164 protein-coding genes, 3 tRNA genes, 1 other RNA gene and 1 pseudogene are annotated in these 163,258 nt (G+C 70.4%); 95 read left to right on the forward strand and 74 right to left on the reverse strand.

All coding sequences use genetic code 11. The features are described 5' to 3' along the window. From ACFVH2_RS12690 to ACFVH2_RS12710, 5 genes are all read right to left on the reverse strand, one after another. The coding region (locus ACFVH2_RS12690; RefSeq protein ID WP_378475708.1) for an Ig-like domain-containing protein at nucleotides 1-1,189 on the reverse strand (1,189 nt) is incomplete at its 3' end. Between the two features lie 462 nt (nucleotides 1,190-1,651). Continuing rightward, nucleotides 1,652-2,014: a hypothetical protein gene (locus tag ACFVH2_RS12695; protein ID WP_378424077.1), complete on the reverse strand. Its 363-nt coding sequence runs from the start codon at nucleotides 2,012-2,014 to the stop codon at nucleotides 1,652-1,654. Between the two features lie 122 nt (nucleotides 2,015-2,136). Beyond that, a complete protein-coding gene (locus ACFVH2_RS12700) occupies nucleotides 2,137-2,517 on the reverse strand; it encodes a DMT family transporter (RefSeq protein WP_378424079.1) in 381 nt (126 codons plus the stop codon). Next, a complete protein-coding gene (locus tag ACFVH2_RS12705; protein ID WP_378424081.1) occupies nucleotides 2,514-2,840 on the reverse strand; it encodes a DMT family transporter in 327 nt (108 codons plus the stop codon). The genes ACFVH2_RS12700 and ACFVH2_RS12705 overlap by 4 nt, the downstream gene beginning before the upstream one ends. Nucleotides 2,841-2,863: 23 nt before the next feature. Further along, the gene (locus ACFVH2_RS12710; protein WP_378424083.1) at nucleotides 2,864-4,270 is read right to left on the reverse strand and encodes an amidase; all 1,407 of its coding nucleotides are present in this window, start codon (nucleotides 4,268-4,270) and stop codon (nucleotides 2,864-2,866) included. A 69-nt stretch (nucleotides 4,271-4,339) separates the two neighbouring features. Between ACFVH2_RS12710 and ACFVH2_RS12715 the strand changes: the two genes are divergently transcribed. The 10 genes from ACFVH2_RS12715 to proB all read left to right on the forward strand — a co-directional run bounded on the left by ACFVH2_RS12715 (nucleotide 4,340) and on the right by proB (nucleotide 16,861). Next, nucleotides 4,340-4,948, forward strand: coding sequence for a GNAT family N-acetyltransferase (locus tag ACFVH2_RS12715; RefSeq protein ID WP_378424085.1), 609 nt, complete (start codon nucleotides 4,340-4,342; stop codon nucleotides 4,946-4,948). A gap of 24 nt (nucleotides 4,949-4,972) precedes the next feature. Next, on the forward strand, nucleotides 4,973-7,648 hold the full coding sequence (locus ACFVH2_RS12720) for a valine--tRNA ligase (RefSeq protein ID WP_378424087.1): 2,676 nt from the start codon (nucleotides 4,973-4,975) through the stop codon (nucleotides 7,646-7,648). 2 nt (nucleotides 7,649-7,650) lie between these two features. Then, nucleotides 7,651-9,066: a bifunctional folylpolyglutamate synthase/dihydrofolate synthase gene (locus ACFVH2_RS12725; protein WP_378424382.1), complete on the forward strand. Its 1,416-nt coding sequence runs from the start codon at nucleotides 7,651-7,653 to the stop codon at nucleotides 9,064-9,066. Next, complete coding sequence (locus ACFVH2_RS12730) at nucleotides 9,063-9,476, forward strand: DUF4233 domain-containing protein (RefSeq protein ID WP_378424089.1); 414 nt, start codon at nucleotides 9,063-9,065, stop codon at nucleotides 9,474-9,476. Before ACFVH2_RS12725 ends, ACFVH2_RS12730 begins: the two co-directional genes overlap by 4 nt. Before the next feature lie 19 nt (nucleotides 9,477-9,495). Continuing rightward, nucleotides 9,496-9,915, forward strand: a complete 420-nt coding sequence (gene ndk / locus ACFVH2_RS12735) for a nucleoside-diphosphate kinase (RefSeq protein WP_378424090.1) — start codon at nucleotides 9,496-9,498, stop codon at nucleotides 9,913-9,915. Nucleotides 9,916-10,329: 414 nt separating this feature from the next. Continuing rightward, entirely contained in the window at nucleotides 10,330-13,344 is a 3,015-nt protein-coding gene (locus ACFVH2_RS12740) for a translation initiation factor IF-2 N-terminal domain-containing protein (protein WP_378424092.1), read from the forward strand. A gap of 209 nt (nucleotides 13,345-13,553) precedes the next feature. Then, a complete protein-coding gene (gene rplU / locus ACFVH2_RS12745; RefSeq protein ID WP_142097333.1) occupies nucleotides 13,554-13,865 on the forward strand; it encodes a 50S ribosomal protein L21 in 312 nt (103 codons plus the stop codon). A 31-nt stretch (nucleotides 13,866-13,896) separates the two neighbouring features. Continuing rightward, nucleotides 13,897-14,160, forward strand: coding sequence for a 50S ribosomal protein L27 (gene rpmA, locus ACFVH2_RS12750; RefSeq protein WP_378424095.1), 264 nt, complete (start codon nucleotides 13,897-13,899; stop codon nucleotides 14,158-14,160). Nucleotides 14,161-14,294: 134 nt separating this feature from the next. Beyond that, nucleotides 14,295-15,755: a GTPase ObgE gene (obgE, locus tag ACFVH2_RS12755; protein WP_378424097.1), complete on the forward strand. Its 1,461-nt coding sequence runs from the start codon at nucleotides 14,295-14,297 to the stop codon at nucleotides 15,753-15,755. After that, entirely contained in the window at nucleotides 15,752-16,861 is a 1,110-nt protein-coding gene (gene proB / locus ACFVH2_RS12760) for a glutamate 5-kinase (protein ID WP_378424099.1), read from the forward strand. The genes obgE and proB overlap by 4 nt, the downstream gene beginning before the upstream one ends. 75 nt (nucleotides 16,862-16,936) lie before the next feature. Here proB and ACFVH2_RS12765 read toward each other — a convergent pair whose 3' ends face one another. Further along, on the reverse strand, nucleotides 16,937-17,773 hold the full coding sequence (locus tag ACFVH2_RS12765) for an NAD-dependent protein deacetylase (protein WP_378424101.1): 837 nt from the start codon (nucleotides 17,771-17,773) through the stop codon (nucleotides 16,937-16,939). A 67-nt stretch (nucleotides 17,774-17,840) separates the two neighbouring features. Between ACFVH2_RS12765 and ACFVH2_RS12770 the strand changes: the two genes are divergently transcribed. Both ACFVH2_RS12770 and ACFVH2_RS12775 read left to right on the forward strand, forming a co-directional pair. Then, nucleotides 17,841-18,320, forward strand: a complete 480-nt coding sequence (locus ACFVH2_RS12770) for a VOC family protein (RefSeq protein ID WP_378424102.1) — start codon at nucleotides 17,841-17,843, stop codon at nucleotides 18,318-18,320. A gap of 105 nt (nucleotides 18,321-18,425) precedes the next feature. Beyond that, nucleotides 18,426-18,611: a hypothetical protein gene (locus tag ACFVH2_RS12775; RefSeq protein ID WP_378424104.1), complete on the forward strand. Its 186-nt coding sequence runs from the start codon at nucleotides 18,426-18,428 to the stop codon at nucleotides 18,609-18,611. On the opposite strand, the gene ACFVH2_RS12780 is transcribed toward ACFVH2_RS12775, so the two are convergent. The 5 genes from ACFVH2_RS12780 to ACFVH2_RS12800 all read right to left on the reverse strand — a co-directional run bounded on the left by ACFVH2_RS12780 (nucleotide 18,605) and on the right by ACFVH2_RS12800 (nucleotide 24,002). Beyond that, nucleotides 18,605-19,522: a D-isomer specific 2-hydroxyacid dehydrogenase family protein gene (locus ACFVH2_RS12780; protein WP_378424105.1), complete on the reverse strand. Its 918-nt coding sequence runs from the start codon at nucleotides 19,520-19,522 to the stop codon at nucleotides 18,605-18,607. The genes ACFVH2_RS12775 and ACFVH2_RS12780 overlap by 7 nt on opposite strands. A gap of 17 nt (nucleotides 19,523-19,539) precedes the next feature. Further along, nucleotides 19,540-19,938: an ectoine synthase gene (locus ACFVH2_RS12785; protein WP_378424107.1), complete on the reverse strand. Its 399-nt coding sequence runs from the start codon at nucleotides 19,936-19,938 to the stop codon at nucleotides 19,540-19,542. A gap of 14 nt (nucleotides 19,939-19,952) precedes the next feature. After that, nucleotides 19,953-21,227: a diaminobutyrate--2-oxoglutarate transaminase gene (gene ectB, locus ACFVH2_RS12790; RefSeq protein WP_378424108.1), complete on the reverse strand. Its 1,275-nt coding sequence runs from the start codon at nucleotides 21,225-21,227 to the stop codon at nucleotides 19,953-19,955. Between the two features lie 30 nt (nucleotides 21,228-21,257). Further along, nucleotides 21,258-21,776 carry a diaminobutyrate acetyltransferase gene (ectA, locus tag ACFVH2_RS12795; protein ID WP_378424111.1) on the reverse strand — a complete coding sequence of 173 codons (519 nt, stop codon included), beginning with the start codon at nucleotides 21,774-21,776 and terminating at the stop codon, nucleotides 21,258-21,260. Between the two features lie 120 nt (nucleotides 21,777-21,896). Then, a complete protein-coding gene (locus tag ACFVH2_RS12800; RefSeq protein ID WP_378424112.1) occupies nucleotides 21,897-24,002 on the reverse strand; it encodes a RecQ family ATP-dependent DNA helicase in 2,106 nt (701 codons plus the stop codon). A 65-nt stretch (nucleotides 24,003-24,067) separates the two neighbouring features. Between ACFVH2_RS12800 and ACFVH2_RS12805 the strand changes: the two genes are divergently transcribed. After that, the gene (locus ACFVH2_RS12805) at nucleotides 24,068-25,309 is read left to right on the forward strand and encodes an amidohydrolase (protein ID WP_378424114.1); all 1,242 of its coding nucleotides are present in this window, start codon (nucleotides 24,068-24,070) and stop codon (nucleotides 25,307-25,309) included. Nucleotides 25,310-25,319: 10 nt separating this feature from the next. Here ACFVH2_RS12805 and ACFVH2_RS12810 read toward each other — a convergent pair whose 3' ends face one another. The 3 genes from ACFVH2_RS12810 to ACFVH2_RS12820 form a co-directional block, all read right to left on the reverse strand. Then, a complete protein-coding gene (locus ACFVH2_RS12810; protein WP_378424116.1) occupies nucleotides 25,320-27,110 on the reverse strand; it encodes an AMP-dependent synthetase/ligase in 1,791 nt (596 codons plus the stop codon). A gap of 105 nt (nucleotides 27,111-27,215) precedes the next feature. After that, complete coding sequence (locus tag ACFVH2_RS12815; RefSeq protein ID WP_378424118.1) at nucleotides 27,216-28,049, reverse strand: ribokinase; 834 nt, start codon at nucleotides 28,047-28,049, stop codon at nucleotides 27,216-27,218. Nucleotides 28,050-28,059: 10 nt separating this feature from the next. Next, the gene (locus tag ACFVH2_RS12820) at nucleotides 28,060-28,746 is read right to left on the reverse strand and encodes a helix-turn-helix transcriptional regulator (RefSeq protein WP_378424120.1); all 687 of its coding nucleotides are present in this window, start codon (nucleotides 28,744-28,746) and stop codon (nucleotides 28,060-28,062) included. A gap of 85 nt (nucleotides 28,747-28,831) precedes the next feature. On the opposite strand from ACFVH2_RS12820, the gene ACFVH2_RS12825 reads away from it, so the two are divergent. The 13 genes from ACFVH2_RS12825 (at nucleotide 28,832) to ACFVH2_RS12885 (ending at nucleotide 41,258) form a co-directional block, all read left to right on the forward strand. Continuing rightward, nucleotides 28,832-29,266 (forward strand): hypothetical protein, encoded by a 435-nt coding sequence (locus ACFVH2_RS12825; protein WP_378424122.1) that lies wholly within the window; start codon nucleotides 28,832-28,834, stop codon nucleotides 29,264-29,266. Further along, entirely contained in the window at nucleotides 29,263-29,874 is a 612-nt protein-coding gene (gene folE / locus ACFVH2_RS12830) for a GTP cyclohydrolase I FolE (protein WP_378424124.1), read from the forward strand. Before ACFVH2_RS12825 ends, folE begins: the two co-directional genes overlap by 4 nt. Nucleotides 29,875-29,927: 53 nt before the next feature. After that, on the forward strand, nucleotides 29,928-31,220 hold the full coding sequence (locus tag ACFVH2_RS12835) for a glutamate-5-semialdehyde dehydrogenase (protein ID WP_378424126.1): 1,293 nt from the start codon (nucleotides 29,928-29,930) through the stop codon (nucleotides 31,218-31,220). A 38-nt stretch (nucleotides 31,221-31,258) separates the two neighbouring features. Further along, nucleotides 31,259-32,140 (forward strand): AAA family ATPase, encoded by an 882-nt coding sequence (locus ACFVH2_RS12840; RefSeq protein ID WP_378424128.1) that lies wholly within the window; start codon nucleotides 31,259-31,261, stop codon nucleotides 32,138-32,140. 10 nt (nucleotides 32,141-32,150) lie between these two features. Further along, nucleotides 32,151-33,596: a VWA domain-containing protein gene (locus tag ACFVH2_RS12845; RefSeq protein WP_378424130.1), complete on the forward strand. Its 1,446-nt coding sequence runs from the start codon at nucleotides 32,151-32,153 to the stop codon at nucleotides 33,594-33,596. Nucleotides 33,597-33,644: 48 nt separating this feature from the next. After that, a complete protein-coding gene (gene nadD / locus ACFVH2_RS12850; RefSeq protein WP_378424132.1) occupies nucleotides 33,645-34,382 on the forward strand; it encodes a nicotinate-nucleotide adenylyltransferase in 738 nt (245 codons plus the stop codon). Further along, a complete protein-coding gene (rsfS, locus tag ACFVH2_RS12855) occupies nucleotides 34,383-34,778 on the forward strand; it encodes a ribosome silencing factor (protein WP_378424134.1) in 396 nt (131 codons plus the stop codon). Nucleotides 34,779-34,849: 71 nt separating this feature from the next. Then, a complete protein-coding gene (locus ACFVH2_RS12860; protein ID WP_378424384.1) occupies nucleotides 34,850-35,431 on the forward strand; it encodes a histidine phosphatase family protein in 582 nt (193 codons plus the stop codon). After that, nucleotides 35,421-36,206 carry a diglucosylglycerate octanoyltransferase gene (octT, locus tag ACFVH2_RS12865; protein WP_378424137.1) on the forward strand — a complete coding sequence of 262 codons (786 nt, stop codon included), beginning with the start codon at nucleotides 35,421-35,423 and terminating at the stop codon, nucleotides 36,204-36,206. The genes ACFVH2_RS12860 and octT overlap by 11 nt, the downstream gene beginning before the upstream one ends. 5 nt (nucleotides 36,207-36,211) lie before the next feature. After that, nucleotides 36,212-37,072, forward strand: coding sequence for a DegV family protein (locus ACFVH2_RS12870; protein ID WP_378424139.1), 861 nt, complete (start codon nucleotides 36,212-36,214; stop codon nucleotides 37,070-37,072). Nucleotides 37,073-37,172: 100 nt separating this feature from the next. Continuing rightward, nucleotides 37,173-38,021 carry a ComEA family DNA-binding protein gene (locus tag ACFVH2_RS12875; RefSeq protein WP_378424141.1) on the forward strand — a complete coding sequence of 283 codons (849 nt, stop codon included), beginning with the start codon at nucleotides 37,173-37,175 and terminating at the stop codon, nucleotides 38,019-38,021. Then, nucleotides 38,022-40,352: a ComEC/Rec2 family competence protein gene (locus ACFVH2_RS12880; protein WP_378424142.1), complete on the forward strand. Its 2,331-nt coding sequence runs from the start codon at nucleotides 38,022-38,024 to the stop codon at nucleotides 40,350-40,352. Between the two features lie 204 nt (nucleotides 40,353-40,556). Continuing rightward, on the forward strand, nucleotides 40,557-41,258 hold the full coding sequence (locus ACFVH2_RS12885) for a TetR/AcrR family transcriptional regulator (protein ID WP_378424143.1): 702 nt from the start codon (nucleotides 40,557-40,559) through the stop codon (nucleotides 41,256-41,258). A gap of 18 nt (nucleotides 41,259-41,276) precedes the next feature. Here ACFVH2_RS12885 and ACFVH2_RS12890 read toward each other — a convergent pair whose 3' ends face one another. Further along, a complete protein-coding gene (locus tag ACFVH2_RS12890; RefSeq protein WP_378424145.1) occupies nucleotides 41,277-42,245 on the reverse strand; it encodes a diiron oxygenase in 969 nt (322 codons plus the stop codon). A gap of 173 nt (nucleotides 42,246-42,418) precedes the next feature. Between ACFVH2_RS12890 and holA the strand changes: the two genes are divergently transcribed. Beyond that, nucleotides 42,419-43,393: a DNA polymerase III subunit delta gene (holA, locus tag ACFVH2_RS12895; RefSeq protein ID WP_378424147.1), complete on the forward strand. Its 975-nt coding sequence runs from the start codon at nucleotides 42,419-42,421 to the stop codon at nucleotides 43,391-43,393. Between the two features lie 63 nt (nucleotides 43,394-43,456). Here holA and rpsT read toward each other — a convergent pair whose 3' ends face one another. Further along, the gene (gene rpsT / locus ACFVH2_RS12900; RefSeq protein WP_142097406.1) at nucleotides 43,457-43,717 is read right to left on the reverse strand and encodes a 30S ribosomal protein S20; all 261 of its coding nucleotides are present in this window, start codon (nucleotides 43,715-43,717) and stop codon (nucleotides 43,457-43,459) included. A gap of 297 nt (nucleotides 43,718-44,014) precedes the next feature. Here rpsT and ACFVH2_RS12905 point away from each other — a divergent pair, with 297 nt between their 5' ends. Both ACFVH2_RS12905 and ACFVH2_RS12910 read left to right on the forward strand, forming a co-directional pair. Continuing rightward, the gene (locus tag ACFVH2_RS12905; protein WP_378424149.1) at nucleotides 44,015-44,788 is read left to right on the forward strand and encodes an aquaporin; all 774 of its coding nucleotides are present in this window, start codon (nucleotides 44,015-44,017) and stop codon (nucleotides 44,786-44,788) included. 140 nt (nucleotides 44,789-44,928) lie between these two features. Further along, nucleotides 44,929-45,342 (forward strand): DUF3224 domain-containing protein, encoded by a 414-nt coding sequence (locus ACFVH2_RS12910; RefSeq protein WP_378424152.1) that lies wholly within the window; start codon nucleotides 44,929-44,931, stop codon nucleotides 45,340-45,342. Nucleotides 45,343-45,351: 9 nt separating this feature from the next. Here the strand turns inward: ACFVH2_RS12910 and ACFVH2_RS12915 are convergent, their stop codons facing one another. Then, entirely contained in the window at nucleotides 45,352-45,912 is a 561-nt protein-coding gene (locus ACFVH2_RS12915) for a type II toxin-antitoxin system PemK/MazF family toxin (RefSeq protein ID WP_378424154.1), read from the reverse strand. 67 nt (nucleotides 45,913-45,979) lie between these two features. On the opposite strand from ACFVH2_RS12915, the gene lepA reads away from it, so the two are divergent. Then, nucleotides 45,980-47,893, forward strand: a complete 1,914-nt coding sequence (gene lepA / locus ACFVH2_RS12920; RefSeq protein ID WP_378424156.1) for a translation elongation factor 4 — start codon at nucleotides 45,980-45,982, stop codon at nucleotides 47,891-47,893. 84 nt (nucleotides 47,894-47,977) lie between these two features. Next, a complete protein-coding gene (locus ACFVH2_RS12925; protein WP_378424386.1) occupies nucleotides 47,978-48,907 on the forward strand; it encodes an NAD(P)H-dependent flavin oxidoreductase in 930 nt (309 codons plus the stop codon). 4 nt (nucleotides 48,908-48,911) lie between these two features. On the opposite strand, the gene ACFVH2_RS12930 is transcribed toward ACFVH2_RS12925, so the two are convergent. Next, a complete protein-coding gene (locus ACFVH2_RS12930) occupies nucleotides 48,912-50,888 on the reverse strand; it encodes a glycoside hydrolase family 15 protein (RefSeq protein ID WP_378424158.1) in 1,977 nt (658 codons plus the stop codon). A 64-nt stretch (nucleotides 50,889-50,952) separates the two neighbouring features. Here ACFVH2_RS12930 and ACFVH2_RS12935 point away from each other — a divergent pair, with 64 nt between their 5' ends. From ACFVH2_RS12935 to ACFVH2_RS12960, 6 genes are all read left to right on the forward strand, one after another. Then, nucleotides 50,953-51,165: a hypothetical protein gene (locus ACFVH2_RS12935; RefSeq protein ID WP_378424160.1), complete on the forward strand. Its 213-nt coding sequence runs from the start codon at nucleotides 50,953-50,955 to the stop codon at nucleotides 51,163-51,165. Between the two features lie 148 nt (nucleotides 51,166-51,313). Then, entirely contained in the window at nucleotides 51,314-51,388 is a 75-nt protein-coding gene (locus ACFVH2_RS12940; protein WP_371851165.1) for an Ms4533A family Cys-rich leader peptide, read from the forward strand. 168 nt (nucleotides 51,389-51,556) lie between these two features. Next, the gene (locus tag ACFVH2_RS12945) at nucleotides 51,557-52,603 is read left to right on the forward strand and encodes a sulfate ABC transporter substrate-binding protein (protein ID WP_378424161.1); all 1,047 of its coding nucleotides are present in this window, start codon (nucleotides 51,557-51,559) and stop codon (nucleotides 52,601-52,603) included. A gap of 163 nt (nucleotides 52,604-52,766) precedes the next feature. Next, nucleotides 52,767-53,522, forward strand: a complete 756-nt coding sequence (gene cysT, locus ACFVH2_RS12950) for a sulfate ABC transporter permease subunit CysT (protein ID WP_378424389.1) — start codon at nucleotides 52,767-52,769, stop codon at nucleotides 53,520-53,522. A gap of 26 nt (nucleotides 53,523-53,548) precedes the next feature. Next, nucleotides 53,549-54,325, forward strand: coding sequence for a sulfate ABC transporter permease subunit CysW (gene cysW / locus ACFVH2_RS12955; RefSeq protein ID WP_378424391.1), 777 nt, complete (start codon nucleotides 53,549-53,551; stop codon nucleotides 54,323-54,325). After that, nucleotides 54,322-55,314, forward strand: a complete 993-nt coding sequence (locus tag ACFVH2_RS12960; RefSeq protein ID WP_378424163.1) for a sulfate/molybdate ABC transporter ATP-binding protein — start codon at nucleotides 54,322-54,324, stop codon at nucleotides 55,312-55,314. Before cysW ends, ACFVH2_RS12960 begins: the two co-directional genes overlap by 4 nt. 57 nt (nucleotides 55,315-55,371) lie before the next feature. Here the strand turns inward: ACFVH2_RS12960 and ACFVH2_RS12965 are convergent, their stop codons facing one another. The 7 genes from ACFVH2_RS12965 to ACFVH2_RS12995 all read right to left on the reverse strand — a co-directional run bounded on the left by ACFVH2_RS12965 (nucleotide 55,372) and on the right by ACFVH2_RS12995 (nucleotide 61,844). Beyond that, entirely contained in the window at nucleotides 55,372-55,995 is a 624-nt protein-coding gene (locus tag ACFVH2_RS12965) for a DUF998 domain-containing protein (protein WP_378424165.1), read from the reverse strand. Between the two features lie 187 nt (nucleotides 55,996-56,182). After that, nucleotides 56,183-56,965, reverse strand: a complete 783-nt coding sequence (locus ACFVH2_RS12970; RefSeq protein ID WP_378424167.1) for a sirohydrochlorin chelatase — start codon at nucleotides 56,963-56,965, stop codon at nucleotides 56,183-56,185. 5 nt (nucleotides 56,966-56,970) lie between these two features. Continuing rightward, nucleotides 56,971-58,254 (reverse strand): sulfate adenylyltransferase subunit 1, encoded by a 1,284-nt coding sequence (locus ACFVH2_RS12975; protein WP_378424168.1) that lies wholly within the window; start codon nucleotides 58,252-58,254, stop codon nucleotides 56,971-56,973. Further along, a complete protein-coding gene (gene cysD, locus ACFVH2_RS12980) occupies nucleotides 58,254-59,189 on the reverse strand; it encodes a sulfate adenylyltransferase subunit CysD (RefSeq protein ID WP_027499950.1) in 936 nt (311 codons plus the stop codon). Before cysD ends, ACFVH2_RS12975 begins: the two co-directional genes overlap by 1 nt. Beyond that, complete coding sequence (locus ACFVH2_RS12985) at nucleotides 59,186-59,905, reverse strand: phosphoadenylyl-sulfate reductase (RefSeq protein WP_378424171.1); 720 nt, start codon at nucleotides 59,903-59,905, stop codon at nucleotides 59,186-59,188. The genes cysD and ACFVH2_RS12985 overlap by 4 nt, the downstream gene beginning before the upstream one ends. Continuing rightward, nucleotides 59,902-61,623 (reverse strand): nitrite/sulfite reductase, encoded by a 1,722-nt coding sequence (locus ACFVH2_RS12990; RefSeq protein WP_378424173.1) that lies wholly within the window; start codon nucleotides 61,621-61,623, stop codon nucleotides 59,902-59,904. The genes ACFVH2_RS12985 and ACFVH2_RS12990 overlap by 4 nt, the downstream gene beginning before the upstream one ends. Nucleotides 61,624-61,745: 122 nt before the next feature. Continuing rightward, entirely contained in the window at nucleotides 61,746-61,844 is a 99-nt protein-coding gene (locus tag ACFVH2_RS12995) for an Ms4527A family Cys-rich leader peptide (RefSeq protein ID WP_378424175.1), read from the reverse strand. A 134-nt stretch (nucleotides 61,845-61,978) separates the two neighbouring features. Between ACFVH2_RS12995 and hemW the strand changes: the two genes are divergently transcribed. Next, complete coding sequence (gene hemW / locus ACFVH2_RS13000; RefSeq protein ID WP_378424176.1) at nucleotides 61,979-63,178, forward strand: radical SAM family heme chaperone HemW; 1,200 nt, start codon at nucleotides 61,979-61,981, stop codon at nucleotides 63,176-63,178. Between the two features lie 95 nt (nucleotides 63,179-63,273). Continuing rightward, nucleotides 63,274-66,159 carry a UPF0182 family protein gene (locus ACFVH2_RS13005; RefSeq protein ID WP_378424178.1) on the forward strand — a complete coding sequence of 962 codons (2,886 nt, stop codon included), beginning with the start codon at nucleotides 63,274-63,276 and terminating at the stop codon, nucleotides 66,157-66,159. A gap of 28 nt (nucleotides 66,160-66,187) precedes the next feature. Here ACFVH2_RS13005 and ACFVH2_RS13010 read toward each other — a convergent pair whose 3' ends face one another. Beyond that, a complete protein-coding gene (locus ACFVH2_RS13010) occupies nucleotides 66,188-66,493 on the reverse strand; it encodes a type II toxin-antitoxin system VapB family antitoxin (protein ID WP_378424180.1) in 306 nt (101 codons plus the stop codon). A gap of 144 nt (nucleotides 66,494-66,637) precedes the next feature. Here ACFVH2_RS13010 and hrcA point away from each other — a divergent pair, with 144 nt between their 5' ends. From hrcA to ACFVH2_RS13030, 4 genes are all read left to right on the forward strand, one after another. Continuing rightward, nucleotides 66,638-67,663 (forward strand): heat-inducible transcriptional repressor HrcA, encoded by a 1,026-nt coding sequence (gene hrcA / locus ACFVH2_RS13015; RefSeq protein WP_378424182.1) that lies wholly within the window; start codon nucleotides 66,638-66,640, stop codon nucleotides 67,661-67,663. 100 nt (nucleotides 67,664-67,763) lie between these two features. Beyond that, complete coding sequence (gene dnaJ, locus ACFVH2_RS13020) at nucleotides 67,764-68,915, forward strand: molecular chaperone DnaJ (protein WP_378424184.1); 1,152 nt, start codon at nucleotides 67,764-67,766, stop codon at nucleotides 68,913-68,915. A gap of 14 nt (nucleotides 68,916-68,929) precedes the next feature. Continuing rightward, nucleotides 68,930-69,691: a 16S rRNA (uracil(1498)-N(3))-methyltransferase gene (locus ACFVH2_RS13025; protein ID WP_378424186.1), complete on the forward strand. Its 762-nt coding sequence runs from the start codon at nucleotides 68,930-68,932 to the stop codon at nucleotides 69,689-69,691. Continuing rightward, nucleotides 69,691-70,467, forward strand: a complete 777-nt coding sequence (locus ACFVH2_RS13030) for an alpha/beta hydrolase family protein (RefSeq protein ID WP_378424188.1) — start codon at nucleotides 69,691-69,693, stop codon at nucleotides 70,465-70,467. The genes ACFVH2_RS13025 and ACFVH2_RS13030 overlap by 1 nt, the downstream gene beginning before the upstream one ends. A gap of 6 nt (nucleotides 70,468-70,473) precedes the next feature. Here the strand turns inward: ACFVH2_RS13030 and ACFVH2_RS13035 are convergent, their stop codons facing one another. Next, nucleotides 70,474-71,025, reverse strand: a complete 552-nt coding sequence (locus tag ACFVH2_RS13035) for an AAA family ATPase (RefSeq protein WP_378424190.1) — start codon at nucleotides 71,023-71,025, stop codon at nucleotides 70,474-70,476. Between the two features lie 24 nt (nucleotides 71,026-71,049). Then, entirely contained in the window at nucleotides 71,050-72,630 is a 1,581-nt protein-coding gene (locus tag ACFVH2_RS13040) for an MFS transporter (protein ID WP_378424192.1), read from the reverse strand. Nucleotides 72,631-72,755: 125 nt separating this feature from the next. Here ACFVH2_RS13040 and ACFVH2_RS13045 point away from each other — a divergent pair, with 125 nt between their 5' ends. The 5 genes from ACFVH2_RS13045 to era all read left to right on the forward strand — a co-directional run bounded on the left by ACFVH2_RS13045 (nucleotide 72,756) and on the right by era (nucleotide 77,437). Continuing rightward, nucleotides 72,756-73,412 (forward strand): TetR/AcrR family transcriptional regulator, encoded by a 657-nt coding sequence (locus ACFVH2_RS13045; protein ID WP_378424194.1) that lies wholly within the window; start codon nucleotides 72,756-72,758, stop codon nucleotides 73,410-73,412. 172 nt (nucleotides 73,413-73,584) lie between these two features. Then, on the forward strand, nucleotides 73,585-74,586 hold the full coding sequence (locus ACFVH2_RS13050; RefSeq protein ID WP_378424393.1) for a PhoH family protein: 1,002 nt from the start codon (nucleotides 73,585-73,587) through the stop codon (nucleotides 74,584-74,586). 64 nt (nucleotides 74,587-74,650) lie between these two features. After that, nucleotides 74,651-75,193 carry an rRNA maturation RNase YbeY gene (ybeY, locus tag ACFVH2_RS13055; RefSeq protein ID WP_378424196.1) on the forward strand — a complete coding sequence of 181 codons (543 nt, stop codon included), beginning with the start codon at nucleotides 74,651-74,653 and terminating at the stop codon, nucleotides 75,191-75,193. Next, nucleotides 75,190-76,527: a hemolysin family protein gene (locus ACFVH2_RS13060; protein ID WP_378424198.1), complete on the forward strand. Its 1,338-nt coding sequence runs from the start codon at nucleotides 75,190-75,192 to the stop codon at nucleotides 76,525-76,527. The genes ybeY and ACFVH2_RS13060 overlap by 4 nt, the downstream gene beginning before the upstream one ends. Next, on the forward strand, nucleotides 76,517-77,437 hold the full coding sequence (gene era / locus ACFVH2_RS13065) for a GTPase Era (protein ID WP_142097505.1): 921 nt from the start codon (nucleotides 76,517-76,519) through the stop codon (nucleotides 77,435-77,437). Before ACFVH2_RS13060 ends, era begins: the two co-directional genes overlap by 11 nt. Before the next feature lie 22 nt (nucleotides 77,438-77,459). Here era and ACFVH2_RS13070 read toward each other — a convergent pair whose 3' ends face one another. The 3 genes from ACFVH2_RS13070 to ACFVH2_RS13080 are packed head-to-tail and all read right to left on the reverse strand — an operon-like array spanning nucleotide 77,460 to nucleotide 80,254. Beyond that, on the reverse strand, nucleotides 77,460-78,194 hold the full coding sequence (locus ACFVH2_RS13070) for a polyprenol monophosphomannose synthase (RefSeq protein WP_378424201.1): 735 nt from the start codon (nucleotides 78,192-78,194) through the stop codon (nucleotides 77,460-77,462). A gap of 46 nt (nucleotides 78,195-78,240) precedes the next feature. Then, nucleotides 78,241-78,822 carry a TetR/AcrR family transcriptional regulator gene (locus ACFVH2_RS13075; RefSeq protein ID WP_378424202.1) on the reverse strand — a complete coding sequence of 194 codons (582 nt, stop codon included), beginning with the start codon at nucleotides 78,820-78,822 and terminating at the stop codon, nucleotides 78,241-78,243. After that, nucleotides 78,797-80,254, reverse strand: a complete 1,458-nt coding sequence (locus ACFVH2_RS13080) for an amidase (protein ID WP_378424204.1) — start codon at nucleotides 80,252-80,254, stop codon at nucleotides 78,797-78,799. The genes ACFVH2_RS13075 and ACFVH2_RS13080 overlap by 26 nt, the downstream gene beginning before the upstream one ends. 157 nt (nucleotides 80,255-80,411) lie before the next feature. Here ACFVH2_RS13080 and recO point away from each other — a divergent pair, with 157 nt between their 5' ends. The 3 genes from recO to ACFVH2_RS13095 are packed head-to-tail and all read left to right on the forward strand — an operon-like array spanning nucleotide 80,412 to nucleotide 82,388. Further along, nucleotides 80,412-81,221, forward strand: coding sequence for a DNA repair protein RecO (gene recO / locus ACFVH2_RS13085; protein ID WP_378424206.1), 810 nt, complete (start codon nucleotides 80,412-80,414; stop codon nucleotides 81,219-81,221). Next, entirely contained in the window at nucleotides 81,178-81,990 is an 813-nt protein-coding gene (locus tag ACFVH2_RS13090; RefSeq protein WP_378424208.1) for an isoprenyl transferase, read from the forward strand. The genes recO and ACFVH2_RS13090 overlap by 44 nt, the downstream gene beginning before the upstream one ends. Beyond that, nucleotides 81,987-82,388 carry a hypothetical protein gene (locus ACFVH2_RS13095; protein ID WP_378424210.1) on the forward strand — a complete coding sequence of 134 codons (402 nt, stop codon included), beginning with the start codon at nucleotides 81,987-81,989 and terminating at the stop codon, nucleotides 82,386-82,388. Before ACFVH2_RS13090 ends, ACFVH2_RS13095 begins: the two co-directional genes overlap by 4 nt. 70 nt (nucleotides 82,389-82,458) lie before the next feature. Here the strand turns inward: ACFVH2_RS13095 and ACFVH2_RS13100 are convergent, their stop codons facing one another. From ACFVH2_RS13100 to ACFVH2_RS13110, 3 genes are read right to left on the reverse strand one after another with little or no spacing between them, the layout of a single operon-like run. After that, nucleotides 82,459-83,187, reverse strand: coding sequence for a Clp protease N-terminal domain-containing protein (locus ACFVH2_RS13100; protein WP_378424212.1), 729 nt, complete (start codon nucleotides 83,185-83,187; stop codon nucleotides 82,459-82,461). 55 nt (nucleotides 83,188-83,242) lie between these two features. Further along, nucleotides 83,243-83,665 (reverse strand): Fur family transcriptional regulator, encoded by a 423-nt coding sequence (locus ACFVH2_RS13105; protein ID WP_378424395.1) that lies wholly within the window; start codon nucleotides 83,663-83,665, stop codon nucleotides 83,243-83,245. 2 nt (nucleotides 83,666-83,667) lie between these two features. Continuing rightward, nucleotides 83,668-84,036, reverse strand: a complete 369-nt coding sequence (locus tag ACFVH2_RS13110) for an ArsR/SmtB family transcription factor (RefSeq protein WP_378424214.1) — start codon at nucleotides 84,034-84,036, stop codon at nucleotides 83,668-83,670. 176 nt (nucleotides 84,037-84,212) lie between these two features. Here ACFVH2_RS13110 and ACFVH2_RS13115 point away from each other — a divergent pair, with 176 nt between their 5' ends. Then, nucleotides 84,213-85,604 (forward strand): glycine--tRNA ligase, encoded by a 1,392-nt coding sequence (locus ACFVH2_RS13115; protein WP_378424216.1) that lies wholly within the window; start codon nucleotides 84,213-84,215, stop codon nucleotides 85,602-85,604. Nucleotides 85,605-85,659: 55 nt separating this feature from the next. On the opposite strand, the gene ACFVH2_RS13120 is transcribed toward ACFVH2_RS13115, so the two are convergent. Next, nucleotides 85,660-86,400 (reverse strand): ABC transporter permease, encoded by a 741-nt coding sequence (locus tag ACFVH2_RS13120; RefSeq protein WP_378424218.1) that lies wholly within the window; start codon nucleotides 86,398-86,400, stop codon nucleotides 85,660-85,662. Further along, the gene (locus ACFVH2_RS13125) at nucleotides 86,401-88,431 is read right to left on the reverse strand and encodes a TPM domain-containing protein (RefSeq protein WP_378424220.1); all 2,031 of its coding nucleotides are present in this window, start codon (nucleotides 88,429-88,431) and stop codon (nucleotides 86,401-86,403) included. Nucleotides 88,432-88,563: 132 nt separating this feature from the next. On the opposite strand from ACFVH2_RS13125, the gene ACFVH2_RS13130 reads away from it, so the two are divergent. The 6 genes from ACFVH2_RS13130 to ACFVH2_RS13155 are packed head-to-tail and all read left to right on the forward strand — an operon-like array spanning nucleotide 88,564 to nucleotide 94,049. Next, nucleotides 88,564-89,484 carry an ABC transporter ATP-binding protein gene (locus tag ACFVH2_RS13130; protein WP_378424222.1) on the forward strand — a complete coding sequence of 307 codons (921 nt, stop codon included), beginning with the start codon at nucleotides 88,564-88,566 and terminating at the stop codon, nucleotides 89,482-89,484. 2 nt (nucleotides 89,485-89,486) lie between these two features. Continuing rightward, nucleotides 89,487-90,272, forward strand: a complete 786-nt coding sequence (locus ACFVH2_RS13135) for an ABC transporter permease (RefSeq protein ID WP_378424224.1) — start codon at nucleotides 89,487-89,489, stop codon at nucleotides 90,270-90,272. Nucleotides 90,273-90,294: 22 nt separating this feature from the next. Beyond that, complete coding sequence (locus ACFVH2_RS13140; protein WP_378424225.1) at nucleotides 90,295-91,440, forward strand: sensor histidine kinase; 1,146 nt, start codon at nucleotides 90,295-90,297, stop codon at nucleotides 91,438-91,440. Then, entirely contained in the window at nucleotides 91,437-92,051 is a 615-nt protein-coding gene (locus ACFVH2_RS13145; RefSeq protein ID WP_378424227.1) for a response regulator, read from the forward strand. The genes ACFVH2_RS13140 and ACFVH2_RS13145 overlap by 4 nt, the downstream gene beginning before the upstream one ends. A gap of 52 nt (nucleotides 92,052-92,103) precedes the next feature. Then, on the forward strand, nucleotides 92,104-92,781 hold the full coding sequence (locus ACFVH2_RS13150) for a YdcF family protein (protein ID WP_378424229.1): 678 nt from the start codon (nucleotides 92,104-92,106) through the stop codon (nucleotides 92,779-92,781). Continuing rightward, on the forward strand, nucleotides 92,778-94,049 hold the full coding sequence (locus ACFVH2_RS13155; protein ID WP_378424231.1) for a deoxyguanosinetriphosphate triphosphohydrolase: 1,272 nt from the start codon (nucleotides 92,778-92,780) through the stop codon (nucleotides 94,047-94,049). The genes ACFVH2_RS13150 and ACFVH2_RS13155 overlap by 4 nt, the downstream gene beginning before the upstream one ends. A gap of 4 nt (nucleotides 94,050-94,053) precedes the next feature. Here the strand turns inward: ACFVH2_RS13155 and ACFVH2_RS13160 are convergent, their stop codons facing one another. Continuing rightward, entirely contained in the window at nucleotides 94,054-95,238 is a 1,185-nt protein-coding gene (locus ACFVH2_RS13160; RefSeq protein ID WP_378424233.1) for a dipeptidase, read from the reverse strand. Nucleotides 95,239-95,289: 51 nt separating this feature from the next. Here ACFVH2_RS13160 and dnaG point away from each other — a divergent pair, with 51 nt between their 5' ends. Then, nucleotides 95,290-97,197 (forward strand): DNA primase, encoded by a 1,908-nt coding sequence (gene dnaG, locus ACFVH2_RS13165; RefSeq protein WP_378424235.1) that lies wholly within the window; start codon nucleotides 95,290-95,292, stop codon nucleotides 97,195-97,197. A gap of 1 nt (nucleotide 97,198) precedes the next feature. On the opposite strand, the gene ACFVH2_RS13170 is transcribed toward dnaG, so the two are convergent. Then, nucleotides 97,199-97,438, reverse strand: coding sequence for a hypothetical protein (locus ACFVH2_RS13170; protein WP_378424237.1), 240 nt, complete (start codon nucleotides 97,436-97,438; stop codon nucleotides 97,199-97,201). Nucleotides 97,439-97,573: 135 nt separating this feature from the next. On the opposite strand from ACFVH2_RS13170, the gene ACFVH2_RS13175 reads away from it, so the two are divergent. Both ACFVH2_RS13175 and ACFVH2_RS13180 read left to right on the forward strand, forming a co-directional pair. Then, a tRNA-Asn gene (locus ACFVH2_RS13175) sits at nucleotides 97,574-97,646 on the forward strand. A 172-nt stretch (nucleotides 97,647-97,818) separates the two neighbouring features. Next, complete coding sequence (locus tag ACFVH2_RS13180; RefSeq protein WP_378424239.1) at nucleotides 97,819-97,998, forward strand: hypothetical protein; 180 nt, start codon at nucleotides 97,819-97,821, stop codon at nucleotides 97,996-97,998. Nucleotides 97,999-98,041: 43 nt separating this feature from the next. Here the strand turns inward: ACFVH2_RS13180 and ACFVH2_RS13185 are convergent, their stop codons facing one another. Continuing rightward, entirely contained in the window at nucleotides 98,042-98,566 is a 525-nt protein-coding gene (locus ACFVH2_RS13185; protein ID WP_378424241.1) for a VOC family protein, read from the reverse strand. 215 nt (nucleotides 98,567-98,781) lie between these two features. Here ACFVH2_RS13185 and ACFVH2_RS13190 point away from each other — a divergent pair. Further along, nucleotides 98,782-98,855: transfer RNA gene (locus ACFVH2_RS13190), tRNA-Ile, on the forward strand. 92 nt (nucleotides 98,856-98,947) lie between these two features. Here ACFVH2_RS13190 and ACFVH2_RS13195 read toward each other — a convergent pair. Further along, nucleotides 98,948-100,033, reverse strand: a complete 1,086-nt coding sequence (locus tag ACFVH2_RS13195; protein WP_378424242.1) for a ParB/Srx family N-terminal domain-containing protein — start codon at nucleotides 100,031-100,033, stop codon at nucleotides 98,948-98,950. Nucleotides 100,034-100,157: 124 nt separating this feature from the next. On the opposite strand from ACFVH2_RS13195, the gene ACFVH2_RS13200 reads away from it, so the two are divergent. After that, on the forward strand, nucleotides 100,158-100,676 hold the full coding sequence (locus ACFVH2_RS13200; RefSeq protein ID WP_378424244.1) for a DinB family protein: 519 nt from the start codon (nucleotides 100,158-100,160) through the stop codon (nucleotides 100,674-100,676). Nucleotides 100,677-100,907: 231 nt separating this feature from the next. Further along, nucleotides 100,908-102,035 carry an NDMA-dependent alcohol dehydrogenase gene (locus ACFVH2_RS13205; protein WP_378424246.1) on the forward strand — a complete coding sequence of 376 codons (1,128 nt, stop codon included), beginning with the start codon at nucleotides 100,908-100,910 and terminating at the stop codon, nucleotides 102,033-102,035. Between the two features lie 123 nt (nucleotides 102,036-102,158). Here the strand turns inward: ACFVH2_RS13205 and ACFVH2_RS13210 are convergent. Then, nucleotides 102,159-102,914, reverse strand: a pseudogene (locus ACFVH2_RS13210) (alpha/beta fold hydrolase); the annotation flags it as partial. A 120-nt stretch (nucleotides 102,915-103,034) separates the two neighbouring features. Between ACFVH2_RS13210 and ACFVH2_RS13215 the strand changes: the two are divergent. The 4 genes from ACFVH2_RS13215 (at nucleotide 103,035) to ACFVH2_RS13230 (ending at nucleotide 105,567) form a co-directional block, all read left to right on the forward strand. Beyond that, complete coding sequence (locus ACFVH2_RS13215; RefSeq protein WP_378424248.1) at nucleotides 103,035-103,658, forward strand: TetR/AcrR family transcriptional regulator; 624 nt, start codon at nucleotides 103,035-103,037, stop codon at nucleotides 103,656-103,658. A gap of 23 nt (nucleotides 103,659-103,681) precedes the next feature. Next, complete coding sequence (locus ACFVH2_RS13220) at nucleotides 103,682-104,497, forward strand: serine hydrolase domain-containing protein (RefSeq protein WP_378424250.1); 816 nt, start codon at nucleotides 103,682-103,684, stop codon at nucleotides 104,495-104,497. A 133-nt stretch (nucleotides 104,498-104,630) separates the two neighbouring features. Continuing rightward, a complete protein-coding gene (locus ACFVH2_RS13225) occupies nucleotides 104,631-105,152 on the forward strand; it encodes a DUF3145 domain-containing protein (RefSeq protein ID WP_378424252.1) in 522 nt (173 codons plus the stop codon). Nucleotides 105,153-105,366: 214 nt separating this feature from the next. Next, nucleotides 105,367-105,567 carry a cold-shock protein gene (locus tag ACFVH2_RS13230; protein WP_378424254.1) on the forward strand — a complete coding sequence of 67 codons (201 nt, stop codon included), beginning with the start codon at nucleotides 105,367-105,369 and terminating at the stop codon, nucleotides 105,565-105,567. A 68-nt stretch (nucleotides 105,568-105,635) separates the two neighbouring features. Here ACFVH2_RS13230 and ACFVH2_RS13235 read toward each other — a convergent pair whose 3' ends face one another. From ACFVH2_RS13235 to aceE, 6 genes are all read right to left on the reverse strand, one after another. After that, entirely contained in the window at nucleotides 105,636-107,069 is a 1,434-nt protein-coding gene (locus ACFVH2_RS13235) for an acyl-CoA carboxylase subunit beta (protein WP_378424256.1), read from the reverse strand. Nucleotides 107,070-107,175: 106 nt separating this feature from the next. Continuing rightward, nucleotides 107,176-108,426 carry a KasA/KasB family beta-ketoacyl-ACP synthase gene (locus ACFVH2_RS13240; RefSeq protein WP_378424258.1) on the reverse strand — a complete coding sequence of 417 codons (1,251 nt, stop codon included), beginning with the start codon at nucleotides 108,424-108,426 and terminating at the stop codon, nucleotides 107,176-107,178. Continuing rightward, nucleotides 108,423-108,731, reverse strand: coding sequence for a meromycolate extension acyl carrier protein AcpM (acpM, locus tag ACFVH2_RS13245; protein ID WP_378424260.1), 309 nt, complete (start codon nucleotides 108,729-108,731; stop codon nucleotides 108,423-108,425). The genes ACFVH2_RS13240 and acpM overlap by 4 nt, the downstream gene beginning before the upstream one ends. A 136-nt stretch (nucleotides 108,732-108,867) precedes the next feature. Further along, nucleotides 108,868-109,776: an ACP S-malonyltransferase gene (locus tag ACFVH2_RS13250; RefSeq protein WP_378424261.1), complete on the reverse strand. Its 909-nt coding sequence runs from the start codon at nucleotides 109,774-109,776 to the stop codon at nucleotides 108,868-108,870. 128 nt (nucleotides 109,777-109,904) lie between these two features. Next, entirely contained in the window at nucleotides 109,905-111,254 is a 1,350-nt protein-coding gene (locus ACFVH2_RS13255) for a PucR family transcriptional regulator (RefSeq protein WP_378424263.1), read from the reverse strand. 112 nt (nucleotides 111,255-111,366) lie between these two features. Continuing rightward, nucleotides 111,367-114,186, reverse strand: coding sequence for a pyruvate dehydrogenase (acetyl-transferring), homodimeric type (gene aceE, locus ACFVH2_RS13260; protein WP_378424265.1), 2,820 nt, complete (start codon nucleotides 114,184-114,186; stop codon nucleotides 111,367-111,369). A 280-nt stretch (nucleotides 114,187-114,466) separates the two neighbouring features. On the opposite strand from aceE, the gene ACFVH2_RS13265 reads away from it, so the two are divergent. From ACFVH2_RS13265 to ACFVH2_RS13275, 3 genes are all read left to right on the forward strand, one after another. Next, on the forward strand, nucleotides 114,467-114,889 hold the full coding sequence (locus tag ACFVH2_RS13265) for a DUF3052 domain-containing protein (RefSeq protein WP_378424267.1): 423 nt from the start codon (nucleotides 114,467-114,469) through the stop codon (nucleotides 114,887-114,889). A gap of 28 nt (nucleotides 114,890-114,917) precedes the next feature. Further along, nucleotides 114,918-115,382 carry a peroxiredoxin gene (locus ACFVH2_RS13270; protein ID WP_378424269.1) on the forward strand — a complete coding sequence of 155 codons (465 nt, stop codon included), beginning with the start codon at nucleotides 114,918-114,920 and terminating at the stop codon, nucleotides 115,380-115,382. Between the two features lie 36 nt (nucleotides 115,383-115,418). Then, nucleotides 115,419-115,490: transfer RNA gene (locus ACFVH2_RS13275), tRNA-Val, on the forward strand. Between the two features lie 144 nt (nucleotides 115,491-115,634). Here the strand turns inward: ACFVH2_RS13275 and ACFVH2_RS13280 are convergent. Both ACFVH2_RS13280 and ACFVH2_RS13285 read right to left on the reverse strand, forming a co-directional pair. Then, nucleotides 115,635-116,759, reverse strand: a complete 1,125-nt coding sequence (locus tag ACFVH2_RS13280) for a type I restriction endonuclease (RefSeq protein WP_378424271.1) — start codon at nucleotides 116,757-116,759, stop codon at nucleotides 115,635-115,637. Between the two features lie 317 nt (nucleotides 116,760-117,076). Continuing rightward, on the reverse strand, nucleotides 117,077-117,370 hold the full coding sequence (locus ACFVH2_RS13285) for a type II toxin-antitoxin system Phd/YefM family antitoxin (protein WP_378424273.1): 294 nt from the start codon (nucleotides 117,368-117,370) through the stop codon (nucleotides 117,077-117,079). A 210-nt stretch (nucleotides 117,371-117,580) separates the two neighbouring features. Here ACFVH2_RS13285 and ACFVH2_RS13290 point away from each other — a divergent pair, with 210 nt between their 5' ends. Next, entirely contained in the window at nucleotides 117,581-117,742 is a 162-nt protein-coding gene (locus ACFVH2_RS13290) for a hypothetical protein (protein WP_378424274.1), read from the forward strand. 5 nt (nucleotides 117,743-117,747) lie between these two features. Here the strand turns inward: ACFVH2_RS13290 and ACFVH2_RS13295 are convergent, their stop codons facing one another. After that, the gene (locus ACFVH2_RS13295) at nucleotides 117,748-118,575 is read right to left on the reverse strand and encodes an alpha/beta hydrolase (protein ID WP_378424276.1); all 828 of its coding nucleotides are present in this window, start codon (nucleotides 118,573-118,575) and stop codon (nucleotides 117,748-117,750) included. A 108-nt stretch (nucleotides 118,576-118,683) separates the two neighbouring features. Between ACFVH2_RS13295 and ACFVH2_RS13300 the strand changes: the two genes are divergently transcribed. Further along, a complete protein-coding gene (locus ACFVH2_RS13300; protein ID WP_378424278.1) occupies nucleotides 118,684-119,205 on the forward strand; it encodes an acyltransferase in 522 nt (173 codons plus the stop codon). Here the strand turns inward: ACFVH2_RS13300 and ACFVH2_RS13305 are convergent. Then, entirely contained in the window at nucleotides 119,168-119,518 is a 351-nt protein-coding gene (locus tag ACFVH2_RS13305) for a hypothetical protein (RefSeq protein WP_378424280.1), read from the reverse strand. The two genes, ACFVH2_RS13300 and ACFVH2_RS13305, sit on opposite strands and share 38 nt — an antisense overlap. A gap of 252 nt (nucleotides 119,519-119,770) precedes the next feature. Here ACFVH2_RS13305 and ACFVH2_RS13310 point away from each other — a divergent pair, with 252 nt between their 5' ends. The 6 genes from ACFVH2_RS13310 (at nucleotide 119,771) to ACFVH2_RS13335 (ending at nucleotide 123,342) form a co-directional block, all read left to right on the forward strand. Beyond that, entirely contained in the window at nucleotides 119,771-120,100 is a 330-nt protein-coding gene (locus tag ACFVH2_RS13310; RefSeq protein ID WP_378424282.1) for a PadR family transcriptional regulator, read from the forward strand. 2 nt (nucleotides 120,101-120,102) lie between these two features. Further along, nucleotides 120,103-120,471: a DUF1048 domain-containing protein gene (locus ACFVH2_RS13315; RefSeq protein ID WP_378424284.1), complete on the forward strand. Its 369-nt coding sequence runs from the start codon at nucleotides 120,103-120,105 to the stop codon at nucleotides 120,469-120,471. Continuing rightward, nucleotides 120,468-121,277 carry an ABC transporter ATP-binding protein gene (locus ACFVH2_RS13320; RefSeq protein WP_378424285.1) on the forward strand — a complete coding sequence of 270 codons (810 nt, stop codon included), beginning with the start codon at nucleotides 120,468-120,470 and terminating at the stop codon, nucleotides 121,275-121,277. Before ACFVH2_RS13315 ends, ACFVH2_RS13320 begins: the two co-directional genes overlap by 4 nt. Beyond that, a complete protein-coding gene (locus ACFVH2_RS13325; protein ID WP_378424287.1) occupies nucleotides 121,277-122,038 on the forward strand; it encodes an ABC transporter permease in 762 nt (253 codons plus the stop codon). Before ACFVH2_RS13320 ends, ACFVH2_RS13325 begins: the two co-directional genes overlap by 1 nt. A gap of 84 nt (nucleotides 122,039-122,122) precedes the next feature. After that, complete coding sequence (locus tag ACFVH2_RS13330) at nucleotides 122,123-122,746, forward strand: ClpP family protease (protein WP_378424289.1); 624 nt, start codon at nucleotides 122,123-122,125, stop codon at nucleotides 122,744-122,746. Beyond that, complete coding sequence (locus ACFVH2_RS13335) at nucleotides 122,743-123,342, forward strand: ClpP family protease (RefSeq protein WP_378424291.1); 600 nt, start codon at nucleotides 122,743-122,745, stop codon at nucleotides 123,340-123,342. The genes ACFVH2_RS13330 and ACFVH2_RS13335 overlap by 4 nt, the downstream gene beginning before the upstream one ends. 43 nt (nucleotides 123,343-123,385) lie before the next feature. On the opposite strand, the gene ACFVH2_RS13340 is transcribed toward ACFVH2_RS13335, so the two are convergent. The 3 genes from ACFVH2_RS13340 to ACFVH2_RS13350 form a co-directional block, all read right to left on the reverse strand. After that, the gene (locus ACFVH2_RS13340; RefSeq protein ID WP_378424293.1) at nucleotides 123,386-123,784 is read right to left on the reverse strand and encodes a helix-turn-helix domain-containing protein; all 399 of its coding nucleotides are present in this window, start codon (nucleotides 123,782-123,784) and stop codon (nucleotides 123,386-123,388) included. Between the two features lie 96 nt (nucleotides 123,785-123,880). Next, nucleotides 123,881-125,185: an FtsX-like permease family protein gene (locus ACFVH2_RS13345; protein WP_378424295.1), complete on the reverse strand. Its 1,305-nt coding sequence runs from the start codon at nucleotides 125,183-125,185 to the stop codon at nucleotides 123,881-123,883. Further along, complete coding sequence (locus ACFVH2_RS13350; protein WP_378424297.1) at nucleotides 125,182-125,889, reverse strand: ABC transporter ATP-binding protein; 708 nt, start codon at nucleotides 125,887-125,889, stop codon at nucleotides 125,182-125,184. Before ACFVH2_RS13350 ends, ACFVH2_RS13345 begins: the two co-directional genes overlap by 4 nt. Nucleotides 125,890-126,016: 127 nt before the next feature. Between ACFVH2_RS13350 and ACFVH2_RS13355 the strand changes: the two genes are divergently transcribed. Further along, nucleotides 126,017-127,006, forward strand: a complete 990-nt coding sequence (locus ACFVH2_RS13355) for a cobalamin biosynthesis protein (RefSeq protein ID WP_378424299.1) — start codon at nucleotides 126,017-126,019, stop codon at nucleotides 127,004-127,006. Here the strand turns inward: ACFVH2_RS13355 and ACFVH2_RS13360 are convergent. The 3 genes from ACFVH2_RS13360 to ACFVH2_RS13370 are packed head-to-tail and all read right to left on the reverse strand — an operon-like array spanning nucleotide 126,932 to nucleotide 129,067. Next, nucleotides 126,932-127,852 carry an SURF1 family protein gene (locus ACFVH2_RS13360; protein WP_378424301.1) on the reverse strand — a complete coding sequence of 307 codons (921 nt, stop codon included), beginning with the start codon at nucleotides 127,850-127,852 and terminating at the stop codon, nucleotides 126,932-126,934. The genes ACFVH2_RS13355 and ACFVH2_RS13360 overlap by 75 nt on opposite strands. A gap of 35 nt (nucleotides 127,853-127,887) precedes the next feature. Further along, on the reverse strand, nucleotides 127,888-128,373 hold the full coding sequence (locus ACFVH2_RS13365; protein ID WP_378424303.1) for a low molecular weight protein-tyrosine-phosphatase: 486 nt from the start codon (nucleotides 128,371-128,373) through the stop codon (nucleotides 127,888-127,890). Further along, nucleotides 128,363-129,067, reverse strand: coding sequence for an HAD hydrolase-like protein (locus tag ACFVH2_RS13370; RefSeq protein ID WP_378424305.1), 705 nt, complete (start codon nucleotides 129,065-129,067; stop codon nucleotides 128,363-128,365). Before ACFVH2_RS13370 ends, ACFVH2_RS13365 begins: the two co-directional genes overlap by 11 nt. Before the next feature lie 22 nt (nucleotides 129,068-129,089). Between ACFVH2_RS13370 and cobC the strand changes: the two genes are divergently transcribed. The 6 genes from cobC to ACFVH2_RS13400 all read left to right on the forward strand — a co-directional run bounded on the left by cobC (nucleotide 129,090) and on the right by ACFVH2_RS13400 (nucleotide 135,819). After that, nucleotides 129,090-130,115 (forward strand): Rv2231c family pyridoxal phosphate-dependent protein CobC, encoded by a 1,026-nt coding sequence (gene cobC, locus ACFVH2_RS13375; protein ID WP_378424307.1) that lies wholly within the window; start codon nucleotides 129,090-129,092, stop codon nucleotides 130,113-130,115. Then, nucleotides 130,112-131,242, forward strand: coding sequence for a Nif3-like dinuclear metal center hexameric protein (locus tag ACFVH2_RS13380; protein WP_378424310.1), 1,131 nt, complete (start codon nucleotides 130,112-130,114; stop codon nucleotides 131,240-131,242). The genes cobC and ACFVH2_RS13380 overlap by 4 nt, the downstream gene beginning before the upstream one ends. 86 nt (nucleotides 131,243-131,328) lie before the next feature. Next, nucleotides 131,329-132,066: a zinc ribbon domain-containing protein gene (locus ACFVH2_RS13385; RefSeq protein WP_378424312.1), complete on the forward strand. Its 738-nt coding sequence runs from the start codon at nucleotides 131,329-131,331 to the stop codon at nucleotides 132,064-132,066. After that, entirely contained in the window at nucleotides 132,063-133,208 is a 1,146-nt protein-coding gene (locus ACFVH2_RS13390; RefSeq protein WP_378424314.1) for a bifunctional RNase H/acid phosphatase, read from the forward strand. Before ACFVH2_RS13385 ends, ACFVH2_RS13390 begins: the two co-directional genes overlap by 4 nt. A 213-nt stretch (nucleotides 133,209-133,421) precedes the next feature. Further along, nucleotides 133,422-134,195, forward strand: a complete 774-nt coding sequence (locus ACFVH2_RS13395) for an alpha/beta fold hydrolase (RefSeq protein WP_378424397.1) — start codon at nucleotides 133,422-133,424, stop codon at nucleotides 134,193-134,195. Between the two features lie 208 nt (nucleotides 134,196-134,403). Beyond that, nucleotides 134,404-135,819, forward strand: coding sequence for a dicarboxylate/amino acid:cation symporter (locus tag ACFVH2_RS13400; protein WP_378424316.1), 1,416 nt, complete (start codon nucleotides 134,404-134,406; stop codon nucleotides 135,817-135,819). Nucleotides 135,820-135,832: 13 nt separating this feature from the next. Here ACFVH2_RS13400 and ACFVH2_RS13405 read toward each other — a convergent pair whose 3' ends face one another. Then, nucleotides 135,833-137,083 (reverse strand): SLC13 family permease, encoded by a 1,251-nt coding sequence (locus ACFVH2_RS13405; RefSeq protein WP_378424399.1) that lies wholly within the window; start codon nucleotides 137,081-137,083, stop codon nucleotides 135,833-135,835. Nucleotides 137,084-137,111: 28 nt separating this feature from the next. After that, complete coding sequence (locus ACFVH2_RS13410; RefSeq protein ID WP_378424318.1) at nucleotides 137,112-137,639, reverse strand: DUF1697 domain-containing protein; 528 nt, start codon at nucleotides 137,637-137,639, stop codon at nucleotides 137,112-137,114. 41 nt (nucleotides 137,640-137,680) lie between these two features. On the opposite strand from ACFVH2_RS13410, the gene rnpB reads away from it, so the two are divergent. Then, nucleotides 137,681-138,097, forward strand: an RNA gene (gene rnpB, locus ACFVH2_RS13415) — RNase P RNA component class A. Nucleotides 138,098-138,128: 31 nt separating this feature from the next. Here the strand turns inward: rnpB and ACFVH2_RS13420 are convergent. After that, complete coding sequence (locus ACFVH2_RS13420) at nucleotides 138,129-138,617, reverse strand: DUF2231 domain-containing protein (RefSeq protein WP_378424320.1); 489 nt, start codon at nucleotides 138,615-138,617, stop codon at nucleotides 138,129-138,131. 435 nt (nucleotides 138,618-139,052) lie between these two features. On the opposite strand from ACFVH2_RS13420, the gene ACFVH2_RS13425 reads away from it, so the two are divergent. Then, nucleotides 139,053-139,238, forward strand: a complete 186-nt coding sequence (locus tag ACFVH2_RS13425) for a hypothetical protein (RefSeq protein WP_378424322.1) — start codon at nucleotides 139,053-139,055, stop codon at nucleotides 139,236-139,238. A 46-nt stretch (nucleotides 139,239-139,284) separates the two neighbouring features. After that, nucleotides 139,285-140,706 carry an RNB domain-containing ribonuclease gene (locus tag ACFVH2_RS13430; protein ID WP_378424401.1) on the forward strand — a complete coding sequence of 474 codons (1,422 nt, stop codon included), beginning with the start codon at nucleotides 139,285-139,287 and terminating at the stop codon, nucleotides 140,704-140,706. Here the strand turns inward: ACFVH2_RS13430 and ACFVH2_RS13435 are convergent. From ACFVH2_RS13435 to panB, 4 genes are all read right to left on the reverse strand, one after another. Beyond that, nucleotides 140,681-141,553, reverse strand: coding sequence for a CHAD domain-containing protein (locus tag ACFVH2_RS13435; RefSeq protein WP_378424324.1), 873 nt, complete (start codon nucleotides 141,551-141,553; stop codon nucleotides 140,681-140,683). The two genes, ACFVH2_RS13430 and ACFVH2_RS13435, sit on opposite strands and share 26 nt — an antisense overlap. A gap of 50 nt (nucleotides 141,554-141,603) precedes the next feature. Further along, on the reverse strand, nucleotides 141,604-142,563 hold the full coding sequence (gene pip, locus ACFVH2_RS13440) for a prolyl aminopeptidase (RefSeq protein WP_378424326.1): 960 nt from the start codon (nucleotides 142,561-142,563) through the stop codon (nucleotides 141,604-141,606). A gap of 5 nt (nucleotides 142,564-142,568) precedes the next feature. Continuing rightward, complete coding sequence (locus ACFVH2_RS13445; RefSeq protein ID WP_378424328.1) at nucleotides 142,569-143,006, reverse strand: hypothetical protein; 438 nt, start codon at nucleotides 143,004-143,006, stop codon at nucleotides 142,569-142,571. A 115-nt stretch (nucleotides 143,007-143,121) separates the two neighbouring features. After that, nucleotides 143,122-143,973 (reverse strand): 3-methyl-2-oxobutanoate hydroxymethyltransferase, encoded by an 852-nt coding sequence (gene panB / locus ACFVH2_RS13450; RefSeq protein WP_378424329.1) that lies wholly within the window; start codon nucleotides 143,971-143,973, stop codon nucleotides 143,122-143,124. A 713-nt stretch (nucleotides 143,974-144,686) separates the two neighbouring features. On the opposite strand from panB, the gene ACFVH2_RS13455 reads away from it, so the two are divergent. The 5 genes from ACFVH2_RS13455 (at nucleotide 144,687) to ACFVH2_RS13475 (ending at nucleotide 151,918) form a co-directional block, all read left to right on the forward strand. Next, the gene (locus ACFVH2_RS13455) at nucleotides 144,687-145,061 is read left to right on the forward strand and encodes an endonuclease domain-containing protein (protein WP_378424331.1); all 375 of its coding nucleotides are present in this window, start codon (nucleotides 144,687-144,689) and stop codon (nucleotides 145,059-145,061) included. A gap of 108 nt (nucleotides 145,062-145,169) precedes the next feature. Further along, nucleotides 145,170-146,753: an alpha/beta hydrolase gene (locus ACFVH2_RS13460; protein WP_378424333.1), complete on the forward strand. Its 1,584-nt coding sequence runs from the start codon at nucleotides 145,170-145,172 to the stop codon at nucleotides 146,751-146,753. A gap of 55 nt (nucleotides 146,754-146,808) precedes the next feature. Beyond that, a complete protein-coding gene (locus ACFVH2_RS13465; RefSeq protein ID WP_378424335.1) occupies nucleotides 146,809-148,149 on the forward strand; it encodes a glutamine synthetase family protein in 1,341 nt (446 codons plus the stop codon). Between the two features lie 7 nt (nucleotides 148,150-148,156). Further along, nucleotides 148,157-151,174, forward strand: a complete 3,018-nt coding sequence (locus ACFVH2_RS13470; protein ID WP_378424337.1) for a bifunctional [glutamine synthetase] adenylyltransferase/[glutamine synthetase]-adenylyl-L-tyrosine phosphorylase — start codon at nucleotides 148,157-148,159, stop codon at nucleotides 151,172-151,174. A gap of 198 nt (nucleotides 151,175-151,372) precedes the next feature. Beyond that, complete coding sequence (locus ACFVH2_RS13475; protein WP_378424339.1) at nucleotides 151,373-151,918, forward strand: C40 family peptidase; 546 nt, start codon at nucleotides 151,373-151,375, stop codon at nucleotides 151,916-151,918. 68 nt (nucleotides 151,919-151,986) lie between these two features. On the opposite strand, the gene ACFVH2_RS13480 is transcribed toward ACFVH2_RS13475, so the two are convergent. The 5 genes from ACFVH2_RS13480 to glnA all read right to left on the reverse strand — a co-directional run bounded on the left by ACFVH2_RS13480 (nucleotide 151,987) and on the right by glnA (nucleotide 157,271). Beyond that, nucleotides 151,987-152,940: a glycine betaine ABC transporter substrate-binding protein gene (locus ACFVH2_RS13480; RefSeq protein ID WP_378424403.1), complete on the reverse strand. Its 954-nt coding sequence runs from the start codon at nucleotides 152,938-152,940 to the stop codon at nucleotides 151,987-151,989. 49 nt (nucleotides 152,941-152,989) lie between these two features. Next, complete coding sequence (locus tag ACFVH2_RS13485) at nucleotides 152,990-153,751, reverse strand: ABC transporter permease (RefSeq protein WP_378424341.1); 762 nt, start codon at nucleotides 153,749-153,751, stop codon at nucleotides 152,990-152,992. Beyond that, nucleotides 153,748-154,950: an ABC transporter ATP-binding protein gene (locus ACFVH2_RS13490; RefSeq protein WP_378424405.1), complete on the reverse strand. Its 1,203-nt coding sequence runs from the start codon at nucleotides 154,948-154,950 to the stop codon at nucleotides 153,748-153,750. Before ACFVH2_RS13490 ends, ACFVH2_RS13485 begins: the two co-directional genes overlap by 4 nt. Before the next feature lie 59 nt (nucleotides 154,951-155,009). Continuing rightward, complete coding sequence (locus ACFVH2_RS13495; RefSeq protein ID WP_378424343.1) at nucleotides 155,010-155,699, reverse strand: ABC transporter permease; 690 nt, start codon at nucleotides 155,697-155,699, stop codon at nucleotides 155,010-155,012. A 135-nt stretch (nucleotides 155,700-155,834) separates the two neighbouring features. Then, entirely contained in the window at nucleotides 155,835-157,271 is a 1,437-nt protein-coding gene (gene glnA, locus ACFVH2_RS13500) for a type I glutamate--ammonia ligase (RefSeq protein WP_378424345.1), read from the reverse strand. A gap of 191 nt (nucleotides 157,272-157,462) precedes the next feature. Here glnA and ACFVH2_RS13505 point away from each other — a divergent pair, with 191 nt between their 5' ends. Further along, entirely contained in the window at nucleotides 157,463-157,933 is a 471-nt protein-coding gene (locus ACFVH2_RS13505) for an RDD family protein (protein ID WP_378424347.1), read from the forward strand. Nucleotides 157,934-158,139: 206 nt separating this feature from the next. Here the strand turns inward: ACFVH2_RS13505 and ACFVH2_RS13510 are convergent, their stop codons facing one another. The 5 genes from ACFVH2_RS13510 to sucB form a co-directional block, all read right to left on the reverse strand. After that, on the reverse strand, nucleotides 158,140-158,880 hold the full coding sequence (locus ACFVH2_RS13510; RefSeq protein WP_378424349.1) for a DUF4191 domain-containing protein: 741 nt from the start codon (nucleotides 158,878-158,880) through the stop codon (nucleotides 158,140-158,142). A 56-nt stretch (nucleotides 158,881-158,936) separates the two neighbouring features. Then, a complete protein-coding gene (gene lipA, locus ACFVH2_RS13515; RefSeq protein WP_378424351.1) occupies nucleotides 158,937-159,950 on the reverse strand; it encodes a lipoyl synthase in 1,014 nt (337 codons plus the stop codon). A gap of 87 nt (nucleotides 159,951-160,037) precedes the next feature. After that, nucleotides 160,038-160,817 (reverse strand): lipoyl(octanoyl) transferase LipB, encoded by a 780-nt coding sequence (gene lipB, locus ACFVH2_RS13520; protein WP_378424354.1) that lies wholly within the window; start codon nucleotides 160,815-160,817, stop codon nucleotides 160,038-160,040. 47 nt (nucleotides 160,818-160,864) lie between these two features. Continuing rightward, nucleotides 160,865-161,755 carry a TIGR01777 family oxidoreductase gene (locus ACFVH2_RS13525; RefSeq protein WP_378424356.1) on the reverse strand — a complete coding sequence of 297 codons (891 nt, stop codon included), beginning with the start codon at nucleotides 161,753-161,755 and terminating at the stop codon, nucleotides 160,865-160,867. 89 nt (nucleotides 161,756-161,844) lie between these two features. Further along, nucleotides 161,845-163,258, reverse strand: a 1,414-nt coding sequence (sucB, locus tag ACFVH2_RS13530; RefSeq protein ID WP_378475709.1) for a 2-oxoglutarate dehydrogenase, E2 component, dihydrolipoamide succinyltransferase, incomplete at its 5' end; no start/stop codon positions are given.

Genomic DNA, 163,258 nt, shown 5'->3' on the forward strand with positions numbered 1-163,258 from the left:
CGTCCTTGAACTGGACGGTGCCGCCGGAGGGGGCGGGTGTGACCTGGACGTTGAGGGTCACGTCGGTGCCGGCGACTGCTGTCGCGGGTCCGGTGACGGCGGTGGTGGTGGCGACCTCGGCCGGGGACACCTCGATGTTGTGTGCGGTGGAGGTGGAGGTGAGGAATTCGCCGGCGCCGGCGTAGACGGCGGTGATCTGGCGGGTTCCCTGGGTCAGGGCGTGGGTGATGGAGCCCTTGCCCTGGGCGTCGAGGGTGACGGGTCCGCCGAGGTCGGTGGTGCCGTCCTTGAACTGGACGGTGCCGCCGGAGGGGGCGGGTGTGACCTGGACGTTGAGGGTCACGTCGGTGCCGGCGACTGCTGTCGCGGGTCCGGTGATGGCGGTGGTGGTGGCGACGTCGACGGCCGACACCGGCACGCTCTGCGCCGCCGAGACCGACTCGTTGGCCTTCGTCGTGCCCAGGAACTTCGCCGTCAGGCTGTGACCGCCCACCGCGGAAGGCGTCCACGCGAGCGTCGCCTTGCCGGCGGTCAGCGAACCCTGACCGATCTTCGTCGTGCCGTCGAAGAACTCGACGACGTTGCCGTCCGCACCGCCGGTGACCGTCGCGCTCAACGGAACCGACTGGCCCACCTTCACACCCGCCGGCACCGCATCCAACACGGTCGTCGAGACGTTCTTGCTCACCGTGACGTTCGGGCCCTTGTTCAGGTAGGTGCCGGCGCCGCGCGAGCCGTCGTAGGCCAGGCCGGTGGCCAGGGCGGTGCCGCGGTCACACCCGTAGCCGACCTTGTACTGCATGCTCAGGGTCGGGGTGTCGACGTTCTTCTTGGCGGTCGGCTGGTAGCCGAGGGTGACGAAGTCGACGGCGGCGTTGTCAGTGTTCGTCTGGACGTAGGGCTCGATGTTGTGGACGCCGGCGGCATCGGTGACCTTGGCGGAGCCTGGAACGTAGGTCAGGCAGGTCGGGTGGTAGTCCTTCGCCCAGTTGAGCTTTTCCCAGTTGGCGTCGGTGCGGGTCCACTTGGTGGTGACGGTGACGATGTCGTCGCCGGCGGGGGTGGCGTTGTCAATGGTGCGAGTGAAGGTGGATTGGCCGTCGGACCAGGTGATCGAACCGGGCGCCGCCTCCGCCATTCCGGCACCGGCAGTGACCGCGAACCCGGCCGCCACGGCAAATGCGCTCAAACTGCCGATCACACGACGAGTGTTTATCTCAGTCATATTTTCCCTCTCGAGGACGGACTCGGACGACCGTCCAACTTGGTTTGGGGGCCCCAAAGTAGCGCACCGCGATACAGGCAGCGCCGAGATCGACAGATGAATGAACGTTTGGATGACCCTCGACTTCGAGCGCAGCCTGTTGCGGCGGGATCCCCGATGGTCCGACCTGAGCTGCACTCTTTCTCCCGCCACCAGTGCGCCATTTAGTGTCGAACACAATCGAGGGACAAATGACCAGACCGAAAGTCATTTGCCTCTGAAACGAAACTTCGTCCGTTCGGATATTCCGGGTTCTCCGAAAATGCTTGCGTTGATCGGTACAGGAATCGGGTTGCGGTCGTCGAGCGGATGGTCACACGCAGGCACGGACTCTGGACACTCCGGCGGTCGCGTCGTCGGGGCGGACCCCGTACCGATCAATCCGCGTCAGTTGTCGTTGTCGAAGAAGTGGTTGTCATCGCAGCGATGGTTCCCGACGAAGGAATGGTTTCCGAAGAAGAAATCGTCGCCGCAGCGACGGTCGTTGTCGAAGAAGTGGTTGTCGTCGTCGCGCCGGTGGTCGTTGTCGAAGAAGCGGTCGTGGTTCTCGTGCCCGCGGTCGTTGTCGAAGAAGTGGCCGCCGTCGCCGTGCCCATGGTCGGTGTCCGCGCGGGCCAGTGCGCCGGCGGCGACCGGTGATGCGGCTGACGGTGCCGCGCCGGCGACGGTGACGCCGACCGGAGCCAGGACCAGGGTCGCGGTGGCCACAGCGGCGACGGCCCTGCGGTACGGCCTTCCGGAGATGTTCATGATGTGCCCTCGATCGCTGGTGGGGTCGACGTACGCGGGGGAACCAGCGACTGCGACCCATGCACAAGACACGATTGCGCGGCCGTTGTGGATCAATTCCGCGGCGGATTGCGCGGACGGAATCAGCGCCGCGACCCTGTGTCCGCGTCGCTGACCACGACAAGTTCGGGGCTCGACTGTCGCAGATTGAGCACGACCACCCCGGCGATGATGAGCACCAGCCCCAGCACCTTCCAGATCGAGAGCCCCTCACCGAGGAAGACGATGCCGATCACCGCGACCGCGGCCGTCCCGATGCCCGACCACAGTGCGTACGCGAGGCTGATCGGCAGCGCGCGCAGGGCCTGCGCCATGCAGGTGAACGACAGCACGTATCCGGCCAGCACCGCGACCGTGACCAACGGGCGGGTGAACTGTTCGGTGTGTCCGAGGAACACCGTCGCGAGGATCTCGGAGGTGATCGCGACCGCGAGAAAGGCCCAGGCGCGCCGGATTTCGCTCATGGCAGGCCGCCGAGATTCAGCGCCACGACCCCGGCGACGACGAGGCCGATGCCCAGCACCTTCGATGCGGATCGTGGCTCGTGCAGGACCAGCATGCCGATCGCGGCGATCGCCGCGGTGCCGACGCCCGCCCACACCGCATACGCGACGCCGACGTCCAGCGCCCGCAGCGCGAGCGACAGGCAGTACAGGGCCGCGCCGTACAGTCCGAGCACCGCGATCGTCGGCCCCGCGCGCCGGAACCCGTCGGTGCGGGGCAGCAGGCTGGTGCCCAGCACCTCCGCGCAGATTGCCACCACCAGGAACAGCCACGCGGTCGTCATGGCGGACAACCTATCCCGTCGCGTCAGGCCACGAACACCGACGGCTGCCGGTCCCGCCACGGTGCCGCCTCCTCGAGCTGCGCCGCCACCCGCAGCAACAGGTCCTCGCGACCGTGCGCGGCGACGAGCTGCACCCCGATCGGCAGCCCTTCCCGGCTCAACCCGAGCGGGAGGCTGATCGCGGGATGCCCGGACACGTTGAAAGCCGCTGTGAACGGGCCGAATTCGAAGATTCGCCGGAGCCAGTCCCGCACGGTGTAGTCCGGGTTGTCGTAGTCGAGGGTGCCGTGCGGGAGGGGGAGCTGCGCGAGGGTGGGCGTCAGGAGAAGGTCGTTGCGTGCGAAGAAGCGCCCGACCTGACGCGTCACCCGGTGCTGCGCGTCGATCCCGGCCATGACGTCGAGCGCGGTGAACGACGCCGCCTCCGCGAGCACGGCGCGCGAGACCGCCTCGAGGAGAGTCGGATCGGGCCGGCGCGGAGCACGCAGCATCGCGGCGCCGGTGGAGACGGCGGTGAGCATGCACGCCTCGACCACGTCTGCGGGATCGATTTCCAAGGCCGCGATCGTGACGTCGTGCCCGATCCACTCCAGCACCCGGCCGACGTCCGCCGTCACGCCCGCGACCTGCGGGTCGACCGGGACCGGCGCCCCCGTGTCCACGGCGATCCGCAGCCGGCCCGGGTCGCCGCAGACCTCGATGGCATAGGCGCGGGCCGGGGGAGTGGCGGCGTACTTCTCGCCGACGATCGGTCCCGACACCGCGTCCAGCAGGTGCGCGGCGTCCCGGACGGTCCGGGTGAGGCCGAACTCGTAGACCTGCCCGAATCCCACCTCGCCGGCGAGCGGGCCGCCGGGGGTGCGGCCGCGGCTCGGCTTGAGGCCGACCAGCCCGCAACACGAGGCCGGCACCCGCAGCGACCCGGCCCCGTCGTTGCCGTGCGCGAGCGGGACCGCGCCGGCTGCCACCAGTGCCGCGGACCCGCCGCTCGAGCCGCCGACGCCCCGGTCCGGTGCCCACGGGTTCCGGGTCGGCCCGTACCGCACCGTCTCGGTGGCGAAGCTGAGGCCGAGTTCCGGTGCGGTGGTCTGGCCGAGGGTGACCAGCCCGGCGGCGCGGAACCGCGACATCATCTCGTGGTCGACTCCGGCGACCGCCCCGCGAAGGGCGCGACTGCCGAGGGTGAACGGAATCCCGCGGGCGAACGGCCCGCTGTCCTTGACGACCAGTGGCACCCCGGCCAGCGGGCCGTCCGGCGCGCTCGTCAGCGCCGGTTCGAACAGCGGAAGGGTCAACGCGTTCAGGTCGGCGTCCGCCGCCGCGAGCGCGCGCCGCGCCAGCGCCTCGACCTCCGCCGCGGTCACCTCACCGGTCCGGATCAGCGCGCGCAGTCCGACCGCGTCGAGCCCCGCGTACTCGTAGAGTTCCACCCGCGCAGTCTCCCGTCCGATTCGTTCGGGGCGCCACCCGATTTCGGATGACGGCGGTAGCCTCGGCTGATGGCCGCCGTCGTACGACCCGCCGTCCGCACCGATATCCGCGCGCTCTCGCGCGTGCTCGCCGAGGCGTTCGTGGACGATCCGGTGATGGCATGGATGTGGCCCGACGAGAGCGCCCGCCGCGCGGGACTGCCGCGACTGTTCGACACCGTGACCCGCCACCACCACCTCGGATTCGGCGGTGTCGAGGTCGGCGAGGATTCGTCCGGGGAGATGGTCGGGGCGACGCTGTGGGATCCGCCCGGGCACTGGCGGCAGTCGGCGGTGAGCCAGGTGCGCACCCTGCCGGGACTGCTCCGGGCGCTCGGCGGCCGGATCAGGGTCGGCGCGCAGGTCTCGGAGACGGTGGAGCAGGCGCACCCCGAGGAGCCGCACTGGTATCTCAGCACCATCGGGACACTGCCGTCCGCCCGCGGCGCCGGTCACGGGCAGGCGTTGATGGCCTCGCGGCTCGATCGCTGTGACACCGAGCACGCACCGGCGTACCTGGAGTCCAGCAAGGAAGCGAACGTGCCCTACTACCAGCGGTTCGGCTTCGAGGTGGCCCGCGAGATCGTGCTGCCGGGAGGCGGGCCCACGCTGTGGGCGATGTGGCGCGCGCCACGGTAGGTCCCGTTCTCTAGAATCACTTCGGTGACCAGTGCCGCGCCGCAAGACCCCAAGAATCCCGCCGACGCCCTCCCGAAGAGCTGGGACCCCAGCGCCGTGGAGCAGGAGCTGTACGAGGGCTGGGTGGACGCCGGCTACTTCACGGCGGATCCCACCAGCGACAAGCCGGGCTACTCGATCGTGCTGCCGCCGCCGAACGTGACCGGCAGCCTGCACATGGGCCACGCGCTCGACCACACCCTGATGGACGTGCTCTCCCGCCGCAAGCGCATGCAGGGCTACGAGGTGCTGTGGCTGCCGGGCATGGACCACGCGGGCATCGCCACCCAGAACGTGGTGGAGAAGCAGCTCGCCGCGGACGGCAAGAAGAAGGAAGACCTCGGACGCGAGGCGTTCATCGACCGGGTGTGGGACTGGAAGCGCGAGTCCGGCGGCACCATCGGCACCCAGATGCGCAGCCTCGGTGACGGCGTCGACTGGAGCCGGGACCGGTTCACCATGGACGAGGGCCTCTCCCGCGCCGTGCAGACCATCTTCAAGCGGATGTACGACGCCGGCCTGATCTACCGGGCCGAGCGCCTGGTCAACTGGTCGCCGGTGCTGCAGACCGCGATCTCCGACATCGAGGTCAAGTTCGAGGACGTCGAGGGCGAGCTGGTCTCGCTCCGCTACGGCTCGCTCGACGACAACGAGCCGCACGTCATCGTCGCCACCACCCGAGTCGAGACCATGCTCGGTGACACCGCGGTCGCCGTGCACCCGGAGGACGAGCGGTACAAGCACCTGGTCGGGACGACCCTCGAGCACCCGATCACCGGACGCCAGATCCCGATCGTCGCCGACGACTACGTCGACCCCGAGTTCGGCACCGGCGCGGTGAAGATCACCCCCGCGCACGACCCGAACGACTTCGAGATGGGCCTGCGGCACAACCTGCCGATGCCCACCATCATGGACAAGACCGGCAAGATCGCCGACACCGGAACGCAGTTCGACGGCATGGACCGCTTCGAGGCCCGAGTCAAGGTGCGCGAGGCCCTCGCCGAGCAGGGCCGCGTCGTCGCCGAGAAGCGGCCGTACCTGCACAGCGTCGGGCACTCCGAGCGCAGCGGAGAGTCCATCGAACCGCGGCTGTCGCTGCAGTGGTGGGTCAAGGTCGAGACGCTCGCGAAGGCGGCCGGTGACGCGGTCCGCAACGGGGACACCAAGATTCACCCGGCAAGCCTCGAGCCGCGCTGGTTCGGCTGGGTCGACAACATGCACGACTGGTGCATCTCGCGTCAGCTGTGGTGGGGTCACCGCATCCCGATCTGGTACGGCCCCGACGGCGAGGTCCGCTGCCTCGGACCCGACGAGACCGCGCCCGAGGGCTGGGTGCAGGACCCCGACGTCCTCGACACCTGGTTCTCCTCCGGACTGTGGCCGTTCTCCACGATGGGCTGGCCGGACAAGACCCCGGAGCTCGAGAAGTTCTATCCCACTTCGGTTCTCGTCACCGGCTACGACATCCTGTTCTTCTGGGTGGCCCGGATGATGATGTTCGGCACGTTCGTGTCCGAGGACGAGGCCATCACCGCGGGCGGAACCAAGAGCGGACCACAGGTGCCGTTCGAGGACGTCTTCCTGCACGGTCTGGTGCGGGACGAGTTCGGCAAGAAGATGTCGAAGTCCAAGGGCAACGGCATCGACCCGCTGGACTGGGTGCGCGAGTTCGGCGCCGACGCGCTGCGCTTCACCCTCGCCCGCGGCGCCAACCCGGGCAGCGACCTGTCGGTCGGTGAGGACCACGCGAAGTCCTCGCGCAGTTTCGCCACGAAGCTGTTCAACGCCACCAAGTTCGCCCTGATGAACGGTGCCGCGCCCGCCCCGCTGCCCGACCGGGCCGAGCTCACCGACGCGGACCGCTGGATCCTCGACCGACTCGAGCAGGTGCGCGGCGAGGTCGACGCAGCTTTCGACCGGTACGAGTTCGGCAAGGCCTGCGAGGCGCTGTACCACTTCGCCTGGGACGAGGTCTGCGACTGGTACCTCGAGCTCGCCAAGGTGCAGTTCGCGGGCGCCGAGGCGGAGGGCACCCGGGCGGTGCTCGGCACCGTCCTCGACGCGCTGTTGCGGATGCTGCACCCGGTGATGCCGTTCGTCACCGAGACCCTGTGGAAGGTGCTCACCGGCGGCGAGTCCGTGGTGATCGCGCAGTGGCCGGCAGTCACGGGCGAGGCCGCCGACGCCGTCGCCGCCACCCGCATCGCCGACCTGCAGCGCCTGGTCACCGAGATCCGCCGGTTCCGCAGCGACCAGGGGCTCAACGACAAGCAGAAGGTGTCCGCGCGGTTGACCGGCGTCGCCGAGGCGGACCTGGACGGCAAGCAGGCCGCCGTGGCGTCGCTGGTCAAGCTGACCGATCCGGCCGAGGACTTCGCCGCGACCGCGTCGCTGGAGATCCGCCTCAGCCGCGGCACCGTCACGGTCGAGCTGGACACCTCGGGCACCGTCGACCTGGTCGCCGAGCGCAAGCGGCTCGAGAAGGACCTCGCGGCCGCGGAGAAGGAACTCGCCGGGACCGCCGCCAAGCTGTCGAACGAGGCCTTCCTCGCGAAGGCGCCGGACAACGTGGTCGACAAGATCCGCGCCCGTCAGGCGTTGGCCGCCGAGGAGGTCGAGCGGATCACCGCGCGGCTCGGGGACATGGGGCAGGCGTGAGCATGCCCAGCTCGGACGCACAGCCGTCGCCGGTAGACCTGGCCGAACTCGCGCTGGTCGAGGCCGAACTCGACAAGCGCTGGCCGGAGACGAAGATCGAGCCGTCGCTGACCCGGATCGCGGCCCTGATGGACCTGCTGGGTTCACCCCAGCACAGCTACCCCGCGATCCACGTGGCCGGGACCAACGGCAAGACCTCGGTCACCCGGATGATCGACGCGCTGCTGACCCGGCTGCACCGGCGGGTGGGGCGGACGACCAGCCCACACCTGCAGCTGGCCACCGAGCGGATCAGCATCGACGGCAAGCCGATCTCCCCGCGGCTGTACGTCGACACGTACAACGAACTGGCGCCGTACATCGCGATGATCGATGCCCAGTCCGAGGCCGCCGGCGGTCCCGCGATGAGCAAGTTCGAGGTGCTCACCGCGATGGCCTTCGCCGCCTTCGCCGAGGCGCCGGTGGACGTGGCGGTCGTCGAGGTGGGCCTCGGCGGGCGTTGGGACGCAACGAATGTCATCGACGGGCAGGTCGCGGTGATCACCCCGATCAGCCTCGACCACGTCGAGTTCCTCGGCGGCGACCTCGCGGGAATCGCGGAGGAGAAGGCGGGCATCATCAAGAAGGCCCCCGAGTCCCTCGTGCCCCGCGACACCGTCGCGATCCTCGCCGAGCAGGTGCCCGAGGTGAGCGAGGTGCTGCTGCGCCGCGCGGTGGAGGCGGACGCCGCGGTCGCCCGCGAGGGATCCGAGTTCCGGGTGCTGGCCCGCCAGATCGCCGTCGGCGGACAGCAGCTCGAACTGCAGGGCCTCGGCGGCGTGTACAGCGACATCTTCCTGCCGCTGCACGGCGAGCACCAGGCTCGCAACGCCTCGCTCGCGCTCGCCGCGGTGGAGGCGTTCTTCGGTGCCGGTGCGGACCGCCAGCTCGAGATCGACGCCGTCCGTGAAGCCTTTGCCTCGCTGACCAATCCGGGCCGGCTCGAACGGGTCCGCAGCGCTCCGACGGTGTTCCTCGACGCCGCCCACAATCCGGACGGCGCCCGCGCGCTGGCCGCGGCGCTGGCCGCCGAGTTCGACTTCCGCAAGCTCGTCGGCGTCGTCGCCGTACTGGGGGACAAGGACGTCGACGGCATCCTGGCCGCGCTCGAGCCCGTACTCGACGAGATCGTCGTGACGCACAACGGGTCCCCGCGCGGCATGGACGTCGACCAGCTCGCAGACCTGGCGGTCGCGCGATTCGGCGACGAGCGGGTGGTGGTGGCGCCGACGCTGCCCGACGCGCTCGAGACCGCCATCGGTCTCGCCGAGGAGGTCGCCGAGCCCGGCGAAGCCGTCTCCGGGGCAGGCGTCGTGGTGACCGGATCCGTGGTCACCGCAGGCGTCGCCCGCACCCTGTTCGGAAAGGACCCCGCGTGAGCACTCCCGATCAACCGGCCCCCGAGCCCGGCGGCTTCAAGCCCCCGGCGACGGACCCGTGGAAGGGGTTCCGCGGCGTCTGCTCGGGGATCCTGATCCTCGAGGCCATCGTCGTGCTGCTCGCGATTCCGGCGGTCGCGAAGCTGGGCGACGGCATCAGCGGCGGCGCGGTCGCCTACATCCTCGTCCTGGGCGGCCTGATGATCCTCGGGTGCGGCGTCCAGGGCAGGTCGTGGGCGATCGGTTTCGACCTGGCGCTGCAGGTCGCGATGATCGCCGGGTGGTTGGTGCACCCGGTCGTGGGTGCGCTGGGACTGCTCTTCGCGGCGGTCTGGGTCTACATGCTCTACCTCCGGCGCGACATCCAGGATCGGATCGAACAGGGTCTGCTTCCAGGGCAACGAGACTGAACGTTTAGGCTGTTCCCCCGTGACTGAGCGCACCCTTGTACTGATCAAGCCCGACGGCGTCGCCCGCAGATTCGTCGGAGACATTCTTGCGCGAGTCGAACGCAAGGGCCTGTCCATTTCCGCGTTGGAGATGCGCACGGCCGACGTCGATGTGGCCGGCGCGCACTACGCCGAGCACGCCGAGCGGTCGTTCTATCCCGGACTTCTCGAGTTCATCACCTCCGGTCCGCTGGTCGCCGCGGTCGTCGAGGGCCCGCGCGCGATCGCGGCCTTCCGGCAGATCGCCGGCGGCACCGACCCCGTGGAGAAGGCCGTCCCCGGCACCATTCGTGGTGACCTCGCCCTGGACGGTCAGCAGAACCTCGTGCACGGTTCGGACTCGGTGGAATCCGCCGAGCGCGAGATCGCACTGTGGTTCCCGTACCTCGCCCGGGGCTGATCGGCCCTCTGCTGCCGTAACTCCTCGGGCGCCGCGGTGCGGCGCTGGCGCGGGCCGTCGCGCACGTGTGGGATACTGGCGATGGTCGGATCCGCATTCGTTCCGCAATACCCAGGTTCGGTGCGGACCCGACCGGATGACACCACGGTTCGATGCCCTCATCGCTGTCGCGGCATGCAGGAAATCCCTCGCCCGCGACACGCTGGATGATCAGGCGCGCGGACCACGTAGTACAGCCATCCAGCCAGGCGCCGTACGAATTGGCAGTGAACTAACGGATCACTGCCAACCGCGCGGGGCGAGACCATACACACTCGTGCCTACCCGGTGCGAGCACACAAGCAGTGCTCTCGAGTGGCCGCGTCACACCCGGTTAGCCAAGGTGGACGCGCCCGGGGGCCCGAGGAGACTTACGTGGCCGATCAAGCGCCGCCCGAAACTTCACAGAATTCCGCCGCAGAGAACGCGGCACCCGTGTTCCCGGACAAGATCCGGGTACACGCGCTCGCCAAGATGCTGGGACTGACCAGCAAGCAGGTGCTCGCCCAGGTCGCCGAGTTCGGCGCCGAACTGCGTAGTGCCCAGTCGAGCGTCGACCGGGCTCTCGCCGAGCGCGTGCACGCGGCGCTCGTCGGGCCGGCCGTCGAGACCCCGGCCGTCGAGACCCCGGCGGTTGAGTCCCCGATCGCCGAGACCCCGGCCGTCGAGACACCGCCGGTCGTCGAGGCGCCTGCGGTCGAGCCGTCGCAGGCGCTGTTCACCAGCGCAGACGAGCCGCAGGCCCACGTCCCCGTCGCCGAGGCCGCGCCCGTGTTCCAGGCGCCCCTCTTCCTGCAACCCGAGGCCGAGGTCGCGCCCGCACCGCGTCGCCGCCGTGCGCGCCGCGAGGCGGCCGCGCCGGACGAGGCCGCCCCCATCGAGGTCACAACCGCCGAACCGGCCGCGCCGGTCCACGTCGAGGTCGCCGAGGAGGCGGCCGAGGCCGCACCGGTCGAAGAGCAGCCGCACGTCGAGTCCGAGGAAGAGGGCGAGGGCCAGGGGCGCCGCCGTCGTCGAGGCCGCCGAGGCCGTGGTCGCGGCCGTGGTGAGCAGGCCGGCGAGGGCGAGCACACCGAGGAGTCGGAAGAGGCGACCGAGGCCGTAGAGGCAGTCGAGGCCGCCGAGACCGAGACCGAGGCGGCGGAAACCGAGGCCGAGGCAGAGTCCGCCGAGGGCGAGGCCGAGGGTGAAGAGGCCGCGGGTGAGGGCGCGAGCCGTCGCCGTCGCCGTCGTCGTCGCCGCAAGGGCAGCGGCGAGGGAGCCGAAGGCGGTGCCGAGGACGACGGCGTCACCACCGTCGTGCACGAGCGCGAACCGCGGACCAAGGCCCGCGTCAAGGACGAGGTCCAGGGGATTTCCGGATCGACCCGACTCGAGGCCAAGCGTCAGCGCAGGCGGGACGGCCGTGACGCCGGTCGGCGTCGTCCGCCGATCCTCACCGAGTCGGAGTTCCTGGCCCGCCGCGAGGCCGTCGACCGCGTCATGGTCGTGCGGGAGAAGACCGGCGGCACGCATCCCGAGGGACTGACCCAGGTCGCGGTCCTCGAGGACGGCGTCCTGGTCGAGCACTTCGTGACCAGTTCCGCCTCGGCATCGATGGTCGGCAACGTCTACCTCGGCCGGGTGCAGAACGTGCTGCCCTCCATGGAGGCGGCATTCATCGACATCGGCCGGGGCCGCAACGGTGTGCTGTACGCCGGCGAGGTCAACTGGGAGGCCGCAGGTCTCGGCGGCAACAGCCGCAAGATCGAGCAGGCTCTCAAGCCGGGCGATCAGGTGCTGGTCCAGGTCAGCAAGGATCCGGTCGGGCACAAGGGTGCCCGCCTGACCACCCAGATCTCCCTGGCCGGACGTTTCCTGGTGTACGTGCCGGGCGGCAGCTCCACCGGCATCAGCCGCAAGCTGCCGGACACCGAGCGCAAGCGGCTCAAGGAGATCCTGCGCGAGATCGTGCCCCCGGAGGCGGGCGTCATCATCCGCACCGCGTCCGAGGGCGTGAGCGAGGAAGAGCTGGCCCGCGACGTCAAGCGTCTGCAGACCCAGTGGTCGGACATCGAGGAGCAGGCCGCCGCCGCGGACAAGGGCAAGTCGGGTAACCCGAAGGCCCTGTACGAGGAGCCCGACCTGCTGGTGAAGGTCGTCCGTGACCTGTTCAACGAGGACTTCGCCAAGATCGTCATCGAGGGCGAGAAGTCCTGGTCGACGGTGGAGAACTACATCAAGACCGTCGCCCCCGACCTGCTGCCGCGGGTCGAGAAGTACGAGGGCAACGGCGGCGTGGACGTGTTCGGGGCCAAGCGCATCGACGAGCAGCTGGCCAAGGCGCTCGACCGCAAGGTGTGGCTGCCCTCGGGTGGCACCCTGGTGATCGACCGCACCGAGGCGATGACCGTGGTCGACGTCAACACCGGCAAGTTCACCGGCGCGGGCGGCAACCTCGAGGAGACCGTCACCAGGAACAACCTGGAGGCGGCCGAGGAGATCGTGCGCCAGATGCGGCTGCGCGACATCGGCGGCATGATCGTCGTCGACTTCATCGACATGGTGCTCGAGTCGAACCGGGACCTGGTCCTGCGCCGGCTCACCGAGTCGCTCGGGCGTGACCGGACCCGGCACCAGGTCTCCGAGGTCACCTCGCTCGGCCTGGTCCAGATGACCCGCAAGAAGCTGGGCACCGGCCTGGTCGAGGCGTTCTCCACGACCTGTGAGCACTGCCACGGTCGCGGCATCATCGTGCACGCGGACCCGGTCGAGGTGCGCTCGGGTGACGACGGGGCCGCGCGGTCCGGCAAGGGCGAGTCCGGCGGCGGACGCAAGAAGCGCGGTCGCGACAAGTCGGCTGGCGGCACCGAGCAGCAGGCGGCCAAGAACGATCAGCCCGCGGCCCCGGAGGTGGACGCGACGGTCAAGCGCGCCCACCCGGTCGCGCTCGCCATGGCGGCCCATCACCACGACGAGGAGCACGCGGCCGAGCCCGCGAGCGCCGCGGAGCCGACGGTCGTCGAGCCCGAGGTCGTGGAGCCCGTGGCCGTCGTAGAGACCGCGGTTGAGGCCGAACCCGTTGTCGTGGCCGAGCCCGAGGCCGCGGCCGTGGTCGAGGCAGAGCCAGCGGTCGAGCCTGAGGCCCCGGCACGGGGGCGGCGTCGTTCGCGGCGGGCATCCCGCGCGGCGGCGGCCCCGGTCGAGACCGAGGACGCCGACACCGTGGTCGTCATTCCGGCGGCACCCGAACCGGAACCCGCGGCCCCGGTCGCGGCGGTGACGATCCCCGCACCCGAGGCCTCGGCGCAGCCGGTCGTCGCGGACGGGGAGCCGGCCGCACCGAAGCGGCGACCTCGTCGTCGGGCCGCGGCCCGGCCCGCGGGACCGCCCGCGGACGTCGACGCCTGACCGTGGCCGGTCGGGAGCGGGAGTGCGGCGGGACCGGTTTGACCCTGCCCGCCGCCATCCCGTAATCTTGACCGGTCGCTACTCGGCGATACCGCTCTGCTGCGCCCGCGAGGGCAGCGGCGGGCACGCCTGAGAAAGCAAGTACACCAGACCAGTCGTGCGGCTACTGCTGCGCGAGCACGTTCGAAGAAATAAGGGGTAGCCCTCCGATGGCAACGTACGCGATCGTCAAGACCGGCGGAAAGCAGTACAAGGTCGCTGTTGGTGACCTCGTCAAGGTCGAGAAGATCGAGGGTGAGCCCGGCACTGCAGTCTCGCTGGCCCCGGTCCTCGTCGTCGACGGATCCGAGCTCACCACCGATGCCGACAAGCTGGCCAAGATCACGGTCACCGGCGAGGTCGTCGAGCACACCAAGGGCCCGAAGATCCGCATCCACAAGTTCAAGAACAAGACCGGCTACCACAAGCGCCAGGGTCACCGTCAGAAGCTGACGGTCCTCAAGGTCACCGGCATCAAGTAACTAGAGCTTTTAGTTCCCAGGAGGGTTCGACATGGCACATAAGAAGGGCGCATCCAGCTCCCGTAACGGTCGCGATTCGAACGCACAGCGCCTCGGCGTGAAGCGCTTCGGCGGCCAGTCCGTCAGCGCCGGTGAGATCCTGGTGCGTCAGCGCGGAACCCACTTCCACCCCGGCGTGAACGTCGGACGTGGCGGCGACGACACGCTGTTCGCGCTCGCCGCCGGTGCGGTGGAGTTCGGCACCAAGCGTGGACGCAAGACCGTCAACATCGTTCCGGCCGCGGCGCAGGCCTGATTCTGCTCCGGTCGATCGTGTCGCCGATTCGGTGACCGTTGACAGTTCGAAGCTCCCAATAGGGGCGGGCGAGGGTCTCGAAGACCCCGCTCGCCCCTATTTCGTTTTCACCCTGAGGAAGGGATCCGGCAGTCATGTCCCGATTCATTGACCGCGTGGTGCTGCACGTCAGCGCCGGAAATGGCGGCAATGGTTGCGCCTCCGTCCACCGCGAGAAGTTCAAGCCGCTCGGCGGGCCGGACGGCGGCAACGGGGGTCGTGGCGGTGACGTGGTGCTCGTCGTCGACGAGAACGTGCACACCCTGCTGGACTTCCACTTCCACCCGCACGCCAAGGCCAGCAACGGCAAGCAGGGTGCCGGCAGCAACCGCGAGGGTGCGAACGGTGAGGATCTGATCCTCCGGGTTCCGGACGGCACCGTCGTGCTCGACTCGGACGGCAACATCCTCGCGGACCTCATCGGTGCGGGCACCCGCTTCGACGCCGCCCCCGGAGGCCGCGGCGGCCTCGGCAACGCGGCGCTCTCCTCGAAGGCGCGTAAGGCTCCCGGTTTCGCCCTGCTCGGTGAGGAGGGCGTCGAGCGCGACCTCGTGCTCGAACTCAAGTCGGTCGCCGACGTCGGACTGGTCGGCTTCCCGTCCGCGGGCAAGTCCTCGCTGGTCTCGGTGCTGTCCGCCGCGAAACCGAAGATTGCGGACTACCCGTTCACGACGCTGGTGCCGAACCTGGGCGTGGTGTCCAGCGGCGACACCACCTTCACCGTCGCCGACGTGCCCGGCCTGATCCCCGGCGCCAGCGAGGGCCGCGGCCTCGGACTGGACTTCCTGCGGCACATCGAACGGACCGCCGTGCTCGCGCACGTCGTCGACTGCGCGACCCTCGAGCCGGGCCGCGACCCGATCTCGGACGTGGACGCGCTCGAGGCCGAACTCGCCGCGTACAAGCCGGCGCTGTCCGGCGACGCCAGCCTGGGCGACCTCGCCGACCGTCCCCGGATCGTGATCCTGAACAAGGCCGACGTCCCCGAGGCGGCGGAGTTGGCGGAAATGGTCACACCGGAGTTCGAGGCGCGCGGCTGGCCGGTCTTCACCATCTCTGCGGTGAGCCGGGAAGGACTGCGGCCGTTGACCTTTGCTCTGGCGAAGATGGTCGAGGAGTACCGACTCGCGCACCCGAAGGCCGCGCCGAAGCGTCAGGTCATCCGGCCGGTCGCGGTGGACGAGACCGGGTTCAGTGTCATCGCGGATCCCGAGACCCCCGGCGGCTTCATCGTTCGCGGCACCCGGCCCGAGCGGTGGATCCGGCAGACCGCGTTCGACAACGACGAGGCGGTCGGCTACCTCGCGGACCGTCTCGCGCGACTCGGCGTCGAGGACGCGCTGGTCAAGCAGGGCGCGGAGCCCGGCTGCTCGGTGACCATCGGGAACGTGAGCTTCGAATGGGAGCCGCAGACTCCCGCAGGTATCGACCTGACGCGCACCGGCCGAGGCACGGACCCGCGACTCGATCAGGTCGATCGCATCGGCGCGGCCGAGCGCAAGCACGCGCACCGGATCCGGCGCGGGCTCGAGGGCCTGGATCCCGAAGACCAGTGACCGCGGTCTCGAGCACCCGAGCCCAGATCGCGACCGCGCGCAGTGTCGTGGTGAAGATCGGCTCCTCGGCGCTGACCAGCCTCGAATCCGGTCTGGACCGAGGCAAACTCGACGCACTCGCGGACGCGATCGAGTCGCGGATGCGGGCCGGCTCGGACGTCGTGGTCGTCTCCTCCGGGGCGGTGGGCGCGGGCATCTCCCCGCTCGGACTGTCCAAGCGTCCACGCGACCTGGCCACCAAGCAGGCCGCGGCCAGCGTCGGTCAGCTGGCGCTCGCGCACGCCTGGGGCACCTCGTTCGACCGGTACGGCCGCACGGTCGGGCAGGTGCTGCTCACCGCCGACGACATCGCCCGCCGCACCCAGCACCGCAACGCGCAGCGCACCCTGGACCGGCTGCGCTCGCTCGGAGCCGTCGCGATCGTCAACGAGAACGACACCGTCGCAACCGCGGAGCTTCGGTTCGGCGACAACGACCGGCTCGCGGCGATGGTCGCGCATCTGGTCGGAGCGGACGCGCTGGTGCTGCTGTCCGATGTCGACGGTCTCTACGACGGCGACCCCCGCAAGGGCGGGGCGACGCTGATCCCCGAGGTGACCAGCCCCGAGGACCTCGACGGCGTGGTCGCCGGCTCCGGGGGAGCGCTCGGCACCGGCGGCATGGCCTCGAAGCTGTCGGCGGCCCGCCTCGCGGCGGATTCAGGAGTGCCGGTGCTGCTCGCGGCGGCCTCGGAGGCGGCCGAGGCGCTGTCCGGCGCCGGGGTGGGCACGGCCTTCGCGGCTCGTCCGACGCGCCTGTCCGCCCGCAAGTTCTGGGTGCGCCACGCCGCCGACACCCAGGGTGTGCTGCAGCTCGACGCGGGTGCGGTGCGGGCGGTCGTGGATCGGCGCCGATCGCTGCTGCCCGCGGGCATCACCGCGGTGACCGGTCGGTTCTACGGGGGCGACGTGGTGTCGCTCGCCGGACCCGACGGGTCGCCGGTCGCTCGTGGGGTGGTGGCCTTCGACGCCGCCGAGCTCGACGAGATGCTGGGCCGGTCGACGATGGAACTGCCGTCGGAGCTGCAGCGGCCCGTCGTGCACGCCGACGACCTCGTCCCGCTGTAGGCCGCCCCCGGTTTCCCGAATGGCCCATTCGTTCGGTTCACACGACCGGATGCGCCATTCGGGAACTGATGCGGGTCACGCGGCGAGCTCGGTGAGTGCGGTGAGGGTCTGCGAGCAGCCGGCATTCAGCGTGAGCGTTGCGTAGTCGTCGCCGCGGGTGGCGCCACGGTTGACGATCGCGACCGGGATTCCGAGCTTGGCGGCGTGGCGGACGAACCGCAGCCCCGACATCACCGTGAGCGAGGAGCCGAGCACCAGCAGCGTCTCGCACCGCTCGACCATCGCGTAGGCGGCCTCGACCCGCGGCTTGGGGACGCTCTCGCCGAAGTAGACGATGTCGGGCTTGAGGATGCCGCCGCAGCGTTCGCAGTCGACGACGCGGAAGTGGGCGGTCTCCTCGATCACCGCGTCAGCGTCGGGGGCGATCTCGACTCCCGTTGCGGCGGAGACGGATTCGGCGAAACCGGGATTCGCCTCGGTGAGACGATCGGCGAGGGAGTAGCGCGAGATGCGGTGCTCGCACGCCATGCACCGGACCTGCGCGTAGCTGCCGTGCAGGTCGATCACCGCACGGCTGCCCGCCTTGGTGTGCAGCAGGTCGACGTTCTGGGTGAGCACGCCGGTGACCCGGCCCGACCGTTCGAGGTCCGCGAGTGCGCGGTGCCCGGCGTTGGGACGGGTCGCGTCCATGTACCGCCAGCCGAGGTGGTTGCGGGCCCAGTAGTGTCGACGGAACGCCGCGTCCCCCATGAACTGCTGGTACGTCATCGGCGTGCGGGGTGGGGAGTCCGGTCCGCGATAGTCGGGGATCCCCGAGTCGGTGGACATGCCGGCGCCGGTCAGCGCCACCAGTCGGCGGCCGCGCACCAGTTCGGCCAGCCGGTCGGCGGCGGGGATCGTCGGTGCGCTCACGTGCTCCAGGCTAACCCTGGCGTGAATCTTCAAGACCGAACCCTCGCGCACGGGGGAGGGTGGGTTCATGACCACAGTGAATCCGATTCCCGCCGGATACCGCACCCTGACCCCCTTCCTGGCCGTCCCGAACGGCGGCGTCGCGCTCGACTTCTACCAGCGGGGTCTCGGGGCGGAGATCGTCGACCGGATGGACGCGCCCGACGGCGGAGTGATGCACGCCGAACTACGGATCGGCGACTCGATGCTGCAGATGTCCGACGAGATGCCCGAGTACGGTCTCAAGTCGCCCGAGCCGGGTTGGGTGCACAGTTCGCTGGTGGTGTACGTGGAGGACGCCGACGCGTTCGTGGACCGTGCGGTGCGCGAGGGTGCCACCCTGGTGCGGCCGGTGGAGGACACCTTCTCGGGTGATCGGCACGGGGTGTTTCTCGACCCGTTCGGGCACCGCTGGGCGGTGTGCACCAAGGTCGAGGACGTGCCGTCGGAGGAGGTGGCGCGTAGGGCACGGGAGCTGTTCTATCCCGAGGACGCGGAACGACCCTGAGGGCGGGAGTGGAGCCCGCGGAACGACCCTGAGGGCGGGAGTGGAGCCCGCGGAACGACCCTGAGGATCGGGCGGCCCCGACGCGCCGCGAGTACGGTCGATCGCATGGGTGTTATCGGTGAGATGTTCCCGGGAAAGAAGCTGGAGAACGACGACAGCCAGGACGGCAGCGGGCAGGCCTATCGGCCGCGCGTCGAACTGGACCTGGACGCGGGCGTGATTCGGGTGTCACGGGCGACGCCTGCCGCCACCGCGCAGGAGGAGCCGGGCGGGTCGGCGCCGGATCAGTAGCCGGCGACCGGGTCGATCCGGGCCAGCAGTTCCTCGCCGGCCACGAAGCGGCGCACGTTCGCCGCGACGTGGTCGGCGAAGGCGGGCGGGCGCACGGCCGGCGGGTTGGAGTCGTGCGGCGTGATGATCGCGTTCGGCAACGTCCACAGCGGGTGGCCGTCGGGCAGCGGCTCGGGATCGGTGACGTCGAGCCCGGCGCCGCCGATCCTGTTCTCGCGCAAGGCATCCACCAGTGCATCGGTGTCGACGAGGGAGCCGCGGGCGACGTTGATCACCCAGGACCGCGGCCCCAGTCGCGCCAGCTGAGGGGCGCCGACCAGGTGCCGGGTGGCGGCGGTCGCCGGGGCCGCGACCACCACGTGGTCGACGGCGTCCCACAGCTCGTCGAGGCGGTCCGCCGGCAGTGTTCGCGCCGCGCCGGGCACCGGCCGCCCGGAGCGGTTCACCGCGACCACCGTCGCGCCGACCGCGGCGAGCATCGGGATCAGGGCCCGCCCGATACCGCCCGCGCCGATGATCGCCACCCGCGCCCCGCGCAGCGTTCCGACCTTGCCGAAGAACTCCTGCTGGCGCCAGGTGGTGGCGGCCAGGTGTTCGGGCAGCGCCCGGACCCCGCCGAGCAGCAGTGCGAAGGCGTGCTCGGCGACGGTTGCGGCGAACGCCCCCGCTGCGGAGGTGAAGACCACCTCCGGGTGGCGGGCGATGATCCCGGCGGAGAACCACTCCTCGACCCCGGCGGAGTACAGCTGCACCCAGCGGATGCCCGCCGGCAGGTCCTCGGGGAACCGGTCCGGTCCGCCGTCCCACACCAGCGCCCTGGCGTCGACCATGGGTGCCCAGGTGCCGCCGCCGCGGGTGATCGCGTCCGTGAGCAGCGGGTCGGCGTGCGGGCCGAGGGCGACGGGCGTCATTGGCATACTCCTCGTGGTCAGACCGGCGACTCGATCAACGGGTAGACGCCATTCTCGTCGTGCACCTCGCGCCCGGTGACCGGGGGGTTGAACACGCACAGCATGCGCATCTGCGTGACCGGTTCGACGCGGTGCCGCTCGTGGCCGTCGAGCAGGTACATGGTGCCCGGCCGGAGCTGGTGCACCTCGCCGTTGTCGAGGTCGGTGAGGATGCCGTCGCCCTCGATCAGCCAGACGGCCTCGACGTGGTGGGCGTAGTGGAACTCGTTGACCGAGCCCGCGCGAATCGTGGTCTCGTGGAAGGAGAATCCGACGCCGTCGCCGCCGAGGACGATGCGCTTGCTGCGCCAGTTGCCGTCCTCGCTCACCACGTCGCGGTCGGTGTCGGTGATCTCGTCGGTGGTCCGCACGATCATGTGAGTCTCCCTTCTCAGGCGCAGATCTTGGCGGTCGCCTCGGCCAGGATGCTCAGTCCGTGGTCGAGTTCCTCGTCGGTGATGGTCAGGGGTGGAAGCAGTTTCACCACCTCGTCGGACGGACCGGACGTCTCCGCGAGTAGGCCCTCGTCGAACGCGAGTCCGCAGACCTTGACCGCCGTGCCCGGGTCGTCGAACACCAGTCCCTGGACCATGCCGCGGCCCCGGGTGCTGACGCCGTCGAACTGGTCGGACAGGTTCGCGAAGATCTGGTGGATCCGTTGACCCTTGGCGATCGTGGAGCGCTGCAGGGCGTCGTCGGACCAGTAGTGGTCGAGCGCGGCGGCCGCGGTGACGAACGCCGGGTTGTTGCCGCGGAAGGTGCCGTTGTGCTCGCCGGGGGACCACACGTCGAGTTCCGGCCTGAACAGGGTCAGCGCCAACGGCAGGCCGTACCCGCCGATGGACTTCGAGAGCGTCACGATGTCCGGGGTGATGCCCGCGACCTCGAAGGAGAAGAACGGGCCGGTGCGGCCGCACCCCATCTGCACGTCGTCGACGATCAGCAGGATCCCGCGGTCCGCGCAGAGGGCGGCGAGCCCGCGCAGCCACTCCGGGCGGGCGACGTTGACCCCGCCCTCGCCCTGCACGGTCTCCACGATGACGGCGGCCGGGCGGTTGAGTCCGCTGCCCGAATCGTCGAGCACCCGTTCGAACCAGTGGAAGTCCTCGGTGGCGCCGTCGAAGTAGTTGTCGAACGGCATCGGGGTGGCGTGCACGAGCGGGACTCCCGCGCCCGCGCGCTTCATCGAATTGCCGGTGACCGAGAGCGCGCCCAGGGTCATGCCGTGAAATGCGTTGGTGAAGTTGATGATCGACTCGCGGCCGGTCACCTTGCGGGCCAGCTTCAGTGCGGCCTCGACGGCGTTGGTGCCGGTGGGGCCGGGGAACTGCACCTTGTAGTCCAGCCCGCGCGGTTCGAGAACGTTGCGCCGGAAGCTGTGCAGGAACTCGCGTTTGGCGACCGTGGACATGTCGAGGCCGTGCGTGATGCCGTCCGACGCGACGTAGTCGAGCAGTGCGGACTTGAGGACCGGGTTGTTGTGGCCGTAGTTCAGTGCGCCCGCGCCGGCGAAGAAGTCGAGGTACTCGGTGCCGTCCTCGGCGCGCAACCAGGATCCGGATGCGGAGCTGAAGACGGTGGGCCAGGCGCGGCTGTAGCTGCGGACCTCGGACTCGAGGCTGGTGAACACGCTGTTGTCGATGGTGCTGTGGGGAGTGGCTGTCATGGCTCTCCTTGGGCTGAGGGTCTGTCGGCTTCAGTTATCGCCGATGGTGTAGAGCTCTTCCGATTCGTGCTGATCGGGGAAATGGCTCGGGTCGAACAGTCGTTGACGTGCGATCGAGGTGTAGCGGGTGCGGGCCAGCGCGGTGAACAGGGCCAGAGAGGCGGTGTTGTCCGGGCTGATCGTCGTTTCGAGGCGGGTGACGCCCTGGTGGGCAAGGTGATCGAGAAGGTGGTTCAGCATGGACGCGGCGATTCCGCGGCCGCGCAGCGCCTCGTCCACGGCGACCTGCCACACGAAGACCGTGCGTGGGTCCTGCGGGCGGACGAAGCCGGTGACGAATCCGCCGACGCCGCTGCCGTGCTCGGCGACGACCGAGCTGTCGCGAAAGTCTCTGCACCACAACAGGTAGGAGTAGCTCGAGTTCAGATCGAGCACGCGGGAGTCGCGGGCGATCTCCCAGAGTCTCGGCGCGTCGTCCACTTCGGGCGCTCGGAACGTGACCGCGGCGGGTCCGGAGTTCGGGGTCGTGCTGTTTGTAACAGGCGTCATAGAGATTTCGAACGTATCAATGGAGGCAACGGATTTCAGCTACCTCCATCGACCGGTGCGGAAGAAACTTGCTCCCGCACTGGTTAGCCATGCTATGTGAGCCTGGTCACATCGGCGTGCTCAGTTGATGCTCGCCAGGGCAAACGGCAGGACCGCCCCCGCGCCGGCGGCGCGCAGTTCACGGGCCGCCATCGTCAGGGTCCAGCCGGTGTCCGCGAGGTCGTCGAGCAGCAGAATCGGGCCCTCGACAGAGCTCAGGTCCGGGGCGGTCCACGCGCCGACCAGCCCCGCCACCCGATAGGCGGAGTTCGCCGCCGAGACCGGCGGATGCCCGGGAGTGCGCGGCAGCGTCCCCAGGTCGGTGAGGCGTCCCACCTCGGCCAGCCGCTGCCGCAGCGAGGACACCAGCTGCGGGCGCGACGCCGATTCGAGCGACATCACCGCGACGGGTCTGCGGTCCCAGTCCCAGGCGGCGAGCACCGAGATGCAGGCGTCGACCACCGCGTCCGGTGCCGGTGCGTCCGGGGCGTCGAACAGCGCCCGCAGCCGCTGACCCCATCCCAGATCGGACAGCCGGCCGAGGACACGGCCGGGCTCGGGGCCGTCGGTGATCTTCCCGGACAGCGCGGTGCCGAGCTTCGCCAGCCCGGTGGGCCACTGCTTGCGCGGCGCCAGGTCGATCCCCGGCCGGTCGAGCCGGGCGCGGGCCTGCGCGACGGCGTCGGCGTCGACCTCCCCGCTGAGGACCTCGCCGGTGCAGTTGTCGCAGCGACCGCACGGCTGCGGCGCATCGGACAGGTCCGGGTCGTCGAGCTGGCGGCGCAGGAACTCCATGCGGCACATGGTCGTCCGCTGGTAGTCCACCATCGCCTGCTGCTCGGACTGCCGGGCCTGCTCGAGCCGCTCGTAGCGGGGGGCGTCGTACTCCCACGGCTGCCCGGTCCCGATCCAGCCCCCGCGCACCCGCTTGACCGCCCCGTCCACGTCGAGAACCTTGAGCACCATCTCGAGTCGGGACCGGTTCAGCTCCACCAGCGGCTCGAGGGCCTGGGTGGACTGCGGGCGCTCGGTGTCGAGCACCTCGATCACCCGGCGCACCACGTGCTCGCGCGGGAACGCGACGGACGCGAAGTAGCTCCAGATCTGCCGGTCCTCGTGGCCGGGCAGCAGCACCACCTCGGCGCGATCGGTGGAGCGGCCGGCGCGCCCGACCTGCTGGTAGTAGGAGATGGGGGAGGAGGGGGCGCCGAGGTGCACGACGAAGCCGAGGTCCGGCTTGTCGAAGCCCATGCCGAGCGCCGACGTCGCGACGAGGGCCTTGACGCGGTTGTCGAGGAGGTCGGCCTCGAGCGACTCGCGTTCGGCCGGGTCCGTCTGGCCCGTGTACGCCGCGACCTGGTGCCCCTGGTCGGAGAGCAGGCCCGCGAGGTCGCGGGCCGCGGACACCGTGAGGGTGTAGATGATGCCGGAACCGGGCAGCGAGTTCAGCTGCTGCCCCAGCCAGGCCGCCCGCTCGGTGGCCTCGTCGATGCGCACCACCGACAGTCGCAGCGACTCGCGTTCGAGCCCGCCGCGCAGGACCAGCGTCTCGCCGCCGCCCACCCCGAGCTGCGCGGACACGTCGGCGACCACCCGGTCGTTCGCGGTCGCGGTGGTCGCGAGAACCGGGATGCCCTCGCCGAGCTCGCCGATGAGCGTGCGAATCCGCCGGTAGTCGGGCCGGAAGTCGTGGCCCCAGTCGGAGACGCAGTGCGCCTCGTCGACGACCACGAGCCCGGCGTCCGCCGCGAGTGACGGCAGCACCTGGTCGCGGAAGTCGGGATTGTTCAGCCGTTCCGGGCTGACCAGCAGGACGTCGACCTCGCCGTCGGCGACCTGCCGGTGGATCTCGTCCCATTCGGTGACGTTGCCGGAGTTGATGGTCGCAGCGCGCACGCCTGCGCGTTCGGCTGAGGCGACCTGGTTACGCATCAGCGCCAGCAGCGGCGAGACGATGACGGTCGGGCCGTGCCCGCGGGCCCGCAGCAGCTTCGCGGAGATGAAGTAGACGGCGGACTTGCCCCATCCGGTGCGCTGGACCACCAGTGCGCGCCTGCGCTGCACGACCAGCGCCTCGATGGCCGTCCACTGGTCCTCGCGAAGTCGAGCCTGCGGCCCGGCGAGCTCGCGGAGCAACTCCTCGGCCTCGTCGCGCAGCCCTGCCTGGTCCTTCACGTCCGTCGACATGGGTCCATCCTGCCGGGTGGGTCCGACAGCCCGCTCGGCCCCGTCGGTTGTGGTACGTCTGAGTGATGGACGCCTCAGTGCCCGCCCCGGCCGTGACCGAGATCCTCTCCGGCTTCGGGGCGGCGGCCGCCGACCTCGTCGAGTTGTACCGGCACCTGCATGCGCACCCGGAACTGTCGTATCAGGAACACGAGACGGCGGAGATCGTGACCGAACGACTGACCGCGTCGGGTTTCCAGGTGACCGCGGGCCTCGGCGGGACCGGCGTGGTCGGGGTGTTGCGCAACGGTGCCGGCCCAGTGGTGCTGCTGCGCGCCGACATGGACGCGCTGCCGGTGCGCGAGGACACCGGGCTCGACTACGCGTCGACGGTCACCGCGACCACGCACCTGGGCGAGGCCGTGCCCGTCATGCACGCGTGCGGCCACGACATGCACGTGACCTGTCTGCTGGGCGCGGCGGCGTTGCTCGCGGACGGGCGCGCGCACTGGTCGGGCACGCTGATCGCGCTGTTCCAGCCGGCGGAGGAACTCGGTGACGGTGCCCGCAGCATGCTCGACGACGGGCTCCTCGCCAAGGTGCCGACGCCCGACGTGGTGCTCGGGCAGCACGTGATGCCCGGACCCGCGGGCACCGCGTTCGTGTGTCCGGGCACCGCGATGGCGGCGGCGCAGAGCCTGCAGATCCGGATGTTCGGTCGCGGCGGGCACGGGTCGATGCCGGACACGTGCGTCGACCCGGTGGTGATGGGCGCGGCGACGGTGATGCGGCTGCAGACCGTGGTCTCCCGGGAGATATCGCCCTCCACACCCGCCGTGCTCACCGTCGGGTCTTTCCAGTCGGGGACGAAGGAGAATGTGATCCCCGACGAGGCGGTGCTCAAGGTCAACACCCGATCCTTCGAACAGCACGTGTCCGATCGGTTGCGGGACGGCATCGTTCGGGTCGTCAACGCGGAGTCCGAGGCCTCCGGCGCGCCGCGGCCGCCCGAGATCACCGAGCAGAACAGTTTCCCGGTCACCGTGAACGACGTGCCGGGGGCCGTCCGCACCCTCGCCGCGCTCGGCGCGCAGTTGGGCAGCGACAAGGTGTTCGAGATCGGTCCCGTGTCCGGCAGCGAGGACGTCGGCGACCTGGCCAAGGCCGCCGGGGTGCCGTTGGTCTACTGGTTCGTCGGCGGATTCGACGTGACGGACGGGCAGCCGCTGCCGTCGAACCACTCGCCGAAGTTCGCGCCGGTGATCAGGCCGACCCTGGACACCGGGGTCGCGGCGCTCGTTGCGGCTGCGGTGGAGTGGCTCGACTGACCCGCCGCCCTCAGTCCTCGTACAGCGCGTCGAACACGGCGGCGAAGTTCTCGCCGACCACCTTCCGCTTGATCTTCAGCGTCGGGGTCAGCTCGCCGGTCTCCTGGGACAGGTCGCGCTCGGCGACGGCGAACTTCTTCACCTGTTCGGGCGGGGCGAGTTTCGCGTTCGCGCCGTCGACCGCCTCGGTGATGAGATCGAGAATCCTTGGATGCCGGGACAATTCGGCGACCGAGTCGGGCAGGCCCTGCGCCTGCGCCCACGGCAGGACCGTCTCCGGGTCGAGCGTCACCAGCACCACGGGATACGGCCTCCGATCGCCGTGCATCACGGCCTGGCTGATCCACGGTGAGCGCTTGAGGTCGTTCTCCAGGTTGGCGGGTGTCAGGTTCTTGCCCCCGGAGGTGACGATGATGTCCTTCTTGCGGCCGACGATCGTGACGTAGCCGTCCTCGTCGATCGAGGCCAGGTCGCCGGTGTGCAGCCAGCCGTCGGTGACCGCGCCGAACGACGCGTCCTCCATCTTGTAGTAGCCCTGGAAGATGTTGCCACCGCGCAGCAGCAGCTCACCGTCCTCGGCGGTCGCGGCCTCGATGCCGGGCAACGGTCGTCCGACGGTCCCGAACCTGTGGTGGCGTGGCGTGTTCACCGTTGCGCCGGTGGAGGTCTCGGTCATCCCGAAACCCTCCATCACGGGAACGCCGCAGCCGTAGAAGAACTCGAGGATCTCCCGCGCGATGGGGGCGGCGCCGGTGATCGCCAGCTCGAGGTTGCCGCCGAACAGGGCCCGCACGCCCTGGAACAGCGCGGCATCGGCCGCGTCGAACTCGCCCTGCAGTGCGGCGGGGACGTCCTCGCCCGCCTCGATCAGGTCGCGTACCCGAACGCCGAGCGCGGCGGCCGCGAGGATGCGTTCGCGTTCCTCGGCCGGCTTGGACCCGACGGCCAGGGTGTAGACCTTCTCGAACACGCGGGGAACCGACGGCAGGTGGGTGGGCCGGACCGCCATCACCTCGGGCACGATGCGTGCGGGGTCGCCACCCCAGTACGCGATGACGCCGCCGCGATCGAAGGCCAGCAGTTGGAACAGCAACGCGAAGGCGTGCGCCAGCGGCAGGAACAGGTACAGCACCATGTCCGTGTCCGAGGACCGTCCCTCGGCCTCGTCGAGTGCGGTGTTGGCCGCCATGATCGAGCGGTAGTTCCCGTGCGAGAGAACGCAACCCTTCGGCGGTCCGGTGGTTCCCGAGGTGTACATGAACACGTAGGGATCGTCGGGTGTCACCGCGTCGGCCCGGCGGCGCAGTTCCGCTGCCCCGCGTTCGCGCCCGCGGCCGCGGATCTCGGCGGCTGGGATCGCGCCGGCGGCCTCGCCGTCCAGCACGATCACCCACCGGAGAGCCGGCAGTTGCGCGCGGACGGCGTCGATCTTCGCGACCTGCTCCGTGTTCTCGCAGATCACCACCCTGGCCTCCGAATTGCCCACCACCCAGGCGCATTCCTCGGGGGAGTTGGTCGGATAGACCGACACGTGCACGCCGCCGGCGGCGACGATCGCCAGGTGCGCGACCGACCAGTCCGGCCGCGTACTGCCCAGCACGGCGACCCGATCGCCGGCGTCCAGGCCGAGGGCGATCAGGCCGGCACCGAAGTCGGAGACCCGCTCGGCGAGCTCGGCGTAGGTGATCTGCTCCCAGGTGCCCGGCTCGCGCTGGAAGCGGACGGCGGGCCGGTCGCCGTAGGCATCGGCGGCTCGAAAAGCGAGGTCTGCGAGGGTGTTTCCCGCGATCGTCCGGTTCATTCGACGCGCTCCGTCCAGCCCGAGCGACCGCACACACGGCGTCCGGTCGCGTTGGGGCGATGCTACGTCGGCGTCGCGTGACCCGGCGTCGCTTCGCAGATTCCGTCAGTCGTGTCCGGCGGTGGCGCCGCGGCGGGTGGTCGCGAGGGCGCCGGCGGCGCAGGCCCGGTCCAGCGCGTCCGCCGGGCCCGACGGCCAGGACGCGGCGAGCGTGCCGGCGAAGGCGTCGCCTGCCCCGGTCGTGTCCACCACCTCGACCGCCGGCGGCGTGGCACGGTGCAGACTGCCGTCGGGTCCGCGCAGGGTCGCGCCGTCCGCCCCGAGCGTGGTGACCAGGTGCGGCACCCGTCCGAGGACGGCATCACCGAGCTGGCGGGCCTCCGTCTCGTTGACGATCAGCACGTCGACGGCGTCGAGCAGCGCGTCCGGGAGCGGCTGCACCGGTGAGGGATTGAGGAAGACGGTGGTGCCGGCGGACCGGGCGTGCCGTGCGGCGGCGGTGACCACGCCGAGCGGCAGTTCCAGCTGGCAGAGCAGGACGTCCGCCTCCGCGATCGCCGACCGGTCGGCGTCGGTGAGGTCGCGGACCGTGGTGTTGGCCCCGCCGACCACGACGATCGAGTTCTCCCCGGACCCGTCCACCACGATCACCGCGACGCCGCTCGGCCCGGCGACCTCCCGCAGCCCCGTGGTGTCGACCCCGGCGCCGGCGAGGGCCCCGCGCAGTTCCGCGGCGAACGGGTCGTCGCCGACCGCGCCGAGGAAGCGCACCGCGGCGCCCGCGCGGGCGGCCGCGACGGCCTGATTGGATCCCTTGCCGCCCGGTCCGGTCGAGAAGCTCTCCCCGAGAACGGTCTCCCCGGGTTCGGGCCGCGCCGCGGTGGTCGCGACGAGGTCGATGTTGACGCTGCCGAGCACGGTCACGCGGGGAACGGGCATGGGCCCGAGGCTAACCGGCCGGGGCGTTCCGGGTGGTCTCGATCCGGACGCAGCAGTATCCGTCGGCCGGGGCCAGCCGGGCGACGCGTCCCTCGGACCCGGTGCCGTCGATCAGCCCGTCGATCAGCTCGAGGTTCATCCCGCAGACCATCTCGGTGTGTGCCTTGGCGAGCGCGTGGAACGGACAGTTCGCCAAGGCGATGTCGGCGCCCTCGAGGCATGGTTCGTAGCCGCACCGTTCGAGCGTCGAGAGGAATGCGGCGTCACCCGGCCCGGACTCGGATCCGACCGCCCGGCCGAGGTCCCTGGCTCGCCGTCCCAGCGTGGTCCGGGGCGGCTCGCCCGTGCGTTCGGAATCGTCGATGGCCTGGGCGAGCAGCTGTCCGGCGAGCTCGTACGAGCGCTCGGGCAGCTGCACCGCGACTTCACGGTCGGAGCGCCGGTACAGCTTCGACGGACGTCCCGCGCCGGGGCCGGTGCGCCCGCTGCGCCGGGCGAACTCGACCGCGAGCAGCCCATCCTCGGCCAGCTTGTCGAGGTGGAAGGCCGCGGTCGGGCGGGCCATGCCGAGTGCTTCGGCGGCGTCGTCCCGGCTGACCGGGTCCCGGTGCCTGCGCACGAAGTCGTAGAGCCGTCGGCGCGCCGGTTCGTCGAGCGCGGAGACGGCCGAGATGTCCGAGTGCGGTGCCGGATCCATGACGCCATTGTAAAACCAATCGACGTTGACGTAATCCTCGCCGAAATTCTATAGTCAAGTATCACTACTTTTAGAAGGAGGGGTCATGTCAACGGACACGGCACGACAGGAGGATGCGCGTCGCGTGCGCCTCGCAGACCCCGGCTACCAGGCATTTCTTGCACTTCGGACGGTGTTCACCGTCGCCCCGATCCTGTTCGGCCTCGACAAGTTCGCGAACGTGATGACCGACTGGCCGCAGTATCTGGCGCCCTGGATCGACGGGATCCTGCCGGGGAACGCGCAGCAGGGGATGTACATCGTCGGGGTGGTCGAGGTGATCGCCGGACTCGTCGTCGCGATCGCACCCAGGTTCGGCGCATGGCTGGTCGTGGCATGGCTGGCCGGGATCATCGTCAACCTGCTGACACTGCCGGGCTACTACGACGTCGCGCTGAGGGACTTCGGCCTGCTGGTCGCGGCCGCCGCGCTCGGCCGACTGGCCGTCAAGTACACCGGCGGACACGGGGCCGCCCGATGAGCGTCCCCGCCGAAGCCCTCCGGGCGCCGACCCAGGTCCGGGCGGGACGGGTGCGTCCCGCCGTCGACCTGCCCGCGGCCGAGCGTGCCGTTGCCGACCTGATCCGCGCGCTGGGCCGGGATCCCGACGGAGTGCACCTGGTCGACACCCCACGGCGCGTGGCTGCGTCGTACGAGGAGTTGCTGACGCCGCGCGACTTCGACCTGACGACGTTCCCCAACGACGCCGGCTACGACGAACTGGTGCTGGCCCGAGACATCCCGATGACCTCGCTGTGCGAGCACCACATGCTGCCGTTCCGTGGCGTCGCGCACGTCGGCTACCTGCCCGGTGGACGGATCCTGGGACTGTCCAAGCTGGCCCGGGTGGTGGAACTGTTCGCCCGCGACCTGCAGGTGCAGGAACGGCTCACCATGCAGGTCGCAGACTGGCTTTCCGAGCACCTCGAGCCGCGGGGCGTCGGCGTCGTGATCGAGGCGGAACACCTCTGCATGTCGATGCGTGGCGTGCAGGCGGCAGGCACCCGGACGGTGACCTCCGCGGTGCGGGGGACGCTGCGCGAGGACCCCGCGGCTCGACGGGAGTTCCTCGACCTGATCCGCGGCTGAGCGAAGCCGCCCGCGGCGCGCACCCGGCGGCGACCTGTCGTTACCCTGTAGTCATGACCGCGGTGAACGAGACTGCACAGGTGAACGCCGATATCCCCGTCCAGGACGAGGTGCGTGAGGCGGTGCACGACGCCGCCCGTCGCGCGCGGGTGGCGTCACGGGTGCTCGCCCAGCTCACGACCCTGCAGAAGAACGCGGCGCTGCTCGCGGCGGCCGAGGCGGTGCTCGAGTCGACCGACGCCGTGCTCGCCGCCAACGCCGCCGACATCGAGGCCGCCAAGGCGATCGGAACCGAGGAGAGCCTGCTCGACCGGCTCCGCCTGACCGGGGAGCGGGTGGCGGGCATCGCGGCCGGCCTGCGGCAGGTCGCGGCGCTGCCGGACCCGGTCGGCGAGGTGGTGCTCGGTGCGACCCTGCCCAACGGTCTCGAGATCCGGCAGTTGCGGGTGCCGCTCGGTGTGGTCGGGATGGTCTACGAGGCTCGCCCGAACGTCACCGTCGACGCATTCGGCCTCACCCTCAAGTCCGGCAACGCGGCCCTGTTGCGCGGGTCGAGCTCGGCGGCGCACTCGAACGCCGCCCTCGTCGAGGTGCTCCGCGCCGCGCTCACCGAACAGGACCTGCCCGCGGACGCGGTGCAGCTGCTGCCCAGTGCCGACCGCTCGTCCGTCACGCACCTGATCCAGGCGCGCGGGCTGGTGGACGTCGTCATCCCGCGCGGCGGCGCCGGGCTGATCAACGCCGTGGTCCGCGACGCGACGGTGCCGACCATCGAGACCGGTGTGGGCAACTGTCACGTGTACGTGCACTCGGCCGCCGACATCGTGATGGCGCAGAAGATCGTGCTCAACTCCAAGACCCGCCGCCCCAGCGTGTGCAACACCGCGGAGACCGTCCTCGTCGACGCGGCGATCGCGGACACCGCGGTCCCCGCGCTGACGCAGGTGCTGCAGTCGCAGGGCGTCGTCATCCACGGCGACCTGCCGGGCCAGGTGCCGGCGACCGAGGCCGACTGGTCGCAGGAGTACCTCTCGCTCGACGTCGCGATGAAGGTCGTCGCGAACCTCGACGATGCGGTCGAGCACATCAATCACTACGGCACCGGGCACACCGAGGCCATCGTGACCGCCGACCTGGCGGCGGCGCGAGAGTTCACGGCCCGCGTCGACGCCGCCGCCGTGATGGTCAACGCGTCCACCGCGTTCACCGACGGCGAGCAGTTCGGCTTCGGCGCCGAGATCGGCATCTCCACCCAGAAGCTGCACGCGCGGGGGCCGATGGGTCTGCAGGAGCTCACCTCCACCAAGTGGACCGTCTGGGGCGACGGGCACACCCGGCCCGTATAGCCGCCACCGCGCAACTACCGACCAACCAAGGAGCGAGTGTGGACCGCGCACTTCCGACGACCCCGCCGACCTTCGCGAGCGTCGACGACGTGATCTCCCGGCTCGCCGAGACGGGGTACCTCGCCGACAAGGCGACCGCCACCGCGGTCTTCCTCGCCGACCGGCTCGGCAAGCCGCTGCTCATCGAGGGGCCCGCCGGTGTCGGCAAGACCGAACTCGCGCGGGCGGTCGCGCAGACCTCGGCCGCCGAACTCGTGCGGCTGCAGTGCTACGAGGGCGTCGACGAGTCCCGCGCGCTCTACGAATGGAACCACGCCAAGCAGATCCTGCGGATCCAGGCGAGCAGCGAGCATTCCTGGGACTCGGCCAAGCAGGACGTCTTCTCGGAGGAGTTCCTGCTCGCTCGCCCGTTGCTGACCGCGATCCGGCGCGACGACCCGACCGTGCTGCTGATCGACGAGGTCGACAAGGCCGACGTCGAGATCGAGGGGCTGCTGCTCGAGGTGCTCAGCGACTTCGCCGTCACCGTCCCGGAACTGGGCACCATCGTGGCCACCCGCAAGCCGTTCACCGTGCTCACCTCGAACGCCACCCGGGAACTGTCCGAGGCGCTCAAACGCCGCTGCCTGTTCCTGCACCTCGACTTTCCCGACGCCGACCTCGAACGGCGCATCCTGGCCAGCCGGGTGCCCGAGCTGCCCGAGGCCATCGCCGAGCAGTTGGTCCGGACGGTCGGGGTGCTGCGCGGCATGCAGCTCAAGAAGGTGCCGTCGGTCTCCGAGACCATCGACTGGGGACGCACCCTGCTCGCGCTCGGCATGGACACCCTCGACGACGACGCGGTCCGCGCGACCATGGGTGTGATCCTCAAGCACCGCTCCGACCAGCAGCGGGCCGCGGCCGAGCTGCGGCTGAACTAGGGGGTCGGGCATGGCGGTCGCGGCAGGCAGGCAGGGGGGACCCGCGGCGCCGTACGGGCTCCCGGGCCACCTCGTCGACTTCGTGGAGGCGCTGCGGGCGCGGGGGATCGCCGTCGGCCCCTCGGAGACCGTGGACGCCGGCCAGGTGATGTCCGTCCTCGACCTGCTCGACCGGGACGCGCTGCGGGAGGGCCTGGCGTGCTCGCTGCTGCGTCGGCCCACCCACCGCGCCACCTTCGACGCCCTCTTCGACCTGTGGTTCCCGGCCGCCGTCGGCCAGCGCGCCGACGGCAGCACCGTCGACGTGGCGATCCCGCGCACCGACAGCGGGGAGGTGGACTTCGAGGCGCTGCGTGAGCTGATCGCCGGACTGCTCGTGGACGGGTCCGGGGAGTCGCTTCAGCTGATCGAGCAGCTCACCGCCCAGCTGGTCGAGGACCTGGGCAAGTACGAGTCCTCGAAGGGCCCGTCCTTCTCCGCCTACCAGGCGCTGCGGGACGTGGCCCCGGAGACGCTGGTCGCCAGGATCCTCGACGGGCTCCTCGGCAACTCGTCCGGTGGCGAGCACGAAGGCGGCGACTACGCCGCCGAGGTGGCCCGCCGCACCGCGCGGCAGCGCGTCGCCGACTTCCGCAAGATGGTCGAGATCGAGACCCGCCGCCGCTCGGCCGAGCAACTCGGGAAGGAACGCGTCGCCACCTACGGGGTGCCGAAGCTCGCCGAGGAGGTCGACTTCCTGCGCGCCTCGGACTCCGAACTGGTCGCGCTGCGGCGGACGGTGAACCCGTTGGCCCGCAAGCTCGCCAGCCGGCTCGCGGCCCGCCGCAAGCGGGCCCGGGCGGGCGCGATCGACCTGCGCAAGACGCTGCGCAAGTCGATGTCCACCGGCGGGGTGCCGATCGACCTGGTGCTGCGCAAGCCGCGCCCGGCCCGGCCGGAACTGGTCGTGCTGTGCGACGTGTCCGGGTCGGTGGCCGGGTTCAGCAACTTCACCCTGCTGCTGGTGCACGCGCTGCGCGAACAGTTCTCCCGGGTGCGGGTGTTCGCCTTCATCGACACCACCGACGAGGTGACCCGGTTCTTCGACGCGGGCGCCGACCTCGGGTCGTCGATGTCCCGGATGATCCGCGAGGCGGACCTGATCTGCTACGACGGGCACTCCGACTACGGCAACTCGATCGGGGTCTTCGCGGAACGGTTCGCGCACAGCCTGACGAGCAAGTCCTCGCTGCTGATCCTCGGCGATGCGCGCAACAACTACCGGGACCCGAACGTCGCCGCGCTCACCCACCTGGCCTCGGTCGCCAAGCACACCCACTGGCTCAACCCCGAGCCGCGCGGGCAGTGGGGCAGCGGTGACTCCGCCGCCCACGTCTACGCCGACCTGGTGACCATGCACGAATGCCGTTCCGCGCAGCAGCTCGCGGACGTCGTCGCGGGCCTGCTGCCCGTGTGAGCCCGGCGCGGGCGGGGACGATCGGGCCAGCCAGTAAGCTCGACACTCGTGCAGCACGGAGCGGGAGTCACCGGAGGTAGTGCGTCGCCGCGGCGACGGCGCCTCGGTGTGATGGGCGGAACCTTCGATCCCATTCATCACGGTCACCTGGTTGCGGCCAGCGAGGTCTCCGACAGATTCGGTCTCGACGAGGTCATCTTCGTGCCCACCGGCAAGCCCTGGCAGAAGGCGGGCAAGGACGTCAGCCCCGCCGAGGACCGCTACCTGATGACGGTCATCGCGACCGCATCGAATCCGAGCTTCTCGGTGAGCCGCGTCGACGTGGACCGGGAGAAGGCCACCTACACCGTCGACACCCTGCGCGACCTGCGTGCCCAGAATCCCGACGCCGACCTCTACTTCATCACCGGCGCTGATGCGCTGGAAACGATCCTGTCCTGGCAGGATTGGGAGGAGCTGTTCCGGCTGGCGAAGTTCGTCGGCGTGAGCAGGCCCGGTTTCGAACTCGGCATCGAGCACCTCGCCGAGCATCTCGCGGGTCAGCCGAAGGACGCGCTGACGCTCGTCGAGATCCCCGCCCTGGCGATCTCGTCGACGGAGTGCCGCCGCCGGGCCAGCGAGAACCGGCCCGTCTGGTACCTGGTACCCGACGGGGTGGTGCAGTACATCTCCAAACGCAACCTCTACCGACCGCTCGACTCCGAGCGCCTCGACGGGGCTGTCACCGTGTCGCAACCGGCACCGGACAAGAACCACATCCAACCGCAGAACCGGGAGAACACGTAAGTGAGCGCATCCGCCGAAGCCATCGAAATGTCGCGCATCGCGGCGTTGGCCGCAGACGAGAAGTTGGCCAAGGACGTGGTCGTCCTCGACGTGTCCGAGCAGTTGGTGATCACCGACTGCTTCGTGATCGCCTCCGCGTCGAACGAGCGTCAGGTCAACTCGATCGTCGAGAACATCGAGGACAAGCTCCGTGAGGCGGGGCACAAGCCGGTCCGCAAGGAAGGCACCCGCGAGGGCCGCTGGGCGCTGCTCGACTACATCGACGTGGTCGTCCACGTCCAGCACGACGACGAGCGGAACTTCTACGGCCTCGAGCGCCTGTGGAAGGACTGCCCGGTCGTCACCGTCGAGGGCATCGGGGAGCGCGCCGCGACCGACGGGGAGAGCGAGCAGTGACGTCGGGCCGCCCCGCCCGGCGGCTGATCCTGCTCCGGCACGGCCAGACCGAGTACAACGCGGGCGACCGCATGCAGGGGCAGCTCGACACCGACCTGTCCGAGCTCGGGCGCCTGCAGGCCAAGACCGCTGCCCGCGTGCTCGCCGACCGTCGGCCCGTCGAGGTGATCAGCTCGGACCTGCGCCGAGCCTTCGACACGGCGACCGAACTGGGTGAGCATGCCGGCCTGACGGTCGCGCGCGACGAGCGACTGCGCGAGACGCACCTCGGGCAGTGGCAGGGGCTCACGCACACCGAGGTCGACGCGCGCGATCCGGGCGCCCGCGCGGCCTGGCGCGCCGACGCCGGCTGGGCGCCGCCCGGCGGGGAGAGCCGCATCGAGGTGGCCCGGCGATCGGTGCCGGTGGTCACCGAGCTGGTCGCCGACCGCGAGAAGTGGGGCGAGGATCCGATCGTCCTCGTCGCGCATGGCGGTCTGATCGCGGCCCTGACCGCGGCCCTGCTGGACCTGCCGGTCGACCGCTGGCCGGTGCTCGGTGGTCTCGGCAACACCAGCTGGGTGCAACTCAGCGGGCACGGCGACGGGGACGCGGTCAGCTGGCGGCTGGACGTGTGGAACGCCTCGGCGACGGTGGCCGGCGATGTCCTCTGACCTCGCGGCGTCCGATTCGGCGCCCGCCGCGCGGCCGGTCCTGCTGGTCCTGGCCGACTCGCTGTCGTACTTCGGACCGAAGGGCGGGCTGCCCGCCGACCATCCGCGGATCTGGCCGAGCCTGGTCGCCGCGGAACTGGGTTGGGACGTCGAACTGGTCGCGCGCATCGGCTGGACCAGTCGGGACGCCTACTGGGCGCTGATCCAGGACCCGCGGGTGTGGGCGAGCGTGCCGCGGGCCGGTGCGGTCGTGTTCGCCGTCGGCGGTATGGACTCGCTGCCGTCGCCGCTGCCGACCGCGCTGCGCGAGCAGATCCGCTACGTGCGTCCGCCGGCGTTGCGGCGCGTGGTGCGCTCGGCCTACCAGTGGCTGCAGCCCCGGCTCTCGCCGCTCGGCTGGCCGGTCGCCCTGCCGCCGAAGTTGAGCGTCGAGTATCTCGAAAGTTCCAGGGCGGCATTGGAATACATGCGACCCGAACTCCCCGTCATCGGTACCCTGCCGTCGGTGCACAACTGCGAGGCCTACGGCAGGGTGCACACCGGCCGTCCCGCGGCGGTCCGAGCACTCGAGTCCTGGGGAGCCGCGAAGGGCGTGCCCCTGGTGGATCTCGCCGAGGCCGTGCGCGACAACGTGTTCTCCGACCGCGGAAACCCGGACGGCATCCACTGGGGCTGGGACGGCCACGAGGCGGTCGCCGCCGCGATGCTGGCCGCCATCAGGTCGACGCTGCCGGCGGAGTCCGGGAGCGTGACCGTCGCGGACGGGTCCCGGTAACGCCGATGCCCGTCGTCGTCGTCACCGACTCGTCGGCCTGCCTTGCGTCGGACCTGGTGGAGCAGTACGACATTCGGGTTGTCCCGCTGCACGTCCTGGTCGACGGCCGGGACCTGCGTGAGGGCGTCGACCCGATGCCCGACGACCTGCCGGCCGGTGCGACCGTCACCACCTCCGGTGCGTCCCCGGGCGAGCTGACCGAGGTGTACGCGCGGGCGCTCGAGGACAGCGCCGGCGACGGGGTCCTCGCCGTGCACATCTCGCGGCAACTCTCCGGAACCTGGGAGGCGGGCCGCCAGGCGGCGCAGGCGCTCGGACCCGAGGTCCGACTCGTCGACTCCCAGTCCACGGCGATGGGAACCGGCTTTCCCGCGCTCGCCGCGGCGCGCGTCGCGGCGGCCGGCGGGAATCTGCGCGCCGTCTACGAACGTGCGGTCGAGGTGGCCGACCGCGGCCGCGTGCTGGTCATGGTCGATCGCCTCGACCATCTGCGCCGTGGCGGCCGGATCGGCACCGCCGCCGCGCTGCTCGGCACCGCGCTGGCGATGAAGCCGGTGCTCCACCTCGTGGACGGCAAGCTGGTGCTCAAGGAGAAGACCCGGACCACCACCAAGGCGCTGGCCAAGATGGTCGACGGGATCGTCGAGTACGCGGGCGACGGGGACGTGGCCGTCGCGGTGCACCATCTGGGGGCCGCGGACCGGGCGGACGAGGTGGCCGCCGCACTGCGCGAACGGCTGCCCCTCGCGAGCGAGTTCGAGGTCTCCGAGTTCGGTGCGGTGCTCGGCGCGCACGTCGGGCCCGGAGCGGTCGGGGTTCTGGTGATACCCGGAGGTGCGGGAGCCGAGCCGGCTCCGCGGCCGTAGCGCCGAACCGCTCATCCACAGGCGCGGATCCATCCACAGGCGCGGCCGAATTCGCCGTCGGGCGGCAGGTTCGAGGGGTGCCAGGTCCTAGCGTCGGGGCATGCGCAGCACGGACGAGGCACGCGAACAGATCAGGCGTCGACTCGACGCGATCACCGGCGGGCGCGGCGGACCGGTCGACGGCACGCCCGCCGCCGAACCCGCGGAGCAAGCCGGTCCGCGACCCGACTGGCTCGAGCCGGCGGGGCCGCCGACACGTCTCAGGGCGAGGTTCGCGCCGGGCCGGCGTGGGGTGGTGGCGCTGGTGGTCGTCGGGGTGGCCGCCGCCGGCGTAGGTGCCGTCGGCGCCTGGCGGGACCGCCCCGTGGCACACGCGGTCGCGCCGTTGCCCGCGGTCGAGATGGCGGGAGGGGAGGCGTCGGAACCGGTTTCGCCGCCTACGCCGACGGCGCAGCCCGTTCCGCCGCCCGCTCCCGACATGGTGGTCAGTGTGGTCGGACTGGTGCACGCCGCCGGCCTGGTGCACCTGCCGACCGGCGCGCGGATCGCGGACGCGCTCGCCGCGGCGGGCGGCGCGCGCGAGGGCGCGGACCTGCTCGGGCTCAATCTCGCCCAGAAGCTGGCCGACGGGGACCAGGTGCTGGTGGGCCTCGCCCCGCCGGACGGTGGTGCGGTGACGGTCGGCAGCGGCACGGTCGGCGCGGGTGCGACCGCGCCCGGCGCGGCGACCGCGTCGGGTGGCGGTCCGGCGGCGGGCGCGAAGGTCAACCTGAACACCGCGACCGTCGAGCAGTTGGACGCCCTGCCCGGGGTCGGCCCGGTGACGGCGACGGCGATCGTGTCCTGGCGGCAGAGCAACGGTCGCTTCACCGACGTCGAGCAACTCGGCGAGGTGGACGGCATCGGTCCCGGCCGGCTGCAGAAACTGCGCGACCTCGTGACCGTCTGAATGGTCGCGCCCGAGTCCGGGACGGTGGACCTCCGGCTGCTGCCGTCGGCCGGAATGTGCTGGGCGGCAACACTGGCGGGCATCCTGCTCGGGTGGCGGGCCGCGCTGTGGATCGCGCTCGGCGCGGTCGTCGTCGCGGTCGTGGTCGGCTGGGCCGGGCGTCGACGGGCGGTGGCGGCCGTCGCGGTGACGGCACTGCTGGTCGGCGCCGGCTTCGCGGTGGCGACTGCGGCCCGCGAGCACGCGGCGACCACCCATCCGCTGGCCCGACTCGCTGCCGCGGGCGGCACCGCGACGGTGACGGTCGCGCCGGTGGACGACCCGAAACCGGTGCGGTCACCGGCGGGGGACACGGTGATGATCCGCGCGAGCCTGCGCTCGATCGGCGGTGGCCGGGGTGCGGGGGAGACCGAGGTCGGCGGATCGGTGCTGGTGTTCGCGCCCGCCGCCGGCTGGAGGGAACTGCTGCCCGGTCAGGCGGTCACCCTGCGGGGTGCGGTGAGCCCACCGCTGCGCCGCGACCTCACCGTTGCGGTGATCCGGGCCGTCGGGCCGCCCCGACACGTCGAGTCGGCGCCGTGGCCGCAGCGGGCGGCGGGTGCGGTGCGGTCCCGGTTCGCCGCCGCGGCCGCCGCCGGGTTGTCTCCCGATGCGGCGGGCCTGCTGCCCGGACTGGTGGTCGGCGACACCTCGGCGCTGCCGGCCGCCGTCGGTGACGACTTCACCGCCGCCGGTCTGACGCATCTCACCGCGGTCTCCGGGGCCAACGTGTCGATCATCCTCGGCGCGGTCCTCCTGCTGGTGCGCGGGCTGGCGCTCGGTCCGCGGACCAGCGCCGCGATCGCGGCGATCGCGTTGGCCAGCTTCGTGGTCCTGGCCCGACCCTCGCCGAGCGTGCTGCGCGCGGCGGTGATGGGTGTGGTCGCGTTGCTCGCGATGGTCACCGGGCGGCGCAGGCAGGCGATGCCCGCGCTGGGGGCCGCGGTGATCGTCCTGCTAGCCCTCTCGCCCGCGCTCGCGGTGAACTTCGGGTTCGCGCTGTCGGTGGCGGCGACCGCCGCGCTGGTGCTGATCGCACCGGGGTGGGCGCAGCGGCTGACCGCCCGCGGATGGCCCCGGGCGGTGGCGGAGGCGGTCGCGGTGGCGGTCGCCGCGCACGTGGTGACGATGCCGATCGTCGCGGCGATGTCGGGCACGGTGAGTACCGTGGCGATCGCCGCGAACCTTGCGGTCGCGCCGGTGATCGCGCTGGTCACCGTGGTCGGGGCGGTGTCGGCGGTGACTGCCTGCGCGTGGATGCCGTTGGGGGAGTTGGTGGTCCGCGCGACCGGCCCGCCGCTGTGGTGGCTGCTGTGGGTCGCTCGCGAGGCCGCAGGCGTGCCGGGGGCGACGGTCGCGGTGCCGTCGGGTCTGGTCGGCGGCGCGGTGGTGGCCGGTGCGGTGGTCGCGGTGGTCGTCGCGGTGCGGTTGCCGCGGATACGACGACTGCTGGCGGCGGTCGCGATCGGGCTCGCGGTGGTGTGGGTGCCCGTTCGGGTGCTGTGGCCGGGGTGGCCGGTGCGCGGCTGGGCGCTGGTGGCGTGCGACGTCGGTCAGGGCGATGCGCTGGTCCTCGACGCGGGCGGCGGTGCGGCAGTGGTGGTCGACGCCGGCCCGGAGCCGCGTCTGGTCGACGGCTGCCTGGACCGGCTCGGGGTGCGGTCGGTGGCGGCGGTGGTGTTGACCCACCTGCACGCGGACCACGTGGACGGCCTGCCCGGGGTGCTGCGCGGGCGGAGCGTCGGGGAGGTGGTGCTCGGTCCGATGCGATTGCCGGAGGACGGTTTTCGTCGAGTCCGAGACCAGGCGTCGGCGGCCGGGGTGCCGTTGCGTGAGGCTCGGGCGGGACAGGTGCTGCGGATCGGCTGGCTGGTCTTCCGGGTGCTCGGTCCGACGCTGCCCGTGCCCCGGGACCCCCACGACGGGGCGGACGCCGCGAACGACCAGTCGCTGGTGCTGTCGGTGGACACGGCCGCGGGCCGGGTCCTGCTCACCGGGGACGTCGAGGCCGACGGGCAGCGCGACCTGTTGCGCGACCACGTACCGCTCGCTGCCGACATCCTCAAGCTGCCGCACCACGGATCGCGCACCACGACACCGGAGTTCCTGCGCGCGGTCGGGGCGCGGCTCGTGGTCGTGTCCGTCGGCGCGGGCAACACCTTCGGGCACCCGAATCCGGGCGTGCTGGCGACGATCCGCGACAGCGGCGCGACGGTCGTGCGGACCGACCGGGGCGGCGACATCGCGGTGGGCCGGTCCGGGGGTGGTGCCGTCGCCGTCGGACGGCCGTGAGCGCGGGCGGATCCGCGGCCGCCGTCGCTGGTGCCCCGCGCCCGAAGTCTTCTCGCGGTTGCCGGGGCCCACGCGGCACCTCGCTGCGTTGTCGGAGTCCCAGGTAGAACACCGCTACCTGGGACTCCTCCGCCTTCCGATGCATCCACGTGGATCCCCGGCAACCATCAATGGACGTCGAGCACAAGGCACTAGACTCGGCGCATGTCCGGTTACGAGGCGCGCTGGGAGCGGCACAACCTCGACCGGCAGCGGCGAATCCTCGAGGCGGCGGTCGAGTTGCTCGAGGAGAGCCCGGCGGGCGCGGACATCCCGGTGCAGCAGATCGCGAAGCGCGCCGGGCTCGCCAAGTCCGTGGTGTACCGGCAGTTCGACGGCCGCGAGGACCTGGACTGCCGGATCCGCGCCCACCTGGTCGACGACTTCTCCCGCACCCTCGACGAGCGACTGGACATCTCGTCCGGGTCGGTCGAGGAGATCCTCGTCCGCACCATCCGCACCGTGGCGGACTGGATGGCCGACCACCCTCGCCTGAACGAGTTCGCCCGCACCGGGCCGATCGACCGCGGTGCCGAGATCGACGCGGTGAGCAGCCTGAAAGTCCGGATGTCGGTGCGGGCCCGGGAACTCATCTCGTCGATCGCGGCACTGATCGACGCCGACGACAGTGCGTTCGACTCCGTGCCGTTCGCGGTCGTCACCATGGTCGAGGGCACGCTGACCCAGTGGGTCGCCGAGCCCGAGCCCCTGCGCGAGCGCGCGGAGATCGTGGCCGACCTCGCGAGGCTCGCCTGGTTCGTGCTGGACGGTGCCGCGCGCTCGGCGGGAGTGGCCGTCGACCCGAAGGCGGAACTGGTCGGGGTCATCGCGCAGTTGTCGGGAGCCACCGGCCACGTCGCCGTGTGACCGCCGGCGTCCGGGAACTCAGGCCGCGGGGCGGGCCTGCCGGTCCGGCTCACTGCGGTAGCGCGAGGGCGGTCCGTCGATGTGCAGTCGGCGCCACAACCGCTTCGTGACGGAGTTCATCAGACCCAGCTCCTCGGCGAGCGCGCGCATGTCGCCGAAGTAGCCGCTGAGGATGGCGCGTGAATGTTCGCTGCGCCAGAAGGCGTCCTTCATCACCTCGCGCGGGATCCCGAACTCCTCGGCGAAGGCCTTCGGCGGAGTCATGATCTCGCCGGCAAGCCAGCGCATGGCCAGCGGGAAGGTCACTGCGCACACCGCCTTGGAGGCGGCGCCCATCCTGGCGATGTGCGCCTTGAGGAACTCGTTGGCGAACGAGATGTGCCGGGCCTCCTCGGCGATGTGGATCTCCATGGTGCGCAGCATCGCGGGTGGAATGTTCGCGCCCTGGCGGATCAGCGCCTTCTGGTAGTGGTCGATCGGCTCCTCGCCGCCGAGGATGCCGATGAAGAGGATCACGTGTGCATAGCCCCCGGCGACCCCGATGAACGGGGACAGTGCCCGGAACGGGCGCCGCATGCCGGGCACGTCGACCCCGATCCGGTTGACCAGCTCCTGGAACATCTGGATGTGGTTGCACTCCTCGGTCATCTCGTGGAGGCAGTAGCGGAACTCCGCGGATCCGTTGGGCAGCTTCATGATGTACTGCATCATTCCGCGGATCAGGATGCTCTCGAACGCGGCGCCGACCTTCACCGAATTCGCCTGGCGCCACTTCCCGATCGCGATCTGCCGGTCGAGCGGCTGCTCCCGGTACCACCGGGTGGCGCCGAGGGGATCGACCTCCGGCGAGAGGACCCACCGTGGATCCGCGGGATCGATCGCGAGTTCCGGTGAGTCCCAGTCGATGTCGAGGTAGGGGTCGAACCGTCGGTGCACGGATCCCGTGGACAGGGTCTGCAGCAGGTCGCGGTAGTCCGGATCGAGCATCCCGGCAGCGTGTGACGTCGACGGTGACATCGTTACCTCCATCTGTGGTCCTGTGCGTTGCCTCAATTTACTGAGACGCCGCGTCCCATGCAAGACCCGGGCGACGCACGGGGTGCACTCGCGACGGGGGTTCCCGGGCACGCGCTGTCGGGGCAGCGTGGGACCATCGTCGGGTGAGTTCCGCTACCGCCACGCCCGCACAGCTGCATCTGGTCCTCGGCGACGAGGAACTCCTGATCGAACGCGCGGTCGCCGCGATCGTCGGGCAGGTGCGGGCCGCCTCCGCCACCGCCGACGAGGTGCCGGTCAGCCGGCTGCGGGCGGGCGACACCAGCCCCGCCGAACTGGCGGAGCTGCTCAGTCCGTCACTGTTCGCCGAGGACAAGGTGATCGTCCTCGAGGCTGCGGCCGAGGCGGGCAAGGATGCGGTGACGTTGCTGCTCGATGCCGCGAGTGCCCCGCCCGAGGGCTTCACCCTCGTGGTGCTCCACTCCGGGGGCGGCCGGGCGAAGGCGATGGTCGGCGCGCTGCAGAAGTCTGGCGCGGTCGTGCACGAGTGCGCGAAGCTCACCAAGGCGGGCGAGCGCTCGGACTTCGTGCGCGCCGAGTTCCGGACGGCCGGGGTGCGCGCCTCTCCCGAGGTGATCCAGGTGGTGCTCGACGCGGTCGGATCCGACCTGCGCGAGCTCGCGGCCGCCTGCTCCCAGCTCGCGGCCGACACCGGCGGCAAGGTCGACGTCACCGCGGTTCAGCGCTACTACTCGGGCAAGGCCGAGGTCTCCGGCTTCGACGTCGCCGAACTGGCGGTCTCCGGCGACCGGGTCGCGGCGATGGAGGCGCTGCGATGGGCGATGCTGCGCGGCGTCCCGCACGTGCTGCTCGCCGACGCCCTCGCTGACGCGGTGCACACCGTCGCGCGGGTGGCCTCGGCCGGCCGCGGCGACCCGTTCCGGATGGCGTCCGAGCTGGGCATGCCGCCGTGGAAGGTCAAGAAGGCTCAGGGGCAGGCCCGCGGCTGGCGACCGGAGACGATCGGCGCCGCACTCGGGGTCGTCGCGCAGCTCAACGCGGACGTCAAGGGCGCCGCCGCGGATCCGGACTACGCCGTCGAGTTCGCGGTGCGTCGGGTCTGCGAACTCCGCGGCTGAGCGCGCGGACACGCGAAAGACCGCCCGGTCGAGGACCGGGCGGTCTTTGCTTTACGTTTCAGTTCAGAGCTTGTTCGCGGCCAGCGAGAGGGCCGACTTCTTGTTGGCGGCCTGGTTGGCGTGGATGACGCCCTTGCTGGCAGCCTTGTCGAGCTTGCGGCTCGCGGAGACGAGGAGCTCGTTGGCCTTGTCCTTGTCACCCGCAGCCGCGGCCTCGCGGAAGGAACGGATCGCGGTACGCAGCGAGGACTTCACCGACTGGTTGCGCAGTCGCTGACGCTCGTTGGTACGGATCCGCTTCACCTGGGACTTGATGTTGGCCACGCGTAAAATCCTGTCGTCTTTGCTGGTTTCTTGTCAAAGAAGCTTCAGGCGCACACGGGCGCCGAAGTTCGAGGCTACCAGGGATGGCGGGGCCAACCCAAACCGAGTGGCCTTCCGTGGGGTGTGCGACGGCGCGTCGCGACCCGCTGGCGCAACGCTACCGCATCGCCCGGGCGGCCGACGGCGCTGGTCAGCGGAACCGGGCCCGGCGTGGCGCCCGACCGGACGGTTTGCCCCGGGTTAGCGTTCGATTTGAGAGTTTCCTTACCCACGACCCGAATTCAGCAAAGGTGGCACATGTCTCCTACGGCACAGGAAGTGTTCGAGAAGGAACCCATCTCGGACGTCAAGAAGTACATCGCGGAAGGTATCGGCACCTTCGTGCTGGTGTTCGCCTCGGTGGGTACCGCGGTCGTCGCCGGCGCGAAGGTCGGCAACCTCGGCGTCGCGCTCGCGTTCGGTCTCACCCTCCTCTTCCTCGTCTACGCGATCGGACCGATTTCCGGCTGCCACGTGAACCCCGCTGTGACGTTCGGGCACTTCCTGCTCGGGCGGATCAGTGCGGTGACGGCCGGCATCTACTGGATCGCGCAGGTGATCGGCGGCCTCCTCGCGGGTGTCGTGCTGTTCGCCGTCGCCAAGAGCCTGCCGTCCTACGACCGGGCGGCGAACGGACTCGGCGCCAACGGGTGGGGCGATCACAGCCCGTCGGCGATTCAGGGACCGCTCGGTTCCGTCCTGCAGAGCGGGTACGGCTTCGGTGCCATGGTCATCGTCGAGGTCCTGCTGACCGCCCTGCTGGTGTTCGTGGTGCTGGCGTCCACCGATCAGATCTCGGACGTGATCATGGCGGGCATCTCGATCGGCTTCACTCTCGCCGTGATCCACCTGATGTCGATTCCGATCGACAACACCTCGGTCAACCCGGCGCGCAGCCTCGGCGTCGCGTTCTTCCAGGACGGTGCGCCCAAGCAGCTGTGGGCGTTCATCGTGTTCCCGCTCGCGGGCGGCGCGCTCGGCGCGCTGGCCTACCGCGCGCTGTTCGGCAGGTACGACCGGCTCAACGACTGAGAGCTTCCTGGCGGCACTCTGCGGGTGAAGGGGATCATCGTTCGGTCAGGCCGAGCTGTGGTTCCCTTCACCGTCTCCGGGGCCGACGCGTGTCGCGAATGTTCAATCGCCGCAGCGGGATCGGGTCCTACGCTAGGGGCATGCAGGTAAACAGCACCTTCGCCGTCACGTCCTTCGAACCCACCGAGTACACCTCGCCGATCCGCACCGGGCTCGAGGTGGGACACACCTACATGACCAAGTCGTACAGCGGCGAGGTCGAGGGTCAGTCCCGCACCCAGTTCACCTCCGCGTTCTCGCAGGAGACGGGCACCGGCACCTACGTCGCCATGGAGTCCTTCGAGGGCACCGTGGCGGGCAGGCGCGGCGCCTTCAACTTCGCGCACATGGCGACGACCGACGGTGCGAGCCGCTCGCACCACCAGCTCGTGATCGTGCCCACCAGCGGGACCGGCGAACTCGCCGGCATCACCGGCACGGGCGAGCTCGTCGTCGACGGCGACGGCACCCATCGGCTGCAGTTGGACGTCGAGTTCGGTTCGCCCGTCGCCTGATTCGAACGGTCAGCTCCAGCTGTAGTCGTGGCGCAGGCGCGTGGCGACCTGGTCGAAGCGCCGGTGGTCGAGGATCGCGCCCTCGCGGCGGATCCCGGCCTCCGGCACGTCGAGGACTCGGTCGAGCCGGATCCAACTGGGCCTGCCCGAGCCGTCCCAGGCGCCCGTGCCGATGCCCATCCAGTTGCGCTCGCCCTCGCGGTCGGAGTTGGACGAGAGCATCAGGCCCAGCAGCGTGGCGCCGTCGCGCCCGACGACCAGCACCGGGCGGTCCTTGCCCTGGCTCGCGTCCTCCTCGTAGGTGACCCAGGTCCACACCACCTCGCCCGGGTCGGCGCGACCGTCGAGATCGGGGGAGTACTCCACCTTCCTCGCCCGGTGCGCGGTCGGGACCGCGACCGACGACACGGGGCGGCCGGGGGTCGCCGGCCGACGCGCCGGCACGGCCTTCGGGGTGCGCGACCCGCCGGGCAGCACGCCCGAACGCTGCAGTTCCTTGAACAGTCGAGGTCCCTCGCGCTTGGCCAGGTCCCCGAGTTGCTTGCCGATTGCGGTCCAGCTTCGTGCCATGGCACCGAATCTATCGGGCTCCGACGGGACCGAGGCGTCCGCGGCCGGTGTCACTTGGATATCCTGCTTGGGTGACAGTGGCCCGGAACCGGGCCGGTGCCAGTTCCAGCTAAGGGGCCCAGAAATCAGCAGCTTCGCAGACACCACGTTCACGGATCCCGCCCGGATCCGGAACTTCTGCATCATCGCGCACATCGACCACGGCAAGTCCACGCTCGCGGACCGCATGCTGCAGTTGACCGGGGTGGTCGAGGAGCGGGCGATGCGAGCCCAGTACCTGGACCGGATGGACATCGAGCGCGAGCGCGGCATCACCATCAAGGCGCAGAACGTGCGACTGCCGTGGACCGTCGAGAAGGAGGACGGCAGCACCGAGGAGATCGTCCTGCACCTGATCGACACGCCCGGCCACGTCGACTTCACCTACGAGGTCTCCCGCGCGCTCGAGGCATGCGAGGGCGCGGTGCTGCTGGTCGACGCCGCGCAGGGCATCGAGGCGCAGACGCTCGCCAACCTGTACCTGGCGATGGAGAAGGACCTCACCATCATCCCGGTGCTCAACAAGATCGACCTGCCCGCCGCCGACCCGGACCGCTACGCCGCCGAGATCGCGCACATCGTGGGCTGCGAGCCGGGGGACGTGCTGCGGGTCTCCGGCAAGACCGGCGTCGGCGTCAAGGAACTGCTCGACGAGGTCGTCAAGCAGGTGCCCGCCCCGGTCGGCGACGGGGACGGTCCGGCGCGCGCGATGATCTTCGACTCCGTGTACGACGCCTACCGCGGCGTCGTCACCTACGTACGCGTGGTGGACGGCAAGATCCGTCCGCGCGAGAAGATCACCATGATGTCGACCGGCACCACGCACGAGCTGCTCGAGGTCGGCATCATCTCGCCCGAACCCAAGGCGACCGTCGGCCTGGGGGTCGGCGAGGTCGGTTACCTGATCACCGGCGTCAAGGACGTCCGCCAGTCGCGGGTCGGTGACACCGTCACCACCTTCCGCAACGGCGCGACCGAGCCGCTCACCGGCTACCGCGACCCCAAGCCGATGGTCTACTCCGGCCTGTACCCGATGGACGGCTCCGACTACCCGGTGCTGCGCGACGCGCTCGACAAGCTGCGGCTCAACGACGCCGCGCTCGCCTACGAGCCGGAAACCTCGGTGGCGCTGGGCTTCGGCTTCCGCTGCGGCTTCCTCGGCCTGCTGCACATGGAGATCACCCGCGACCGGCTCGAGCGCGAGTTCGGCCTGGACCTCATCTCCACCGCCCCCAACGTGGTGTACCGCGTGGTGATGGAGGACGGCACCGAGCACGAGGTGACCAACCCGTCGTACTGGCCCGAGGGCAAGGTACGCGAGGTGTACGAGCCGATGGCCAAGTGCACCGTCATCGCGCCGAGCGAGTACACCGGCGCGATCATGGAGCTGTGCCAGTCCCGCCGCGGCGAACTCGGCGGCATGGACTACCTGTCCGAGACGCGCGTCGAGCTGCGCTACACGCTGCCGATGGGCGAGATCATGTTCGACTTCTTCGACGCCCTCAAGTCGCGGACCAAGGGCTACGCCAGCCTCGACTACGAGGAGTCCGGCGAGCAGAATGCTGCGCTGGTGAAGGTGGACATCCTGCTGCAGGGTGAGGCCGTCGACGCGTTCAGCGCCATCGTGCACAAGGACGCCGCGTTCGCCTACGGCAACAAGATGACCACCAAGCTGCGCGAACTGATCCCGCGCCAGCAGTTCGAGGTGCCGATCCAGGCCGCGATCGGCTCGAAGATCATTGCCCGCGAGAACATTCGCGCGATCCGCAAGGACGTGCTCGCCAAGTGCTACGGCGGCGACATCAGCCGTAAGCGCAAGCTGCTCGAGAAGCAGAAGGAGGGCAAGAAGCGGATGAAGACCATCGGTCGGGTCGAGGTCCCGCAGGAGGCCTTCGTGGCGGCGCTGTCGAACGAGTCGGTGGCGGACAAGCCCAAGAAGTAAGCAGCTGCGCTGCCCGTGCGCGATCGGTACCCCGACCGGGTGCCGATCGCGCACAGTCGGCGGAGCCCAGTGGAGGCGGTGCACGTGCTCGAGACCTGGTTGACGCGGAATCTGGACATCGAGGTGCCGATCCTCGGCGCGCCGATGGGCGGGCGGGCCGGCGGCACGCTGGCCGGCGAGGTGTCCCGGGCGGGCGGCCTCGGACTGCTCGGCGCCGCCCGGTACGCCACCCCGCAGTGGGTGGCCGAGGAGGCCGCCGTCGCACGCGAGCTCGGCGGGCGTTTCGGCATCGGGTTGATGACCTGGTCGCTGGACGACGACGACACCCTCCTGGACGCGGCGATCGAGCAGCAGCCGACGCTGATGACGTTGTCGTTCGGTGATCCGGCGGCCTACGTCCCGCGGGTGCACGCGGCGGGGATTCCCGTTGCCTCCCAGGTCAACACGCTCGAGGACATGCGCATCGCCGAACGGGCCGGGGTCGACCTCATCATCGCCCAGGGCGGCGAGGCGGGCGGACACACCGGCCGGATCGGCACGTTGCCGCTGCTGCAGGAACTGCTCGACGCGACCGGGTTGCCCGTCGCCGCGGCCGGCGGCATCGGGACCGGCCGCGGGCTGGCCGCGGTGATCGCGGCGGGCGCGGAGGGCGCGCTCATCGGCACCGCGCTGCTGGCCAGCCCGGAGACCGTCGGTCCCGACTACGCCCGCGACCGGGTGGTCGAGGCGGGTAGCGCCGACACCGTGTACACCTCGGTGTTCGACCGCGCCCGCAGTCAGCCGTGGCCGAGCCGCTGGGGCGGCCGGGCCATCGCGAACGAATTCACCCGCACCTGGGAGGGCGCGGCCGGCTCGGAGGAGACGCTGGCGCAGGCGTACGACCCGGCCGACCCGAACCTCGGCGTGGTGTACGCGGGCGAGGCGGTCGGGCTCGTGCACGCGGCGCGCCCGGCCGGGGACGTGGTCCGGCAGATCGCCGCCGACGCGGACCGGCTGCTGGCCCGGTTCGCCTGACCGCTCAGCCGGGGGAGTGCGCGGGCTGGAAGACGCCCGCCGCCGCGGCCTCCTCCGCGCGGATCACGTGCACCACCGCGTTGATCAGGGCCAGGTGGGTGAACGCCTGCGGGAAGTTGCCCAGGTGTCGTCCGGTGCGGGTGTCGATCTCCTCGGCGTACAGCTTGAGCGGGCTCGCGAAACCGAGCAGTCGCGAACACAACTGCTTGGCGCGGGTGAGTTCGCCGATCTCGACCAGCGCCGACACCAGCCAGAACGAGCAGATGGTGAAGCTGCCCTCCTCGCCGGAGAGGCCGTCGTCGGTCGTCTCCACGCGGTAGCGCAGCACCAGACCGTCCTCGGTGAGCTCGTCGGCGATCGAGAGCACCGTCGCGCGGACCCGGTGGTCGTCGGCGGGCAGGAACCGCAGCAGCGGCACCAGCAGCAGTGAGGCGTCCAGTGACGGGTCGCCGTAGCGCTGGGTGAACACGCCGCGCTCGTCCACGCCGTGCTCGAGGATGTCGGCCTTGATCTCGTCGGCGATCGCCGCCCACTGCAGCGCGTACGACTTCTCGCCGTGCAGGGCAGCGAGTTTCGCGCCGCGGTCGAGCGCGACCCAGCACATCACCTTCGACGAGGTGAAGTGCTGGGGCTCACCGCGTACCTCCCAGATGCCGCGGTCGGGCTTGCGCCAGTGTTTGATCGCCTCCTCGACCTGGCGCTTGAGCAGTGGCCACAGGGCGTCCGGCACCTGGTCGCGGGAGCGCACGTGCAGGTACACCGAGTCGAGCATGGTGCCCCAGATGTCGTGCTGGTCCTGGTTGTACGCGCCGTTGCCGATGCGCACCGGCCGGGCGCCGTCGTACCCGGACAGGTGGCTCAGCTCCTCCTCCTCGAGGGTGTGTTCGCCGCCGATCCCGTACATCACCTGGAGGGGGTTCGGGTGCCCGCCGTCCGACTGGGACACGTCGGAGATGAACGCGAAGAAGTCGTTGGCCTCGCGGTCGAGACCGAGGGTGTACAGACCCCAGAGCGCGAAGGTCGAGTCGCGTACCCAGGCGTAGCGGTAGTCCCAGTTCCGTTCCCCACCGGGCGTTTCCGGTAGGGAGGTGGTCGACGCCGCGAGCAGCGCGCCGGTCGGCGCGTAGGTCAGGCCCTTGAGGGCGAGCGCGCTGCGCTGCAGGTAACCCCGCCACGGGTGGTCGGGGAACCGGCCGATGGTGATCCACTGCCGCCAGCACTCGGCGGTCTGCCACATCCTGTCGGCGGCGTCCTCGAAGTTGTCCGGGCACGGCTGCCCGCCCCAGGACAGCGCGACGAAGACGTTGTCGCCCTGGGTCATCCGCGTCCTGGCCCGGGCCTCGCGGCCCTCGATCCCGATCCGCAGGTTGGTCGTCAGGCGCAGGGTCGGATGCTCGCCGATCGCGGAGCCGTCGCAGGTCGCGGTGGCCTCCTCGTACACCTTGCCGGTGTACTCCCAGGAAGCGGTGGACCGGTGGTAGTCGAAGGCGGGCTCGCAGCTCATCTCGAGTTCCACCGTCCCGCTCACACACTTCACGGTGCGCAGCAGGATGTGCTCGGCGTCCCAGTCGGTCGGGGTGCGCCGATGCGAGCGCGAACGCGCGGTGTTGTTGTGCCACGGCCCCATCACCATCGCGTCGCGCACGATCAGCCAGCCGGTCTCGGTCTGCCAGGTGGTCTCGACGATCAGCCCGCCGGGGAGATAGCGCCGGGCCGCGGGGACGTTCTGGCCGTACGGGCCGATTCGGAAGTGGCCGGCGCTGCGGTCGAGGATCGCGCCGAACACGCTCGGCGAGTCCGGCCGTGGCACGCACATCCACTCGACGGACCCGTTGCGCGCGATGAGGCAGGTGGTCTCGCAGTCGGAGAGGAAGGCGTAGTCGTCGATCGGCGGGTAGGTGGAGTGCCGGGCCGGGTCCACGATGGCTGGCAGGTTGTCCGGCGCGGTGTCCTCGGTGTCGATGTCGTCGCGGGGTGCCATCTGCACATCATTCGCCCGCCGGGCGCGGTCGTCCACCGCAACCGCCGCGGGCTAAGGTGTGGGCGTGAATCAGATCGCCAGTTGGTGGGACGGCCTCGAGTTGTGGGTCATCGGGTTGCCCTACATTCCGCAGATCCTTCTGGTGATGGCGGTCGCGCTGCCCGCTGCCTTCGGCATCGCGTGCGGCTTCGACAAGCTGCTCGCCCGGGTGTTCGCCCTGCTCGGTCGCGACGAGGTCCGACCGGCCGTCGCGGCCACCTCGAGGAGTGCGCGCTGATGCCCCGTTCACGTGTCACCCTCTTCCTGATCGCGCTGATCGTCCTGGTGCTCGTCGGGTGGCTGCTGACCCGATAGTTGCCGCGCGACCTCTCGGTTCGATCCGCGCGGTGCGCTCTGCTAGATTCGTCGGCGTGTCTGCCACTGCCGTGCACCAGGTCCGCCATGAACTGGCGTTGATCGCTGTCGGCATGCTCGCAGTCGCCGATATCGACTGTTGTTGATTCCCTCCCGCCGCCGACCTCCGTCGCGGCCGGTGCGCCCCACGTAGCGGGCCAGACCTCCCAACTCTTCGTGTCATCGTGAACCACAGCCGTGCCGGCTGTGGTCCTCACTGCGGTCCGACGACCGACACACCTTCACCTGCCCTCGCGGCATGAAAGGCCATTTCCATGAGCGTTCGCGCCCGTTTCACTCGTTCCGGTGTCCTGTTGGCCGCCGTCGTCACTGCTGGAGCCGTGGCGCTCACCGCCTGCAGCGGCGGCTCGAGCGACACCGTCGGCGGCGACGGCGGGAAGGGCGACGGCAGCGGCGGGACGATCAGCCTGTTCGCCTACGCGGTGCCCAAGCCCGGCTACGACAAGATCATCCCGGCGTTCAAGGAGACCGAGCAGGGCAAGGGTGTGGACTTCCAGCAGTCCTACGGCGCCTCGGGCGACCAGTCCCGCAAGGTCAAGGACGGCGCCCAGGCCGACTTCGTGAACTTCTCGGTCGAGCCGGACATCACCCGCCTCGTCGACTCCGGACAGGTCAGCCCGGACTGGAACAAGGACGCCTACAACGGAATCCCGTTCGGGTCCGTCGTCACCGTGGTCGTCCGCAAGGGCAACCCCAAGGGCATCAAGGACTGGGACGACCTGCTTCAGCCGGGCCTCGAGGTGGTCACGCCCAACCCGTTCAGCTCCGGATCGGCGAAGTGGAACCTGCTCGCCCCGTACGCGGCGAAGAGCGACGGCGGCAAGAACCCGCAGGCGGGCCTCGACTACATCAACTCGCTCGTGCGCGACCACGTCAAGGTCCAGCCCAAGTCGGGTCGTGAGGCCACCGAGACGTTCCTGCAGGGCACCGGCGACGTGCTGCTGAGCTACGAGAACGAGGCCATCTTCACCGAGCGCAACGGCGACCCGGTCGAGCACGTGACGCCGCCGACCACGTTCAAGATCGAGAACCCGGTCGCGGTGATCAGCAACAGCAAGAACCTCGACAAGGCCAACGCGTTCAAGGACTTCCTCTACACCACCGAGGGCCAGAAGCTGTGGGCGCAGGCGGGATTCCGTCCCGTCGACCCGGCCGTCGCCAAGGAGTTCGCGGCCGACTTCCCCGCCCCGGCCAAGCTGTGGACCATCGCCGACCTCGGCGGCTGGAAGTCGATCGACGACTCCTTGTTCAAGAAGGACACCGGATCCATCGCGGTGATCTATGACGGCGCGAGCAAGTAGCCTCACCGTGACCAGCACTGTCGAGACGGCGTCGGGGGGACAGGTGTCCGAGATCGGGGGACAGGTGTCCGAGCAGAGCGCTGCCCCCTCGCCGCCGTCCCGGCGGCGCCCGGGCTGGACCCGGGTCACCGGCACGGTCGGGCCGCTGGGCATCGGTATCGCCATGCTCTGGCTGAGTGTCATCGTGCTGCTCCCATTGGCGGCGCTGACGGTGACCTCCTTCGAGGACGGCATCGCCGGCTTCTGGGACGCGGTCACGAGCCCGGCGGCGCTGGCATCGCTGCGGATCACCGTCTGGGTGTCCGCGGTCGTCGCCGTGATCAACGTCGTGATGGGCACCCTGATCGCCTGGGTGCTGGTTCGCGACGAGTTCCCGGGCAAGCGGATCGTCAACGCGCTCATCGATCTTCCGTTCGCGTTGCCGACCATCGTCGCCAGCATCGTGCTGCTGTCGCTGTACGGGCCGAGCAGTCCGATCGACGTGCACCTCAACGCGACCCAGCCCGGCCTCGTGGTGGCGCTGGCGTTCGTCACCCTCCCGTTCGTGGTGCGGTCGGTGCAGCCGGTGCTGATCGAGACCGACCGGGAGGTCGAGCAGGCCGCGGCCTCGCTCGGCGCGAGCAACTGGGTCATCTTCCGCAAGGTCGTGCTGCCCACCCTCACACCCGCGATCATCAGCGGCGCCGGCCTCGCCTTCGCCCGCGCGATCGGGGAGTACGGGTCGGTGGTCCTGATCGGTGGCAACATCCCGCGCGAGACCCAGATGGCCTCGCAGCTGATCCAGCAGAAGATCGAGATCGACCGGCCGGTGGACGCGGCCGCGATCTCGGTGGTGCTGCTGCTGATCGCCTTCACCACGCTGCTCGTGCTGCGGGTACTGGCGAGCCGCTCGCAGCGGCGTGAGGAGCAGGCCCAGTGAACGTCTCGACGCCGGCACGGATCGGCATGCGGGTGGTTGCGCTCGGCTACCTGGTCGTACTGCTGCTGGTGCCCATCGTGGTGATCCTGTGGCGCACCTTCGAGCGCGGGTTCGTCAGCTTCTTCCAGGCGATCTCCACGCCCGCCGCGATCTCGGCGCTGAACCTGTCGCTGCTGATCGTGGCGATCGTGGTGCCGATCAACGTGATCTTCGGCGTGGTCACCGCGCTGGCACTGGTCCGCGGCCGGTTCCCCGGTCGAGGCCTGTTGCAGGCCGTGGTCGACCTGCCGTTCGCGGTCTCGCCGATCGTCGTCGGCGTGTCGCTGATCCTGCTGTGGGGCGTCAACGGCTGGTTCGGTTTCCTCGACGAGGCCGGCTTCCGGGTCATCTTCGGTCTGCCGGGCATGGTGCTGGCCACCATCTTCGTGACACTGCCCTTCGTGGTGCGCGAGGTGGAACCGGTGCTTCACGAGATCGGCGACGAACAGGAGCAGGCGGCCGCGACCCTCGGTGCGTCGAAGTGGCAGACGTTCTGGCGGATCACGCTGCCCGCCATCCGCTGGGGACTGACCTACGGTGTAGTGCTCACCGTGGCCCGCTCGCTCGGTGAGTTCGGCGCGGTCATCATGGTCTCGTCCGGCTTCCCCGGCGTCTCGCAGACCCTGACACTGCTGGTGCACTCGCGCTACATCGACGACCACAACACCTACGGCGCGTACTGCGCGGCGACGCTGCTGATGGGTATCGCCCTGGTGACGCTGCTGCTGATGACGCTGCTGGACCGCAAGAGGAGCAACGCATGATTTCCGTGATCGGCGCCCACAAGAACTACGGCGACTTCGCGGCGCTGAGGGACCTGACCCTCGAGATCCCGGCCGGGTCGCTGACCGCGCTGCTCGGACCGTCCGGGTCGGGCAAGTCCACGCTGCTGCGCTCGATCGCCGGACTCGAACACCCGGACTCGGGCACCATCTCGATCGCGGGCAAGGACGTCACCGGGGTGCCGCCACAGAAGCGCGACATCGGCTTCGTGTTCCAGCACTACGCGGCGTTCAAGCACATGACCGTGCGCGACAACGTCGCGTTCGGGCTCAAGATCCGCAAGCGGCCTAAGTCGGAGATCGACAAGAAGGTCAACGAACTGCTCGAGATCGTCGGCCTCGACGGCTTCCAGCACCGCTACCCGGCGCAGTTGTCGGGTGGTCAGCGTCAGCGCATGGCGCTGGCCCGGGCGCTCGCCGTGGACCCGCAGGTGCTGCTGCTCGACGAGCCGTTCGGTGCACTCGACGCGAAGGTGCGCGAGGACCTGCGGACCTGGCTGCGCCGGCTGCACGACGAGGTGCACGTGACCACCGTGCTGGTCACCCACGACCAGGAGGAGGCGCTCGACGTCGCCGACCGGATCGCGGTGCTCAACAAGGGACGCATCGAGCAGGTGGGTACGCCGCGGGACCTCTACGACAGCCCGGCCAACGACTTCGTGATGTCGTTCCTCGGCCCGGTGGCCAAGCTCAACGGCCAGTTGGTGCGCCCGCACGACATCCGCGTCGGACGCGATCCGAGCATGGCCGTCGCGCAGCAGGCAGGCACCGCCGAGTCGGCGGGTGTCACCCGTGCCACCGTCGAGCGGGTGGTGCACCTGGGCTTCGAGGTGCGGGTGGAGCTGCGCAACGCCGCCACCGGTGACCTGTTCGCCGCGCAGGTGACCCGCGGTGACAGCGAGGCGCTGCAGCTCAAGGAGGGCGAGACCGTCTACGCACGCGCGACCCTGATCCCGAACATCCCCGCGTAGGGCGGCCTGCTGGGCAGGCGCGGCTCGGTTCGGTCGCGCCGAATCGGGGATCCCGACTCAGACGGTCGCTGCCGCGTCGACCGCCAGGTCGACCTTCCTCAGGACTGTCCTTCGCATCAGAGCGAGGAGCGCCGCGACGCCGGTACCCGCCATCCACAACGGAAGCGGGTACAGCGTCAGGCGCTCCCCGAGGCCGAAGGTCAGAGTGCGGTCGAGAAGCAGGACGGCGCCGACGATTCCGGTGGTGGCACACAGTCCTGACCAGATTGCAATCCAGCGTCGCTGGCTCCAGAACTGCACGGCCAGCAGTACGAGCACCGCGTGGCGCGCTACGAAGCCGGGCAGGACGGCGGTCCAATGGACGAAGGTGCCGTCGTTGGCGGGAACCATCCCGGTGGCGGCGGTGCTCAGCGCCACGACCGCGGCGAGGCCCAGGATCCACTTCTTGCCGCGACCGTCCGGGATGTATTTGTGCAGCAGGGCCGCGCCCAGCACGGTCACTGCCCCCAGGATCATGAACGTGGCGTTCATCACGGCGTGCATCGGTGAACACGCGTCCGGGCTGCAGGTGGTCACGCCCAGCGAGCTGATGGAGTCGCGCGCGAAGCTGTACGGGGTCTTCCATGCACCGGCGGTGACGAATTCCGCCAGGAGATAGAGCACCGACAGCGACCAGGCCACCCCGGCGGTGCCGAGTCTGAGATTGTGCTTGATCGGTCTACTCCCTACAGGTTGCTCTGTGGGGATCTCACCCAAAGATCTGATCCGGTCGGCGGTGGGCCCGACAGGCAAATCTAACGGTACGGTAACAATCTGGCAGCAACCTGTGAACGGCCCTGCCATGTGCCCGGGACAGATAGGGGACAGATCAGGCGGTCAGTGTGGCCCGGGTGCCGGTTACGAGCTCGACCCCTGCGTCGTACCGGTCGAGCGCGACCTCGGCGAGCAGGGGATGGGCGCCGATCACGTCCCCGAAGACGGCAGCCGGAGCGTGTTCGCCGGCCTGGAGTTCGAGTCGGTCGGTGAGGCGGCCGGGTGCGAGGAACCACGGCGCCACCACGATCCGCTTCGCCCCTGCCCGTCGCAGCCGTGAGACCGCCTGCGGCAGACTCGGTTCGGTGGTGGCGTAGCAGATCTCGACGCCCGACCAGCCGGTGCCCGCGAGCAGGCGCGGCGCGATCCGCGCGGTGCGGGCGTTGGCGGCCTGCGACGACGAGCCGACCGCGGCGAGCACGACCCCGACCGTCGGATCGTCGAGCTCGGCGCCGGCCGTGACGGCTCGGTTCCGGACGGCGGCGACCAGTCGGTCGTCGTCGCCGAGCACGTCGGTCTGGACCAGGTCGAGTCCGCGGTGACGCGCGCGGGCGGCTGCGAGGAGCCCGGGCAGGTCGACGCGGGCGTGGAAGGCGCTGCCCAGCAGGAGCGGTACCACGACCGCCGACGAGTGTCCTTCGGCGGCAACGGCGTCGATCGCCTGGTCCACCGACGGTGCGGACAGGTCCAGGAAGCACAGGCGCACGTCCAGGTCCGGCCTGCTCGCCCTGATACCGGCCACGGCGGCCGCGACCGCCCGCGCGGAGCGGGGGTCGCGACTGCCGTGGGCGACCGCGATCAGCGGCGGAGCCGCGGCGGCGATCAGGGGAACGGACATGTCCGCTACGCGCGGGCCAGCTCGACGGCGGCGATCGCGTCGCCGACGAGGCCGGCCGCCAGGGTGTTGCCGCCGGCCGGGTCGATCAGCAGGAAGCTGCCGGTGTGCCGGTTGAGGCGGTAGTCGTCCGCCACGATCGGCTCCGCCACGCGCACCGAGATCTTGCCGATCTCGTTGAGCTCCAGGGTCTCCGGCGACTGCTCGGTGGTGAGGTCCTGCTCGTCGAAGCGCTCGACGATGCCGCCGACGATCGCCTGCGTGGTGCGGGTGCCGTGCTTGAGCAGCAGCCGGGCGCCGGGCCGCAGCGGCTTCTCGGCGAGCCAGCAGACCGTCGCCTCGAACTCGCCGATCGGCTGGGGAGCGTCGTCGACGGAGGCGATCGTGTCGCCGCGCGAGACGTCGACGTCGTCGGCCAGGATCAGGGTGACGCTGCGCCCCGCGTTCGCGACGTCGAGCTCACCGTCGGCGGTGTCGACGCGCTCGACGGTGGTGCGGGTGCCGGACGGCAGGATCACCACCTCGTCGCCGGGGCGGACCGAGCCCGCGGCCACCTGACCGGCGTAGCCGCGGTAGTCGAGGAACTCGGCGGTGCGCGGCCGGATCACGTACTGGACCGGGAAACGCAGGCCCACCCGGTGCGGCTCGGCGTCCACCGGGATCGACTCGAGGTGCTCGATCAGGGTGGGGCCGTCGTAGTACGGGGTGTTCTCGGAGCGGACGGCCACGTTGTCGCCGTGCAGCGCGGAGACCGGGATCTCCACGACGTCCTCGGATGCCCACCCCAGCGAGGTGGTCAGCGCGTTGAACTCCTCGGAGATGTCCGCGAACACCTGGGCGGGGTTGTCGACCAGGTCGATCTTGTTGACCGCGAGCACCAGCTTCGGCACGCCGAGCAGCGCGAGCACGGCGGCGTGCTTGCGGGTCTGCGAGATGACGCCCTTGCGCGCGTCGACGAGCAGGATCACCAGCTGCGCGGTGGACGCGCCGGAGACGGTGTTCCGGGTGTACTGCACGTGGCCAGGGGTGTCGGCCAGCACGAAGGTGCGGTTGGGCGTCGCGAAGTAGCGGTACGCCACGTCGATGGTGATGCCCTGTTCACGCTCCGCGCGCAGGCCGTCGACCAGCAGCGAGAGGTCGGGGGTGTCGAGCCCACGGTCGACCGACGCGCGGGTGACGGCGTCGATCTGGTCGGCGAGAACGGATTTCGTGTCGTACAGCAGCCGGCCCACCAGGGTGGACTTGCCGTCGTCGACGCTGCCCGCGGTGGCGAGTCGAAGGAGGTCGCTCATCAGAAGTAGCCCTCTCGCTTGCGGTCTTCCATGGCCGCTTCGGAAACTCGGTCGTCGCCGCGGGTGGCGCCGCGCTCGGTCAATCGGGACGCCGCGACCTCGGCCAGGATGGCCTCGTTGTCGGCGGCCTCGGACAGCACCGCGCCGGTGGTGGAGCCGTCGCCGACGGTGCGGTAGCGCACCGACAGGGTCTGCACCTCTTCGCCGTCCCGCGGTCCGCCCCAGACGCCGGAGGTCATCCACATGCCGTCGCGCTGGTACACCTCGCGCTCGTGGGCGTAGTAGATGCTGGCCAGCTCGACGTTGTCGCGGGCGATGTAGCGCCAGATGTCGAGCTCGGTGAAGTTGCTCAGCGGGAACACGCGGACCTGCTCGCCGGGGGAGTGCTTGCCGTTGTACAGGTTCCACAGCTCGGGACGCTGCTTCTTCGGGTCCCACTGGCCGAACGCGTTGCGCAGCGAGAAGATCCGCTCCTTGGCGCGGGCCCGCTCCTCGTCGCGGCGGGCGCCGCCGAACACCGCGTCGAAGCGGTTCTCGGCGATGGCGTCCAGCAGCGGGACGGTCTGCAGCGGGTTGCGGATGCCGTCGGCCCGCTCGGTGAGCCTGCCGTCGGCGAGGTAGTCCTCGACCTTGGCCACGTGCAGGCGCAGGTTGTACTTCTCGACCACGTGGTCGCGGAAGGCCAGCACCTCGGGCAGGTTGTGCCCGGTGTCGACGTGCAACAGCGCGAAGGGCAGCGGCGCGGGCCAGAAGGCCTTGATCGCCAGGTGCAGCAGCACCGTGGAGTCCTTGCCGCCGGAGAACAGGATCACCGGGCGCTCGAATTCGCCTGCCACCTCACGGAAGATGTGGATGGCCTCGGACTCGAGGGCGGCGAGAGTGTCGAAGTCGGTGCCGTCGAGTTGCGGTCGGATGTCGGTCAGTTCAGCAGTCATGAGGCGTGCAACCCGCATTCTGTCTTGGCGTTACCGGCCCACCGTCCGCTGCGCGGATCGGCGCCGGGGGCTGGCTTGGCGGTGCACGGCGCGCACCCGATGGATGGATAGCCTTCGTCGACAAGCGGATTCACCAGAATCGAGTGCTTGTCGATGTAGGCCTGCATGTCGTCGTCGGACCACGCGGCGATCGGGTTGATCTTCACGAGCCCGAACGCCTCGTCGAACGAGATCAGCGGCGCGTTGGCGCGGGTGGGGGACTCGACCCGGCGGATGCCGGTCACCCAGGCCTTGTACTCGGTGAGCGCCTTCTTCAGCGGCGCGACCTTGCGCAGTGCGCAGCACCGTCCGGGGTCGCGGGCGAACAGGTCCTTGCCCTCGGCCGCGTCCTGCTCGGCGACGCTGGCCTCGGCCTGGACGTTGATGACGTTCACCCCGTAAACCGCCTCGACCGCGTCGCGGGTGCCGATCGTCTCGGCGAAGTGGTAGCCGGTCTCGAGGAACAGCACGTCGACGCCGGGGTGCACCTGGGTGGCCAGGTGCACCAGCACGCCGTCCTGCATGTTCGACGCGACGATGAAGTCGTGCCCGAACGTGTCCTCGGTCCACTGCAGCAGTTCCAGTGCGGTGGCGTCGCCGAGACTTGCCGCCCCCTGTGCGGCAAGTTCGCGGAGGTCGTTCTCGGTCGCGGTGGAAAGATCGAGACCCGAACTCATCGCAGGTCCTCCTCGTCTGCTCGGACTGCCCATTCGGCGAAACGTTCGCCTTCGTTGCGGTGCTTGACGAACTGACGCACCACCCGCTCGATGTAGTCGCCGAGGTCGGTGCTGTTCACCTTGTGCTGACGCAGCTTTCGGCCGAAACCGGAGTCGAGGCCGAGGCTGCCGCCGAGGTGGACCTGGAACCCCTCGATCTGATTGCCCTCGCCGTCGTCGACCAGCATGCCCTTGAACCCGATGTCCGCGATCTGGGACCGACCGCAGGAGTTGGGGCAACCGTTGATGTTCACCGTGATCGGCACGTCCAGGGCGGCGTTGATGTCCGCCAGGCGCTCCTCGAGCTCTGGTGCCAGCACCTGGGACCGCTTACGGGTCTCGGTGAACGACAGCTTGCAGAACTCGATACCGCTGCACGCCAGCAGGTTCCGACGCCACTGCGACGGCCGGCCGTGCAGACCCAGCGGCTCGAGCTCGTCGATCAGCCATTCGACCTTGTCGTCCGGCACATCGAGCACGATCAGCTTCTGGTACGGGGTGAATCGGACGCGGTCGGACCCGACGGCGGCCACCGCGTCGGCGACCTTGGTCAGGACGGTGCCCGACACCCGGCCCGCGATGGGGGAGAAGCCGATCGCGTTGAGCCCGTTGCGGGTCTTCTGCACGCCGATGTGGTCGATCGGGCGTGCCGGCTTCTCCGGGGCGGGGCCGTCGACGAGCTTGCGCCCCAGGTACTCGGTCTCGAGGACCTCGCGGAACTTCTCGATGCCCCAGTCCTTGATCAGGAACTTCAGCCGGGCCTTGCTGCGCAGCCGGCGGTAGCCGTAGTCGCGGAAGATCGAGACCACGGCCTCCCACACGTCCGGGACCTCGTCGAGTGGCACCCACACGCCGACCCGCTGCGCGAGCATCGGGTTGGTGGACAGGCCGCCGCCGACCCACAGGTCCAGTCCGGGACCGTGCTCCGGGTGGTTGACGCCGACGAACGCGACGTCGTTGATCTCGTGCACCACGTCCTGCTGACCGGAGATGGCGGTCTTGAACTTGCGCGGCAGGTTGGAGTACTCCTTCTTGCCGATGTAGCGGCGAACGATCTCGTCGATCGCGGACGTCGGGTCGAGCACCTCGTCGAGCGACTCGCCGGCGAGCGGGGAGCCGAGCACCACGCGCGGGCAGTCGCCGCAGGCCTCGGTGGTGTGCAGGCCGACGGACTCGAGGCGCTTCCAGATCTCGGGGACGTTCTCGATCTCGATCCAGTGGTACTGGACGTTCTCGCGGTCCGACAGGTCCGCGGTGTCGCGGCCGAACTCGGTGGAGATGCCCGCGACCGTGCGCAGTTGGTTGACGTTCAGGGCGCCGCCGTCGCAGCGCACCCGCATCATGAAGTACTTCGCCTCGAGCAGGTCGATGTTGTCGTCTCCGGTGAAGGTGCCGTCGTAACCCTGCTCGCGCTGGGTGTAGAGGCCCCACCAGCGCATGCGCCCGCGCAGGTCACTCTTGTCGATGCTGTCGAAACCCTGCTTCGAGTAGATGTTCTCGATGCGGGCGCGGACGTTGAGCGGGTTGTCGTCCTTCTTGGCCTGCTCGTTGGCGTTGAGGGGCTCGCGGTACCCCAGTGCCCACTGCCCCTCGGCGCGCCGCTTGGCGGGGCGCGGGGTACGGGCGGGAGGTGGGGAGTCCGCGGGTGTGGGCGGGGACGTGTCGACAGTCTGCGACATCAGGGCGCTCCAGAATGCTCGGGGCGCCGATCTTCGGGCATGACGTCAGCGGGGAGGGCTGTCCCCGCTGGCACACTCCGAGACCGGCCGGGAACTGAGAAAGGGGGCAGGTGGAATGGCGTCTACGCGGTGGAAGGCAGACAGCAACAGCTGCAGACGCGCTTGAGATCCACATGGCGGCGAGCCACGAGCACAATCCCAAGTCCGGTCACGCAGGCCATTGTGCCAGATCAGATCGGCAAAGCCGACATCCGGGAGCGATTTCCCCCGAAACCGGGGGAAATGCGCAGGCAGGGCCCGGTGTGATGTGGGCCACCCCCGGTGCGGTGGGACACTGGATGCCGTGAGTGGATCGATGACAGAGCCGGCGACGTCCGCGTTCGTGCTGCCCGACGACGCCCTGGACGGGGTGGGATCGCGGCCGTTCGGCGTGTACGTCCACGTGCCGTTCTGCGCGACCCGCTGCGGCTACTGCGATTTCAACACCTACACCGCGGGGGAACTGGGCACCTCCGCCTCGCCGCAGTCCTGGCTCGAGGGCCTGCGCCGCGAACTCGACGCGGGTGCGGCGATGCTCGGTTCGTCCGGGCGGACGGTGCCCGCGGCGCAGACCGTGTTCGTCGGCGGGGGTACGCCCTCGCTGCTCGGCGGCGACGGCCTCGCGGACGTGCTGGGTGCGGTGCGGTCGAGCTTCGGCCTCGCGCCGGGCGCCGAGGTGACCACCGAGTCCAACCCGGAGTCCACGTCGCCGGCGTTCTTCGACGCGATCCGCGACGCCGGGTACACCCGCGTCTCCCTGGGCATGCAGTCCGCGGCCCAGCACGTACTGAAGGTGCTCGACCGCACCCACACCCCGGGCCGAGCGGTCGCGGCGGCGCTCGAGGCCCGGGCCGCGGGGTTCGACCACGTGAACCTCGACATGATCTACGGGACACCGGGAGAGCGAGACGAGGACCTGGACGCGACGCTTGCCGCGGTTCTCTCCGCGGGGGTCGACCACGTGTCGGCCTACTCGCTGATCGTCGAGGACGGCACCGCGCTGGCCCGCCGGGTGCGCCGCGGCGAACTGCCCGCGCCGGACGACGACGTGCTCGCCGCGCGGTACGAGCGCATCGACGCCGCCCTGACGGCGGCGGGGCTGGGCTGGTACGAGGTGTCGAACTGGTCCGCGCCGGACGCCGCGTGCGAGCACAACATCGGGTACTGGGACGGCGGAGACTGGTGGGGCGCAGGCCCGGGCGCGCACAGCCACGTCGGCGGGGTGCGCTGGTGGAACGTCAAGCACCCGGCGCGCTACGCGGACCAGCTGGCGTCCGGTGTTCTGCCGGTCGCGGACAGCGAGGTGCTGACCGCCGAGGACCGGCACACCGAGCGGGTGATGCTGACACTGAGACTGCGGTCCGGACTGCCGGCGTCGGACCTGCGCCCGAGCGAGCTCGCCGCCGCCGAGCAGGTCGTCGCGGACGGGCTGCTCGCCCGTGTCGGCGACCGACTGGTGCTCACCGACCGCGGCAGGTTGCTGGCCGACGGCGTGATCCGGGACATCCTGAGCTGACCGCCGGAGCGGTCGAGGCGCGGTGTCTTCGCGCCGCCGGGGACCGCTCTGCTCCGTAGAATTGGAGCGGGGCGGGATGTGGTCAGGAAGTGGGTATGCGGCCCGCAGGCGGTCTACCGTCGCTGTCGCGGCGCAGTCGAATCCTGCTGCTGCTCGCGGTGCTGGCGCTCGCCGGGCTGGTCTTCATACCCCTGGTGGTGGACCTCTACACCGACTGGCTGTGGTTCGGGGAGGTCGGCTACCGCAGCGTCTGGGCCACCGTGCTGGCGACCCGGGTGCTGATCTTCCTCGCGGTGGCCGTGTTCATCGGCGGTGCGCTGACGTTGGCCGTGCTGGTCGCGTTTCGGTCGCGCCCGCTGCTCGCCGGGCACGCCGAACCGGACGACCCGGTCGGGGCGCTCCGCGCGATCGTGCTGCGCCGACCGCGACTGTTCGGGCTGGGCATTCCGGTGCTGGTGGGCCTGTTCTGCGGACTCGGAGCCCAGGCGAGCTGGATGACCGTGCAGCTGTTCCTGCATGGCGGTGCCTTCGGCGTCACCGACCCCCAGTTCGGTCACGACGTCGGGTTCTACGTGTTCGATCTGCCCTTCTACCGGTCCGTCCTGGACTGGCTGTTCGCCGCGGCGTTCCTGGCCTTCCTCGCCTGCCTGGCGACGCACGCCCTGTTCGGCGGACTCCGGATGTCCGAGGGTTCCGTCTCGCTCACGCGGGCCGCGCGCGTTCAGCTCGCGGTGCTGCTCGGCACCTTCATCCTGCTGAAAGCCGTTGCGTACTGGCTCAATCGGTACGCGCTGCTGTCCAGCGGACGTAAGGAACCCACCTTCACCGGCGGTGGCTACACCGACATCAACGCGGTGCTGCCGGCGCGGATGATCCTGTGCGCGATCGCGGTCCTCTGTGCCGCCGCGTTCTTCGCCGCGATCGTCCTTCGCGACCTGCGGATCCCGGCGATGGCCGCGATCCTGCTGGTGTTGTCCTCGCTGCTGGTGGGTGTGGTGTGGCCGTTGGCCGTCGAACAGTTCTCCGTTCGTCCCAACGCGGCGGACCGGGAGAGTCCCTACATCGAACGCAACATCGAGGCCACCCGGCTGGCCTACGGGATCGGCGCCGACAAGGTCGCCTACCAGGACTACCCCGGCATCGGAACGAAGGCGCCGCGCGACGTCCCGGCGGACGTGACCACCATCGCCAACGCGCGGCTCCTGGACCCGAACGTGCTCTCGCACACCTTCATCCAGCAGCAGCAGCTGAAGAACTTCTACGCGTTTCCGCCGACGTTGGACCTGGATCGATACGTCGTCGACGGCGAACTCCGCGACTACGTCGTCGCCGCCCGCGAACTGACTCCGAGCAGCCTGAGCGGAAACCAGACCCAATGGGTCAATCAGCACACGGTGTACACCCACGGCGACGGGTTCGTCGCCGCGCCCGCGAACCGGGTCAACGCCGCGGTTCGCGATGCGACCGGCGACACGTCCAGCAGTAACAGCGGCTATCCGGTTTACACGGTGAGCGACATCGCAACCGGCGAGTCTGGCCACCAGGTGATCCGGGTCGACCAACCGCGCATCTACTTCGGCGAGATGATCGCGAAGTCCGACCCCGACTACGCCGTCGTCGGTGGGCCCGCGGGTGACGGGCCACGCGAGTACGACACCGACACAGCCAAGTACACCTACGCGGGGTCCGGCGGCGTCCCAATCGGCAACTGGTTCGACCGCGTGGCGTTCGCCCTCAAGTACGGCGAGCGCAACATCGTGTTCTCGAAGGCGATCGGTTCCGGCTCGAAGATCATCTTCAACCGTGACCCCACCGAACGCGTGCACCTCGTGGCACCGTGGCTGACCCCCGACCACGACCCCTATCCGGCCGTGGTCGGGGGCCGCATCGTGTGGATCGTCGACGCCTACACCACGGTGGACAACTTCCCGTACGCGCAGCGGAGCTCGCTCGAGGCCCTCGCGGTCGGCAACCCGCCCAACCGGCCGGGCGCGGAGGTCTCCTACATCCGGAACTCGGTGAAGGCCACCGTCGATGCCTACGACGGCACCGTGACGCTGTACCAGGTCGACCGCCAGGACCCGGTGCTGAAGGCGTGGATGAGCGCCTTCCCGGGCACGGTACGACCCGCGGACTCGGTCCCCGCCGAGCTCAGGGCCCACTTCCGGTACCCGCAGGACCTGTTCAAGATCCAGCGCGAGATGCTGGCGAAATACCACGTCGACGACCCGCGGGAGTTCTTCACCACGAACGCGTTCTGGGGTGTGCCGAGCGACCCGACGGTCGAGACCAACCCGTACCAGATGCCGTTCTACGTGCTCGTCGGCGACCAGCAGACCGCGGCGCCGTCGTTCCGTCTCGCGAGCGCGATGGTGGGCTTCCGGCGCGAGTTCCTCGCCGCCTACATCTCGGCGAACTCGGACCCGACGGACTACGGCAAGATCACCGTCCTCCAGCTGCCGACGGACACCTTGACGCAGGGACCGCAGCAGATCCAGAACTCGATGATCTCGGACACCCGGGTGGCGTCCGAGCGCACCCTGCTGGAGCGGTCGAACCGGATCCAGTACGGCAACCTGCTGACCCTGCCCATCGCCGACGGTGGAGCGCTGTACGTGGAGCCCCTGTTCACCGAGCGGATCGCGTCGGAACAGAACGTCTCCACCTTCCCGCAGCTCGCCCGGATGCTGGTCAGTTACCGGGAACCGGGGGCCACGGGCGGAGTCCGGGTGGGGTACGCCCCGACGCTCGCGGAGGCGCTCGACCAGATCTTCGGCTCCGGGACCGGCAACGTCGCGACCCCGCCCGGCGCGCACCCCGGGCAGCCGCCGCCCGCGGGTGCTCCAGCCCCGCCGCCGACATCCGCACCCGCACAGCCCGACCCGGCCAAGGCCGCGCTCGATGCGGCGATCGCGCAGCTCCGGGAGGCGATCGACCGGCTGCAGAAGGCGATCGACGCCTACCAGACGGCCGGCAAGTGAGCTCGGACCCTGCCGCAGGGCAGCGAGATCACCCGCGGATCGCGTCGTAGTCGAAGACCCGCGCGTGCAACACGACCCGGTTCCGCAGCGCCGACCGGACCGCGCGGTGCAGGCCGTCCTCGAGGTAGATCACCCCGTCCCAGAGCACCGCGTGTGGGAACAGGTCCCCGTAGAAGGTGGAGTCCTCGGAGAGCAGTCGGTCCAGTTCGAGCACCTTCGTGGTGGTGACGATCTCGTCGAGCCGGACCTGCCGAGGCGGAATCTTCGACCAGTCGCGGACCGACATTCCGTGATCCGGGTACGGCTTGCCGTCCCTCACGCCCTTGAAAATCATCGATGCATCCGTCGCGGTTGTCGGTGGAGTGCCAACGGCACTTGTCTGTTCGTGCGCCACCACACTAAGGCCTCCACGGGTCGGGGCGACCCGACGATTAGACTGGGTTTTTGCCACACGCGACGCGAGAGGGAGGTGGCCGGCATGTCGAGCACCGAGGAACGACGCTTCGAGGTGTTGCGCGCCATCGTCGCCGACTACGTCGCCACCCAGGAGCCGATCGGCTCCAAGGCCCTCGTCGAGCGGCACAACCTGGGCGTGTCCAGCGCCACGATCCGCAACGACATGGCCGTGCTCGAGGCCGAGGGTTACATCGCGCAGCCGCACACCAGTTCCGGCCGGGTGCCCACCGACAAGGGCTACCGCCAGTTCGTGGACCGGATCGCCGAGGTCAAGCCGCTCTCGCCCGCCGAACGGCGCGCCATCCTCGAGTTCCTCGAGTCCGGCGTCGACCTCGACGACGTGCTGCGCCGCGGGACCCGTCTGCTCGCCCAGCTGACCCGTCAGGTCGCGGTCGTGCAGTACCCGACGCTGTCCGCGTCGTCCGTGCGGCACCTCGAGGTGGTCGCGCTGAATCCGGCCCGGCTGCTGCTGGTGCTGATCACCGACTCCGGACGCGTCGACCAGCGGATCGTCGAACTCGGCGACGTCCTCGACGACGAGAACCTGTCCCGGCTGCGGGACCTGCTCGGCGGCGCGCTCGAGGGCAAGCGGCTGGCGGCGGCGTCGATCGCGGTCTCCGAGCTGGCCGCGGACGCCCCGCCCGAGATCCGCGACGCCGTGGTGCGGTCGGCGACCGTGCTGATCGAGACGCTGGTCGAGCACCCCGAGGAGCGGCTGGTGCTCGGCGGCACCGCGAACCTGACCCGGAACGCCGGCGACTTCCCCGGCTCGCTGCGTTCCGTGCTCGAGGCCCTGGAGGAGCAGGTGATCGTGCTCAAGCTGCTGGCCGCGACCGGCGACGCCGGGACGGTCACAGTGCGGATCGGCGAGGAGACGCAGGTCGAGCAGATCCGCGGAACCTCGGTGATCACCACCGGGTACGGCGCGGGCGGCAACGTGTTCGGCGGCATGGGTGTGCTCGGGCCCACACGGATGGACTACCCGGGAACAATCGCCTCGGTCGCAGCCGTTGCGAGGTACATCGGCGAGGTACTGGCCGAGCGTTGAACCGCGCGCGAATTCCGCGCGAGCGAGGATCGGCCGGACGAGCCGGTCCGACTTTCACTGATTACCTGATTTGATCGACGACGAGGACGAGAGACACAACGTGGCACGGGACTACTACGGACTGCTGGGCGTCGGGCAGAAGGCGACCGACCAGGAGATCAAGCGGGCGTACCGCAAGCTCGCCAGGGAGCTCCACCCGGACGTCAACCCGGACGAGGACGCGCAGGCCCGGTTCAAGGACATCTCCACCGCGTACGAGGTGCTCTCCGACCCGGAGAAGCGGCGGATCGTCGACCTCGGCGGCGACCCGCTGTCGCAGGGCGGTGGCGGTGGCGCCGGCTTCAACGGTGCAGGTTTCGGTGGCCTCGGTGACGTGTTCGAGGCGTTCTTCGGCGGCGGCGGGGGCGGCGGCGCCCGCGGGCCGCGCGGTCGGGTGCAGCCCGGCGCGGACTCGCTGCTGCGCACCAAGCTGACCCTCGCCGAATGCGCGACCGGGGTCACCAAGCACATCACCGTCGACACCGCGATCCTGTGCGACAGTTGCACCGGCTCCGGCACCAACGGCGACTCGAAGCCCGTCACCTGCGAGACCTGTCGCGGCGCGGGCGAGGTGCAGTCCGTGCAGCGCTCGTTCCTCGGTCAGGTGATGACCTCCCGGCCGTGCCCGACCTGTCGCGGCGCGGGCGAGACGATCCCCGATCCCTGCCACAAGTGCGGCGGCGACGGCCGGGTGCGTGCCCGCCGCGACATCGCGGTGAAGGTGCCGGTCGGCGTGAGCAGCGGCATGCGGATCCGGCTGGCCGCGCAGGGTGAGGTCGGTCCCGGCGGCGGCCCCGCCGGCGACCTGTACGTCGAGATCATCGAGCAGGCTCACGAGGTGTTCGTGCGCGACGGTGAGGACCTGCACTGCACGGTCCGGGTGCCGATGGTCGACGCGGCGCTCGGCACCACGATCTCCATCGACACGATCATCGACGGTCCGCAGGACATCACCGTCGACGCGGGCACCCAGCCGGGATCTGTTGCGGTGCTGCGCGGGTACGGCATGCCGAAGCTGCGCTCGGGTGTGCGCGGCGACGTGCACGCCCACCTCGAGGTGGTCGTGCCGACGCGACTGGACGGCAAGCAGACCGCGGCCCTGCGGGACTTCCGGGACCTGCGCGAGAAGGATCAGGCTGAGGTCGTGACCTCGGGTTCGCAGCACAACGGCGGGCTGTTCTCGCGGTTGCGCGAAGCCTTCAGCGGACGCTGACGGCGGCACCGACGATGGCCGCGACCGTCTTCTACCTCGACCCGCTGCCGGCGGTCGGCGAGATCGCCGTGCTCGACGGCAAGGAGGGCAGGCACGCCGCCACGGTCCGCCGGATCCGGGTCGGCGAACAGCTGGTGCTCTCGGACGGTCGCGGCGGCATCGCGCGTGCCGCGGTGGTCGAGGTCGGCAAGGACCGCCTCGACCTCGAGGTCACCGGCCGCGACGACCTGCCCGCCGCGACGCCGACGGTGACGCTGGTGCAGGCGCTGCCCAAGGCGGAGCGCTCGGAACTCGCCGTGGAGCTGGCGACGGAGGCCGGGATCGACGCGATCGTGCCGTGGCAGTCGGCGCGGTGCGTGGCCAAATGGGAGGGCCCGAAGGCCGCCAAGGGTGTCGCGCGGTGGCAGGCGGTCGCGGTGGCCGCGGCGAAACAGTCACGGCGAGCGCATGTTCCGGAGGTGGCCGAGCTGCACCGCACGGCGGCGGTGGTGGGCATGGTGCGTGAGGTGACCGATCGCGGCGGGGTCGTCGCGGTGCTGCACGAGTCCGCGACCGTGGCGCTGGGCGACCTCGGCCTGCGTGATGCGCCGGAGCTGGTGCTGGTGGTCGGGCCCGAAGGCGGGCTGTCGGACGAGGAGGTCACCGCGCTGACCGAGGCCGGCGCGGCCGCGGTGCGCCTCGGGCCGACGGTCCTGCGGACCTCGACCGCGGCGGCGGTGGCCCTGGGTGCGATCGGTGTGCTCACCGACCGCTGGACCGCGCGGCCGCTGCAGTAATGGGCCGACAGAGGATCGAGTACGGTTCCGCGCCCGAGCAGTTCGGGCACCTGTACCTGCCGGCCGAGCCGACCGGCGCCGCGCTGCCGGTGGTGATGCTGCTGCACGGTGGCTACTGGAGCGGCGACTACCACCTCAACCTGGCGACCGCGTTCGCGATGGAACTGGCGAAGTCCGGTGTCGCGGCGTGGAACGTCGAGTACCGGAGGGTCGGCGCGGGCGGTGGTTGGACGGAGACGAGCGCCGACGTGCAGGCCGCGCTGGCCGCCGTCGGCGACCTGCTGCCCGCGCACTCACCCGTTCCGCTCGACCTGTCGGACGTTCGGCTGTTGGGGCACTCGGCCGGCGCGCAGCTCGCCGTCTGGCTTGCCGGACAACGTGATTCGGTGATCCGGCCGGAGCGGGTGGTGTCCCAGGCGGGCGCGCTCGACCTGGCGTCGCGGGCCGCCGCCCGGCGCGGGTCCGCGGTGCTCGAGGCGCTGTTCGGAGTGGACTTCGTCACCGACCCGCAGGTCTACCACGACGCATCCCCGTTGCACCGCGTCCCGACCGGCGTGCCGACGGTGTGCCTGCACGGCACCGAGGACGTGCAGGTGCCGGTCGCGGCGAGCCGCGTGTACGTCGAGGCCGCGGCGGCGGCGGGCGATCGGGCGGTGCTGTGGGAGGTGCCCGGCGAGGGCCACAACGACTTCCTCGACCGCGGTTCGCGGAGTTGGGCGCTGTCGCTGCGGGCGGCGCTGGACCCGGCTCCCTGGCTGACCGGCGCCGAGGCGTAGTTCGGCTCACGCCGTCCGGGTGGCGTCCGGGTCGGTGTCCTGCAGTGGTTCGGCCGGGCAACGTCGAAGGGCGTCCTCGAGTTCCTCGGCCACGCGATCGGGATCCCGTCCCTCGGTGCTGAGGACGAGGTCGACGCCGGTGAGCGCGCGCATCGTGGTGGCCAGGCGGAACGCCGCGGCGGCCAGTTCGTCTCGCCCCGACCATGATTCGGGCTCCCGGTCGAGTACCCGCCGGCGCACCGTTTCGGGTTCGGCGGCCAGGCGCACCAGCAGGTGCGCGTCCGCGCCGATCGCCGCCAGCACCGCGTCCCGGTAGGCGTCGTCCTCCACGGTCGCGGTGGCCAACAGCAGCGGGTATCCCGCTTCACGGTAGGAGCAGGCGAGCGATGCCACGTGCGACATCAGTAGTCGCTCGTCGAGCGGTGGATAGCAGCGCTCGAGCTCGTCGAGCTCGAGCAGCGCATTGGCGACGCCTGCCTCGCCGAGGTTGTCGTGCAGCGTCGTGAGCACCGTGCTCTTGCCGGCGCCGGGCGGGCCGGTCAGCAGTACCGCGAACATGTCTCGAAGTATGCCCGGCGGACGTCAGTTCGCGGCCCGGCGCGGCAGGATCAGCGCGACCACCGCGGTCCCGGCCAGCAGCGTCAGCCCGCCGACCAGGCTGGCCTGCGCGATGGCGTCGGCGAACGCGACCGAGGCCGCGTCGTGCAGCGGCTCGGCGTACCTGGCCGAAAGCGGGTTGGACGCGAGTTCCTGCGCGACGATCGTTGCGCCCCCGACGGATTCGCGGGAGACCTCCATCGCGAGGTCGGCCTGCGCGGCCAGGTCGCCGGTCAGCTTGGGCAGCGGTGCCGCGTCGAGGAACGGGGCGACCGACTGCTTGTACCCGGCCGCGAGGATCGACCCGAGGACGGCGATGCCCAGCGACCCACCGAGCTCGATCGCGGTGTCGTTGAGTCCGCCGGCAGCGCCGAGGTCGTTGTCGGGGAAGCGGCCCATGATGGCGTCGGTCGCGGGCGGCTGGCCGATGCCGATGCCCAGGCCCAGCAGGATCAGCGGGACCGCGAAGGCGAGGTAGCCGGATCCGCCGTCCACCCTGGTCATCGCGAGAATGCCCGCCGCGGCGAGGATCATCCCGGCGACGACGGTGCCGCGCAGGCCGAGCCGGGGCGCGAGCCGTCCGCTGACGAGCGCGCCGGCCGAGACCGCCGCGGCGAGGGGGAGCAGTCGCACGCCGGTCTCCAGCGGGCCGTAGCCGAGCACGAACTGGAACTGCTGGGCGATGAAGTAGATCGCGCCGAACGCGGCGAGGAACACCAGCAGCACCGCGAGGGTGGCGCCGCCGACGGTGCGGTCGCCGAGTTTGCGCACGTCGAGCAGCGACTGCGGGTGCCGCAGTTCCCAGGCGACGAACGCGGCCAGGCCCAGCACCGCGCCTGCACAGGCGGCGGTCGGTCCGGCCGACCAGCCGAAGTGGAAGCCGTTGATGATCCCGTAGACGCCGGTGCCGATCGCGGCCACGGACAACGCTCCGCCGATCCAGTCGATCCGGCCGAGTCCGTCCGCCCGGGACGGCGGCACCAGGATCAGCGCCGCCACGGCCGCGATCGCGGCGATGGGCACGTTGATCAGGAAAGTCGCATTCCAGGAATGGCTTTCGAGGATCCAGCCGGCCAGCAGCGGGCCGAGCGCGATGGCCAGTCCGGAGGTCGCCGCCCAGGCGGCGATCGCGCGGGTGCGCTCGGACTTGGGGAAGGTCGCGACGAGCAGCGAGAGCGTCGCGGGCATGATGATCGCCGCGCCGACGCCCATCGCGATGCGGGCCCCGATCACCTGGGAGGTGGTGGCGGCGAGGCTGCCGAACACCGCGCCGCCGCCGAACACGAGCAGTCCGGTGAGCAGCGCGCCGCGTCGGCTGTACTTGTCGCCGATCACGCCGCACAGCAGCATCAGCGCCGCGTACGGCACGGTGTAGCCGTCGATCACCCACTGCAGTCCGGTGCTGGTGAGCTCGAGATCCCGCGTCATGTCCGGTGCCGCGACGATCAGTGCCGTGTTCGCCATCACCACGATCAGCAGGCTCAGGCAGAGCACCGCGAGCGCCGCCCAACGCCAGCGGTACGGCCGTTGCTGGTCGCTGACCGGCTGGGATGCCAGGAGGGTCATGTGGTGCTCCGTTCGACGACAGGGCCGCGCGCACTTGCACAGCAGTGTGCAAGTTACTGATTCTGCACAGTGGTGTGCAAGTTTCTAAGGCGTGGATCACACCCCTCGCGTGGAAGACTGCACGGGTGACGGAAACCGCGAGGCCCCGACGAAGCCAGGCGCGGGCCAATCGCGAGCGGATCGTGGAGGCCGCGATCGGCGCGTTCGCTGCGAACCCGGACGCCAGCATGGACGACGTCGCGCGCGCGGCGGGCGTGGTGCGCCGGACCGTCTACGCGCACTTCCCCAACCGGGACGCCCTGGTCGAGGGCATCGCCGACGAGGCCTCCGCCGCACTGGTCGCGATTCTCGGTGCCCGGCGACCGCAACCCGAGCGTCCGGACCTGGCCGCCGCCGTCCTCGCCCTGCAGTCCTGGCCGATCGGGGACCGGTTCCGGATGCTGTTGACCTTCGCGCGCAAGGAACTCGGCGAGGAACGCATCCACGACCTGCTCGAACCCGCACGCTCGCCGAGCGTCGAGATCGTCGAGCGAGGTCAGGCGGACGGAACCTTCTCCGACTACCTGCCCGCCGCGGTCCTGGTCACGATGACCGAGGCCGTGACCATGACACTGCTCGAGGCTACGAACGCCGGCACGATCAGTGACTCGGGGGAGTCGTTCGCGGTGGCCTCGCTGGTCCTGCTCGGAATCTCGCCCGCCCGCGCGGCCGAGGTGGTCGACGAGGCGTGGGTGTGGTTGCGCGGACAGGCCGCAGGGCCCGGTTCGCCGCACGCGTCCTGACCGGGAACAACTCGGTGGGCGGGCGCGTGGGTGCGCGATAGACTGCCTACATCATCGTCGAATCAGGGAAGTAGGCCATAGCAACCACGTGAGTGCAGACAGCGATACGGGTGAGACCGCAGTGACGGCAGACAGGCAGGAGCGCCCCGCACAGCGCTCGGTGCGGTCGAGTATGGAGATCTCGCCCGACGCGGTTCTGCCCCTGCTGGGTTCGACCGACCAGAACCTCAAGGCCCTCGAACGCGCCCTCGGTGCCGACATCCACGTGCGAGGCACCACCATCACCCTCACCGGCGCGGCATCCGAGGTTGCCCTCGCCGAACGGGCGATCGGCGAACTCGTCGCCATCGTCGGGCGCGGGCAGTCGCTGAGCCCGGACGCAGTCCGGCGCAGCGTCGCGATGCTCACCGACGGCGCGGGCGAGTCCCCGGCCGAGGTGCTCAGCCTGGACATCCTGTCCCGGCGCGGCAAGACGATTCGGCCCAAGACCGTGAACCAGAAGCGGTACGTGGACGCGATCGACGCGAACACCATCGTGTTCGGCATCGGCCCCGCGGGCACCGGCAAGACGTACCTGGCGATGGCCAAGGCGGTGCAGGCGCTGCAGTCCAAGAACGTCAGCCGCATCATCCTGACCCGGCCCGCGGTGGAGGCCGGCGAGCGGCTCGGCTTCCTGCCCGGCACGCTGCACGAGAAGATCGACCCCTACCTGCGGCCGCTGCACGACGCGCTGCACGACATGATGGATCCCGAGGCGATCCCGAAGCTCATGGCGGCCGGGGTGATCGAGGTCGCACCGCTCGCCTACATGCGCGGCCGCACCCTCAACGACGCGTTCATCATCCTCGACGAGGCGCAGAACACCACCGCCGAGCAGATGAAGATGTTCCTGACCCGGCTCGGCTTCGGCTCGAAGATCGTCGTCACCGGCGACGTCACCCAGGTGGACCTGCCCGGCGGTGCCCGGTCCGGACTGCGCGCGGCGGCCGAGATCCTCACCGACATCGACGACATCCACTTCGCGGAACTCACCAGTGCGGACGTGGTCCGGCACCGGTTGGTCTCCGACATCGTGGACGCCTACGAGCGCTTCGACGCCGACCGCCTCGGCGAGGTCAAGCTCGGCAACCGGGCGCAGCGCCGGTCGTCGTCGGCGCGCGCGGCGCGGCACTAGAGTTGCAGACACAGTTGCTGTCGCGGGCCCCGAGTCCTGCAGGAATCCAGGAGAACGGCGTTTCATGAGCATTGAGGTATCCAACGAGTCCGGCATGGACGTCTCCGAGGCGGAGCTGGTCAGCGTCGCCCGGTTCGCGATCTCCCGGATGGACGTGCACCCGGCGGCCGAGCTGTCGATGGTGCTCGTCGACCTCGACACCATGGCGGACCTGCACATGCGCTGGATGGACCTGCCCGGCCCGACCGACGTGATGTCGTTCCCGATGGACGAGCTCGAGCCCGGCGGCCGCCCCGACGCGCCCGAACCGGGACCGGCCATGCTCGGCGACATCGTGCTGTGCCCGGCGTTCGCCGCCGACCAGGCCGCCAAGGCCGGCCATTCGACCGCACACGAACTGGCGCTGCTCACCGTGCACGGCGTGCTCCACCTGCTCGGCTACGACCACGCCGAGCCGGACGAGGAGAAGGAGATGTTCGCACTGCAGAACAGCCTCCTCGCCGAGTGGTACGAGGACCTCGCCCGGGCCGAGCGGGAGGCGGAACTGGCCGCCCGTGACCGGCGACTGCTCGGCAAGACCGGGTTCGTCGACGGTCCCGATCAGTGACCGGTGACATACTCCTGATCCTGCTCGCCGCGGTCCTCGTTCCCCTCGGCGGCGTGTTCGCCGCCGTCGACTCCGCACTGAACACGGTGTCCCCGGCCCGCGTCGAGGACATGGTGAAGGACGCCCGGCCCGGGTCGACGCGACTGCTGGTCGTCGTCTCCGACCGCCCGCGTTACGTGAACCTGATGGTCCTGCTGCGCATCGCGGCGGAGATCTGCGCCACCGTGCTGCTGGCCGCCGCGCTGCTGGACATGCTCGCCCGCGGCTGGGCGCTGGTGATCACCGCGGTGGTCATGGTGCTCATCAACTACGTCGCCATCGGTGTCGGCCCGCGCACCGTCGGACGTCAGCACGCGTACTCGATCGCGCTGGTCGCGGCGCTGCCGTTGCAGGCGATCGGCGTGCTGCTGTCACCGGTCAGCCGGCTGCTGATCCTGGTCGGCAACGCGCTGACCCCCGGCAAGGGCTTCCGCAACGGTCCGTTCGCCTCCGAGATCGAGCTGCGCGAACTGGTCGACCTGGCGCAGGAACGCGGCGTGGTCGCGGACGAGGAACGGCGCATGATCCAGTCCGTGTTCGAGCTCGGCGACACCCCGGCCCGCGAGGTGATGGTGCCGCGCACCGAGATGGTGTGGATCGAGGCCGGAAAGTCGGCCGGACAGGCGACCTCGCTCGCGGTCCGCAGCGGCCACTCGCGCATCCCGGTGATCGGGGAGAACGTCGACGACGTGCTCGGCGTCGTCTATCTCAAGGATCTGGTCCAGAAGACCTACCACGACGTCGACGGCGGCCGTGGCGTCACCGTCGCCGAGGTGATGCGGCCGGCCGTGTTCGTGCCGGACTCCAAGCCGCTCGACAGTCTGCTCGCGGAGATGCAGCGCGACCGAAACCACATGGCCCTGCTGGTCGACGAGTACGGCGGCATCGCCGGGCTGGTGACCATCGAGGACGTGATCGAGGAGATCGTCGGGGAGATCGCCGACGAGTACGACACCGACGAGACGCCGCCGGTCGAGGATCTCGGGGACGGACGATTCCGGGTGTCCGCCCGGCTGCCGATCGAGGACCTCGGCGAGCTGTTCGACCTCGAGACGGACAACGACGAGGTCGAAACCGTCGGCGGGCTACTGGGATACGAGCTCGGGCGCGTCCCGCTGCCCGGCTCGGAGGTCTCCGTCGCGGGTCTGGTGCTGCGCGCCGAGGGCGGCAGCGACGTCCGGGGCCGGGTCCGGATCAGTACAGTTCTAGCTTGGCGGGCACCACAACCGACACCCGAGTCCGAATCCGCCGACACCGCATCACCGATCGACACAGGAGCCGAACGTGAGCACTGACACCCAATTCCGTTCCGGCTTCGTCTGTTTCGTCGGACGGCCGAACACCGGCAAGTCGACCCTGACGAACGCCCTGGTCGGCACGAAGATCGCGATCACCTCGTCGCGGCCGCAGACCACCCGGCACACCATCCGCGGCATCGTGCACCGCGACCACGCGCAGCTGATCCTGGTCGACACGCCCGGACTGCACCGGCCGCGGACCCTGCTCGGTCAGCGCCTCAACGACCTTGTGCGCGACACCTATTCGGAGGTCGACGTGATCGGCCTGTGCATCCCGGCCGACGAGAAGATCGGTCCCGGCGACCGCTGGATCCTCGACCAGGTCCGGCAGATGGCGCCGAAGACCACGCTGATCGGCATCGTCACCAAGATCGACAAGGTCAGCAAGGAGAAGGTCGCCGAGCAGCTGCTCGCGCTGTCGAAGGTGCTCGGGCCGGAGACCGAGGTGATCCCGGTGTCGGCGGCGTCGGGCGAGCAGGTCGAGCTGCTGGTGGACGTGCTGGCCAAGGCGATGCCCGAGGGGCCCGCGTTCTACCCGGACGGCGAGCTCACCGACGAGCCCGAGGAGACCCTGATGGCGGAGCTGATCCGCGAGGCCGCGCTCGAGGGCCTCGGCGACGAGCTGCCGCACTCGCTGGCCGTCGTCATCGAGGAGGTCATCGAGCGCGAGGGCCGCACCGAGAAGCAGGGTGAGCTGCTCGACGTGCACGCGCTGCTCTACGTGGAGCGGCCCAGCCAGAAGGGCATCGTGATCGGCAAGGGCGGTGCCCGGCTGCGGGAGGTCGGGACCAAGGCCCGCACCCAGATCGAGAAGCTGCTCGGCACCAAGGTGTTCCTCGAGCTGCACGTGAAGGTCGCCAAGGACTGGCAGCGCGACCCGAAACAGCTGGGCCGCCTGGGCTTCTAGCGGGTCGGCGGTTCGGCCCGGGTCAGCGCTTGCGGCCGAACCGCAGCTTCCACGGCACCAGCGCGGACTCGAGCTGCACGCCGAAGCTCATCTTGGACACACCCTCGGTGCGCTCCTCGAAGCGGATCGGCACCTCGGCGATGGTCAGGCCGTGCTGGACGGTCCGGTAGTTCATCTCGACCTGGAACGAGTAGCCGTTGGACTCCACCGAAGCGACGTCGATGGTCCGCAGCGTCGACGCCCGCCACGCCTTGAAGCCGGCGGTCGCGTCCTTGACCCCGAGGCGCAGGATCGCGTTCACGTAGAAGTTCGCCCACGCCGAGAGCGCCTTGCGGTGCCAGGGCCAGTCCTCGGCGACCGCGCCGCCGTCGACGTAGCGGGAGCCGAGCACGACCGCGGCGTCGGTGTCGGCCAGGGTCGCCAGCATGTCCGGGATCACCTGGTAGGGGTGCGAGAGGTCGGCGTCCATCTGGATCACGACGTCCGCGCCGTCGTCGAGCGCGCGGGTCATGCCGGCCACGTAGGCGCGTCCGAGGCCGTTCTTCTCGGTCCGGTGCAGCACGCTCACCGGGAGCGGGCCGTCGGCGGCCAGCGCGTCGGCGACCTGGCCGGTGCCGTCGGGGGAGTTGTCGTCCACCACGAGGACGTGCAGTCCGGGAATCTCCAGCGTGGCGAGGAGGCTGACGATCTTCGTCAGGTTCTCGCGTTCGTTGAAGGTCGGAACGACGATGGTGGTCTTCTGGGCGACGCTGTCCATGGCACCTTTACGCAATCTGTTGTCCGCGAGCAATCGGCCGATTTTACTACCTGGGCAGCAGCATCAGGATCGCCGCGGAGATGTCCTGGCTGTCCCGACCGGTCGCGAGCCGGCGTAACTGCAGGCCGGCGATGGTTGCGACCAGCGTCGGGGCGATTGTGGTGGCGTTGGGCACACCGAGTCCCTCGAGGATGGTCACGGTCAGCGTGTCGTAGGCCGCGAAGCACTCGTCGGCCGCGGCCCGCAGCGCCGGGTCGCGGCCGGCCTGTATGTACAGCTCGAACGGCGCGACCCGCTCGGCGGCCCAGCCGAGGTCCCGGACCACCCGCTCGGTGAGCGAGGCCGCGTCCTGCACCGACAGTCCCTTGTCGCGATAGTGCTCGGCGAGCTCGGTCAGTCGGGCGGTCTCCTCGGTGACGAACCCGAGCAGCGCGTCACGCAGCATGTCGGTCTGGCTGGGGAAGTGGTAGGTGATCGACCCCAGCGAGACCTGCGCCTGCGCCGCGATGCGACGGTTGGTCACGGCGGCGATGCCGTCGGTGCCGATCACGTTGAGCACCGCAGCCAGGATCCGCTCTCGCACCGGCGCCTGTTCGGTCACCTCACCACCACTGCTCGGGACATTCACGGTCCCACCGTAGTTCGCGCTCGAGCTGGGCGGCCAGGGAGACCAGCATCGGCTCGGTGTTGTCGTGCCCCATCAGCTGCACGCCGCGCGGCAGCCCGTCGGAGGTGAAGCCGGCGGGTACGTTGACGCTCGGCCAGCCGAGGATGTTCCACGGCCAGGCGTACGGGCAGGCGGCGGTGACCACCTTGTCGGTCTCCATGTGGCCGATGCCGTCGATGGCGTCGACCGGCGGCGGCGGCGTGGCGGTGGTCGGCGCGAGGATCACGTCGAAGTCGTCGAAGATGGCCCCGATCCGGCGGCGCATGCGAGGTTCGGCGGCGCGGGCGGCCCGGAGCGGCAGGCCCCCGAGCAGTCGGCCGGTGCGCGCGTTGGCGAGCGTGCGCGGATCGAGCAGGGCGGGGTCGGGCACGCGGCCTCGCCACTGCTCGATCCCGGCCATCGAGCGCGGCAGGAAGTTCAGGCCGAACAGGATGCCGTAGGCGGGGTCGGCGACCACCACCTCGTGGCCCAGCTTGCGGAGGGTGTGCGCGGTGGCGCCGACCGCCGCTTCGATCTCCGGGTGCAGCGTCCGCGGCGTCGCGGTGAAGGGGATCTTCAGCGACAGGGCGATCCGGAGCCGTCCGGGCTCGCGGTCGACGGCGTCACGCACCGTCACCGGCGGGGGCTGGTGCAGGTCGCCCTCGTGGTTGCCGGCGACGAGGTCCATGAGCAGGGCCGCGTCGGCGACGGTCCGGGCGAGCGGGCCGTTGACGGTGATGCCGTAGAACGCCTCGGCCTCCGGCCAGGTGGAGATGCGGCCGCGCTGGGGCTTGATGCCGACCAGGTTGGTCCAGGATGCGGGGATCCGCACCGAGCCGGCGCCGTCGGACCCGAGCGCGGCGGGCACCAGCCCGGCCGCGACCGCCGCGGCGCTGCCGCCGGACGAGCCGCCGGGGGTCCGGTCGGCCGCCCACGGATTGCGGGTGTGCCCGAACGCGCCGCCGGTCAGCGGCCACTGGCCCAGCTCGGGGCTGTGGGTCTTGCCGACGATCACCGCGCCGGCCGCGCGCAGTCGGCGGACCATCTCCGAGTCGGCGGTCTTGGCGGGGAACTCGCCCGGGCAGCCGAACGCGGTGCCCTCGCCGGTGACGTCCACGTCGTCCTTGACCGCGATCGGCACTCCGAGCAGGGGCAGGCGCTCACCAGCGGCGATGCGGCGGTCGGCGTCGGCGGCCTCGGCGAGCGCCGCCAGGCGGCGGACGACCTTGAAGGCGTTGAGGGTCGACTGGCTGGCCTCGATCGCGTCGAGGCTGCGGGTGACCATCGCGACCGACGTGGTCGACCCGGTCGCGAGGGAGCGCGCGCACTCCTCGAGCGACGGCCAGCTGCGGCCGGACCCCGCGTTCCCGATCTCGACCTCGTCCACTCGCTGGTGCCCCACGTCCGCGCTCATCGTCGTCCCCTGTTTCATCCGCGATCTTCCCTGTTCGTTCGAACGAACAGTAGCAGCGGCTGAGTCGCCCGGGAGTCCTTTCGGTCCTCTGGCGGGCCGAAAGGTCTCCCGGCGCGGGTGTGCGGTGGTGTCCGGTCCGCGTGGGAGACTGGAGCCCGTGAGGCTGTATCGGGATCATGCGGTGGTGCTGCGCCAGCACAAGCTGGGCGAGGCGGACCGCATCGTCACCCTCCTGACCCGCCAGCACGGACTCGTGCGGGCCGTGGCCAAGGGCGTGCGCCGCACCAAGTCGAAGTTCGGGGCCCGCCTCGAGCCCTTCGCGCACATCGACGTCCAGCTCTATCCGGGACGCAACCTCGACATCGTCACCCAGGTGCAGACCGTCGACGCCTTCGCCGGGGACATCGTCGACGACTACGGCCGGTACACCACCGCCTGCGCGATCCTCGAGACGGCCGAGCGGCTGTCCGGAGAGGAACGCGCCCCGGCGCCGCGGCTGCACCGACTGACCGTCGGGGCGCTGCGCGCGGTCGGCGAGCAGGTCCGCCCCGCCGAACTGATCCTCGACGCCTACCTGCTGCGCGCCATGGGCTTCGCCGGCTGGGCCCCGGCGCTCGACGAGTGCGCCCGCTGCGCGGCCCCCGGTCCGCACCGGGCCTTCCACGTCGCGGCGGGCGGGGCGGTGTGCGTGCACTGTCGCCCGCCGGGCGCGGCCACCCCCTCGCCCGGGGTGCTGGATCTGATGGGTGCGCTCGAACGCGGCGACTGGGCCTACACCGAGACGACGTCCGCGGCGGTTCGGGCCCAGGCCAGTGGTCTGGTGGCCGCGCATCTGCAGTGGCATCTCGAGCGCCAGTTGCGGACCCTGCCGCTGATCGAGCGGTCCCGGCCGCATGCTCGTCCGGACGAGCTCGTCAGGCAGGATGGGGACCGTGATTCGACGACGCGAACCGCAAGCTCGGCCTGACCGCGCGATCCGGCCCCCGGCCCCACACCCGTCCGGCGCACGGCCCCCGATCCTGCAGCCCGAGCTGATCCCGCGGCACGTCGCGTTGGTGATGGACGGCAACGGCCGCTGGGCTCAGGAGCGCGGCCTGCCGCGCACCGCGGGCCACGAACGCGGCGAGGCGGTCTTGATGGACACCCTCGAGGGCTGCATCGAGATCGGCGTGAAATGGCTCTCGGCGTACGCGTTCTCCACCGAGAACTGGAAGCGCAGCCCCGACGAGGTGAAGTTCCTCATGGGTTTCAACCGGGACGTCATCCGGCGGCGCCGCGACGAGATGCACGAGATGGGGGTGCGGGTGCGCTGGGCCGGCCGGCGACCGCGGTTGTGGGCCAGCGTCATCAAGGAGCTCGAGATCGCCGAGGAGCTCACCAAGGACAACACGGTGATGACCCTGACGATGTGCGTGAACTACGGGGGTCGGGCCGAGATCGCCGACGCCGCACGGGAGATCGCGCGCCGGGTGGCGGCGGGCGAGCTGAATCCCGAGAAGGTCACCGAGGCGACCGTCGCGAAGTACCTCGACGAGCCGGACATGCCCGACGTGGACCTGTTCCTGCGCCCGTCCGGCGAGCAGCGGACCTCGAACTTCCTGATCTGGCAGTCGGCGTACGCGGAGATGGTGTTCCAGGAGAAGCTGTTTCCCGACTTCGACCGCCGAGACCTGTGGGCGGCGTGCATCGAGTACGCCTCGCGCGACCGGAGGTTCGGCGGGGTGAAGCAGCAGTGAGCGCCGGGACCGCGCAGGTGCTGCAGGACCGCGCCCGCGACGCCCTGTCGCACTTCGTGGAGGTACGCGAGTCCGACGACGGCTCACTGGGTTTCGAGTACGCGGGGGCGCTGTGCTCGCTGCGGGCGGTGAACCTCGCTCCCGGGCTGGACGTGCTGTCGGTGACGGCGGTGCTGGCCTGGGACCGCCCGGTCAAGCCCGCGTTGCACAAGAAGGTCGCCGAGAAGAACTCGTTGATGCAGTTCGGGTCGATCACGGTGATCACCCGCGGCAAGCTGGCCGACGTCATCCTGCGCTACACCTTCCCCGCCGCCGGGCTCGGCGACGAGGCGCTGACCACCATGCTGCTGCTGGTGCTGTCGGGCGCCGACCAGGGGCGTCAGGGGTTGTTGCCGTAGGCGGCTGTGCCGCAGTGGTGCGGATACGGAGTACCAGCCGTCCGTAACCGCACCACTGTGGCGGAGCCGCTTACTTCGGCGCCAGCGCGGCCAGGGCGGCGGTGAGGTCCGTCTCGATGCGCTCGCGGTCGACGCCGAGTCCGCTCAGGGGGCCGGCGCCGTCCTCGACCTCGAGTAGGGCAAGCAGGATGTGCTCGGTCCCGATGTAGTTGTGGCCCAAGCGAAGTGCCTGCCGGAAGGTCAGTTCGAGGACCTTGCGGGCCGCGGCGTCGTAGGGGATCAGCTCGGGCACCTCAGCGGCGGGGGAGGGCAGCGTCGCGGTGACGGCCGTGCGGACGGCCTCGGCGTCGACGCCCTGCGTGCCCAGCAGGACGAGCGCGAGGGACTCGGGTTCGGCGAGCAGGCCGAGGGTCAGGTGTGCCGGGGTGACCTCCGTGGCGCGCGCGGACTGAGCCTCGTTGTGCGCGGCCGCGACGACGTTGCGGGCCCGCGGGGTGAACTGGTTGAAGCCCTGGTTCGGGTCGAGGGTGGCGGCGCCGCCGGGGTCCTTCGGGGTGAAGCGCTTCTGCGCGGCCTGCTTGCTGACACCCATGCTGCGGCCGATGTCGGTCCAGGAGGCGCCGGTGCGGCGGGCCTGGTCGACGAAGTGCCCGATGAGGTGGTCGGCGACGTCGCCGAGGTGGTCGGCGGCGAGCACGGCGTCGGAGAGCTGGTCGAGCGGATCGGCGTGGACCTTCCTGATCGCGTCGATCAGGTCGTCGAGGCGGACGGAGGGCGTGAACTGCAGCGGTTCGGACATGCGTCAACTCTAGGTTGACGCTGCTCCGATCGTCAACCTTTGGTTGACGAATTCCTCAGGCCGTCGCGCAAGTGCGGCAGGTGCCGAAGATCTCGACCGTGTGGCTGACGTCGGTGAAGCCGTTGGCCTCGGCGATCGTGTGCGACCACCGCTCGACCTCCGGGCCGTCGACCTCGACGGTGAAGCCGCAGCTCCGGCACACCAGGTGATGGTGGTGGCCCGACGAGCAGCGCCGGTACACCGACTCGCCGGAGTCGGTCCGCAGCATGTCCACCGTGCCGGCCTCGGCGAGGGTCTGCAGGGTGCGGTAGACCGTGGTCAGGCCGATGCCCTCGCCGCGCTTGCGCAACTCGTCGTGCAGGTCCTGCGCCGAGCGGAACTCGTCGATCTCGTCGAGCAGGGCCGAGATCGCGCTGCGCTGCTTGGTGGCGCGCACGCCGACGGCGACGGGGCTGCGCTGGCCGGTCTTCTCGGTCACGGTCACTTACCTTCCTCGGCGTGGGCGACGGCGTCGACCACGATGTGTGCCAGGTGGTCGTCGACGAGACGATAGAGCACCTCGCGACCGTTGCGCTCGCCGCGCACGACGCCGGCCGACTTGAGTACCCGCAGGTGCTGGCTGATCAGCGGCTGGGTGACGCCGAGGGCCTCGACGAGTTCGTGCACGCAGCGCTGCTCCTCGCGAAGCTGCAGCACGATCGCGATCCGCACCGGTGCCGCCAGCGCGCGCAGGATGTCGCCCGCCGCGGACAGGGTGTCCTTGCCGGGCAGCGCCGCGGGTGGCGCGGTGCCCGTGGGCTCGTGCACGGTGGAATCGGAGTGCAGGTCGTCGGCGTCGGTGATGCTCACTCGTGCTGCTCCTCGCGTCGGGTCCCGGCAAACCTTATTGCAAACCAATTCCATTTTGATATGCACGAGTATGCATGTCAAACGCCGGTTGGGCCGCTCTCTGCGCGACCGATAGGCTGGTACGAGAAAACCGCACGTGACCGCAGCATCTATTACCCAGATGGAGAGCTTCCCCAGTGGCACCCAAGTCCAAGGTCGAAACCGTCGCCAACCTCGCCAAGCGTCGAGGACTCGTCTTCCCTTGCGGTGAGATCTACGGTGGAACCAGGTCCGCCTGGGACTACGGCCCGCTCGGCGTCGAACTCAAGGAGAACATCAAGAAGCAGTGGTGGCGCAGCATGGTCACCAGCCGCGACGACGTCGTCGGCCTCGACTCCTCGGTGATCCTGCCCCGCCAGGTGTGGGTCGCGTCCGGTCACGTCGGCGTCTTCAACGACCCGCTCGTCGAGTGCCTGAACTGCCACAAACGGCACCGCCAGGACCACCTGCAGGAGGCCTACGCGGAGAAGAAGGGCCTCGACAACCCCGACGACGTCGCGATGGACATCCTCGCCTGCCCCGACTGCGGCACCGTCGGACAGTGGACCGAGCCGCGCGACTTCAACATGATGCTCAAGACCTACCTCGGCCCGGTCGAGTCGGAGGAGGGCCTGCACTACCTGCGGCCCGAGACCGCGCAGGGCATCTTCGTCAACTTCGCGAACGTGCTCACCACCTCGCGCAAGAAGCCGCCGTTCGGCATCGGCCAGATCGGCAAGAGCTTCCGCAACGAGATCACCCCCGGCAACTTCATCTTCCGCACCCGCGAGTTCGAGCAGATGGAGATGGAGTTCTTCGTCAAGCCCGGCGAGGACGAGCAGTGGCACCAGTACTGGATCGACACCCGGCTGGCCTGGTACACGGACCTGGGCATCGACCCGGAGAACCTGCGCCTGCTCGAGCACCCCGAGGACAAGCTCTCGCACTACTCGAAGCGCACCGTCGACATCGAGTACCGCTTCGGGTTCCAGGGCAGCGAGTGGGGCGAGCTCGAGGGCGTCGCGAACCGCACCGACTACGACCTGCGCGTCCACGAGGAGTCCTCGGGTCAGGACCTGAAGTACTTCGACCAGGCCACCGGTGAGCGCTACACCCCGTACGTGATCGAGCCGGCAGCCGGTCTCACCCGGTCGCTGATGGCGTTCCTGGTCGACGCCTACCAGGAGGACGAGGCGCCGAACGCGAAGGGCGGCGTCGACAAGCGCACCGTGCTGCGCCTTGACCGTCGGCTCGCGCCGGTCAAGGCCGCGGTGCTGCCGCTCAGCCGCAACGAGGCGCTGAGCCCCAAGGCCAAGGACCTCGCCGCGTCGCTGCGGAAGAACTGGAACATCGAGTTCGACGACGCCGGCGCCATCGGTCGCCGCTACCGTCGTCAGGACGAGATCGGCACGCCGTTCTGCATCACCGTGGACTTCGACACCCTCGAGGACCAGGCCGTCACCGTCCGCGAGCGGGACTCCATGGAGCAGGAGCGGGTCTCGCTCGACAAGGTCGAGGGCTACCTGGCCCAGCGCCTGATCGGCGCCTGACGTCGCAGTGGTGTGGTTCCGGAGTCCAGGGACTCCGTAACCACACCACTGCGCGTCAGCGCTTCACCCGGGCGCGGGCCACGAGTTCCATCGTCACCGCGACCGCGCAGGTCTGGGCGAGCAGGACGCCGACCAGGACGAGGATCTGCACGGCCCCGGCCTGCACCGCCGATCCGCTGGCCAGCAGCACACCGACGAACGCGCCCGGCAGGGTCACCAGCCCGACCGTGCGGGTCTGGTCGAGGCCGGGGAGCAGGGCGTCGGCGGCGCTGTCGTGGACCACGAGCATTCGTGAATCCCGTTCGCTCAGACCGAGACTCAGTGCCGCCTCCACTTCGCCGCGCCGCTGCCCGATGGCGTCGAGGGAGCGTTTGGCCGCCAGCGACGTGGACGTCATCGCATTGCCCAGCACGATGCCGCCGATCGGGATCAGCGCGACGCCCTCGAGCGGTACGACGCCGCTGGCCAGCATCGGCGGCAGCACCGCCGCCATCCCCGCGGCCAGGGCCGCGGTCAGCCACACCCCGGACCGCCCGGCCCTCGACCGTCGGGCTGCGGTGAACGACGCCGCCACGAACATCACCGCCAGGACCGCCACCGCCGACCACAGGTGCCGCAGCGCCGCGGCCAGGACGAGCGAGACCACCGCGAGCTGCGCGGCGCCGCGGACGGCCGCCGACGGCACCGACAACGGACGGTCGAACCCGGCCACCCGGTACACCAGCGCCGCGGCCGCGGCCATCACCGCGCAGACGACCGCCAGTGCGAGCCCGGGGTGCGCCAGCGCGGTGCTCATCTAGAAACGGCCGCTGCGGCCGATCCGACCGGAGCTGCTCGGCCCGCCGAACGAGCCGGGTCCGCGACTCCCGCCGCCACCGCCGCCTCCGCGATTGCCCCAGCCGCCGCTCATTCCGCCGCGGATCATCGAGTCGATCAGGATCCCACCGAGGATCGCGCCGGTGTTCGAGCCGGAACTCGGTGGCCGCCGCTTCGCCTCCCACTGCTGCACGTCGGACTGCGCCAGGCGCAGGGCCCGGGCCGCGAGGTCGCCGGCCGCCTGCGCGTGCTGCAGTGCCTTCGACGGGTCGGTCTGGGCCAGCTGCCGGGCGGCGTCGAGATGGCGCTGCGCCTCCGACAGTCGGGTGCGGGCCTCGGCGTCGACGGCGCCGCGGCGGGTGCCGATGAAGTCGGCCGCCGCGGTGACCTGTGCGTTCGCGGCGGTGATGTCCTGGGTGAGTTTCTGCGCGGCGCGTTCGGACCGCTGCCTGGATTCGTTGGCGGCGGCGAGGACCCGGTCCAGTTCGGCGTCCGCGGCGGCGAGCTCGGTCAGCGAGCCCAACGGGTCGGAGTCCTTGCCGGCGTCGGCCTTCGCAAGCGCCGCCTGCGCGGCCGTCCGGGCGGCGACCAGTTCCGGACCACCGTGCGCGGCCAGCGCTTCCGCGGCGGCAATGTCCTTGCGTGCGTCCTCGAGCGCGTCCGGCAGGGTGGCGACGGCCGCCCGGATGTTCTCTTCGGCGTGGTCGACGCCGTCGAGGAGTTCTCGGGTCTGGTCGACGGCGGACTCGGCGGCGCGGATAGCGACGACCGCGGGACCCTGCTTGCCCGCGGGTAGCGCGACCGCGGCCCGCCCGGCGGTGACGTTCTGGTCCGCGAAGGCCAGCTGCTGGCGCGCCAGGGCGACATTGTTCTCCACCGAAGCCAGTGCGGGGGAGGGGAATTCGCCGTGGAGTGCGGTGAGCGTGGACTCCGACTCGGGGATCCGCACGGTCAGTTCGACGATGTGCTGGGTGAGCGCGTCGAGGCGGTCCGGCGCGTCGATCAACAGATCGCGCATGCCGTCGAACTCGGTCACCCGGGCGTTGAGTTCCCGGTCCGCGCGGCTGCAGGTGGAGATCAGTTCGATCAGCATGCTCCGCTGCTGATCCGGGGTCTCGGGGATGTCGTCGTCGAGGCGCTGGCGGATCGTGAACGCCGACGCGAGGGTGGACTTGGCGACCTCGAACGCGGTGGTGAACGTCGCGGTGGCCGCGTCGCCGAACTCGCCGCGGGCCAGGGTCAACTCCTCCTCGCTGGTGCGAATCGCGTTGTCGGTCTCCACCAGCACCGCCTTGGCGCGCGCGTCGAGGGTCTCGATCGGCAGCGCGGCGATCGCCGCGGTGTCGGTCCAGTCGACGTCCTTCGCCGCCTCGACGCCCCGGCGGATCCGGTCGCTGCGACGCCTGCGGCTGTACAGCACCGCTCCGCCGGCTCCGACGATGATCACGCCGCCGCCGATCAACAGGTACTTCGCGGTGCCCCCGCCGCCCGAGTTGCTCATAGCGTCGCCGAGGCCACCCGCCATCGAGATCGCGGCCCCGGACCAGTCCTCCTCGCGCAGCGCGGGAACCACGGCGTCACGTTCGATCGCCGCGATCTCCGAGTTGGTGACCCCGGACAGGTTGCCCGGCACGTTCAGCGCGTAGGCACGGTCCCCGGTGGCGACCGCGAGCAGCGCGGACTCGTCGCCGAGCCCGCTCGACTTGACGGTCTTGCTCGCCCACTGGTCGGCGTCCATGCCGCCGAAGTTGTCGACGTAGACCACCCACAGTTGCACCCGGTGCTCGTCGAACAGGCCGTCCAGCGCCGACTGCACGTCGGCGCGCTGGCTCGCGTCCAACACGCCGGCGGAGTCGGTGATCGGGGAGGGCAGCCGGAGCGGGGCGTCCGCCGACGCCGTGGCGGGCAGGCAGATCAGGGCCAGCAGCGCGACGACTGCCGCGACGGCCCCGGCGATCGAGTGGCTGCGCCGACCGGGTCGACCGGGAACGCGCGGATGGGCGAGTGACATGGCATGAATCTATCTGCACCGGCCGCGATTGCGCCGTCACCGGCGGTCGCACGTCGGCCCGTGACAGCTGTCACGGGCAAGTCGTGACGGACGGCCGGGGCACGCTCGCCCACCACCGAGCAGGGTGGAGCCATGACCACAGCAGCGATCGAACTCCGAGATCTCCGAAAGCGGTTCGTGACGGCCGGCGCGCCCCCGGTCCAGGCCGTCGACGGACTGAGCCTGACCGTCGCGCCCGGCGAGATCGTGGCATTCCTCGGGCCCAACGGCGCAGGCAAGACCACCACCATCGACATGCTGCTCGGGCTGGCGCGGCCGGACTCCGGCCGGGTGTCGGTGTTCGGGGGCAGCCCGGAGGACGCGATCGCCACCGGCCGGGTCTCCGCGGTGATGCAGAGCGGCGGCCTGCTCAAGGACCTGACCGTCGAGGAGACGGTGCAGTTGGTGGGCTCGCTGTTCGCAGCCACCGCGCCGGTCTCGGAGGTGCTGGCCCGCGCCGGCGTCGCCGACATCGCGGGCCGGATGGTCGGCAAGTGCTCGGGCGGGCAGCAACAGCGGCTGCGGTTCGCGTTGGCGCTGCTGCCGAATCCGGACCTGATCGTGCTCGACGAACCGACCACCGGCATGGACGTCGAGGGCCGGCGCGACTTCTGGAGCGCCATGCGGGAGGACTCGAGCCGGGGACGCACCGTCCTGTTCGCCACCCACTACCTCGACGAGGCCGACGCGTACGCCGATCGCATCGTGCTCGTCAGCCACGGTCGCATCGTCGCCGACGGCAGCGCCGCCGAGATCAAGAACCTCGCGTCGGGGCGGGTGATCAGCGCGAATCTGCCCGGAGCGGACCAGCATCGGCTGCTCGCCATCGACGGCGTCGACTCCGTCGAAGTGCGCGGCGAGCGGGTGGTGGTGCACGCCATCGACTCCGACGCGGTGGCGCGCTACCTGCTGGGGCACACCGACGCCCGCGACCTCGAGATCTCCTCGCGGGGGCTCGAGGACGCCTTCCTCGCCCTCACCACCGACCGTCGTTTCGCCACTCAGGAGGCCTGATCATGTCCGTCGCCACCGCCGACCCGTCGGCCCGCAGGCTCCCCGCCGCGGGCGGATTCAGCCTGGGCTTCCTCGCGCTCGAACTGCGCCGGATGCTCCGCAACAAGCGGACCCTGATCTTCACCCTGGTGATGCCACCGGTGTTCTTCGCCATCTTCGGCATCCAGTCCGACTTCCGGACACAGGCCTACGGTTCGGGCAACGTCACGGCGTACGTGATGATCTCGATGGCCGTCTACGGCGCCATGCTGGCCACCACCAGCGGCGGCGCGATGGTCTCGATCGAGCGGGCGCTGGGGTGGAGCCGGCAACTGCGGTTGACCCCGCTGCGTCCGATCGCGTACGTCGCCACCAAGATCGCCGTTGCGATGACCCTCGGATTCGTGTCGGTCGTGGTGGTCTTCGTGGTCGGGGCGGTGCTCGGCGCGCAGCTACCCGCGGTCGCCTGGGTGGGGTGCTTCCTGCTCGCCTGGCTCGGCTCGCTGGTGTTCGCCGCCTTCGGCCTGTTCATGGGCTACCTGCTGCCGTCGGAGAACGTCATGCAGATCCTCGGGCCCGGACTCGCGGTGCTGGCGTTCGCGGGTGGGCTGTTCGTCCCGCCGTCCGGGTGGTTCGAGACCGTGGCCAAGCTCTTCCCGACGTACGGTGTTGCGGCCCTTGCCCGTTCGCCGCTCGGCGAGATCGGTGGCGGAACCCTCGCCGTGGCCCTGGTCAACCTGGTGGTGTGGGCGTCGGTGTTCGTGGTCGGTGCGGCGGTGTTGTTCCGCCGCGACACCGCGCGGGTCTAGGCCACCCACTAGCGTCATGCGGGTGAGTGAGCTGAGTCGAGACGAACCGCGGGCCCCCGGCCGGGTGGGATTCCTGTTCGCGGCCATCTGGCTCGTCTACCTCGCCTACCCGGTGGCCTCGGCGCTGCAGCTGACGGACACCGCCGCGAAGGTGTTCGCGCTCGTGCTGATCGCGCTGTTCGGAGCGGCGTACACCGGGTGCTTCGTGGTGTTCCGGTCGGTCGAGAGGATTCGTGAGCAGTGGCCGCGGCCCGATCCGCGGATCGTGTACGCCGCCGTGGCCCTGCTCACCCTGCTGATGGTCGCGGTGATGATTCCGCTCGGGTCGGACGCGTTCGCCCTCGCGATCTACGTCGCGGCGCTCGCGGCGATCACCCTGCCGTCGGCGCGGGCGTGGACGGTCGTGGGCGCGCTGACGGTGGCGGTCCTGGCGCTCCCGCGCCTCGTCCCGTCCATGCAGACCCAGGACTTCCTCGCCTTCCAGCTGGTCGTCGCGGCCTTCGCGGCCTGGGGGATCGGGCAGGTGATCTACCGGAACATGCAGCTGGCGGCCGCCCGCGAGCAGCTCGCGACGATGGCCGTGGCGGAGGAACGGCTGCGCCTGGGCCGCGACGTGCACGACATCCTGGGACACTCGCTCACCGTGATCACCGTCAAGGCCGAGCTCGCTCGCCGGCTGCTCGAGGTCGACATCGACCGTGCGCGAGCCGAACTGGACGACATCGAGGCCCTCGCCCGCGAGGGCCTCGCCGGAGTCCGCGACACCGTCGGCAGGCTCCGGGAGGTGAGCCTCGAGGGCGAGCTGGCCAACGCCCGCTCGGCGCTGCGCGCGGCCGGGATCGAGGCGGTGCTCCCGGAGGGTGCGCAGGGCGTGCCCGCCGCACGTCGCGAGGTGTTCGGATGGACGTTGCGCGAGGCGGTGACCAATGTGGTGCGGCACAGCGAGGCGTCCCGGTGCGAGGTTCGTCTCACGGCGTCGACCATCGAGATCTGCGACGACGGCAACGGCCTGCACGCCGATGCAACCGATCGTGGCAACGGGATCGCGGGCCTTCGGGAACGGGTCGGCGACGCGGGCGGCGCGCTGCGACTGTCGCGGCCGGCGTCGGGCGGATTCTGCCTGGCCGCGGTGTTCCCCGAGGTCGCACCCGAGCGGGGTCGGCGATGACCGAGCCGATCACCCTGCTGATCGCGGACGACCAGGCGCTGGTGCGCGGCGCCCTGGCCGCACTGCTCGATCTGGAGTCGGACCTGACCGTGGTCGCCGAGGTCGGGCGCGGCGACGAGGTGCTCGACGCGGTCCGCAGGCATCGACCGCAGGTCGCGCTGCTGGACGTGGAAATGCCGGGCATGGACGGTATCTCGGTGGCGCAGCAGTTGCACCGCGAATGCCCGGAGGTCCGGATCCTGATGGTCACCACCTTCGGGCGGCCCGGTTACCTGCGCCGCGCGATCGACGCCGGGGCGAGCGGGTTCGTGGTCAAGGACACGCCGGCCCGCGAACTCGCGGACGCGGTGCGCCGGGTGCACCTGGGGCTGCGGGTGGTCGATCCGACGCTGGCGACGGAGACCCTGGCGACGGGCGCGTCGCCGCTGACCGCGCGCGAACGCGAGGTGCTGCTGGCGGCGTCCGGCGGCGCGAGCACCGGGGTGATCGCGAAGACCCTGCACCTGTCCGAGGGCACCGTGCGCAACCACCTGTCCTCGGCGATCGGGAAGACCGGCACCAGCACCCGCGGGGAGGCCGTTCGCGCCGCCGAACGGCTCGGCTGGCTCTGACCCGGGCGTGCCGTTGGTCCGTCGCACCCGCCGCGGCTGGCAGACTTGCGGAGTGAGCTACTCAGCAGCAGGCGCGCGAGACACCGATCGTCTCGGGTTCGGCGGCACCCTGGCCCGGTGGTCGCGTCGCGTGGTGGTCGGGTCGATTCTGATCGCCGTGTTGCTGGTCGGCGGCACCGCGTTCCGCGTGTGGCAGGTGGCCCGGATCAACGATCTCACCCACGCCGACGCGATCGTGGTGCTCGGCGCCGCGCAGTACTCGGGGACGCCCTCGTCGGTGTTCGAGGCGCGGCTCGAGCAGGCCGCGAAGCTGTTCAAGGAGGGTGTCGCGCCGACGGTCGTCACGGTCGGCGGCAAGCAGGTCGGCGACGAGTACACCGAGGCCGCGTCCGGCCGGAACTACCTGATCGGTCGCGGGGTGCCGGGGGACCGGGTCATCGCGGTCGAGGAGGGTTCCGACACCCTGCGCAGCATCGAGGGCGTCAGCCGGGTGATGGGGGAGCACTCGATGAACTCCGCCGTGCTCGTCAGCGACCCGTGGCACTCGCTGCGGACCCGCACCATGGCCCGCGACGCCGGGCTCGAGGCCTGGACCGCGCCGACCCGGCAGGGGCCCGCCGTCTTCACCCGTGAGTCGCAGATCCACGGAATAGCCAGGGAGACAGGGGCTTTGGTGTGGTATCAGCTGACCCACTTCTCCGCGGACTTCCCCTACACGGCGGGGCAGTGACCTCCGTGTCCTACACCGAACACGACCTCGAGCGCCGCGTCGTCGAGGCACCCAAGACCGGCGGGCTGCCCGGCACCTCCGCGCGCCGCAGCGACTTCTCCCGCGACCGCGCCCGCGTGCTGCACAGTGCCGCGCTGCGCCGACTCGCCGACAAGACGCAGGTGGTCGGACCGCGCGACGGCGACACCCCCCGCACCCGGCTGACGCATTCGATCGAGGTCGCGCAGATCGGACGCGGCATCGCCGACGGACTCGGCTGCGACCCCGACCTCGTCGACCTGGCGGGGCTCGCGCACGACATCGGGCACCCGCCCTACGGGCACAACGGGGAGAAGGCGCTCGACGAGGTCGCGCAGGACTGCGGCGGATTCGAGGGCAACGCGCAGAACCTGCGGATCCTCACCAGCCTCGAGCCGAAGGTCCTCGGCGCCGACGGCCGCAGCGTGGGGCTGAACCTGACCCGTGCGGCGCTCGACGCGGCGATCAAGTACCCGTGGACGCGGCCGTCGCCCGGTGCCAAGTTCGGCGCCTACGGCGACGACGCCGAGATCCTCGCCTGGGTCCGCGCCGGTGCGCCCGGCACCCGCCGCTGCCTCGAGTCGCAGGTGATGGACTGGGCGGACGACGTGGCCTACTCGGTGCACGACGTCGAGGACGGGGTGATTGCGGGCCGGATCGACCTGCGCGCGCTGGCCGATCCTGCCGAGCAGCGCGCCCTCGCCGAGATGGGTGCCTCCGAGTTCCGGGGCCTGGTCGTCGACGAACTCGTCGAGGCGGCCCGCCGGCTGTCGGTGCTGCCCGTCGTGGCGGCCGCCGCCGGCACCTTCGACGGCACCCTGGCCAGTTCGGTGGCGCTGAAGAACCTGACCAGCGAGCTGGTCGGGCGGTTCGCCACCGCCGCGGTGTCCGCGACGCAGGAGGTCGCGGGCGGGGCGCCGCTGACCCGGTACGCCGCCGACCTGGAGATTCCGCCGGTGGTGGGCGCCGAGGTCGCGCTGCTCAAGACCGTCGCGCTGCGGTACGTGATGTCCGACGCCGGGCACAAGACCAAGCAGGACCGCCAGCGCGACCGCATCCACCGGGTCGCGGAGTGGCTGACCCGCACCGCCCCGGCCGGGCTGGACCCGCTGCTGCTGACGGCCTGGGAACGCGCGGGCGACGACGCGACCCGCACCCGGGTGATCGTCGACCAGATCGCGTCCTACACCGAGAGCCGGCTCGAGCGCGTCGACAAGCAGAGCCTGGGCGCGCAGGCCAGCTGGGGTTAGGCGCCTACGGCAGCACCTGCGTCATGACCCGCAACGTGTTGCCGCCCATGATCGCCCGGATCTCGTCGTCGCTGTGCCCGCGATCGCGCAGCTCCTGGGTGATCACCGCGATCTTGCTGGTGTCCCAGGCGACCGTGGTGGACCCGTCGTAGTCGCTGCCGAGCGCGGCGGTCGGCAGCCCGCCGACGGCGATCACGTGCTCGAGCGCGTCGACCACGGCGGCCGGGGTCAGCTCGCACACCGCGGCGTCCCAGTAGCCGATGCCGACCACGCCGCCGGTCGCCGCGACGCCGCGGATCTCGTCGTCGGTGAGGTTGCGGTTGACGTCGCACGTCGCCTGCACGCCGCCGTGGCTGGCGACCACCGGCTTCGTCGCGCGGGCCAGCATCTCCGCGATCGCGGTGTGGCTCGCGTGGGCGATGTCGACGATGACCCCGCGCCGCTCCATCTCGTCGAACACCTGCCGGCCGAGGTCGGTGAGGCCGCCCTTGACCTCCCCGTGCATCGAGCCGCCGACCTCGTTGTCGAAGAAGTGGGTGAACCCGGCCATCCGCATGCCGGCGTCGTAGAGCCGGTCGAAGTTCTCGATCCGGCCCTCGAGGTTCTGCAGGCCCTCGACCGAGAACAGGGCTCCCGTGACGTTCTGCCCGGCCGCCCGATCCGCGAGCAGGGCCTCCAGGTCGCCGCGGGTGCGCACCACGCGGAGCCGACCGTCCGAGTCCGCGGCCGCGTTCGCGAGCTTGTCCGCGTGGTAGAGCGAGCGCTCGAGCAGCGAACCCCACGTGCGCGGCGGCTGCAGTTGGGCGATCGTCAGGAGCGAGATGTTGTCGGTCTCGTCGGAGTTCGCGTCGTAGTTCTGGCCCTTCGGCGACTTCGACACCGACGAGAACACCTGCAGTGCCACGTTGCCGTCCTGCAGGCGCGGCAGGTCCATGTGGCCGCGCGAGGACCGCTCGAGAATGTCGCGATCCCACATCAGGGTGTCCGAGTGCATGTCGGCGATCTGCAGGCTGTCGTGCAGCTGTTGCGTCTGCGGGGTCACCTCGGGCAGGTCGGCGGCGACGACGGTGTTCATGCTGCGTTCGACGGCGCCGGGGGCGATCGTGAAGAAGGCGACCGCGGCGGCGACGACCACGACGGGGATACCGATCAGGATGCGACGCAGCCATCTGCGCTTCGTGGACGACATGGCGCGAATCCTACGGTCGGGACGGGTCCGCGCAGGCCCTAGACTGTCCGCGTGGCCGGCCGAATTCCTGAACGAGACGTAGCCGCCATTCGTGAGCGGACCCACATCGAGGACATCGTGGGTGAGTACGTCGCGCTCAAGCGCAGCGGCGGCGACTCGATGAAGGGCCTGTGTCCGTTCCACGACGAGAAGTCCCCGTCCTTCCACGCCCGGCCCAACCACGGCACGTACCACTGCTTCGGCTGCGGCGAGGGCGGCGACGTCTACTCGTTCCTGCAGAAGATCGAGCACATCTCGTTCGTCGAGGCCGTCGAGCAGCTCGCGGACCGGCTGAACTACACCATCTCCTACGAGGGCGGCGGGCCGTCGGTGCAGCGCGACCGCGGCACCCGGGCCCGGCTGGTCGCGGCCAACGCGGCCGCTCAGGAGTTCTACGCGGCACGGCTGCGCGAGCCCGACGCCCAGACCGCCCGCGACTACCTGACCGAACGCAACTTCGACGGCCAGGCCGCCGTCACGTTCGGCTGCGGCTACGCCCCCGACGGCTGGGACACGCTGACCAAGCACCTGCTGACCAAGGGCTTCGAGGCCAAGGAGATCATCGACGCCGGGCTCGCCACCCCCGGCAAGCGCGGCACCCCGATCGACCGGTTCCGGCGGCGGCTGGTGTGGCCGATCCGCAACCTCGGTGGCGACGTCATCGGATTCGGTGCCCGCAAGCTCTTCGACGACGACACCATGCCCGGCAAGTACATCAACACCCCAGAGACCATGCTGTACAAGAAGTCTCAGGTGCTCTTCGGGCTCGACCTGGCCAAGCGGGACATCGCCAAGGGGCACCAGGCGGTGGTCGTCGAGGGCTACACCGACGTCATGGCGATGCACCTGGCCGGGGTCAAGACCGCCGTCGCGGCCTGCGGCACCGCGTTCGGCGAGGACCACCTCGCGATGCTGCGTCGACTCCTGATGGACGACAGCTACTTTCGCGGTGAGGTGATCTACACCTTCGACGGCGACGCGGCCGGCCAGGCCGCCGCGATGAAGGCGTTCGAGGGCGACCAGAAGATGGCCGGGCAGACCTACGTGGCGGTGGCCCCCGACGGGATGGACCCGTGCGAGCTGCGGCAGGCCTCCGGCGACGCCGCCGTCCGCGACCTGGTGGCCCGGCGGATTCCGATGTTCCGGTTCGTGATCAGGTCGCTGCTGGCCGAGCACGACCTCGAGACCGGTGAGGGCCGGGTCGAGGCGCTGCGGCGCACGGTGCCCGTCGTCGCCCAGATCAAGGACGCCGCGCTGCGCGAGGACTACGCCCGGCAGCTCGCGGGGTGGATCGGGTGGGACGACATCCCGACCGTGATCAAGCGGGTGCGGGACGAGAGCAGGCGCCAGTCGTCGCGTCGCGGGCAGCCGCAGCGGCAGGGCGCTTTCCGGGAGGAGCCCGCGGCACCCGCGGCGGCACCCGCGGGTCCGGCCCGACCGAACCCCCGCGATCCCTCGCTGTGGCCGCAGCGGGACGCGCTCAAGGCCGCGCTGCAGTACCCCGAGGTCGCGGGTTCGGTGTTCGACTCGCTGCCGACGGAGACCTTCACCCATCCCGCCTACGCGCTGGTCCGTCAGGCGATATCCGACGCGGGCGGCACCGCGGCCGGACTCGGCGGGGCCGAGTGGATGGACGCGGTGGGCAAGCTCGCCGACCCGCTGCAGTCGCTGGTGACCGAACTGGCCGTCGAACCGATCCGGGCCTCCGACGTGCCCAGGTACATCCCGCAGGTGCTCGCGCGCCTGCAGGAGGTGTGGGTCGGGCAGCAGGTGGCCGACCTGAAGTCGAAGCTGCAGCGGATGTCGCAGGCCGACCAGCCGGACGAGTACATGTCGCTGTTCGGCGACCTGGTCGCGCTCGAGCAGTACCGCCGCAGCCTGCTCGAGCAGGCAGTCGGCGACAGCTCCGACGAGTACTGACCTACAGGCGCTCGCGCGGGACGTAGATCGTGGTGTCCTTGTCGATGGCCTCGAGCGGTTCGAGCCGCGGCTGGGTGTTGAGGCTGTCGGAGAGCTTCTGCCGGCCGACCTCGATGACCTTCTTCGTCGCCGGGCTGCTCGCGACGGCCTTCGCCGTCCGGCTGATCTGTTCGTAGCGGGCGCGGCCGGCCTTCGTGCCGAGCACGTACCCCGCGGCGACCCCGATCAACAAGCGCATCATCCCTGTTTTCCTCCCGTCGAGCGGCCTGACACAGTCTGCCTGATGGGTCTACGGGCAGGCGATTTGGTACCTGGGTGGGTCTATGGGTTAAAGTCTGTTCCGCAGCCAGGCGAGAGCGGCGGCTGCCGAAGGTAATCCCCTGTAGCTCAATTGGCAGAGCTTCCGACTGTTAATCGGACGGTTGCTGGTTCGAGTCCAGCCGGGGGAGCTTCAGAAGGCCCCCGACCGGCGCAAGCCCGGTCGGGGGCCTTTTTCGTGTCCTCGTCGGTGGTCGGCTCCGTCACAACGTGGCCCAGGCGTGAACACTGTCATCGCCCGGGGTGCAGGGGAAGGGACCTTTGGCCCTGTCGGTGGACCCGGCCGCGCGCGAGGCTGGGGGCGTGGCAAATTTTCCCAGTGATCTGATCGACCGTTCGACGACGATCTCGACCGCCCAGGCCCATCTGCTCGCTCCGCGTGATGCTGGTGAGCGGGTGGCGCGGGCGCGACTCGTGTTGGCGATGCTCGCCGTCGTCGCGGTGCTGACGCTCACCGTGATCGTGATCGCCATGATGCCCTGACTCGTGGCCACCTGCCCGCCACCCCGCGAGCGTCCGGGGCCGGTCAGGTTCGCGGTGCGATCGGGGCGCTCGCGAGGCCGGTCCGTCTGCCGCTGAGCTCGGCGTCGAGGGTTCGCTGCGCGTCCCGCATGGACTCGGCGTACTCGGGCTCCGAGAGTCGTTGCCAGGTCACCTCTTCCGGTACGTCCTCGACGCGGGACATCACCCACCAGATGTTGCCGAGCGGGTCGCGCAACCGTCCTCCGCGATCTCCCCAGGCGCTGTTGGACGGTTCGGTGACGACGCGGGCCCCCGCTGCCGTCGCCCTGTCGAAGGCTGCGTCGGCGTCCGGGACGTAGACCCGAAGCAGCGACGGCATCGCCGGCCAGTCGGCACGGCGGTCGAACGCGAGCAGCACCGTGTCGCCGACCCGGATCTCGGCGTGACCGATGCTGCCGTCCTCGACCGCTACCCGGCTGAGTTCGGTGCCGTCGAACGCCGCGGAGACGAAGTCCAGCAGCGCGCCCGTGTCGTCGGTGACGATCCACGGTGCCGCGGTGGTGTAGCCCTGAGGTGTGGTGCCGGTCATGTCGGGTCCTCTCGTCGGGAAACTGCTCGAGTCGGGACCGACGTTAGGGTCTATTCAGGACGGTTTCGGTCCTAGAACTGGTCTGTATGGACTCCCGCAGGTTCTCGCGGGAGTCCGAGGACCGGCACGAGACCCTGGCCGCACGGGGTCGGCACCGGTGCCGGTAGCATTTGGCCGTCCGAATGTGCGCGTCAGAGCGCGTGTGAGGGACGAATGGGGCGGTAGCTCAGTCGGTTAGAGCCGTGGACTCATAATCCATTGGTCGCGGGTTCGAGCCCCGCCCGCCCCACTCGCGGTGCGATCCGTGCCGTGCCGTGGCATCAACGAGGAACGGGCGGTCACCGCGACATCGCGGTGACCGCCCGTTCCTGCGTCAGAGGCTCACTTGCCGTGTGCGGCCTTGTATTCCAGCGCGTACGCGATCTTGCCGGGCTTGGCGTCGGAGTACGGCTTCGACAGCTTGGCGAACTCGCCCTTGTCGTCGGCCTTGCCGTCGTTCCACTGGGGGAGGGCGCCGAGCTGTCCGGCGGTGAAGCCGCTGTCGACCACGGTGCCGGCGGGCAGCGCGGTCTGTGCCTTGGTGACTCGCTTGACGGTGTCGAGGTAGCTGGCGAGGTCGCGCTGGTTCCAGCCATTCAGGTCGGCCGCGTCCTTGTCCCGCAGCCAGGCGTCCCAGTAGAACTCCTGGAACGGGATCGTGCCGGCGGTGAAGCCGATGTCCCGGGCGAAGTACATGAGGCTGCGGTACCTGTCGTCCGCGAAGTTGGCGAGCCCCACCCCGGCGGGCAGGGTGTCCACGGCCACCTCCGTGCCGTTCACGTCGCGGTTCCACACCCACCCGTTCTTCTGCATCTCGGTCCAGAAGTCCTTGACCGACAGGTCGCTGAGGTTGCCGAGGATTCGCAGGCGCACGTGCACGTCCGGACCCTCCGACTCGAAGAAGGAGGTCAGCGTGTGGTGACCGTCGGTCAGGTAGAGCTTGCCGGCGGGACCGACGACGGCGGTCTTCATCGGCGCGATGGAGTCGGGAGTCTCCTGGCCGACGGGTAGCTCACAGGTGAACGAGCCGGGGTCGGCGAGCTTGGCGGCCGGCGTCACGGACACGGCCTTGACCTGGCCGTTCGCCTCGCACCAGTCGTCGAACTTCTTGTTGATCGGGTCCTTGCCGAGGGTGTACCGGCCGAGCTTGTAGTACACCTCGTCGTAGCCGAGTGAGGGCTGGGTGGCGTGCACGTCGCCGATCCGGACGTCGAGCAGGTCGCCGGTCCGGGCGCAGCGGTACTGGTAGTCGAGGGCCGAGCCGCTCGACAGCAGTTCGGCGAGGCTGCCGGCGGACGGGCCGCAGATCCGCGTCGCGGGCGCGGGCACGGGTGCCGCGGCAGCGGTCCCGGCCGCGCCGAGGGCGCCGGCACCGACGAGGGCGAACGCGGTGAGCGTCGTGAACGCGGTGCGCGAGGTGAGGGGCATGGGTGGGTGCACTCTCCTGATCGACGGGGTGGTGTCCGGTCACCCTGATCTGCCTCGGTGACGGGACGACTGCTCGTCGGTGTACGCGGCTCGTCAGGGGAGTGAACGGCCGTAGCATCGACGCATGGCGATCACTCCCGACACCAAGAACTGGACCTGGGTGCTCGAATGCCCTTGTCCCGACTGCGGATTCGATCCGGCGTCCGCGCCGTTCGATCGGGTCCCCGAGCTGCTGCGGGCGAATGTCGCCCGCTGGCCGGCCGTCCTCGCGCGACCGGACGTCGCGGTGCGGCCGAATGAGCAGACCTGGTCGCCGCTCGAGTACGCGGCGCACGTGCGCGACGTCTTCCGGGTGTTCCGGGGCAGGCTCGACCTGATGCTCGCCCAGGACGCCCCGTCCTTCCCGAACTGGGACCAGGACGCGACCGCGGTCGCCGAGCACTACGCCGAGCAGGATCCGCGGACGGTGGCCACCGAACTGACCGAGGCGGGCCTCGCGGCGGCGGACGCCTTCGAGGCAGTGCCGGTGCGCGACCGCGAACGTCGGGGGCTGCGCAGCGACGGATCCGCGTTCACCGTGGCGACGCTGGCGACGTACTTCCTGCACGACCCCGTCCATCACCTGAACGACGTGCGCGGATGACGGACATTCGTCCAGTTCGTCGGCCGCGCGGTGCCGTAGCGGCCGACAGACACGCCGACCTGACCGCGGGGTAACCGCCTCTCACCTGCGAATTCAGTACTACGTTAGACCGTGCTACGAAATTCGCTTAGAACGTGTTCCAATTCTTCCGATTTCCGGCTATCGTGTGCCCTTGTGATAACCGTCACCTCGATCACGAGAAGCTGACGCGGAACGAAAGGCCGGTACGAAATGAAGACAAAGGGCGCGCTCCTGTGGGGCCTCAACGAGCCGTGGTCGGTCGAGGAGATCGAGCTCGGTGACCCGCGTGACGGCGAGGTCCAGATCCGCATGGAGGCGGCCGGAATGTGCCACTCCGACTACCACATCGTCACCGGCGCCACCCCGATGCCGTCCTTCCCCGCGCTGGGCGGGCACGAGGGCGCCGGCGTGGTCACCAAGGTCGGCCCGAACGTGAAGAGGCTGAAGGAGGGCGACCATGTCGTGCTGTCCTTCATTCCGGCCTGTGGCACCTGTGACCCGTGTACGCAGGGTCACTCGAACCTCTGCGACCTGGGCATGGGCCTGCTGAGCGGCCAGTCCATCTCCGACGGCTCGTACCGCATCCAGGCCCGCGGCCAGAACGTCATCCCGATGTCCCTGCTGGGCACGTTCTCCCCGTACATGACCGTGCACGAGTACTCCGCGGTCAAGATCGACGAGCACATCCCGTTCGAGGTCGCCGCGCTCGTCGGCTGCGGCGTGACGACGGGCTGGGGCTCGGCGACCAACGTCGCGCAGGTCCGTCCGGGCGACACCGTCGCGATCGTCGGCGTCGGCGGCGTCGGCATGGCTGCGCTGCAGGGCGCGGTGGTCTCGGGCGCACGCCATGTCATCGCCATCGACCCGGTCCCGTTCAAGCGCGAGCAGGCCCTCAAGTTCGGTGCGACGCACGCCTACGCGAGCCTCGAGGAGGCCATCGTCCCGGTCATGGAGCTGACCTGGGGCAAGATGTGCCAGAAGGTCATCCTCACCATGGGCGAGATGGACGGCGCGATGGTGGACCCGGCGCTGACCCTGACTGCCAAGACGGGCACCTGCGTCGTGACCTCCATGGGCAACATGTCCGACATGGACGTGAAGATGAACCTCTTCCTCTTCGCGATGCTGCAGAAGACGCTCAAGGGCAACGTCTTCGGTGGCGCCAACCCGCGCCACGAGATCCCGATGCTGCTCGACCTGTACAAGTCGGGTCAGCTCAACCTGCAGGACATGATCTCCAACACCTACAGCCTCGAGCAGATCAACGAGGGCTACCAGGACATGCTGGACGGGAAGAACCTGCGCGGCGTCATCAAGTACACCGACGCGGACCGCTAGACCGCACCCGCACACGACCGCGCTCGTGAGGAGTCCGTGGACGAGATCGGCCACCCGGTCGGGGGCGTCGAGTGGCACGAGTGCAGCGCAGTCGTCGAGCACCACCAGCCGGGCGCCCGGGAGGTCGGAGGCGAGCCGGCGTCCCAGCGCCGTCCCGAAGACGCGGTCGTCGGAACCCCATATCAGCAGCGTCGGACCGCGGCGCTGCCGCAGCTGACGTGCCGCGGCCAGCGTGTGCGCGGAATCGATGCCGGCGAAGAAGGCGCGGGTGTCACGTCGAACCGCTCGATCTAGCAACGGCCTGGTCCAGCCGGACACCACCGCGTCGGAAGGGCGGCGATGGCTGAGCAGGCGCGGAATCGCCAGGGTGCGAACCCTTCTGGAGCGGGTGAGTTGCCCGGACAGGGCGAGGACCCCGGGGACCCGACCCAGCGCGAAGAAGGCTCGCAGCGACGGCGGCGGGAACTGTTCGTAGGCGTCGCACGAGGTCAGGACCAGGGTGTGGACGAGGTCGGGGTGGCGGGCGGCGAGGATCTGACTCAGGGCGCCGCCCGTGTCGTTGCCCACCACGGTGACTCGCTCGAGGTCCTGTGCGGCGACGATCTCCGCGAGCAGATCCGCCAGCGCCGGCGGGTCGAGATTCGCGCCGCGACGCATCGGTCGAATGTGGGAGCCAAGGGGGAGGGTCGGCAGCAGGCATCGGTACCCCAGGGCGGCGGCCTGCTCCGCGACGCCGTCCCAGAGGTGGCTGTCGACGAGCGCGCCGTGCACGAACAGCAGCGGCGAGCCGGTCCGGGCGCCGATCTCGCGTAGGTGCACTGGGCCCGTGGTGGTCTCGATCCAGCGTTCGGTCTGCGCGGGGGAGTCGCTGTTCGTCATGGCACGCTCCTGTATTGAAAATGGATTCAATAGCACCTCCGACGGTAGCCTCTATTGAATTGACTTTCAATAGCTCGCTCGACCCGAGCGAGCTAGCGAGACTGAGGGGAGGGTGCGACCGTGCCCGAACAGCGCACCCGGTTGACGTCCGAACAGCGCCGCACCGAGCTGATCGAGGCAACCCTGCGTGCGCTCGTCACGCGGGAACCCGAGCGGCTGTCGGTGCAGGAGATCTCGGCGGAGGCCGGGGTGTCGAGCGGACTGCTGTACCACTACTTCGGCGGCAAGGACGCGCTGGTGGCCGCGGCGATGGAGTCGGCTGCGGACAAGATGATCGCCGACCTGGGTGCCTCCGCGCGGGAGGGCGCCCTGCTGGGCAGGCTGATGGCGGGCCTGCGGGCGTACCTGGACCACGTGCAGTTGCACAGCGTCGGGTGGCAGGCCCTGATGCGGGCCGGGGGAAGCTCGGAACTCGCGGCGCTCGCGCGCCGGGTCGACGCGGCCTCGTTCGAGTTGATCCTCGGCTCGCTGGGCATCGACGCGCCGAGTGAGACCATGGTGATGACGATCGAGTCGTGGCTGGCCTTCGAGAAGGCCGCGTGCCTGCGATGGCTCGCGAGTGCGGACATCGAACGGGCAGTGCTCGAACAGGTGCTGGTCGGCTCGTTCTTGGCGGCCCTGCAGGCCGCGGCCGGCGCGGACCCGGCGCTGGCCGCCGGGCTGGACAGGCTGACTCGGGGTTGAGGGCGGTCTCGTAGGCTGGAAAAATGCGCAGCCTCAACGCGATCGAGCAATGGCCCGTCGACCACGCCGCGGCGACGGTGGTCGGTCCGGACGGGCCGATCGGCGCCGCGGGCGAACCGGACCGGGTGTTCGCCCTGGCCTCGGTGACCAAGCCGTTGGTGGCCTACGCCGTGCTCGTCGCCGTCGAGGAGGGTGCGATCGAACTGGACGCGCCCGCCGGACCGCCCGGCGCCACCGTGCGGCACCTGCTCGCGCACGCGTCCGGGCTGGCGTTCGGCGAGCGCCGGGTGCAGGCCGCGCCGGGGGACAAGCGGATCTACTCGAGCGCGGGATTCGAGGTGCTCGCCGAGCTGGTCGAGGCCGAGACCTCGATCGCGTTCCCCGACTACCTGCGCGACGCGGTGTTCGCGCCGCTCGGCATGGCGGCCTCCGACCTGGTGGGCCCGGCCGGGCACGGCGCCCGCTCGTCCACCGGCGACCTGGCCCGTTTCGCCGCCGAACTGCTGCGGCCCACCCTGGTCTCCGAACAGACCGCCCGCGACGCCGCGACGGTGCAGTACCCCGGGCTGGCCGGTCTGCTGCCCGGTTACGGCACCCAGCGCCCCAACGACTGGGGACTCGGCTTCGAGATCAAGGGAGCCAAGTCGCCGCACTGGACCGGCTCGGCGAACTCGCCCGCGACCTACGGCCACTTCGGGCAGTCGGGCACGTTCCTGTGGGTCGACCCGGTCCGGCGCCTGTCGTGTGTAGCGCTGGCCGACCGGGACTTCGGCGACTGGGCGAAGGAGGCCTGGCCGCCGCTGAGCGACGCCGTGCTGGTCGAAGTCGACGGAAACTAGGCGAAACCACCCGTATTTTCGTTCCACTGGCGCAACACGGTGCACACGGGGCACACTGGTACCGCGTTACAGGCGTGGCTGCCGACATGAGGCCGTTGGGGAAGACGTCCCTCGTCGAAGCCGGAGGTGCCTTGTGCGCGCATTGAATCAGTTCGCCGACGCGACGAACGGTGTACTACACGTGCACTCGTCGCCAGCAGCGCTGTGCCCGCACGTCGAATGGGCCCTTGTCGCGACGCTCGACACCCGCCCGAACCTCAAGTGGACGTCCCAGCCGGCCTCGCCCGGCCAACTGCGCGCCACCAGCAACTGGGTCGGCCCCGTCGGGACGGGTGCCCGCCTGGTCAACGCCCTGCGCGCGTGGCCGATGTTGCGCTTCGAGGTCACCGAGGACCCGAGCGAGGGCGTCGACGGCGAAAGATTCAGCCACGTACCGGGACTCGGGCTGTGGCGGGGCTCGACGAGCGCCAACGGTGACGTCATCCTCGGCGAGATGCGACTGCGTGCGCTCATCGAGGAGCACGGCGGCGGGGACGCGCTGGCGTCCGAACTGGACAACGCGCTCGGCGCGGCCTGGGACCAGGCGCTGGAGCCGTACCGCAGCGGGGGCGAGGGCGGCGCCGAGGTGACCTGGCTGCACCGCGACGTCGGATAGCGGGCAGTGACAGGCGCGGGGAATGAATCCGACGGCGCCGTGGTTGAAGGTGGACGGTCGTAGTTTTTCTGTGTCTGTGTACCCGCACGCTCGCAAAGAACTTCAGTTGCGTGCGCTCTGTTTGCCTTCAGGAATCTGGAGACGCCGAGTCTCGAACCGGCCCGGGGTACCGCACGGTGTGGTCCCCGCAACCCAATCCCTGTAAGGAGCAAATATGACTCAGGGAACAGTCAAGTGGTTCAACGCGGAAAAGGGCTTCGGCTTCATCGCTCAGGCGGACGGACCGGACGTCTTCGTGCACTTCTCCGAGATCCAGGGCTCCGGCTTCAAGAGCCTCGAGGAGAATCAGCAGGTGGAGTTCGAGATCGCCCAGGGACCCAAGGGTCCTCAGGCCACCGCCGTTCATCCTCTGTGATCCACTGATCACGTAGGAAGGCCCCCGACCTCGCAGGTCGGGGGCCTTCTTCGCGTCGTGGGCTCGGCTCAGAGCGGGATGTTCTTGTGCGCCCCGCGGCGGGCCGGGGCCGCGGCCAGCGCCGCGGTGACGATGCTGCGGGTCTTGGCGGGATCGATCAGCTCGTCGACCACACCGATCGACATGGCCCGGCCGACACCGCCGGCGATCGCCTCGTGCTCGGCCGCGAGGCGATCGTGCAGCGCCTCGCGCTCGTCCTCCGGCGCGGCCGCCAGCGCCCGTTTGTGCAGGATGCCGACCGCGGCCTTGGCGCCCATGACCGCGACCTCGGCCTCCGGCCACGCGAACACGGCGGTGGCGCCGAGCGCGCGGGAGTTCATCGCGATGTAGGCGCCGCCGTAGATCTTGCGGGTCACCACGGTGACGCGGGGGACGGTCGCCTCGGCGAACGCGTGCAGCAGCTTGGCGCCGCGGCGCACCACGCCCTCCCACTCCTGGCTGACGCCGGGCAGGTAGCCGGGGACGTCGACGACGACGACGAGGGGGATCCCGAAGGCGTTGCACAGCCGCACGAAGCGGGCGGCCTTCTCCGCGCTCTCGGAGTTCAGGCACCCACCGAGTCGCAGCGGGTTGTTCGCGATGACGCCGACGGTCCGGCCGCCCATCCGGCCGAGGCCGGTGACGATGCTGCGCGCGTAGTTGCCCTGCAGTTCCTCGAAGCTGGACTCGCCGTCGACGTTGTCGAGCAGCTCGTGCACGATCGGACGGACGTCGTACGCGCGCTTGGCGGACTCGGGCATCATCGCCCGCAGGTCGCTGTCGCCGTGCTCGGCCGCGGCCTGGTCGAACTCGCCCTGGTCGGAGAACATCGACACCAGCCGGCGGGCCCGGTGCAGGGCGTCGAGCTCGTCGTGCGCGGCGATGTGCGCCACGCCGGACTTCTTGGTGTGGGTGTCGGGGCCGCCGAGCGAGGCCATGTCGACCTGCTCGCCGGTGACCGAGCGGACCACGTCGGGTCCGGTGACGAAGACGCGGCCCTCGGGCGCCATGATCACCACGTCGGTGAGGGCGGGACCGTAGGCGGCGCCGCCCGCGGCGAAGCCGAGGACGACGGAAAGCTGGGGGATCAGGCCGGACGCCCGGACCATGGCTTCGAACACGAGGCCGACGGCGTGCAGGGCTTCGACGCCCTCCGCCAGGCGGGCCCCGCCCGAGTGCCAGATGCCGACGATCGGGGCCTTCTCCTCGATGGCGGTGTCGATGGCCGCGACGATGTGCTTGCAACCCTCCACACCCATGGCGCCACCCATGACGGTGGCGTCGGAGCAGTAGGCGATGGTGCGGACGCCGTCGATCTCGCCGGACGCCGCGAGCACACCGGACTTGTCGCGGGGGTGCAGCGTGACGGTGGTCCCGGCGTCGAACAGGCTCTCGAGCCTCGTCAGGGGATCGCGCGGGTCGAGCTGGGAATCGGATCTGGTGATCGGAGCCAAGATGGTCATCGCCGGTCCTCCTTGAAGTGCTGAGCCGCCAGGGGCGGTGGCCGGGGGTGGGGTCCGGTCCCGGATGTCTCCGGGACCGGACCCACCGTCGAACTGTGCCGACCTGTCAGGCGCGGCCGAAGGCGAGCGCGACATTGTGCCCACCGAATCCGAACGAGTTGTTGATGGCGAAATCGAAATCGCCGTTGCGGGCTTCGCCCTTGACAACGTCGAGGTCGATCTCTGGATCCTGATTCTCGAGATTGAGCGTGGGGGGGATGATCCCGTCACGCACACTCAGGACCGTGAGCACTGCCTCGAGCGCACCGACGGCGCCGATAGAGTGCCCGAGCGCGGACTTCGGTGCGTACACCGCAGCATGCGTACCGACCGCGGAGTTGATCGCCGACGCCTCGGCGGTGTCGCCGATCGGTGTCGCGGTCGCGTGCGCGTTCACATGCTTGATGTCGGCCTTGGTCAGGCCGGCCGTCTGGATGGCCCGGGTCATCGCCCGCGCCGCTCCGGTGCCCTCGGGGTGCGGCGCCACGATGTGGTAGCCGTCCGAGGTGATGCCCGCACCCAGCAGTCGTGCGTGGATGGTGGCACCGCGCGCCTTCGCGTGCTCCTCGGTTTCGAGGACCATCATCGCGCCCGCCTCGCCGAAGACGAAGCCGTCGCGATCCCTGTCGAACGGGCGCGAGGCGCCCGCCGGGTCGTCGTTGCGGGAGCTGAGCGCCCGCATCATCGCGAAGCTCGCGATGGGAAGCGGGTCGATCTGGCCCTCGACACCACCGGTGACGATGATGTCGGCGTCGCCCATGACCAGCATCCGGTACGCGTGCGCGATCGCCTCCGAGCCGGACGAACACGCCGACACGGGCGTGATGACGCCGGCGCGGGCGCCGAGCTCGAGCCCGACCACCGCCGACGGACCGTTCGGCATCACCATCTGCACCGCGAACGGCGAGACCTTCCGGAATCCGCCGTTGCGCATCTTGTCGACGGTGTCGATCAGTGCCTCGCCACCGCCGAGTCCGGTGCCGATGACCACCCCGAGGCGGTCGTTGTCGACCTCGGGACTGCCCGCGTTCTCCCACACCTGGCGGCTGAGTACGAGGGCGAGTCGCTCCACGTAGCTCATCCGCCGGATCTCGACGCGGGAGAGGGAATCGTCGGGGCTCACCTTGAGGTGGCCACCGATTCGGACGGGGAGATCGAACTCCTCGATGAACGGATCGTCGAGGATCCCGATTCCGGATTCGCCGGCGAGCAGGCCCTTCCACGTGGCATCCACGTCACCAGCGATCGACGTCGTGGCCGCGAGGCTGGTGACGACGACGTTGGGGAAGTTCCTGGTGGAAGTCACGGGCGAGCTCACTCCTCGTTCTTGGCGGAGTCGATCTTGGCCTTGACGGCGTCGGCGATGTCGCCGCCCTCGGCCTCGAGCTTCTGGATGTAGCCGACGGCGTCGCCGACGGTGCGCAGGCTCGCGAGGTCCTCGTCCGGGATCTTGACGCCGTACTTGTCCTCGGTCTGGACGGCGATCTCGACCATGGACAGCGAGTCGATGTCGAGGTCGTCGATGAAGGACTTCTCGATGGTCACCTCGGACGGCTCGATGCCGGTGACCTCCTCGATGATCTCCGCGAGTCCGGCAATGAGTTCTTCCTGCGTGGCGGCCACTGGGTGGCTCCCTTCTTGGTTGGTGTTTCTCTTCGGGTCCTGCAATCGGCCGGTGAGCTAGGTGGCCGATCTCGTGCAAGTCGTGCGTGGTGCAAGTTCCTCGATGTCCGGGTCGGACGGTGAGGTTGTACCCGACTCAGGTGAACTGCGAGAGTCCGTCCAGATCGTCGGGAGTCTTGAGGGCGAGCGTCGGCGTGCCGCGCATCTCGCGCTTGGCGATACCGACCAGGGTTCCGGCCGGGGGCAGCTCGACGATTGCGTCGGCCTCGGCGGTGCGGAGGTATTCGGTGCACAGGTCCCAGCGCACCGGCTTGGTTACCTGGGCGGCCAGCTTGGCCAGCGCGTCGGCGCCGGAGGTGACCGGCTGACCGTCGGAGTTGGACAGCAGGGTGCGGGTCGGCTCCGAGGGGACGATGCGCGATGCCGCCGCGGTGACCGCGTCCTGCGCGGGACCCATGAACGTGGTGTGGAAGGCGCCCGCCACGGGGAGCGCCCGGACCCGAGCCTTCTCCGGCGGGTTCTCGGCCAGTTCGGCGAGGGCACTCAGCAGGCCGGCCGCGACGATCTGACCGGCCGCGTTGCGGTTCGCGGGGGCGAGTCCGAGTTCGTCGAGCCGGGCGAGGACGGTGGCCTCGTCTCCGCCGAGGACCGCCGACATGCCGGTCGGCTCGATCGCGCAGGCCTTGGCCATCTCCGCTCCGCGCAGCGCGGCGAGCGCGACCGCGTCGTCGGCGGAGATGACGCCGGCGATGGCGGCGGCGGCCAGCTCGCCGACCGAGTGGCCTGCGGTGATCAGGTCGGCGGGGGCCTGCCCGCGACGGTCGAGTTCCTCGAACGCCAGCAGCGCGGCGGCCACCACGAGGGGCTGGGTCACCGCCGTGTCGGTGATCTCCTCCGCGGTCGCAGTGGTGCCGAGGCGGACGAGGTCGAGGCCGGACGCCTTCGACCAGATGGCGAGACGATCGGCCGTGCCCGGCAGCTCCAGCCAGGGGCTGAGCATGCCGGGAGTCTGGGACCCCTGACCAGGGGCAAGCAACGCAATCACAGGACTAAGGGAACACCGTTCAGGTGCCCCCGTGAGGTGTTGTTGGCCATGAACCTTGGACAAGTGTTTTGTAGAAGGTCCACAAAACGGCACGTCGGCGTCCGCTATCGCGATTGGACGGTCGTCCGTTACAGGCCCAATCCACGGATTGTTGCGGCTGTGACTGAAGTGGTAGAAAGCGCCGATTCGTGACGAGTTTGAGTCAGTCTTCCGACCGTTGCTGCGATTCGGAGTACGTACGCGTCGCGCGGGTTTGTCGGATCCCTCCCAGTCACCTCGGCGATTTTCTTCAGCCGGTACCGCACGGTATTTGGATGGACGAACAGTTGGCGGGCGCAGGTCTCGACCGCGGCACCGCAGTCCAGGTACGCGTCGAGGGTGTCGGTCAGGTTCGATCCCGAGGACGCCAGCGGCTGGACGAGCAGATCGTTGAGGGAGTCCATCGCGGCCCGGTCGCCGAGCAGGGCGCGCTCGGGGAGGAGTTCGGCGGCGTGCACGGGCCGCGGCGCGGCGCGCCAGCCGGTGACGGCCTCCATCCCGGCCAGCGCCTCGACCGCGCTGAAGTGCGCGGCGCCGAGCGTCGGGGTGGTCGGTCCGATCACCACGGGCCCGGACGAGAAGTTGGTCAGCAGGTCGGTGAGGAAGGGCCGGTTGGTCTGGGACTGCTGCATGTCGCCGCTGACCACCATGACCAACCGTGAACCCTGGACCACCGCGAGGGCGGCCCGGCCGTGCTTCTGGGCTGTGGTGTGCACGGTCGAGACCACCGACACGCCCTGGTCGGGCGGCGGCGTTCCGACCAGCACGGTGGCCGGCGCGTTGGCGTCCCAGTTCAGCGTCGCCGCGCGCGAGAGCATGTCCGGACCGCTGTCCCCGCGCACGACGGCGTCGACCACCAGCGCCTCGAGGCGGGTGTCCCAGGCGCCGCGCGACTCGGCCGCGCTCGCGTACACCGAGGCCGCCGTGAACCCCAGCTCACGGCCGTAGCGCAGCACCGCCTCGGTCAACGCTACGAGCTGGCGTTCGTTGCGGGCCAGCGCGGGCAGCCACTGTTCGAAGAACTCCATCGCCACCCGGACCATGTCCACCGTCTGGCGCAGCGTCAGTCGTCGGGCCAGGTCCTGCGGGATGACCTGGAAGGCGTCGAGGCTGAACCGGATGTCGCTCTCGGGGTTCTGCAGCCACTCGAGGAAGTTCACCACGGCGGTCTGCACCAGCAGTTGGACGCTGGCGCGCTGGTCCGCGTCGAGGTCGCCGAAGAACGGCAGCTGATCCTGCATGGAGGTGACGGCCTCGGTGGACAGGCGGCCGGAGAACTGTTTGACCCGTCGCAGCAGGGCGTCGGGCAGCGGATCGCGGGTCTGGCGCGTGCGTGCGAAGGCCGGGGAGGGGGCGTGGCGGGGTGTGTCGTCGCCCGGCGTCACCGACGTCGCGTCGTCGCCCGGCGGTGCCGCCGCGGCGGACTCCTGCTCACCCATAACACCGAAACGTACGCCCTTCCGGGACCGTACCGGCATTCCGGCGCACCGAACGGGGGCGTCCCGGCACCGCGAACGGTGCCGGGACGCCCCGGCCGACGGTCGCCGGCGGCTACGCGCTGCCGGGATCCTTGAGCGACGTCGGTGCCGCGAGCACGTCGTCGATCCGGTACTGGCGGGCCGCCGCCGCGGGCGTGTTGTGCTCGACCTTGCCCGCCCGGGCGAGACCGGACAGCACGGCCACGACGATCGACTCGGCGTCCACGTTGAAGTAGCGCCGCGCCGCGGTCCGGGTGTCGGAAAACCCGAACCCGTCGGTGCCGAGCGTGGTGTAGTCGCCGGGCACCCACTGCCGGATCTGGTCCGGGACCGCCCGCATCCAGTCGGAGGCCGCCACGAACGGACCCTCGGCGCCGGCCAGGGCCGAGGTCACGAACGGCGTCGGCGCGGCGAGGTCGGGGCTGCGCAGGGCGGCCTTCTCGCACTCGATGCCGTCGCGGCGCAGTTCGCCCCACGAGGTCACCGACCACACGTCGGCGGCCACGCCCCAGTCGTCGGCGAGCAGCTGCTGCGCGCGCAGACCCTCCGGCATCGCGACGCCCGAGACCAGGATCTGCGCACGCGCGCCGGACCCCTCGGACCTGCTGTATCGGTAGATGCCCTTGAGCAGGCCCTCGACGTCGAGGTCCGCCGGCTCGGCCGGCTGCTGGTAGGGCTCGTTGTAGATGGTCAGGTAGTAGAAGACGTTCTCCCCGCCGAAGCCGTCCACACCGGGCGTGCCGCCGTACATCCGGCGCAGGCCGTCCTTGACGATGTGCGCGATCTCGTACGAGTACGCCGGGTCGTAGGTGACCGCCGCCGGGTTGGTCGACGCGAGCAGCAGCGAGTGCCCGTCCGCGTGCTGCAGGCCCTCGCCGGTCAGGGTCGTACGGCCCGCGGTGGCGCCGAGGACGAAGCCGCGGGCCATCTGGTCCGCCGCCGCCCACAGGCCGTCACCGGTCCGCTGGAAGCCGAACATCGAGTAGAAGATGTACAGCGGGATCATCGGCTCGCCGTGGGTGGCGTACGAGGTGCCGACCGCGGTGAACGAGGCCGTCGACCCCGCCTCGTTGATGCCCTCGTGCAGGATCTGCCCGATCGAGGACTCCTTGTAGGCGAGCATCAGGTCCGCGTCCACCGAGGTGTACAGCTGGCCGTTGCGGTTGTAGATCTTCAGCGACGGGAACCACGAGTCCATGCCGAAGGTGCGGGCCTCGTCCGGGATGATCGGCACGATCCGCTTGCCGATCTCCGGGTCGCGCAGCAACTCCTTGATGACGCGGACCAGCGCCATCGTGGTCGCGACCTCCTGCTTGCCCGACCCCTTGCGCACCGAGTCGTAGGTCTTGTCGTCGGGCAGCGTCAGCGGTGCGACGTCGGTGCGGCGCGAGGGCAGGAACCCGCCGAGCGACTTGCGGCGCTGCAGCATGTACTGGATCTCCGGCGCGTCGGGCCCGGGGTGGTAGTACGGCGGCAGGTACGGATCCTTCTCCAGTTCGGCGTCGGAGATCGGGATGCGCTGCAGGTCGCGGAAGCGCTTGAGGTCGTCGAGGGTGAGCTTCTTCATCTGGTGCGTGGCGTTGCGGCCCTCGAAGTGCTTGCCGAGGGTGTAGCCCTTGATGGTGTGCGCCAGGATCACCGTCGGCTGGCCCTTGTGCGCCATCGCCGCGGCGTACGCGGCGTAGACCTTGCGGTAGTCGTGGCCGCCGCGCTTGAGGTTCCAGATCTCCTGGTCGGACAGGTCCTTGACCAGTTCCTTGGTGCGCGGGTCGCGGCCGAAGAAGTGCTCGCGCACGAAGCCGCCGTCGTTGGCCTTGTAGGTCTGGTAGTCGCCGTCCGGCGTCTCGTTCATCAGGTTGACGAGCGCGCCGTCCTTGTCGGCGTGCAGCAGCGCGTCCCACTCGCGGCCCCAGACCACCTTGATGACGTTCCAGCCGGCGCCGCGGAAGAACGACTCGAGCTCCTGGATGATCTTGCCGTTGCCGCGGACTGGGCCGTCGAGGCGCTGCAGGTTGCAGTTGACGACGAAGGTGAGGTTGTCCAGGCCCTCGGTCGCCGCCACGTGTGCCAGGCCCCGCGACTCGGGCTCGTCCATCTCGCCGTCGCCGAGGAACGCCCACACGTGCTGGTCGGAGGTGTCCTTGATGCCGCGGTCGTGCAGGTAGTGGTTGAACCGGGCCTGGTAGATGGCGTTCATCGGGCCCAGACCCATGGAGACGGTCGGGAACTCCCAGAAGTCCGGCAGCAGGCGCGGGTGCGGGTACGACGGCAGTCCGCCGCCGGCGTCCGCGTGGCTGTGCTCCTGGCGGAAGCCGTCCATCTGCGCGGCGGGGATGCGGCCCTCCAGGAAGGCGCGGGCGTAGATGCCGGGGGAGGCGTGACCCTGGATGAAGATCTGGTCGCCGCCGCCCGGGTGGTCCTTGCCGCGGAAGAAGTGGTTGAAGCCCACCTCGTAGAGGGCGGCGGAGGACGCGTAGGTGGAGATGTGGCCGCCGACGCCGACGCCGGGGCGCTGCGCGCGGTGCACCATGATCGCGGCGTTCCAGCGGATCCAGGCGCGGAATCGGCGCTCGACCTCCTCGTCACCGGGGAACCAGGGCTCGTTCTCGGTGGGGATGGTGTTGACGTAGTCGGTGGAGGTGAGTGCGGGGATCGCGACGTTCCGCTCGCCGGCGCGCTCGAGCAGTCGCAGCATCAGGTAGCGGGCGCGGGACGGGCCCGAGCGTTGCAGCAGATCGTCGAAACTCTCGATCCATTCGCCGGTCTCGTCCGGATCGATGTCGGGAAGGTAGGAGGCGACGCCCTCACGGATCACGCGTACGCGGCCATCGGCGCTGGGTACGGGATGCGGCGTGGGTTGCGATACCGGGTCCTGGGTGTGCTCGGACAACATTTGCTCCTCATCGCGGTGGACGCTCGGTGCGGCGCCCGATCCAGCCGAGTCGCCAGTGTGACGGCGGCTCGGTTTACAACTTGACGGTGATCTACATCAATCCTGCCAAATCGTCGACGCGACGGCGTAGGCGAGGTTGATTCGCCTGGATCCGAATATTTTGTGGCCTTTTCGGCGCGGTCCGCTTGCGCGAGAGCCGTCGAGCATGTTCGCTTTCACTACTGATCCGCACCGACCGGTGCTGAGCCTTGAAGTTAGTCAACAAGAGGAGGACACCACCGTGGTCGCCGCGGCCGACGCCCAGAACTACGCCCAGAAACTCGGCATTACCAATGACATGGTCGTTCAGGAACTGGGTTGGGACGAGGACACCGACGATGCCCTGAGGGCATCGGTGGAGGAGACCATCGGCGCGGAACTCCTCGACGAGGACTCCGACGAGGTGATCGACGTGGTCCTGCTGTGGTGGCGGGACGGCGACGGCGACCTGGTCGACGCCCTCATGGATGCCATCGGACCCCTCGCCGACGAGGGCTTCGTGTGGGTGCTCAGCCCCAAGACCGGTCAGCCGGGACACGTCGAGCCCAGCGAGATCGCCGAGTCCGCGCCGACCGCGGGTCTGACGCAGACCTCGGCGGCGAACCTCGGATCCTGGTCGGGCAGCCGGCTGGTGCAGCCCAAGGCTCGCCCGGCCAAGCGCTGACCGTCCACCCGGAGACCTAGGAGTCGTCGTGCCCCTCGAAGTCGGCGCCGTTGCGCCCGAGTTCACCCTCAAGGACCAGAACAACCAGGAAGTCTCGCTCGCGGACTACCGGGGCAGCAAGAACGTGCTGCTGGTGTTCTACCCGCTCGCGTTCACCGGAACCTGTCAGGGCGAGCTGTGCCGCGTCCGGGACGGGCTGCCGAAGTTCGAGAACGACGACGCCGCCGTGCTCGCGATCTCGGTGGGCCCGCCGCCCACGCACAAGATCTGGGCCGCCGAGCAGGGATACACCTTCCCGCTGCTGTCGGACTTCTGGCCGCACGGCGCGGTCGCCCAGGCCTACGACGTGTTCAACGACAAGGCCGGGTTCGCCAACCGCGGGACCTTCGTCGTCGACAAGGAGGGCATCATCCGGTTCGCCGAGATGAACGGCCCCGGCGAGGCCCGTGACCAGGCGGCTTGGGAGAACGCGCTCGCCGCGCTAGATTCCTGAGTGCAATTCGGTGGACGATTCCGTCCGCCGAATTCAGGGCGTGTAGCTCAGTGGTAGAGCTCTGGTTTTACACACCAGCGGTCGGGGGTTCGAAACCCTCCGCGCCCACAGTTCCTGAAGCGGCGGCAACGTCCAAAGCAGCGAACCCCCAGCATTCGCTGGGGGTTCGCGCGATTCTGATGACTTACGAATCTTCCGACCGTGCCTGCGGAACTCGATCGAAGTGCGGGAAATGTGGCCTGGCTCAGGCTGTCAGCCGACCGGAGTAACTACGCCCTCGCCGGCATACTCGCGGATCACCGACCGGATCTGTTCGGCAACCTTGTAGATGTCGACGACGGATTCGATGTCGTATCGAGCCCCGGCCTTGTTGCCGTTCTCGAACGTCGTCACGAACTTCACGCTCTTGCCGTTCAGGTACAGGCGGATGATCGGCTTGCGGTTGTTGTCGTCCAACAGGACTGCGAAGTAGGTTTTCGCGTCCCGGTAGACGATCCGCTCGGGCGCAACCTCGGAGACGGCGATGGCCCGGACGATGTTGAAGCCTTCCAGCTCCTCGTCGGTGGTAACGATGTCGGGGTCCGGCGCGTTCACAGGCTCGATCTCAGCTGCCACCACGTCCGTTGGGCTCGGAGCCTGGACGGTGTCGGCGCTGGGCAGGTCGCCGCCGAGGGCATTCTTGAGCCGGTCGTTCACTTGGTCGCCGATGTACTGGCTGGTGGCCTTTGTGACCAAGGGGCGGAATTGGTCCACGACCCTCTGGGTGGCCTTCCCGTCGTAGGCCCGCGACACGAAGTACTTGATCCAATCGTCGGTCGGGCTCTTGATCTCGGACGCCATGATCCGCTTGATCATCCCGATGTACTTGAGCTCCTCGGCCGCGTTGACTACCGAATCCAGGTCGAACGACTCCTTCGACAGCTTCTGCATTTCGGGGATCAGCGTGCGGTCGATGTCGAGGAGATCGAAGACCAGGAAAGGCTTTTCGTCCATCACGTTCGGGGCGTCACCGTCGGTGTAAACCTGGTACACCTGCCCGTTCGTGAGGATAGCGATGCGGGCCGACGTCACGGCGAAGTACCGGAACAGCTGGGACGCATGGTTCACGTTGAGAGGTTCGCCAACCTTCTTGCACTCAACCAACATCCGAACGTCACCGTTCTTCAGGATGGCGTAGTCGATCTTTTCCCCACGCTTGACTCCGACGTCGGCGACGAACTCCGGCACCACTTCGCTTGGGTCGAAGACGTCGTATCCGAGTACCGATGAGATGAACGGCATGATGAACGCGTTTTTCGTTGCTTCTTCGGTCTCGATGCCACTCTTCTTGTCGCGAATCTTTCCGGCTAGGGCATTGATTGCTTCAGCGAAGTCCATAGGTGCAGCTCCTGGTTCGGCGATGGGATGCGGTCATGGCAACCGCCGTTGTGAGGTCGTCGAGGTGTTGCATGGTAGAACACCGCGGAACCAGCCGCGTGTGTGACTTCCCCCGACATGTGCATCGATCAATCCGACCACTTCTAGCAGGTTGTCTCGACGAATCCCGGAGAACAGGGCGTGTTTTCGATTCTCTGACCGAACGAATGACAGTGGCACTTGGAGGCCGAAGCGCCGTCGGTGCGGGGCCGAGAGCAACACTGGGTTGGCAGGAGCCTGATGGGCGCGGTGGTCCGACTCGCCTCCCAGACGGATGGCTACCTCTTCTTTGCCTTCTTGCGCCTTCGGGTGGGCTTCCGATTCTCGGTGCTCTCCTCTGGGGCGGCAGCATTTTCGCGAAGCGAGCGTTCCGCCGCCCGGCGCAGGCTCTGCATCAGCTCGGGTGACCGGAGCAGGAAGGTCGATTCCTGCAGCGCGAGGTAGCGATCGCGGGAGATCAGCACCGCGTTGCCGTGCTTGCCGGCGATCTCGACCGCCACGGTGTCGTGGTTGACGGCGCGGATCAACTTGTTCAAGCGCTTTCGCGCGGACTTCACGGTTGTTGGCGCCACTGCCGACTCCATTCGCTAAGGAACTGCGTTGCGAATCTTGCCATTACGGCGCCGAGTTCGACTCGACAACCGTGTGCGAGGTCACAAGCAGAGTTCACTCGGGCTTCACCTGAACCGGTATGCCGCCTCCTACCGTGGAGGTACGGCCCTGCTGGGGCCTGGCATCGATCGATTGCCTCCGAACGTGCATGACGCCCGTGGGGAGACCAGATGGAATTCCTTGCCGCTCTTGCTCTCATCGTCGCCGCGCCGGTCGGCGTGCTCGGCGCCTACCTCACGGTGTGCGCGCTCTTTCTCACCGAGCTGCGCCGCCGCGACCGCCTCGACCACCACAAACCCGCCCCGGGCCCCGTCAGGCGCCCGAGGCGCTGACCGCGCTACGACTCGGCGCCGGGCGTGGACGGCGCCAGGTCGTGCCGTTCCAGGAAGTCCAGCGCCGCGTCGGCCACCTCGCGCCAGCCGTGGTCGGCGGCGAGCGAGTGGCCGCGGTCGGGGAACACCTGGTACTCGGTGACCCCGAGGTTGCGACGCTGGACGTTGTAGGCCGAGTGGACCAACGGCTCCGGGACCAGCCGGTCCTGCCCGCCGGCGACCATCAGCAACGGTCCGCGGGCGCTGCGCGTGTCGACCTTGGCGGGACTGCCCGGTGCCAGGTTCGCGAGGGCGGCCTGGAACAGTGGCCGACCCGGCGCGGGGATCGCGAAGTCTGCGAAGATCCGGTCGGACTCGTCGCGGGGGACCGCGTTGGCGAAGGTCGCGTGGAAGGTCTCGGGCGTGTGCGACCAGGTCTTCGATCGCAGTCCGGGCTTACGCAGGACCGGCAGCACCGACCCGATCTGGGTGGGGGACATCCGCAGCACGCCCTTGAACTGGGCGGGGGTCAGCGCGACGGCGCCGCGGGCGAGTCCGCGGCCGAGCAGGCGCTGCGCGATCAGACCGCCGACCGAGTGGCCGACCACGATCGGGATGTCGGGCAGCCGCGAGATGAGCGCCGCGTAGTGCTCGGTGACCTCGCCGATGCCCTTCCGGTTCAGCGCGTCGGGATCCTGGCGGGTCGCGTCGACCGTGGTCGCGTCGCCGGGCCAGCCCGGCGCGATCGCGTCGTAGCCCGCGGCGGTGAACAGGTCCACCCAGTCGCCCCAGCTGATCGAGTGCATCCACAGTCCGTGGACGAAGACGACGGGGACGGTGCGGGGCTGCGACACGGGACGGCTCCTCGGGGGACGCGGGGCGGGTGCCGACGGGCGGCATCTGCCGGAAGTCTAGGACCGCAGACCCGGTCCAACCAGCACGTCGGCGGATAGGGTCGTCGGGTGCGCCTGATCACGATCATCCAGTCCTCCGCTCTCGTCCCGGTGTGGCTGCGCATCCTGCTGCTGCTCGCCGGGGGAGCCAAGGTGTGGGGCGCCGGGATCTACGCGGGATGTCACTTCGGCGGCAAGGACATTCGGATGGGGCTGGGGACGTTCGTCAACCGCGGCGTGCTGTTCGACTGCACGGCGCCGATCACCCTCGGCCGGCAGGTCGCGGTGGGACACGGCGCGCAGTTCATCACCAGCACCCACGAGATCGGTCCGGCCGACGGTCGCGGCGGCCGGGTCTGCCACCGGCCGATCGTGGTCGGGGACGGCTGCTGGATCGGTGCGCGCGCGATCGTGCTGCCCGGCGTCACCATCGGGTCGGGATGCATCGTCGGTGCGGGCGCCGTCGTCACCAAGGACTGCGAGCCGAACGGCGTCTACGCGGGCAATCCGGCCCGACGGATTCGCGACCTGCCGCTCGACGCGCCGCGCGCGATCAGCGGGGGATCCGCGGCAGCGACTCCGGGCAACTGATCCCGGCCGCGTACAGGACGAACGTCTCGGCGTCGCTCTCCCGGTAGCCGAGGCTCCGCAGCGCGCTCAGCGCGATTTCGTACCGGTTTCGGCGTGGCAGGGCCAGCTTCTCGCAGACCAGTGCGGTGTGCGCGACGATCCGCTCGTCGGACTTCCCGTCGAGGGTCGGCACCTCCGACCGCACGTCGGCCAGCAGGTCCAGCTGGGACTCGCTGAGCCCGCGGTCGGGTTCGGCGGAATGGGTGCCCGCCATCGCGGCGACCACGATGCCGACACCCACGAGTCCGGCGAGAAGTTTCGTCACGACTGTCATGGATAGCAGTCGGGACGCCCGCGCCGTAGACCTGGAATCGTGCGGATTCGATGTCTTCCCAGGACGATCCGAAGAATTCATCGGCCGGTCACCGCCGCGCCGATCGGGCGGTGCCCGGTGTTCGGTGCCCCCTCGACCGGGGACGACGACGGGACCGGACGGACTGGTTGCTACTAAGTGTTGCCAAGTACCGGTACTCAGTGTTACTTTCTACCGGTACCTGGCAACACTGAGTACTGGAAGGAGGTTCGAATGAGCAAGCAGGCGACCGAGATGCTCAAGGGAGTCCTCGAGGGCATCGTGCTGGCGATCCTGTCCGAGCGACCCGCATACGGATACGAGATCACGGCAAGGCTGCGCGATCAGGGCTTCGCGGACATCGCGGAGGGCACCATCTACGCCCTGCTCGTCAGGGTCGAGCAGCGTGACCTCGTCGACGTGGAGAAGGTCCCGTCCGAGAAGGGGCCGCCGCGCAAGGTCTACACCCTCAACACGCGGGGGCGGGACCAACTGGGCGAGTTCTGGAGGAACTGGAGCTTCCTCGCCGAACGAATCGAACACCTACACGAAGGAGAGAAGTGACCATGGCGGCCAAGTGGATCGAGACCCTCACCGGATCGCTCGAGCAGAAGAAGCAGTACAAGCAGTACAAGGCCCGCCTCGAGGCCCTGCCGGAACCGTATGCGACCGCCGCCAACGCGTTCCAGCGGTACCTCACCTACTACGGGGGCATCACCGACGGCGACACCCTCCTGACGATGTTTTCCGACTCCGTCGACCTCTGGGAGCGCGCCGCGGCCGACGGCACCCCGGTGCGGGCGATCGTCGGCGACGACCCGGTCGAGTTCGCCGAGACGTTCGCGCAGGCCTACTCCGGCAAGCAGTGGATCGACAAGGAGCGTGCCCGCCTCATCGAGGCGATCGCGGACATCGAGCGGAGGGAACAGCGATGACCGGCCAACCGGCCATCCGGGTGCAGGGCGTCGAGAAGTCGTACGAGCAGCTCCACGTGCTGCGCGGCGTCGACTTCGAGGTCGAGCGGGGCAGCATCTTCGCCCTGCTCGGCTCGAACGGGGCCGGCAAGACCACCCTCGTGAAGATCCTGGCGACGCTGCTGAGGGCGGACGCCGGCACGGCGGCGGTCGACGGCTTCGACGTCGCCACGCAGGCGGCGAACGTGCGCGAATCCATCAGTCTCACCGGGCAGTTCGCCGCGGTCGACGAGATCCTCAGCGGCAGGGAGAATCTCGTGCTGGTCGCCCGGCTCCGGCACCTGGCGAATCCCGGGGTGATCGCGGACGAGCTGCTCGCGCGCTTCTCGCTGACCGACGCCGGCGACCGGAAGGTCGGGACGTACTCGGGCGGCATGCGTCGGCGCCTCGACATCGCGATGAGCCTGATCGGGGACCCGCCGGTCGTCTTCCTCGACGAGCCGACGACGGGACTGGACCCCCAGGCACGCAACGAGGTGTGGCAGGCCGTGCGGGACCTCGCCCGGGGCGGCACGACGGTGCTGCTCACCACGCAGTACCTGGAGGAGGCCGAGCAGCTCGCCGACCGGATCGCGATCCTCCACGAGGGCCGGATCATCGTCGACGGCACCCTCGCCGAACTCAAGCAGCTGCTCCCGCCCGCGACGGTCGAGTACGTCGAGAAGCAGCCGACCCTCGAGGAGGTCTTCCTCAGCATCGTCGGCGCCGACGCACCGGCGGGCGCCGACACCGCGGGCGCCGTCGGCGCCGACCGAAAGGAACGATGATGACCACGCACGTCCTCGGCGACACCGCCGCCCTCACCGGCCGATCCCTGCGGCACATCACCCGCAGTCCGGACACCATCATCACGACCGCGGTCACCCCGATCGCGATCATGCTGCTGTTCGTGTTCGTGTTCGGCGGCGCCATCGACACCGGCTCCGAGTCGTACGTGAGCTACCTGTTGCCCGGCATCCTGCTCATCACCATCGCCTCGGGTGTCGCGTACACCTCCGTGCGGCTCTTCAACGACCTGCAGGGCGGGATCGTCGAACGGTTCCAGTCGATGCCGATCGCCCGGTCGTCGGTGCTGTGGTCGCACGTGCTTACCTCGTTGGTCGCCAACGTGACCGCGCTGGTGATCGTCGTCGGCGTCGCCCTCCTCATGGGGTTCCGCTCGGGGGCGAGCCCGCTCGCATGGCTCGCGGTCGCCGGCATCCTGATCCTGTTCACGCTGGCGCTGACCTGGCTCGCCGTGATCGCCGGCCTCTCGGCGAACTCGGTGGACGGCGCGGGCGCGTTCGCCTACCCGCTGATCTTCCTGCCGTTCGTCAGCTCCGCGTTCGTACCCACGGAGTCGATGCCCGGACCGGTGCGGGCCTTCGCCGACAACCAGCCCGTGACCTCGATCGTCAATGCGATCCGCGACCTGCTCGCGGGCCAGGCGGTGGACTCCGACATCTGGGTCGCCCTCGGCTGGTGCGCCGGCATCCTCGTCCTCTCGTACGGTGCCGCGATCGCGATCTACCGACGCAAGTTCGCCTGACTACCGATCGTGTTCGCTGTCGGCGGAACTGCTCACAGCAGCGCGGCATTGCCCGACCGAGTCCTTGCGCCGGAAGGTGAGGTCATGTCCCAGAACACGATCGATCCCACCGCGGTGCTGGACCGCGATCTGAACCAGCGACTGTTCGCGCAACGGATCATCCTGCTGGGTGACGCGCTCGAACAGGCCAACACCAACCGCATCTGCACCGCCCTGCTCGTCCTGGCCGCCGAGGACCCGGAGTCGGACATCGCACTGGTGATCAACTCTCCGGGTGGCTCGGTGCCCGGCATGCTCGCCATCCGCGACTGCATGCGTGCCGTGCCGAACGACGTCACGACCGTGAACCTGGGAATGGCCTACAGCGCGGGACAATTCCTGCTCTCGGCCGGCACCCGCGGCAAGCGGGTGTCTCTCCCACACGCAAAGGTGCTGCTGCATCAGGGCTCCGGCGGCGTGGGTGGCTCGGCCCCGGACGTGGCGATCCAGGCCGACGACATCCGCCACACCCGTGACACCGTCCTCGCCTGCATCGCCGAGGACACCGGGCGAACGGTCGAGCAGGTCACGGAGGACTCGGTGCGCGACCGTTGGTTCACCGCGGACGACGCCCTCGACTACGGATTCGTCGACCGGATCGTCACGTCGCTCGACGACATGATCCCGCGTCGGCTCCCGAGGGCCTTCGGTCTGGGGGTGGCGAAGTGAGCACCTACACGATCCCCTACGTCACGCTGTCGACCTCGAGCGGCGAGCGCACCGTCGACGTCTACAGTCGGCTGCTGGCCGAGCGGATCGTCTACCTGGGCACCGCCGTCGACCAGGGCGTCGCGAACGCGATCATCGCGCAGCTGCTCCACCTGGAGAGCGACGGCCCGGACCGCCAGATCTCGCTGTACATCAACTCGCCCGGCGGGGAGATCTCGTCGGTCCTGGCCGTGTACGACGCGATGCAGTTCGTGCGCGCCCCGATCGAGACCACCTGCGTGGGCGAGGCGGTCGGCAGCGCGGCGCTGCTGCTGGCCGGCGGGGCCCCGGGGCGACGGGCGATCCTGCAACACGGGCGGGTCGTGCTGCATCCGCCGATGACCGAGGGCGGTCGCGCGGCCATCCCGGATCTCGTGATCGAGGCCGAGGAGATCGAACGCGTGCGCAGGCTGCAGGAACGGATCCTGGCCGACCGTACCGGCCGCGACGCCGATCGGGTGCGCCGCGACATCGAGCGGCAGCTGGTCCTCACGCCCGACGCGGCGATCGAGTACGGCATCGTCGACACCGTGGTCGCGAACCGCTCGGCACTCTGACCGGACCGCGAAATCCGTTCCACGCGGCCCGATCTGGAGTGTCTCAGGCGGCCAGGCAGACAGGTCCGGACGGTGCGCGGCGTCCAACCGCGAGGCTCGGCGCGGTGCTCAGCTGCCGTACCGGGGCGAGACGGTAGGCCCGGCGAGCAAGCCCCTCGACGCTCGTCCCCAGAGCGCCGGCGACGGCGGCGAGCACCTCCGACGACGGGTCCTTCACGCCGCGTTCGACCTCCGACAAATACTGTGGTGACACCCCGGCCCGCTCGGCGACGTCCGCCAGGCGTTCGGTGCGGTCGGTGCGCAGCTGCCGGATCTGCTCGCCGATCACTTCCCGCCAGAGTCGGTGCGGCTCGTCCCGTGCGTCGGGCGCAGACGAACTCGCTCGGGTGACTGGGGCTCCGCCCTGTCGGCGGAAACGCCCGTCGGCGACCACGACAACCATGACCGCAGGCTACCTGCACCGATCCGCCCCTGCCCGGCTTCCGGGGTGAGGAGTCGTTGTCGACCAGGAGGTTTCGCTCCTGGCGGAAGGCGGCCCTCAACCCGCGAGGGTGCGCCGAAGCACCGGCCGGGCCGCCCGCACGCTCACCAGCACGAGCGAGATCCCGACCGCGAGCGTGAGAGCGAGCCGGATCATGGCGGCGGGGCTGGTCACGATCGCGGCGCCGACCAGCGGGAACAGGAACAGCAGCGCGCCGCCCGCGCCGGCGAGCGACATGGCCAGCACCGGAGTCCGCGCCTCGCGGAGACGGGCCGCGTTCATCACGTTCATCGGGGTGCCGGACAGCGCGAGGCTGCGGTAGAGCGCGCGGTTGTCGAGGACGGCGGAGACCTGGGTGAGCGCCGAGGAGATGGCGGCGAGGACGAATGTCGCGCCGAGCGTGAACAGCACGCCCGTCCGCATGTCGACGAGCAGCTGCTCCTGCCCGGGGTCCGCATTCGGGCCGGCATCTCCGATGGCCGCGAGCAGGGACGTCGCGGCCGCCACGAAGCTCGCCATCGCGACGCCACCGACGTTGCGCCATACGGCCTTCGGATTGTCGAGCACGCGGCGGGCCGCGATCAGCGAGGCGGCGTCGGATGCGCGGGCGAGCATCACCCGACCGAGCATCGAGACGACGAACGGCCCGATCAGTGCCACGACGCCGAAGCACATCGCGAGTCCGACCAGGATGGCGGCGACACCGGTCGCGGCGCCGCCGACGGCGGCCCAGCCGACGACCAGCGCGAGCCCCACCGCGGCGACCGCCCATTTCGGTGCGGGCCGTGGGCTGCCTGTTGTCACGCCGAGCGGGCCGACGAAGACCTGACGCATCCCGAGCATCGAGGTCAGCGCGGCCAGGGCGGTCATGCCGACGACGATGCCGAGCAGGGGGAGCGCCCCCACCCACAGCTCGCCCACCGCGAAGGCCCGCCCCTGGAACCGGAGCTGGGCGACCAGCGGCAGGGCGACGAGATAGCCGAGACCGCCGATCAACGCGCCGGCCAGGCCCTGCAGACCCGATTCGGTCGCGCACAGCGCGACGACCTGCCGCGGGGTGCACCCGAGCAGCCGCAGCGCGGCCAGTCGTTCGTCGCGGCGGCGCGCGCCCAGCCGGGCCGCGGCGAGCCCGAGCGTGACGGCCGGGACGACCATCAGGACCGAGGCGACGGCGGCGAGGGTGCGATACGTCTGCGCCTCGGGTTCGCCGGTGCGAGCGGCGAACGCGCCGTAGCCGCCGAGCACCGTGAGCAGCAGGGCGGTCGACGCGGCGAACGCGACGACGGGCAGCGCATAGGTGCTCAGGGTCCTGCGGCCCTCGCCGCGGATGGTGAGCACGGCGACGCGGGCGGTCGCGCTCACGCCGCCACCTCCCGCGCGACCAGGGCACCGGCCTGCATCGTGAGGGTGCGGTCGCACCAGCGGGACACCTCGACGTCGTGCGTGACGATCACCAGCGCGGACCCGATCTGCCGCGCGGACTCGCGCAGCAGGCGCATCACCTCCCAACTGGTGCTCGCGTCGAGGGCGCCGGTCGGCTCGTCCGCGAACAGCACCGCGGGCCGGGTCACCAGGGCGCGGGCGATCGCGACCCGTTGGGCCTGCCCGCCCGACATCTGGCCGGGTCGCCGGTCCTGGAGGCCGTCGAGGCCGAGCGGTGCGAACAGGGTGTCCGCGTCGCGCCTCGCGTCGCGGATTCTCGCGCCGCCCAGGATCAGCGGGAGCGCCACGTTCTCGATCGCGGGCAGTTCCGGTAGCAGCTGACCGGACTGGAACACGAACCCGAAGGACTCGCGGCGCAGCCGGCTGCGCTCGTTCTCGCCGAGGTTCTCGATGTGGTGCCCGCCGACCAGGACCGCGCCCGCGTCCGGTGTCACGATCCCCGACAGGCAGTGCAGCAGCGTGGACTTTCCCGACCCGGACGGTCCCATGATCGCGGTCGCGGTGCCGGCGTGGAACTCCGCGGTGACCCCGTGCAGCACCGCGGTCGTGCCGTAGGACTTGCCGACGGCGTGCGCGGACAACACCGGGAACTGCGGGCGGGGATGCGGGGAAGGGGAGGTCATGCGTCCACTCTCGTGCCGCGCCGTCGCGATGTCGTCGGCCCGTCGCCGGATTGTCGCCGGTGCGCGGTCATACCCGGGTATGACCCACGCACCGGGTCCGGCGCCGTCGATTGGTAGACATACCGGCGTGAACTTGCGCGGGTCGGCTCGAGCGACCGGAATCCTGATCGGCTTCGCCGCGGACCGGGCCTTCGCCGATCCCGCGCGACTGCACCCGGTGGCCGGCTTCGGCCGCGCCGCCGCGGCGCTCGAACGCCGCAGCTACCGCGACGGCCGGGCGGCGGGAGTCGTGCACACGGGGCTGCTGGTCGCCGCGGTCACCGGCGGGACGGCCCTCGCCGGCCGCGCCGCGGGCCGCCTGGGCTGGGTGGGGGAGTGCGCGATCGTCGCGGCGGCGACGTGGACGGCGCTCGGCGGGACCTCGCTGAGCCGGGTCGGCGCCGACATGGCCACCAGGCTCGAACGCGACGACCTCGACGGCGCGCGGACGCTGGTGCCGTCCCTTTGCGGTCGCGACCCGAACTCCCTCGACGACGCCGGAATAGCCAGGGCCACGGTCGAATCCGTCGCGGAGAACACCTCGGACGCGACCGTGGGGCCGCTGTGGTGGGCGGCCGTGGCCGGGGCCCCCGGCGTGCTCGGCTACCGCGCGATCAACACCCTCGACGCGATGATCGGCTACCGCTCGGAGCGGTACCTGCGGTTCGGTTGGGCCGCGGCGCGGATCGACGACGTGGTGAACCTGGTGCCGGCCCGGGCGACCGGGCTGCTCGCCGTGGCCGTCGCGCCGGTGGTCGGGGGCTCACCCCGCGCGGCGCTGCGGGCGTGGCGACGCGACGCAGGCAACCATCCGAGCCCCAACGCCGGTGTCGCCGAGGCGTCGATGGCGGGAGCGCTGGGCGTGACGCTCGGCGGGCGCACCGAGTACCCGCACGGCGTCGAGCAGCGGCCCACCCTCGGCGACGGACCCGCCCCCGCGGTCGCGGACCTGCGGCGGGCGGTGCGGCTCTCGTCCGCCGTCCAGGTCGGTGCCGCGGTCGGGTCAGCGGCGCTTGCCGTAGCGGTCGGCGAGCTTGGCTTCCGTCGCCGTCATGGTCGTCGGCTCGGCGGACGCTGACCGGCGCCGTCGCGTCGGCAGCACGACGTCGTCCTCGTCGGTCGCCGGGACCGCCTCGGGGGCGGCGGCCTCGGTGGCCACCGGGGGCGTCGCGGCGGTGTCGGTTCGGTCGCGGCGGCGCTCCCGGATCTCGGCGCGCACGAAGTAGGCGAGACCGAGCGGCGCCATGATGCCGAACGCCAGCCACTGCAGCCCGTACGACAGGTACGGACCCGCGTCGAGTTGCGGCAGCGGGATCGCGCCCAGCGAACCGGGCTGGTCGCCCGCGAGCTGCAGGTAGACGTCGACGGGCGCGACCCCGACCGCCCCGCCGATCTGCGCGGGGTTGATGAAGTAGACCTGCGGGTACCCGTTCTCCTGGATCGGATCCTTGCCGGCGACGGTGCCCTCGGGCATCCGCGAGCGGGCGGCGATCGTGACCGTGCCGGTCGGTGCGGGCGCGAACTCCGGGGGCCGGCCGCCCTCGACCGGGCGCACGTACCCCCGGTTGACCAGCACGATCCGGCCGTCCGTCAGCTGCAACGGGGTGATCACCTCGAAGGCGGGCGCGTCCTCGATGGTGCGCAGCCGGATCAGCACGTCCTTGCCGGGCAGGTAGCTGCCGGTCGCGCTGACCTGACGCCACTCGTCGTGGGTCGCGAGCGGGCCCGACGTCGGCAGGATCGACTCGACCGGCACGGGGGCCGCGGAGACGGAGTCCGCGATCAGCTGGTTGCGCTCGGAGGTGCTGGTGTTCTTGCCGAGCTGCCACGGGGCGAGGAACCAGAAGCACATGAAGGCGAACGCGGCGACCACGACGGCCAACACCAACCAGCCCGGACGCAGCAGAAACTTCAGCCTTCGCACGCATCCACGGTACTTGCCGCGCCGGCCGGCCCGGGCTACCGGTGCTCGCGCACCCACTTGAGCAGGCCGGGGACCGCGGCCTCGATCTGCTCGCGGACCAGCTCGAAGTCGTCGGTGCCGCCGTAGTACGGGTCGGGCACCGAGTCGCCGTCCGCGTCCGGGTCGAAGCTGCGCAGCAGGCGTCGCCGTTCGATGGGCACCCCCAGGTGGGCGAGGGCGCGGTCGTGCCCGGTGTCCAGCGCGACCACCAGGTCCGCGCCCAGGTGGTCGCGGCCGACCTGCGCGGCCCGATGCCCGGTCGGGTAGCCGTGGGCGCGCAGCACCTCGTTGGTGCGCTCGTCCGCCTCGTGCCCGACGTGCCAGTCGCCGGTGCCCGCGCTGCTGACCCGGACCAGCGCGTCCAGGCCCGCCGCGCGCAGGCGGCCGAGCAGGATCTTCTCCGCCATCGGGGAGCGGCAGATGTTGCCGGTGCACACGAAGGTGATATGCAGCGGCGCGGAGTCCACGCGCTCAGTGCTCATCGAGCACCCGCCCGAGCTGGTCGACGGTCTCGACGCGCCAGCGCGCGTCGGCGGCCTCGCGGTCGGTGCCGTAGCCCCAGTCGACGAACACCGTCGGGATGCCCCAGTGCGCGGCGCCGTGCACGTCGTGCTCGCGGTCGCCGACCATCACCACGCCCGCGGTGCCGCCGGCCGTCGGCTCGATGCCGAGCCCGCGCAGGGCGTGCTCGATGACGTCGACCTTGGCCCGTCGGCCGGTGCCGCCGTCGCTGGCCCCGGCGATCACCTCGAAGTGCTGCGCCAGCGAGAAGTGCTCGAGGATGCGGTGCGCGAAGCGCTCCGACTTGGAGGTCGCGACGGCCAGGCGGGCGCCGCCGTCGGCGAGTCCGGTCAGCATCTCCTCGATCCCGTCGAAGACGGCGTTCTCGGCCCAGCCGATGTCGTCGTAGCGGTCGAAGTAGGCGCCCAGGGCCGTCTGCGCGGCCGCCTCGTCGAGTCCGAGCGACCGCAGCGTGTCGATCATCGGCGGCCCGACGACCCGGCCCTGCAGGTCGCCCTCGGGCACGGCGACGCCGACCGTGGCGAGGGCGTGCCGGAAACCGGCGACGATGCCGGGGGCGGAGTCGGTGAGCGTCCCGTCGAGGTCGAACAGGGTCACCCTGGTGGCGGTGCTGGTGGTCACCCCTCCATCCTGCCCGTTGGCGCGCGGGCGCATCCGCGCGCCATAAACTGCCCCCGTGGACGAGCGGACGGACTTGCGACATCACGGCGACATCGACGCCGAGCCCGGACTGCTCGACTTCGCGGTGAACGTGCGCGGGGACGGCCCGCCGGACTGGCTCGCCGAGCGACTGCTCGCGGGCATCGCGACATTGGGCCGCTATCCGTCGGTCGCCGACCAGGACGCCGCCCGCGACCAGGTCGCGGCGCGGCACGGCCGTCGGCGGGAGGAGGTGCTGCTGCTCTCCGGCGGCGCCGAGGGGTTCGCGATGCTGCCGCGCCTGGGGTCCACCGCGGCGGCGCTGCTGCACCCCTCGTTCACCGAACCCGAGTGGGCGCTGCGCGAGGCGGGTGTGCCGGTGGTGCGGGTGGTCCAGGGCGCGCCCTACCGGCTCGACCCGGCCGCGGTGCCCGAGTCCGCCGACCTGGTGGTGCTCGGCAACCCCACCAACCCGACCTCCGTGCAGCATCCGGCCGCCGACGTGCTGGCGTTGCGCCGGCCCGGCCGGATCCTGGTGGTGGACGAGGCCTTCGCCGACGCGGTGCCGGGAGAGCCCGAGTCGCTGGCGGGGATGTCGCTGCCCGACGTGCTGGTGCTGCGGAGCCTGACCAAGACCTTCGCCCTCGCGGGCCTGCGGTGCGGGTACGTGCTCGGGCCGCCGGAACTGTTGGCGCGGTTGCAGGTCGGGCGGGCGCACTGGCCGCTGGGCAGCCTGCAGGTGGAGGCGATCCGGGCCTGCTGCGAGCCCGCGGCCGTGGAGTGGGCCCAGCGCGAGGCGCGGCTGATCGAGTCCGAGCGGGCCGCGATGGTCGAGATGCTTGCCGCTGCGGGCGTTTCGGTGTCCGGTCCGGCGCACGCTCCTTTCCTGCTGCTGCGGGTGCCCGACGGCGAGCTCGTCCGGAAGAAGCTGCGGGAGAAGGGGATCGCGGTCCGGCGCGGGGACACCTTCCCCGGGCTCGGGCCCGACCACGTGCGGGTCGCGGTGCGCGCGGCGGAACCGGCCCGACGACTCGTCGCGGCCCTGACGGAGGTGTTGGCATGAGTGTTGTCCTGTCCGAGGTGATCTCGGCTCTGGAGGCGGCCTACCCGCCCGCCCTCGCGGAGAGCTGGGACTCGGTCGGCCTGGTCTGCGGGGATCCCGCCGACGCGGTCACCCGGGTGATGTTCGCCGTCGACGCCACCGCCGCCGTCGTGGACGAGGCACTCGGCTGGGGCGCACAGTTGCTGGTGGTGCACCACCCGTTGCTGCTGCGCGGGGTGGACACGGTCGGCGCCCACACCCCCAAGGGGGCGCTGCTGCACCGGCTGATCCGCTCCGGGTGCGCGCTGTACACCGCGCACACCAACGCCGACTCGGCCGACCCGGGCGTCTCCGACGCGCTCGCACGGGCCCTCGGTCTGACCGTCACGCGGCCGCTGGACCCGGCGCCGTCCGCGCCGCTGGACAAGTGGGTGGTGATGGTCCCCGGCGCCGACACCGAGACCGTGCGCGACGCGCTGTTCGCGGCCGGTGCGGGCGAGGTCGGGGAGTACCGGAACTGCAGCTGGACCGTCGCGGGGACCGGGCAGTTCCTGCCGTCCGCGGCCGCCAACCCCACGCTCGGCGAGGCGGGCCGCCTCGAACGCGTCGCCGAGGACCGCGTGGAGGTGGTGGCCCGCCGGTCGCTGCGCCGACAGGTGCTCGCCGCGCTGCGGGCCGCGCATCCGTACGAGGAGCCGGCGTTCGACGTGTTCGAGCTCGCCGACACCGGGTCGGTGCGGGGCATCGGCCGGATCGGTGAACTCGAGCGGCCGGAGTCGTTGCGGGAGTTCACCGCTCGGGTGCGAGGGGCCCTGCCCGAGACGGTGTGGGGCGTGCGCGCGGCGGGCGATCCGGACACCCCGGTGCGCACGGTCGCGGTGTGCGGCGGCTCCGGTGACTCGCTGCTCGGCGCGGCCCGTGCCGCGGGCGTCGACGCGTACGTCACCGCGGACCTGCGGCACCACCCGGCCGATGAGCATCTGCGCGGCGGCGGTCCCGTGCTGGTGGACGTCGCGCACTGGGCCAGCGAGTACCCGTGGTGCGCGCAGGCCCGCGGCGTGCTCGACGCGCGGTTCGCGGCGACCCCCGGGTGGGCGACCGCGGTCTCGGAGGTCCGGACCGACCCGTGGACGCTCGACGGGACGTAACCGCTGGTGGTTCTGCGAGCGCGACGGCGGGCGGTAGGGTGTCGAGGCCCCCTCACCACCCGCCAGACAGCAGGAGCGATGCCCGCGTGAACGTCGAACCCCGGATTCAGGCCAAGCTGCTCGACCTCGCCGCGGTCGACACCGAGCTGACGAGGATCGCGCACCGACGCCGCACGCTGCCCGAGCAGGAGGAGCTCACGCGGCTCGAGTCCGACCGGGTGGGTCGCAAGGATGCCGCCGTCGCCGTGCAGATCGTCCTCGACGATCTCGACCGCGACATCAAGAAGCTCGAGGGTGAGGTCGACGCCGTCCGCAAGCGCGAGGAGCGCGACCGCAAGCTGCTCGAGTCGGGGACCGTGGCGGCCAAGGCCCTCACCGAGCTCGAGCACGAACTCGGCAGCCTGGCGCGCAGGCAGGGCGTGCTCGAGGACGAGTTGCTCGAGGTGATGGAGCGGCGCGAGGCCACCCAGTCCGACTACGACCACGCAGGCGGGCAGCTCAGCCAGATCGACGACGCGATGGTCGACGTCACCCGTCGCCGTGACGACGCCGTCGCCGACCTCGACGCCGCCCAGCAGCGCTGCGAGGCCGACCGGGCCGCCCTGGTCGGGGAGTTCCCCGACGACCTGCTCGCCGTGTACGACCGCCAGCGGTCGCAGGGTGGGGTCGGCGCCGCGCTGCTGCAGGCCCGCCGGTGCGGCGCCTGCCGGATCGAGATCGACCGCGGCGAGATCGCCCGGATCGCCGCGACCGCGCCGGAGACGGTCGTCCGCTGCCCCGAGTGCAGCGCAATCATGGTGCGTACCAAGGAGTCCGGTCTGTGACCTCGGGTTCCGGCCCGAGTGTCGTCATCGAGGCGGACGGCGGCTCCCGCGGAAACCCCGGTCCGGCCGGGTACGGCGCCGTCGTCTTCGACGCCGCCGATCGGACGGTGCTGGCCGAGCGCAACGAGAGCATCGGCGTCGCGACCAACAACGTCGCCGAGTACCGCGGGCTGATCGCCGGACTGGCCGCCGCCGCCGAGCTCGGCGCCCGGTCGGTCGCGGTCCGGATGGACTCCAAGCTGGTCGTCGAGCAGATGTCGGGACGCTGGAAGGTCAAGCACCCCGACATGATTCCGCTCGCCCGCCGCGCCGGGGAGCTGGCCGCCGGGTTCGACTCGGTGACCTACACCTGGATTCCGCGGGCGGACAACTCGCACGCGGACCGGTTGGCGAACGAGGCGATGGACGGGCTCGCGCCGGCCGACCTGGCCCGGACCGCCCCGGCGACCGCCGTCCCTGCGCCCGCCGCTCCCGCGCCGCCCGCGGCGACGTCGGCGTCGAAGTCCGCGCCGGGGTGGACCGGCGCGCTGGGCAAACCCACCCGACTGCTCCTGCTACGGCACGGCCAGACCGAGCTGTCGGTGGAGCGCCGCTACTCCGGTCGCGGCAACCCGCAGCTGACCGAGGTCGGACTCGGCCAGGCGCGCTCGGCCGCCGCTCGACTGGCCGAACGAGGCGGGATCGCGGCCGTGGTGTCGTCGCCGCTGGGTCGCGCCCGGCAGACCGCCGAGGCGGCGGGCGCGGCGCTGGGGCTGCCGGTGCGCGTGCACGAGGGCCTGACGGAGACCGACTTCGGGCAGTGGGAAGGCCTGACCTTCGCGGAGGCGTCCGCGCACGACCCGGACCTGCACCGCCGGTGGCTCTCCGACACCTCGCTGCGTCCGCCCGGAGGCGAGAGCTTCGACGAGGTGCGCGGCCGCGTCGAGGGCGTGCGCGACGACCTCACCCGCGACTACCCGGGTCAGAACGTGCTGATCGTCTCGCACGTCACGCCGATCAAGACACTGCTGCAGCTCGCCCTCGACGTCGGGCCGTCGCTGCTGTACCGCCTGCACCTCGACCTCGCGTCGCTGTCGATCGCGGAGTTCTATCCCGACGGCGGTTCCTCGGTGCGCCTGGTCAACGACACCTCGCACCTGTAGGGCGGCTGGAATACTGGGTGCGTGTTCGAGGCGCGCGGGGCGCTGGCACGGCGGGTGACGAAGCGTCGTCGTTCGCCGGCGGTTGCCGGTGCAGCGGCGGTGTCGATCGTGCTCGCCGCGTGTGCGGGTCCAGTCGTGAGCTCCGACGGTTCGGCTTCGCCAACCGCCGCCGCCGGCGACTCCGGACGAATGGTGACCATCGGTGACCGCGGCATGTTTCTGGAGTGCCGCGGAACCGGATCCCCGACGGTGGTACTCGTGTCCGGTACGGGAGGCGCGTCGGACGAGTGGACCGACGCCGTCGACCCCGCCGACCCCGCGGCCGGCCCGAAGCCCAGTGAATCGGCGGTGCTCCCGACGGTCGCCACGTTCACCCGGGTGTGCGCGTACGACCGTCCCGGCACCACCCGGGACGACGGCACGCTGAGCCCGTCCACCCCGGTGCCACAGCCCACCACGGCGCGGGCGGGCGTGAGTGACCTTCGGGAGGTGCTCTCCGCAGCCGGCGAACACGGGCCGTACGTACTGGTCGGGGCCTCGTGGGGGGCGATGATCACGGCCCTGTTCGCGCGCGCCGACTTCCCCCAGGTTTCCGGCCTGGTCACCGTCGACGGTGCGTCGGAGTTCCTGCGCGACACACTGACATCGGCGCAGTGGTCGGATTGGATGGGCAAGGTCGATGCGATGGACGCGACGACGGGTCTCGAGGTGCCGGACTACGAAACCAGCATCGACGAGATCCGAGCCGCCCCCGCGATGGCGCACCCGCTGCCCGCTGCCGTGCTCAGCTCCGACCAGCCGTGGGACCTCCGGGTCGGAAACAGCGGCTCCACCTGGCCGGCGTGGCTGGCGGCCCAGGACCGCCTCGCCGGCGAACTCCACGCCCAACACATCACCGACACCGGCAGCGGGCACGGTATCAATGTCGAGCAGCCCCGAGTGGTCTCGAATGCCGTGCGCGAGGTGGTCGACCAGGTGCGGGGTTAGCCCGCATCCTTAGCAGGAGTAACATCCCTCGGGTGAACTCGCTGCTGACCAGTCGACGGTACGTCGACAACTGTCTGCAGTCGAGCGCCGTCTGTACGCGCTGACCCGGCCACTTCTCGCCGGACGTTCCCTCGTCAGCCATCCTCGCGCACCCACGCTCGGTCGAGCGTGCCTCGTGCTGCGCGCCCGAATCGAAAGGCCCGCATCCATGTCGGCCCCCACCCCTGCCGCCCGTCGGCGCCTGCCCGCCTGGGCTACCTCGTTCGGCACCCAGATCGTCGTCGGCCTGATCGCCGGTGTCCTGATCGGACTGCTCGCCCGCTCCATGCCCAAGGCCGCCGACGGCAACCCGAACTGGCTCGTCGGGACCATCACCACCATTGGCTCGAGCTACGTCGCGCTGCTCACCGTCGCCGTCATCCCGCTGGTGTTCACGGCGATCGTCAGTTCCATCGCGAACCTGCGTCAGGTCGCGAACGCCGCCCGCCTCGCGGTGCAGACGCTGCTCTGGTTCGCGATCACCGCGTTCATCGCCGTGCTCATCGGTATCGTCGTCGGCCTGATCGTGCATCCCGGCGCGAACACCACCGTCGACGCGGGGACCGCCGCGGCGCCCAAGAGCACCGGATCCTGGTGGGCGTTCCTCACCGGACTGGTGCCGCAGAACTTCCTGGCGCTCGGGGCGAAGACCACGATCACCGACGGCGTCGCGACCACCGCCCTGAGCTTCAACGTCCTGCAGCTGCTGGTCATCGCCATCGCGATCGGCGTCGCGGCGCTGAAGGTGGGGGAGAAGGCCGAGCCCTTCCTGAAGTTCAACGCCGCACTGCTCGCGATCGTGCAGAAGGTGCTGTGGTGGATCATCCGGCTCGCGCCGATCGGCACCGCCGCGCTGATCGCCAAGGCCGTCGCGACCTACGGCTGGGACGCCATCGGTCAGCTGGGCTGGTTCACCGCGGCCATCTACATCGGCCTGGCGCTGGTCTTCTTCGTCGTCTACCCGATTCTCATTCGCGTGCACGGGCTTTCGGTGCGGCGGTTCTACTCCGGGGTGTGGCCCGCGACCCAGCTCGGCTTCGTCACGCGCTCCTCGATCGGCACCCTGCCGCTGACCGAGCGGGTCACCGAACGCAACCTCGGCGTGCCGCGCGAGTACGCGTCGTTCGCGGTGCCGCTCGGCGCGACCACCAAGATGGACGGGTGCGCCGCGATCTACCCGGCCATCGCCGCGATCTTCGTCGCCCAGTTCTACGGCCTCGACCTGAGCCTGACCGACTACCTGCTCATCGTGGTGGTTTCGGTGATCGGGTCCGCGGCCACCGCCGGCACCACCGGCGCCACCGTGATGCTGACGCTGACGCTGTCCACGCTCGGCCTGCCGCTCGCCGGCGTCGGCCTGCTGCTCGCGGTGGAGCCGATCGTCGACATGGGCCGCACCGCGGTCAACGTCACCGGCCAGGCGCTGGTGCCGACGATCGTCGCCAAGCGGGAGGGAATCCTGGACGAGGGCCTCTACAACGCGCCCCGCAACGGCGACCCGTTCGCGGACGAGGGTGTCGAGGAGACCGCGGTGGCGGAGTCGGTCGTTGCCGAGGAACCCGAGCGGGTGCCCGCGACCGTCTGAGTCGGCGAAGCCGCTACAGCACCAGCCACAGCGCGCAGACCGCGCCGACCAGTGTCAACGGGACTGTGACCAGGCCCAACCGGGTGAAGGTACCGATCTCTGCGGGCTGGCCGGCGCGGGCCGCGACCCGCCGCCACAGCATGGTCGCCAGCGATCCGGTGTACGTGAGGTTCGGGCCGATGTTCACCCCGATCAGCATGGCGAGCAACAGCCCCACGGGTACGTCGCCCGAAGCTCCGCCCGTGAGGGCGGCGGTCATCAGCAGGGTGGCGGGCAGGTTGTTGACCAGGTTCGCGGCGACCGCCGCCACGACCGCCACGACGAGCAGCGCGCCGAGGGAATCGTCGGTGGGAAGCAGGCCGGACAGCCAGTGGCCGACCGCGCCCTCGGTGAGCGGTGCGACCACGATTCCCAACGCCAGCACGAACAGCAGGAAGAACGGATCCGCCGCGGCCAGCAGGCTGCGCGGCCGGGTTCGGCCCTCCCTCAGCGCCGGGGCCGCGAGCAGCGCGGCCCCGCCGACCGCGCACCACACCGGCGCCACGCCGAGAATCCCGGACAGCCCGAAGCCCGCCAGGGTTGACGCCAGCACCGCCAGCGCCCAGCGCGGCGCCGGTATCGGCCGCGCCGTCGTCGTCGGCGGCGTGGGAGTGGTGGCCGCACCACGCAGTTCCCGGGCGAAGAAGAGACGAGCCGCCGCGAACTCCAGCCCGATCGCGACGATCCACGGTAGCGCCATCAATGCGGTGAAGTGTGCGAAGCCCAATCCGGTGGCCGAAAACGCAAGCAGATTGGTCAGATTGGAGACCGGCATCAGGGTGGACGCCGAATTGGCCAGGTGTGCCGACGCGTAACTCGCCGGGCGTGCGGACACCCCCATCGAGACGGCAGTGGCCAGCACCGCGGGGGTGAGCAACACTACGGTCGCGTCGAGGCTCAGCGCCGCAGTGGTGACCGCGCACGCGGCGAACACCAGCGTGAGCAGCCGGGTCGGACTGCCCCTCGCGCCCGTCCGCAGCAGCGAGGCCGTCCACCGGAACACCCCGCATGCGTCGGCGAGGTGGGCCAGAACCAGGATGGCCGCGAGGAAGGCGACCGTCGGTCCGAGCGAACTGAGTTGGTCGACGGCCTCGGACGGGGAGAGCGCACCCATGGCCAGCACGACGGCGGCCGCGGGCGCCGCGACCACCACCTCGGGCAGTCCGTGCGGTCGCGCGATGGCGGCGGCGAGCACCAGCGCCACCAGGACGGCCACCACGGCGATCACCGAACGAGTGTCGCAGTCGCCGAAATCAGATCAGCTTGCGCAGCGTGCGCAGGTTCCGATTGGTGGTGCTGGCCTTGTACTTCGCCTTGCCGGTGCTCTTGCCGAACGGGCTGTCGAGGGTCTGGCCGCGTTCGACGTGCCAGTACAGCACCCCGTCACCCATCTGGACGCGTTCGCCGGGGGCGAGGTCGAGCGTCGCGGCGTTCGCGTAGATGTCGTCGAGGGCGGCCGGGTCCGAGGAGAGCAGCACGTACGGATGCCAGCCCTCCCGGTCGGCCTCGAACGGGAAGTCGTCGACGATTCGCGTCAGGGTCGGCTGGTCGAGCAGCACGATCCACGCCTCGTAGCCGAACGTCTCGCGCAGGCAGGCCTCGATGTCGGACTTGATGTTCGCGAGATCGGTTCTGTCGGTGTCGAAAAGGACGTTGCCGGACGCGAGCACGGTCTTGACGTTCGTGAAGCCGAGGCCGCTGATCGCGGTCTTCAGGTCGGCCATCTTGATGTTGATGCCACCGACGTTCACACCCCGCAGCAACGCAACGTAACGAGCCATGCGCAGAGCCTAGCGGTGACCCAGTAGTCTGGACCGGCGGACGAGTTGGTTGGGCGGCCGCGGCGAGGGGAACCGTGCGCACGAGCGCGCAGGCCTCGCGCCGAGGAAAGTCCGGACTCCACAGAGCAGGGCGGTTGCTAACGGCAACCCGGGGTGACCCGCGGGACAGTGCCACAGAAAACAGACCGCCGGCGCGCAAGCGTCGGTGAGGGTGAAACGGTGCGGTAAGAGCGCACCAGCATCCCAGGTGACTGGGGTGGCTAGGTAAACCCCGCCCGGAGCAAGGTCGAAGGCCGCACCTTTTCGAAGGTGCGGCTGCGCAGGTGTTCGAGGGCTGCTCGCCCGAGCCTGCGGGTGGACCGCTCGAGGTACCCGGCGACGGTGTGCCCAGATGGATGGTCGCCGCCCGGCGCATCACGCGCCGGGAACAGGATCCGGCTTACATGCCAACTCGTCCGCCCCACCCGCACATCGGGTGGGGCGGACGCGTCAGCGGGAGTTCCCGGTCGACGCCGCGGCGCTGATCTGATCGCCCCACACCGCCCGCGCGCCCGACTCCCCGATGCGGTAGACCTGCGCGATCGTCGCGCCGCCGGCCAGCAGGGCGACCGTCACCATCACCGCGGTCACCGCCCGCCCCGCCGGACGCGACCGCACCTCGCGGTAGTGCACGACCGCGATCACCACCGAGGCCGCGAGCAGGGCGACCGAGAAGTAGATCATCGTGTCGCCGAGTTCGGTGTGCGTGTGTACCGCCGGGGTCCGGTCGACGTGCCGCTCGAGCCACTCGCCGGCGTCGGTGGTGATCGGTGTCAGGACCGTCGTCACCGCGGCGAGCACGAGGGTCGGCCACACGAGTCGCCGGCGCGCGGCCGGCCACACACTGCACAGAATCAGCGCTGTCGCGGTGAGTGGCGCGAGCACCACCACGAAGTGCACGAGCAGTACGTGAGCGGGCAGACCGTTGATCGTCGACATGGTGGTCATTGTGCGTCCCCGCGCTGTGAGTCGACTGTGAAACCGGACCTCGGCCACGGTCGCGGACACGAAAATGCCCCCGTCCGAATCGGACGGGGGCATCGACTACGTGGGGTCGCTTACTCCCCGGGACCGACCGGATTGATCACCAGAACGGTCGCCCAGTGCTTGGCGGCCTCGTCGCCAAGGTGCGGCAGCAGTGCGTCGTAAAGAAGGTAGGACATGGGGGCCATGCGGGGGTTCTCCTTCGTGCAGAGTCGATGCGACAGCGAATCCGGAAACGGCGATAGCCACGGGGCCGAATTCGGCTGACCGTGGCTCGCTGCCGGGTAAGAGTCTCACGGTTGTCAGCAGTCCTCAAGGGAAGTCCCAGAATTGGTTTCGTCGTGTCGTTTCGAATGGCCGGGCGGCCCGCAGGCGGGCACACTGAAACCCATGACCGACGACGACCACCTCTGGTTCTACTGCATCTCCGACGGCTCCGTCCGGCAGGGCAAGGAAGCCCGCGGCGTCGACCGGATGGGTCCGTATCCGGACCGGGCCACCGCCGCCCGCGCACTCGAGATCGCCGCCGAACGCAACAAGGCGGCGGACAAGGCCGACGACGACTGGAACAACTGACCGGACACGGGCGGCGACGACCGCTGCCGCCTAGGCTCCACCTGTGATGACTCGCATCTCCGCTCGCGGAATCGATTTCGGCTCGATCCGGTCCGACTTCGCGCTGGCCGGAGACTTCCCGGCCGCGGCGCTCGCCGAGGCCGAGGCGGCCGTGGACCGGTACGCCGACGCGCGGGCCGACCGGACCGACCTCGCGCTGGTGACCATCGACCCGCCCACGTCGATGGACCTCGACCAGGCGCTGCGCCTCGAGCGCACCGCGACCGGCTTCGTGCTGCACTACGCGATCGCCGACGTCGCCGCGGTGGTCGCGCCCGACGGACATCTCGACCGTGAGACCCGACGCCGCGGCCAGACCTTCTACCTCCCCGACGGTTCCCTGCCGCTGCACCCGCGCGTGCTGTCGGAGGGCGCCGCGAGCCTGCTGCCAGGACAGGCGCGCCCCGCCGCGCTGTGGCGCATCGAGCTCGAGGACCGGGCCGAGCCGGTGTCGGTCACCGTGACCCGCGCGCTGGTCCGTTCTGTCGCACGATTCGACTACGCGGGCGTGCAGGCCGACTCCGAGTCGGGTTCCCTGCACCCGTCCATCGCCGCATTGCCCGAGTTCGGCAAACTGCGCCTCGCCTCCGCGCTCGAACGCGGGGCGATCGAGCTCAAGCTGCCGGAGCAGGAGGTGGCATCCGACGGGGACGGGTTCCGGCTGGAACTGCATCCGCGCACCGAGGCCGACGACTGGAACGCGGAGGTCTCGCTGCTGACCGGCATGTGCGCGGCGCGGCTGATGATCGACGCCGGCATCGGCCTGCTCCGGACGCTGCCGCGACCGGCCGAGTCCGCGATCGCGACGTTGCGCGGGACCGCGCAAGCCCTGGGCATCGACTGGCCCACGGGGATGCCGGTCGGTGCGATGCTGGCCCGACTCGCGCCGAGCAGTCCGAGCACGCTGGTCGTGATGAGCGAGGCGACCGCGCTGCTGCGCGGAGCCGACTACGCCGCCTTCGACGGCGAGGTCCCGGACCTGGTCGAGCATTCCGGGATCGGCGCGCCGTACGCGCACGTCACCGCTCCGCTGCGCCGACTGTCGGACCGGTTCAGCACCGAGGTGTGTCTGGCGATCTGCGCGGGAACCGAAGTGCCGCAGTGGGTTCGCGTCGCCCTGCCGGGACTGCCGGAGGTGATGCGGGGCTCGGACTCGCTGGCGGGCAAGGTCGACCGCGCCTGCGTGGACCTGACCGAGGCGACCCTCCTGGCCGGGCGCGAGGGCGAGCGGTTCGAGGCGGTGGTCCTGCGCGGGGCCAACGGCAAGCGCGATGCCGAGGTGTTCGTACCCGCGCCCGCGGTGATCGCCAAGTGCGCCGGCCGGCCGCCGGAGGGCGAGGCGATCACGGTGCGGCTCGAGCGGGCGGACGTCACGGCGCGGACCGTCGCCTTCGGCTACCCCGCTACAGGTCCCGCTTCCGCTTCCTGACCGCCCGCAGCCCGTCGCGCGCCTCCGCTCGCGACGAGCGCGCTCCGGCCGCCTCGTCGGCGGTGAGTAGACCGTAGGTGAAGGTGTCCTCGCCGGCGCCGCGGGCCCGGTCGGCCGCGGCGAGCAGGTGCTGCTGCGCGACCGTCGCGTCCTGGTGTTCGCCGAGCACGGTCTGCAGGTTCTCGGCGGCGGATGCGACCCGAACCGCCTTGGGGCGGCTGCCGGTGACGGCCTCCGCCGCGTAGCGCAACGCCTTGGCGCGCTTGCGGACCGCGTGCACCAGTTCCGGTCGGCCCGGGGCCGTGGACCCGCGCAGGCCGGCGTCGCGGCCGGCCCGGTCGAGGCGGCGGTACGCCTTCCGCAGCGACTTCGCGACCGACCCCTGCCCGGACGGCCGCGGCTCGGCGCACAGGCCGCCGAGTGCGGTCACCAGGTCCCGGTAGCGCGACTCGTGCAGAACCGCCACCGCCTCGGTGTGCGCGGTCCGGTAGTCGCCCCGGTGCGCGTCGACCAGGCGGTGCCGCACGGGCCCGCGGATCAGTTCGGGCGGTTGGGCGTCCAACGCGGTGCGGAAGCGTTCGGCGAGGACCTCCTCGTCGCGTGCGCGGCCGAGAACGGTGCCGAGCCATCGCAGTTCGGACCGAACAGGGGTGGTGATCTCGGGTGGGAACACCGAGTCGTAGGTGCCGAGGACGCTGCGCAGCCGCCGGCTTGCCACCCGCATCTGGTGTACGGCGTCCGGCTCGTCCCGTCGCACCGCGTCGGCGAGGGTCGACATGCGCGCGTAGTGGTGGCGGACCGAGTTCAGCACGGCCTCGGCGTCGGCCCGCTTTCGTGCGTTCCCCATGTCCTCAGGTCTACCGCACCCGAGGGGCGACCGCACGGACGCGGGCGGGGTCAGCGGCCGCGGAAGCCGTCGGTCGCCTCGACGAGATGGTGGGTGATGCCGGGCTCGCTGGCCGCGTGGCCGGCGTCGTCGACGATGACCAGGCGGGCCGACGGCCACGCGCGGTGCAGCGCCCAGGCGCTGGTGACCGGGCACACCATGTCGTAGCGTCCCTGCACGATCACCGCCGGGATCTCGGCGATCGCGTCGACCCCGCGCAGCAGTTGGCCCTCGTCGAGGAAGCCGCGGTTGCGGAAGTAGTGGTTCTCGATCCGGGCGAACGCCAACGCGAACCGGGACTGCGAGTTCTGTTCGACGTGTTCGGGTTTCGGGAGCAGCGCGCTCGTCGCACCCTCCCAGGCCGACCACGCGACCGCCGCGGTCAGCGCGACCTCGGGGTCGGGGGAGTGCAGCAGGCGGTGGTACGCCTCGACGAGGTCACCGGCGCGTTCGGCCTCCGGGACCGGTGCGAGGAAGCCCTCCCACAGGTCGGGGTAGACCGCGCCGGCGCCGCCGTTGTAGTACCAGTCGATCTCGCTGCGGCGCAGCAGGAACACCCCGCGCAGCACCATCTCGGTCACCCGGTCCGGGTGCGTCTGCGCATACGCGAGCGCCAGCGTCGAACCCCACGACCCGCCGAACACCTGCCACCGCGGCACGTCGAGATGCTCACGCAGCGCCTCGATGTCGCGGATCAGGTGCCCGGTGGTGTTCACCGAGAGGTCGGCGCCGTCCGCGACGTGCGGGGTCGAGCGACCGCACCCGCGCTGGTCGAACAGCACGATCCGGTAGGCCGCCGGATCGAAGAACCGGCGGTGCTCCTCGTGGATGCCGCCGCCGGGCCCGCCGTGCAGGAACACCACCGGCTTGCCGTCGGGGTTGCCGCAGACCTCCCAGTGGATCCGCTGGCCGTCACCGACGTCGAGCAGTCCGGACTGGTACGGCTCGACGGCCGGGTACGGCACCCGCACGACGGTCAGAACCCGATCAGCCCGGCGGCGAGGTCGGGAATCTCGAGCGCGTACAGCGCGCCCTGGCGGACGTCGGGGCAGTTCGCCTGGGTGATGGCGTCGATCCGGGACTTGTGCGCGATCAGGTCGATCATGTTGATGCCGTTCTGCGCGGCCCAGGTGCCGACGACGGTGTTCAGGCCGCCCTTGCCGATGGTCGGGGTGTAGGTCCGCCAGTTCTGCAACTGCGCCTGCATGTCCGAGCACAGCTTCGCGGCCTGCGCGGCCGTCACACCGTCGACGTCCGCCGTCCCGGTCGCCGCCGGCGCGCCGGTGGAGCCGGGCAGGGCGTGGTCGCTGCCGCTCGGGGCCGGGGTGGGTGCGGTGTCGCTGGCGCATCCGGCGGTGACCGCGAGCACGGCGGCGGCTCCGGCGACGGCGAACGCGAAACGGCGGTAGGACATGTGGACACCCTGTCTGTCGGGGGACATCAGCGGAAGGCGGAACGGTTCCCCGGTCGGGTGAACACTTTCCGAGTGTGCCACCCGGCCGGGGAACGGCGGCGCGACGGTGTCGCGATCAGAAGCTGTGTTCCTCCGCGGGGAAGGTGCCGGCGCGGACCTCGGCGGCATAGGCGGCGGCCGCCCCGCGCAGCTCGTCGCCGACCGCGGCGAACTTCTTGACGAACTTTGCGGTCTTCCCGCTGGTGTACCCGGCCATGTCCTGCCAGACCAGCACCTGGGCGTCGCATTCGGGGCCGGCGCCGATGCCGACGGTCGGGATGGTCAGCTTGCGGGTGACCTGACCGGCGATCTCGGCGGGCACCATCTCCATGACCACGGAGAACGCGCCCGCCTCCTGGACGGCGATGGCGTCCGCGACCAGCTGCTCGGCGCCGTCGCCGCGGCCCTGGACCCGGAAACCGCCGAGGCTGTTGACGGACTGCGGGGTGAAGCCGACGTGCGCCATCACCGGGATGCCGGCGGCGGTGATCGCGGCGATCTGCGGGGCGACGCGCTCGCCGCCCTCGAGCTTCACGGCGTGCGCGAGGCCCTCCTTCATGAACCGGGTGGCCGTGGCCAGGGCCTGCTCGGGGGAGGACTCGTAGCTGCCGAACGGCAGGTCGGCGACGACCAGGGCGTGCGGGGCGCCGCGGACCACGCCGCGGACCAGCGGGATCAGCTCGTCGATGGTGACCGGCACGGTGGTGTCGTAGCCGTAGACGACGTTCGCGGCCGAGTCGCCGACGAGCAGGACGGGAATGCCTGCTTCCTCGAAGATCCGGGCGGTCGAGTAGTCGTAGGCGGTGAGCATTGCCCAGCGCTCGCCCTCGGCCTTCATGGCCTGCAGGTGGTGGGTGCGGATCTTGGTTCGCTTGGCGGCCGGCTGAGCGGGCGCGGAACCGTAGACAGACGCGGTGTTGTCGGACATCAGGGTCCCTTTCGTGCCTCGAGGCCCAGTGCGGGTCCCCGGGTTGTGGGTGATGACACGCTCAGTCTGCCATCGTCGCGGGCGGCGGCGGAGGTGCGGTTCGTCACACCCGGCCGTTCGCGATTCGGGAAGTCTCAGCCCCGGATTGCGGGGCTCGAGCTTCCCGAATGCGTCTCGGCTGGAACCCCGGACCGCACGGGCGACGTCCAACACGACATGACTCCCCGCGCAGTGCACGCCGTGATGGCGAAGCAGGACGGCGTGGTCACGTTGGGGCAGGCACTCGCGGTAGGCATGAGCCGGACCGCGGTCGATCGCCGGGTCCACGGCGGTGACTGGCGCCGCCTCCACCTGGGCGTGTACCTGCGCGCCGACCGCCAACTCACCCGTGCCGCGAGGCTGCGGGCAGCCGTGTTCGCCGCGGGTCCGGGAGCGGTGGCCAGCGGTACCAGCGCTGCCTGGTGGCTCGGCCTCACCGACCGTCCACCCGTGGACGACTGCGTCACCATTCCCCGGGCCCGCGTCGTCAGGAGCCGGGCCGGACTGCGCGTGCGCCGACGCGACCTCGATTGGACCGACGTCGGGGCGGCGCGTGGCCTGCGCACTACCGACCTGCCTCTGACCGTCCTCGAGGCGGCCGTCGATCTCCGCGACGGATCGGTGCTGATGGACCGAGCGCTTAACGTCACACGACGCTGGCCGTGCTCGAGGCCGTGCACGAACGTAATCGGGGCCGCCACGGCACCGCGGCGGCGTCCCGACTACTGCGCTCGGCGGGCGACGGCGGGCACAGCGAAGCGGAACGAATGCTCCTGCGGCTGCTGCGGGCGTCTCAGCTCACCGGCTGGCGTTCGCACGTCACCAGCTGCGGATACGAAATCGACGTTGCCTTCGTGCGCGCTCGGGTCGCGATCGAGGTGGACGGCTGGGCCTGGCACCGCGACGTGACCCGATACAACAACGACGCGAAGCGCCAGAACCGGCTGGTCAACGCGGGCTGGCACGTGCTGCGGTTCACCTGGCACCAACTTCGGCTGGAGTCCGATCTCGTGCTCACCCAGATTGTCGAGGCGCTCGCCGATCGCTGACTTCGGAAGTCTGGGCCCCGGAATGCGGGGTCCAAGCTTCCGAAAACCGGTCGGCCGAGCGAAGCCCGCTCCCAGGGGATCCTCAGCTACCCGTGGCACCATCGACCAATGCCGCCGAACCGCCGACTGCCCTTCGTCCTGGCCACCGGGGCCCTCGCCGCGGCGCTGGTCGCCGGCTGTGGCAGCTCCGTCGACGGATCGGCCACCGGCGCGCCGACCGGGTCCGCGCAGCAGCGTCCGGCGGGCGACTTCGCGCCCGGAGCCGGGGCGGTCCCGGCCGGGCTGGAGAAGTTCTACTCGCAGACGTTGCAGTGGGGGTCGTGCGAGGACTTCGAGACCGACGGCCCGCTCGCGAGCCGGCTCGAGTGCGCGCACGTGAGCGTCCCCGTCGACTACGACAACCCGACCGGCGAGACCGCCCAGATCGCGATCTCGCGCAACCCCGCGACCGGCGACAAGATCGGTTCGATGCTGGTCAACCCAGGCGGGCCGGGGGCGTCGGGTCTGTCGCTGGCGACCACCGGCGAGGACACCGACATCGGTCGGCGGTTCGACGTGATCGGCTTCGACCCGCGCGGCATCGGCGCCTCCACCCCGCAGATCCGCTGCCTCACCGACACCGAGGCCGACGCGGTCCGCGCCGAGCCGGACGTCGACATGAGCCCGGCCGGGATCGCGAGGACCGAGGCCCACAACGGCGACTACGCCGGCAAGTGCGGACAGCGGTCGGGCACGGCGTTCCTCGCGCACGTCGGCACCCGCGAGGTGGTGCGGGACATGGACGTCATCCGGTCGGTGCTCGGCGACGAGAAGCTGACCTACGTCGGCTTCTCGTACGGGACCCGGCTCGGGTCCGCCTACGCCGAGGCCTTCCCCCGCAACGTCCGGGCGATGGTGCTCGACGGCGCGATCGACCCGGAGCAGGACCCGGTGCAGGAGACGATCCTGCAGGCGGGCGGGTTCCAGCGGGCGTTCGACGCGTTCGTCGCGGACTGCGTGACGAAGACGCAGTGCCCGCTGGGCACCGACCCGGCTCGGGCCGACGCCCGGTTCCGGGCCCTGATCGACCCGCTGATCGACCACCCGGCCGCGACCACCGACCCGCGCGGCCTGAGCTACAAGGACGCGACCACCGGCGCGCAGCAGGCGCTGTACTCGCCGAACCTGTGGGGCGCGTTGCGCAGCGGGCTGTCGGAACTGGCCGACGGTCGGGGCGACAGCCTGCTGCTGCTGGCAGACCAGTACGAGGGCCGCGCCGACGACGGCAAGTACAGCAACATCAACGACGCCTTCAACGCGATCCGCTGCGTGGACGACCCGCCGGTCACGGACCGCGCCCAGGCCGGGGCGGGGGACACCGCCTACCGGAAGGCGGCACCCTTCCTCGACGACGGTCGCGGCACGGGCAGCGCCCCGCTCGACGTGTGCGCGTTCTGGCCGGTGCCGCACACCGGCAACCCGCACACCGTCGAGGCGCCGGGGCTGCCGCAGGTCGTGGTGGTCTCGACGACCGAGGACCCGGCGACGCCGTACCAGGCCGGGGTGGACCTGGCCAAGCAGCTGGGGGCATCGCTGATCACCTATCGCGGCACCCAGCACACGGTGGCGTTGAACGGGGACTCCTGCGTCGACGATCCGGTGGTCCGCTACCTGGTCGACCTCACGCCGACGGCTCCCGACCTCACGTGTTAGTAACCGATTTCACGATGTAACACAGATTTAACGGACTTTGCCTACTCTCGCGGACATGGATCGCCAAAAGGAATTCGTGCTTCGGACACTCGAAGAACGCGACATCCGTTTCGTCCGACTGTGGTTCACCGACGTGCTCGGCTACCTCAAGTCGGTGGCGATCGCCCCGGCGGAGCTCGAGGGCGCCTTCAGTGAGGGCATCGGGTTCGACGGCTCGGCCATCGAGGGCTTCTCCCGCGTCTCGGAGGCGGACACCGTCGCCAAGCCGGACCCGTCGACCTTCCAGATCCTGCCGTGGGAGCACAAGGACGGCGCGCAGCACTCGGCGCGCATGTTCTGCGACATCGCGATGCCGGACGGCACGCCGTCGTGGGCCGATCCGCGGCACGTGCTGCGCCGCCAGCTGAGCAAGGCCGGCGACCTCGGGTTCAGCTGCTACGTGCACCCCGAGATCGAGTTCTTCCTGCTGAAGAACGGCCCCAACGACGGCAGCGTGCCGGTGCCCGCAGACAGCGGCGGCTACTTCGACCAGGCGGTGCACGACTCCGCGCCGAACTTCCGCCGGCACGCGATCGACGCGCTCGAGTCGATGGGCATCTCGGTGGAGTTCAGCCACCACGAGGCCGCGCCCGGGCAGCAGGAGATCGACCTGCGGTACGCCGACGCGCTGTCGATGGCGGACAACGTGATGACCTTCCGGTACGTGGTCAAGGAGGTCGCGATCGCCGAGGGCGTGCGGGCGACGTTCATGCCCAAGCCGTTCAGCGATCAGGCCGGCTCGGCGATGCACACCCACATGAGCCTGTTCGAGGGCGAGAACAACGCCTTCCACAATCCGGACGACCCGATGCAGCTCTCGGACACCGGGAAGGCGTTCATCGCGGGCATCCTCGAGCACGCCGGCGAGATCAGCGCCGTGACCAACCAGTGGGTGAACTCGTACAAGCGGCTCGTCCACGGCGGCGAGGCCCCGACCGCCGCGTCCTGGGGTCCGTCGAACCGGTCCGCGCTCATCCGGGTGCCCATGTACACCCCGAACAAGGCGTCCTCGCGTCGCGTGGAGATTCGCAGCCCAGATTCGGCGTGCAACCCGTATCTCGCGTTCGCGGTCCTGCTCGCCGCCGGCCTGCGCGGCATCGAGAAGGGCTACGAGCTGCCGCCCGAGGCGGAGGACGACGTGTGGGCCCTCACCGACGCCGAGCGCCGGGCGATGGGATACAAGTCGCTGCCCAGCAGCCTCGCCGACGCGTTGCGCGAGATGGAGCGCTCCGAGCTGGTCGCGGAGGCGTTGGGCGAGCACGTGTTCGACTTCTTCCTGCGCAACAAGCGGCGGGAGTGGGAGGAGTATCGCAGCCGGGTGACCCCGTTCGAGCTCGAGACCTACCTCGGTCTGTAGAGCGCCGATGGTCAAGCCGCCTACCGCCCGATCCGCCATCCCCAGCGTCGGCCGACTGGGCCTGCTCGAGGCCACCGCGCCCGAGGAACTGGCCGCGCTCGGCTGGGTCAACACCGAGAGCGTCGACCTGCTCTGGTCGCTGTCCCGGGCCGCGAACGCGGACCTCGCGCTGCGCACCCTGGTCCGGCTGCGCGACGGCCTCGGCGACGGCTGGGCCGAACTCGATGCGGCGCTGCGCGGCGACAGCACGCTGCGCGGCCGGTTGCTCGGGGTGATCGGTGCGTCGAGCGCCTTCGCCGACCACCTCGCGGCGGACCCGACCGGTTGGCGGCTGTTGCTCGGGGACAAGGGATTGCCGTCCCGCAGGGCGCTCACCGACGAACTGCTCGAGTCGGTGCAGGCCGTCCCCGACGGTTCGGCGTCCCCGACGAATCTGATCTATCGCGCGGGTATCACCGGCCCGGCCGCGGTCGCCGCGCTGCGCAAGACCTATCGCGACCAGCTGATGGTGCTGGCGGCCGCGGACCTGGCCGCCGTCGTCGAGAACGAGCCGGTGCTTCCGTACCAGACCGTCGGTCACCAGCTCTCCGACATGGCCGATGCGGCGCTCACCGCCGCGCTGTCGGTCGCGGTGGCGACCATCTACCCGGACGAGCAGTGCCCGGCCAGGCTCGCGGTGATCGCGATGGGCAAATGCGGTGCCCGCGAACTGAACTACGTCAGCGACGTGGACGTGGTCTTCGTCGCCGAACCGTCCGACGCGTCCACCAGCAGGCTCGCCGGCGAACTGATGCGCATCGGCTCCTCGGCGTTCTTCGACGTCGATGCCGCGCTGCGGCCGGAGGGCAAGCGTGGCGAACTGGTGCGCACCCTCGACTCGCACGTGGCGTACTACAAGCGCTGGGCCAAGACCTGGGAGTTCCAGGCGCTGCTCAAGGCTCGACCGGCGACCGGCGACCTCGAACTCGGGCAGCGGTACTTCGACGCGCTGAACCCGCTGGTGTGGACCGCGTCGGAGCGCGACGACTTCGTCACCGATCTGCAGGCGATGCGTCGCCGGGTCGAGGAGATGGTCCCGGCCGAGCTGCGCGAGCGCGAGATCAAGCTCGGACGCGGCAGCCTGCGCGACGTCGAATTCGCCGTCCAGCTCCTGCAACTGGTGCACGGTCGGGCCGACGAGTCGCTCCGGGTGCAGAGCACCATCGACGCGCTCACCGCGTTGGCCGCGGGCGGCTACGTCGGCCGCGACGACGCCGCGAACCTGACGGCGTCCTACGAGTTCCTCCGGCTGATCGAGCACCGGCTGCAGCTGCAGAAGCTCAAGCGCACGCACACCCTGCCGCCCGCCGACGACGAGGAGGGCCTGCGCTGGCTCGCCCGCGCCGCCCACATGCGCCCCGACGGTCGCACCGACTCGCTCGGCGTACTGAACGCCGAGGTCAAGCGCAACGCGCTGCGGATCCGTCGCCTGCACGCCAAGCTGTTCTACCGTCCGCTGCTGGAATCGGTTGCGCGCCTGGACAAGGACGCGATCCGGCTGAGCCCCGACGCCGCCACCCGGCAGCTGGCGGCACTCGGGTACACGGCGCCGGAGAACGCACTCGGCCACCTCAAGGCGCTCACCGGCGGGGCGTCGCGCAAGGGTCGCATCCAGGCCCTGCTGCTGCCCACTCTGCTCGAATGGCTCAGCGACACACCGGATCCCGATGCCGGACTGCTGGCCTACCGTCGCCTGTCCGATGCGATGGTCGACGCGGACTGGTACCTGCGGGTGCTGCGCGACGAGGGCGCGGTGGCGCAGCGGCTGATGATCGTGCTCGGGTCCTCGGCGTACATCCCGGACCTGCTGATCAAGGCCCCGGACGTGCTGCGGCTGTTCGCGGACGGTCCGAACGGCCCACGCCTGCTCGACAACGATCCCAGCGAGGTCGCCCGCGGCATCCTGTCGTCCTCGGCGCGCTACGACGACCCCGTCCGCGCGGTCGCCGCGGCGCGGTCGCTGCGCAGGCACGAGCTCGCGCGGGTGGCCTCGGCGGACGTGCTCGGGATGCTCGACGTGCCGCAGGTGTGCCGGGCGTTGTCCTCGGTGTGGGCGGCGGTGCTCGGTGCGGCCCTGGACGCGGTGATCCGGGCCAGCGAGGTCGAGCGAGGGGAGCCCGCTCCGGCGTCGTTCGCGGTGATCGGCATGGGAAGGCTCGGCGGCGGCGAACTCGGCTACGGCTCCGACGCCGACGTGCTGTTCGTGTGCGAGCCGCTGCCCGGCCAGGACGAGGTGCGCGCGGTCAAGTGGGCCAACACCATCGCCGACCGGGTCCGCAAGCTGCTCGGCGCGCCCAGCACGGACCCGCCGCTCGAGGTGGACACGGGGCTGCGGCCGGAGGGTCGCAACGGGCCGGTGGTGCGCACCCTCGCCTCCTACCAGGCCTACTACCGGCAGTGGGCGCAGGCCTGGGAGGTCCAGGCGCTGCTGCGCGCGCACACCGTCGCGGGCGACGCGGACCTCGGCCTTCGCTTCCTGCGCATGATCGACGAGACCCGCTACCCGGAGGGGGGCGTCTCCGAGCAGGCGGTCCGCGAGATCCGCCGGATCAAGGCCCGGGTGGACTCCGAGCGCCTGCCGCGTGGTGCCGACCCGGCGACCCACACCAAGCTCGGGCGCGGCGGCCTCGCCGACATCGAGTGGACGGTCCAGCTGATCCAGTTGCGGCACGCGGACGAGGTGCCCGCGCTGCACAACACCTCGACGCTCGAGACGCTCGACGCGATCGGGGCCGCCGAGCTGATGAGCGAGACGGACATCGAGCTGCTCCGCGAGGCCTGGCTGACGGCGACGAAGGCGCGCAACGCGCTGGTGCTGGTCCGGGGCAAACCGTCCGACCAGCTGCCCGGGCCCGGACGGGTGCTCGCCGCGGTCGCGCAGGTCGCCGGCTGGAACAGCGCGGATGCGGGGGAGTTCCTCGACAACTACCTGCGGGTGACGCGCCGGGCGAAGGCCGTGGTGGAGCGGGTGTTCGGGGGCGAGTAGCCGCCGTGGCCGGCTCGTCAGCGGCCGAACACCGCCTTTTTGACGGCGTATATCACGTACGTGTCGCGAATGCAACACGAAAACCAGGTATGCCCCCGGGTACTTCTGCCGCTGTTTCGTTACCCGAGGACAGGAACTCTGTGTTTCGAAGTCGACGCCACCCGGCTGCCGACGGAGAACCTCGGAGGATCAGGTCACATGGCAAAGCACAGGGCGAAGCAGGACCACCGACTGCGCCGATCGGTTCGCGCGATCGCCGTCGGCGCCGCGATCACCGGCGGCGTGCTGGCACTTCCCGCCGCCCCGGCGATGGCAGCGCCGATCACCATCCCCGGAGTGGGTTCCTTCGACATCCCGGGTCTACCGGCTCTGCCGCCGGCTCCCGGGGCGCCGATCGTCGCGTCCCACGGGCAGCGGGCGCTCGACGCCGCTCAGACCAAGCTCGGTGCGCCCTACGTCTGGGGCGCCACCGGCCCGAACGCGTTCGACTGCTCGGGGCTCGTCCAGTGGGCGTACCGGCAGGCCGGGGTCTCCCTCCCGCGCGTCACGTACGACCAGGTCAACGGGGGCTCGCCGGTTTCGAAGGCGGACCTGCAGCCCGGTGACGCGGTGTTCTTCTACGGCGCCGAACACGTCGGGCTGTACGCGGGCGGCGGCATGGTCGTGCACGCGCCGACGGAGGGCCAGCCGGTCAAGCGGGCACCGCTGGACTCGATGCCGTTCTTCGCCGCGCGCCGGTACTGAGTTCGAACTGACCACGGCCCGAGGCTCCGCCCGAGGAGTCCTGACGGCGGCTCCGACGAGGAGTCGGGTCAGTCCACGGCGGTGACGAAACCCTTGTCCACCAGCCACTGCCTGGCCACGTCGGCGGGCTCGAGCCCCTCCACGTCGACCCGGCGGTTCAACTCGGTGATCTCCTGGTTGGTCAGCGCCGCCGAGATCGGCGCCATCACCTGCGCGACCTCCGGGTGGTCCTTGGCGAAGGACTCACGCATGATCAGCGCCGGGTTGTACTTCGGGAAGAACGACCGGTCGTCGTCGAGCAGGACCAGGTCCAGTGCGATGATCCGGCCGTCGGTGGTGAAGACCTCTCCGAACTTGCACTGGGTGCCGTCCGCGGTGGCCTGGTAGATGATGCCGGTCTGCAGAATCTGCTTCTGCGCCCTGGCCGGATCGAAACCGTAGGCCGCCGCCATGCCGGGATAGCCGTCCTGGCGGACGTTGAACTCCGTCTCCACGCAGGTGGCCGCCGCGGCCGGGTCGCGGTTGACCAGCGCGGCATAGTCCGAGAGGGTCCGCACCCCGGTGGCCTCGGCGGTGGCCCGGTTGGTCGCGAGCGCGTAGGTGTTGTTCATCGGCGCCGGATCGGTCCACACCATGCCGTTGCGTGCGAGGTCCTCGTCGCGCACCGCCTCGAACTGGGCGGTCGGGTCGGGAATCGGGTGTTCGTGGCCGAGGTAGTTGATCCACCCGGTGCCCGTGTACTCGTAGGTGACGTCGATCTGGCCGTGCATCTGGGCGTCCCGGGTGCTGTTGGACCCCTGGATGTTGGTGAGGTCGCGGACGTCCGCGCCCGCGGCGGACAGGGCGAACTCGATGATGTAGCCGAGGATGATCTGCTCGGTGAAGTCCTTGGAGCCCACCGTGATCGGCACCCCCTCGAGCCCCTCGACCGGCGTGATGCTGCCCGGCCCCACCTTCAGCGGCAGCGCGCCGCCGGACTCGAGGCCGCACGAGGCTAGGGCAGCGGCCGTCGCCGCGGCCATCGCGAATGCCGCGACCTTGCGCCACAGGATCTTTCGTCGTCCGGCCATGTCAACGCAGCCCCTTCGGGCCGAGGTAGGTCTCGGCCAGCGCGCCGAGCCAGTCGACCAGCAGCGCGAGCGAGACCGCGAGGACGGCGCCCACCACCAGGGTCACGTTGTCGCGCAACTTGTATCCGGTGTCGATCAGGATCCCGAGACCGCCCGCGCTGACCAGGAAGCACAGGGTGGCCGTGCCGACCGCGAGCACGAGGGAGGTGCGCAGGCCGGCGAGGATGTACGGCACCGCCATCGGGAATTCCACTCGGCGCAGCACCGTCATCGCCGACATGCCCTGGCCCCGGCCCGCGTCGATCAGCGTGCGATCGACCTCCTGGTATCCCAGAATCGTGTTGCGCAGCACCGGAAGCAGTGAGTAGAAGGCGATCGGCAGCACTCCGACCCAGAACCCGGTGGTGCGGGTGGCGAGGTAGAACAGCACCAGCAGACCGATCGCGGGGGCCGCGGCGCCGATGTTCGCGATCCCCACGAACAGCGGCGCGAGCCGGGTCCACCCGGGGCGGGTCAGCAGCGTCCCCAGCGGCACCGACAGCACCAGCACGATCACCACCACGGCGACGGTGATGAGCACGTGCTGCCAGGTCAGGTGGGCGAGGTTGGACACGCTGATGCTGGCCTGCTGGGTGGCGGTGAGGTCACGGGTGAACGCCCAGCCCAGCACCCCGCCGACGAGGATCAGCACCAGCGCAGGCTGGGCGAGCAGGCGCACCCGGTCCGCGCGCCCGGTGGAACTGGTGTCGATGCCTGCGGTCACGGCTCGGTGTCCTCGGGCGCCCGGTGACGGCCGGGTGGTTCCACGGCGTCGCCGCCCACCTCGTCGTGGTCGTGCGCGTGCTCCTCGCGCAGGTCGCGGAGCTCGTCGACCAGGGTGTCGATGGTGATCAGTCCGGCGTACTCGCCGCGCAGGCCCGTCACGACGGTGGAGGCGCTGGACTCGACGAGCAGGGCCTCGAGCGCGTCCTGCAGCGTCGACTGCACGGACACGATCTCGCCGACCGGATCGCCGACGTCGCGCAACGAGGTCGCGCTCGCCAGGTGCGCGGGGGAGACCCACCGGACCGGGCGGTCGCGGCGGTCCAGGATCAGGCCCCAATGCCGTTTGCGAGCGAGCAGCGCGCGCCGGAACTCGTCGACGGATCCGTCCTCGTGCGCGGTCGGGCACTGCAGCAGGCGAACGTCCCGGACCCGGCTGAGGGTCAACTGCTTGAGGGAGGCGTCGGCCCCGACGAACCCGGCGACCATGTCGTTGGCGGGATTCGCCAGGATCGCCTCCGGGGTGTCGTACTGCATGATGTGAGACTGGCTGCCCAGCACGGCAATTCGGTCACCGAGCTTGACGGCCTCGTTGAAGTCGTGGGTGACGAACACGATCGTCTTGCCGAGTTCGGACTGCAGTCGCATCAGCTCGTCCTGGAGCAGTCCGCGGGTGATCGGGTCGACGGCACCGAACGGCTCGTCCATCAGCAGTACCGGCGGATCCGCCGCGAGCGCCCGGGCCACCCCGACCCGCTGCTGCTGGCCGCCGGACAGCTGCCGGGGGTACCGGTCCCGGTAGGTGTCTGGGTCGAGGCCGACCAGATCGAGCATCTCGTCGGTGCGCTCGGCGATGTGCTTGCGGTCCCACCCGATCAGGCCGGGCACGGTCGCGACGTTCTTGGCGACCGTGAGATGCGGGAACAGACCCGCCTGCTGGATGGAGTAGCCGATCCCGCGGCGCAGGTGGTCGGGATCGATCGAGAGCGCGTCCCGGCCGCCGATCGTGATCTTTCCCGAGGTGGGTTCGATGAGCCGGTTGATCATTCGCATCGTGGTGGTCTTGCCGCAGCCCGACGGCCCGACGAACACCACCGTCTCGCCGGCCGGGATGGTCATCGAGACCCCGTCGACGGCCGCCGCCTCCTGGCCGGGGTAGCGCTTGACCACGTCCTCGAGCACGATCTCCACACCGTGCACGTGGCCGTCGGGCCCGGAGCCGTCGGGGGAGGCGGTGCCCTCGCGGGATGCGGTGTCGGTCAACGGATTCCCCTCGACGTGGTGAGCCGGCCGAGCAGGACGAAGAGCGCGTCCAGGATCAGGGCCAGGATGACGATGAGCACGGTGCCGGTCAGCGCCTGCGGCACCGCGGTCGGGCTGCCCACCCGCGACAGGCCGGAGAAGATCAGGTTGCCCAGGCCGGGGCCCTTGGCGTAGGCGGCGATCGCCAGGATCCCCATCAGCATCTGGGTGCTGACCCGCATGCCGGCCAGGATGGACGGCCAGGCCAGCGGCATCTCGATCCGTCCGAGCACGCGAAGGCGGTTCATCCCGACCCCACGCGCGGCGTCGGTGATGGCCGGGTCCACCGCGGCAAGGCCGATGATGGTGTTGCGGATGATCGGCAGCAGGCCGTAGAGCACCAGCGCGGTGACGGTCGGGCGGACGCCGAGGCCGAGAATCGGGATGAGCAGGCCCAACAGGGCGAACGAGGGCACCGTGAGGATGGTGCTGGCCAGCCCGGTGGCGACGGCGGAGCCGATCGGACTGCGGTAGACGAGTATCCCGATGCCGACGGCGATGATCGTCGCGATCACGATCGACTGCACGACCGCGCTCACGTGGAGATAGGAGTCGGTGACCAGCTGGCTGCGGCGCGCGGACACGAAATTCCACCAAGCCTGGAAGTCCACCGGCGTCACCTCCCCGTTCGCGCAACCCTCGGACATCACACTGCTCGCAGATCGGTGTTCGCGCAAAAGAACGGCGAACGCGGCGTGTCGGGTTTGGAACAGACAACGGCGCCCCAACCGAAGGGTTGGGGCGCCGTTGTGGTCAGCTGAGGTTCAGCTGTGCATCATGACTTACACGTCGTAGTACAGCTGGAACTCGTACGGGTGCGGACGCAGGTTGACCGGGGCGATCTCCTGCTCGCGCTTGATCGAGATCCAGGTCTCGATGAGGTCGGTGGTGAAGACGCCGCCCTCGGTGAGGTAGTCGTGATCCTGCTCGAGCCGGTCGATGACCGCGTTCAGGCTGGTGGGGGCCTGCGGGATGTTGCGGGCCTCCTCCGGCGGGAGCTCGTAGAGGTCCTTGTCGACCGGCGCCATCGGCTCGATCTTGTTCTTGATGCCGTCCAGGCCGGCCATCATCTGCGCGGCGAAGTTCAGGTACGGGTTGCCCGAGGAGTCCGGCGCGCGGAACTCGAGGCGCTTGGCCTTCGGGTTGTTGCCGGTGATCGGGATGCGCACGGCCGCCGAGCGGTTGCGCTGGCTGTACACCAGGTTGATGGGGGCCTCGTAGCCCGGCACCAGGCGGTGGTACGAGTTGATCGTCGGGTTGGTGAACGCCAGCAGCGACGGGGCGTGGTGCAGGATGCCGCCGATGTACCAGCGGGCGAGGTCGGACAGGCCGGCGTAGCCGGACTCGTCGTGGAAGAGCGGCTTGCCGTCCTTCCACAGCGACTGGTGCACGTGCATGCCCGAGCCGTTGTCGCCGAAGAGCGGCTTCGGCATGAAGGTGGCGGACTTGCCGTTCTGCCAGCAGGTGTTCTTGACAATGTACTTGAACAGCTGCAGGTCGTCGGCCGCCGCGAGCAGGGTGTTGAACTTGTAGTTGATCTCCTGCTGGCCGCCGGTGCCGACCTCGTGGTGGCCGCGCTCGAGCTCGAAGCCCGCGTTGGTCAGGTTGGTGGAGATCTCGTCGCGCAGGTCGACGTAGTGGTCGTACGGGGCGACGGGGAAGTAGCCACCCTTCGGGCGGACCTTGTAGCCGAGGTTCGGGCTGCCGTCGGCGTTGACCTCGTTGCCGGTGTTCCAGGAGCCGGAGATCGAGTCCAGCTCGTAGAAGGCGCCGTTCATGCCGGAGTCGTAGCGGACCGAGTCGAAGATGTAGAACTCGGCCTCGGCGCCGAAGTACGCGGTGTCGGCGATGCCGGTGCTGACCAGGTACTCCTCCGCCTTGCGGGCGACGTTGCGGGGGTCACGGCTGTAGGACTCGCGGGTGAACGGGTCGTGGACGAAGAAGTCCATGTTCAGCGTGCGGGCGTGCCGGAAGGGGTCGATGCGCGCGGTCGAGACGTCCGGCAGGAGCATCATGTCGGACTCGTGGATCGACTGGAAGCCGCGGACCGACGAACCGTCGAACGCGAGGCCGTCCTCGAAGACGTCCTTGTTGAACGCGGAGGCCGGGATCGAGAAGTGCTGCTGGACGCCGGGCAGGTCACTGAACCGGATGTCCACGTACTCGACTTTTTCGTCGGCGATGTACTTGATGACCTCGTCGGCCGTGCTGAACGCCACGCTTGTGCTCCTTCAGTTGGGTCCCAGCCAGTAGTGATTGCGGCGGGTTTCGTCGAGGCGACGGTATGGACTCGGTGTTGCCCAACAATCAAGGCTGTGTTTCGTCAGTGTTACACGTCTTGGAAAACGACGTACGTCACACCGGGGAGGCCGTGGCCGTGAGCACGTGCGTTCGCGCCTATCCTGGACCCATGGCGCGTATGACTGGATCCTGGCTCTCCGGCCCGACGGCGGCTCTGCCGAAGGAGCAGGAGGTGGGTCGGTACCGCGGCGAGAAGCTCGGACTGCCCGAGTCCGGCCCCGGTGCGGCCGCAGGCACCGGACGTCGCGTGCTGGCGCTCGCGATCGACTGGGCGATCGGCGTGGGTGTGGCCTCGCTGCTCGTCCGCGGCGACTGGACCGGCGGGCTGATCAACACCGTCGCCCTCATCGTGTGGTTCGTGGTCGGCGTCGGGGCGGTGTCGCTGTTCGCGTTCACGCCCGGCCAGTTCGCGGTCGGTATCGGCGTGGCCCGCGTCGACCGCCCCGTCCCGGTGGGATTCGTCCGGGCGCTGGTCCGGCAGGTGCTGCTGGTGTTCGTGGTGCCCGCGCTGATCACCGACCACGACGGCCGCGGCATGCACGACCGGGCCACCGGCACCATGCTGATCCGCTCCCGCTGAGGCGCTGCGCGCTCGAGCGTGTTCTCGGCCGTTGCGCAGTCGACTCACCCGATGCGCACAACGCTCACGACCCCGTCCCTCGGATTCTCACCTCGGGCAGCGGCGGGTCGTGAGCGTTGTGCGCGGACCTGTGCCGAGAACACGCACGGCTCTCGTGCCGTGACGACAGCGCGCCCCGGGGTCCCTGCTGTTCGCGGGTCGTTCTCCTAGCGGCGACGCATGGTGCGCTGCACGCCCTTCATCTTCGCGCCACCGGGGATCGGCCCCTTCGGCATCGCCGGGCCACCGCGGGTGCCGAGCGCGGCCAGGCGTGACTCGATGGTGTCCATCCGCTTGGTGTCGATGTTCTTCGGCAGCTTCGACATGTACTTCTGCAGCTGCGAGAGCGGGATCTGCCCCTCCTCGTTGCCGACGACGATGTCGTAGATCGGGGTGTCGCCGACGAGGCGTGCGGTCTTCTTCTTCTCCTGCGCCAGAAGGGACTTCACGCGCTGCGGCGCGCCCTCGGCGACCAGGATCACGCCGGGCCGGCCGATCACCCGGTGCACCGCGTCGAGTTGGGTGGTACCCGCGATCGCGTTGGTCACCCGCCAGCTGCCCTGCAGGTTGTCCAGCGCCCATGCCGCGGCGCCGGCCTGACCGTCGGCCTTGCCGTAGACGGTCTTCTGCACCCGGCGACCGAAGATGATGAACGCCGCCAGCACACCGAGCAGGATGCCGACCGGAAGCAGGAACCACTCGATCCCGAAGACGAGGCCGACGAGGAAGAACACCACCGCGAGGCCGACCACCGCGCCGATCATCAACGGCAGCAGCAGCTTGTCTTCCTTGCGCTGCATCTGGAAGGCCTGCCAGAGCTGGCTACGCCGCTCCTTCGATGCCTGCCTGCGCGCGGCTTTCGCCGCGGCCTTCGCCTCGTTGGATTCCTTGCCCTTGCCGTTCGCCATACCTCACAGGATACGTCCCGCACCGCACGCGAACCGCACCCGACCGGTGCTCGCGGTCAGGCGCCGGCCAGGCGCGCCATCAGCGAACTGGCCTCCTGGGAGGCGCTGCCCTCCGCGGCGAGGTGTGCCTGGCCCTCCGGCAGTGCTCGGCCGTGGTGGGCCATCGCCTGCGCGTACAGCCGCCCGGCCCGGTAGGAGGAGCGGACCAGCGGCCCGGCCATGACCCCCGCGAAGCCGAGTTCGGTGGCGAACTCGGAGTGCTCGACGAACTCCTCGGGCTTGACCCAGCGCTCGACGGGATGGTGCCGCGGCGACGGCCGCAGGTACTGGGTGATGGTGACGATGTCGCAGCCGGCCTCGTGCAGGTCGACCAGCGCCTGCTGGATCTCCTCGGGGGTCTCGCCCATGCCGAGGATCAGGTTCGACTTGGTGACCAGGCCGAAGTCGCGGGCGGCGGTGATGACGCCGAGCGAGCGCTCGTACCGGAACGCCGGCCGGATGCGCTTGAAGATGCGCGGGACCGTCTCGACGTTGTGGGCGAGCACCTCGGGGCGGGACTCGAACACCTCGGCCAGCAACTCGGGCTTGCCGTTGAAGTCGGGGATCAGGTTCTCGACGCCGGTACCCGGGTTCATCTCGTGGATCTGGCGGACCGTCTCCGCGTACAGCCAGGCCCCGCCGTCGGGCAGGTCGTCGCGGGCGACGCCGGTGATGGTCGAGTAGCGCAGGCCCATCGACTGCACGGACTCGGCGACCCGGCGGGGCTCGTCCCGGTCCAGGGCGGCGGGCTTGCCGGTGTCGATCTGGCAGAAGTCGCAGCGCCGCGTGCACTGCTCGCCGCCGATCAGGAAGGTGGCCTCGCGGTCTTCCCAGCACTCGTAGATGTTGGGGCAGCCGGCTTCCTCGCACACCGTGTGCAGGCCCTCGCTGCGGACCAGCGACTTGAGCTCGGTGTACTCCGGGCCCATCTTCGCGCGGGTCTTTATCCAGTTGGGCTTGCGTTCGATCGGGGTTTCCGCGTTTCGGGTCTCGATGCGGAGCAGTTTGCGTCCTTCTGGGGCCACAGTCACGCGTTCGATGCTACGCCCGGAGCCGCGGCAGGTTTCGTCGGGGTTTGCCCCGGAAGGTCGCCCGAAACGCCGGTTCCCGGCGGGCCGTCAGCCGAACCGGTGCGTGGTGAAGTCCGGAGTGGACACCGGCCGGGTGGCCGCGGCGGCGGCGTCGAAGGTGATCCGTTCGATGTCGTGCGCGGTGACGGGCAGCGAGCCGTCGAAGGCGGCGCTGACGGCGGTGACGACGGCCGGGGTGACCTCCGCGACGGTGACCTCGCGGCCCAGCTCGCGGGTCAGCGAGGTGACGCCGGCGTCGGTGATGCCGCACGGGATGATGTCGTCGAAGGCGTCGAGCATCGCGTCGCAGTTGAGCGCGAAGCCGTGCAACGCGACACCGCGCTGCACGCGCACGCCGATCGCCGCGATCTTGCGTTCGGGCAGCCAGGTCCCGTCGGTGAGCGAGGCGGGCAGCCAGACGCCCGAACGGCCGTCCACCCGGCCGCACTCGACGCCGAGGTCGGTGCAGACGGTGATCAGCGCCTCCTCGATGCGGCGCACGTACTTGACCACGTCGACCGGTTCGGCGAGCCGGACGATCGGGTAGCCCACCAGCTGGCCGGGACCGTGCCAGGTGATCTTGCCGCCGCGGTCCACGTCGATGACGGGGGTGCCGTCGGCCGGCCGGTCCTCGGGCGCGGTGCGGCGGCCCGCCGTGTAGACGGACGGGTGCTCGAGCAGCAGCAGGGTGTCGCGACCGCGGTCGGCGGCGCGCTCGTCGGCGAGGCCACGCTGCAGGTCCCAGGCCTCGAGGTAGTCGACCCGGCCGAGCTGCCGCACGTCGAGCGGGTCGGTGGAGAGTCGGATCGAGGAGATGGTGCTGCTCATTCCGGACACGTTACGCCCGCCTCCGGCAGGCGTCGTGCGGGGCGCGGTCACCGCGACAGGGCGGCGTCGAGCGCCTCGCCTAAGGTGTTGTGGCGGAAGACGAATCCCGCCTCCTCCAGCACCGTCGGCAGCACCCGTTGACCCGTCAGCACCGCCGCGTCCGCGAACTCGCCGACCAGGGCGCGGACGGCGAATCGGGGGACGATCCACGGCGTCGGGCGGTGCAGCGCGCGCCCGAGATCCGCGGTGAACGCGGCGTTGGTGACGGGCGACGGTCCCGTCGAGTTGACCGGACCGTTCACAGTCTGGGTGCGCAGCACGAACTTGATCGCCTCGAGCTCGTCCTCGAGCGAGATCCAGGACAGGTACTGCCTGCCGCTGCCGAGGCGTCCGCCCAGACCCACCCCGAACAGCGGGCGCAGCCTGCCCAGCAGCCCGCCGTGCGGCGACACCACGGTCCCGCTGCGGAGCAGCACGGTGCGGACGCCCGCGGCGGACGCCGGCTCGGCGGCCCGCTCCCAGTCCCGGCAGAGGTCGGCGAGGAATCCGGTGCCGGTCGGGCTCGACTCGTCGACCGCGCGGTCTCCGGTGTCGCCGTAGATGCCGACGGCGCTCGCGTTGACCAGCGTCGGCACCCCGGACCGCGCGACGGCGTCGGCGACGACGCGGGAGGTGTCGATCCGGCTGGTACGCAGTGTCTGCTTGTACGGGCCGGACCAGCGCCGGTCGCCGATCCCCGCCCCGCACAGGTTGACCACCGCGTCCGCGTCGGCGAGCGCGCGCAGATCGATCTCGTCGTCCGGCGGCGACCACGTGAACTCGTCGGGGGCCGCGGCGGGTCTGCGCACCAGCCGCCGCACCTCGTGGCCGTCGGCGCGCAACGAGGCGACGAGGGCCGTCCCGATCAGGCCGGACGAACCGGCGACCGTCACTCGCATGATCGTGCTGCCTCCTCGGTCGATCCCCGGGCGAAACGCCTCGGGGGCACCATCGTGACCGATGGTGCCCCCGAGGGACGTGCTGTGACCTACAGCCCGAGATCGGCCTCGAAGGCCGCTTCCTCGAGCCGCTGCTTGATCGTGGTGAGGAACCGACCCGCGTCGGCGCCGTCGATCAGGCGGTGATCGTAGGTGAGCGGCAGGTAGCACATCGAGCGGACGCCGATGGACTCGTTGCCGTTCTCGTCGGTGATCACCATGGGGCGCTTGACGATTGCGCCCGTACCGAGCATCGCGGCCTGCGGCGGCACCAGGATCGGGGTGTCGAACAGGGCGCCCTGGCTGCCGATGTTGGTGATCGTGAACGTGCCGCCGGACAGCTCGTCGGGCTTGAGTCCGCCGGAGCGGGCGCGCTTGGCGATGTCCGCGATCGCGCGGGCCAGGCCGGCCAGCGACAGGTCGCCCGCGTTGTGGATCACCGGGGAGAGCAGACCCTGCTCGGTGTCCACGGCGATGCCCAGGTGCTCGGCCGCGTGGTACGTGATCTCCTTGGCGTCCTCGTTGTAGCTCGCGTTGACGTTCGGGTGGGTTCCGAGCGCCTCGACGACGGCCTTCGCGAAGAACGGCAGGAAGGTCAGGTTCACGCCCTCGCGCTCGGCGAACCCGGCCTTGGCCTGGGCGCGGAGGGCGGCGATCTTGGTGACGTCGACCTCGAAGGTCTGGGTCAGCTGCGCGGTGGTCTGCAGCGACTCCCGGGTCTTGACCGCGGTGATCTGGCGGATGCGGTTGACCTTCTGGGTGGTGCCGCGCAGGTTCGCGAGCTCCGGCCGCACGCCGGCGGCGGGGACCGCGGCGGGGGCCGCCGGTGCCGCGGCCGCGGGGGTGGCGGCCGGTGCCTTCTTGGCCTCTGCGGCGGCGAGCACGTCCTGCTTGCGGATGCGGCCGCCGACACCGGTGCCGGTGACGGTCGCCAGGTCGACGTTGTTCTCGCCGGCCAGCTTGCGGACGAGCGGGGTCACGTACGCGCCGGTGTCGCCACCGGCCGACGGAGCCGGAGCGGGAGCTGCCGGGGCCGGAGCGGCGGGTGCCGGAGCGGGCGGCGGGGTCACGGCCGCAGGCGCAGGCGCGGGTGCAGGCACGGGTGCCGGTGCGGGCGCGGGTGCAGGGGCCGGCGCGGGTGCCGGGGCCGGTGCGGCGGCAGCCGGCGCGCCCGAACCGATCACGGCAAGCTGACCGCCGACGTCGACGGTGTCGTCCTCCTGCGCGCTGATCTCGAGCAGGATGCCGGCGACGGGGGACGGGATCTCCGTGTCGACCTTGTCGGTGGAGACCTCGAGCAGCGGCTCGTCTACCGCGACCTCGTCGCCGACCGCCTTGAGCCAGCGGGTGACGGTGCCCTCGGTGACGGACTCGCCGAGCTCGGGCATCGTGACCGAGGTGCCGGCGGCGGGTGCCGCGGCGGCAGCGGGTGCCGGTGCGGCGGCAGCGGGCGCAGCCACGGGC

The organism is Rhodococcus sp. NPDC127527 (assembly GCF_042672245.1).
GTDB lineage: Bacteria > Actinomycetota > Actinomycetes > Mycobacteriales > Mycobacteriaceae > Rhodococcus_G.

Excerpts from the sequence above, each read along its gene's own strand:
- ACFVH2_RS12695 (WP_378424077.1), bottom strand. The coding sequence starts at position 2,014 with ATGAACATCTCCGGAAGGCCGTACCGCAGGGCCGTCGCCGCTGTGGCC.
- ACFVH2_RS12700 (WP_378424079.1), bottom strand. The coding sequence starts at position 2,517 with ATGAGCGAAATCCGGCGCGCCTGGGCCTTTCTCGCGGTCGCGATCACC.
- ACFVH2_RS12705 (WP_378424081.1), bottom strand. The coding sequence starts at position 2,840 with ATGACGACCGCGTGGCTGTTCCTGGTGGTGGCAATCTGCGCGGAGGTG.
- ACFVH2_RS12715 (WP_378424085.1), top strand. The coding sequence starts at position 4,340 with ATGGCCGCCGTCGTACGACCCGCCGTCCGCACCGATATCCGCGCGCTC.
- ACFVH2_RS12725 (WP_378424382.1), top strand. The coding sequence starts at position 7,651 with ATGCCCAGCTCGGACGCACAGCCGTCGCCGGTAGACCTGGCCGAACTC.
- rplU (WP_142097333.1), top strand. The coding sequence starts at position 13,554 with ATGGCAACGTACGCGATCGTCAAGACCGGCGGAAAGCAGTACAAGGTC.
- rpmA (WP_378424095.1), top strand. The coding sequence starts at position 13,897 with ATGGCACATAAGAAGGGCGCATCCAGCTCCCGTAACGGTCGCGATTCG.
- obgE (WP_378424097.1), top strand. The coding sequence starts at position 14,295 with ATGTCCCGATTCATTGACCGCGTGGTGCTGCACGTCAGCGCCGGAAAT.
- ACFVH2_RS12770 (WP_378424102.1), top strand. The coding sequence starts at position 17,841 with ATGACCACAGTGAATCCGATTCCCGCCGGATACCGCACCCTGACCCCC.
- ACFVH2_RS12775 (WP_378424104.1), top strand. The coding sequence starts at position 18,426 with ATGGGTGTTATCGGTGAGATGTTCCCGGGAAAGAAGCTGGAGAACGAC.
- ACFVH2_RS12780 (WP_378424105.1), bottom strand. The coding sequence starts at position 19,522 with ATGACGCCCGTCGCCCTCGGCCCGCACGCCGACCCGCTGCTCACGGAC.
- ACFVH2_RS12785 (WP_378424107.1), bottom strand. The coding sequence starts at position 19,938 with ATGATCGTGCGGACCACCGACGAGATCACCGACACCGACCGCGACGTG.
- ectB (WP_378424108.1), bottom strand. The coding sequence starts at position 21,227 with ATGACAGCCACTCCCCACAGCACCATCGACAACAGCGTGTTCACCAGC.
- ectA (WP_378424111.1), bottom strand. The coding sequence starts at position 21,776 with ATGACGCCTGTTACAAACAGCACGACCCCGAACTCCGGACCCGCCGCG.
- ACFVH2_RS12800 (WP_378424112.1), bottom strand. The coding sequence starts at position 24,002 with ATGTCGACGGACGTGAAGGACCAGGCAGGGCTGCGCGACGAGGCCGAG.
- ACFVH2_RS12805 (WP_378424114.1), top strand. The coding sequence starts at position 24,068 with ATGGACGCCTCAGTGCCCGCCCCGGCCGTGACCGAGATCCTCTCCGGC.
- ACFVH2_RS12810 (WP_378424116.1), bottom strand. The coding sequence starts at position 27,110 with ATGAACCGGACGATCGCGGGAAACACCCTCGCAGACCTCGCTTTTCGA.
- ACFVH2_RS12815 (WP_378424118.1), bottom strand. The coding sequence starts at position 28,049 with ATGCCCGTTCCCCGCGTGACCGTGCTCGGCAGCGTCAACATCGACCTC.
- ACFVH2_RS12820 (WP_378424120.1), bottom strand. The coding sequence starts at position 28,746 with ATGGATCCGGCACCGCACTCGGACATCTCGGCCGTCTCCGCGCTCGAC.
- ACFVH2_RS12825 (WP_378424122.1), top strand. The coding sequence starts at position 28,832 with ATGTCAACGGACACGGCACGACAGGAGGATGCGCGTCGCGTGCGCCTC.
- folE (WP_378424124.1), top strand. The coding sequence starts at position 29,263 with ATGAGCGTCCCCGCCGAAGCCCTCCGGGCGCCGACCCAGGTCCGGGCG.
- ACFVH2_RS12835 (WP_378424126.1), top strand. The coding sequence starts at position 29,928 with ATGACCGCGGTGAACGAGACTGCACAGGTGAACGCCGATATCCCCGTC.
- ACFVH2_RS12845 (WP_378424130.1), top strand. The coding sequence starts at position 32,151 with ATGGCGGTCGCGGCAGGCAGGCAGGGGGGACCCGCGGCGCCGTACGGG.
- ACFVH2_RS12860 (WP_378424384.1), top strand. The coding sequence starts at position 34,850 with ATGCAGGGGCAGCTCGACACCGACCTGTCCGAGCTCGGGCGCCTGCAG.
- octT (WP_378424137.1), top strand. The coding sequence starts at position 35,421 with ATGTCCTCTGACCTCGCGGCGTCCGATTCGGCGCCCGCCGCGCGGCCG.
- ACFVH2_RS12870 (WP_378424139.1), top strand. The coding sequence starts at position 36,212 with ATGCCCGTCGTCGTCGTCACCGACTCGTCGGCCTGCCTTGCGTCGGAC.
- ACFVH2_RS12875 (WP_378424141.1), top strand. The coding sequence starts at position 37,173 with ATGCGCAGCACGGACGAGGCACGCGAACAGATCAGGCGTCGACTCGAC.
- ACFVH2_RS12880 (WP_378424142.1), top strand. The coding sequence starts at position 38,022 with ATGGTCGCGCCCGAGTCCGGGACGGTGGACCTCCGGCTGCTGCCGTCG.
- ACFVH2_RS12885 (WP_378424143.1), top strand. The coding sequence starts at position 40,557 with ATGTCCGGTTACGAGGCGCGCTGGGAGCGGCACAACCTCGACCGGCAG.
- ACFVH2_RS12890 (WP_378424145.1), bottom strand. The coding sequence starts at position 42,245 with ATGCTCGATCCGGACTACCGCGACCTGCTGCAGACCCTGTCCACGGGA.
- ACFVH2_RS12905 (WP_378424149.1), top strand. The coding sequence starts at position 44,015 with ATGTCTCCTACGGCACAGGAAGTGTTCGAGAAGGAACCCATCTCGGAC.
- ACFVH2_RS12910 (WP_378424152.1), top strand. The coding sequence starts at position 44,929 with ATGCAGGTAAACAGCACCTTCGCCGTCACGTCCTTCGAACCCACCGAG.
- ACFVH2_RS12915 (WP_378424154.1), bottom strand. The coding sequence starts at position 45,912 with ATGGCACGAAGCTGGACCGCAATCGGCAAGCAACTCGGGGACCTGGCC.
- ACFVH2_RS12930 (WP_378424158.1), bottom strand. The coding sequence starts at position 50,888 with ATGGCACCCCGCGACGACATCGACACCGAGGACACCGCGCCGGACAAC.
- ACFVH2_RS12945 (WP_378424161.1), top strand. The coding sequence starts at position 51,557 with ATGAGCGTTCGCGCCCGTTTCACTCGTTCCGGTGTCCTGTTGGCCGCC.
- cysT (WP_378424389.1), top strand. The coding sequence starts at position 52,767 with ATGCTCTGGCTGAGTGTCATCGTGCTGCTCCCATTGGCGGCGCTGACG.
- cysW (WP_378424391.1), top strand. The coding sequence starts at position 53,549 with ATGCGGGTGGTTGCGCTCGGCTACCTGGTCGTACTGCTGCTGGTGCCC.
- ACFVH2_RS12960 (WP_378424163.1), top strand. The coding sequence starts at position 54,322 with ATGATTTCCGTGATCGGCGCCCACAAGAACTACGGCGACTTCGCGGCG.
- ACFVH2_RS12970 (WP_378424167.1), bottom strand. The coding sequence starts at position 56,965 with ATGTCCGTTCCCCTGATCGCCGCCGCGGCTCCGCCGCTGATCGCGGTC.
- ACFVH2_RS12975 (WP_378424168.1), bottom strand. The coding sequence starts at position 58,254 with ATGAGCGACCTCCTTCGACTCGCCACCGCGGGCAGCGTCGACGACGGC.
- cysD (WP_027499950.1), bottom strand. The coding sequence starts at position 59,189 with ATGACTGCTGAACTGACCGACATCCGACCGCAACTCGACGGCACCGAC.
- ACFVH2_RS12985 (WP_378424171.1), bottom strand. The coding sequence starts at position 59,905 with ATGAGTTCGGGTCTCGATCTTTCCACCGCGACCGAGAACGACCTCCGC.
- ACFVH2_RS12990 (WP_378424173.1), bottom strand. The coding sequence starts at position 61,623 with ATGTCGCAGACTGTCGACACGTCCCCGCCCACACCCGCGGACTCCCCA.
- ACFVH2_RS12995 (WP_378424175.1), bottom strand. The coding sequence starts at position 61,844 with ATGGCCTGCGTGACCGGACTTGGGATTGTGCTCGTGGCTCGCCGCCAT.
- hemW (WP_378424176.1), top strand. The coding sequence starts at position 61,979 with ATGACAGAGCCGGCGACGTCCGCGTTCGTGCTGCCCGACGACGCCCTG.
- ACFVH2_RS13005 (WP_378424178.1), top strand. The coding sequence starts at position 63,274 with ATGCGGCCCGCAGGCGGTCTACCGTCGCTGTCGCGGCGCAGTCGAATC.
- ACFVH2_RS13010 (WP_378424180.1), bottom strand. The coding sequence starts at position 66,493 with ATGATTTTCAAGGGCGTGAGGGACGGCAAGCCGTACCCGGATCACGGA.
- hrcA (WP_378424182.1), top strand. The coding sequence starts at position 66,638 with ATGTCGAGCACCGAGGAACGACGCTTCGAGGTGTTGCGCGCCATCGTC.
- ACFVH2_RS13025 (WP_378424186.1), top strand. The coding sequence starts at position 68,930 with ATGGCCGCGACCGTCTTCTACCTCGACCCGCTGCCGGCGGTCGGCGAG.
- ACFVH2_RS13030 (WP_378424188.1), top strand. The coding sequence starts at position 69,691 with ATGGGCCGACAGAGGATCGAGTACGGTTCCGCGCCCGAGCAGTTCGGG.
- ACFVH2_RS13035 (WP_378424190.1), bottom strand. The coding sequence starts at position 71,025 with ATGTTCGCGGTACTGCTGACCGGCCCGCCCGGCGCCGGCAAGAGCACG.
- ACFVH2_RS13040 (WP_378424192.1), bottom strand. The coding sequence starts at position 72,630 with ATGACCCTCCTGGCATCCCAGCCGGTCAGCGACCAGCAACGGCCGTAC.
- ACFVH2_RS13050 (WP_378424393.1), top strand. The coding sequence starts at position 73,585 with ATGGAGATCTCGCCCGACGCGGTTCTGCCCCTGCTGGGTTCGACCGAC.
- ybeY (WP_378424196.1), top strand. The coding sequence starts at position 74,651 with ATGAGCATTGAGGTATCCAACGAGTCCGGCATGGACGTCTCCGAGGCG.
- ACFVH2_RS13070 (WP_378424201.1), bottom strand. The coding sequence starts at position 78,194 with ATGGACAGCGTCGCCCAGAAGACCACCATCGTCGTTCCGACCTTCAAC.
- ACFVH2_RS13080 (WP_378424204.1), bottom strand. The coding sequence starts at position 80,254 with ATGAGCGCGGACGTGGGGCACCAGCGAGTGGACGAGGTCGAGATCGGG.
- ACFVH2_RS13090 (WP_378424208.1), top strand. The coding sequence starts at position 81,178 with ATGGGGACCGTGATTCGACGACGCGAACCGCAAGCTCGGCCTGACCGC.
- ACFVH2_RS13100 (WP_378424212.1), bottom strand. The coding sequence starts at position 83,187 with ATGTCCGAACCGCTGCAGTTCACGCCCTCCGTCCGCCTCGACGACCTG.
- ACFVH2_RS13120 (WP_378424218.1), bottom strand. The coding sequence starts at position 86,400 with ATGAGCACCGCGCTGGCGCACCCCGGGCTCGCACTGGCGGTCGTCTGC.
- ACFVH2_RS13125 (WP_378424220.1), bottom strand. The coding sequence starts at position 88,431 with ATGTCACTCGCCCATCCGCGCGTTCCCGGTCGACCCGGTCGGCGCAGC.
- ACFVH2_RS13130 (WP_378424222.1), top strand. The coding sequence starts at position 88,564 with ATGACCACAGCAGCGATCGAACTCCGAGATCTCCGAAAGCGGTTCGTG.
- ACFVH2_RS13135 (WP_378424224.1), top strand. The coding sequence starts at position 89,487 with ATGTCCGTCGCCACCGCCGACCCGTCGGCCCGCAGGCTCCCCGCCGCG.
- ACFVH2_RS13145 (WP_378424227.1), top strand. The coding sequence starts at position 91,437 with ATGACCGAGCCGATCACCCTGCTGATCGCGGACGACCAGGCGCTGGTG.
- ACFVH2_RS13160 (WP_378424233.1), bottom strand. The coding sequence starts at position 95,238 with ATGTCGTCCACGAAGCGCAGATGGCTGCGTCGCATCCTGATCGGTATC.
- ACFVH2_RS13170 (WP_378424237.1), bottom strand. The coding sequence starts at position 97,438 with ATGATGCGCTTGTTGATCGGGGTCGCCGCGGGGTACGTGCTCGGCACG.
- ACFVH2_RS13185 (WP_378424241.1), bottom strand. The coding sequence starts at position 98,566 with ATGACCGGCACCACACCTCAGGGCTACACCACCGCGGCACCGTGGATC.
- ACFVH2_RS13195 (WP_378424242.1), bottom strand. The coding sequence starts at position 100,033 with ATGCCCCTCACCTCGCGCACCGCGTTCACGACGCTCACCGCGTTCGCC.
- ACFVH2_RS13200 (WP_378424244.1), top strand. The coding sequence starts at position 100,158 with ATGGCGATCACTCCCGACACCAAGAACTGGACCTGGGTGCTCGAATGC.
- ACFVH2_RS13205 (WP_378424246.1), top strand. The coding sequence starts at position 100,908 with ATGAAGACAAAGGGCGCGCTCCTGTGGGGCCTCAACGAGCCGTGGTCG.
- ACFVH2_RS13220 (WP_378424250.1), top strand. The coding sequence starts at position 103,682 with ATGCGCAGCCTCAACGCGATCGAGCAATGGCCCGTCGACCACGCCGCG.
- ACFVH2_RS13230 (WP_378424254.1), top strand. The coding sequence starts at position 105,367 with ATGACTCAGGGAACAGTCAAGTGGTTCAACGCGGAAAAGGGCTTCGGC.
- ACFVH2_RS13235 (WP_378424256.1), bottom strand. The coding sequence starts at position 107,069 with ATGACCATCTTGGCTCCGATCACCAGATCCGATTCCCAGCTCGACCCG.
- ACFVH2_RS13255 (WP_378424263.1), bottom strand. The coding sequence starts at position 111,254 with ATGGGTGAGCAGGAGTCCGCCGCGGCGGCACCGCCGGGCGACGACGCG.
- aceE (WP_378424265.1), bottom strand. The coding sequence starts at position 114,186 with ATGTTGTCCGAGCACACCCAGGACCCGGTATCGCAACCCACGCCGCAT.
- ACFVH2_RS13280 (WP_378424271.1), bottom strand. The coding sequence starts at position 116,759 with ATGGACTTCGCTGAAGCAATCAATGCCCTAGCCGGAAAGATTCGCGAC.
- ACFVH2_RS13290 (WP_378424274.1), top strand. The coding sequence starts at position 117,581 with ATGGAATTCCTTGCCGCTCTTGCTCTCATCGTCGCCGCGCCGGTCGGC.
- ACFVH2_RS13305 (WP_378424280.1), bottom strand. The coding sequence starts at position 119,518 with ATGACAGTCGTGACGAAACTTCTCGCCGGACTCGTGGGTGTCGGCATC.
- ACFVH2_RS13310 (WP_378424282.1), top strand. The coding sequence starts at position 119,771 with ATGAGCAAGCAGGCGACCGAGATGCTCAAGGGAGTCCTCGAGGGCATC.
- ACFVH2_RS13315 (WP_378424284.1), top strand. The coding sequence starts at position 120,103 with ATGGCGGCCAAGTGGATCGAGACCCTCACCGGATCGCTCGAGCAGAAG.
- ACFVH2_RS13320 (WP_378424285.1), top strand. The coding sequence starts at position 120,468 with ATGACCGGCCAACCGGCCATCCGGGTGCAGGGCGTCGAGAAGTCGTAC.
- ACFVH2_RS13325 (WP_378424287.1), top strand. The coding sequence starts at position 121,277 with ATGACCACGCACGTCCTCGGCGACACCGCCGCCCTCACCGGCCGATCC.
- ACFVH2_RS13330 (WP_378424289.1), top strand. The coding sequence starts at position 122,123 with ATGTCCCAGAACACGATCGATCCCACCGCGGTGCTGGACCGCGATCTG.
- ACFVH2_RS13340 (WP_378424293.1), bottom strand. The coding sequence starts at position 123,784 with ATGGTTGTCGTGGTCGCCGACGGGCGTTTCCGCCGACAGGGCGGAGCC.
- ACFVH2_RS13350 (WP_378424297.1), bottom strand. The coding sequence starts at position 125,889 with ATGACCTCCCCTTCCCCGCATCCCCGCCCGCAGTTCCCGGTGTTGTCC.
- ACFVH2_RS13365 (WP_378424303.1), bottom strand. The coding sequence starts at position 128,373 with ATGAGCACTGAGCGCGTGGACTCCGCGCCGCTGCATATCACCTTCGTG.
- ACFVH2_RS13370 (WP_378424305.1), bottom strand. The coding sequence starts at position 129,067 with ATGCGCCCGCGCGCCAACGGGCAGGATGGAGGGGTGACCACCAGCACC.
- ACFVH2_RS13380 (WP_378424310.1), top strand. The coding sequence starts at position 130,112 with ATGAGTGTTGTCCTGTCCGAGGTGATCTCGGCTCTGGAGGCGGCCTAC.
- ACFVH2_RS13395 (WP_378424397.1), top strand. The coding sequence starts at position 133,422 with ATGTTTCTGGAGTGCCGCGGAACCGGATCCCCGACGGTGGTACTCGTG.
- ACFVH2_RS13400 (WP_378424316.1), top strand. The coding sequence starts at position 134,404 with ATGTCGGCCCCCACCCCTGCCGCCCGTCGGCGCCTGCCCGCCTGGGCT.
- ACFVH2_RS13410 (WP_378424318.1), bottom strand. The coding sequence starts at position 137,639 with ATGGCTCGTTACGTTGCGTTGCTGCGGGGTGTGAACGTCGGTGGCATC.
- ACFVH2_RS13420 (WP_378424320.1), bottom strand. The coding sequence starts at position 138,617 with ATGTCGACGATCAACGGTCTGCCCGCTCACGTACTGCTCGTGCACTTC.
- ACFVH2_RS13425 (WP_378424322.1), top strand. The coding sequence starts at position 139,053 with ATGACCGACGACGACCACCTCTGGTTCTACTGCATCTCCGACGGCTCC.
- ACFVH2_RS13430 (WP_378424401.1), top strand. The coding sequence starts at position 139,285 with ATGACTCGCATCTCCGCTCGCGGAATCGATTTCGGCTCGATCCGGTCC.
- ACFVH2_RS13435 (WP_378424324.1), bottom strand. The coding sequence starts at position 141,553 with ATGGGGAACGCACGAAAGCGGGCCGACGCCGAGGCCGTGCTGAACTCG.
- ACFVH2_RS13445 (WP_378424328.1), bottom strand. The coding sequence starts at position 143,006 with ATGTCCTACCGCCGTTTCGCGTTCGCCGTCGCCGGAGCCGCCGCCGTG.
- panB (WP_378424329.1), bottom strand. The coding sequence starts at position 143,973 with ATGTCCGACAACACCGCGTCTGTCTACGGTTCCGCGCCCGCTCAGCCG.
- ACFVH2_RS13460 (WP_378424333.1), top strand. The coding sequence starts at position 145,170 with ATGCCGCCGAACCGCCGACTGCCCTTCGTCCTGGCCACCGGGGCCCTC.
- ACFVH2_RS13465 (WP_378424335.1), top strand. The coding sequence starts at position 146,809 with ATGGATCGCCAAAAGGAATTCGTGCTTCGGACACTCGAAGAACGCGAC.
- ACFVH2_RS13470 (WP_378424337.1), top strand. The coding sequence starts at position 148,157 with ATGGTCAAGCCGCCTACCGCCCGATCCGCCATCCCCAGCGTCGGCCGA.
- ACFVH2_RS13475 (WP_378424339.1), top strand. The coding sequence starts at position 151,373 with ATGGCAAAGCACAGGGCGAAGCAGGACCACCGACTGCGCCGATCGGTT.
- ACFVH2_RS13480 (WP_378424403.1), bottom strand. The coding sequence starts at position 152,940 with ATGGCCGCGGCGACGGCCGCTGCCCTAGCCTCGTGCGGCCTCGAGTCC.
- ACFVH2_RS13495 (WP_378424343.1), bottom strand. The coding sequence starts at position 155,699 with ATGTCCGAGGGTTGCGCGAACGGGGAGGTGACGCCGGTGGACTTCCAG.
- ACFVH2_RS13505 (WP_378424347.1), top strand. The coding sequence starts at position 157,463 with ATGGCGCGTATGACTGGATCCTGGCTCTCCGGCCCGACGGCGGCTCTG.
- ACFVH2_RS13510 (WP_378424349.1), bottom strand. The coding sequence starts at position 158,880 with ATGGCGAACGGCAAGGGCAAGGAATCCAACGAGGCGAAGGCCGCGGCG.
- lipB (WP_378424354.1), bottom strand. The coding sequence starts at position 160,817 with ATGAGCAGCACCATCTCCTCGATCCGACTCTCCACCGACCCGCTCGAC.
- ACFVH2_RS13525 (WP_378424356.1), bottom strand. The coding sequence starts at position 161,755 with ATGCGAGTGACGGTCGCCGGTTCGTCCGGCCTGATCGGGACGGCCCTC.